Origin of the sequence: Mesorhizobium sp. WSM3866 (assembly GCF_002294795.1) — a bacterium.
GTDB lineage: Bacteria > Pseudomonadota > Alphaproteobacteria > Rhizobiales > Rhizobiaceae > Mesorhizobium.
Genome location: NZ_NSGC01000001.1, coordinates 54,558 through 283,319 on the forward strand (window position 1 = coordinate 54,558; position 228,762 = coordinate 283,319).

215 protein-coding genes, 2 tRNA genes and 1 pseudogene (2 of these 218 running past the window's edge) are annotated in these 228,762 nt (G+C 64.6%); 112 read left to right on the plus strand and 106 right to left on the minus strand.

Features of this window, described 5'->3' with window-relative positions; genetic code table 11:
* Positions 1-406 carry the start of an amidase gene (locus CK222_RS00285; protein WP_095799020.1) on the minus strand. It extends 1,091 nt beyond the left edge of the window, so only the first 406 of its 1,497 coding nucleotides appear in the window; it begins with the start codon at positions 404-406; the stop codon falls past the left edge of the window.
* Between the two features lie 176 nt (positions 407-582).
* On the opposite strand from CK222_RS00285, the gene CK222_RS00290 reads away from it, so the two are divergent.
* The 4 genes from CK222_RS00290 (at position 583) to msrB (ending at position 3,305) form a co-directional block, all read left to right on the plus strand.
* Complete coding sequence (locus tag CK222_RS00290; RefSeq protein ID WP_095799021.1) at positions 583-1,122, plus strand: sigma-70 family RNA polymerase sigma factor; 540 nt, start codon at positions 583-585, stop codon at positions 1,120-1,122.
* Entirely contained in the window at positions 1,119-1,841 is a 723-nt protein-coding gene (locus tag CK222_RS00295; RefSeq protein WP_176477540.1) for an anti-sigma factor, read from the plus strand. Before CK222_RS00290 ends, CK222_RS00295 begins: the two co-directional genes overlap by 4 nt.
* Before the next feature lie 207 nt (positions 1,842-2,048).
* A complete protein-coding gene (locus CK222_RS00300) occupies positions 2,049-2,606 on the plus strand; it encodes a fasciclin domain-containing protein (RefSeq protein WP_067323809.1) in 558 nt (185 codons plus the stop codon).
* A 195-nt stretch (positions 2,607-2,801) separates the two neighbouring features.
* Positions 2,802-3,305 carry a peptide-methionine (R)-S-oxide reductase MsrB gene (gene msrB / locus CK222_RS00305; RefSeq protein WP_095799023.1) on the plus strand — a complete coding sequence of 168 codons (504 nt, stop codon included), beginning with the start codon at positions 2,802-2,804 and terminating at the stop codon, positions 3,303-3,305.
* Between the two features lie 93 nt (positions 3,306-3,398).
* Here the strand turns inward: msrB and CK222_RS00310 are convergent, their stop codons facing one another.
* Complete coding sequence (locus CK222_RS00310; protein WP_095799435.1) at positions 3,399-5,003, minus strand: DHA2 family efflux MFS transporter permease subunit; 1,605 nt, start codon at positions 5,001-5,003, stop codon at positions 3,399-3,401.
* Between the two features lie 115 nt (positions 5,004-5,118).
* Entirely contained in the window at positions 5,119-6,303 is a 1,185-nt protein-coding gene (locus tag CK222_RS00315; protein ID WP_095799024.1) for an HlyD family secretion protein, read from the minus strand.
* Positions 6,304-6,438: 135 nt separating this feature from the next.
* Here CK222_RS00315 and CK222_RS00320 point away from each other — a divergent pair, with 135 nt between their 5' ends.
* Together CK222_RS00320 and CK222_RS00325 are read left to right on the plus strand one after the other, a co-directional pair.
* Positions 6,439-7,137: a TetR/AcrR family transcriptional regulator gene (locus CK222_RS00320; RefSeq protein ID WP_067323814.1), complete on the plus strand. Its 699-nt coding sequence runs from the start codon at positions 6,439-6,441 to the stop codon at positions 7,135-7,137.
* Between the two features lie 216 nt (positions 7,138-7,353).
* Positions 7,354-9,795 (plus strand): DNA translocase FtsK, encoded by a 2,442-nt coding sequence (locus tag CK222_RS00325; protein ID WP_095799025.1) that lies wholly within the window; start codon positions 7,354-7,356, stop codon positions 9,793-9,795.
* A 157-nt stretch (positions 9,796-9,952) separates the two neighbouring features.
* On the opposite strand, the gene yihA is transcribed toward CK222_RS00325, so the two are convergent.
* The 3 genes from yihA to CK222_RS00340 all read right to left on the minus strand — a co-directional run bounded on the left by yihA (position 9,953) and on the right by CK222_RS00340 (position 11,670).
* Complete coding sequence (gene yihA, locus CK222_RS00330) at positions 9,953-10,624, minus strand: ribosome biogenesis GTP-binding protein YihA/YsxC (RefSeq protein WP_067002997.1); 672 nt, start codon at positions 10,622-10,624, stop codon at positions 9,953-9,955.
* Positions 10,621-11,259 carry a CatB-related O-acetyltransferase gene (locus tag CK222_RS00335; RefSeq protein ID WP_095799437.1) on the minus strand — a complete coding sequence of 213 codons (639 nt, stop codon included), beginning with the start codon at positions 11,257-11,259 and terminating at the stop codon, positions 10,621-10,623. Before CK222_RS00335 ends, yihA begins: the two co-directional genes overlap by 4 nt.
* 96 nt (positions 11,260-11,355) lie before the next feature.
* Positions 11,356-11,670, minus strand: a complete 315-nt coding sequence (locus tag CK222_RS00340; protein WP_095799438.1) for a hypothetical protein — start codon at positions 11,668-11,670, stop codon at positions 11,356-11,358.
* Between the two features lie 35 nt (positions 11,671-11,705).
* On the opposite strand from CK222_RS00340, the gene CK222_RS00345 reads away from it, so the two are divergent.
* Genes CK222_RS00345 through CK222_RS00355 form a run of 3 tightly spaced genes read left to right on the plus strand, consistent with a single transcriptional unit; the run spans position 11,706 to position 14,909 of the window.
* Positions 11,706-12,086 (plus strand): hypothetical protein, encoded by a 381-nt coding sequence (locus CK222_RS00345; protein WP_245432936.1) that lies wholly within the window; start codon positions 11,706-11,708, stop codon positions 12,084-12,086.
* A complete protein-coding gene (locus tag CK222_RS00350) occupies positions 12,079-13,371 on the plus strand; it encodes an HlyD family secretion protein (protein WP_095799027.1) in 1,293 nt (430 codons plus the stop codon). The genes CK222_RS00345 and CK222_RS00350 overlap by 8 nt, the downstream gene beginning before the upstream one ends.
* Complete coding sequence (locus CK222_RS00355; protein ID WP_095799028.1) at positions 13,368-14,909, plus strand: DHA2 family efflux MFS transporter permease subunit; 1,542 nt, start codon at positions 13,368-13,370, stop codon at positions 14,907-14,909. Before CK222_RS00350 ends, CK222_RS00355 begins: the two co-directional genes overlap by 4 nt.
* 345 nt (positions 14,910-15,254) lie before the next feature.
* Here the strand turns inward: CK222_RS00355 and yidC are convergent, their stop codons facing one another.
* The 3 genes from yidC to rpmH are packed head-to-tail and all read right to left on the minus strand — an operon-like array spanning position 15,255 to position 17,591.
* Positions 15,255-17,072: a membrane protein insertase YidC gene (gene yidC / locus CK222_RS00360; protein WP_095799029.1), complete on the minus strand. Its 1,818-nt coding sequence runs from the start codon at positions 17,070-17,072 to the stop codon at positions 15,255-15,257.
* Between the two features lie 14 nt (positions 17,073-17,086).
* Entirely contained in the window at positions 17,087-17,440 is a 354-nt protein-coding gene (gene rnpA / locus CK222_RS00365) for a ribonuclease P protein component (RefSeq protein ID WP_095799030.1), read from the minus strand.
* 16 nt (positions 17,441-17,456) lie between these two features.
* A complete protein-coding gene (gene rpmH, locus CK222_RS00370) occupies positions 17,457-17,591 on the minus strand; it encodes a 50S ribosomal protein L34 (RefSeq protein ID WP_008833937.1) in 135 nt (44 codons plus the stop codon).
* A 255-nt stretch (positions 17,592-17,846) separates the two neighbouring features.
* Between rpmH and CK222_RS00375 the strand changes: the two genes are divergently transcribed.
* Positions 17,847-19,340 (plus strand): HAMP domain-containing sensor histidine kinase, encoded by a 1,494-nt coding sequence (locus CK222_RS00375; protein ID WP_067002984.1) that lies wholly within the window; start codon positions 17,847-17,849, stop codon positions 19,338-19,340.
* 200 nt (positions 19,341-19,540) lie between these two features.
* Positions 19,541-19,617 (plus strand) — tRNA-Arg (locus CK222_RS00380).
* A gap of 363 nt (positions 19,618-19,980) precedes the next feature.
* On the opposite strand, the gene CK222_RS00385 is transcribed toward CK222_RS00380, so the two are convergent.
* Positions 19,981-20,454: an isoprenylcysteine carboxylmethyltransferase family protein gene (locus CK222_RS00385; protein ID WP_095799031.1), complete on the minus strand. Its 474-nt coding sequence runs from the start codon at positions 20,452-20,454 to the stop codon at positions 19,981-19,983.
* Between the two features lie 21 nt (positions 20,455-20,475).
* On the minus strand, positions 20,476-21,372 hold the full coding sequence (locus CK222_RS00390) for an NAD(P)/FAD-dependent oxidoreductase (protein WP_095776856.1): 897 nt from the start codon (positions 21,370-21,372) through the stop codon (positions 20,476-20,478).
* A 229-nt stretch (positions 21,373-21,601) separates the two neighbouring features.
* On the opposite strand from CK222_RS00390, the gene CK222_RS00395 reads away from it, so the two are divergent.
* Complete coding sequence (locus CK222_RS00395) at positions 21,602-22,255, plus strand: TetR/AcrR family transcriptional regulator (RefSeq protein WP_095799032.1); 654 nt, start codon at positions 21,602-21,604, stop codon at positions 22,253-22,255.
* A 498-nt stretch (positions 22,256-22,753) separates the two neighbouring features.
* Here CK222_RS00395 and CK222_RS00400 read toward each other — a convergent pair whose 3' ends face one another.
* From CK222_RS00400 to CK222_RS00425, 6 genes are all read right to left on the minus strand, one after another.
* Complete coding sequence (locus CK222_RS00400; RefSeq protein WP_095799033.1) at positions 22,754-23,947, minus strand: caspase domain-containing protein; 1,194 nt, start codon at positions 23,945-23,947, stop codon at positions 22,754-22,756.
* A gap of 239 nt (positions 23,948-24,186) precedes the next feature.
* Complete coding sequence (locus CK222_RS00405; protein WP_095799034.1) at positions 24,187-25,842, minus strand: FAD-binding dehydrogenase; 1,656 nt, start codon at positions 25,840-25,842, stop codon at positions 24,187-24,189.
* Between the two features lie 111 nt (positions 25,843-25,953).
* Entirely contained in the window at positions 25,954-26,940 is a 987-nt protein-coding gene (locus tag CK222_RS00410; RefSeq protein ID WP_067324656.1) for a Gfo/Idh/MocA family oxidoreductase, read from the minus strand.
* 267 nt (positions 26,941-27,207) lie between these two features.
* Positions 27,208-27,783, minus strand: a complete 576-nt coding sequence (locus CK222_RS00415) for a YceI family protein (RefSeq protein ID WP_095799439.1) — start codon at positions 27,781-27,783, stop codon at positions 27,208-27,210.
* A 66-nt stretch (positions 27,784-27,849) separates the two neighbouring features.
* Entirely contained in the window at positions 27,850-28,422 is a 573-nt protein-coding gene (locus CK222_RS00420) for a cytochrome b (protein WP_095799035.1), read from the minus strand.
* A 64-nt stretch (positions 28,423-28,486) separates the two neighbouring features.
* Positions 28,487-29,377 carry a LysR family transcriptional regulator gene (locus tag CK222_RS00425; protein WP_095799036.1) on the minus strand — a complete coding sequence of 297 codons (891 nt, stop codon included), beginning with the start codon at positions 29,375-29,377 and terminating at the stop codon, positions 28,487-28,489.
* Between the two features lie 96 nt (positions 29,378-29,473).
* Between CK222_RS00425 and CK222_RS00430 the strand changes: the two genes are divergently transcribed.
* A complete protein-coding gene (locus CK222_RS00430; protein WP_095799037.1) occupies positions 29,474-30,469 on the plus strand; it encodes an aldo/keto reductase in 996 nt (331 codons plus the stop codon).
* Positions 30,470-30,514: 45 nt separating this feature from the next.
* On the opposite strand, the gene CK222_RS00435 is transcribed toward CK222_RS00430, so the two are convergent.
* From CK222_RS00435 to infC, 8 genes are all read right to left on the minus strand, one after another.
* Positions 30,515-31,117 carry a nucleotidyltransferase family protein gene (locus CK222_RS00435; protein ID WP_095799038.1) on the minus strand — a complete coding sequence of 201 codons (603 nt, stop codon included), beginning with the start codon at positions 31,115-31,117 and terminating at the stop codon, positions 30,515-30,517.
* A gap of 39 nt (positions 31,118-31,156) precedes the next feature.
* A complete protein-coding gene (gene pheT, locus CK222_RS00440; RefSeq protein ID WP_095799039.1) occupies positions 31,157-33,565 on the minus strand; it encodes a phenylalanine--tRNA ligase subunit beta in 2,409 nt (802 codons plus the stop codon).
* On the minus strand, positions 33,562-34,002 hold the full coding sequence (locus tag CK222_RS00445) for a GFA family protein (RefSeq protein WP_067002960.1): 441 nt from the start codon (positions 34,000-34,002) through the stop codon (positions 33,562-33,564). The genes pheT and CK222_RS00445 overlap by 4 nt, the downstream gene beginning before the upstream one ends.
* Positions 33,999-35,051: a phenylalanine--tRNA ligase subunit alpha gene (pheS, locus tag CK222_RS00450; RefSeq protein ID WP_245432937.1), complete on the minus strand. Its 1,053-nt coding sequence runs from the start codon at positions 35,049-35,051 to the stop codon at positions 33,999-34,001. The genes CK222_RS00445 and pheS overlap by 4 nt, the downstream gene beginning before the upstream one ends.
* Before the next feature lie 185 nt (positions 35,052-35,236).
* On the minus strand, positions 35,237-35,638 hold the full coding sequence (gene rplT, locus CK222_RS00455; protein ID WP_040968947.1) for a 50S ribosomal protein L20: 402 nt from the start codon (positions 35,636-35,638) through the stop codon (positions 35,237-35,239).
* A 37-nt stretch (positions 35,639-35,675) separates the two neighbouring features.
* Entirely contained in the window at positions 35,676-35,879 is a 204-nt protein-coding gene (gene rpmI, locus CK222_RS00460; RefSeq protein ID WP_027166935.1) for a 50S ribosomal protein L35, read from the minus strand.
* A gap of 241 nt (positions 35,880-36,120) precedes the next feature.
* Complete coding sequence (locus tag CK222_RS00465) at positions 36,121-36,768, minus strand: isoprenylcysteine carboxylmethyltransferase family protein (protein ID WP_095799041.1); 648 nt, start codon at positions 36,766-36,768, stop codon at positions 36,121-36,123.
* 205 nt (positions 36,769-36,973) lie between these two features.
* A complete protein-coding gene (gene infC / locus CK222_RS00470; protein WP_067003282.1) occupies positions 36,974-37,510 on the minus strand; it encodes a translation initiation factor IF-3 in 537 nt (178 codons plus the stop codon).
* A gap of 214 nt (positions 37,511-37,724) precedes the next feature.
* On the opposite strand from infC, the gene CK222_RS00475 reads away from it, so the two are divergent.
* The 4 genes from CK222_RS00475 (at position 37,725) to CK222_RS00490 (ending at position 41,116) form a co-directional block, all read left to right on the plus strand.
* Positions 37,725-38,495 (plus strand): alpha/beta hydrolase, encoded by a 771-nt coding sequence (locus tag CK222_RS00475; protein ID WP_067324660.1) that lies wholly within the window; start codon positions 37,725-37,727, stop codon positions 38,493-38,495.
* Positions 38,496-38,497: 2 nt separating this feature from the next.
* Positions 38,498-39,640 (plus strand): benzoate/H(+) symporter BenE family transporter, encoded by a 1,143-nt coding sequence (locus tag CK222_RS00480; protein ID WP_095776870.1) that lies wholly within the window; start codon positions 38,498-38,500, stop codon positions 39,638-39,640.
* A gap of 116 nt (positions 39,641-39,756) precedes the next feature.
* Positions 39,757-40,239: a DUF2852 domain-containing protein gene (locus tag CK222_RS00485; RefSeq protein ID WP_067002952.1), complete on the plus strand. Its 483-nt coding sequence runs from the start codon at positions 39,757-39,759 to the stop codon at positions 40,237-40,239.
* 118 nt (positions 40,240-40,357) lie between these two features.
* Positions 40,358-41,116, plus strand: a complete 759-nt coding sequence (locus tag CK222_RS00490) for a M48 family metallopeptidase (RefSeq protein ID WP_067002950.1) — start codon at positions 40,358-40,360, stop codon at positions 41,114-41,116.
* Positions 41,117-41,160: 44 nt separating this feature from the next.
* Here the strand turns inward: CK222_RS00490 and CK222_RS00495 are convergent, their stop codons facing one another.
* Entirely contained in the window at positions 41,161-41,379 is a 219-nt protein-coding gene (locus tag CK222_RS00495; RefSeq protein ID WP_067002948.1) for a hypothetical protein, read from the minus strand.
* A gap of 110 nt (positions 41,380-41,489) precedes the next feature.
* Here CK222_RS00495 and CK222_RS00500 point away from each other — a divergent pair, with 110 nt between their 5' ends.
* The 6 genes from CK222_RS00500 (at position 41,490) to CK222_RS00525 (ending at position 47,347) form a co-directional block, all read left to right on the plus strand.
* Positions 41,490-42,149: a phosphoribosylanthranilate isomerase gene (locus CK222_RS00500; RefSeq protein ID WP_095799042.1), complete on the plus strand. Its 660-nt coding sequence runs from the start codon at positions 41,490-41,492 to the stop codon at positions 42,147-42,149.
* Positions 42,150-42,240: 91 nt separating this feature from the next.
* The gene (gene trpB / locus CK222_RS00505; RefSeq protein WP_095799043.1) at positions 42,241-43,491 is read left to right on the plus strand and encodes a tryptophan synthase subunit beta; all 1,251 of its coding nucleotides are present in this window, start codon (positions 42,241-42,243) and stop codon (positions 43,489-43,491) included.
* A gap of 2 nt (positions 43,492-43,493) precedes the next feature.
* Complete coding sequence (gene trpA, locus CK222_RS00510; protein ID WP_067002941.1) at positions 43,494-44,333, plus strand: tryptophan synthase subunit alpha; 840 nt, start codon at positions 43,494-43,496, stop codon at positions 44,331-44,333.
* 97 nt (positions 44,334-44,430) lie between these two features.
* A complete protein-coding gene (gene accD, locus CK222_RS00515) occupies positions 44,431-45,357 on the plus strand; it encodes an acetyl-CoA carboxylase, carboxyltransferase subunit beta (RefSeq protein WP_095799044.1) in 927 nt (308 codons plus the stop codon).
* Positions 45,358-45,572: 215 nt separating this feature from the next.
* Entirely contained in the window at positions 45,573-46,898 is a 1,326-nt protein-coding gene (locus CK222_RS00520; RefSeq protein WP_095799045.1) for a folylpolyglutamate synthase/dihydrofolate synthase family protein, read from the plus strand.
* 29 nt (positions 46,899-46,927) lie between these two features.
* A complete protein-coding gene (locus tag CK222_RS00525) occupies positions 46,928-47,347 on the plus strand; it encodes a VOC family protein (RefSeq protein ID WP_095799046.1) in 420 nt (139 codons plus the stop codon).
* An 18-nt stretch (positions 47,348-47,365) separates the two neighbouring features.
* Here the strand turns inward: CK222_RS00525 and CK222_RS00530 are convergent, their stop codons facing one another.
* The 13 genes from CK222_RS00530 to CK222_RS00590 all read right to left on the minus strand — a co-directional run bounded on the left by CK222_RS00530 (position 47,366) and on the right by CK222_RS00590 (position 65,406).
* Complete coding sequence (locus CK222_RS00530; protein ID WP_067002933.1) at positions 47,366-47,647, minus strand: cupin domain-containing protein; 282 nt, start codon at positions 47,645-47,647, stop codon at positions 47,366-47,368.
* A gap of 129 nt (positions 47,648-47,776) precedes the next feature.
* Positions 47,777-48,100, minus strand: coding sequence for a thioredoxin (trxA, locus tag CK222_RS00535; RefSeq protein WP_041000044.1), 324 nt, complete (start codon positions 48,098-48,100; stop codon positions 47,777-47,779).
* Positions 48,101-48,174: 74 nt separating this feature from the next.
* Positions 48,175-51,687, minus strand: coding sequence for a double-strand break repair helicase AddA (gene addA, locus CK222_RS00540; protein ID WP_095799047.1), 3,513 nt, complete (start codon positions 51,685-51,687; stop codon positions 48,175-48,177).
* On the minus strand, positions 51,684-54,803 hold the full coding sequence (gene addB, locus CK222_RS00545) for a double-strand break repair protein AddB (protein WP_095799048.1): 3,120 nt from the start codon (positions 54,801-54,803) through the stop codon (positions 51,684-51,686). Before addB ends, addA begins: the two co-directional genes overlap by 4 nt.
* A 60-nt stretch (positions 54,804-54,863) precedes the next feature.
* Complete coding sequence (locus tag CK222_RS00550) at positions 54,864-55,625, minus strand: nucleotidyltransferase family protein (protein WP_095799049.1); 762 nt, start codon at positions 55,623-55,625, stop codon at positions 54,864-54,866.
* Entirely contained in the window at positions 55,622-57,133 is a 1,512-nt protein-coding gene (gene tsaE / locus CK222_RS00555; protein WP_095799050.1) for a tRNA (adenosine(37)-N6)-threonylcarbamoyltransferase complex ATPase subunit type 1 TsaE, read from the minus strand. Before tsaE ends, CK222_RS00550 begins: the two co-directional genes overlap by 4 nt.
* A 6-nt stretch (positions 57,134-57,139) precedes the next feature.
* Positions 57,140-59,695, minus strand: a complete 2,556-nt coding sequence (locus CK222_RS00560; RefSeq protein ID WP_067324664.1) for a PAS domain-containing sensor histidine kinase — start codon at positions 59,693-59,695, stop codon at positions 57,140-57,142.
* Positions 59,696-59,883: 188 nt separating this feature from the next.
* Positions 59,884-61,284 carry an adenosylhomocysteinase gene (ahcY, locus tag CK222_RS00565; RefSeq protein ID WP_095799051.1) on the minus strand — a complete coding sequence of 467 codons (1,401 nt, stop codon included), beginning with the start codon at positions 61,282-61,284 and terminating at the stop codon, positions 59,884-59,886.
* Between the two features lie 173 nt (positions 61,285-61,457).
* Entirely contained in the window at positions 61,458-61,754 is a 297-nt protein-coding gene (locus CK222_RS00570; protein WP_095799052.1) for an HPr family phosphocarrier protein, read from the minus strand.
* On the minus strand, positions 61,751-62,152 hold the full coding sequence (locus CK222_RS00575) for a PTS sugar transporter subunit IIA (RefSeq protein ID WP_095799053.1): 402 nt from the start codon (positions 62,150-62,152) through the stop codon (positions 61,751-61,753). Before CK222_RS00575 ends, CK222_RS00570 begins: the two co-directional genes overlap by 4 nt.
* Before the next feature lie 164 nt (positions 62,153-62,316).
* Positions 62,317-62,778 (minus strand): serine kinase, encoded by a 462-nt coding sequence (locus tag CK222_RS00580; RefSeq protein WP_095799054.1) that lies wholly within the window; start codon positions 62,776-62,778, stop codon positions 62,317-62,319.
* A 25-nt stretch (positions 62,779-62,803) separates the two neighbouring features.
* Positions 62,804-64,588 (minus strand): sensor histidine kinase, encoded by a 1,785-nt coding sequence (locus CK222_RS00585; protein WP_095799055.1) that lies wholly within the window; start codon positions 64,586-64,588, stop codon positions 62,804-62,806.
* A 116-nt stretch (positions 64,589-64,704) separates the two neighbouring features.
* The gene (locus CK222_RS00590; protein WP_006201274.1) at positions 64,705-65,406 is read right to left on the minus strand and encodes a response regulator transcription factor; all 702 of its coding nucleotides are present in this window, start codon (positions 65,404-65,406) and stop codon (positions 64,705-64,707) included.
* Between the two features lie 341 nt (positions 65,407-65,747).
* On the opposite strand from CK222_RS00590, the gene CK222_RS00595 reads away from it, so the two are divergent.
* From CK222_RS00595 to CK222_RS00610, 4 genes are all read left to right on the plus strand, one after another.
* Positions 65,748-67,358, plus strand: coding sequence for a phosphoenolpyruvate carboxykinase (locus tag CK222_RS00595; protein WP_095799056.1), 1,611 nt, complete (start codon positions 65,748-65,750; stop codon positions 67,356-67,358).
* A 100-nt stretch (positions 67,359-67,458) separates the two neighbouring features.
* Complete coding sequence (gene arfB, locus CK222_RS00600) at positions 67,459-67,896, plus strand: alternative ribosome rescue aminoacyl-tRNA hydrolase ArfB (RefSeq protein WP_067002912.1); 438 nt, start codon at positions 67,459-67,461, stop codon at positions 67,894-67,896.
* Positions 67,897-67,982: 86 nt separating this feature from the next.
* Entirely contained in the window at positions 67,983-68,603 is a 621-nt protein-coding gene (locus CK222_RS00605) for an alpha-ketoglutarate-dependent dioxygenase AlkB (protein WP_095799440.1), read from the plus strand.
* A 58-nt stretch (positions 68,604-68,661) separates the two neighbouring features.
* Positions 68,662-69,786, plus strand: coding sequence for a phosphatase PAP2 family protein (locus CK222_RS00610; protein ID WP_095799057.1), 1,125 nt, complete (start codon positions 68,662-68,664; stop codon positions 69,784-69,786).
* A 114-nt stretch (positions 69,787-69,900) separates the two neighbouring features.
* On the opposite strand, the gene coaA is transcribed toward CK222_RS00610, so the two are convergent.
* The 9 genes from coaA to hisB form a co-directional block, all read right to left on the minus strand.
* A complete protein-coding gene (coaA, locus tag CK222_RS00615) occupies positions 69,901-70,860 on the minus strand; it encodes a type I pantothenate kinase (RefSeq protein WP_067002907.1) in 960 nt (319 codons plus the stop codon).
* Between the two features lie 84 nt (positions 70,861-70,944).
* Positions 70,945-71,268, minus strand: coding sequence for a phosphoribosyl-ATP diphosphatase (locus tag CK222_RS00620; protein WP_067323877.1), 324 nt, complete (start codon positions 71,266-71,268; stop codon positions 70,945-70,947).
* A 9-nt stretch (positions 71,269-71,277) separates the two neighbouring features.
* On the minus strand, positions 71,278-72,072 hold the full coding sequence (gene hisF / locus CK222_RS00625; protein WP_164747333.1) for an imidazole glycerol phosphate synthase subunit HisF: 795 nt from the start codon (positions 72,070-72,072) through the stop codon (positions 71,278-71,280).
* Positions 72,069-72,908, minus strand: a complete 840-nt coding sequence (locus CK222_RS00630; protein WP_095799059.1) for an arginase family protein — start codon at positions 72,906-72,908, stop codon at positions 72,069-72,071. The genes hisF and CK222_RS00630 overlap by 4 nt, the downstream gene beginning before the upstream one ends.
* Positions 72,905-73,651, minus strand: a complete 747-nt coding sequence (gene hisA / locus CK222_RS00635) for a 1-(5-phosphoribosyl)-5-[(5-phosphoribosylamino)methylideneamino]imidazole-4-carboxamide isomerase (RefSeq protein ID WP_067323881.1) — start codon at positions 73,649-73,651, stop codon at positions 72,905-72,907. The genes CK222_RS00630 and hisA overlap by 4 nt, the downstream gene beginning before the upstream one ends.
* A complete protein-coding gene (locus CK222_RS00640; RefSeq protein ID WP_095799060.1) occupies positions 73,648-73,944 on the minus strand; it encodes a DUF1330 domain-containing protein in 297 nt (98 codons plus the stop codon). Before CK222_RS00640 ends, hisA begins: the two co-directional genes overlap by 4 nt.
* Entirely contained in the window at positions 73,945-74,595 is a 651-nt protein-coding gene (gene hisH, locus CK222_RS00645; protein WP_095799061.1) for an imidazole glycerol phosphate synthase subunit HisH, read from the minus strand. It abuts the gene before it with no gap.
* 1 nt (position 74,596) lies between these two features.
* Positions 74,597-75,070 (minus strand): DUF2628 domain-containing protein, encoded by a 474-nt coding sequence (locus CK222_RS00650; protein ID WP_067002897.1) that lies wholly within the window; start codon positions 75,068-75,070, stop codon positions 74,597-74,599.
* Positions 75,071-75,074: 4 nt separating this feature from the next.
* The gene (hisB, locus tag CK222_RS00655) at positions 75,075-75,674 is read right to left on the minus strand and encodes an imidazoleglycerol-phosphate dehydratase HisB (protein WP_095799441.1); all 600 of its coding nucleotides are present in this window, start codon (positions 75,672-75,674) and stop codon (positions 75,075-75,077) included.
* Positions 75,675-75,877: 203 nt separating this feature from the next.
* On the opposite strand from hisB, the gene hslV reads away from it, so the two are divergent.
* The 5 genes from hslV to CK222_RS00680 all read left to right on the plus strand — a co-directional run bounded on the left by hslV (position 75,878) and on the right by CK222_RS00680 (position 80,013).
* Positions 75,878-76,429 (plus strand): ATP-dependent protease subunit HslV, encoded by a 552-nt coding sequence (gene hslV / locus CK222_RS00660; RefSeq protein WP_067002895.1) that lies wholly within the window; start codon positions 75,878-75,880, stop codon positions 76,427-76,429.
* 10 nt (positions 76,430-76,439) lie between these two features.
* Positions 76,440-77,003, plus strand: coding sequence for a GNAT family N-acetyltransferase (locus CK222_RS00665; protein ID WP_245432938.1), 564 nt, complete (start codon positions 76,440-76,442; stop codon positions 77,001-77,003).
* Positions 77,004-77,008: 5 nt separating this feature from the next.
* On the plus strand, positions 77,009-77,608 hold the full coding sequence (locus tag CK222_RS00670) for a DUF2585 domain-containing protein (RefSeq protein WP_095799062.1): 600 nt from the start codon (positions 77,009-77,011) through the stop codon (positions 77,606-77,608).
* Between the two features lie 5 nt (positions 77,609-77,613).
* Positions 77,614-78,924 (plus strand): ATP-dependent protease ATPase subunit HslU, encoded by a 1,311-nt coding sequence (hslU, locus tag CK222_RS00675; RefSeq protein WP_067323891.1) that lies wholly within the window; start codon positions 77,614-77,616, stop codon positions 78,922-78,924.
* A 129-nt stretch (positions 78,925-79,053) separates the two neighbouring features.
* Positions 79,054-80,013: a DUF1402 family protein gene (locus CK222_RS00680; RefSeq protein ID WP_095799063.1), complete on the plus strand. Its 960-nt coding sequence runs from the start codon at positions 79,054-79,056 to the stop codon at positions 80,011-80,013.
* An 18-nt stretch (positions 80,014-80,031) separates the two neighbouring features.
* Here the strand turns inward: CK222_RS00680 and CK222_RS00685 are convergent, their stop codons facing one another.
* From CK222_RS00685 to CK222_RS00700, 4 genes are read right to left on the minus strand one after another with little or no spacing between them, the layout of a single operon-like run.
* Positions 80,032-80,841: a 3-methyl-2-oxobutanoate hydroxymethyltransferase gene (locus tag CK222_RS00685; RefSeq protein WP_095799064.1), complete on the minus strand. Its 810-nt coding sequence runs from the start codon at positions 80,839-80,841 to the stop codon at positions 80,032-80,034.
* A gap of 37 nt (positions 80,842-80,878) precedes the next feature.
* Positions 80,879-82,096 (minus strand): FAD-dependent oxidoreductase, encoded by a 1,218-nt coding sequence (locus CK222_RS00690; RefSeq protein WP_245432939.1) that lies wholly within the window; start codon positions 82,094-82,096, stop codon positions 80,879-80,881.
* A 16-nt stretch (positions 82,097-82,112) separates the two neighbouring features.
* Entirely contained in the window at positions 82,113-82,427 is a 315-nt protein-coding gene (locus CK222_RS00695) for a MocE family 2Fe-2S type ferredoxin (protein ID WP_067002880.1), read from the minus strand.
* Between the two features lie 46 nt (positions 82,428-82,473).
* Positions 82,474-83,580: a fatty acid desaturase family protein gene (locus tag CK222_RS00700; RefSeq protein ID WP_095799443.1), complete on the minus strand. Its 1,107-nt coding sequence runs from the start codon at positions 83,578-83,580 to the stop codon at positions 82,474-82,476.
* 176 nt (positions 83,581-83,756) lie between these two features.
* Between CK222_RS00700 and CK222_RS00705 the strand changes: the two genes are divergently transcribed.
* The 9 genes from CK222_RS00705 to CK222_RS00745 all read left to right on the plus strand — a co-directional run bounded on the left by CK222_RS00705 (position 83,757) and on the right by CK222_RS00745 (position 92,254).
* The gene (locus CK222_RS00705; RefSeq protein ID WP_095799066.1) at positions 83,757-84,788 is read left to right on the plus strand and encodes a LacI family DNA-binding transcriptional regulator; all 1,032 of its coding nucleotides are present in this window, start codon (positions 83,757-83,759) and stop codon (positions 84,786-84,788) included.
* Between the two features lie 368 nt (positions 84,789-85,156).
* The gene (locus CK222_RS00710) at positions 85,157-86,098 is read left to right on the plus strand and encodes a sugar ABC transporter substrate-binding protein (RefSeq protein ID WP_067002877.1); all 942 of its coding nucleotides are present in this window, start codon (positions 85,157-85,159) and stop codon (positions 86,096-86,098) included.
* Between the two features lie 180 nt (positions 86,099-86,278).
* On the plus strand, positions 86,279-87,355 hold the full coding sequence (locus tag CK222_RS00715) for an ABC transporter permease (RefSeq protein WP_095799067.1): 1,077 nt from the start codon (positions 86,279-86,281) through the stop codon (positions 87,353-87,355).
* Between the two features lie 2 nt (positions 87,356-87,357).
* Positions 87,358-88,128, plus strand: coding sequence for an ATP-binding cassette domain-containing protein (locus tag CK222_RS00720; protein WP_067003269.1), 771 nt, complete (start codon positions 87,358-87,360; stop codon positions 88,126-88,128).
* A gap of 83 nt (positions 88,129-88,211) precedes the next feature.
* The gene (gene iolG / locus CK222_RS00725) at positions 88,212-89,204 is read left to right on the plus strand and encodes an inositol 2-dehydrogenase (RefSeq protein WP_095799068.1); all 993 of its coding nucleotides are present in this window, start codon (positions 88,212-88,214) and stop codon (positions 89,202-89,204) included.
* 31 nt (positions 89,205-89,235) lie between these two features.
* Positions 89,236-90,030, plus strand: coding sequence for an SDR family oxidoreductase (locus CK222_RS00730; protein ID WP_067002874.1), 795 nt, complete (start codon positions 89,236-89,238; stop codon positions 90,028-90,030).
* A 160-nt stretch (positions 90,031-90,190) separates the two neighbouring features.
* Positions 90,191-90,457: a type II toxin-antitoxin system Phd/YefM family antitoxin gene (locus CK222_RS00735; protein ID WP_095799069.1), complete on the plus strand. Its 267-nt coding sequence runs from the start codon at positions 90,191-90,193 to the stop codon at positions 90,455-90,457.
* Entirely contained in the window at positions 90,454-90,876 is a 423-nt protein-coding gene (locus CK222_RS00740; RefSeq protein ID WP_095799070.1) for a type II toxin-antitoxin system VapC family toxin, read from the plus strand. Before CK222_RS00735 ends, CK222_RS00740 begins: the two co-directional genes overlap by 4 nt.
* A 286-nt stretch (positions 90,877-91,162) precedes the next feature.
* Positions 91,163-92,254, plus strand: a complete 1,092-nt coding sequence (locus CK222_RS00745; protein ID WP_095799071.1) for a 3-deoxy-7-phosphoheptulonate synthase — start codon at positions 91,163-91,165, stop codon at positions 92,252-92,254.
* A 22-nt stretch (positions 92,255-92,276) separates the two neighbouring features.
* Here the strand turns inward: CK222_RS00745 and CK222_RS00750 are convergent.
* Positions 92,277-92,913: pseudogene (locus CK222_RS00750) on the minus strand (LysE family translocator).
* 127 nt (positions 92,914-93,040) lie between these two features.
* Between CK222_RS00750 and CK222_RS00755 the strand changes: the two are divergent.
* Complete coding sequence (locus tag CK222_RS00755) at positions 93,041-93,742, plus strand: YafY family protein (RefSeq protein WP_095799072.1); 702 nt, start codon at positions 93,041-93,043, stop codon at positions 93,740-93,742.
* Positions 93,743-93,754: 12 nt separating this feature from the next.
* Here CK222_RS00755 and CK222_RS00760 read toward each other — a convergent pair whose 3' ends face one another.
* Positions 93,755-94,864 carry a Gfo/Idh/MocA family oxidoreductase gene (locus CK222_RS00760; RefSeq protein WP_095799073.1) on the minus strand — a complete coding sequence of 370 codons (1,110 nt, stop codon included), beginning with the start codon at positions 94,862-94,864 and terminating at the stop codon, positions 93,755-93,757.
* Between the two features lie 152 nt (positions 94,865-95,016).
* Between CK222_RS00760 and CK222_RS00765 the strand changes: the two genes are divergently transcribed.
* The 9 genes from CK222_RS00765 (at position 95,017) to phnN (ending at position 104,695) form a co-directional block, all read left to right on the plus strand.
* A complete protein-coding gene (locus tag CK222_RS00765) occupies positions 95,017-95,862 on the plus strand; it encodes a MurR/RpiR family transcriptional regulator (RefSeq protein ID WP_067323921.1) in 846 nt (281 codons plus the stop codon).
* A 155-nt stretch (positions 95,863-96,017) separates the two neighbouring features.
* Positions 96,018-97,952: a 5-dehydro-2-deoxygluconokinase gene (gene iolC / locus CK222_RS00770; protein ID WP_095799074.1), complete on the plus strand. Its 1,935-nt coding sequence runs from the start codon at positions 96,018-96,020 to the stop codon at positions 97,950-97,952.
* Between the two features lie 52 nt (positions 97,953-98,004).
* On the plus strand, positions 98,005-99,855 hold the full coding sequence (gene iolD / locus CK222_RS00775) for a 3D-(3,5/4)-trihydroxycyclohexane-1,2-dione acylhydrolase (decyclizing) (RefSeq protein ID WP_095799075.1): 1,851 nt from the start codon (positions 98,005-98,007) through the stop codon (positions 99,853-99,855).
* A gap of 173 nt (positions 99,856-100,028) precedes the next feature.
* Positions 100,029-100,943 (plus strand): myo-inosose-2 dehydratase, encoded by a 915-nt coding sequence (iolE, locus tag CK222_RS00780; RefSeq protein WP_095799076.1) that lies wholly within the window; start codon positions 100,029-100,031, stop codon positions 100,941-100,943.
* A 63-nt stretch (positions 100,944-101,006) separates the two neighbouring features.
* Positions 101,007-101,219, plus strand: coding sequence for a hypothetical protein (locus tag CK222_RS00785; RefSeq protein WP_067003268.1), 213 nt, complete (start codon positions 101,007-101,009; stop codon positions 101,217-101,219).
* 13 nt (positions 101,220-101,232) lie between these two features.
* Positions 101,233-102,045 carry a 5-deoxy-glucuronate isomerase gene (gene iolB, locus CK222_RS00790; protein WP_095799077.1) on the plus strand — a complete coding sequence of 271 codons (813 nt, stop codon included), beginning with the start codon at positions 101,233-101,235 and terminating at the stop codon, positions 102,043-102,045.
* A gap of 149 nt (positions 102,046-102,194) precedes the next feature.
* Positions 102,195-102,902, plus strand: a complete 708-nt coding sequence (locus CK222_RS00795) for a DUF1045 domain-containing protein (RefSeq protein WP_095799078.1) — start codon at positions 102,195-102,197, stop codon at positions 102,900-102,902.
* Between the two features lie 30 nt (positions 102,903-102,932).
* Entirely contained in the window at positions 102,933-104,072 is a 1,140-nt protein-coding gene (locus tag CK222_RS00800) for an alpha-D-ribose 1-methylphosphonate 5-triphosphate diphosphatase (RefSeq protein ID WP_095799079.1), read from the plus strand.
* Complete coding sequence (gene phnN / locus CK222_RS00805; RefSeq protein ID WP_176477541.1) at positions 104,069-104,695, plus strand: phosphonate metabolism protein/1,5-bisphosphokinase (PRPP-forming) PhnN; 627 nt, start codon at positions 104,069-104,071, stop codon at positions 104,693-104,695. Before CK222_RS00800 ends, phnN begins: the two co-directional genes overlap by 4 nt.
* Positions 104,696-104,837: 142 nt before the next feature.
* Here phnN and CK222_RS00810 read toward each other — a convergent pair whose 3' ends face one another.
* From CK222_RS00810 to CK222_RS00820, 3 genes are all read right to left on the minus strand, one after another.
* The gene (locus CK222_RS00810; protein WP_067323934.1) at positions 104,838-105,833 is read right to left on the minus strand and encodes an ABC transporter permease; all 996 of its coding nucleotides are present in this window, start codon (positions 105,831-105,833) and stop codon (positions 104,838-104,840) included.
* Positions 105,830-107,395 (minus strand): sugar ABC transporter ATP-binding protein, encoded by a 1,566-nt coding sequence (locus CK222_RS00815; protein WP_095799445.1) that lies wholly within the window; start codon positions 107,393-107,395, stop codon positions 105,830-105,832. The genes CK222_RS00810 and CK222_RS00815 overlap by 4 nt, the downstream gene beginning before the upstream one ends.
* A gap of 121 nt (positions 107,396-107,516) precedes the next feature.
* Positions 107,517-108,479, minus strand: coding sequence for a sugar-binding protein (locus CK222_RS00820; RefSeq protein ID WP_067323936.1), 963 nt, complete (start codon positions 108,477-108,479; stop codon positions 107,517-107,519).
* Positions 108,480-109,020: 541 nt separating this feature from the next.
* Here CK222_RS00820 and CK222_RS00825 point away from each other — a divergent pair.
* The 3 genes from CK222_RS00825 to CK222_RS00840 all read left to right on the plus strand — a co-directional run bounded on the left by CK222_RS00825 (position 109,021) and on the right by CK222_RS00840 (position 112,564).
* Positions 109,021-110,136, plus strand: coding sequence for a LacI family DNA-binding transcriptional regulator (locus CK222_RS00825; protein WP_176477542.1), 1,116 nt, complete (start codon positions 109,021-109,023; stop codon positions 110,134-110,136).
* A gap of 59 nt (positions 110,137-110,195) precedes the next feature.
* Positions 110,196-111,281 (plus strand): nitronate monooxygenase, encoded by a 1,086-nt coding sequence (locus tag CK222_RS00830; protein ID WP_245432940.1) that lies wholly within the window; start codon positions 110,196-110,198, stop codon positions 111,279-111,281.
* A 482-nt stretch (positions 111,282-111,763) separates the two neighbouring features.
* Positions 111,764-112,564, plus strand: a complete 801-nt coding sequence (locus tag CK222_RS00840; protein ID WP_095799081.1) for a class I SAM-dependent methyltransferase — start codon at positions 111,764-111,766, stop codon at positions 112,562-112,564.
* Between the two features lie 91 nt (positions 112,565-112,655).
* On the opposite strand, the gene CK222_RS00845 is transcribed toward CK222_RS00840, so the two are convergent.
* The 3 genes from CK222_RS00845 to CK222_RS00855 form a co-directional block, all read right to left on the minus strand.
* Positions 112,656-112,732, minus strand: a tRNA-Arg gene (locus CK222_RS00845).
* Between the two features lie 256 nt (positions 112,733-112,988).
* Positions 112,989-113,915 (minus strand): DUF1003 domain-containing protein, encoded by a 927-nt coding sequence (locus CK222_RS00850; protein ID WP_067323944.1) that lies wholly within the window; start codon positions 113,913-113,915, stop codon positions 112,989-112,991.
* Positions 113,916-114,430: 515 nt separating this feature from the next.
* Positions 114,431-115,354 (minus strand): D-alanyl-D-alanine carboxypeptidase family protein, encoded by a 924-nt coding sequence (locus tag CK222_RS00855; protein WP_095799082.1) that lies wholly within the window; start codon positions 115,352-115,354, stop codon positions 114,431-114,433.
* A gap of 283 nt (positions 115,355-115,637) precedes the next feature.
* Here CK222_RS00855 and CK222_RS00860 point away from each other — a divergent pair, with 283 nt between their 5' ends.
* The 3 genes from CK222_RS00860 to CK222_RS00870 all read left to right on the plus strand — a co-directional run bounded on the left by CK222_RS00860 (position 115,638) and on the right by CK222_RS00870 (position 117,932).
* Complete coding sequence (locus CK222_RS00860) at positions 115,638-116,744, plus strand: hypothetical protein (protein WP_095799083.1); 1,107 nt, start codon at positions 115,638-115,640, stop codon at positions 116,742-116,744.
* 123 nt (positions 116,745-116,867) lie between these two features.
* A complete protein-coding gene (locus CK222_RS00865; protein WP_095799084.1) occupies positions 116,868-117,479 on the plus strand; it encodes a nucleoside triphosphate hydrolase in 612 nt (203 codons plus the stop codon).
* Between the two features lie 144 nt (positions 117,480-117,623).
* Positions 117,624-117,932: a hypothetical protein gene (locus CK222_RS00870; protein WP_067323952.1), complete on the plus strand. Its 309-nt coding sequence runs from the start codon at positions 117,624-117,626 to the stop codon at positions 117,930-117,932.
* A gap of 6 nt (positions 117,933-117,938) precedes the next feature.
* On the opposite strand, the gene CK222_RS00875 is transcribed toward CK222_RS00870, so the two are convergent.
* From CK222_RS00875 to CK222_RS00885, 3 genes are all read right to left on the minus strand, one after another.
* Entirely contained in the window at positions 117,939-118,643 is a 705-nt protein-coding gene (locus CK222_RS00875; protein WP_095799085.1) for a glutathione S-transferase N-terminal domain-containing protein, read from the minus strand.
* A gap of 198 nt (positions 118,644-118,841) precedes the next feature.
* A complete protein-coding gene (locus CK222_RS00880) occupies positions 118,842-120,050 on the minus strand; it encodes a beta-ketoacyl-[acyl-carrier-protein] synthase family protein (protein WP_067323955.1) in 1,209 nt (402 codons plus the stop codon).
* Positions 120,051-120,054: 4 nt separating this feature from the next.
* Positions 120,055-120,309, minus strand: a complete 255-nt coding sequence (locus CK222_RS00885; protein ID WP_040975089.1) for an acyl carrier protein — start codon at positions 120,307-120,309, stop codon at positions 120,055-120,057.
* A 197-nt stretch (positions 120,310-120,506) separates the two neighbouring features.
* Here CK222_RS00885 and CK222_RS00890 point away from each other — a divergent pair, with 197 nt between their 5' ends.
* From CK222_RS00890 to CK222_RS00910, 5 genes are read left to right on the plus strand one after another with little or no spacing between them, the layout of a single operon-like run.
* Positions 120,507-121,349, plus strand: a complete 843-nt coding sequence (locus CK222_RS00890) for an urease accessory protein UreD (RefSeq protein ID WP_176477561.1) — start codon at positions 120,507-120,509, stop codon at positions 121,347-121,349.
* A 37-nt stretch (positions 121,350-121,386) separates the two neighbouring features.
* On the plus strand, positions 121,387-121,689 hold the full coding sequence (locus tag CK222_RS00895) for an urease subunit gamma (protein WP_095799087.1): 303 nt from the start codon (positions 121,387-121,389) through the stop codon (positions 121,687-121,689).
* A gap of 10 nt (positions 121,690-121,699) precedes the next feature.
* On the plus strand, positions 121,700-121,954 hold the full coding sequence (locus tag CK222_RS00900; RefSeq protein WP_067323959.1) for a DUF1272 domain-containing protein: 255 nt from the start codon (positions 121,700-121,702) through the stop codon (positions 121,952-121,954).
* A 26-nt stretch (positions 121,955-121,980) separates the two neighbouring features.
* A complete protein-coding gene (locus CK222_RS00905; protein WP_095799088.1) occupies positions 121,981-122,574 on the plus strand; it encodes a HupE/UreJ family protein in 594 nt (197 codons plus the stop codon).
* A 7-nt stretch (positions 122,575-122,581) separates the two neighbouring features.
* Entirely contained in the window at positions 122,582-122,887 is a 306-nt protein-coding gene (locus CK222_RS00910) for an urease subunit beta (protein ID WP_095799089.1), read from the plus strand.
* 20 nt (positions 122,888-122,907) lie between these two features.
* Here CK222_RS00910 and CK222_RS00915 read toward each other — a convergent pair whose 3' ends face one another.
* Entirely contained in the window at positions 122,908-123,426 is a 519-nt protein-coding gene (locus tag CK222_RS00915; protein ID WP_245432941.1) for a hypothetical protein, read from the minus strand.
* A gap of 117 nt (positions 123,427-123,543) precedes the next feature.
* On the minus strand, positions 123,544-123,915 hold the full coding sequence (locus tag CK222_RS00920) for a hypothetical protein (RefSeq protein WP_095799090.1): 372 nt from the start codon (positions 123,913-123,915) through the stop codon (positions 123,544-123,546).
* Positions 123,916-124,082: 167 nt separating this feature from the next.
* Between CK222_RS00920 and ureC the strand changes: the two genes are divergently transcribed.
* The 7 genes from ureC to CK222_RS00955 all read left to right on the plus strand — a co-directional run bounded on the left by ureC (position 124,083) and on the right by CK222_RS00955 (position 129,621).
* Complete coding sequence (gene ureC, locus CK222_RS00925; RefSeq protein ID WP_095799091.1) at positions 124,083-125,795, plus strand: urease subunit alpha; 1,713 nt, start codon at positions 124,083-124,085, stop codon at positions 125,793-125,795.
* Positions 125,796-125,897: 102 nt separating this feature from the next.
* Entirely contained in the window at positions 125,898-126,503 is a 606-nt protein-coding gene (locus CK222_RS00930) for a glutathione S-transferase family protein (RefSeq protein ID WP_095799092.1), read from the plus strand.
* Entirely contained in the window at positions 126,500-127,057 is a 558-nt protein-coding gene (gene ureE, locus CK222_RS00935) for an urease accessory protein UreE (protein WP_095799093.1), read from the plus strand. The genes CK222_RS00930 and ureE overlap by 4 nt, the downstream gene beginning before the upstream one ends.
* Positions 127,050-127,721 carry an urease accessory protein UreF gene (locus CK222_RS00940; protein WP_095799448.1) on the plus strand — a complete coding sequence of 224 codons (672 nt, stop codon included), beginning with the start codon at positions 127,050-127,052 and terminating at the stop codon, positions 127,719-127,721. Before ureE ends, CK222_RS00940 begins: the two co-directional genes overlap by 8 nt.
* Positions 127,718-128,158, plus strand: coding sequence for a DUF3995 domain-containing protein (locus tag CK222_RS00945; protein WP_095799094.1), 441 nt, complete (start codon positions 127,718-127,720; stop codon positions 128,156-128,158). The genes CK222_RS00940 and CK222_RS00945 overlap by 4 nt, the downstream gene beginning before the upstream one ends.
* Positions 128,155-128,787: an urease accessory protein UreG gene (gene ureG, locus CK222_RS00950; RefSeq protein WP_095799095.1), complete on the plus strand. Its 633-nt coding sequence runs from the start codon at positions 128,155-128,157 to the stop codon at positions 128,785-128,787. The genes CK222_RS00945 and ureG overlap by 4 nt, the downstream gene beginning before the upstream one ends.
* A 66-nt stretch (positions 128,788-128,853) precedes the next feature.
* Complete coding sequence (locus tag CK222_RS00955) at positions 128,854-129,621, plus strand: class II aldolase and adducin N-terminal domain-containing protein (RefSeq protein ID WP_067324682.1); 768 nt, start codon at positions 128,854-128,856, stop codon at positions 129,619-129,621.
* Between the two features lie 195 nt (positions 129,622-129,816).
* Here CK222_RS00955 and CK222_RS00960 read toward each other — a convergent pair whose 3' ends face one another.
* On the minus strand, positions 129,817-130,449 hold the full coding sequence (locus tag CK222_RS00960; protein ID WP_095799096.1) for an HAD family phosphatase: 633 nt from the start codon (positions 130,447-130,449) through the stop codon (positions 129,817-129,819).
* Positions 130,450-130,652: 203 nt separating this feature from the next.
* On the opposite strand from CK222_RS00960, the gene CK222_RS00965 reads away from it, so the two are divergent.
* Positions 130,653-131,612 carry a sugar-binding transcriptional regulator gene (locus CK222_RS00965; protein WP_095799097.1) on the plus strand — a complete coding sequence of 320 codons (960 nt, stop codon included), beginning with the start codon at positions 130,653-130,655 and terminating at the stop codon, positions 131,610-131,612.
* Positions 131,613-131,674: 62 nt separating this feature from the next.
* Here CK222_RS00965 and CK222_RS00970 read toward each other — a convergent pair whose 3' ends face one another.
* The gene (locus CK222_RS00970) at positions 131,675-131,860 is read right to left on the minus strand and encodes a hypothetical protein (protein ID WP_095799098.1); all 186 of its coding nucleotides are present in this window, start codon (positions 131,858-131,860) and stop codon (positions 131,675-131,677) included.
* Positions 131,861-131,970: 110 nt separating this feature from the next.
* Between CK222_RS00970 and gcvA (CK222_RS00975) the strand changes: the two genes are divergently transcribed.
* The 10 genes from gcvA (CK222_RS00975) to CK222_RS01020 all read left to right on the plus strand — a co-directional run bounded on the left by gcvA (CK222_RS00975) (position 131,971) and on the right by CK222_RS01020 (position 143,685).
* Positions 131,971-132,879 (plus strand): transcriptional regulator GcvA, encoded by a 909-nt coding sequence (gene gcvA / locus CK222_RS00975; protein WP_067323982.1) that lies wholly within the window; start codon positions 131,971-131,973, stop codon positions 132,877-132,879.
* A gap of 161 nt (positions 132,880-133,040) precedes the next feature.
* Positions 133,041-134,351 carry a sugar ABC transporter substrate-binding protein gene (locus CK222_RS00980; protein WP_066999167.1) on the plus strand — a complete coding sequence of 437 codons (1,311 nt, stop codon included), beginning with the start codon at positions 133,041-133,043 and terminating at the stop codon, positions 134,349-134,351.
* A 137-nt stretch (positions 134,352-134,488) separates the two neighbouring features.
* A complete protein-coding gene (locus CK222_RS00985) occupies positions 134,489-135,361 on the plus strand; it encodes a sugar ABC transporter permease (RefSeq protein ID WP_066999170.1) in 873 nt (290 codons plus the stop codon).
* Positions 135,362-135,567: 206 nt separating this feature from the next.
* Positions 135,568-136,392: a carbohydrate ABC transporter permease gene (locus tag CK222_RS00990; protein WP_067323984.1), complete on the plus strand. Its 825-nt coding sequence runs from the start codon at positions 135,568-135,570 to the stop codon at positions 136,390-136,392.
* Between the two features lie 35 nt (positions 136,393-136,427).
* On the plus strand, positions 136,428-137,432 hold the full coding sequence (locus CK222_RS00995; protein ID WP_066999175.1) for an ABC transporter ATP-binding protein: 1,005 nt from the start codon (positions 136,428-136,430) through the stop codon (positions 137,430-137,432).
* On the plus strand, positions 137,429-138,199 hold the full coding sequence (locus CK222_RS01000) for an L-iditol 2-dehydrogenase (protein WP_095799099.1): 771 nt from the start codon (positions 137,429-137,431) through the stop codon (positions 138,197-138,199). Before CK222_RS00995 ends, CK222_RS01000 begins: the two co-directional genes overlap by 4 nt.
* 154 nt (positions 138,200-138,353) lie before the next feature.
* Positions 138,354-139,832 carry a mannitol dehydrogenase family protein gene (locus CK222_RS01005; RefSeq protein WP_095799100.1) on the plus strand — a complete coding sequence of 493 codons (1,479 nt, stop codon included), beginning with the start codon at positions 138,354-138,356 and terminating at the stop codon, positions 139,830-139,832.
* Between the two features lie 21 nt (positions 139,833-139,853).
* Positions 139,854-140,537: an HAD family hydrolase gene (locus CK222_RS01010; protein WP_095799101.1), complete on the plus strand. Its 684-nt coding sequence runs from the start codon at positions 139,854-139,856 to the stop codon at positions 140,535-140,537.
* The gene (locus tag CK222_RS01015; RefSeq protein WP_095799102.1) at positions 140,531-142,117 is read left to right on the plus strand and encodes an FGGY-family carbohydrate kinase; all 1,587 of its coding nucleotides are present in this window, start codon (positions 140,531-140,533) and stop codon (positions 142,115-142,117) included. The genes CK222_RS01010 and CK222_RS01015 overlap by 7 nt, the downstream gene beginning before the upstream one ends.
* 164 nt (positions 142,118-142,281) lie before the next feature.
* On the plus strand, positions 142,282-143,685 hold the full coding sequence (locus CK222_RS01020; RefSeq protein ID WP_095799103.1) for an MATE family efflux transporter: 1,404 nt from the start codon (positions 142,282-142,284) through the stop codon (positions 143,683-143,685).
* 40 nt (positions 143,686-143,725) lie between these two features.
* On the opposite strand, the gene CK222_RS01025 is transcribed toward CK222_RS01020, so the two are convergent.
* The 4 genes from CK222_RS01025 to speB form a co-directional block, all read right to left on the minus strand.
* Positions 143,726-144,370 carry an amino acid ABC transporter permease gene (locus CK222_RS01025; protein ID WP_066999193.1) on the minus strand — a complete coding sequence of 215 codons (645 nt, stop codon included), beginning with the start codon at positions 144,368-144,370 and terminating at the stop codon, positions 143,726-143,728.
* Positions 144,367-145,035: an amino acid ABC transporter permease gene (locus tag CK222_RS01030; RefSeq protein WP_095799104.1), complete on the minus strand. Its 669-nt coding sequence runs from the start codon at positions 145,033-145,035 to the stop codon at positions 144,367-144,369. The genes CK222_RS01025 and CK222_RS01030 overlap by 4 nt, the downstream gene beginning before the upstream one ends.
* An 89-nt stretch (positions 145,036-145,124) precedes the next feature.
* Positions 145,125-145,925 (minus strand): transporter substrate-binding domain-containing protein, encoded by an 801-nt coding sequence (locus CK222_RS01035; protein ID WP_067323996.1) that lies wholly within the window; start codon positions 145,923-145,925, stop codon positions 145,125-145,127.
* A gap of 196 nt (positions 145,926-146,121) precedes the next feature.
* Positions 146,122-147,177 (minus strand): agmatinase, encoded by a 1,056-nt coding sequence (gene speB, locus CK222_RS01040; RefSeq protein WP_095782179.1) that lies wholly within the window; start codon positions 147,175-147,177, stop codon positions 146,122-146,124.
* Positions 147,178-147,391: 214 nt separating this feature from the next.
* Here speB and gcvA (CK222_RS01045) point away from each other — a divergent pair, with 214 nt between their 5' ends.
* From gcvA (CK222_RS01045) to CK222_RS01085, 8 genes are all read left to right on the plus strand, one after another.
* Complete coding sequence (gene gcvA / locus CK222_RS01045) at positions 147,392-148,375, plus strand: transcriptional regulator GcvA (protein ID WP_095799105.1); 984 nt, start codon at positions 147,392-147,394, stop codon at positions 148,373-148,375.
* Positions 148,376-148,673: 298 nt separating this feature from the next.
* Positions 148,674-149,978 carry a nicotinate phosphoribosyltransferase gene (gene pncB / locus CK222_RS01050; protein WP_095799106.1) on the plus strand — a complete coding sequence of 435 codons (1,305 nt, stop codon included), beginning with the start codon at positions 148,674-148,676 and terminating at the stop codon, positions 149,976-149,978.
* Between the two features lie 183 nt (positions 149,979-150,161).
* Positions 150,162-151,622, plus strand: a complete 1,461-nt coding sequence (locus tag CK222_RS01060) for a hypothetical protein (RefSeq protein WP_095799107.1) — start codon at positions 150,162-150,164, stop codon at positions 151,620-151,622.
* Positions 151,623-151,880: 258 nt separating this feature from the next.
* Positions 151,881-153,185 (plus strand): ABC transporter substrate-binding protein, encoded by a 1,305-nt coding sequence (locus CK222_RS01065; protein WP_095799108.1) that lies wholly within the window; start codon positions 151,881-151,883, stop codon positions 153,183-153,185.
* A 107-nt stretch (positions 153,186-153,292) separates the two neighbouring features.
* Positions 153,293-154,174 (plus strand): branched-chain amino acid ABC transporter permease, encoded by an 882-nt coding sequence (locus tag CK222_RS01070; RefSeq protein ID WP_095799109.1) that lies wholly within the window; start codon positions 153,293-153,295, stop codon positions 154,172-154,174.
* Complete coding sequence (locus CK222_RS01075) at positions 154,171-155,133, plus strand: branched-chain amino acid ABC transporter permease (RefSeq protein ID WP_095799110.1); 963 nt, start codon at positions 154,171-154,173, stop codon at positions 155,131-155,133. Before CK222_RS01070 ends, CK222_RS01075 begins: the two co-directional genes overlap by 4 nt.
* Positions 155,130-155,858: an ABC transporter ATP-binding protein gene (locus CK222_RS01080; RefSeq protein ID WP_067324686.1), complete on the plus strand. Its 729-nt coding sequence runs from the start codon at positions 155,130-155,132 to the stop codon at positions 155,856-155,858. The genes CK222_RS01075 and CK222_RS01080 overlap by 4 nt, the downstream gene beginning before the upstream one ends.
* A complete protein-coding gene (locus tag CK222_RS01085; protein WP_095799111.1) occupies positions 155,851-156,579 on the plus strand; it encodes an ABC transporter ATP-binding protein in 729 nt (242 codons plus the stop codon). The genes CK222_RS01080 and CK222_RS01085 overlap by 8 nt, the downstream gene beginning before the upstream one ends.
* Before the next feature lie 90 nt (positions 156,580-156,669).
* Here the strand turns inward: CK222_RS01085 and CK222_RS01090 are convergent, their stop codons facing one another.
* Together CK222_RS01090 and pncA are read right to left on the minus strand one after the other, a co-directional pair.
* On the minus strand, positions 156,670-158,070 hold the full coding sequence (locus CK222_RS01090; RefSeq protein ID WP_176477543.1) for a sodium:proton antiporter: 1,401 nt from the start codon (positions 158,068-158,070) through the stop codon (positions 156,670-156,672).
* A gap of 58 nt (positions 158,071-158,128) precedes the next feature.
* Positions 158,129-158,743 carry a bifunctional nicotinamidase/pyrazinamidase gene (gene pncA, locus CK222_RS01095; protein ID WP_095776932.1) on the minus strand — a complete coding sequence of 205 codons (615 nt, stop codon included), beginning with the start codon at positions 158,741-158,743 and terminating at the stop codon, positions 158,129-158,131.
* Positions 158,744-158,967: 224 nt separating this feature from the next.
* Between pncA and CK222_RS01100 the strand changes: the two genes are divergently transcribed.
* Genes CK222_RS01100 through CK222_RS01125 form a run of 6 tightly spaced genes read left to right on the plus strand, consistent with a single transcriptional unit; the run spans position 158,968 to position 166,029 of the window.
* On the plus strand, positions 158,968-159,825 hold the full coding sequence (locus tag CK222_RS01100) for a xanthine dehydrogenase family protein subunit M (protein ID WP_095799112.1): 858 nt from the start codon (positions 158,968-158,970) through the stop codon (positions 159,823-159,825).
* Entirely contained in the window at positions 159,822-162,575 is a 2,754-nt protein-coding gene (locus CK222_RS01105) for a molybdopterin-dependent oxidoreductase (RefSeq protein WP_095799113.1), read from the plus strand. The genes CK222_RS01100 and CK222_RS01105 overlap by 4 nt, the downstream gene beginning before the upstream one ends.
* Positions 162,572-164,113 (plus strand): 6-hydroxynicotinate reductase, encoded by a 1,542-nt coding sequence (locus CK222_RS01110; RefSeq protein WP_095799114.1) that lies wholly within the window; start codon positions 162,572-162,574, stop codon positions 164,111-164,113. Before CK222_RS01105 ends, CK222_RS01110 begins: the two co-directional genes overlap by 4 nt.
* The gene (locus CK222_RS01115; RefSeq protein ID WP_095799115.1) at positions 164,113-164,994 is read left to right on the plus strand and encodes a hypothetical protein; all 882 of its coding nucleotides are present in this window, start codon (positions 164,113-164,115) and stop codon (positions 164,992-164,994) included. Before CK222_RS01110 ends, CK222_RS01115 begins: the two co-directional genes overlap by 1 nt.
* Positions 164,987-165,571 (plus strand): amino acid synthesis family protein, encoded by a 585-nt coding sequence (locus CK222_RS01120; protein ID WP_095799116.1) that lies wholly within the window; start codon positions 164,987-164,989, stop codon positions 165,569-165,571. The genes CK222_RS01115 and CK222_RS01120 overlap by 8 nt, the downstream gene beginning before the upstream one ends.
* Positions 165,568-166,029 (plus strand): MarR family transcriptional regulator, encoded by a 462-nt coding sequence (locus CK222_RS01125; protein WP_095799117.1) that lies wholly within the window; start codon positions 165,568-165,570, stop codon positions 166,027-166,029. The genes CK222_RS01120 and CK222_RS01125 overlap by 4 nt, the downstream gene beginning before the upstream one ends.
* Here CK222_RS01125 and CK222_RS01130 read toward each other — a convergent pair whose 3' ends face one another.
* Both CK222_RS01130 and CK222_RS01135 read right to left on the minus strand, forming a co-directional pair.
* Positions 166,030-167,736 (minus strand): hydantoinase B/oxoprolinase family protein, encoded by a 1,707-nt coding sequence (locus CK222_RS01130; RefSeq protein WP_095799118.1) that lies wholly within the window; start codon positions 167,734-167,736, stop codon positions 166,030-166,032.
* A 2-nt stretch (positions 167,737-167,738) separates the two neighbouring features.
* On the minus strand, positions 167,739-169,811 hold the full coding sequence (locus tag CK222_RS01135; RefSeq protein WP_095799119.1) for a hydantoinase/oxoprolinase family protein: 2,073 nt from the start codon (positions 169,809-169,811) through the stop codon (positions 167,739-167,741).
* Positions 169,812-170,031: 220 nt separating this feature from the next.
* On the opposite strand from CK222_RS01135, the gene CK222_RS01140 reads away from it, so the two are divergent.
* From CK222_RS01140 to CK222_RS01160, 5 genes are all read left to right on the plus strand, one after another.
* Complete coding sequence (locus tag CK222_RS01140; protein WP_095799120.1) at positions 170,032-170,859, plus strand: ferredoxin--NADP reductase; 828 nt, start codon at positions 170,032-170,034, stop codon at positions 170,857-170,859.
* Positions 170,860-171,001: 142 nt separating this feature from the next.
* Entirely contained in the window at positions 171,002-172,051 is a 1,050-nt protein-coding gene (deoC, locus tag CK222_RS01145) for a deoxyribose-phosphate aldolase (RefSeq protein WP_095799450.1), read from the plus strand.
* A 166-nt stretch (positions 172,052-172,217) separates the two neighbouring features.
* Positions 172,218-174,593: an aldehyde dehydrogenase family protein gene (locus CK222_RS01150; protein WP_095799121.1), complete on the plus strand. Its 2,376-nt coding sequence runs from the start codon at positions 172,218-172,220 to the stop codon at positions 174,591-174,593.
* Positions 174,594-174,794: 201 nt separating this feature from the next.
* Positions 174,795-175,526, plus strand: a complete 732-nt coding sequence (locus CK222_RS01155; RefSeq protein WP_095799122.1) for an SDR family oxidoreductase — start codon at positions 174,795-174,797, stop codon at positions 175,524-175,526.
* A gap of 239 nt (positions 175,527-175,765) precedes the next feature.
* Positions 175,766-176,611 carry a fumarylacetoacetate hydrolase family protein gene (locus CK222_RS01160; protein ID WP_095799123.1) on the plus strand — a complete coding sequence of 282 codons (846 nt, stop codon included), beginning with the start codon at positions 175,766-175,768 and terminating at the stop codon, positions 176,609-176,611.
* Positions 176,612-176,792: 181 nt separating this feature from the next.
* Here CK222_RS01160 and CK222_RS01165 read toward each other — a convergent pair whose 3' ends face one another.
* The 6 genes from CK222_RS01165 to CK222_RS01190 form a co-directional block, all read right to left on the minus strand.
* The gene (locus CK222_RS01165; RefSeq protein ID WP_066996130.1) at positions 176,793-177,791 is read right to left on the minus strand and encodes an ABC transporter ATP-binding protein; all 999 of its coding nucleotides are present in this window, start codon (positions 177,789-177,791) and stop codon (positions 176,793-176,795) included.
* A gap of 15 nt (positions 177,792-177,806) precedes the next feature.
* Positions 177,807-178,868 (minus strand): Gfo/Idh/MocA family oxidoreductase, encoded by a 1,062-nt coding sequence (locus CK222_RS01170; protein WP_095799124.1) that lies wholly within the window; start codon positions 178,866-178,868, stop codon positions 177,807-177,809.
* The gene (locus tag CK222_RS01175; protein ID WP_066996124.1) at positions 178,865-179,704 is read right to left on the minus strand and encodes a carbohydrate ABC transporter permease; all 840 of its coding nucleotides are present in this window, start codon (positions 179,702-179,704) and stop codon (positions 178,865-178,867) included. Before CK222_RS01175 ends, CK222_RS01170 begins: the two co-directional genes overlap by 4 nt.
* A gap of 8 nt (positions 179,705-179,712) precedes the next feature.
* Complete coding sequence (locus CK222_RS01180; RefSeq protein WP_095799125.1) at positions 179,713-180,642, minus strand: sugar ABC transporter permease; 930 nt, start codon at positions 180,640-180,642, stop codon at positions 179,713-179,715.
* Positions 180,643-180,870: 228 nt separating this feature from the next.
* A complete protein-coding gene (locus tag CK222_RS01185) occupies positions 180,871-182,130 on the minus strand; it encodes an ABC transporter substrate-binding protein (protein WP_067324040.1) in 1,260 nt (419 codons plus the stop codon).
* Positions 182,131-182,182: 52 nt separating this feature from the next.
* Positions 182,183-183,091, minus strand: coding sequence for an N-acetylmuramic acid 6-phosphate etherase (locus CK222_RS01190; protein WP_095799126.1), 909 nt, complete (start codon positions 183,089-183,091; stop codon positions 182,183-182,185).
* 201 nt (positions 183,092-183,292) lie between these two features.
* On the opposite strand from CK222_RS01190, the gene CK222_RS01195 reads away from it, so the two are divergent.
* Genes CK222_RS01195 through nagA form a run of 4 tightly spaced genes read left to right on the plus strand, consistent with a single transcriptional unit; the run spans position 183,293 to position 187,182 of the window.
* Positions 183,293-184,174 (plus strand): N-acetylglucosamine kinase, encoded by an 882-nt coding sequence (locus tag CK222_RS01195; RefSeq protein ID WP_095799127.1) that lies wholly within the window; start codon positions 183,293-183,295, stop codon positions 184,172-184,174.
* Positions 184,175-184,217: 43 nt separating this feature from the next.
* Positions 184,218-184,997: a GntR family transcriptional regulator gene (locus tag CK222_RS01200; protein WP_095799128.1), complete on the plus strand. Its 780-nt coding sequence runs from the start codon at positions 184,218-184,220 to the stop codon at positions 184,995-184,997.
* Entirely contained in the window at positions 184,994-186,025 is a 1,032-nt protein-coding gene (locus CK222_RS01205; RefSeq protein WP_095799129.1) for an SIS domain-containing protein, read from the plus strand. The genes CK222_RS01200 and CK222_RS01205 overlap by 4 nt, the downstream gene beginning before the upstream one ends.
* On the plus strand, positions 186,022-187,182 hold the full coding sequence (gene nagA, locus CK222_RS01210) for an N-acetylglucosamine-6-phosphate deacetylase (RefSeq protein ID WP_095799130.1): 1,161 nt from the start codon (positions 186,022-186,024) through the stop codon (positions 187,180-187,182). The genes CK222_RS01205 and nagA overlap by 4 nt, the downstream gene beginning before the upstream one ends.
* A gap of 192 nt (positions 187,183-187,374) precedes the next feature.
* Here nagA and CK222_RS01215 read toward each other — a convergent pair whose 3' ends face one another.
* The 12 genes from CK222_RS01215 to CK222_RS01275 form a co-directional block, all read right to left on the minus strand.
* Complete coding sequence (locus CK222_RS01215) at positions 187,375-188,901, minus strand: malonyl-CoA synthase (protein ID WP_095799131.1); 1,527 nt, start codon at positions 188,899-188,901, stop codon at positions 187,375-187,377.
* Between the two features lie 61 nt (positions 188,902-188,962).
* On the minus strand, positions 188,963-189,706 hold the full coding sequence (locus tag CK222_RS01220; protein ID WP_067324052.1) for a GntR family transcriptional regulator: 744 nt from the start codon (positions 189,704-189,706) through the stop codon (positions 188,963-188,965).
* A 261-nt stretch (positions 189,707-189,967) separates the two neighbouring features.
* On the minus strand, positions 189,968-190,645 hold the full coding sequence (gene rpe / locus CK222_RS01225; protein ID WP_095799132.1) for a ribulose-phosphate 3-epimerase: 678 nt from the start codon (positions 190,643-190,645) through the stop codon (positions 189,968-189,970).
* A gap of 200 nt (positions 190,646-190,845) precedes the next feature.
* A complete protein-coding gene (locus CK222_RS01230; RefSeq protein ID WP_095799133.1) occupies positions 190,846-194,574 on the minus strand; it encodes a DUF11 domain-containing protein in 3,729 nt (1,242 codons plus the stop codon).
* Positions 194,571-196,565 (minus strand): hypothetical protein, encoded by a 1,995-nt coding sequence (locus CK222_RS01235; protein ID WP_095799134.1) that lies wholly within the window; start codon positions 196,563-196,565, stop codon positions 194,571-194,573. Before CK222_RS01235 ends, CK222_RS01230 begins: the two co-directional genes overlap by 4 nt.
* Positions 196,566-197,119: 554 nt before the next feature.
* Positions 197,120-198,061: an alpha/beta hydrolase gene (locus tag CK222_RS01240; protein WP_095799135.1), complete on the minus strand. Its 942-nt coding sequence runs from the start codon at positions 198,059-198,061 to the stop codon at positions 197,120-197,122.
* A gap of 216 nt (positions 198,062-198,277) precedes the next feature.
* Positions 198,278-199,060, minus strand: coding sequence for a carnitinyl-CoA dehydratase (locus tag CK222_RS01250; RefSeq protein ID WP_066996079.1), 783 nt, complete (start codon positions 199,058-199,060; stop codon positions 198,278-198,280).
* Positions 199,053-201,131, minus strand: coding sequence for an acetate--CoA ligase family protein (locus CK222_RS01255; protein ID WP_095799451.1), 2,079 nt, complete (start codon positions 201,129-201,131; stop codon positions 199,053-199,055). Before CK222_RS01255 ends, CK222_RS01250 begins: the two co-directional genes overlap by 8 nt.
* Positions 201,132-201,195: 64 nt before the next feature.
* Positions 201,196-202,359, minus strand: coding sequence for an acyl-CoA dehydrogenase (locus CK222_RS01260; protein WP_066996076.1), 1,164 nt, complete (start codon positions 202,357-202,359; stop codon positions 201,196-201,198).
* A 4-nt stretch (positions 202,360-202,363) separates the two neighbouring features.
* Positions 202,364-203,491, minus strand: a complete 1,128-nt coding sequence (locus CK222_RS01265) for a carnitine 3-dehydrogenase (protein WP_095799136.1) — start codon at positions 203,489-203,491, stop codon at positions 202,364-202,366.
* 2 nt (positions 203,492-203,493) lie between these two features.
* Positions 203,494-204,117 (minus strand): HD domain-containing protein, encoded by a 624-nt coding sequence (locus CK222_RS01270; protein WP_095799137.1) that lies wholly within the window; start codon positions 204,115-204,117, stop codon positions 203,494-203,496.
* Between the two features lie 95 nt (positions 204,118-204,212).
* Positions 204,213-205,130 (minus strand): 3-keto-5-aminohexanoate cleavage protein, encoded by a 918-nt coding sequence (locus tag CK222_RS01275; RefSeq protein ID WP_066996067.1) that lies wholly within the window; start codon positions 205,128-205,130, stop codon positions 204,213-204,215.
* A gap of 128 nt (positions 205,131-205,258) precedes the next feature.
* Here CK222_RS01275 and CK222_RS01280 point away from each other — a divergent pair, with 128 nt between their 5' ends.
* Positions 205,259-206,239, plus strand: a complete 981-nt coding sequence (locus CK222_RS01280; RefSeq protein WP_095799138.1) for a GlxA family transcriptional regulator — start codon at positions 205,259-205,261, stop codon at positions 206,237-206,239.
* Here the strand turns inward: CK222_RS01280 and CK222_RS01285 are convergent.
* The 3 genes from CK222_RS01285 to xylA form a co-directional block, all read right to left on the minus strand.
* Complete coding sequence (locus CK222_RS01285; protein ID WP_095799139.1) at positions 206,220-206,993, minus strand: TIGR01458 family HAD-type hydrolase; 774 nt, start codon at positions 206,991-206,993, stop codon at positions 206,220-206,222. The genes CK222_RS01280 and CK222_RS01285 overlap by 20 nt on opposite strands.
* Positions 206,994-207,067: 74 nt before the next feature.
* Positions 207,068-207,271: a hypothetical protein gene (locus tag CK222_RS01290; RefSeq protein WP_095799452.1), complete on the minus strand. Its 204-nt coding sequence runs from the start codon at positions 207,269-207,271 to the stop codon at positions 207,068-207,070.
* A 185-nt stretch (positions 207,272-207,456) separates the two neighbouring features.
* Positions 207,457-208,782: a xylose isomerase gene (xylA, locus tag CK222_RS01295; protein WP_095799140.1), complete on the minus strand. Its 1,326-nt coding sequence runs from the start codon at positions 208,780-208,782 to the stop codon at positions 207,457-207,459.
* A 110-nt stretch (positions 208,783-208,892) separates the two neighbouring features.
* On the opposite strand from xylA, the gene CK222_RS01300 reads away from it, so the two are divergent.
* A complete protein-coding gene (locus CK222_RS01300) occupies positions 208,893-209,249 on the plus strand; it encodes a nuclear transport factor 2 family protein (protein WP_095799453.1) in 357 nt (118 codons plus the stop codon).
* A 197-nt stretch (positions 209,250-209,446) separates the two neighbouring features.
* On the opposite strand, the gene xylB is transcribed toward CK222_RS01300, so the two are convergent.
* The 3 genes from xylB to CK222_RS01320 all read right to left on the minus strand — a co-directional run bounded on the left by xylB (position 209,447) and on the right by CK222_RS01320 (position 213,043).
* Complete coding sequence (xylB, locus tag CK222_RS01310; protein ID WP_095799141.1) at positions 209,447-210,901, minus strand: xylulokinase; 1,455 nt, start codon at positions 210,899-210,901, stop codon at positions 209,447-209,449.
* 82 nt (positions 210,902-210,983) lie between these two features.
* Complete coding sequence (locus CK222_RS01315) at positions 210,984-212,309, minus strand: tetratricopeptide repeat protein (RefSeq protein ID WP_095799142.1); 1,326 nt, start codon at positions 212,307-212,309, stop codon at positions 210,984-210,986.
* 110 nt (positions 212,310-212,419) lie between these two features.
* Positions 212,420-213,043 carry a LysE family translocator gene (locus CK222_RS01320; protein WP_095799143.1) on the minus strand — a complete coding sequence of 208 codons (624 nt, stop codon included), beginning with the start codon at positions 213,041-213,043 and terminating at the stop codon, positions 212,420-212,422.
* A gap of 232 nt (positions 213,044-213,275) precedes the next feature.
* Here CK222_RS01320 and CK222_RS01325 point away from each other — a divergent pair, with 232 nt between their 5' ends.
* From CK222_RS01325 to CK222_RS01355, 6 genes are all read left to right on the plus strand, one after another.
* Entirely contained in the window at positions 213,276-214,043 is a 768-nt protein-coding gene (locus CK222_RS01325; protein WP_095799144.1) for a L,D-transpeptidase, read from the plus strand.
* 122 nt (positions 214,044-214,165) lie between these two features.
* The gene (locus CK222_RS01330) at positions 214,166-215,332 is read left to right on the plus strand and encodes a diphosphate--fructose-6-phosphate 1-phosphotransferase (protein ID WP_095799145.1); all 1,167 of its coding nucleotides are present in this window, start codon (positions 214,166-214,168) and stop codon (positions 215,330-215,332) included.
* Positions 215,332-216,078, plus strand: a complete 747-nt coding sequence (locus CK222_RS01335) for an MBL fold metallo-hydrolase (RefSeq protein ID WP_176477545.1) — start codon at positions 215,332-215,334, stop codon at positions 216,076-216,078. Before CK222_RS01330 ends, CK222_RS01335 begins: the two co-directional genes overlap by 1 nt.
* Positions 216,079-216,267: 189 nt before the next feature.
* Complete coding sequence (locus CK222_RS01340) at positions 216,268-217,812, plus strand: DegQ family serine endoprotease (RefSeq protein WP_066996035.1); 1,545 nt, start codon at positions 216,268-216,270, stop codon at positions 217,810-217,812.
* Positions 217,813-218,421: 609 nt separating this feature from the next.
* Entirely contained in the window at positions 218,422-218,628 is a 207-nt protein-coding gene (locus CK222_RS01350) for a DUF680 domain-containing protein (RefSeq protein ID WP_066996029.1), read from the plus strand.
* A gap of 146 nt (positions 218,629-218,774) precedes the next feature.
* Complete coding sequence (locus CK222_RS01355; RefSeq protein ID WP_066996024.1) at positions 218,775-219,005, plus strand: DUF680 domain-containing protein; 231 nt, start codon at positions 218,775-218,777, stop codon at positions 219,003-219,005.
* Positions 219,006-219,110: 105 nt separating this feature from the next.
* Here the strand turns inward: CK222_RS01355 and ugpC are convergent, their stop codons facing one another.
* From ugpC to CK222_RS01380, 5 genes are all read right to left on the minus strand, one after another.
* On the minus strand, positions 219,111-220,223 hold the full coding sequence (ugpC, locus tag CK222_RS01360) for a sn-glycerol-3-phosphate ABC transporter ATP-binding protein UgpC (protein ID WP_095799146.1): 1,113 nt from the start codon (positions 220,221-220,223) through the stop codon (positions 219,111-219,113).
* Between the two features lie 33 nt (positions 220,224-220,256).
* Positions 220,257-221,921, minus strand: a complete 1,665-nt coding sequence (locus tag CK222_RS01365) for an alpha-glucosidase (RefSeq protein WP_095799147.1) — start codon at positions 221,919-221,921, stop codon at positions 220,257-220,259.
* Positions 221,922-221,925: 4 nt separating this feature from the next.
* Positions 221,926-223,080 (minus strand): carbohydrate ABC transporter permease, encoded by a 1,155-nt coding sequence (locus CK222_RS01370; RefSeq protein WP_067324093.1) that lies wholly within the window; start codon positions 223,078-223,080, stop codon positions 221,926-221,928.
* A gap of 1 nt (position 223,081) precedes the next feature.
* Positions 223,082-224,095, minus strand: coding sequence for a sugar ABC transporter permease (locus CK222_RS01375; RefSeq protein ID WP_066996012.1), 1,014 nt, complete (start codon positions 224,093-224,095; stop codon positions 223,082-223,084).
* Between the two features lie 175 nt (positions 224,096-224,270).
* Positions 224,271-225,626 carry an ABC transporter substrate-binding protein gene (locus tag CK222_RS01380; protein ID WP_066996009.1) on the minus strand — a complete coding sequence of 452 codons (1,356 nt, stop codon included), beginning with the start codon at positions 225,624-225,626 and terminating at the stop codon, positions 224,271-224,273.
* Positions 225,627-225,986: 360 nt separating this feature from the next.
* On the opposite strand from CK222_RS01380, the gene CK222_RS01385 reads away from it, so the two are divergent.
* On the plus strand, positions 225,987-227,009 hold the full coding sequence (locus CK222_RS01385; RefSeq protein ID WP_067324096.1) for a substrate-binding domain-containing protein: 1,023 nt from the start codon (positions 225,987-225,989) through the stop codon (positions 227,007-227,009).
* A 229-nt stretch (positions 227,010-227,238) separates the two neighbouring features.
* Here CK222_RS01385 and CK222_RS01390 read toward each other — a convergent pair whose 3' ends face one another.
* On the minus strand, positions 227,239-228,669 hold the full coding sequence (locus tag CK222_RS01390) for a S8 family serine peptidase (protein WP_095799148.1): 1,431 nt from the start codon (positions 228,667-228,669) through the stop codon (positions 227,239-227,241).
* Positions 228,659-228,762 carry the 3' portion of an anti-sigma factor gene (locus CK222_RS01395; protein ID WP_095799456.1) on the minus strand. It continues 565 nt past the right edge of the window, so only the last 104 of its 669 coding nucleotides appear in the window; its start codon lies beyond the right edge, outside the window; its stop codon occupies positions 228,659-228,661. Before CK222_RS01395 ends, CK222_RS01390 begins: the two co-directional genes overlap by 11 nt.

Sequence of the window (228,762 nt, forward strand, 5' to 3'; positions counted from 1 at the left end):
CGAAGCGGGCCGATTCGGTCATCAGCCGCAGCCCATGCTCAGGCGAGGTGCTGGTAGCGATCGGGATCAGGCCCGCGGCCAGATAGCGCTCGACCATCACCGAGTTGAAATCGGCCGTGAAGGCCGGAATGCGGCTGCCGCCATGGATCGGCACGCCCTTGATGCCGATGCCGAGATCCTTCAGCGCGAAGGGTACGCCGGCGAGCGGCTGCTTGCGGTCGATCGCCTTCGCCCGCGCCCTGGCGGCGTCATAGAGCGGCGTCGCTATGGCGTTGATGTCGGGTCTTGTCGCCTCGGCGCGGGCGATCGCGGCGTCGACCAGCTCCTGCGGCGAGATTTCCCCCTTGTGGATGAGTTCGGCAAGTCCGGTCGCATCCTGTTCCCAAAGCACGCGTTCGATCGACATCGCCGCTCCCCTGTTTTGGCGAAGGCTATCGCATGAAGCCGCAAATCGAAATCCGGATTTGCGTTGTTCATCTCGCATTGCGGAAGATGACTTCACGTACTGACGCCGCGGCAGCCTTGGGTGGACAACACCGCCCGCGCCGTTGCAAATAAATCGCAATCTTCTAATTTGCCTGCATGGGGCCTCAGGACATCAGCAAGCTGATCGTCCGGACTTCGATGAAGGACCGGGCTGCGTTCGATCTGCTCTACAAGCAGACCAGCGGGAAACTTTTCGGCGTCTGCCTTCGTGTATTGAGGGACAAGAGTGAGGCGGAAGAAGCACTGCAGGAGGTCTTCGTCAAGATCTGGACCAAGGCCGATCGTTTCGCGATTTCCGATCTCAGCCCGATTTCCTGGCTGGTGGCCATTGCGCGCAACCATGCGATCGACCGCATCAGGGCCCGGCGCGGTCCTTCCGCCAATATCGATGCAGCGCTCGAGGTCGCCGATCCGGCGCCGGGGCCTGAGGCCATGGCTGTCGCGGGCGGCGAGACCGAACGCATCTACCATTGCCTCGACGAATTGGAGAAACACCGGGCGGCGGCGGTCCGGGGCGCCTATCTCAACGGCGAAAGCTATGCCGAGCTGGCGGAGCGCCACAAGGTCCCGCTGAACACGATGCGGACTTGGCTGCGGCGAAGCTTGCTCAAACTGAGAGAATGCCTGGAAAGATGACGCTGGCGGAAGAAAACGGACCGGAACGCGGAGGCGACGACCTGCTCGCCGCCGAATACGTTCTCGGCGTTCTGGCAGCCGACGAACGCCAGATCGCCTCCCGCCGCATCGATACCGAGGCGGGTTTTGCCCGCCTGGTCGATGCCTGGGAAGCCCATTTCGCGCCGATGGCAGCCGCCTACGCTGCGGTCGAGGCGCCGGCTTCGGTCAAGGCGGCGATCGACCGGCGGCTGTTTGCCTCATCAGTGACCACCCCCGCCGCGCCCAGCACCGGCCTGCTGGGGAGCCTCGCCTTCTGGCGCGGGCTTGCCGCGGCCGCGCTTGCCGCTTTGGCCGTCTTTGTCGCCCTGCCTCTCGTCAATCCGCCGTTGCCGCAGCCCGAAACCAGGCTGGTCGCCTCGCTCGCCGCCGACAACAGCAACGTCAAATACCTCGCTGTCTATGACGCTGCGCGCCAGGAGGTCGGCCTCTCGCATGTTTCCGGCGAACGCGGCGCCGGCAAGGATTTCGAGCTGTGGATGATCGAGGGCAAGACTGCGCCGGTCTCGATGGGCGTCATCCCGGCCGGCCAGACCGCGCGCATGGCCGTCACGCCGGCCGTGCAGGAGAAGCTGGCGCAAGGCGCCGTGCTCGCCGTCAGTCTCGAGCCGGCCGGCGGTTCGCCGACCGGCCAGCCGACCGGCCCCGTCGTCGCCGCCGGCGATCTGAAGGGCATCTGACGACATTTCGGAAAAGAATTGGAGACTATCCGAAGTCTATCCACCCGACATGTGTCGGCAGCAGCGCTTTCGTGCGCCTAGACGCGGTACGTTTGCATCCGGGCCGACGAATAAAAAATCTTCGAAGTTCGCGAAACTAAGTTTTTGACGCCTCGTATCTCCTCGCGTTCCCAAGGATGGGGAAAACAACCCGAGGAGACTGATACAATGCGTAAACTCGCCACCCTTCTGCTTGCCTCTACAATCGGCCTTTCGGCGCTTGGCGCCGTTGCCTATGCCGCCAATCCGATGGTCGGCGGCGCGCCGATGTATGCCAAGAAGAACATCATCGAGAATGCCGTCAATTCGAAGGACCACACCACGCTGGTCGCCGCCGTCAAGGCCGCCGGCTTGGTCGACACGCTGCAGACCCGCGGTCCTTTCACCGTCTTTGCCCCGACCAACGAGGCCTTCGCTGCACTTCCGGCCGGCACCGTCGAGACGCTGCTCAAGCCCGAGAACAAGGACAAGCTGACCAAGATCCTTACCTGCCATGTCATTGCCGCCAAGGCGCTGGCCGCCGACGTCGCCAAGATGGCCAAGGCCGATGGCGGTGCGCATGAGGTCAAGACCGTCGGCGGCTGCGCCCTGACGCTGAAGTCCGAAAAGGGCAAGGTCACGGCGACCGACGAGAACGGCAACGTCGCTCATGTCACAATCGCCGACGTGCGCCAGTCGAACGGCGTCATCCACGTCATCGACAAGGTTCTTCTGCCGAAGATGTAACAAAGCGCGTGCGGCCGGCGAAGTGGCGTATGTCCGCGCCGGCCGCACGGTCTCCCTCCCACGATCCGTGCTGCCGTCAAGCGCCGCTCCGCATCGCCAGGGCTTGGGTCGACGCGGGGTGGCGCGCGAACCGTCACCGGCTTTTGCTTTTCCGGTGGCGTCCTAGTTTGTAAGATCACGTCAGGAGGAAAGGCCATGAACCGTCGCGACTTTCTCTGGAGCGGTGCCGCCGCCACTGCCCTCACAATCGGAGCCGGAGCGGCGTTGCACATGGGCGGCGCGAAGCCGGCTCTGGCCGCCGAGACCTTCGAGATCACCAAGACCGACGCCGAGTGGCGCGCCATCCTTTCGGATGCCGCCTTCGACGTGCTGCGCAGGGAGGGCACCGAATATCCGGGCACCAGCCCGCTGCTCAACGAACACCGCAAGGGCATCTTCGCCTGCGCCGCATGCGACCTGCCGGTCTATCCGTCGGAAACGAAGTTCGATTCCGGCACCGGATGGCCGAGCTTCTGGCAGGAGATCCCCAATGCCATCGGCAAGACCGAAGACCGTTCGCTCGGCATGACGCGCACCGAGGTGCATTGCCGCCGTTGCGGCGGTCATCTTGGCCATGTCTTCGACGACGGCCCGCCACCCACCGGCCTGCGCCACTGCATCAACGGCGTGGCGCTGACCTTCAAGCCCGCCGCGGCCTGAGCGGACTGCGATCTGTCCAAAGAAATGACCCCGGAAATCGGCGACGATTTCCGGGGTCACGCGTTGAGGACGCCAGGCGGGGGTTCCGGCTCCTCAATGGCCTCCGCCGCCACCGCCGCCTTGCTGTGCCGGCTTGTTGATGAACAGCACGAAAAATCCGAGCGAGGCGAACAGCACGGTCAGCATCATGAACACGTCCATGAAGGACAACAGCGCCGCCTGCTGCTGCACCATGCCGGACAGCTTTGAAATGGCGGCGGCCGTGGCGTCGAGGCCGGCGTTTTGCTGGAAGGTCAGCGTCATGTTCTGCAGCTTGGTCTGCGCGGCCTCGCTGCCCCACTGCACATGCTCGGAAAGCCTTGCATAGTGAAAGGCATTGCGGTCGATCAGCACCGTGTTGATGACTGCCAGGCCGACGGCACCGCCGAGATTGCGGGTCAGGTTGAACAGGCCCGACGCATTCTTCAGCCGTTCCGGCGGCAGCGTACCGAGCGCGATGTTGTTGATCGGCACCATGCACAGCATCATCGAGCAGCCGCGCAGGATCTGCGGGATCAAGAGCTCATAAAAATCCCAGTCGGCGGTGAGATGCGTCATCCACCATGTGCCGGTGGCGAAGCCGATGAAGCCGACCATCATCATCAGCCTGAGATCGATCTTGTTCGACAGGATGCCGGCAACGGGCGCGGTGAAGAACATCGCCAGGCCGCTGACAAACAGCGCCTCGCCGATCATCATCGAATCGTAACCGCGGATCCGGCCGAGGAACACCGGATAGAGGTAGGTCAACCCGTAAAGGCCGATGCCGACGACGAAGGAGAACAGCGAGCCGAAGGCGAAATTGACATTGTTGAAGGCCCGCAGATCGACGATCGGCTCCTCGGCGGTGAAGACGCGCCAGAAGAAGATGAGACCGCCTATGGTCATGATGATGGCGCAGGCAAAGACGGCCGGCTCCTGCAGCCAGTCATGGTTCGGGCCTTCCTCCAGCACGTATTCCATGCAGCCGAGGAAGGCGGCCATGCCGATCAGGCCCCACCAGTCGAACTTGGAAAACAGCTTGAGGTTCGGCTTGTCGAAATCGATCAGCGACCAGGCAGCCGTCGCCACCAGTATGCCCGGCACGACATTGATCAGGAACAGCCAGTGCCAGGACATGGCATGGCTGATATAGCCGCCGACCGTCGGGCCGATGGTCGGCGCCAGCGTCGCCACCAGGCCGATCATCGGCGAGACGACGGCGCGGCGCGACGGCGGGAAGATGGTGAAGGCGGCAGCGAACACGCTCGGAATCATGCCGCCGCCGATAAAGCCCTGGATGGCGCGGTAGACGATCATCTGGTCGATGTTGGTGGCGGTCGCGGCCAGCGCGCTTGCTGCTGTGAAGCCGGCGGCCGCGGTCGTGAACAGCACGCGGGTCGACAGCATGCGGCTGAGGAAGCCCGACAGCGGGATCATCACCACTTCCGCGATCAGATAGGCGGTCTGAACCCACGGGATCTCGTCGGAGCTGGCGCTGAGGCCGGCCTGGATCTCGGCCAGCGATGCCGAGACGATCTGGATATCGAGGATCGCCATGAACATGCCGAACACCATCGCCAGGAAGGCGATGACGCGGCGCGCCGGCATGTGGTCGGCGGGGGCGGCGGCTGCCGGACGTGCCGGCGCTGCTCCTGCGGTAATGGTTGCGGTTGCCATCTCATGGCCTCCCTGCGGCAGCTCCAAAAGTGCGCGGCGTTTTCCGCCCGGAACTGCGTCAAAACAGGCTGGGCGGCTCGGCGCTCAATTGGCCACCGGGCCGCCCCCCAAACTCTCAGTTGGTCGTCGCGGCCGGCGCGGTGCGGCTGTCGGCGGCGACGATGACGCTGAGGCCGGCGCGCAGCTTGCCGGTCTTCAGCACGTCGGCCGGCACGTCGATGCGGACCGGCACGCGCTGCACGACCTTGGTGAAGTTGCCGGTGGCGTTTTCCGGCGGTAGCAGCGAGAACACCGCGCCCGAAGCCGGCGCCAGCGACGAAACCGTGCCCTCGAAGGTCTGGCCGTCGATGGCATCGACCGTGATGCGGACCTTCTCGCCAGGCACCAGCCGGCCAAGCTGCGTCTCCTTGAAGTTGCCGACGATGTAGAGCTTGTCCATCGGCACGACGACGGCGAGCTTCTGGCCGGGCGTGACGAGGTCGCCCTGTTCGACCGAGCGGTTGCCGACGACGCCGTCATAGGGCGCCTTGAGCACGGTGAAGGAAAGGTCACGCTGCGCCTTGTCGCGGGTGAGCTGCAGCAAGGCGAGCGTGCTGGCGGATTCCGCACGCTGGGCTTCGAGCACGCCGATATTGGCCTGCGCGGCGGTGATCTGCGCGTCGGCGCCGGCGAGGGCTGCCTTGGCCTGGTCGAGCGCCGTCTGGGCGTCGTCGAGTTGTGCCTGCGTGCCGACATGCGTCTTGAGCAGCTGCGCCGCGCGGGCCTGTGCGCGTGCCGCATTGTCGGCCGCCGCCTGGTCGGCGATCTTCTGCGCCTGTGCTTGCGCCAGCGAGGCCTGCGCCGCCTTGGTTTGCGCATCGATGCGGTCGAGCGTCTTCGCCAGCGTGGCGATCTGCGCCTCCGCCTGGCCAACCGCGATTTTGTAGTCGCCGTCATCGATGACGAACAGCGGATCGCCGGCCTTGACCCTCTGGTTCTCGCTCACCAGCACCTTGTCCACATAGCCGGAGATTTTCGGCGACACGAACGACATGTCGGCCTGGACATAGGCGTCGTCGGTGGAGATCATGAACCGGCCGTCGGTCCAGTAATCGTAGCCGTACCAGGAGCCGGCGCCGAGGAGGCCCAGCCCGATGATCGGCAGCAGCAGCGAGCGGACAGAGCGCTTCTTCTTGGCCGGCGCTTCGGCAGGCGCGGGAGGAGCGGGCAGTACAGGCGCTTCCGGAGCTTCGGTCGACGGCTGGACCTTGGCGTTGGGGAAATTGCGGACTTCGGCGGTAGCGGGCGCGTTCGAGGACATGATAATCTCTCTGGGACAAGTCAGTCAGACTGAACCGTTCGGTTCGAATTGGTGATTGACATAGCGCGGAAAGAGGCCCATATCAAGAGCAAATCGAACCGGTTGGTTCGAAATATTTCGTGAGGTTTGACTCCGATGGTCGAAACGACAGCCGATAGCGATCTGCTCGACCTGCGCAAAGGCCGTCCCGCGGCCGGGCAGGATCCGATCAAACGGGCCCAGATCATCGAAGGCGCGCGCCGCGTCTTCATCGACAAGGGCTTCGAAGCCGCGTCGATGAACGACATCACGCGCGAGGCCGGCGTCTCCAAGGGCACGATCTACGTCTATTTCGCCAACAAGGAAGAGCTGTTCGAGGCTCTCATCGAGGAAGAGCGTGGCACCATCTTCAAGAATATGTATGAGGTGCTCGACCATTTCGACGACCTGCGCAAGACGCTGGTGAAGTTCGGCATGGTGCTCTCCGCCAAGATCACCTCGGCCAAGGTCATCCAGGCGCAGCGCACCGTGGTCGGCGCTTCCGACAGGATTCCCGAGCTTGGCGCCCGCTTCTACGAGCGCGGTCCCAAGCGTGGCCACGACAAGGTGATGATCTTCCTCAACGAAGCCGTCGAACGCGGCCTGCTGAAGATCGACGATGTCGATCTCGCCGCCTATCAGTTCACCGAGCTCTGCCTCGCCGGCCTCTTCCGCCAGTGCATTTTTTCCTACCGCACCAAGGCGCCGAGCCAAGCCGAGATCGAGCATGTCGTTCGCTCCGGCGTGAACGTCTTTCTGAAGGCCTACGGCACCGAGAAGCTCGCGGCCGAGGAGCAGGCGTCGCTCTCGGCGTGAACCCGCGGCGCGCAGCGATTGCGAAGGAACGCGAGGCGCTTTGACGACGCTACGGCGCCGCGGCAGCCGACTTCGATGCCACCGGTCACCTCCTTCTTCCAGCCCAACTCGAGCCGTCGACCGGCACTTTTCCCGGACCCTTCCGGAAGAGCTTGTTAACCATCCGTTCCTATGTCTCGGGACACGTTTGTTCGACGAATCTCGAGTGTGACATCCATGCGTTTTACCCGTGCCAATCCTTCCGGCGCTTCCGCTTACGGCGACAACGACGACAGCAGCTCGGAAGACGCGCGGCATCATGGCGCTGCCGTGCCGCCGCAGCGACAAACGGGGCAGGTCGTCACGCTGCGAGCCGCCGCTGACGGCGAATCGAACGCCGCCGATTCGGCTGGCGGCGACGAGTTCGGCGGCCAGGCCTGGCAGCAATATTTCTTCCTCGCGCCCAATGTGCGCTTCACTCGCACGCCGGATTCCGACAAACGGCCCGCACCGGAGCCAGTTGATGAAGCGCCGGCCAAGGCGGTGGCTTCCCGCGGGCTTCCCATTCGTCCGGCGCCGCTGGCGCCCCAGCCGACCAATCCGGGCCGGGCAGTCCCCGCCGCGGCCGCCACCGCCCAGGCCAAGCCGCCGCAGGCCATCGTCAAGCCGCAGCAGGCCAGCGCCGCGCCGCCGCCACGGGCCGTAGCCACTCCGGCACAAAAGCCGCAGCCGCCGAAATTTCGTTGGTCCTATCTTTCCGACGATGCGTTTTTCGAGTTCAGCCTGCCCTTGCTCGCCGAGCGCCTGGCGCGGGCACGGCTGAACGATCCTTTGCAGACGCCCGCGGCTCCCGCGCGGATGAGTCCTGCGGCGCAACCGAGCCCGTTCCGCCCCGCCGCGATCGGCGAGGCGACCTCGTTCTACCGCGTCATCGAATGGCGCTCGCACGGGCCGGCCGCAAGTCTGGCCCCGCTGACTCCGCCGGTCGATCTGCCCGCGCTCCGGCCCGCTCCTGTGGAAATCGAATCGCCCGCGCCCGAGTCCGTCGCGCCGCGTTCCGCTGCAAAGAGCGCCCAGGCCGCGAGACCCGCGCCGTCCCTGCCCGTCGCCGGCAAGGTCGGGCCGCAGCCCGCTTCGGCCGGCTACGAGCTTCCGTCCGAGGAATTGCTGCAGATGCCGCCGGGAGGCCAGGGCTTCTACATGTCGCAGGAGCGGATGGAACAGAACGCGGACCTGCTCGAAAGCGTGCTGGAGGATTTCGGCGTCAAGGGCGAGATCATCCGGCCGGGTCCGGTCGTCACGCTCTACGAGTTCGAGCCGGCGCCGGGCGTGAAGTCCAGCCGCGTCATCGGCCTGGCCGACGACATCGCCCGCTCCATGTCGGCCATCTCGGCGCGCGTCGCCGTGGTGCCGGGCCGCAACGTCATCGGCATCGAGCTGCCCAACGAAACGCGCGAGACGGTCTATTTCCGCGAGCTGATCGAATCGGCCGGCTTCCGCAACACGTCGTGCAAGTTGGCGCTGGGGCTGGGCAAGACCATCGGCGGCGAGCCGGTCATCGCCGACCTCGCCAAGATGCCGCATCTGCTGGTCGCCGGCACCACCGGCTCGGGCAAGTCGGTCGCCATCAACACCATGATCCTGTCGCTGCTCTACCGGATGAAGCCGGCGGAGTGCCGCCTCATCATGGTCGATCCCAAGATGCTCGAATTGTCCGTCTATGACGGCATCCCGCATCTGCTCACGCCGGTCGTCACCGATTCCAAGAAAGCGGTCACCGCGCTCAAATGGGCGGTGCGCGAGATGGAGGAGCGTTACCGCAAGATGGCGCGCCTCGGCGTGCGCAACATCGACGGCTACAACCAGCGCGCCGCGGCCGCCCGCGACAAGGGGGAGGTCGTCGTCATGCAGGTGCAGGTCGGCTTCGAGAAGGGCACGGGCGAGCCGCTGTTCGAGGAGCAGGAGATCGACCTCGCCCCGATGCCCTACATCGTCATCATCGTCGACGAGATGGCCGACCTGATGATGGTGGCCGGCAAGGAGATCGAAGGTGCCATCCAGCGGCTGGCGCAGATGGCGCGCGCCGCCGGCATCCATTTGATCATGGCCACACAGCGCCCGTCGGTCGACGTCATCACCGGCACCATCAAGGCCAATTTCCCCACCCGTATCTCCTTCCAGGTGACGTCCAAGATCGACAGCCGCACCATCCTTGGCGAGCAGGGCGCCGAGCAGCTGCTCGGCCAGGGCGACATGCTGCACATGGCCGGCGGCGGGCGCATCGTGCGCGTGCACGGTCCCTTCGTCTCCGATCTCGAGGTCGAACACGTCGTGGCGCATTTGAAGGCGCAAGGCCGCCCGGAATATCTCGATACGGTCACCGCCGGCGAGGAAGAGGAAGAAGATCCGGCCGACACGGGTCCAGTCTTCGACAAGGGCTCGATCGACGCCGAGGATGGCGACGCCCTCTATGAGGAGGCGGTCAAAGTGGTCAAGCGCGACAAGAAATGCTCGACCTCCTACATCCAGCGCCGCCTCGGCATCGGCTATAACCGCGCCGCCTCGCTGGTCGAACGCATGGAGAAGGAAGGCCTGGTCGGCGCGCCCAACCATGTCGGCAAGCGCGAAATCCTTGCCGGCCGGCGCGACCATGCGCCGGAGCGCGACGAGACGGATTGAGCGGGCGTTAGGGCGCGCAGTCAGGTCGGCCGATCGCGGCTGGTCCTGCCCGTCCTTGTCTATCTGGGGCCCTCGGGGAGAGGTCAGCCGGGCGAAGCGGAGACTGGGTGAGGGGGAGCGCAGTACGCGGCTGCCCTGCTCCAAGGCGAAAAATGCGTCAGCCGCCGTTCGCCACCAAGGCGATCGCCGCGCGCAGATCCTCGAGCCCTGACGCCTTTTCCGACGAAGTCGCGAGCACCGCCGGGAACGCCGCCGGCCGTTTCTTGATCTTGGCAAGCGTCTCCTCGATCAGCTTCGGCACGCCGGCTGCCTTGATCTTATCGGTCTTGGTCAGCACGATCTGGTAGGACACCGCCGCCTTGTCGAGCAGCGACAGCACCTCCTCGTCCTTGGCCTTGATGCCGTGCCGGGCGTCGATCAGCACATAGACGCGCTTCAGCGTGACGCGGCCCTGCAGATATTCGAAGATCAGCTTCGTCCAGGCATCGACCTTGTCCTTCGGCGCGCTGGCGTAGCCGTAGCCCGGCATGTCGACCAGCGCCATCGGCGGCAGGTCGGCGCCTTCGCCGGAGAAGCCGTCCGGCACGAAATAGTTCAGCTCCTGCGTCCGTCCGGGCGTGTTGGAGGTGCGCGCCAGCCCCTTCTGGCCGACCAGCGCGTTGATCAGCGACGACTTGCCGACGTTGGAGCGGCCGGCAAACGCGATCTCCGGCGGCCCTTCCGGCGGCAGGAATTTCATCGACGGCACGCCGCGGATGAAGATCCACGCGCGGGTGAACAGCTCCGGACTTATGGCAGTTTCGCTTGTGGTTTTGTCCGGCGCGTTCAACCGGCGGCCTCCAGCTTGGAAATATCGGCGCCGCGAATGGCGTTGAGGTTGCGGCTGACCTTGTCGACCGGCCAGTTCCACCAGGCCGCTTTCAAAAGCCGTCGCACCGTGAACTCATCGAAGCGCATCTTCACCACCTTGGCCGCATTGCCGGCGACGATCGCATAGGGCGGCACGTCGTGCGTGACAACCGATTTCGCGGCGACGATCGCGCCATGGCCGATCTCGATGCCCGGCATGATCACCGCATCCATGCCGATCCACACGTCATTGCCGACGATCGTGTCGCCGCGGATCTCTTTCGACCAGGTCTCGGGGTCAAAACCTTCCTCCCAGCCATGGCCAAAAATATTGAACGGATAGGTGGAGAAGCCGGACATGGCGTGATTGGCGCCGTTCATGATGAAGCGGGCACCCTCGGCGATGGCGCAGAACCTGCCGATGATCAGCCTGTCGCCGATGAAGGGATAGTGGTGCAGCACGCACCTCTCGGCGAATTTGTCCGGGCCGTCGGGATCGTCGTAATAGGTGAAGTCGCCGATCTCGATGTTCGGCGCATTGACCAGCGGCTTCAGGAAGCCGACGCGCGGATGCATCGCAATGGGATGCTTGATGTTGGGGTTGGGTCCGGTCATCGCGGTCAGTCCGTAGTTGGCAGGCACGAGGCGGCGCCCTGGCGACGCTGTCTCCCGATCAAACTACCGTGATCCGGCTGCAGCACCAACCCGCGCTCAGCGGCTGCCGCGACAGATCACGATCGGGTTGGAAAGCGCGCTGTCGAAACCGCTGCCCTGATAGACCTGGACGTTGGAGGCGCCGGGCGGCAGCGTGAAACTGCCGTCGACGACTTTCTGGTCGCCGGCCGAGGTGTGCAGGGCCCAGCTATAGGTGCAGAACTGCGGCGGAGCCTTGGGTTGCACGTGGCTGCAGTTGAGCTGCGCGCCGCCGAGCATTGCCGCGCCGCCGCAGCTCACCGCTTCCTTGGCGGCGGCCGGAATCGCGCATGTCAGGAGGGCAGCCACGGTCGCGATCCTGAGCCGGTTCATCTTCATTTTTCGTGCGTGCCTCTGCCGGCCTTCAGTTGCGCCACGTCGGCGCGACGTTTGCTCCAGGCGGCTTAGCTGGTCTTGCGCACCGCGTCCAGCAGGATTATGTGCATGATGATAATAAGCATGCTCACGAAAGCTTGTCTGCCGACTCCGAAGTTCCTCCCATGCCTTCCTCGCTCACCAGCAGCTTCGTCCTGCACGACGTCGCGCGCCTGCCCGGAAAACGCTTCGAGCAGCGCTCGCGCCGCTCGAGCCAGACTCGCGGGCAGGTGCGGCCCTATCTGTCTCGACAGCAAGGCATTCACCTTTCCGCGGACGCGCGGCAGGAGCTGCAAACACTTTGTCTGATCAAATCCAATCTGCTCGAGGCCTGCGCCCAGCCGGCTGTCGACCGGGAGAAAGTCCATGTCTGAACCAGCCTCACCACGCAAGCCCGCCGACGGCGACAGTGCCGGCGACAGAAGCAGCGACCAGGTCATTCGCCTGGACAGCCAGCGCGAGCAAAGGCGTGCCGCCAATCCGGCGATCGAAAACGATGGGCTGGAAGCTCCTGTCGCGCCGGAACCCGCTGCGCTCGAAGCACCCTCGGCCCAGCCGAAGCCGGCCGCCGTCACGATAGCCTCGCCGGCCCGGGCCAAGCCGCGGCGCAACTTAACCCGGTCTGTCCTGTTTTCGCTGCTTCCGGTGGCGCTGGCGGTCGGCGGCTATTACTACGTCGTCGGCGGTCAGGTCATGACCACCGACAATGCCTATGTCCAGGCGCAGTCGCTCGGCGTCTCCACCGATGTCTCCGGCACCGTGCAGGAGATCGACGTGCATGACAACGAGGCGGTTAAGAAGGGCCAGGTGCTCTTCCGCTTGCGGCCGGCCTCGTTCGAGACGGCGCTGGCCGGCGCTCAGGCGCAGCTCGGCACGGTGCGCAACCAGGTGCTGACCTTGCAGGCGAGCTACCAGCAGTCGCTGGCGCAGATCGCCCAGGCCGAGGCCGACATCCCCTATTACGAGTCCGCCTTCCAGCGTCAGCAGGACCTGCTCAAGACCTCAACCGCCTCGAAGGCGACTTTCGACAGCGCCCAGCACGATCTCATCGCCGCCCGGCAGAAAGTCATCGTCGCCAAGGCGCAGGCGCAGGCAACGCTCGCCCAGCTCGGCGGCGACGCCGACCAGCCGGTCGAGAAGAACCCTTTCTACCTGCAGGCCCAATCGGCGGTGGACGATGCCCAGCGCAATCTCGGCGATTCTGTTGTCAAGGCGCCGTTCGACGGCGTCGTTACCAATGTCGATGCGCTGCAGGTCGGCAAGTACCTTCCCGCCTCGCAGCCGGCCTTCAGCCTGGTCTCGTCGACCGACATCTGGATCGCCGCCGAGCCGAAGGAAACCGAGCTCACTTATGTCCGGCCGGGGCAGAAGGCGACGATCAGCATCGACGGCTATCCGGGCGAGGTCTGGCATGGCGAGGTCGGCAGCATCAGCCCGGCCTCGTCGTCAAGCTTCTCGCTGCTTCCGGCGCAGAACACCAGCGGCAACTGGGTCAAGGTCGTGCAGCGCATCCCGATGCGGGTGACGATCGACGACCCGCAAGGCAAGCCGCCGCTGCGCGGGGGCATGAGCGCGGTTGTCAGCATAGACACCGGCCATGCCCGCGGCCTGCCCGATTTCGTGACCGACCTCTTCAGGCGGTTTGAGCAAAAGTCATGAACACCGTCGCCACGGGCACGCCTGCGGTCGCCAATCGCGGCGCCATCACCGCCTGCGTCATCCTGGCGGTCATCATGCAGGCGCTGGACACCACCATCGCCAATGTGGCGCTGCCCTATATCCAGGGCAGCGTGTCGGCGAGCGCCGACCAGATCAACTGGGTGCTCACTTCCTATATCGTCGCCGCGGCGGTGATGACGCCGCCTTCCGGCTATCTTGCCAACCGCTTCGGCCGCAAGCGCATCCTGCTGGTCGCCATCACCGGCTTCGTCGTCGCCTCGGTGCTGTGCGGCTTTGCCCAGTCGCTGCCGCAGATCGTCGGCTTTCGGCTGCTTCAAGGCCTGTTCGGCGCCGCCCTTGTACCGCTGTCCCAGAGTATCCTGCTGGACATCTACAGCGTCGAGGAGCGCGGTTCGGCCATGGCGCTGTTCGGCGTCTCGGTGATGGTCGGCCCGGTGCTTGGGCCCGTCATCGGCGGCTGGCTGACCGAGAATGTTTCCTGGCGCTGGGTCTTCTACATCAACGTGCCGATCGGCGTGCTGGCTTTCGCCGGCGTCTCGATGTTCGTGCAGGAGACCAAGCTCGACCTCAAGGCCCGGCTCGACTGGTTGGGTTTCGGCATGCTCAGCCTCGCCATCGCTTCGCTGCAGATGTTCCTCGACCGCGGCGAGCAGCTCAACTGGTTCTCCTCGTCCGAGATCATCGTCGAGGCGCTGGTCTGCGCGTCGGCCTTCTATATCTTCATCGTCCACACCTTCACCGCCCGCGACACCTTCGTGAACCCGCGGCTGTTCCTCGACCGGAATTTCGCGGTCGGCATGGTGTTCATCTTCATCATAGGCATCACCTATCTCGCCTCGCTGGCGCTGATGACGCCCTACCTGCAAACGCTGATGGGCTATCCCGTGGTGACCGCCGGCATCGTCATGGGGCCGCGCGGCCTAGGCACCATGGCCTGCATGTTCCTTGTCGGCCGGCTGGTCGGCAAGGTCGACACGCGCTGGCTGCTGTTCACGGGGCTCGCGGTCACCGCCTGGGCGATGTACGACATGACCGGCTGGACCCCGGACGTTTCGCAATGGACGATCATCCGCACCGGCTTCATCCAGGGCGCCGGCTTAGGCTTCCTGTTCGTGCCGCTCACCACCATCACCTTCGCCACGCTGGCGCCGGAACGGCGCGCTGAAGGGACGGGCCTCTACAATCTGTCGCGCAACATCGGCTCCAGCGTCGGCATCTCGGTCGTCACCGCGCTTCTGACGCAGAACCAGCAGATCAACCATGCCAACATCGCCGACTATGTGACGCCCTATAGTCCGGCGTTCGGCGATCCGGCGATCGCGCAGGCGCTGAGCCCTTACACCGCCGCCGGCCGCGCCGCGCTCGACGGGCTGGTCACGCTGCAGGCAACGATCATCAGCTATGTCGACGACTTCGAGCTGATGATGTTGCTCTCGCTCGCCGCCATCCCGCTTGTGCTTCTGCTGCGCAAGCCTGGCACACCGGCCAAGGTCGACCACAGCGCCGTCATGGAGTGAGCTGGTGCATGTCGCCCAAAAGCGTGGAGCGGTTTTGGGAAAACGACACTGCATTACAACGTCCCTAAAGCGCGTCGCGCTTTAGGAGGAAAAACCGGGGTCCCCCCGCGGGACCCCGGCCTGCCGGACGGCCTTCCCAACACCGGCGTCGCTGCGCCGGAAGCCGTCGCGGCTTTTGGGGAGGACCGGGGAAGCTACGAGGCAGGCCATGCCGCAGTTTCGCGGGGGCAGGCCAAATTCCGAAAGACGGCTGCGCGAAGTTCTGTCCGGAGCGCCATAGGGCAAGCCGCCAACGAAAAAACCCCGGTCATGCCGGGGTTTTTGGTGTTAGGGCCGGGGTGCCATCTATTCCGCCGGCGATGGTTTCTTGCGGAACATCGCCGCCAGATTGTCCCACAACTCGATCTTGGCGCCCTGGCGCTTCATGATCACGCCCTGCTGCAGGATCGAGAGCAGGTTGTTCCAGGCCCAGTAGATGACGAGGCCGGCCGGGAAGGAACCCATCATGAAGGTGAAGAGGACCGGCATCCAGGTGAACACCGCGGCCTGCGTCGGGTCCGGCGGCGTCGGGTTCATGCGCATCTGCAGGAACATGGTGATGCCCATCACGACCGCCCAGGCGCCCATATGCGGGAGGAAGGCCGGCGGCGCGAAGGGCAGCAGGCCGAACAGGTTGAACACCGAGGTCGGATCGGGCGCCGCGAGGTCGTGGATCCAGCCGAAGAACGGCGCGTGCCGCATCTCGATGGTGATGTAGAGCACCTTGTAGAGCGAGAAGAAGACCGGGATCTGCAGCGCCACCGGCCAGCAGCCGGCCAACGGATTGATCTTTTCCGTCTTGTAGAGCTCCATCATCGCCTGCTGCTGCTTCATCTTGTCGTCCGCGTATTTCTCGCGGATTTCCAGCATCTTCGGCTGCACCTTCTTCATGTTCGCCATCGACGCGTAGGACTTGTTGGCCAGCGGGAAGAAGATGGCCTTGACGATGACGGTCGTGGCCAGGATCGCTAGGCCGAAATTGCCGAAGAATTTGTACAGCGTGTCGATCAGCCAGAACATCGGCTTGGTGATGAAATAGAACCAGCCCCAGTCGATCAGCAGATTGAACTGGCGAATATGGCGGTCAGCCTCATAGGCGTTGATCTTGGCGACTTCCTTGGCGCCGGCGAACACTTCGGTTTCGATGGTTGCGGACTGGCCGGCCTCGATGTTGATCGGATCAGTGAGGAAGTCGGATTGGTAGCGATGGCGCCCGTCCTCGAAATAGCCGTAGCGCGGCTGGAAGGGCTGCTTTTCGGTCGGCACCATGGTGACGGCCCAGTACTTGTCGGTGATGCCGAGCCAGCCGTCGGTCGACTTGCCTGGCTTGACTTCCTTGTCCTTCTCGATGGCGGCGTATTTGTATTCCGTCAGCCCCTCGGTGCCAGTAACCCCGATCAGGCCTTCATGCAGCACATAAGTGCTGGCGACCGCCGGCTTGTCGTAGCGCGTGACGCGACCGTAGTTGAACAGGCTAACGGCAGCGCTTCCCGAATTCTGCACGGTGTCCGAAACGGTGAACATATAATCGTTGTCGACCGAAATGGTGCGCTTGAAGGTCAGGCCCTTGTCGTTGGTGTAGGTCAGCGTCACCGGCGTCGACGGGGTCAGCGTCGGATTGCCCTCAACGCTCCACACCGTGTCGGAACTCGGCACCGCGCCGGTCTTGTCGGTGCCGACGAACCCGATCTCGGCGAAATAGCCGGTCGGTAGCGCCTGCGGATTGAGGAGTTGGATCTCGGGCGAATTCTTGTCGACCGTCTCGGTGTAGTGCTTGAGCTCGAGGTCGTCCAGGCGAGCGCCGGTGAGATTGATCGAGCCCTCGAGGCTCGGCGTGTCGATCTTGATGCGCTTGGTCGCGGCAACAGCCTGGTCACGGCTCTCTACAGTGACTGTCTCGCCGCCAGGTGCGGTCGGGATGGCGCCCGGAGCCGGCGCCGGCGTCCCGGCCGCGCCCGGATTGGTCCCCTGCGCTTCCTTCTTCTGCGCCTCGACGCGCTGCTGCTCGATGCGGGCCTGCTCGCGTTGCTGCTCCATCTTGGGGTTCATGTAGAACACCTGCCAGAGCGTCAGGATCAGCACCGACAGCGCGATGGTGATGAAGAAATTGCGGTTGTTTTCCATCGAAAGCCCTTGGCCTATCGTGTTCCGCGCAGCCGGCGGGAAAGCTCGGCCTTCAACTGGCCGAACGGAATGGCAAGCACGTCTTCGCGCCCGACGATGACATAGTCACTGCCGGGCGCCATGTCATCGGCGGCATGCGTTCGCACGGCTTCTCTCAGCCGCCGCCGGACGCGGTTGCGCACCACGGCGTTGCCGACCTTCTTGGTCACGGTGTAGCCGACGCGTGGCGCACAATCGTCGCCCCGGTCGAGAACCTCGACGAGAAAAAGCCGCCCGCGGCGCTTCTCGCCGCCGCGCACAGCCATGAAATGCGCGCGTTTCAGAAGCCGCCCGGGAGTTTTCCCCTTTGGCTTGCCGGTTGCGGGCAACGATCTCGTCTTTCGTTCAGGCGCTGAGCCGCTTGCGGCCGCGGTTGCGGCGGGCTGCGACGACGCCGCGGCCACCCTTGGTGGCCATACGGGCACGGAAACCGTGCCGGCGCTTGCGGACGAGTTTGGACGGTTGGTAGGTACGCTTCATTTGTTTTAATACCGCGGCGTGCGGCCCTTCTTGATTCTGTCACACTGTAACAGGAGCTTTGCCGGGCCGGTTATAGGCGCGATCGAAACCGCGCCGGGACGGAAGGCCCGAGCGTGAGCGGGCTTATAGGAAGAAGGATTTTGGAAGTCAATCCAGCCCGCCCAAAGGCATTTTTTCACTGGCTGGCGGCGAAATTGGCAAAAAAGCCGCAAATCGCATAATCTTGGTCGATCAAGCCTTCGTGAAAACCGCGTCATGACAAGTGAAGTCCTGTCAACGGATGAAAAGCCACGCCCCGCGGCGGCAAGCTCGCCGCGCCGGGTGCCGCTGTCGCGCGGTCTGTCGACCAAGCTTCTGCTTCTCACCATCGTCTTCGTGCTGCTCGCCGAAATCCTGATCTTCCTGCCCTGGATCGCCAGCTACCGGGTGAACTGGCTGAAGGAGCGGCTGAGCACCTCCGCCGCCGTGTCGATCGTGTTGCTGCAGGGCGAGCCCAACTCCCTGTCGCACACCGCCCAGAACGACGTGCTGATGGCGATCGGCGCCAAGGCGATCGCGGTGCGCGACGGCGGCGTCTCGCGGCTGCTGGTCGTGGCCGACATGCCGCCGAAGGTCGACGAGCATATCGACATTGCCAATGTGGGTCTGGTCAACGGCATGACCGGCGCGCTGGAAACGCTGTTCGCCGGCGGAAACCGGATGCTGCGCGTCTTCGGCCCGGTCGGCGACAGCGACAAGGAATTCGAGCTGATCATGCCGGACTACAGTCTGCGCAACGCCATGCTCAGATATTCGCGTAACGTCGCCGTCGTCTCGCTGCTGATCTCGCTGTTCACCGCCATGCTTGTCTATGCGGCGATCGATCTGATCATGATCGGCCCGATCCGCACCATGACGCGCTCGATCCTGTCCTTCTCCGAGGCGCCGGACGATCCCGGCCGCATAATTTGCCCGACGGAGCGTGCCGACGAGATCGGCGTCGCCGAGCGCGAGTTGTCGCAGATGCAGGATCGGCTGCAAAAAATGCTCGCCGAGCAGAAGCACCTCGCCAATCTCGGGCTTGCCGTGTCCAAGATCAACCACGACATGCGCAACATCCTGGCTTCCGCGCAGCTTATGTCGGACCGGTTGCGCCAGGTGAAGGATCCGACCGTGCAGTCCTTCGCGCCGAAGCTCCTGCGCGCGCTCGACCGCGCCGTCGCCTATTCGGAGGGCGTGCTTGCCTATGGCCGCACACAGGAGCCGGCGCCGTCGCGCCGCCGCTTGCGGCTGCGCCAGCTGGTCGACGACGTGCACGGCCTGCTCGATATCGAGGAGGGCATCGAATTCATCAATGCCGTCGAGCTCACCTTCGAAGTCGACGCCGATTCCGACCAGCTCTTCCGCGTGCTCACCAATCTGTGCCGCAACTCGGTGCAGGCAATGGCGGCCGACACCGAGAGCGCGGTGGTGCGTCGGCTCGCCGTCTCGGCCGAGCGCTTAGGCAGCGTCAGCCGCATCACCGTCAGCGACACCGGCCCCGGCCTCCCGCCCAAGGCGCGCGAGAACCTGTTCGCCGCCTTCCGCGGCTCGGCGCGCAGCGGCGGCACCGGCCTTGGCCTGGCGATCGCCCATGAGCTGATCCGCGCCCATGGCGGCACGGTGGAGCTGGTCGAATCGATCGGCGGCCGCACGGTCTTCGCCGTCACCATCCCCGACCAGCCGGTGCGACTCGATCAGGCCCGCAACGGCCTGCGCCGCCCGGCTTGACCGTGGCAGGCCAGGGAAGACGTTCCCGCTTCGGAGTTCCGCGAAGCAAAGACCCCGGTCGGAATGTGATCCTGTAAACGCCTGCGACAAAACTTTTGCCGGGCCGGCTTGCTTTTCCGAAATTCAGTCGTTAGGGAACACTCCACATCGCGGCCGGCGTCTCGACCGGATCGCGGGGCTTGTGTCTCACACGGCCTGATGCGCCCGTAGCTCAGCTGGATAGAGCACCAGACTACGAATCTGGGGGTCAGGAGTTCGAATCTCTTCGGGCGCGCCATTTTGTAATGCACATACCAATGTGGTGCAGACGTCGTCAGGCTTCCTAAGGTGGCCGCTTCCAGGCCCTTTCCGCACATTCCAGTCCGTTTCGGTCCGATGACCGGAGTTGGCCGGTGGCGGTCTCTCCGCTCTTGGTTACCGCTTCTCGAAAGCAGACGTCGGCATGCAATGCGTCGACGGCTCATTTGTGGCGGCAAGCGGTGACCAAATCTGTGCGTCTCCTCAGGCGCCGGGTGTACTGCGGGGTCAGCCGGCCAGTCGGTTTTCCGTGACACCGGCCCGCAACCTTCAGAATATGATAGCTCGCGGCAAGAAGCCGGTGCTGGTTTAGAAAGCCCCGCAGGCGGCAGCGGCGGAACAGTCAGAGCCAGCGGCGAACCTCGGCCTTATAGCGGCGGTAGTCGTCGCCGAACTTCGCTTCGAGATAGCGCTCCTCGCGGTCGATCACCTGCGTCTGGATCGCGATCAGCACCAATGGGAGCAACGCGAAGGCGATCGGCCCGTCGAAGCCGATCGCAAGGCCGGCATAGATAAGCGCCATGCCGAGATACATGGGATTGCGGGTCCACCGATAAGGACCGGTCGTTGCGATGAGGGTCGTTGGCTGCGACGGCGGAACGTTGGTGCCCAGCCGCCGGAACAGCCCCGCCGCCGCAAGCATCATCGCCGCGCCGGCAACGAACAGCAGCGCGCCCGTCGCGACCAGCAACCGCCAGTCGACGTCGAAAGAGCACAGGGTGACGAACCGCTCCGCCGCCAGCCCCAACAGCAGCGCTCCCAGATAGACCAAAGGCGGAGGGAAGCGCACACCCGCGCTGTCCGGTTCGACGGCCATGCTCCTCTCCAATCTCTGCTCTCAAACCAGCATGGACTGCTGGGCGAAGATACCTGCCATCGCGCCGTGCGATGATGCCAGGGTAACCGATGGCGGCGTGAGGGGGTTGGCGAGGTCGCCGGCGGCGTAGATGCCGGGCATGCTGGTTTCGCGGCGCTCGTCGACCTTGAGGATGATGCCGACGGGCGTATCGACCGTGGCGAGGCCCAGTGATTGATGCAGGCTTGCGGACGGTTTGTTGCGCGGATGCGCGAACAGGATGTCGACCGCGACATTCGGGCCGGTATCGAGCTTGACGGTGGCGTTATGGCCCCCGTGATGGGCGATCTCGATGATCCGGCCATCGACGACAGGTGTGTTGCGGCGCGCCAGATCGGCCCGGATATCGGGCGGAATGTCATGACCATCGGCGAACACCGTCAACCTGTCGGTCCAATCGTGGAACAGCCTGACCTGATTGTGCGACTGCCGGCCGGACCAGACGAGGCCCCAATGCTGGCCGGCGACTTCAAAGCCGTCGCAATAGGGGCAGGGCACGATGGACGTGCCCCAGCCTTCGGCAAAGCCCGGCACATCAGGCATCTGGTCGATGACGCCATAGCTCAGGATCAGGCGGCGCGCCCTAAGGGTTTCGCCATCATCAGTGACGACTGAGAAATCGTCGATGGCGCCGGAGACGCTTTCGGCCCGGGCATTGACCAGCTTGACCGTGGGATAGCGGGCCAGCTGCTGCCGCGCCTCAGCCAGGATGTCCAGCGGTGGCTTGTGGTCGTGGCCGAGCAGACCATGCGAGTGGCCGGCGAAGCGATTGCGCGGCAGGCCGGTATCGAGAACGGTGACTTTGCGGCGGGCACGGCCGAGTTGCAGGGCGCCAGCGAGACCGGCAAAGCTGCCGCCGATGATGATGACGTCATCCATGGTGATGGGCTCCGTGTTGTGGTTGGAGGGGGTTGGGTTGGGCCTGGCGCGCAATATCGTCCAGCGAGTCGCCCATCACTGCGTTGATCGATCGGACGATGCCGCATTCGATATCGCCGGGCGGCCCGGATTTGGAGGACATGGTTGAAACCTACCCAATGGCTTGCGCATTTAAGAAACTGTATGGTATCGTAATTCAGGAATTAGGATACTGTCAAGGACTGTAATTGTGGTAACCGCGAAAAACACCCGGGCCCGGCGCGGCCGGCCCGCCAACGAGGCGCTTGGCCAAACGATCGTCGACACCGCGGGCGAACTTTTTGCGGAACTGGGTTTTCAAGCGACGACATTGGACAAGGTCGCCCAGCGAGCGAAGATATCCAAGCTCAGCATCTATCGGCACTTCGAGAACAAGGAGACGCTGTTTGGCGCGGCGTTTGCGGCCCGCTGCAATCAGTTAATACCACAGGCCCTTTTTAAAGGCGTCGACGGTTCGGCCGAAGATCAGCTCATGGCGGTGGGATCATCACTGCTTCGCACGCTGTTGCGCCCGGACGTCCGCAAGGTCGAAGCCATGGTCATGGCCGACATGACGAGTCAAAAGTCGTTGAGCAAGCTCCATTACGAAGCTGGCCCCGCCCATATCATCGCCCAAATCGAGGCCCTGTTGCGTCAGTTGCACGCGAAGGCGGTTCTGGACGTGCCCGATCCTCTCCGGTCCGCCCGCTTGTTTGCCGCGCTTTTCAAAGGCTCCGATCTCCTGATTATCGCACGCTTCGATGAGGCGAGAGCAGAGGACGACAACGAGATCGAATCCTATTGCCGGTCGGCCGTCGCCATGTTCATCGCCGCGCACAGTGGCAATGACCACGCGGGCGGATAACCTAGCCTAACCTCGTGTCCACCGAACTGGCAGCAGCTCAGTCCAAACCTCTACGCCTTGGGCGGTGTTCCAGGACCTGTGACCGGCGTAACCGCTACCACCCGTTCGGGGCCTTAGTGCCGGCTTAGGCAGACCGTCAGCTCTCGGGAAGCTGCAACGGTGGTCTGAATGGCGAAAAATGGTGGCGCAAAGCGGACGTTCCCGTCAGGAATCTGAAGTAACCACAATGACATACGAGTTCCCAGTTTCATCCCTCCGGTCCGCCAATTAACCAAACTGAACTCCCGCGCATTTGCCTCGCCGGCCGAAGCAGTCGCTGGCTGCCTACGCTCACGCGGCGAGGTTCACGTGGCGTATTAATCCACGATCCCGATCGGGTCGGCAGTGGTACCCGAGCGTTCTTGAGTTCAGCTTTTTTTCATGCACCCTTGCTCGTCTCCGGCCGCAGTCGGCGGCGCGGCCTAAGTCCCACCGCGCGCAAGGCAGTCATCGGCGTTACTAACCCCCTAGCTGTTGCAGCTTGCGACAGGCACGCCTTGCGCCTTCACGGCATCTCTGGCGACACCTCTCCTTGTTGCCATCCCTGCATCGCCCCACGGATTCCGGTTTAGCTGGTGCGCTCGTTTTTGCCGAACGATTGGAACGTTCATCGACAGGCAACGACACTTGCGGCTTGCGACTGACTTTCTTTGGCAGGATCTTTTTGCGTGGCGGCGTAGGTGCTTGGAACTTGGCAATTCGGCTCTTTGCAATTTCGACGAATGCACCATTCGGAAATGCCGCTAGATAAGCACGATACATCGAGACATCGGATGTATCCTTGATTGATTTCCAGAATTCGAGCTCTGCCGCCGCGTTGATGTCTGGCTGATAGGCATCTGCCGAAGACGGACTAGACGCGGCATCCGGGTTGAATGAGAATCCCGGCTCCACCAGGGACGAGTTGCTCCAGGGAACCTGCTTCCCAGAAGTCGCGTTCATGACGTCCAACCGGACGCGACGCATGAGAATTTCAATGTCGATCGAAGGAGTCTTTATCCGCTTCACAAGAGAGTCTGCAAACGGACTATGATTGACGGCTCCATCGAGAGCCACGTTGCCGGGTTGTGTTGCAAAGCCGATAAAGACTCCCCTGCCAGCATCTAAGGCTCCCAGCCCCTTTCCTATGGCAAGGCCGCGACTTTGACCCGGTCCACTCAATTGCTTAACGAAAGGATTGTCCCGACAGGCATCGAGAAGGACGATTGCGATATTTTCCTCGGCCGTCATGGCGGCGATGATGTCTTGCAGGCGCTCAGCCTCCAGAGCCAAGTCGGCCGGACGTTGAAGGGCGGCGTCAACCGGCAATAGGTAGTTCTCCCCGTTCGCTTGGAGCCCGTGTCCGGCGAAGTAAAAAAGCGAGACGTCACCCGGCCGCAAGTTTCGCCTGAATTTTCCGATGAGTTCCCTGAACGTTGATGCGTCGGTATCCAATCCAAGGGTGACGTCGAAGCCCGTCTCTTGCAAAACTCGGGAGATGGCATTCGCATCATTTACCCCGTTGGGAAGCGATGACGCAAAACGGTAGGCCGAGTTACCGATTACGAGCGCATATCTATGGCTGCGTTGACCGATCTGGGTCTCAGAGGAGGCCGGTGTCGACAAGCCGGCCAGCAAAAGAAGGCACGCGCACAACAAACAAACCTTGGACATTGCGACCTTCCCGAGTAACGGAGAATATTAGCATCCGTTAAAGCGCGTGGGTACCCGTTGTAAGGGCCATCTTGCTTGGGGAAGAGGCCAAACTTGCCGGAGGCCGCTTGGTATGAGGTCTCCGTGCATCGTCAACGCCCTTTCCGGCATCGACTTCAAGCAACATCAAACCCCCGAATGAGGCCGCAGCATACAAGGTGGGCCGAGCTCACGAGCTTTTGGCAACACCGTTCGATCGCTCAGCCGGCCGCCTTCGTCGCCGCCCTTCCGGCGCTGCGTCCGGAAAAGATGCAGCCGCCGAGGAAGGTGCCTTCGAGCGCCGCATAGCCGTGCACGCCGCCGCCGCCGAAGCCGGCGACCTCGCCCACCGCGTAGAGACCAGGGACCGGCTCGCCCGCCGCGTCGAGCACGCGGCTGTCGAGATCGGTCTGCAAGCCGCCCAGCGTTTTGCGGGTGAGGATGTTGAGGCGGACCGCAATCAACGGGCCGTTCGCCGGATCGAGCATCTTGTGCGGCTTTGCGGTGCGGATCAGCCTGTCGCCGAGATAAGCGCGCGCGCCGCGCAGCGCGGTGACCTGCGCATCCTTGGAGAACGGGTTGTCGAGCTGCATGTCGCGGGCGCGGATCTCGCGTTCGACCTGCGCCACATCGAGCAGCGGTTCGCCGGCCAGCCCGTTCATCCGCGCCACCAGCTTCGAAAGGTTCGCCTCGACGATGAAATCCTCGCCCTTTTCCATGAAGGCTTTCACCGGCCCGGGAATGCCCGACGTGGCGCGGCCGAGCACCTGCCGCCAGCTCTTGCCGGTGAGGTCCGGATTCTGCTCCGAGCCCGACAGCGCGAACTCCTTCTGGATGATCTTCTTCGTCAGGATGAACCACGAATAATCGAAGCCGGTGCTCATGATATGGCTGAGCGTGGCTAAAGTGTCGAAGCCTGGGAAAAGCGGCACCGGCAGCCGTCTGCCGCGCGCGTCGAGCCATAGCGAAGAGGGACCCGGCAGGATACGTATGGCGTGATCGGTCCAGACCGGCGCCCAATTCTTGATGCCCTCGACATAGTGCCACATGCGGTCGCGGTTGATGACCCTCCCGCCCGCTGCTTCGGCAATTGCCAGCATGCGGCCGTCGACATGGTCCGGCACGCCGGTGATCATGCGCTTCGGCGGCGCGCCGAGACGCTGCGGCCAGTTCCTGCGCACCAGCTCGTGGTTGCCGCCGATGCCGCCGGAGGCGACGATCACGACCTGGGCGTGGAGCTCGAAATCCCCGGCCACGTTGCGCGAGCTCTTGCGTCCACGCTCGACCGTGCTTGGCTCCAGCACGTCGCCGCGGACCCCGGTCACCGTCTTCCCGGTCCGCGTGATTCCGTTGACCCGGTAGCGGAACTTGAACTCGACGAGCCCACGCTTCTGCGCCTCGCGCACGCGCAGCACGAAGGGCTCCAGCACGCCGGGCCCGGTGCCCCAGGTGATGTGGAAGCGCGGCACCGAATTGCCGTGGCCGCTGGCATTGCCGCCGCCGCGCTCGGCCCAGCCGACGACGGGGAAGAATTTCAACCCGCGCTCGATCAGCCAGGAGCGCTTCTCGCCGGCGGCGAAGCCGAGATAGGCTTCAGCCCATTTGCGCGGCCAAAAATCCTCAGGGCGGTCGAAGTCGGCGGTGCCCATCCAGTCTGCGAGCGCGAGGTCGTGGGAATCGCGGATGCGCATGCGCCGCTGCTCTGGCGAGTCGACCAGGAAAAGCCCGCCGAACGACCAGAAGGCCTGGCCGCCCAGCGATTGCTCGGGCTCCTGGTCGACGATGATGATTTTCTTGCCGGCCTCGGCAAGTTCTGCCGCGGCGACGAGGCCTGCCAGCCCCGCGCCGACTATGATGACATCCGCGTCGTCAGCCATCTTTCCTCCCCTCAAAACGGCCGGCAGAGCAATTCCAGGAAAAGTGCGAAGCGGTTTGGGCTCGGCGACTTCGCCGTAGCCTTCCGTCCGGAATTGCGTCGAGACAAAGAGTCAGACGGGCTCCCAGCCGTCCTTGTCGCCGGCGCGGAAGATGGCGTCGATGACCTTCTGGTTGAGGACCGATTCCTCCAGCGTGAAGACACGGTCCTTGCCGCCCTGGGCCGCGCGTACGAAGGCCTCGCATTCCAGCCGGTACTGCTGGGTGCCTGGGAAGCGGAACACCTGCGCTTCGGTGTGGTTCTGATTGTGCAATTCGATGCGGTGGTGGTCGTAGAGCCCGGCATTGAACGGGCCAAAGACCTCGATGAAACCCTTCTCGCCGTGGAACACCATCACCTGCCGCGCCGCCATCTGCGTCGACAGGTAGAAGGACAGTTCAAAGTCGCCGAAATCGGCGCGGATCGAGGAATAGATGTCGGTGCCGAAGGTCTTGTCGCGCTCGATGGTGGCTTGCACGCGGACCGGTTCCTTGCCGGTCGAGAAGCGCGTCGACACGGTCGGATAGACGCCGATGTCGGGCAGCGCGCCGCCGCCAAGATCCAGCTGGTTGCGCATGTTGGTGGGATCGACATTGTAATAGGAAAACGCGCCCTGCACGTGGCGCAGCCGGCCGATCGCGCCGCTGGCGATCAGGTCGCGCACCTTGATCCACTGCGGGTGGTAGACGACCATGAAGGCCTCGCAGACCAGCACCTTCTTCTCGTCGCGCAGCTTGATCAGCTGCGGGATGTCCTTGGCGTCGAGCGCAAGAGGCTTCTCGACCAGCACATGTTTTCCCGCCTCGATTGCCTTTGCCGTCCATTCGACATGCTGCGAGGTCGGCAGCGGGATATAGACGCCATCGACCTCCTTGGAAGCGAGCAGTTCCTCATAGGAGCCGAAGGCATGCGGCGCGCCGAAACGCTCGCCCAGTGCCTTGGCCTTCGACAGGTCGCGGCTGGCGATCGCCGACAGCACGCCATTCTCCGAATCCACGATCGCCGGCAAAAGCTGCTCGCGGCCGATCTTGGCCGTCGACAGAACACCCCATCGGAACATCATGCTTCTCCATGTCGGTTATGTCGATGGAGGTGTGCCCCAATTCCGGAGAAAAGCCAATCGCAGACGCGGGCCACAAAGCGCCTTCGTCATTCTCGGGCTTGACCCGAGGATCCATTCCGTGACCTATGACGTAAAGTGCAGGGATGCAGAGATCTGTAACCGTTGCAACGCCTTAGCGTCACGCCATGGATCCTAGGGTCTGCGCGCGTCGCTTCGCTCCTTGCTCCGCCCTAGGATGACGAACCCGAGGATGCGCGACCAGAGCTAACCCCTTCTCCCCGTCAGGATCATGTCGAAGTCGACGACGTTGGAATAGATCGGCGTGCCGACATCCATGCCGTAGCGCGATCTGAGCACCTTGCCGGTGACATGGAACTTGATGGTTCCTGACTTCAGCCCATCGAGCTCGGCCGTGAACTTTTCCGAAAACGTCTTGCCGCGCGCCGTCAGCCGGCCGGTGACCACGGCGGTGGTCTCGCCGGTGCGGGTCACGTTTGTCGAGCGGAATTGGATCTCCGGATTGTTGGCGCTGTCGAAGACGGCGTCGGAACGCAGGAAAGCATCGATGCGGCCCTGGCCGGTGCCGACGCTTTCCGGAAAGATGGTGAGGTTGACCTTCGAGCGCCCGACATCGGCATTGTCGATGCGGATCGTGCCCTTGAAGCGGCCGAAGGCGCCGCCGAAGCCGCCACCGCCGGCCTTGCCGATGGTGAAGCGGATCGAGGAGCCCGCCGGGCTGATCGTGTAGCTGCCGGCGGCGTCACTGAGCGCCACCGCGGCGCAAACCGGCGCGGCAAGGCAAGCGGCAAAGGCCGCCAATCCGAGGATGCGCGCATGCATCGACATCTTCCTATCCTGAACCAGCGCATTGCTGTCTTCCCGCCACCAACGAACGGGCGGCCCGCTCTATTCCCGGGCAGACGAAGGCGTGATTATGCGCGTGAGCACGCTGTCGCGCAGCAGGAAATGGTGGCGCATCGCAGCAAGGATATGCAACGCGACCAGCGCGATGCCGGCATAGGCAAGATACCAATGCGCGGCCGACCAGAAGCTTTCCGCGGCGTCGGATTCGGCGAGCGGCAGGTCGGGCATGACGAACTGGTTGAAGGGCATAGTCGGGATTTCCAGCGTCGAGACCGAGACCAGCGCCCAGCCGGAGAGCGGCAGGGCAACCTGGAAGGCGTAAAGCGCCAAATGCGCCAGCGGCGCTGCCTTGCGCTCCAATGTTCCGACCGAAGGCGGGAGTGCTGGCGCCGCATTGCCGACACGCCAGGCGATGCGCAGGATGACCAGCCCAAGCAGCAGGAAGCCGACGGACTTATGCAGCTGGATCAGCTCGAAGGACGTCCGCTGGCTGTCGATGCGCATCATCACGAAGCCGAGCACGAACTGGCCGATGAAGATGATGCCGATCAGCCAGTGAAGGATGATCATCGCCCAGCCATAGCGGGTGGCGGTGTTGGTGATGGACGATTGCATGGTCGAAAAACGTCGCTGAAATCACCTTTCTTCCAGCCCTCCCCACAAGCGGAACGGAGGAGCCCTACCCGCTCACCTTGAAGAAATCGACGAAGGCCCGCAACGCCGGCCGCATCTGGCGGCGGCTTGGGTAGTAGACGAAGAAGCCGTCGAAGGCGGGGCACCAGTCCTCCAGCACGCGGATCAGCCGGCCATCGGCGAGCGGCGCCTTCACATAGTCCTCGAAGACGAAGGCGAGCCCGGCGCCGTCGATCGCGGCCTGGGCGATCAGATGGTCCTCGTCGAGGATCAGCGGCCCTGGCGCGGCGATCTCGATTTCCTCGCCGTCCTTCTCTAACTCCCAGCGGTAGAGGATGCCGCTGGAGAAGCGGAAGCGGATGCAGCGGTGATCGGCGAGATCGCGCGGATGACGCGGTTTGGGCATGGTCGCGAAGTAGGAGGGCGCGCCGACCAACGCGCCGCGGATGTTCGGCCCGATGCGCGCCGCGATCATGTCGCGCTGCAGGCTTTCGCCCAGCCTGACGCCGGCGTCGAACCCACCCTCCACCACATCCGTGAAGCGGTCCTCGATCACGATCTCCAGCATGATCTCGGGATAGGCGGCCGTGAAGGCAGCGAGCCGCGGCGTCAGCACCAGATGCGCGGCGGTGCGCGGCACGCTAAGCCTGAGATTGCCAGCCGGCCGGTCGCGCGTCTCGACCGCCGTTTCCAGCGCCAGGTCGATCTCGGACAGTGCCGGCCGCAGGCGCTCCAACAGCCGCGCGCCTTCCTCGGTCGGGGCGACACTGCGCGTGCTGCGCGCCAGAAGCCGCACGCCGAGCCGCGCCTCCAGCCTCGCCACCGCATGGCTGACCGCCGACGGCGCGATGCCGAGCTCGCGGGCCGCGCCGCGGAAGCTGGCGCATTGCGCGACCGCGGCGAGAACGGCCAGCTGGGAAAGGTTCGTCCGGTTCATTGATCTATCTTATAGAGCGAGCTGTGCGAAAGAGACATGATTATCGAACGGATGCCTAGGCGCTATTTCATCTCCATCGCAACAAGGAGATGCGCCATGCAAACCCGCAAATTAGGAACTGAACTCGAAGTCTTCCCCGTCGGCCTCGGCTGCATGGGCATGAGCTTTGTCTATGGCGGACAGCCGGAGGCGGAAGCCATCGCTACGCTGCGCCGCGCCATCGAGATCGGTGTCACCTTCTTCGATACCGCCGAAGTCTATGGCCCTTACGAGAACGAGATCCTGCTCGGCAAGGCGCTGAAGCCGGTACGCGAGAAGGTCACCATCGCCACCAAATTCGGCTTCAAGATATCCGAGCACGGTTCGGGCATCGACCGCATGATCGGCGTCGACAGCCGCCCTGAGCACGTCAAGGCGGTGGCGGAGGCCTCGCTGAAGCGGCTCGATACCGACGTCATCGACCTCTACTACCAGCATCGCGTTGACCCGAACGTGCCGATCGAGGACACGGTCGGCGCCATGGCCGAACTGGTGCGCGAGGGCAAGGTGCGGGCGCTCGGCCTGTCGGAAGTGAGCGGCGCCACGCTGCGCCGGGCGCATGCCGTGCACCCGATCGCCGCCGTGCAGAGCGAGTATTCGCTGTGGAGCCGCGATCCCGAGGACGAGGTCTTTGCCGTTTGCCGCGAGCTCGGCATCGGCTTTGTCCCCTACAGTCCGCTCGGCCGCGGCCTGCTCACCGGCACCATCGCCAAGCGCGATACGCTCGGCGCCGGCGACTGGCGCCTCGGCCTGCCGCGCTTCCAGGCCGAAGCCATGGAAGCCAACAATGCCGTCATTGCCGTGCTGGAAAAGTTGGCGATGGAAAAGGGCGTGACAGCGGCACAACTGGCGCTCGCTTGGGTGCTGCACCAGGGCGATTTCATCGTGCCGATCCCCGGCGCGCGCAAGATCCGCCATTTGGAGCAGAACACGGCAGCGGCCGGGATCAAGCTGAGCGCCGCCGAGGTCGCGGCCATCGGCGACGCGCTGTCGCCCGACAAGGTCGTCGGCAAGCGCTATACCGAAGAGCTGCTGGCGCTGGTGAATGGTTAGACATTTCAGCTTGCTTTGAGACGCTGGCGGGCGCCTCGCGCTGACCTACCAAGGCACCACGCTGATCTCCGGCCAGTTCTCTCGCGCCCTCTTCCCCTTCGCCTCATGCGTCCGCTGGTTGTCCAGCACCCGGTTCGGCGTGATGCGGAACGAAAAAATGTCGTCGAGCCCGAACGGCGCCACCAGCTCCAACGCCTCGTCTGCGTCGTACCGCACCCCAACCGCATGCGTCTTCGACGCGAAATAGCCGACCGATTCACTCGCGCTCGTGTAGCGCGGGCATGCCTGCCCGAACTTGGCCGGATACCACAGGTGCACGCGTGCCTGATTTCGCACCTCCACCGGCAGCGTCAGTCCTTCGAAATGCTGCGCCGCCCGGCGGATCACCGCGTCCTCGGCCTCGTAGGAGAGATCGGTGCCGTCGAAATAGAACAGATCGACATCCTTGATGCCGTAGCCTGAGGGCCTGCCGGTGAGATGGTTCCAGATGCTGTTGTAGAGCGCGCCGGAAACCACCAGCCAGTCCGGCAGCTCCAGTTCACGCACTCGCGCCAGCGTTTTGGCCAGCAGCGGGTCCGCCGCCACGATTTCGAGGAACGCCGCGCGTTGCTCCTCGAAAGGCAGGCCGGAATAGCGGAGATGGTGCATCGCCCTTTGGAGGGCGATTCGCCATCGCTCCGCAATGCCTCATGTTCTGAGCACGCCGCCCGTCTGCTTGTTGACGTTCTCGACGATGCGCTTGGCCAGCGCCTCGAAATCCTCGTCGGTCAGCGTCTTTTCGACCGGCTGGATCGAGACTTCGATGGCGATCGACTTCTTGGCGGCGCCGAGCGCAGCGCCCTCGAAGACGTCGAACACCGAAACGCCGGTGACGAGCTTCTTGTCGGCGGCCAAAGCTGCCCGCACCAGCGTGCCGGCCTCAACCGTCCGGTCGACGACGAAAGCAAAATCGCGCTTCACCGCCTGGAAGGGTGAAAGCTCCAGCTTCGGCTTGGTGCGCGTCGGCTTGGCCTTCGGCTCCGGCACGGCATCGACAAAGACCTCGAAGCCGCAGAGCGGCCCGGAGGCGTCGAGCACTTCGAGCGTCTTTGGATGGAACTCGCCGAAAGTGCCGAGCACGGTCTTCGGCCCGAGCTTGATCGTGCCTGAGCGTCCGGGATGGTACCAGGCCGGGCCGCCGGGCTCGATCTGCAGCCTGTCGACCGGCGCGCCGCAGGCTTCGAGCGCCGCGATCGCATCGGCCTTGGCGTCGAACACCCCGACCGGCCCGGCATTGCCGGCCCAGCTGCGGCCCGAGCCGTCGAGCTTGGCGGTGCCCCGCCGCACGCCGGCGGCGACGCGCCGCTGCTGATCGGCCAAGTCGCCTTCATAGGTGCCGGAGACCTCGAACAGCGCCACGTCGCTGATGCCCCGATCGGCATTGCGCTGGGCGGCGCTGATCAGCCCGGGCAGCAGCGACGGCCGCATGTCGGACATGTCGGCGGCGATCGGGTTGGCGAGCTTCAGCCGGTTCTGGCCGCCGCCGAACAGCTCGGCGTGTTTCGCCGGAATGAACGACCAGGTGACCGCCTCCATCATGCCGCGCACGGCGAGCGCGCGCTTGGCGGCCCGGGTGCGCACCTGCAGCATGGTCAGGATCCTGCCGTTGACCGCGTCATGCGAGGTGAGCGGCTGCGGCGCTATGTTGTCGACGCCGTGGATGCGCATCACTTCCTCGACGAGATCGGCCTTGCCGTCGACATCCGGACGCCAGGAGGGGACCTTCACCTCGACGGCGTCACCTGAGCTGCGCGGCTCGAAGCCGAGACGGGTCAGTATAGTGAGCGCTTCTTCTCTCGGCACCTCGATGCCGGTCAGCCGCTTCACTTCCGACAGCGGGAAGGAAATGATCTTCGGCTTGTGGCCGGCATAGCCCGCCACCTCGATTTCCGTCGGCGTGCCGCCGCACAATTCCAGCACCAGCTTGGTCGCGAGCTCGACGCCGGGCACCATGAACTCAGGGTCGACGCCGCGCTCGAAGCGGTAGCGCGCATCGCTGATGATGCCGAGCGTGCGACCGGTGCGGGCCGTCGTGATCGGGTCCCAGAGCGCCGATTCGATCAGCACGTCGGTGGTGTTCTCGTCGCAGCCCGAATGCTCGCCGCCCATGATGCCGGCAATCGATTCGATGCCGTTGTCGTCGGCGATCACGCACATCTCGGGCGTCAGCGAGTATTCGCGTCCGTCGAGCGCCAGCACGTTTTCACCGTCCCTGGCGCGGCGCACCACAAGGTTGCCGGTGACCTTCTTCGCGTCGAACACATGCAGCGGCCGGCCGCGGTCGAAGGTGACGTAGTTGGTGATGTCGACCAGCGCGCTGATCGGCCGAAGCCCGATGGCGATCAGCCGCTGCTGCAGCCATTTCGGCGACGGGCCGTTCTTCACGCCCTTCACCAGAGTCAGCGCGAAGCCGGGGCAGAGTTCCGGTGCCTCGATCTTGACCTTGACCGGGCACATGCCGTCGCCGGCATGCGGCATGATCGCGCCGCCGGTCAGCCGGCCGAGGCCGCTCGCCGCGAGATCGCGGGCGATGCCGTAGACGCTGGTGGCATCGGGGCGGTTCGGCGTCAGGTTGATCTCGATCACCGGATCGTCGAGATGGGCGTAGGCGGCGAAGCTGGTGCCGACCGGTGCGTCTTCGGGCAGGTCGATGATGCCGGTATGCTCGTCCGAAAGCTGCAGCTCGCGTTCGGAGCACATCATGCCATGGCTCTCGACGCCGCGGATCTTGCCGACCGAAAGCGTGACGTCGATGCCGGGAATATAGGTGCCGGGCGCAGCAAAAGCGCCGACCAGGCCGGCGCGGGCGTTGGGCGCCCCGCACACCACCTGCACCGGCGGCTTGCCGTCGCCGGTATCGACCGTAAGCACCCGCAGCCGGTCGGCGTCGGGATGCTGCACGGCAGTCAGCACCTTGGCTATGACAAAGGGTTTTAGGCCCGCCTTGTCGTCGACATGTTCGACTTCGAGGCCGATCGCCGTCAGCCGCTCGACGATTTCGGCAAGCGAAGCGTCGGTCTCGAGATGGTCCTTGAGCCAGGAGAGGGTGAATTTCATGACTGTGTTCCGTAGGAAGGGCTTTGCGCGTCAGGTCTAGCCACGCTCGTCTTGAGGTGCCGCGGCAGTGAATCGGGCATATGCAGGAAGGGCAGCTGCTCGCGCACATGCGCATGCAGCGTCGGCCTGAAATAGGCAGGCATGTCCATGGCGCCGAGCGTGAAGTAAATATGGCCGGCGAGCCGCTCGTCGCTATAGGCGATCGGCGAGCCGCAAATGCCGCAGAACGAGCGCGCCACCGGGCCGTTCCGGTAGCTCTTCAGCGACTTGCCTTCGAGCGCGATCTGGTCGGCCGCGAAGCCGATAAAGGCCGACACCGGCGCGCCGCTGGCGCGCCGGCAATCGCCGCAATGGCAATAGCTGATGTGGTGCGGCTCGGCCGAGGCCTCGAACCGCACGGCACCGCAGCGGCAGCCCCCGGTGTGGGGAGCAGTCATGTGGAAAGGCCCCCGAACAGCGTCGGCATGTCGAGCGGCCGGAAGCCGTAATGCGTGAGCCAGCGCACGTCGGCGTCGAAGAAGGCGCGCAGGTCCGGCATGCCGTATTTCAGCATGGCGATGCGGTCGATGCCCATGCCCCAGGCAAAGCCCTGGTATTCGTCGGGATCGAGCCCGCCGTAACGCAATACGTTGGGATGCACCATGCCGCAGCCCAGGATCTCCATCCAGTCGGAGCCCTCGCCGAAGCGTACTTCGCCCGGCCGCGAGCGGTCGCACTGGATGTCGACCTCGAGGCTGGGCTCGGTGAACGGAAAGAAGGACGGCCGGAAGCGCATTTTTACGCTCGGCACTTCGAAGAAGGCCTTGCAGAATTCCTCCAGCACCCACTTCATGTTGGCGATGTTGGCGGTCTTGTCGATCACCAGCCCCTCGACCTGATGGAACATCGGCGAGTGCGTGGCGTCCGAATCCTGCCGGTAGGTCTTGCCGGGGATGACGATGCGGATCGGCGGATTCTGCTGCTCCATTGTGCGGATCTGCACGGGCGAGGTGTGCGTGCGCAAAAGCTTGCGCTCGCCCTTCTCGTCCGGCTGGAAGAAGAAGGTGTCGTGCATCTCGCGCGCCGGATGTCCCTCGGGGAAGTTGAGCGCGGTGAAATTGTAATAGTCGGTTTCGATGTCCGGGCCTTCGGCGATCGAGAAGCCGAGATCGCCGAAGATCGCCGCGATCTCGTCGATCACCTGGCTGATCGGATGGATACGGCCGCGCTCGGCCGGCGACTGGCGCACCGGCAGCGTGACGTCGACCGTTTCGGCGGCGAGCCGCGCCGCGATCGCCACGTCCTTCAGCTCCGACTTGCGCGCCGTCAGCGCCTCGGTGACGCGGTTCTTCAGCCCATTGATCGCCGGGCCCTTGACCTGCCGCTCCTCGGCGCTCATCGCGCCGAGCGTTTTCAGCATCTCGGAGACCGAGCCCTTCTTGCCCAGCGCCGAGACGCGCACAGCCTCGATCGCCTGCTCGTCGGCCGCGGCCGCGATGTCGGCCATCAAAGAAGCTTCAAGGGTTTCAAGATTTCCAGCGGTGGCGTTCACGGCGAAACTCTCTCGATCGGGCAACCACCGGGGTTCGGCGCGTCACCAATTTGGTTGCATCAGGCATAAGAAAAACCCGCGCCAGCCGTGCCAGCGCGGGTTCCCCAAATCAGAATAGCGAATGCTTGGGAAGCGCTGGCTTAGGCGACAGCGCTCTCAAAAGCATTCGGCGTGGTGTTCTTCAGATATTCGAGCGCCACCTTGGCCTTGGCCACAAGGGCTGCGAAAGCCTGCGGCTCGTGGATGGCCATGTCCGAAAGAACCTTGCGGTCGATCTCGATGCCGGCCTTGTTGAGGCCGTCGATGAAGCGGCCATAGGTCAGGCCGTGCTCGTGCACCGCTGCATTGATGCGCTGGATCCACAGCGCGCGGAACGAGCGCTTGCGGTTCTTGCGGTCGCGATAGGCGTACTGCAGCGACTTTTCCACCGCCTGCTTGGCGATGCGGATGGTGTTCTTGCGACGGCCGTAGAAGCCCTTGGCGGCTTTCAGGACCTTCTTGTGCTTGGCGTGGGCGGTGACGCCTCTCTTTACGCGTGCCATGTCATGATCTCCTTAAACGCTGTTCCGGACCGAATGCCTAAAGGCCGTTCGGCAGAAAATTCTTGATGACCTTCTTGCCGTCCGGTTCAGCCAGAACCATCGTGCCGCGGGCATCGCGAATGAACTTGTTGGAACGCTTGATCATGCCGTGGCGCTTGCCGGCGGCAGCCGACAGCACCTTGCCGGTGGCGGTAATCTTGAACCGCTTCTTGGCGGCCGATTTGGTCTTCATCTTGGGCATTTTGCTACTCCGTATTGGTAGCGCACCATCGCGCTTCTTTTCTCGCTTCGGGCCGACCAAAGCCCGAAAAGCAAATTAAACCGCCACGGCATGCCCTGCCGGGCGGTTTTTGTTTTTTGCTCTGCGTATCTTGCTTTCCGTAAATCAGAGATGATTTCTGGGCCGATACGCGGAACGGCGGTCCTATAGATCAAACAGGGCTCGTGCGCAACACCTCACGCCATGCGGCGCGCTGTCCCGTTCAGGGCAGCGTGAACCACACCGGCAGCACGCCCGACTGCTGCGCGCCGTCGATCAGTTCGAAGGCCGGCAGCGCCACCAGGAACACCAGCCCGTCGAGCAGCGTGTTGAGCAGCAGGCGCGGCTTGAAGCTGCCGGTGTCGCCTTCCTGGTAGAGCGAAAGGTTGGGAAAGAAGCGCGGCACCTTCGCCAGATAGGCTTTGTAGGGAGCGCCGAGCACTTCCTTGAGATAGCGCTCCTCGCGCAGGATGACGATGTGGAAGGCACCCGCGCACAGGAGCGCGAAGAGAATGATGCCCGAGAACGAGCCGATCTGCGCGCCAACGCCGGCTGCCGCCACGGTCGAGAACAGGTAAAGTGGGTTGCGGGTGATCGAATACGGACCGCCGGTGACCACTTCGGAGGATTTGCGGCCGCCGATATAGAGCGTCGACCACAGGCGCCCGACGATGCCGAGGAAGATCAGGAGCACGCCGAACATCTCGATCGACTCGTGCATCGGCGTGTCGGGAGGGAACGTCGACTGGCCGAACAAGAGCGCCGCAAACAGCACCGCGATGAGCACCGCCAGCACGATGCGGCGCATGTACTGGTAGCCGCCCAACCCTTCTATCTGGTTGTCGGTCGGGAGCTTTGTTTCATCGACCATGGCCAATCCGATCGTGTTTTGCTCGCGATCGGATAGAAAACAGGCGCCCCGCCGATCGTCGCGACGCCGTGCTCCGCAATTCAGGCAGATTTTAGAGCACGATGCCGCTCAATTCTGCTTCTCGAAACCGTGATCGGCGCGACCGCCTTCGGGAGTCGCGTCGCCATTCGCCGGAACGAGCAGGAGAGGCAGCAGCGCCCGCTTGTCAGCGGGGCGCCAGCACCATCATCATCTGTCGGCCTTCGAGCTTCGGCTCGGCCTCGACCTTGGCGATCGGCGCGACTTCCTCGCGCACCTTGTTCAGGAGCTGCATGCCGAGTTCCATATGCGCCATTTCGCGGCCGCGGAAACGCAGCGTCAGCTTGACCTTGTCGCCGTCCTCGAAGAAGCGCCGCACGGCCTTCATCTTGGTCTCGTAGTCATGGCTGTCGATGTTCGGGCGCATCTTGATCTCCTTGATCTCGATGACCTTCTGGTTCTTGCGCGCCTCGGCCGCCTTCTTCTGGTTGGCGTATTTCAGCTTGCCGAGATCGAGGATCTTGACGACGGGCGGCTGCGCGTTGGGCGATATCTCGACGAGATCCAGCCCGGCCTCTTCGGCCAGCAGCAGCGCGTCGTTGATGGAAACTTCGCCACGGTTGTGGCCTTCTGCGTCGATGAGCTGGACCCGGGGCACCCGGATGTCTCGATTGGAGCGCGGACCGTCCTTGGTCGGGGCCGCTGCTTTGAAAGGTCTGCGAATGGTCGTGGTCTCCTCGGCCGTTTCGTTCAGGGTTTCTTTGAGTTCAATCGCTTGGACGCGCCTATGTGGTGAGCGCGCGGCCGGAGTCAATAGCACAGCCTCGCCAGGAAATCACCTCAAAGCTTGCCATTGCCTGCATCAAGCAAAGAAAAGGTGCGAGCACTTTTCCGCGAACCGCCGGATGTGCCAAAAGACCGGCCGGAAGGACGAGGTCATGGACGCCAGCGCACCAGTTTTCATCGACGTGAACGGAACGCAGATCGCTGTCAGGCAGGCGCCGGGCTCAGCGCCGGGCATCGTCTGGCTGGGCGGCTACAAGTCCGACATGCTGGGCACCAAGGCCGAGGCGCTGTCGGCCTGGGCGAGCCGCGAAGGCCGCGCCTATCTGCGCCACGACTATTCCGGCCACGGCGAATCGGGCGGCGAATTCGCCGAGGGCACGATCTCGAAATGGCTGGCCGAGAGCCTCGCCGTCTTTCGCCGCTTCAGCAAGGGCAAGCAGATCCTGGTCGGCTCCTCGATGGGGGCGTGGATTGCGCTGCGCATGGTGCAGGAATTGCGCAAGGCCGGCGACGACCGCATCGCCGGCCTGGTGCTGCTTGCGCCGGCGCCCGACTTTACCGTCGAGCTGATCGAGCCGGTGCTGACCAGGGCGCAGAAGCGCGACCTTTCGAAAAAGGGATTTTTCGAGGAACCGTCCGACTATTCCGCCGAGCCCTATATCTACACGCGCGCGCTGATCGAGGACGGCCGCGCGAACCGGGTGATGACCAGGCCGATCGACACTCATTGCCCGGTGCATATCCTGCAGGGTCTCGCCGATCCCGACGTGCCTTCCGGCCATGCGCTGAAGCTCGCCGCACTGCTGCCGGCCGATGACGTCACGCTGTCGCTTATCCCCGACGGCGATCATCGCCTCTCCCGCCCGGAGGATCTCGACATGCTCAACCGCGCCGTCGGCGACCTGGTCCAGCGGGTTTCATGAGCATGCGCATTTCAATCCCGATATCCGCCTTCGTTGCGGCCATCGTCGGCTTTGGCGGCACTTTAGCCATCGTCATTGCCGCCGCCAAGGCGATCGGCGCCACTCAGATCGAGACCGCGAGCGGGGTGACGGCGATCTGCCTGGCCATGGCCCTAGAATGCCTGTGGCTGTCCTGGCGCACGAAAATGCCGGTCATCACCGCCTGGTCGACCCCGGGCCTGGCGCTGATCGCGGCCTCCAGCGGCTTCACCATGGCGCAAGCCGTCGGCGCTTTCATCGTCACCGGCATCCTCTTGATCGCCACCGGCCTGTTCAAGCCGCTGACCCGGCTGATCGCGCAGATTCCGGCCTCGGTGGCGTCCGGCATGCTGGCCGGCATCCTGGTCGGCTTCGCCATCAGTGCGGTCAAGGCCATTCCCGCCGATCCGTGGCTGATCCTGCCGCTGATCGCCGCCTTCTTCGTCATCCGGCTGTTCAACCCGGCGGTTTCGGTCCTTGTCGTGCTGATCGGCGGCGGCCTTGCCGCCTTCCTCACCGGCCGCGTCGGCGGCCTGCCGGCGCCGGAATTGTCGACACTGACGCTGATCGCTCCGCAGTTCACCGTTTCGGCGATCATTGGCCTGGCCTTGCCGCTCTACCTCGTCACCATGGCCTCGCAGAACCTCTCCGGTCTCGCGGTGCTGAAAGCCGCCGGCTACCACCCGGAACCTGGCCCGCTGATCGGCGTCACCGGGCTGTTCTCGCTGCTCTCGGCGCCGTTCGGCGCCTCGACGACCAATCTGGCGGCGATCTCCGCGGCGATCTGCACCGGCCCGGATGTCCATCCGGATCCCGCCGAGCGCTGGAAGACGGGGCCGTTCTATGCGCTCGCCTATCTGGTCTTCGCCATCTTCGGCGCTTCGCTGGTGGCGATCTTCGCCGTCCTGCCGCAGAGCCTGATCGTGCTGGTCGCCGGCCTGGCGCTGATGGCGCCTTTAGCCAACGCGCTCTCGATCGCGCTCCATGATGCGGGCGAGCGCATGCCGGCCACGCTCACCTTTGCGGTGACGGCCTCAGGGCTCACCTTGTTCGGCGTCGGCGCGGCTTTTTGGGGGCTGGTCGCCGGAATGGCAGTGCTTTTCCTCGAGAAACTCAAAAAGCGATAATCATTTCAGGCCTTTCGCCGGTTTTGGCCGGACTTGCCTTGAATCGCCGATTTCGCCTTCCCATTTCGATTCCACGCAGCCGGTTTGGCTGTCTCCAACGGAAGGATTGGGAGAAAATGAACACAAGTGCATTGATCCGTCCGGCCTGGACGCCGGCGACCATCGCGCTGATGGTGATCGGCTTCATGGTGTTCTGGCCGCTGGGCTTCGCCATGCTTGCCTACATCATCTGGGGCGACCGGCTCGAAGGCTTCAAGCGCGATGTCAACCGCGCCACCGACGGCATCTTCGCCGGCTGCCGCCGTGGCTCGGAAAAGGCGGCCCGCTGGGGCCATGGCTCGTCCCGCACCGGCAACGTCGCTTTCGACGACTGGCGCGAGAAGGAACTTGAGCGCCTCGCCGAGGAGCGCCGCAAGCTCGACGAGATGCTGAACGAGTTCGACGAGTATGCCCGCGAGCTGCGCCGTGCCAAGGACCAGGAAGAGTTCGACCGCTTCATGGCCGAGCGTAACAAGCGGACCGCGCCAACCACGACGAGTGGTCCAACCGGAGCGACGGGGCCGAAGCGCGGCAAGGGGTCGAACCTCCTTGACGACTGAGCCTCAATCATAAGACTCGGCCGACATGCGGCGTCGCGCGAGCGGCGCCGTTTCTTTTTTGTTCTCCATGTAGCCTCACTCTACTGGTCGTTTTTCTCGAATCGCGTATCGTCCGGCCATGACCCTCGGCTTCTTTCGCAATCTGACCAAGCCAGAACCCAAGCCCGTCGTGGAGCGCGAGCATTGCGTCGCCGGCCGCACCCTGCCGCTCAAAATCGTCGAGAGCGCGAGGGCCCGGCGGTTGACGCTGCGTATCGATTCCGGCGGCCAGGGGCTGCGCATAACCGTGCCGCCCGGCTTGCGCCGCGGCGAGGTGGAGAAGTTCCTCGACCGCCATCAGGACTGGCTGGAGCAGCGCCTGGCCAAGGTGCCGATGCGCCCGCAGGTGCGGCCCGGCATCAAGATCCCGATCCGCGGCGTGCCGCACCGCATCGTCCATGAGCCGGCGAAACGCGGCACCGTCACCATCGCGCGCGACGAGCGCGGCCCGCTGCTCATCATCCATGGCGAGCGTGTCCACCTGCCGCGCCGCATCGCCGATTATCTGAAACGCGAGGCCAAGCGCGAGATCGAGAAGCTGGTGGTCAAGCACACCGAGGCGATCGGCAAGCGCGCCAAGGCGATCCGCTACAAGGATACCTCCAGCCGCTGGGGGTCATGCACCTCGGAGGGCAATCTGTCCTTCTCGTGGCGCATCATGATGGCGCCGCCGCCGGTCATCAATTACCTGGTGGCGCATGAGGTCGCGCATCTGAAAGAGATGAACCACGGACCGAAATTCTGGAAGCTGTGCGAAAAGCTCTGCCCCGACACCGATCGCTGCAAGGACTGGCTGAAGCGCAACGGCGGCGCGCTGCAGGCGATCGTGTTTGAGTAGGCGTCGCCCTGGCACCCGTATAGCTGGCGGCCCACCGCAGCCGCTCAATCGTCATTCGCCGCGTTGAGTTCCTCCGGCCGCAGCCCTTCCTCACTCGCATGCGGCCACGGCAAAAAATTCCGGTCGAACGCGTCGCTGCCGAAATAGTCGAGCGCCCGGTGCGCCTCGGCGCCGTTGAAAGCGGACTTGTCCATCAGATGCGCGATCACCTCGCGCGCCTGCGCGATCTTCTGTCTGAGTTCGGCGACGGTCTTGTCGGTCATGATCTTCCTGCTCCCGCCTGTGTCCCTATTCGAAAGGTAGCGCTTTCCGCCGGCCCGGCAACGGCATGCTTTTTCTCGACTCTTGCGGCTTTTCGTGCCAATCCCGCGCCATGACGCTCGACATCAAGATCTGCGGATTGAAGACCGACGCCGCGATGGCCGCCGCGCTCGCCGGCGGGGCCAGCCATGTCGGCTTCATCTTCTTTGCCAAAAGCCCGCGCTTCGTCCATTCGGCCGAGGCCGGCCGTCTGCGCCAGGCGGCCATCGGAAAGGCCAAGGCGGTTGCCGTCACCGTGGATGCGGATGATGCCCTTCTCGACGATATTGTCGCGAGGATGCAGCCGGATATGCTGCAACTGCATGGTTCCGAAACGCCGGTGCAGGTGGCCGAGCTCAAGACCCGCTACGGCCTGCCGGTGATGAAGGTGCTGTCGGTCAGCGAAGCCGCGGATCTCGAGCGGATAAAGCCCTATGTCGGCGTTGCCGACCGCTTGATGTTCGACGCCAAGCCGCCCAAGGGATCGCAATTGCCTGGCGGCAATGGCGTCGCCTTCGACTGGCGCATCCTTGCCGGCCTTGACGCCGGCCTCGATTACATGCTTTCCGGAGGGCTCAACGCCGCCAATGTCGGCGATGCCCTCAGACTGGCCAATCCGCCCGGGATAGACATCTCCTCCGGCGTGGAGAGCGCTCCGGGCGTCAAGGAACCGGCGCTGATCGAGCAGTTTTTCCGGGCCGTCAGGGCCGCGCGCGACGACCGCGCCGCCTGAGGAAGTTTTCAAACCCGAGCATGTCCCGGAAAAGTGGGAACCGGTTTTCCGATAAGGACGTGCTCAGAAGCAAAGACTCAGGAGATCGGCGATGAACAGGCCGGCTATGCCCAATTCCTTCCGCACCGGGCCCGACGAGCAGGGCATGTTCGGCATTTTCGGCGGCCGCTTCGTCGCCGAGACGCTGATGCCGCTGATCCTCGATCTCGAAGAGCAGTGGAACAAGGCTAAGAATGATCCGGAGTTCAAGGCGGAGCTGGAGAACCTTTCGACCCATTATGCCGGTAGACCGTCCAAGCTCTATTTCGCCGAAGGCCTGACAAGGCATCTTCGGGAGGTTTCCTCGGCGAAGGGCCTCGGGGGCGGCGCCAAGGTCTATTTCAAGCGCGAGGACCTGAACCACACCGGCTCGCACAAGATCAACAATTGCCTTGGCCAGATCCTGCTCGCCAAGCGCATGGGCAAGAAGCGCATCATTGCCGAGACCGGTGCCGGCCAGCATGGTGTCGCTTCCGCCACGGTCGCTGCGCGCTTCGGCTATCCTTGCGTGGTTTACATGGGTGCAACCGACGTCGCCCGCCAGAGCCCGAACGTCTTTCGCATGAAGCTGCTCGGCGCCGAGGTTCGCCCGGTCACCGCCGGCCACGGCACGCTGAAGGACGCCATGAACGAGGCGCTGCGTGACTGGGTCACCAATGTCGAGGACACCTATTACCTGATCGGCACCGCCGCCGGCCCGCATCCCTATCCGGAGCTGGTGCGCGACTTCCAGTCGGTGATCGGCACGGAAGCGCGCGCCCAGGTGCTGGAGCAGGAAGGCCGGCTGCCCGACGTCATCATCGCCGCCGTCGGCGGCGGCTCCAACGCCATTGGCCTGTTCCACCCGTTCCTCGACGACAAGGATGTGCGCATCATCGGCATCGAGGCCGGCGGTCGCGGCCTCGACGGCGTCGAGCACTGCGCCTCGATGAATGCCGGCGCGCCGGGCGTGCTGCACGGCAACCGCACCTACCTCTTGCAGAATGCGGACGGCCAGATTCTCGACGGCCATTCGATCTCGGCCGGTCTCGATTATCCGGGCGTCGGGCCCGAGCATGCCTGGCTGCGCGATTCGGGCCGCGTCGAATATGAGCCGATCCTCGACGACGAGGCGCTGGAGGCCTTCCAACTGACGACCCGGGTCGAAGGCATCATCCCGGCGCTGGAATCGGCGCACGCCATCGCGCATGCGATGAAGATCGTGCCGAAAATGGACAAGGACCAGATCGTCATCGTCAACCTGTCCGGCCGCGGCGACAAGGACGTGCACACGGTGGCCAAGATGCTGGGCATGGAGATCTGACAATGACGACCCGCATCGACCGCCGCATGGCGAAGCTCAAATCCGAGGGCCGTCCGGCTTTGGTCACCTATTTCATGGGCGGCGATCCCGACTACGAGACATCTTTGGCTATCATGAAGGCGCTTCCCGGCGCCGGCAGCGATGTCATCGAGCTCGGCATGCCGTTCTCCGATCCGATGGCTGACGGCCCGGCCATTCAGGCGGCGGGTCTCAGGGCGCTGAAAGGCGGCCAGACGCTGGTCAAGACGCTGAAGATGGCGTCCGAATTCCGCGCCGGCGACGACGAAACGCCGATCGTGCTGATGGGCTACTACAACCCGATCTACATTTACGGCGTCGATCGTTTCCTGGCTGACGCCAAGGCGAGCGGCATCGACGGCCTGATCGTTGTCGACCTGCCGCCGGAAATGGACGAGGAGCTCTGCGTTCCGGCGCTGAAGGCGGGCATCAATTTCATCCGCCTGGCGACGCCGACCACCGACGACAAGCGCCTGCCGAAGGTGCTCGAGAACACCTCCGGCTTCGTCTACTACGTGTCGATGACGGGCATCACCGGCTCGGCCTTGGCCGACACTGCCAAGGTGTCGGCGGCGGTCAAACGCATCAAGGGTCACACCGCGCTGCCGGTCTGCGTCGGCTTCGGCGTCAAGACCGCCGAGCAGGCGCGTACCATCGGCGCCTCCGCCGACGGCGTCGTCGTCGGCACGGCGATTGTCAACGCGGTCGCCAATGTGCTCGGGCCCAAGGGCGAGAAGACCGCCGATCCGGCCGAAGCGGTCGCCACGCTGGTCAGCGGGCTTGCCCAGGGCGTCCGCTCGGCCCGCCTTGCTGCCGCCGAATAGTCTGACTATCTGTTTTTACGCAATTCCGGACGGAAAACCGCCACACACTTTTCCTGGAATTGCTGGACGTCTCTTCGTCGGGACAGGAGCCGAAGCGATGAACTGGATCACCAACTACGTTCGACCGAAGATCAATTCGATGCTCGGCCGGCGCACCGACATGCCGGAAAATCTCTGGATCAAGGATCCCGAGACCGGCGAGATGATCTTCCACAAGGACCTCGAATCCAACCAGTTCGTCATCCCGTCTTCCGGCCACCATATGAAGATCTCGGCCAAGGAGCGGCTGAAATACTTCTTCGACGACGGCAGATACGAGACCCTGGAAAACCCCAAGGTCATGCAGGATCCGCTGAAGTTCCGCGATGAGAAGCGCTACACCGATCGGCTGAAAGAGGCGAAAGCCAAGACAAGTCTCGAGGACGCGATTCTTAACGCAGTCGGCACCATCGAAGGTCTGCCGGTGGTGGTTACCGTGCAGGACTTCGCCTTCATGGGCGGCTCGCTCGGCATGGCCGCGGGCGAGGCCATCGTCCATGCCTTCGAGGTCGCTTTGCAGCGCAGGCGGCCGCTGATCCTGTTCGCCGCCTCGGGCGGCGCCCGCATGCAGGAGGGCATCCTCTCGCTGATGCAATTGCCGCGCACCACGGTCGGCGTCGACCGGCTGAAGGAAGCCGGCCTGCCCTATATCGTGGTGCTGACCAACCCCACCACCGGCGGCGTGACCGCGTCCTATGCCATGCTGGGCGACGTTCACATCGCCGAGCCCGGCGCGCTGATCGGCTTCGCCGGCCCGCGCGTCATCGAGCAGACGATCCGCGAGAAGCTCCCCGACGGCTTCCAGCGCGCCGAATATCTGATGGAACACGGCATGGTCGACATGGTGGTCTCGCGTCTGGAGATGCGCCCGACCATCGCACGATTGTTGAAGATGCTGCTCAAGACCCCAGTGGCCGAGAAGCCATTGGAGCCTGAGATCCTGCCGCCGGCGGTCGTCAACGCCGAAGCCCGGCCGCAGGCCTGACGCGACACCGTTTGCCGCCCACCGCGATTGCGCCAGCTGCGCTGCGCAGTAGCTGTTTGCGCATGATCCCTTTCCAAAACCGATCCCGGTTCGGGCTCATGCGCCAGAGCAATTCCAGCAAGAGTGCGTAGCGGTTTTGCGTCCCAAATTGCACACGAACGAAAGGCATTGAAGGCGATCCTGTTCTTTCGCCGCAAATGCTCTAGGATTCCGCCATGACAACGCTCGCCGCCGATCGTGAAATCGAACATCTGATGACGCTTCATCCGAAAGGTTTCGACCTTTCGCTGGACCGCATCGCCCGCCTGCTCGAGCGTCTCGGCAACCCGCAGGACCGGCTGCCGCCGGTCATCCACATCGCCGGCACCAACGGCAAGGGCTCCTGCGCCGCCTTCTCGCGGGCGCTGCTGGAGGCGGCCGGTCATCTCGTCCACGTGCACACCTCGCCGCACCTGGTAAACTGGCACGAGCGCTACCGGCTGGCCGCCGAGGGCGGCGGCAAGCTGGTCGACGACGATGTCTTTGCCGAGGCCATCGCGCGCGTCGCCAAGGCCAATCAAGGCCAGAAGATCACCGTTTTCGAGATCCTCACCGCCGTCACCTTCATCCTGTTTTCCGAGCATCCGGCCGAGGCGGCGATCATCGAGGTCGGGCTCGGCGGCCGCTTCGATGCCACCAATGTCATTTCGCGGCCTGCCGTCTCGGTGATCATGCCGGTGTCGATGGATCACGAAGCCTATCTCGGCGACCGCGTTGAGCTGATCGCGGCCGAAAAGGCCGGCATCATGAAGCGCGGCTGCCCGGTGGTGATCGGCGCGCAGGAAAGCGAGACCGCGCTGGAGGTGCTGATCGAGACCGCCGAGCGGCTGGATTGCCCGACCGTTGTCTACGGTCAGGATTTCCTGGCCTTCGAGGAGAACGGCCGCATGGTCTATCAGGACGAGGACGGTCTGATGGACCTGCCGCTGCCGCGCCTGCCCGGTCGGCATCAGTTCGCCAATGCCGCCGCGGCGATCGCCGCGGTCAAGGCCGCCGGCTTCGAGATAAGCCATCGGGCTGCCGAAAAAGCGATGACCAGCACCGCGTGGCCGGCCCGGATGCAAAAGCTGACGCAGGGCAGGCTGGTTGAGCTTTCCCCAAAGGGCGCCGAGATCTGGCTCGACGGCGGCCACAATCCGGGCGCCGGCGTCGTCATCGCCGAAGCGCTGGCCGAGCAGGAGGAAAAGAACCCGCGCCCGCTGATCCTCATCGCCGGCATGATCAACACCAAGGACCAGACCGGCTATTTCAGCGCCTTCAAGGGGCTTGCCCGCCATGTCTACACGGTGCCGGTGAGCAAGAGCGATGCCGGCGTGCCCAATGACGAGCTCGCGCTGCGCGCCACCGAGGCCGGCCTGTCGGCCGAGCCGGTCAACTCCGTCGCCGATGCGCTTATGCTGTTGCGCGACAGCTGGGACGGTCCGGCGCCGCGCATCTTCATCGGCGGCTCGCTATATTTCGCCGGCGCCGTGCTGGACGAGAACGGCACGCCGCCGACCTGATAGCGCCGAGGCAGTCGCGAGGAGCAATCGTGATCAAGGTGAACCAGCTGGCCCACGTCTGCATCTTCGCGCATGACCTTGAGGCGACGCGCGGCTTCTACCGGGATGTGCTCGGCATGGACACGCGGTTCAACTTCCTGCGCGACGGCAAGATCTTCGGTTTCTATCTCGATTGCGGCGGCCGCAGCCATGTCGAGGTGTTCGAGAAGGCCGAAGCCCGCTACAGCGAGGCGAACCAGATCAACCACTTCTGCCTGGAGGTGGAAGACATGGACGCCGCGATCGCCCATATCCGGTCGCAAGAGGTCGAGGTCACGGCGAAGAAGCTCGCTTGCGACGGCACCTGGCAGGCCTGGATCAAAGACCCCAACGGCGTGAAGATCGAGCTGTTCGAATACACGGACAAAAGCGCGCAATTCATCGGCGGCGATCGCGTCGCCGATTGGTAGCGGCGCCTGCCTCGAAGGTTATTTCAGCTCGATCTCGATAAAGGCGTATTCGCCGTCATTGGCGTTGATGACATCGTGCTCGACGCCTTCCCGGCGGAAATAGGGCGCGCCTTGCTTCATCTCCGCGAAGGATTCGCCGTCCTTGGTCACCAGCTTCACCTTGCCGTCCATCAGCGGCACGATGACATAGTCGTGGCCATGGCGGTGCCAGCCGGTGTTGGCGCCCGGGGCGAAGCGGTATTCGGTGACGATCACGCGCTCATTGTCGACGTGAACTGTGGCCTTGGCTGTTCCGGTCATGGGGCTCTCCTTTTCTTAAGGAAAGGAGATGGCCGCCCGAAGCGTCAGGGCCAGAGCGCCGTCAGCGATGGCGCCAAGGAAAAGCCCGGCGCGATGGCCGGGCTCGATCTTTCTGATATTCGGATTGGCTCAGGCGAGGCTGCCATTGATCCAGTGCGACAGCGCGGTCTTCGGTGCCGCACCCACCTTCATGTCGGCCACTTCGCCGCCCTTGAAGATCATCAGCGTCGGGATCGAGCGCACGCCGTACTGGGCGGCCAACTCGGGATTCTCGTCGATGTTGAGCTTGGCGACCTTCACCTTCGAGCCGAGCTCCTTGGCGATGTCTTCCAACGCCGGGGCGATCATCTTGCACGGACCGCACCACTCGGCCCAGAAATCCACCACGACCGGCTCCTTGGCATTGAGCACATCGGCCTGGAAATTGCCCTTGTCGACCTTGACGGTGGCCATGCTGAAATCCTTTCGAAAACTCGGGTTGCACCAAATGTGGTGGCTGTGGTGGCGATGTTCAAGCAGTTCTTGTGTCACGCTCCCGTGAGTCGGGCAAGGGCACCGTCCATGGCCGCTGCCGGCAGCTCGATCAGGCGCGGCGCCTCGGTGAACAGCAGCGCGGCCGTCACCGTGCGGCCCGGATAGAGCGGCTGAAGCAGCGCGCGGTAGAGCGCAAGCTGCAGGACATAGGCCGGCGGCACTTCGGCCAGGCTGGCCGGCGCCGGCCGGTTGGTCTTGTAGTCGACGATCGAGACCGTTTCCGCAGTGACGGCCAGCCGGTCGATCTTGCCGGAGATGGAGCGCAGCTTGCCCTTCACCTCCAGGCTGCCCATGACGGCGACTTCCGCCCGCGAGGACGGAGAGAACAGCGCCCCGAAGCTTCTGTCGAACAGGATGGAAAGCACGGCTTCCAGCGCGGTGTCGCGCTCTTCGGCCGGCCAGTCGGCGCCGGCGCGCGCCAGATAGCGTTCGGCCGCGCTCCGGCTCTCGTCCTCCGCGATGCCGGGCGGCATCTGCAGCAATTTGTGCAGTGCCAGCCCGCGCATCACCGCAAAGCCGGGTTCGGTTTCCGCGTCGAGCACCGGCGAGCGCGTGTCGGGCAAGCTTTCCGTCGCTTCGTCGATCAGCGCTGAGGCGCCTGAAGGCGAGAGCGGCCGCGGCAAGTCCTCATAGGGTGGCAGCGGCCGGAACAGGCCGTCCGGCAGCGGCGCGGCATGATCGAACGGTATCGTCTCCTCAGCCTGATTGAGCGCCATCGGCGGCAGCTTGGTCATATGGAAGCGATGCACCGCCACGTCGGGTGTCGCCGGATGCCGCCGCTCAGCGCTTTCCGGCGCGCCCAGCAGTGCCCGGCTGACAATCGAATGCCAGGTGCCGGTGCTCGGCGCGCGCTTGCCGTGATAGCCGCAGACGATCAGCCGGTCCTCGGCGCGCGTCATGCCGACATAGAGCAGCCGCCGGTATTCGTCGTCGGCAAGCGCGCGCGCCCGCGCCGAGGCCGCTTTCGAAACGCCGTTGGCGACGTCACTCGCCGAGCGCCAGAGATAGCCCTTGCCCTTCCAATCAGCGCCCGAGCTTTCGAAGGCCATCAGCCGCGGCAGGTGCTGGTCGCTGAACGGCGCCGAGCCGCCGTCGACCAGGAAGACGACCGGCGCCTCCAGGCCCTTGGCGGCGTGCACGGTCATGACGCGCACCTCGTTGCGGGTCTGGTCCATCTCGCGCTTGATCTCCGGCCCGCTGTTTTCCAGCGTCGAGAGGAAGGATTCCAGCCCCGGCAGGCCGGTACGTTCCTCGGCCAGGCAGAAACTCAGGAACTCGTCGAGGATGTCGCCGGCTTCCGGCCCGAGCCGGGCCGTCATCTTGCGGCGCAGGCCGTCACGCGAAAGCGCGGCGGCATAGAATTCGAAGACCGGCTTGAACGCCACCTCAGTCGCCCAGCCATCGAGCCGGCTAACAACGGCGGCCAAGACCTCGTCTCCGCCGGCATGCTGCCGGAGCGAGGCGATCAGCGACTGGCCCTTTGGCCGCTCGCCAGCGAGCGTGAGCAACGTCTCCTCGGAAACCTCGAAGATCGGGCTGCGCAGCACGGCGGCCAGGGACAAGTCGTCCTCCGGCTGAATCAAAAAATGACCGAGCGCGATCAGGTCCTGCACGGCGATATGGCCGGGAAGGCTCAGCCTGTCCGCGCCGGCAACCGGGATCTGCCGGTTCTTGAGGCTGCGCGACAGCGCGTGCACGAAGCGATCGCGCTTGCGCACCAGCACCAGGATGTCGCCGGCGGTCAGCTTGCGGCCCTTGCCTTCGATGGCCTCGCCGTTGCGCAGCCAGTTCTGGATCGTCGTTGCCACATGTTCGGCCACGCGCACGGCGGGCGCGCTGGCGTGGTTGACCGGCAAGGTCCAGTCGTCGGGCTCTTCGACCATTTCGGCGCCGATCGAGGGCCACACCTCGACATAGCCCGGCGCATCGGTGCGGATCGCCTTGTGGCTGAGCGGATCGGGATCGTGGCTGATGCCGCGTCGCACGCCTGGCTCGGCGAAGACGCGGTCGACGGCGGCGAGCACGTCGTCGCTCGAGCGGAACGACCAGGTGAGCTTCAGGTCGGCAAACGAAGCCTCCGCGTCGCGCACCCGCTCGGCAAACAAAAGCCGGCTTTCGGCAAAGGAATCGGGCGCCGCGCCTTGGAAGGAGTAGATCGACTGTTTCTCGTCGCCGACGGCGAACACCGAGCGCCGCACCGTCTCTCGCTGGCCGAACCCGGCGAAGAATTCTTCCGTCAGCTTCTTCACCACTTCCCACTGGTCGGGACTGGTGTCCTGCGCCTCGTCGAGCAGGATATGGTCGATGCCCTGGTCGAGCTTGAACTGCACCCACGGCCCGGCATCGGGCCGCGACAGCAGGCTGACCGTGCGGGTGATCAAATCGTTGAAGTCGAGGAAACCGCGGCTTCGCTTCAGCTGCTCGTAGCGGGCGATCAGCCAGCCGGCGACGGTGAGCGCGGCGGCCGTGCCTTCGAGCATGCGGAACAGCCCCAGCCGGTCCGATACATCGAGGATCGCCTTGGCCGCCGCGAGATAGCGCTCGGGCAGGTCGGGCAGCCTGTCCACCAGCGCTTTCTTGAAGATTTTCGGTGGATCGTAAGGGTCGCCATCGGAGCGCAGAAATGCCTTGGCGAGCAGTCGCAGTCGCCTGATCGGATCGGCTTCGGCAAAAGCGGTCTGCGCATAGGGCAGCACGTTGTTCAGCACCTGCCGCGCGTCGGCGGCTTCGGCGGCGCGCCCGAATTCAGCGAACTGGCTCGGCGCAAAGCCCGGCAGCGGCCAGACCGAAGCGGCAATGCCGGCTGCCGTCTGGCCGGGGTTGAAGCCGAATTCGGCGAACAGCAGCCGGAAGTCCCGGTCCTTGCCCAGCTTTTCGATAAAGGCGCGCAGTTCGTCGCGCTTGCCGACGATCTCGGAGAGCAGCATGTCGAGCCCGAACTCGCCGCCGCGCTCCAGCACCGTGGCAAAGGCTTCCGCCAGGCCTTCGACACCGGTGCCGGCACCCGAGATCATGTCGCGTCGCGCATCCGCGAAAAGCGAGGCCTCCATCTGCGGGTCGAGCATCTCGAAATGCGCCGGGATGTTGGCTTCCAGCGGGAACTGATGCAGCACCGATTCGCAGAAGGCGTGGATGGTCTGAATTTTCAGGCCGCCCGGCGTTTCCAGCGCCTCGGCAAACAATCGGCGCGCGCGCCGCATCGTATCGCGGTCGGCCGCCCGCCCGTCGAGCGCCGCGATCCGTGTCGCAAGCTCGGCGTCTGGAAGCGCCGTCCACTCCGACAACGTCGAGAACACGCGGTTCGACATGTTGGCGGCGGCGGCGCGCGTGTAGGTCAGGCACAGGATCTTCGACGGATCGGTGCCGTTGAGCAGAAGCCGGATGACGCGTTGCGCCAGCACATGGGTCTTGCCCGAGCCGGCATTGGCCGAGACCCAGGCGGAATTTTGCGGATCGGAAGCGCGCGCCTGGCTGGCGGCGGTGTCGGAGGGGATCGGATATCTCATCCTTCCGCCTCGTCCTCGGTTGCGCCGCCGGCCGACCATTCCAGCACGCGCGCCAGATGGTCGTAGTCGCCATCGGCCTCGCCTTCGCGGAACGGCAGCGCGCGTGACAGATAGCCGGTGGTCGGGTCAGCATAGTGGAACAGCAGCCTTTCCAGCCGCGCCCACGCTTCCTCGGCAAGCTCGTTGGCGGTCTTCGGCTTGCGGTTGTATTCGAGGATCGATTCCTCGAACACCTCGCCGTTCGGCTTCAGCCGCACGAAGGCAAGCTGCGAGGGCTCGCAGATGCCGAGCTCCTTGAAGGCGCCCCGCCGAAGAAGCGCGCCCTCGAGTGCCAGCTGCGGCGACAGAAGCGTATGCGCCTGCGCCTTCGAAGGCGAGGAACCGGTCTTGTAGTCGAGGATGTCGGCCATGCCGACTGCGAGAAGGTCGACCCGGTCGGCATAGCCCGAAAGCGTGATGCCGGTGCGGCCGACAACGGTCTTTTCGGCGCGTTCCTCGGCATAGCGCCGGGCGACGGCGTCGGCGCGGGTATGCTCCCATTCGATGATGTTTTCCGCGAGCTTTTCGAAGCGCGGCCACCACACCGCCTCGATATCGGGCGGAAGTGCCGCGTCGGCAAAGCACGCGCGACCGGCCTCGATGAGGGCTGCCAGCGCGCCCGGCGCCCTCGGATCTTCCACCCTTCGCGAAAACAAATGCAGGATTTCGTGGAACAGCGTGCCGCGTTCGGCAGCACCGGGGTCGCGGATCACCGGGTCGAGCGGCATCAGGCCGAGAATCCGCCTGGCATAGATCGCATAGGGGTCGCGGCGCAGTGTCTCGATCTCGGTGACCGAGAAATGCTGTGGCCGCAGGTGCAGCGGCGGCTTCGGCTGTGGGCGGGACGCGAAATCCTTCCTGTCGCCGGCATCGAGCGCGCGCGCCCAGACAAGCAGCGCGTCGCCGCGCCGGCGAACTGCCGTCGCCTGGTCCTTGCCGATGAAGGTGACGATGCGCTGCAACCAGCGCGACGGCACCGCCGGCGCGTCGCCGGATCGGGCCGAGCGCGTCAGCACCACCGTTTCAGTACCCATCGCAATCTGGAAATCATGCGCGGCAAGGCCGATGCGCCGCTCCGGCGGCTCGAGATCGATGCCGGTCTTCATCAGCCGCGACATGAACCGGTCGCTCTCGGGCTTGCGCGGCCAGACCCCTTCATTGAGGCCGCCGATGACCAGCGTGTCGACGCTTTGCAGGCGAGCTTCCAGCGCTCCCCAGATGGCGATGTTGCGGTCGGTGCCTTGCGCCGGCTTGACCGTTTCCGGCGCGATCAGCGCCTCCATCACGTCGGGCCATTCGCCCGCACCGATCATAAACGGCGATGACACGGCAACCAGCCCGCGCAGAAGCTCGGCGAGCTTCTCGCCGGCGTCGCCGGCATAGAGGCTGGTCAGGCTGTCATCGGCCGCGCGGCCGAGACCTTCTAACGCCACGACGCTCGCCCGCGTCAATGTCGCGATATCGGCATCCTTCTCGCCGCGCATCGCAGTGAGCGGGGATAGCGCATCGGTGAGGCGATTGAGCACTGCCCGCGCCTCTTCGATACCGCGTACCGTGAGGCGCTGGAACCAGAAGGGCTGACGGCTGTCGCCGCCAAGGCCCGCGAGCCGCGTCTCGAAAAGCGCGTCGAGGGAAGCGACGTCCGGCCGGCCGGTGCCGCCGCGCAGCGCCACCAGCTCGATCAGCTCGGCAGCCTTGCGCACGCTCTGGCGTTCGAGACCGAGGCCAAGCAGCGGATGCTTGAGCAGCGACAATAGACCCACCGGATCGCCTGGCCGGAATGCTGCGCCTAGCGCCAGCCTGAGCAGGCTGGCGGCCGGCGTGTTGGCTAGCGGCGTGCCGCCGGAATCGTCAGCGACGACGCCGAAGCGTAGCAGCTCGGCCGAGACGCGTCGCGCCAGGGCGCGGTCGCCGGTGACGAGTGCCGCGCGCTTGCCCGGCATTTCCACTGCGCGCTTAAGCGCAATGGCAATCGCTGCCGCCTCGTCGCGCTCATTTGCAGCCTCGACCAGCGTCACGCCGGCCAGCGCCTGCTCGACATCATTGACCGAGAAACGCGGCCGCGACTCCGTCCAAAGCTCGGTGGTCTCGGCCGGCCGCAGCGCCTCGCCGACAAGGGCGGCGCGTAATGCGAGCGGTCGTGATGCAGCGCCGATCTCCTCGACATCGCGGCGCTCAATGCCAATGCTGCCGATCAGCTTGGCGAGACCGTATTGTGGGTGACCAAGTGTTGCCGGCCGCGCGCCGGGCGCGGTTATCGCCGCGAAGGACGCGTCGTCGAGCTCACGGTCGAGCCCGGGCAGCACGACGGCGCCGTTCGGCAAGCCGGCGATCACGGCAAGCAACTCGGCCGTGGCTGGAATGGAGCCGGTCGAACCGGCGGCGATCACCGGTCCGGTCGGCGGACTGCGCTTCAGCCGCGCCGCTTCCAGCCGGATCAGCGCGCTGCGGTGCGCGGCCGGATTAGAGCGGTCACGCTCTTTGAGCAACTCCGGCCAGTTGTCGGTGACGATGCCGAGGAAATCGAGCGTCACCTGCCACCAGCCCGCAAGGTTGCCGGTGACCAGCGTGGCGAGCTTCGCCCAATCCGTTCCCTCGGTCTCGATCTCGTCCATCAGCCGGGCAAGGTCGCGCGAAAGCCAAATGGCGTCGGCGGCCGAGGTCGGCACAACGAACTCCTCGTTGAAGCGCGCCCTGACGTGCGCCGGCAGGCTTTCCTTCCAGGCGCGCACCAGCGGCGCCAGCAACAGCAGCCTTTCCTGCGCGGCGATCGGCGGTGCGAGGTCTATTGCCGGTGCCGCCTCGGCGTCAAAGGCGGCCTCGTCCTCGTCGAACTCGCCGAGCGGCCGCACCGTCGGCAAGATGGCCGAGCGTCTGCCGAGCATGTCGACGAAGGCGCCGCGCAGGGCGCGCGCCGCGCGCCGCGTCGGCACATAGATAGTCGCGTCAGCCAGCGCCAGCGGCTCGCCGTCGAAGCGGAAGGTTGGGATCAGGCGGCCTTCGAGCAACGCCTCCGCCAGCGTCGGCAGGAACGGCGCTCCGGACGGGATGGAAAAGACGCGGCGCGAGCCGCTCATACCGCATTAGATCTTTGTGCGCCCGTTTGGGCGCACAAACGACGATCTAACTCTTTGAGTCTACGCATCGTGCTTTCCAAAAATCGGACCCGATTTTTGGGCCGATGCGGTCGCGGGCGCGCCGGTGACCGCCGCTTCGGCCGCCGGAATGGCATCCGGCGTCCCGACGGTGATCCAGCGGCCTCTCATCTTCATGCCGAACAGGCGGCCGGCGGCGATTGCCTTGTCGAAATAGGCGTTGATCGAATGCGGGCCTTCGGGCGCATCCTTGAAGATGCGCGGATGGATGATCGCGGCACCGGCATAGATCAAGCCGGCAGGGTCGCCTTTGGACCGGTGCAGCGCGCCGTCCGGCGCCACGAGGAAGTCGGTGCCGACGCAGTGTCCGATCGCTGAGTCGAGATCGGTGAGCATCAGCAGAATATCCATTCTAGCGGCGTCCCATGCAAGGGCGAGGCGCTCGAGGCTGGGCTCGCCGCTGTCGATCCAGAACGTATCGGCATTGATGATGTAGAAAGGCTCGCCCCCCAGGAACGGCAGCGCCTTGACGATGCCGCCGGCCGAGTCCAGCAGGCCCGCGCGCTCGTCGGAAATGTCGATCTTCGGCGCCCGGCGGCCGGCGACATGGGCGATGATCTGCTCCGGCAGGTAGTGAACGTTGACGACGGCGCTGGCGACGCCGGCGGCTTCCAGGCTGTCCAACCCCCAGTCGAGCAAGGCCTTGCCGGCGATCTTCACCAGCGGCTTCGGCATCGTGTCGGTGATCGGCCGCATGCGCTTGCCGAGACCGGCCGCAAGCACCATCGCGGTCTTCGGCTTCATGGCGAGCGCTCCTCGAGCAGGCCGTGGGCCATGTAAAATTCCTTCAGGCCGGCAAGCGCCGGGTGCGCCAGCGCCCGCCTCAGATAGTCGCGAATGCGCGGCAGGTGCTTCAGATAGTAGGGCTTGCCGTCGCGCTTTTCGAGCCGCACGAAGATGCCCAGGATCTTCGAATTGCGCTGCGCCGCCATGATCGCATAGGCCTCGGCGAAGCCGGCTTCGTCGAAGGCGCCGGCCGAACGCCGCGCCGCGACATAGGCTTCGACCGTCCGCCGCTCGATCTCGGTCGAGACGGTGACACGCGCATCCATGGCCAAAGAGGCGACGTCGTAAGCCGCCGGGCCGATCAGTGCGTCCTGCACGTCGACGATGCCGAGCCGATCGAGGCCGGAACGCTCTGCCCGCCAGATGATGTTGGGCGAATGGAAGTCGCGCAGCATCAGCGTGTATTCCTGGCCCTTGAGCCGGTCGAGCACCGCATTCCATGCGTTATGATAGCCGGCCCGCAATGCATCGCTTGCCGGCTCGCCGGTGACCATCGGCACATACCAATCGACCAGAAGGTCGGCCTCGATCAGCATCGCCTCGCGGTCAAAGGGCGGAACGCCGTGGTATACGCCCGGCGCGGCCTCCATGCGGTCCGGCCAGGCCTTGCCATGCATCATGGCGAGCAGCTCCGCCGCTGCCTCATAGCGCTCGACGATCGGCTGGCCGTCGCCGCCCAAAAATCCTTCCGAGCCGAGATGTTCGAGCAGCAGAAAGCCCTGATCGAGGTCCTGCGCATGGATAAGCGGCACGCTGACGCCGGCGGCGAGAAGCGCCCGGTCGATGGCGACGAAGGCGGCGACCGACTGTGCGGTGTGAGCGATCACGGCGTAAGGCTTGCCGTCGCGCACCGGCGGTCCGAGCACCAGGCGCGGCGAGTTCATCAGCACCCGCGGCGCCCCGCCGGGAAGCGAGGCGATCTCGTAGGAACGGGCGGACGCGTCGCCGACGAAATGACGGCGGCTCGCTTCGCCCCAGCCGGCCGAGGCCAGGAAATCACGCATCGCCAGCGAGCGCGCCGCGCGCTCGAAGGCGGCTCCCTGTCCGGAGATCCTTGCCGACCGGCCCGCGCCCTGCTCGATAAGCTCGACCTGGAGCGCATTTGCCGGCAGCTGGTCGCCGGCTCGGTCCGGCCATTCGATCAGTGCCGCGCCCTGCGCCAGCGCGTCGTCGAGGCCGAGCTCGTCGAGCTCGTCCGGCGAGGACAGGCGGTAGAGGTCGAAATGGTGCACGGGTATCCGCGTCTCGTAGCTCTGCACCAGCGTGAAGGTCGGGCTCGGCACTTCGAGGCCGGCGTCGTCGGCAAGCGCCCGGATGAGCGCGCGGGCGAGCGTCGACTTGCCGGCGCCGAGATCGCCTTTCAGCGCAATTGCGTCGCCAGCCCGCAGCGCCATGGCAAGGTCTTCGCCAAGCCTCGCGGTCGCCGCCTCGTCGGCGAGAAATCGTTCCAACACCGTTTCTGCCAAAGCGCGTTACTCGGCCGCTTCGCGGATGCCGCCGGAGGGCGTCTCCGGGAAGGTGCAGATCACGGTCGTGCCCTTGTCCGCTCCGGTCTCTATACGCACCGTTCCGCCGTGCAATTCGACGAAGCTCTTGACGATCGACAGTCCCAACCCGGCGCCGCGTCGGCGGCCGCCATTGGCGCGCGGCTCGAAGCGTCGGAAGACCGATTCCAGCACGTCCGGCGGCATGCCCGGCCCGTCGTCATGCACCGAGAATTCGACGCCGTCTGCCATTTGACGGCAAGCGAGCGTGATCGTGCTCGCCGCTGGCGCATAATTTGCGGCATTGCTCAAGAGATTGTAGAGGATCTGGCGGACCCGGATCTCGTCGCCGTGGAAGCTCTTCGGCGCCGATGCAGCGTCGACCTTGAGCTTGATCTGATGCTCCTCCAGCCGGTCCGCGACCAGCTCGGCGGCCGCAGCGATCGTCCTGTCGATGCTCATCTCGGAAATGTCGAGCTGCATGATGCCGGCATCGACCGTCGCGAGATCCAGTATGTCGTTGACGATGGTGAGCAGGACCGAGGACGACGAGCCGACATGCTCGACATATTCGCGCTGCTTCGGCGTCAGCGGTCCCGTCGTCGGCAGCGACAGCAGTTCGGTGAAGCCGATGATGTTGGTCAGCGGCGAGCGCAGTTCGTAGGAGACGTGCTGCACGAACTCGTTCTTCAACTGGTCTGACTTCTCCAGCGCCTCGTTCCTGTCCTTCAGCGCCCGCTCGACATTGACGGTGTCGGTGACGTCGACAAAGGTCATCATCACTTGCCCGTTGGGCAGGTGGATCACGGCATAGCTCAGCACCGTGCCGTTGACGAGTTCCGCCTGGCCGTGGCGGTCGCGGCGTTCGTCGTCGAAGCCGGTGATGGCGGCGACGAAGCCGCCCCACGGACTGTCTGCCGCGCGTTGGTCGCAAAGATCGCGGATCGCCGAGACATGCACGTTAGCCTTGATCGCGTCCGGCGCCAGCCCCCACAGCGCGATAAAGGCGGGGTTGGACAGGCGCAGCCGTCCGTCCGGGCCGAACACCGCCACGCCCTCCGCCAGATTGTCCAGCGTCTCGCCTTGCACACGCACGGCGGTCTGGTAGCGGCTTTCGAGGTCCATCTTCTCGGTCAGATTCTCGAACACCCAGGTGACGCCGCCCTTGGGCTGCGGGTTGGCCACCACGCGGATCGTCTTGCCGTCCGGCAGGTGCCACCAATGCTCCTGCGATTCGACGGCGCGATAGGCGCCGAGCAGGTTCTCCTTCCAGCGCCGCCATTCCGGCTGTTCGGCGATCTTGCCTTCGCTGCGCAGCCGGTCGAGCAGCAGCGCGTTGGAGGGGGCACTGTGCAGGAAGCCGCCGTCCAGGCCCCACAGTTTCTGGAATGCCTGGTTGAAAAAGCGCAGGTTTTCATCCGTATCGAAGATCGCCACAGCCGTGTTGAGCTGGTCGAGCGTGTCGGCATGGCTGCGCACGGTGCGCTCATATTCGGCGCGGATCGTCTCGATGGCGCTGATGTCGCAGGCGAGCCCCGCCGAGCCGTCGGCGCTCGCAAAGTCGGTGACCGAAAACATGTGGCGATCACCCTCGATGACCGTCGACAATGTCTGCTCGAAGACGGGGCGCGACTTGTGCTGTTCGGCAATCTGCTCGCGCGCCTGTCCGCCGAGGAACTCCTTGGCTTCGCGCACGGCGGCCTCCGCGCTTTCCGCTTCGACCGCCTCGGCATAGGCGCGGTTGACCCATTTCAGCCGCCCGTCGGCCGCCCGCAGCCATGTCGGCATCTTCAGCGCGTCGAGCAGGCCGAGCATGGTATCGTAGTCGGCGCTGAGCCGCTGATTCTCGACCTTCAGCCGGGCCTGGCTGCGCAGCGTTTCCGACAGCGATATGAAGCGGACCAAGACATGCGCGGCGCTCTTGCGGCCATGCACCTCCAGCGGCATGCCCGCCTGCGTTTCGATGACGAGGTCGAAAGTCTTCGCTTGGTCGCGCAGCGCCGCTATGGCGTTCTCGAGCGCCGCGGCGGAGCGCGGCATCAGCCAGCGGCCGAAAGCGAGGAAGGCGGACCGCTCGTCCGGTGCGCCGCTTTCGAGCGGCAGGCTGCCGATCAGCTCCGGTTTCTTGATCTCGGAACTCCACACGACGACGCGCTGGTCGCGCAAATTGAGCAGCGCCTCGGAGCGCTGCAGGGCCGCGTTGACGTCGGCGATTCGCGCCCTGAGCTGGACATTTTGCGACGCCGTCCGTGCCCGCTCGCGGATCAGGAAGATGGCCGAGACAAGGGCTGCCCCCATGACGCCGGCAAACATCGCAAGTTGCATCACCTCGACCGTGCTGACCGCCGCGGCCACGCCGGTATCGGCATGCGCCGCAATGCTAAGCAATGGGGCGGCAGACATGGCGGTGGCAAGGAGCGTGCCGAGACGGGCGCCGGCACGCCATGAGAGAGCTCCGCCCGCCGCGGCGGAGCCGGTCGTGATCGAATCCTCGTGGCCGCCGGAAACGGCCTTTCCCGCGCGTGGCGGGTTATCCCCCGGCATGTCTTGGTCCTCTTCGCCGCTTGAATGCAAGACCGCCCTGAATGCGTCCCCGGCCCAACTGTCCCCGGACCGCGAATCACAACAATAACGCCTGCCGGAATCGGCGTGAAGAATCACAGGTGCAAAAAATGAAGCCGGGCAGAAAGTCAACACCCGGCTTCAATATGTTGTAGATATTTTCGTTTTGGTTAATAGCGGTAGTGCTCAGGCTTGAACGGGCCCTGCGGCGTCACGCCGATATAGGCCGCCTGCTCGGAAGAGAGCTCGGTGAGGCGCGCGCCAAGCTTGTCGAGATGCAGCCGCGCCACCTTCTCATCGAGGTGCTTGGGCAGCACATGGACCTGGTTCTGGTACTGGCCGTGCTTGGTGAAGAGCTCGATCTGAGCCAGCACCTGGTTGGTGAACGAAGCCGACATGACGAAGCTCGGATGGCCCGTGGCGTTGCCCAGGTTGAGCAGGCGGCCTTCGGACAGAAGAATCATCCGCTTGCCGTCGGGGAAGGTGATCATGTCCACCTGCGGCTTGACGTTGGTCCATTTCAGGTTGCGCAGAGACGCCACCTGGATCTCGTTGTCGAAGTGGCCGATGTTGCCGACGATCACCATGTCCTTCATCGTCCGCATATGGTCGAGCGTGACGACGTCCTTGTTGCCGGTGGTGGTAATGACGATGTCGGCGGTGGGGGCTGCGTCTTCCAGGGTGACCACTTCATAGCCGTCCATCGCGGCCTGCAGCGCGCAGATCGGGTCGACCTCGGTCACCTTGACGCGAGCGCCGGCGCCGCGCAGCGAGGCCGACGAGCCCTTGCCGACGTCGCCATAGCCGCAGACGACCGCGACCTTGCCGGCCATCATCGTGTCGGTGCCGCGGCGGATGCCGTCGACCAGCGATTCCTTGCAGCCGTATTTATTGTCGAACTTCGACTTGGTGACGGAGTCGTTGACGTTGATCGCCGGGAAGGGCAGCAGGCCTTTCTTCTGCAGCTGGTAGAGGCGGTTGACGCCGGTGGTCGTCTCCTCGGTGACGCCGCGGATCGCTTCCTTCTGCTTGGCGAAGAAGCCCGGCGAAGCCTTCATGCGCTTCTTGATCTGGGCGAACAGGATCTCTTCCTCTTCGCTGCCGGGATTGGACAGCACGTCCTCACCCGCCTCGGCGCGCGCGCCGAGCAGGATGTACATGGTGGCGTCGCCGCCGTCGTCGAGGATCATGTTGGACGTGCCGCCGTCGGCCCACTGGAAGATTCGGTCGGTGTAATCCCAGTAGTCCTCCAGCGACTCGCCCTTGATGGCGAAGACAGGAATGCCGGCCTCGGCGATCGCCGCGGCGGCGTGATCCTGGGTGGAGAAGATGTTGCAGGAGGCCCAGCGTATATCGGCGCCCAGCGCTCTCAGCGTCTCGATCAGCACCGCGGTCTGGATCGTCATATGCAGCGAGCCGGTGATGCGCGCGCCCTTGAGCGGCTTCTTGTCGCCGAATTCCTCGCGGCAGGCCATCAGGCCCGGCATCTCGGTTTCGGCGATCTCGATCTCCTTGCGGCCCCAGCCGGCAAGCGAAATGTCGGCGACCACATAGTCCTTGCTACCCGTCATGGCAGTGCTCCGGTGTGATTGTCTTCAAAAGCGCGCCGGCGCCGGGACGGCGCATGGAGGGCGCGGATTGCCGGCCTGACTAGCAGATCGGCTGCCAAACGACAATGGGATATAAAGAAATCTTTATTCGTGCATGTCTTTGGAGACAATGCGCGGCACCGATCGGCGAACCTTCAGATTTCCTCGCCGAAGCGCGAGGCGACCAATTGCTCCAGCGCGTCCATGGCCGGACCGGCTTGCGGACCGCTGGCGGTGACGCGGATCGAATAGCCGGGGCTTGCCGCCAGCATCATCAGGCCCATGATCGAGGTGCCGCCGACCTTCACGCCGTCCTTCTCGACATGGATGGTTGCGTCGAAGCCGCTGGCGACCTGGACGAACTTGGCCGAGGCGCGGGCATGCAGGCCGCGCTGGTTGACGATCGGGAACTCTCGCACAACCTCGTCTTTTTCCGGCGCATGGGCGTTCATTTGCTGCTCAGAAGCTGGCTGGCGACGTTGATGTATTTGCGCCCCGCGGCCTGCGCCTCGTCGAGCGCGGCGGCCATGTTGTCGGCCTTGCGGACCGAGGAGAGCTTGATCAGCATCGGCAGGTTCATGCCGGCGATGACCTCGGTGCGGCCCGATTCCATCACCGAGATGGCGAGGTTGGAAGGCGTGCCGCCGAACATGTCGGTGAGCACGATGACGCCGGCCCCGGTGTCGACGCGTGCCACCGCGTCGACGATGTCGGCCCGGCGCTTCTCCATGTCGTCGTCGGCGCCGATCGCCACCGTTTCGAAATTGTCCTGTGGCCCCACCACGTGTTCGACGGCATGCCGGAACTCGGTGGCGAGTTGACCGTGCGTCACGAGCACGAGTCCGATCATTCTTTGGTGGCTCCCGTCATCGCCGCTTCACTGGCGTATTTTATGTTCGCCAACCATTCCAGGCGGCGGGAGCGCTATCTTGTCGACGCACGGCCGGTTGACAAGCCCAAAATTGCGACGGCCCGATCCATTTTGACGCATTGCAGCAAAAAATCCGGATCGGATCATGAAAAAGGCGCTATCGACAGCCGCGCCATCACGGCCGGCACGCCTGTGACAACATTGCGCTCGGCAAGATCGATGCGCGGCACCGGGCAGCCCGCGACCGGCTCGCTGATTTCTTCCTGGAAGCGGGCCATTTCCTCTTTCGGCACCAGCCGGACGTGCAGGTCGATTACGCCGCCCGGCTCGAACGGCAGCGGGCTCGGAATGAAGCCGGGCACTTCGGCGAGACCGGCGATGGTGGCCGGCGCCCGGCACACCAGCCGCCCGTGACGCGGGGCGGCAAGCAGCCTGTCGTCGCCGATCAGTCGCGAAAACAGCCCGCGCACCCGGCAATGGTCGATCAGCGTCAGCGCCAGCGTCGTCTTGCCGGCGCCGGACGGCCCGGTGACGAGGACGCCGCGATCGCCGATCAGGATCGCCGTTGCGTGGATGTTTTCGGGCTTCACGGCAGGATCGGACATGATCGTTTCTGTCTGGGAACGGAGATCAGCCTTCGGCCGGCAGGGTCACCACGAAGCGCGCGCCCTTGATCTCGCCCGGCTTGGTGCCGGGGATGTTTTCCGCCGTCAGCGTGCCGCCATGCGCTTCGACGATCTGGCGGCTGATCGACAGGCCCAGGCCGGAGTTCTGGCCGAAGGCCTCACCGGCGGGCCGGTCGGTATAGAAGCGCTCGAAGATGCGATCGATCTTTTCGGCTCTGATGCCCGGACCGTTGTCGTCGACGGTGACGATGTTGAACTTGCCGGCGCGCGCCAGCGAGATGGTGATATGGCCGTGTTCCTCGGGAACGAAGGAACGCGCGTTCTCGATCAGGTTGGTGATGACCTGGCCGATCCTCAGATCATGGCCGACGACGACATAGCCTTTGACGCCCTGCGGCAGCTTGGCGACCTTGAGCTCGATCTCGACCGACTTCTTGTTGCGCGTCGTCTCGCGCGAGACCGCGACAAGATCGGTGATGAACTTCTTCAGGTCGACCGTCGAGGCATCCTCGCGCGCCAATTCGGCATCGAGCCGCGACGCATCGGAAATATCGGTGATCAGTCGGTCGAGCCGCTTCACGTCGTGCTGGATGATTTCCATCAGGCGCGCGCGTGAGGTGTCGTTCTTGGCCAGCGGCAGCGTTTCGACCGCGCTCCGCAGCGAGGTCAGCGGATTCTTGAGCTCGTGCGAGACATCGGCCGCGAAGCTTTCGATCGCCTCGATGCGCGCATAGAGCGCGTTTGTCATGTCGCGCACCGCGATCGACAGATTGCCGATCTCGTCTTGACGGTCGGAGAAGTCCGGGATCTCCTCGCGGTTCTTGACGCCGCGCCGCACCCGTACGGCGGCAGCCGACAGCCGCCGCAGCGGATTGGCGATGGTGGAGGCCAGCAGCAGCGAGAGGATGGCCGTGACGAGCGCCGCGATGCCGAACACGCGCAGGATGGCCTTGCGTTCGGCCGCGACGATCTTGTCGATGTCGCCGCCTTCGGTGGACAGCATCAAGACCCCGAGCACGGCGCGAAAGCGCTGGATCGGCACCGCCACCGAGACGATCTGCTCGCCCTGCTCGCTTACCCGCACGATGGTCGAGGGACTGCCGGTCAGCGCCTTGACCACTTCGGGGAAGGCCGCGCCATTGCCGCCGGGCTGTTCGTGATAGACGGGCAGGTCCTTGTTGCGGAAGAAGTCGAAGACGAATTTCTCGACGCGCTCCAATAGGCCGGGCTGCTCGTCGTCGACAGGCGGCAGGTCGTAGCGCAGGATCTGGCCGCGCGAATAGAGATGCCGCGAATCGAGCAGCAGGTTCGCGTCGCGGTCGTAGATGCGGGCGCGCGTGCGGGTCGGCGAGATCAGCCGCCGCAGCACCGGCGCCACGCGCTCGGGATTGATCGGGAAGTCGAGATTGTCGAGCTGGTCCGAGCCTGGCCCCAGGCTTTCGCCGGCCTGCAGCTCGAGCAGCTTTTCCGGATCGATGCTGATCGAGTCGGTCTCGACCGTCGCCGAGGCCGCGATGGCGCCGGCGATGATCTCGCCTTGCGTCATCAGGCTTTCGACGCGGGCGTCGATCAGCCCGTCGCGGAAGGTGTTGAGGTAGAGGATGCCCGTGACCAGCACGGCAAGGCCGGCCAGGTTGAGAAACAGGATGCGCCGCGTCAGGCTGGAGAAGATGTGGTGGCCGAGGAAGCGGCGCATCGGCACCGTGATCTTCGACAGGAATGCAGGCACGATACGCGACGGGCGCTTCGCCGCGCCCGCCCGCCTGCCTCGCTCTGCGTCCACTGCCATCAACTAGCAGTCCCTGTCCGGTGAATGGTGCATGGCGGATGGAAAAATGGGGCGCTTAGATAGAGCCCAGTGGGCCGCTCGCACCATCCACCATTCACCATTGACTATTCACTATATCAAGCTTCCCGAAACCGGTACCCGACTCCGTAAAGGGTTTCGATCATCTCGAAGTCGTCATCGACGGCCTTGAACTTCTTGCGCAGCCGCTTGATGTGGCTGTCGATGGTGCGGTCGTCGACATAGACCTGCTCATCATAGGCCGAGTCCATCAGCGCATCACGGCTTTTTACCACGCCGGGGCGCTGCGCAAGCGAATGCAGGATCAGGAACTCGGTTACCGTCAGCGTCACCGGCTCGCCCTTCCAGGTGCAGGTGTGCCGCTCCTGGTCCATCACCAGTTGGCCGCGCTCGAGCGAGCGCGCCTGCTGGCTGGGCGCCTTGGCGGCCGCCTCGCGGGCGCTGGTGCGGCGCAGCACCGCGCGCACCCGCTCGACAAGCAAGCGCTGCGAGAACGGTTTGCGGATGAAGTCGTCGGCCCCCATCTTGAGGCCGAACAATTCGTCGATCTCGTCGTCCTTCGACGTCAGGAAGATCACCGGCAAGTCGGATTTTTGCCGCATCCGGCGCAACAGCTCCATGCCGTCCATGCGCGGCATCTTGATGTCGAGGATGGCGAGATTGGGCGGCCGCGCCGCCAGGCCTTCGAGTGCCGACGCGCCGTCGGTGTAGGTTTCGACGCGGTAGCCCTCGGATTCGAGCGCGATCGACACCGAAGTCAAAATATTTCGGTCGTCGTCGACAAGCGCGATTGTTGCCATTTCAAGCGGCTCCCTCATGAGCGGTCCCTTCTGTCGTCGAGAAAGGGCTTTTGCAGGACAAATTGGGTACAAAATGTGGCACGGGCCTTGTCCGAAGTCACGGGCGGCCTGCCGCTACACACGATCGCACCCATAACCGGATTGGACGAACGAAGCCTGCCAATCCTTTGGGCAACCTCTGTGATTTTTTGCACATATAAACGATTTAAACAACTTTCAAAATTTTTAAATCGATTAATGATTTGATATCATTCGCCTTTTCTGGTTCTCACCCTACCTAGTCCCTTGCGCGTTCCGGCAATGACCGGTCAGACGCGGCCAAAATCCGGAGAGGAAATTTGATGTCGGAAGCCGGCAAACGCAACCCCGACTGCGCCATTGACGCGATCGGCCTGAGGACCACGGGCACGGTGCGATATAATTTCGGCGCTGCCGAGCTCTATGAGGAAGCGATCCGCCGCGGCGAGGCGAAATTGACGGCGCAGGGCGCGCTGATTGCCGAGACCGGCCAGCACACCGGACGCTCGCCGAAGGACAAGTTCGTCGTGCGTGACGACAGCACCGCCCCGCATGTCTGGTGGGAAAACAACAAGGCGATCTCGCCGGCGCAGTTCGAGACGCTCCTCGCCGATTTCCGCGCCCATGCTGCGGCCAAGGATCTCTATGTGCAGGATCTCGTCGGCGGCGCCGACGCCGAGTTCCAGCTGCCGGTTCGCGTCGTGACGGAATTCGCCTGGCACTCGCTGTTCATCCGCAATCTCCTGATCCGCCCGCAAGCCGCCGAGCTCGACCGCTTCGTGCCGCAGATGACGATCATCGACCTGCCGTCCTTCCGCGCCGACCCGGCCCGCCACGGCACCCGCGCGGCGACGGTTATCGCGGTCGACCTCACCCGCAAGGCCGTGCTGATCGGCGGCACGTCCTATGCAGGCGAGATGAAGAAATCGGTATTCACCGTGCTGAACTACCTGCTGCCGCAAAAAGGCGTCATGCCGATGCATTGCTCGGCCAACGAAGGACCCGCCGGCGACGCGGCCGTCTTCTTCGGCCTTTCCGGCACAGGCAAGACGACACTGTCGGCCGATCCATCGCGCACGCTGATCGGCGACGACGAGCACGGCTGGGGGCCGCACGGCATCTTCAACTTCGAAGGCGGCTGCTACGCCAAGACGATCAGGCTGTCGGCCGAGGCGGAGCCCGAGATATTCGCCACCACGCAGCGCTTCGGGACGGTGCTGGAGAATGTGATTCTCGACGCCGCCCGCGTGCCGGACTTCGACGACGGCAGCCTCACCGAGAACACGCGCTGCGCCTATCCGCTGGACTACATTCCCAATGCCTCGAGGACCGGCCGCGCCGGCCATCCGAAGAACATCATCATGCTGACGGCCGACGCCTTCGGCGTCATGCCGCCGATCGCCCGGCTGACGCCGGCGCAAGCGATGTATCACTTCCTTTCAGGCTATACCGCCAAGGTCGCCGGAACCGAAAAGGGCATAACTGAGCCCGAGGCGACCTTCTCGACCTGCTTCGGCGCGCCCTTCATGCCGCGCCATCCGTCAGAATACGGCAATCTGCTGCGCGAGCTGATCGCCGGCCATGGCGTCGATTGCTGGCTGGTCAACACCGGCTGGACCGGCGGCGCCTATGGCACCGGCCGTCGCATGCCGATCAAGGTGACGCGCGCCCTGCTCGGCGCGGCGCTCGACGGCTCGCTCAATGCCGCCGAATTCCGCACCGATGCCAATTTCGGCTTCGAGGTCCCGGTGGCGGTGCCGGGCGTCGACGGCGCCATTCTCGATCCGCGCTCGACCTGGGCCGACAAGGCGGGCTATGACCGGCAGGCCTCCAAGCTGGTCAACATGTTCGCCGCCAACTTCGAGAAATTCGAAACACATGTCGACGCGGCCATCCGCGGCGCCGCGCCGCGCCTGCAGGAGGCGGCGGAATAGCTGCCGCTCCAACATCTTCCTCCAGGGCCCGGCTTTGGCCGGGCCGCCCGGCTTTGGCCGGGCCTTTTCTTTTTCCCGCCGCCGCGCCATGACTGTGCGCATGAATGCCGACGACAGGATTATCATCGCCAGTGACGCGGTCATCCATCCGGACGACCTGCACGAGGATTTCATCCGCTCTTCCGGCCCGGGCGGCCAGAACGTCAACAAGGTGGCGACCGCCGTCCAGCTGCGCTTCGACGCCGCCAATGCGCCGGGCCTGTCGGAGCGGGTGCGGGAGCGCGCCATCAAGCTCGCCGGCCAGCGCGCAACCAAGGATGGCGTCATCGTCATCGAGGCCGGGCGCTTCCGCACTCAGGAACAGAATCGCGCCGACGCGCGAGCCAGGTTGACGGCACTGGTCGCCAAGGCGGCCGAGCCGCCGCCGCCGCCGCGCAAGAAGACGAAGCCTTCGAAGGGCGCCGTCGAGCGGCGCCTCAAGACCAAGGCCGGGCGCTCGACGGTGAAGAAGCTGCGCGGCCGGGTTGAAAGCGACTAGGGGCCGACATCCGACGACGGCCGCTTTCGGGTCGCGAAGCCGTTCTGCCGGTGGCATGCTCGGACGAACTGATCGGATCGAATGTCATGCTCGTTCTGCCCAAGGGTGTTCGCCATATGCCGGGCTATCTGCCGCGCACGGAGCAGGAGGCTCTGGTCGAGGAGATCAGGCGCGTCGTGCAGGCGGCGCCGCTTTATGTGCCGGCCATGCCGCGCACCGGCAAGGAGATGAGCGTGCGCATGACCAATTGCGGCATGCTCGGTTGGGTGACCGACCGCGAGCGCGGCTATCGCTACCAGCCGATGCACCCGGTGACAGGCGAGCCCTGGCCGCCGATCCCCGAAGCCCTGATAAAAGTGTGGCGCGAGGTGTCGGCCTGTCCGCACGCCCCGGAAGCCTGCCTCGTCAATTTCTATTCGAGCGAGGCCAAGATGGGCCTGCACCAGGACCGCGACGAACAGGATTTCGCAGCACCCGTCGTTTCGGTGTCGCTCGGCGACGACTGCCTGTTTCGGGTCGGTCACACCACGCGCGAAGGCGGCACGAGATCGTTCAGGCTGAAGAGCGGCGATGTCGTCGTGCTTGGCGGCGAGGGACGCCTCTGTTTCCACGGCGTCGACCGCATCTACCCAGCGACCTCGGCGCTGTTGAGGAGTGGCGGCCGTATCAATCTGACGCTGCGGCGGGTAACGGTGCCCGCAAGCTAACGAAATCTAGAAGTTTTCCTCATAAAGACGGGCAGCTATTGCAGCTTGGGGCTCGGCAATGACGGAAAGCTATTCGGTCCTCCGCGGCCTGTGGGCAATCGTCACGGAGGCAGCCCAACTCGTTCGGAGGGATTCGGGCCTTTATCTGGCCATCGTCATTTATGTTTTGGCCGGGCTGATCTTTCTGAACGCGATTGGCGCGGCCGACCGCCTCGCGTTCTCGATATATTTCGGGTCCTGGATTTCCCTCAACGGATTCGCACTGCCCACAATAGCAATCCTTGCCGACGCAATTCTCATTATGCATCGCTTCAATTCCCGGCGACGTTTGGTTGCGAAAAGAGTGTTTTCGACCGGGCGGTTGGCATATTCGCTATCGGGATTGTGCCTTCTGATGGCGCTCATGATCTTTCAGGGCAATTTCACTTCCGTGAAAAACGGAATGTCGGCCTGGCAAGGCGGTTTTCAATTCGATGTCCTGCACGCGGACATCGACGCTTTCCTCCATTTGGGCGCCGATCCGTGGCGATGGCTCTACTCTGTGGCCGAAAGCGATCTGGTGCGCGCCATAATAGAATGGAACTACAACGTCTTCTGGTTTCTGCTGAATTTCGTCGGCTTGTTCTTCGTCGCGACATCGCCCATGGTGGCATCGGTCCGAACGCGCTATCTCGCCTGCTTTATGGCAGTCTGGATCCTGGTCGGGAACATCCTGGCGGCGCTGTTCCTCTCGGCGGGTCCGGCATTTTACGGCGCGGTCACGGGAGACACGGCGCGATTTGGTGAACAGCTTGCATTCCTGGCCCGCGGGGCTGGGTCAAGCAACTCCGCGGCCGCCTACCAGCAGTATCTATGGTCGCTGTATGAGGCCAAGCAGACCGGTTTTGCCACGGGTATCTCGGCGTTTCCCAGCGTTCACGTCGGCCTTGCAATGCTCAATGCATTGTTCGTGCGCGAATACAGCCGCCTCCTCGGCGCCTTCGCTCTGCTCTACGTGGCCTTTGTTGCTGTCAGCTCGGTCTATCTGGCATGGCACTATGCAATAGACAGCTATGTCGCCGTCATCGTCGTGTCTGTGATTTACATCGTCGCTCGCAAGCTGATCCCCGCGGACCGTCGCCTCGTGCCGAACATGCCAATCGGAGCCGTCAACCGTCCCGTGGCGGCCGCTACGGTCTGCTGAGACCCGGCTCCTTATCGAAGCTGCCGCCGACTAAGAACAAAGACTAATTTGAAAGCGCGTCGCCTGAATCGACGCCAGGGCCATGCGCTTTAGGCGCCGGTCCGCCGGATTCGATCAGAGTTTCCGCAATGCCACCTCTTCGACCAGGTGGTTGGCGCCTTTGCGCAGGATGAGGTCGGCGCGCGCCCTGGTCGGCAGGATGTTCTCGCGCAAATTCTTCAGGTTGATGTTGCTCCACAGGCCCTCGGCGATGGCGCGGGCGGCATCCTCCGACAGCTGCGAATAGCGGTGGAAGAAGGAGTCCGGGTTGCGGAAGGCAGTCTCGCGCAGTCGCATGAAGCGCTGGGTGTACCACTGGTGAATCAGCTTCTCGTCGGCATCGATATAGATGGCGAAGTCGAAGAAATCCGACAGGAACGGCACGATCTTGCCGTCCTTCGGCAGCTTGCCCGGCTGCAAAACATTGATGCCTTCGAAGATCAAAATGTCCGGCCTGTCGATGGTGACGAACTCGCCCGGAATGACGTCGTAGGTCAGGTGCGAGTAGACGGGGGCCCGGACGTCGCGCTGCGCCGACTTGATGCCGGAAAGGAAGCGGAGCAGGGCGCCGACGTCGTAGCTTTCTGGAAAGCCCTTGCGCTCCATCAGATTGTTGCGGCGCAGGATCTCGTTCGGCAAGAGGAAGCCGTCGGTGGTGATGAGATCGACCTTCGGGCTCGACGGCCAGCGCGCCAGCAATTCCTTGAGCACGCGAGCGGTGGTCGATTTGCCGACGGCGACCGAGCCGGCGATGCCGATGATGAACGGCGTCTTGACGACGTCCTGCGCGTTGAAGAAGGCCTGGCGCTGCCTGAACAGCAGCTGGCTCGCCTCGACATGCGCCGAAAGCAGACGGGAAAGCGAAAGATAAATGCGCTTGACCTCTTCGAGGTCGACCGGGTCATTGAGCGAACGCAGCCGGTCGATCTCGTCCTCGGTCAGCGTGAGCGGCGTGTCGGCGCGGAACTGCGACCATTGCTCGGCCGAGAAGAAACGAAAGGGGGAGTATTTCTCGGTCGGAGCAAGCTGGTCCATCGAGTCTCCTGCCCTCCTAGAGCATGATGCCGAAAAGTGTGGAGCGGTTTTCGGACGACATCATGCTCTATCCGTCTTTAGCGGTCAGCCCCGGGGCCGGGACGCCTTTTCAGCGACGCCCGAGCGGCCGGTGCGGCCCTCGAGCTCCTTCAGCACGTCCTCCAGCGGAATGCCCGCGATCGCGAGGACGACCAGCCAATGATATAGAAGATCGGCGCTTTCCGAAACGAGGGCCTGCCGGTCGCCGCGAACGGCGGCGATCACAGCCTCGACCGCTTCCTCGCCGAGCTTCTGCGCCGCCTTGTCCATGCCCTTGGCGAACAATTTCGCCGTCCATGACTCCGGATCACCGGAATGGGCGCGCTGATGAATTATCGTTTCCAGCTCGGCGAGTGAAAATTGAGCCATAGCAGTGGTTTAAGTCCGATGAACGGTCGAGTCCAGCCGCATCGGCAGGCCGGCGCCCGCCATATGCGCCTTGGCCTCGGCGATGGTGTAGGTGCCGAAATGAAAGATCGAGGCGGCAAGAACGGCGGCGGCATGGCCATCGCGGATGCCTTCCACCATGTGATCAAGCGTGCCGACGCCGCCCGAAGCGATGACCGGCACACGCACGGCATCGGCGATCGCGCGGGTCAGCGCGATATCGTAGCCGGCCTTGGTGCCGTCGCGGTCCATCGAGGTCAGCAGGATCTCGCCGGCGCCGCGATCGACCATCTTCTTGGCGAACTCGACCGCGTCGATGCCGGTCTTCTCGCGCCCGCCATGCGTGAAGATCTCCCAGCGGTCGGCCTCGCCGGCAGCCGATACTTTCTTGGCGTCGATGGCGACGACGATGCACTGGTTGCCGAACTTGTCGGCAGCCTCCGCGACGAAATCCGGGTTCTTCACCGCCGCCGTGTTGATCGATACCTTGTCGGCGCCGGCCAGAAGCAGCCTTCGTATGTCGGCCACCTGGCGCACGCCGCCGCCGACGGTGAGCGGCATGAAACATTGTTCGGCCGTGCGGGCGACCACGTCGAAGATCGTCTCGCGATTGTCGGACGATGCGGTGATGTCGAGGAAGCAGAGCTCGTCGGCGCCCGCCGCGTCATAGGCCTTGGCCGCCTCGACCGGATCGCCGGCATCGACCAGGTCGACGAAATTGACGCCCTTGACCACGCGGCCGTTCTTGACGTCGAGACAGGGAATGACGCGGGCTTTCAGCATCAGCGCCCCTCCATGGTCGACAAAAGGTCGACCACCAGCTCGCCGACCTGCGGCGGCACCTCGCCCTTCGGGTCGAACGCCGGATCGTAGGCGGAAATGGTAAGTCCGGCGATGCTGAGCGGGCCGGCAAGGCCGCACATCGCGGTGCGGACCTGCTCCGGCGCCGGGCCGCCAGGCGTTGCGTAACGATTGGCCTGCAGCTTTTCCGGATCATGCACGTCGAGGTCGACATGCATGTGAATGCGCTCGGCACCCGTGGCCTTCAGCTTCGCCGCGGCGGCTGCCCAGTCCGGACACTCGGTGCGAATGATCGGCAGCTTCTCCAAAAGCTCTTTCTCGGCCGTATCGAGGTCGCGTGCGTTGACCAGGACACAGCGGGCCGGCTCGATCGGCTTGAAGCCGGGAATCTGCGCCGCCATGCGCCGCCAGCACAATCCAAGCGCCGTTGCCAGCGCCATGCCGTCGAGAAAGCCGGAGGTGGAGGTTTCCGGCGTGTTGAGGTCGCCATGCTGGTCGGCCCAGATGATGGCGTCCGCGCCTTCACCGGCCACCGCGCCCGCGCTGGTCAGGCAATTGCCGGCCAGAACGATGGGAAAGCGCCCATTGTCCAGCGCGATGCGGACCTCGCCCGAAACGACGTTGCAGACGGCAAATCCCGTGCCGATCTCGCGCTCCTGCTCGTCCTCGACGACCTTGCCGATGTCGCGCACCTCGACGTCGTGACCGGCAAGCTTCAGCGCCTCGGCCAGCCCGCCGGAGATCAGCGCATCGGGGCCTTGGCCACAGCGGCCGTGAAAGTGGCCGCTGTCATAGGACGCCAGGATGATCGAGATGTTCACGCTCGTGCCTCCGCGTTGTTGCCGCGCAGGATGGCGAGCGCCTCCGCCGGGTCGATGCGCCCGTCATAGAGCGCGCGACCGGAGATCGCACCCTCCAGGCGCTTCGCATCGGGCATGGTCATGCGCACGATGTCGGCGATGGAGGCCAATCCGCCGGAAGCGATCACCGGGATCGACACCGCCTCGGCAAGGTCGATGGTGGCATCCCAGTTGATGCCGGAGAGCACGCCGTCGCGGTCGATGTCGGTGTAAATGATGGCGGCCACGCCCGCACCTTCGAACTTCCTCGCCAATTCGATGACGCCGAGTTCCGAGGCTTCGGCCCAGCCCTCGACCGCCACCTTGCCGCCCTTGGCGTCGATGCCGACTGCTACCTTGCCGGGAAAGGTCCTGCATGCCTCCTTCACCAGTTCGGGCTCCCGCACCGCCACGGTCCCGAGGATGACTCGCGCCAGCCCGCGGTCCAGCCAGTCCTCGATCTGCGCCAGCGTGCGGATGCCCCCGCCGAGCTGCACCGGGTTCTTCGTCGCCTCGAGGATGGCGCCGACCGCGGCGGAATTGACGCTCTGGCCCTTGAAGGCGCCGTTGAGGTCGACGACGTGCAGCCATTCGAAGCCTTGCTCTTCGAAGGCTCGTGCCTGGGCCGCCGGGTCATCGTTGTAGATGGTGGCGGTCGCCATGTCGCCGTGCTTCAGGCGCACGCATTTGCCGTCCTTGAGGTCTATTGCCGGAAACAGGATCACGACCAGGCGCCCTCGACGATGGCGAAGTGGCCGGTCGATGCCGCCAGCCGGAGTTTCAAGGCTTCCTGGTACTCGGGCGACTGATAGCAGGCGAGCGCCCTGTCGTAAGAATCGAACTCCACCACGACATGGCGGTTTCCCGTTGCTCCCTCCGGGTCGGTATGGCGGCCGGCCCGAACAGCAAACTTCGCGCCAAATTTGGCGAAGGCCTTCGCGTTGGCCTCGATGTATTTCTTGTAGGTGTCCGGGTCGCGGACATCGATCATGGCGATCCAGTAGCCCTTCTTGCTCATTCAGGGCCTCCAATTCAGGAAATTGGTGATCAGCGCCAGGCCGAGCGCCTGGCTTTTCTCGGGATGGAACTGCGTGCCGGCAAAGTTGTCGCGGGCAACGGCCGCCGTCACCGGCCCGCCATAGTCGGCCGTCGCCAGCACCTCGGCCGGGTTCCTCGCCTCCAGGTGGTAGGAATGGACGAAATAGGCGTGCAGCCCTTTCGGACCGGTCTCGATGCCCGAAAACAGCGGATGCTTGCGCGCGAGCTCGATCGTGTTCCAGCCGATCTGCGGGATCTTTAGTGCCGGATCCTTCGGCGTGATTTCCTTGACGTCGCCGGCAATCCAGCCAAAACCCTCGGTGACGGTCTTTTCCAGCCCGCGTTCCGACATCAATTGCATGCCGACGCAGATGCCGAGGAACGGCCGCCCTTTGCGAAGCGCCGCCTCTTCCACCGCTTCCCACATGCCGGGGACGGCATGCAGGCCGGCCGCGCAGTCGGCATAGGCGCCGACGCCCGGCAGGACGATGCGGTCGGCGCTGCGCACCCGCTCGGCGTCGGCGGTGAGATCGATGGTCGCGGCGATGCCCGCCTCATGCGCGGCGCGCGCGAAGGCCTTGGTGGCCGAGCGCAGATTGCCCGACCCATAGTCGATGATCGCTACCCGCATGTCAGGGCCTTCCCGGCGTATGGGTCAGCCCCAGCGCCATGCCCGTCTGCGCCGGCCGCGCCAGGTTGGTGTCGGGCACGATGTGCGGCATCGGCGCCTGTTCCTGCGTGCGCTCGCTGGCTTCAAGCGCGTGACGGACCTCGGCATCGCCGAGCCTGCCGGCCTCGACGACGCCCCATTCCCGCCAGCCGCGGCGGCGGAGCGCCGCGATCCGCAGGGCCTGGCCTTCGAAGCCGATATAGAGCGACACCAGCAGCGAGAGCGCCGATCCAGCCCATTCAAGCCTGAGTTTCTCGCCGAGCATGGACAACGCCGCCATGGCGGCGAAGGTGAGCAGGGCCTCGATCCAGAGGCGGTGCCAGGCGAGCCAGATCGGCGAGAACAGGAAACCGAGCCAGGTGAAGCTGTCGCGCACCAGGGCGGCGTCCTTCTCGTTGCCCCCCGCAGGCGGCTCCATCACGACATAGATGGCCATAGGGTTATCCTTTCAGGGATCCCTTGGTGGACGGCACCGCATCGGGCTGGCGCGGGTCAGGCTCCAGCGCCACGCGCAGCGCCCTGGCCACGGCCTTGAAGCAGGTTTCCGCGATATGATGGTTATTGGCGCCGTAGTGGTTGGTCACATGCAGCGTTATGCCGGCATTCTGCGCCAGCGCCTGGAAGAATTCGCGCACCAGCTCGGTGTCGAATGTGCCGATCTTCGGCGACGAGAAGGAAACGTTCCAGACCAGGAACGGCCTGCCGGAAACGTCGATCGCCGCCCGGGTCAGCGTCTCGTCCATTGCGAGCTCGATCGAGGCAAAGCGCATGATGCCGCGCCGCTCCCCCAAAGCCTTGCTCAGAGCCTGGCCGATGGCAATGCCGGTATCCTCGACCGTGTGATGGTCGTCGATGTGAAGATCGCCTTTGGCCTCGATCGTCATGTCGATCAGCGAATGGCGCGACAGCTGATCGAGCATGTGGTCGAAGAAGCCGACACCCGTCGAAATGTCGGATTTACCCGTGCCGTCGACATGGACCGATACGGAAATCTCGGTTTCCTTGGTCTTGCGGCTGATTTCTGCGGAACGGGGCGGCATCAGTCTGTCCTGTTCAGAGGCGCGGGCTTGAAAACGAGAGCCTTCTATCAGCATGATCCGGCGATTGCCAGTTGCCATTCCGGACTGTATCGGCCTTGCCGCGGACGGTTTGCAATAACTCGCCCTATGCATACATATGGCCGATCAAAGTCACTCGTACCGCGCCAATCGCCTTTGAGGGATAGCGCGACTCGGAGCAGGAAATGTCGAATGAACTGACCATGCACGCCACGACCATCGTCACCGTGCGCAAGGGCAGCAAGGTTGTCATCGCCGGCGACGGCCAGGTCAGTCTTGGCCAGACCATCATGAAGGGCAACGCCCGCAAGGTGCGCCGCATCGGCAAGGGCGGCAGTGTCATTGCCGGTTTTGCCGGCGCCACCGCCGACGCCTTCACCCTCCTCGAACGCCTCGAAGCCAAGCTCGAACAATATCCTGACCAACTGACCCGCGCCTGCGTCGAGCTCGCCAAGGACTGGCGCACCGACCGCTATCTGCGCCGCCTGGAAGCGATGATGCTGGTCGCCGACAAGTCGGTCTCGCTGGCGCTGACCGGCACCGGTGACGTGCTCGAGCCGGAACATGGCGTCATGGCCATCGGCTCCGGCGGCAACTACGCGCTCGCCGCCGCCCGCGCGCTGATGGACACCGACAAGGACGCCGAGGAGATCGCCCGCAGGGCGATGCAGATCGCCGCCGACATCTGCGTCTACACCAACAGCAGCTTCGTCGTCGAAACGCTCGATGCCGCCTAGGCGGCCGGCCATGATCCCGAAAAATGGGAATCGGCTTCTGGAACAGATCATGGTCGAACAGGAAGACAGCTACGATTTTCGGCCGATCACCCAAAAGGATCTGCCGATGATCGCCCGCTGGCTTGCCGAGCCGCATATCGCCGAATGGTGGGGCGATCCGGAAAAGGAGATCGCCGAGATACGCGAGCATATCGGGTCGGTTTCGGTGGAGCCGCTGATCGTCGAATTGGGCGGCAAGCCGATCGCCTATCTGCAGAGCTACGATCCGCATCTCGAGGACAACCATCCTTACGCCGACCAGCCATTCGGCACGCTGGGTATCGATCTGTCGATCGGGCCGCCGGACCTGGTCGGCATCGGCCACGGCTCGGCCATCGTCCGCCAGTTCGTCGCGGAACTGTTCGAGGAAGGCGCGCCGCGTGTCGTCATCGATCCGCATCCCGGCAATGGCCGCGCCATCCGCGCCTATGAAAAGGCCGGCTTCAGGCCGATCGGCCGCAGGCATTCGGAATATGGGGACGTCGTGCTGATGGCCGTCGATGCGGCCGAAGGCGACCAACAAGAGGGGGACTGATCACAATGACCGCATCCGGGGGAGACAAGGCACTTTCGGCCTATGAAGACAGCTGGCGCATGGGGCTGCTGCTGGTGCTGGCTCTCGTCGTGTTCCAGGCCGGCATTCTCTACGGCATGGGCCATCCGCCGATCTGCACCTGCGGCTACGTCAAGCTCTGGCACGGTGTGGTGAACAGCTCGGAGAATTCCCAGCACATCGCCGACTGGTACACCTTCTCGCACATCATCCACGGCTTCCTGTTCTATGCGCTGGCCTGGGCTCTGTTCCCGCGCTCGCCCGTCGGGCTGAGGCTGGCTTTCGCCGTCCTCATCGAAGGCGGCTGGGAACTCCTGGAGAACAGCCCCTTCATCATCGACCGCTACCGCGCCGGCACCATCTCCCTCAACTACTACGGCGACAGCATCATCAATTCGGTGTCCGACACGCTGTTCATGGCGCTCGGATTTGTGATGGCGCGAAAGCTCCCTATATGGATGATCGTGGCTCTGGCGCTCATTTTCGAATTCGGCACGGGCTACATCATCCGGGACAATCTGACGCTCAACGTGATCATGCTGCTGCATCCGTTCGAGTCCATCAGGCAGTGGCAAAGTGGAATTTGAGTAACATGAGCACCTTTTCTCCCCGCGAAATCGTTTCGGAACTCGACCGCTTCATCATCGGCCAGAAAGACGCCAAGCGCGCCGTGGCGATCGCCTTGCGCAACCGCTGGCGCCGCCAGCAGCTGGAGGGCCAGATGCGCGAAGAGGTGATGCCCAAGAACATCCTGATGATCGGCCCGACCGGCGTCGGCAAGACCGAGATCTCGCGCCGGCTGGCGCGGCTGGCCGGCGCGCCTTTCGTCAAGGTCGAGGCCACCAAGTTCACCGAGGTCGGCTATGTCGGCCGCGACGTCGAGCAGATCGTGCGCGATCTCGTCGAGGTCGCCATCGGGCTGACGCGCGAGAAGATGCGTGAGGACGTCAAGGCGCGCGCTCACATCAATGCCGAAGAGCGCGTGCTCGAAGCTTTGGTCGGCAAGACCGCGAGCCCGGCCACGCGCGACAGCTTCCGCAAGCGGCTGCGCGACGGTGAGCTCGACGACAAGGAGATCGAGATCGAGGTGGCGGACACCGGCACCGGCGGTATGCCGGGCTTCGAGATCCCCGGCATGCCGGGCGCCAATATCGGCGTGCTCAACATCAACGACATGCTGTCGAAGGCGATGGGCGGCAGGAAGACCAAGACCCGCAAGACGACGGTGAAGGAATCCTACGCGCTACTGATCAATGACGAGTCCGACAAGCTGCTCGACCAGGACGAGGTGGTTCGCCAGGCGCTGGAATCGACGGAGAATGACGGCATCGTGTTCCTCGACGAGATCGACAAGATCGCGGCCAGGAGCGACATTTCGGGCGGTCCCTCGCGTGAAGGCGTTCAGCGCGATCTGCTGCCGCTGGTTGAAGGCACCACCGTTGCGACGAAATACGGGCCGATCAAGACGGACCATATTCTTTTCATCGCCTCGGGCGCGTTTCACGTCTCCAAGCCTTCGGACCTGCTTCCGGAGCTGCAGGGCCGCTTGCCGATCCGGGTCGAATTGCGTGCCCTGGAGAAGCAGGATTTCGTCCGCATCCTCACCGAAACGGAGGCCAGCCTCATCAAGCAGTATATTGCGCTGATGAAGACCGAAGGCGTCGAGTTGGCCTTCACCGACGACGCCATCGATTCGCTCGCCGGCATTGCCGTCGACCTCAACGCCAATGTCGAGAACATCGGCGCCAGACGCCTGCAGACGGTGATGGAACGGGTGCTGGACGAGATTTCCTACGACGCGCCGGACCGCCACGGCACGGCGGTCACCATCGATGCCGACTACGTGCAGAAGCATGTCGGCGATCTCTCGCGCAACACCGACCTGTCGCGGTTCATCCTCTAACGGGCGAAGCCCGGCGATGTGTGGCCAGATGGTACCATCTGGCCACCTTTCGTCCCGTCGGAAGCTTGCCTCGTCTCGACTCTCCTACGCGCTTTACCTAGTTTGCCGCCGAGTTGAAGGCGGCGGTGGATGAAGAAACGCATACTTCTTTTTGTTGGGCTGGCATTGGCCGCGGCGGTGGCAACGGCGGACGCGGCGACCATGGTGCCGCCGGGCAATCGCAACAGCGTGCAGCCGGATATTCCCGGCGCTTCCAGCCGGCGCACCCAGGCCACCAACACCACCTTCCAGGCCAAGTATCGCAAGGTCTACGCGCTCTTGCAGAACGATGCCGAGCTGCGCGCCAAGATCAGGAAAGTGGCGGCCGCCTACGACATCGATCCGATGCACATCGTCGGCGCCATCGTCGGCGAGCACACCTACAATGTCGACGCCTATGATCGGCTGCAGACCTATTACGTCAAGGCAATGTCCTACCTGTCGAGCAAGCTCACCTTTGCTTATGAAGGGGAGGACGTCAGCGATTTCGTTGAGCGGCCGCAATTCCAGAAATGCGCCGGCATAACCGACAGCTACGATCTCTGGGAATGCCGCGAGCAGGTGTGGAACCATTCCTTCCGCGGCAAGACCGTCGGCGGGACCAGCTTCCCCAACGACCGCTTCGGAGCCACTTTCTTCCAACCCTACTATGCCGGCCAGACTTTCGGACTCGGCCAGCTCAACCCGCTGACGGCGCTGCAGATGAGCGATCTCGTGCACAAGGTCTCCGGCCTGCCCGAGCTCGACGTCAATGATCCGAACACGGTCTACAAGACCATCATGGATCCCGACCTCACGCTGCCTTACGTCGCTGCGACCATCAGGAAGTCGATCGACGCCTACAACAGCATCGCCGGCTTCGACATCTCGCACAATCCGGGCCTGACCGCCACGCTCTACAATGTCGGCAACCCCGAGCAGCGCGCCTATGCGTTGGAGGAGGAGAACGAGAAGCGTCGCGCCGCCGGGGAAGCGGAAAAGCTGCCCGAGGAGAATTATTACGGCTGGCTGGTCAACGACAAGCTGGACGAGCTGAAGACGCTGTTCTAGCCGGCTGAGCCGGGTGGCTCAGTAGCCTTCCGAGGCGAGAAACGCCTCGAACTTGCGCATTTCGTCGGCATCCGCCTCGACCATGTGCCGCGGCTCTGGATAGGCGCCCGCCTGGATATCGTCGGCATATTCGCGGAAGGCCGCGATGCGCTCGCTCTGCAGGCGGTCGAACTCCGCCGCGAAGTCGCGGTACCGCTTGGCATGGCGCGGATAATGGCCGCGATTGCTGCCGAGCACGTCTTCCGCGAACAGATATTGCGCATCGCAGCCGGCGCCGGCGCCCATCGAGATCATGATCAGCGATGTACGCCGCGAGATCGCGCTTGCAACCGGGGCCGGCACAACTTCGATCTCGGCGGCGAAGGCGCCGGCGGCTTCAAGGTCCTTGACCTGCTTCCAGACGAAGGCGGCACTTTCGGCCGTCTTGCCGACCGCCTTGAAGCCGCCCGTCCAGGTCGCATGCGCCGGGATCAGTCCGACGTGACCGCAGACCGGAATGTGCTCGTCGCGCAGCCGGCGGATGGTCTGCAGGCTGGCCGCGCAATACATGGCGTCGGCGCTGGCCGCGCGCAGCTTCACCGCCATGCGCAGGATCTCGTCGGTGGTTGCGCCCAGCTTGATGCGTTCGTCGCCGGGAATGGCAAAGCAGGTGGGCGCGGCGTCGCGAAAACGCGGATCGAAGATAAGATCATAGGGGACCGAGATGATGTCGATGCCGGCACGCTCGGCGGCCTCGGCCTCCTCCAGCGAGAAAACGCGCAGCTTCGAAAGCTGGCGCTTGCCCTTCAGCAATTGCAAATCGGCGACGGTCGGTCTGTTGCGTGCCATGTCCGTGGATCCCCTCGTTTCCAGCGATTACTCGGGCCTATGCCGCCAGCAGCGACTTCAGCTTGACCGATTGCGTGCCGAGCGCCTCAGGCGCGGGCGTCGCCCGCTTCGCGATCAGCATCTCGGCCAACCGTATGTCGCGCGCCACCGCATTGCCGGGCCCGATGCCGCTGGCGGCGACCAGCCTGCCGTCCTCGGCCAGGTGGAACAGAATGAAGGCGCCGTCGTAGAGGTCGCGCCGTACGGTCGAGCGGCCTTCGTCCGAAAGCCCGGCGATCTGCAGCGTGAGCCCATATTGATCCGACCAGAACCACGGCACCGCGGCATGCGCCTCGTTGGCGCCCAGCATGTTCTTCGCGGCGAGCGCGCCCTGCTCCTGCGCGTTGCGCCAGGCTTCCAGCCGCACGCGCCGGCCGCCATAGACGGCGAGCGGGAACGAGCAGCAGTCGCCGGCGGCAAAAACATCCGGATCCGCGGTGCAAAGGTTCTCATCGACGGCGATACCGTTGTCGATCGCAAGTCCTGCTTCGGCGGCGAGCGCCGTCACCGGCACGGCGCCGATGCCGATCACGGCAAGATCGGCGACGATTTCCTGCCCGTCGGCAAGCGTGATGCGAACTTGCGTGCCGTCGTCGGCAATCGCCGTGATGCCTTGGCCGGTAAGCACCTTGACGCCTTCGGCCTGATGCGCCTTGTGAATGATTTCCGCGACCTCGGCCGGCACGCCGCGCATCAGGATGCGCGGCTGCGCCTCCAGCACCGTGACCGTGGCGCCTAGCTTGCGCGCCGAAGCGGCAAGCTCGAGGCCGATGAAACCGCCGCCGATGATGGCGACGCGGTTCTCCGGCTTAAGATGGGCGCGGATCGCGAGCGCGTCGTTGAAGGTCCTGAGATAAACGCAGCGGCCGCCCAGACCAGGCATCGGCAGCTTGCGCGGCACGGACCCGGTCGCGAGCAGCAGCTTGCCATAGCCAAGCGAAGAGCCGTCGGAGAGGCGCACGAGATGCGCGGCGCGGTCGATCGCGACGGCCCGAACGGAATGGATGTGGCGGATCGAGCGTTCGGCCAAAAGCTCGTCGCTGGCGATCGCCTTGATGAGGAGCGCCTCGCTGGTCATCGCCTCCTTCGACAGCGGCGGCCGTTCATAGGGCAGATGCGGCTCGTCGCCGACCAGCGTCACCGGCCCTTCATGACCAAGGTCGCGCAGGGTAAGCGCGGCACGACCGCCGCACTCGCCGGCGCCGATGATGACCATTCCTCCCGCCATCCCGTCACCCAAGCTGAATGAGAACTTTGCCAGCGTCGACCTTGACCGGATAGGTCTTGAGATTGACGCAGACCGGCGCCCCGCGCGCGTCGCCGGTCTTGTAGTTGAAGCGGCCATTGTGTTTTGGACACTCGATGATGTCGTCCATCACCAGCCCATCGGCCAGATGCACTTTCTCATGCGAGCACAGGCCGTCGGTCGCGTAATACTCGTCCTCCGGGCTGCGATAGATGGCGTAGGTGCGGCCGGCATGATCGAACCGCATTACGTCCTCCTCGTCGATGTCTCCGGCCGCGCAGGCCTCGACCCAGTCGCTCATGTCGTCCTCCGGCGAAATTCTTCGTTGTCGGTTGTGTCGGATCCGGTCACTCGGCCGCGGCCGCTACCGGATTGTCGTTGTGGAGCTCTTCCCGGTAGGGCTTTGCCGTCGGCGGCAGCTCGCGCTTGAGGAAGTAATCCTCGTTGCGCAGCTGGCGCAGGAAGGCCGGGATCATCTCGCGGTAGCCGGCCAGGATCGACGGCGTCGGCGCCGGCAAATCGTGCTTGATCAGCTCATGCAGCTTGGGCAGCGCGTGGTAGGGCACCATCGCGAACATGTGGTGCTCCACATGGTAGTTCATGTTCCAGTAGATGAACCGGCTGATCGGGTTCATGTAGACGGTGCGGCTGTTCAGCCGATGGTCGATGACATTGTCGGCCAGCCCGCCATGCTGCAGCAGCCCGGTCATGACGTGATGCCAGGCGCCGTAGAGGCGGGGCAGGCCGACGAGCATCAGCGGCAGCCATGAATGCAGATAGAGCGCCAGCGCGATGGTCGCGACATAGATGGCGAGCCAAATACGGGCGATGCGGATGGCCTTGGGCTGCTCCTGTTCCGGGATGAAGGTCTGTTCTGCGGCGCTGATGACGCCGGCGGCATTGCGCACCATGTCGGTCATCGCATGCCAAGCATCGAGCACGCCGAAAAAATTCAGCACAACGCGCAAAAGGTCCGGCGGTCGCATGACGGCGATCTCCGGGTCGCGGCCGACGATGATGGTATCGGTGTGGTGGCGTGTATGGCTCCAGCGCCAGGTCACCGGATTGCGCATGATCATGAAGCAGGCGAGCTGGTAGACCGCATCGTTCATCCATTGGGTGCGGAAGGCGGTGCCGTGACCGCATTCGTGCCAGCGGGAGTCGGTCGAGGAACCGTAGAGCGTGCCATAGGCAAAGAAGAACGGCACGCACCACCAGCTACCCCAGAACCAAGCGCCGCCCGCGCCACTGAGGAACAGCGCACCGAGCCAGACGATGGTGTCTCGGATAGCGGGCTGGTCGGAGCGCTGCATCAGCTCCTTCATCTGCTTGCGCGGGATCTCGGTGTGGTACCACTGGGCCGCCGAAAGACCGTTCTCGACCGCGCGCTTGGCGTCGCGGCCGGTCAGGCTGTAGTCGCGTCCGGACGGCGCCGGAGACGTGATTGCCGTCATTGCGGGGTCCTCCATCAGCACCTGGCGAAGGGCCCTCGGCAATGCCGCGCCTCGCCCATGGCTGGCTTCGACTTCACCATAGCGCCAAGTCATGATAGCCTCAATGTCACAAAGATAGATTCTATCATTTTCTATCAGATTCGGCTAATCTGAGTCGGGCAAGCGATGGAGCACTCATGGCAAAGCGGCCGACAATCACCGATCTCGCGCGCGTTTCAGGCTTCAGCGTCGCCACGGTCGACCGGGTGTTGAACAATCGCCTGCCGGTGCGCGAGGAGACGGCGCGTCGCGTCTACGAGGCGGCGACCGACATCGGCTATCACGCCGCCGGCCTGATCAGGCAGCGCATGCGCCAGGAGTTGCCCGAATATCGTCTCGGCTTCCTGCTGCTACGCGGCAATGACGTTTTCTACGGCGATTTCGCCCGCGAGCTGGAGCTTGCCGTCTCGCAATCGCAACGTTTCCGGGGCACTGCGACGATCGACTTCGCCGCTTCGCTGGCGCCCGATGAGATCGCCGCCCAGATGCGCAAGCTGGCGGCGAAATCCAGGGCCATCGCCGTGGTCGGTCCGGACCATCCCACCCTGACGGCGGTGGTCGAGGCGCTGAAGGCGCGAGGGCAGCCGGTCTTTTCGCTGCTCTCCGACTTCGCCGCCGGCATCCGTGAAGGCTATGTCGGGCTCGACAACCGCAAGGTCGGACGCACCGCGGCCTGGATGATCGCCAAGGCCGCCAGCAAGCCAGGCAAGGTCGCGCTTTTCGTCGGCAGCCACCGTTTTCATGGTCACGAGCTGCGCGAGATCGGCTTCCGCTCCTATTTTCGCGAGCATGCGCCGGATTTCACTGTGATGGAGACGCTGGTCAACCTGGAGGCCAACCAGGTGACGCATGATGCGATGCTCGAGCTTCTGGCTCGGCATCCCGACCTTGCCGGCTGCTACGTCGCCGGCGGCGGCATGGAGGGCGCGGTCGCGGCGTTGAGGGCGGCGAAGCCGGCGCATATGCCGGTGGTCGTCTGCAACGAGATCAATGCGGAGTCGCGCGCGGCACTTGCCGACAACATCCTGACCATGGTGATCTCGACCCCGCTGGCGGCGCTCTGCCGCGAGCTTGTCGGGCTGATGGCGCATGCCATCGAGACCGGCGCCGCCAATGCGCCCGGCCAGACTTTTCTCCCCTTCGACATCTATCTGCCGGAAAACATCTAAGCCGCCTCCCGTCGGAATGATGTGATCCATCAGGCTGATGGAATTCTTTCGCGCCGTGAAATTGCCCGGAAGTCCGCCGCAGAACGTTTGCATGCCCGGCCGCGAGGGCGCTGCACGCTTGTCTTCATCGAAAAACCGGCACGCCCATTTCGAATCTCCCTTGACGGCTGTAAGCGAAATGGAATAAATATTTCACCAACTGGGTATTTTGGTTCTTTCGTTCCGGAACATCTGTTTCAAACAGAGGACCAGGCGTTCCATTATGCGAGGAAAACGCCGCCGGAAGGGCCATGGGAGAGATTCCCCGGTAACATCGGGGATTCCGGTTCAATCGGTGCAGCCGGACACCAAGTGGAGGAGAAACTAAAATGAAGAAACTGCTTTTGGGCGTCGCGCTTTCGGCGCTGATGTGTTCGTCCGCCTTCGCCGCCAAGATCGGCGTCTCGATGGCTCTTTTCGACGACAATTTCCTGACGGTGCTGCGCAACGGCATGATCGCCCAGGCCAAGGGCATGGACGGCGTCGAACTGCAGGTCGAGGACGCGCAGAACGACGTGGCCAAGCAGCTCGACCAGATCAAGAACTTCGCCGCTTCGGGCGTCGACGCGATCATCGTCAACCCGGTCGACACTTCGGCCACCCAGGCGATGTCGGATGCGGCGGCCGCGGCCAAGATCCCGCTGGTCTATGTCAACCGCGAGCCGGTCAATGTCGACAAGCTGCCCGACAACCAGGCTTTCGTCGCGTCCAATGAGGCCGAGTCCGGCACGCTCGAGACCAAGGAAATCTGCCGGCTGTTCAAGGAAGCCGGCAAGAAGGAAGCCAATGTCTATGTGATCATGGGCGAGCTATCCAATCAGGCGGCGGTGCAGCGCACTAAGGATATCGATGAAGTGATTGCCACGCCGGACTGCAACTTCATCAAGATCATCGACAAGCAGACCTCGAACTGGAAGCGTGACGAAGCGCAGAACCTGATGACCAACTGGCTGTCGTCCGGCAAGCCGTTCGACGGCGTCATCGCCAACAATGACGAAAGCGCCATCGGCGCCATCCAGGCGATGAAGGCCGCCAATATCGACATGAAGTCGGTCGTGGTCGGCGGCGTCGACGCAACCCAGGACGCGCTGGCCGCGATGCAGGCGGGCGATCTCGACGTCACGGTCTTCCAGGATGCGGCTGGCCAAGGCGCGGGCGCGCTCGATGCGGCGCTGAAGCTCTCCAAGGGCGAGAAGGTGGAGCGCAAGGTCTACATCCCCTTCCAGCTCGTGACGCCGGCGAACATCGACAAGTTCCTGAAGAAGAACTGACGCCGCGCCAACGCAATTCCAGGAAGTTTTCCATACGGACTTGCGTGAGGACAAACCCTGGAGCGGCGCTCCGACGCATCGAGTTGGCTGAAATCGGCTGCAGACAGAGCAGCGTCGCTCCCTTCCTTCTCCCGCCCGACCGGGCGGGAGAGCGGGCGCGGTCATTCGGAGGAAGAAGACGTGTCACAGACATCGCATGGCATTGGCGGGCTGAGCTATGACGCCAAGAAGCGCCCCTGGCCTGCCGAGTTCAACGTGTTTCTGGCGCTGGTCATCCTGGTCGGCGCATTCGAGCTGATCGGCCGCGTCTTCCTCGGCGACAGCTTCCTCTTCAACACCCGCGATAACGTCGATGCTATCTTCAACGAGCAGCGGCTGCAGATCATCATCCTGCAGGTGTCGATCGTCGGCATCATAGCCATCGGCGTCACGCAGGTCATCATCTGCGGCGGCATCGACCTGTCCTCGGGCTCGATCGTCGGCGCCACCGCCATGATCGCCATGAGTTTCGCGCAGGTTGCGACCGTCAACGGCAATCCCAACCCCAAGGCGATGTTCATCGCCTATGGCTGGACCGACCTGCCGGTCATCGTGCCGCTTCTGGTCGCGATCGGCTGCGGGCTGATTGCCGGCCTGATCAACGGTGCCCTGATCGCCTACACCCGCATTCCGCCGTTCATCGCCACGCTCGGCATGATGGTCACGGCGCGCGGCATCGCCAAATGGTGGTCGAAGGGCCAACCGATCTCGTTCCCGACCGACAGCTTCGCGGCCATCGGCAAGGGGCTGATGCCGGTCATCATCTTCATTTCACTGGCGATCCTGTTCCAGCTCATCCTGAGCTACACCCGATACGGCAAGCATTGTTACGCCATTGGCTCCAACGAGGACGCCGCGCGCATGTCCGGCATCAAGATCGCCAACCACAAGGTGCTGGTCTATGTGATTGCCGGCATCCTCGCCTCGATCGCCGCGGTGGTGCTCTCCTCCAAGAACCTCACTGCCCAGGCCGGCATGGGCGTGATGTACGAGCTCGACGCCATCGCCATGGCGGTCATCGGCGGCGTCTCGCTCTCGGGCGGCCGCGGGTCTATCATAGGCACGGTGATCGGCTCGCTGATCTTCGGCGTCATCATCTCCGGCTTCACCTTCCTGCGCCTCGACGCCTACTATCAGGAGATGGTCAAGGGCGTGATCATCGTCGGCGCAGTCGTTCTCGATCAATGGCGCCAGCGCCGCCGGGCGATAGGAGCTTGACCATGTCCGATATCGTTCTGAAGACCGAAAACCTCACCAAGCATTATGGCGGCGTTCACGCGCTGCAGGAGGCGAATTTCGAGCTGCGCAAGGGCGAGCATGTCGCCATCATGGGCGACAACGGCGCCGGCAAGTCGACCTTCGTGCGCCAGATCACCGGCGTCGAGCAGCGCACCGACGGCAAGATCTGGTTCGACGGCAAGGAAGTGAACTTCGCCGGCCCGATCGAGGCGCGCGAGGCCGGCATCGAGACCGTGTTCCAGAACCTGGCTCTGGCCGACGACCTCGACGTGCCGTCGAACCTCTTCCTCGGCCGGGAGAAGGTGCTTTTCAACCTCGGCCCCTTCTCGATTCTCGACCGCAAGGCGATGCGCAGGGCGACGGAGGCGGCGCTGATCCGCACCGCGGTGAAGATTCCGAACCTTTCCAGCACCATCCGCCACATGTCGGGCGGCCAGCGCCAATGCGTGGCGATCGCCAGGACCGCAACCTTCGCCTCCAAGCTGATCATCATGGACGAGCCGACCGCAGCGCTCGGCGTGCAGGAAACGGCGCAGGTCGAAAACATCATCCGCACGCTGAAGGAGAACGGCGAGCCGCTGATCCTGATCAGCCACAACATGCGCCAGGTCTTCGACCTGGTCGACCGCATCGTCGTCTTCCGGCGCGGCCGCATCGTCGCCAATTTGCGCAAGCAGGACACCGACGGCAACGACATCGTCGCTTACATCACCGGCGCCAAGACCGGGCAGGCGGAGCTTCAGGCCGCCTGACCAGGCGCCACGACGGGACCAGACCAAATCGTCCGCGCCGGCCGGCGCGGACACGTTTTAGAACCACCCTCAAAGGACATTCCATGACTCTCCGCTTCGCTCTTCTCGGCGCCGGCCGTATCGGCAAGGTGCATGCCCGCGCCGTAGCCTCAAACCCGCAGGCCAAGCTGGTGGCCGTGGCGGACGCCTTCGAGAAAGCGGCGACGGAGCTTGCCTCCGCCTATGGGGCCGAGGTGCGCAGCATCGACGCCATCGAGCAGGCCAAGGACATCGACGCCGTCATCATCTGCACGCCGACCGACACTCACGCCGACCTCATCGAACGCTTCGCCAGGGCCGGCAAGGCGATCTTCTGCGAGAAGCCGATCGACCTCGACGTCAAGCGCGTCGAGCAGTGCCTGGCCGTGGTCGACAAGGCCGGCGCTACGCTGATGGTCGGCTTCAACCGCCGCTTCGACCCGCATTTCGCCGCCGTCCGCAAGGCTATCGACGACGGCGCCATCGGCGATGTCGAGATGGTCACCATCACCTCGCGCGATCCGGGCGCGCCGCCGCTCGACTACATCGCGCGATCCGGCGGCATTTTTCGCGATATGACCATCCATGATTTCGACATGGCGCGCTTCCTGCTCGGCGAAGAGCCGGTGGCGGTCAGCGCGCACGCCTCGGTGCTGGTCGACAAGAAGATCGGCGAAGCGGGCGATTTCGATTCCGTCAGCGTCATTCTGGAAACGGCGTCCGGCAAGCAGGCCGTCATCTCCAACTCGCGCCGCGCCACCTATGGCTATGACCAGCGCATCGAGGCGCACGGCTCGAAGGGCATGGTTGCGGCCGAGAATCAGCGGCCGGTGTCGATCGAGCTCGCCAATGACAAGGGCTACACCCGCCCGCCGCTGCACGATTTCTTCATGACCCGCTACATCGAAGCCTACGCCAACGAGATCGCTTCCTTCATCGCCGCCGCGACTGCCGGCAAGAAGGCGGCGCCGAGCGGCAAGGACGGGCTGGTCGCCTTGAAGCTGGCGGATGCGGCCTTGGAGTCTGCCAAGACGGGCAAGACCGTCCGCGTCGCCTGAAGGTTTTGAAATCGATTACAGGAGCAGAGCGATGAACGGTCTAGCCGGTCGCAATTCAGAAACGCGCGCCATCGTCACCGGCGGCGCGCAGGGCATCGGCTTCGCCGTAGCGGAAGCCTTGGCCGACGAGGGTTGCCGCGCGCTGGCGCTGGTCGGCCGCTCGCAGGAGAAGGGCGACAAGGCGGTCGCAGCGCTCAAAAAAAACGGTGTCGACGCCATCTTCATCAGCGCCGATGTCGCCAAGGTCGCCGACTGCAAGCGCGCCGTCGCAACGGCGCTCGCGCATTTCGGCACCTTGAACGCGCTGGTCAACGCCGCCGCCACTTCGGCCCGCGGCTCGTTGGTCGAGACATCGGAAGAGCTTTTCGATCAGATCTTCGACACCAATGTGCGCGGCCCCTTTTTCCTGATGCAGGGCCTCGTTGCACATCTCCTGGAGCGCAGGGCGCCGGGCTCGATCGTCAACGTGCTGTCGATGTCGGCGCATGCCGGCCAGTCCTTCCTGACGCCCTATTCGACCAGTAAGGGCGCGCTGATGACGCTGACCAAGAACGTCGCCAGCTCCTACCGGAAAAACCGCATCCGCTGCAACGCGGTGCTGCCCGGCTGGATGGACACCGAGGGCGAGGCGATCGTGCAGAAGAAGTGGCACGATGCGCCGGACGACTGGCTGGAAAAGGCCGAGGCCGCGCAGCCGATGGGCCAGCTGGTGAAGCCGGCGCAGCTCGCCCGGCTGATCACCTATATGCTCAGCCCGCAGGCCGGCGTCATGACCGGCTCGCTGGTCGACTATGATCAAAATATAGCTGGCGTGATCGGGGAGTAGTGCCAACGAGCAGCCTTACGCCAGAAGCAGGCCGGGCTGTTATGGGTGCAGATGTGATCAGCCCGTGCGCCCACAGGTAGCCGGCCCCTGAAGGCCCCCTGTTGCCGCAGCATCACTATTCCGATATAGTCAAGATGGTCAGAATAGTCATGAGATTGAGATGCTGCCCGGACCCAAAGAAGACACGAGCTGGACGGTCGCTGGGGCAAAAGCCCGGCTCTCGGAGGTTATAGATCGGGCGCAATCTTCGCCTCAGACGATCACCCGTAACGGCAAACCAAGCGTGGTCGTGGTGTCTGCAGAGGAATGGCGGCGAAAGACCGCCCGCAAAGGAACGCTTGCGGAGTTCCTCCTGGAGTCGCCGCTGCGCGGCACCGATCTCGACCTTGAGCGTCAACCCGACGAACCGCGTGATCAGCCGCTTTGAGGCTTCTGCTCGATACCAATGTCCTGTCCGAGGTGACGAGGCCGGCGCCGGATGTAGGCGTTCTAAAGTGGCTGGACGGGCTTGATGAGGATCGATCATTCATCAGCGTCGTGTCGATCGCCGAGATCCGGCGCGGCGTTGCCCTCATGGATGAGGGCCGCAAACGAGAGGCACTGGCCGAATGGCTCGCTCGAGATTTGCCGCAGCGCTTCGAGCAAAGGGTTTTGCCGGTGGACGAAGCCGTTGCCCTGGCCTGGGGCGACCTGATGGGCCTTGCCAAGCGCCGCGGTCGCGGTCTGTCGTCGATGGACGGTCTGATCGCCGCCACCGCGATTGCGAAGCAGCTCACCTTGGCAACGCGTAATTCGAAGGATTTCGAAGGCTTTGCAATCGAACTTTTCGATCCATGGTCTGCATGAACCGTGAACCGCTGCATGATGCTCTCTTTTTTCCCGAGGCCACGGAGCACGGCGCAAACCAAGCAAATGCTTATTTTCATGAGGACGTGACAAGCGCCTCGGCATCGACTATATGAGCCGCATGATCCACCTGACCGCCTCGTTTTGGTACTTTAGCTACGGTAGCTCGCTGGCGGTGGGAGGATTGCGCTCGATCTGAAGATTGCAGCATCTAATCCGAAAAGCCGCCAGACCTGGCGGCTTTTTCGTTTCAGCCGGCAGGTCTCCTAACCAGGAGCAGAAAGCCGTGTTGACCACCACAGACGACCTACGGGTCAAGGAACTCAAAGTCCTGAGCACGCCGGACGACGTGCTGCGCGAGATACCGCGCTCGCTCACGGCGACGCGCACCGTTGCTGCGTCACGCAACGCCATCCATTCCATCCTGACCGGGGCCGACGATCGACTGGTCGTCATCGTCGGCCCTTGTTCCATCCACGATCCGGTCGCCGCCGTGGACTACGCCAGCCGTCTGGCGGCGCTGCGCGAGGCCCTGGCCGACCGGCTCGAGATCGTCATGCGCGTCTATTTCGAGAAGCCGCGCACCACGGTTGGCTGGAAGGGCCTGATCAACGATCCTGACCTCGACGGCAGCTTCAACATCGACAAAGGCTTGCGGATGGCGCGCAACGTGCTTTCCGCCGTTAACAATCTCGGCCTGCCGGCGGCGACCGAATTCCTCGACATGACGACGCCGCAATACATCGCCGACCTCGTCGCCTGGGGCGCCATCGGCGCGCGCACGACCGAAAGCCAGATCCACCGCGAGCTGGCGTCGGGCCTCTCTTGCCCGGTCGGCTTCAAGAACGGCACCGACGGCAATCTGAGAATCGCCGGCGAGGCGGTGAAGTCCGCTGCGCAGCCGCATCATTTCATGGCGGTGACCAAGGGCGGCCGCAGCGCGATCGCGGCGACGACCGGCAACGAAGACTGCCATGTCATTCTGCGTGGCGGCGTGGCGCCGAACTACGACGCGGCAAGCGTCGACGCGGCCGCCGCGGAGCTCGGCCGCATCGGCATCGCGCCGCGCCTGATGATCGATGTCAGCCACGCCAACAGCGGCAAGAAGCCGGAGAACCAGCCGAAAGTCGCGCACGACGTGGCAGGCCAGGTCGCAGCGGGCGACGAGCGCATCATCGGAGTCATGATCGAGAGCAATCTCGTCGCCGGCCGTCAGGACGTCGTGCCCAGCAAGCAGCTCACCTACGGCCAGAGCATCACCGACGGCTGCATCGATTGGGCGACCACCGAAACGGTGCTGCACGGTCTTGCCGGCGCCGTCGAGTGGCGCCGGTCGGTGAAGCGCGAACTGCTCGCCACCCGTCAGGGCGCCGCCTGACAACCCTGGCTGAGGGCGGCGTTCACGCCGCCCTCAGCCCTTCCCATGCGGTGAATACCGAGACCGCGAATAGAAGCAGCCCGGCCGCACGGCCGGCAATGACCGTTGCCCGCGGATTGCCGACCAGAAGCGCCCGGCTGCGCCCGGCGGTGATGGCGAGGCCGCCGTAGATTCCTGCTTGTGTGACGACAGTCAGCAGTCCCATGATGGTCGCCTGCATCCAGATCGGACCGTAAGCCGGCTTCAGGAACTGCGGATAGACGGCAAGGATAAACAGATAGGCCTTGGGGTTGATCAGGCAGGTGACCAATCCCTGGCGAAAGGCTTTCCAGGCGGAGCGGCTGCCGGCGGGGCCCTTCATCGCTGACGGTGATCGAGCTGCGCATCAGCGAAATTCCGATATAGGCCATGTAAGCGGCGCCGGAGATCAGCAGCGGCTTGAACAGGACCGGCACGAAATGCATCAGCAGCCCGACGCCGATCGCCCCGTTCAACGTATGCACTACGCCGCCCAGCATAATGCCGCCGGTCGCCGCCAGCCCCCTGTCGCGCCCCCCGGTCAGCGCATTGGCCAGCACGAACAGCATGTCCATGCCTGGAACGGCGATGATGCCGAACAGCAGGATGAAGAATAGCCAGAGATTTTCCGTGTAACTCATGTCAGTTGCCTGTCGCAGTGCCCGCCAAGGACGCTGAGGAATCTGTTGATTTTCAAACCGATGCGCGGCCCTATAGGTCGTCCCAACTGACGGGGGTGTGTCAGTTGCGTTACGATCGAGTGGAAAAATGCGCAAGGCCTCGCGTCTGTTCGAAATCATCCAGATCCTGCGGCTGGCCAAGAAGCCGGTGACCGCGGCGACGATTGCCGAGCAACTGGAAGTGACGGTGCGCTCCGTCTATCGCGACATCGCAGCCCTGCAGGCGATGCGCGTGCCGATCGAGGGCGGGCGCGGCATCGGCTATATCCTGCGCCCCGGCTTCGACCTGCCGCCGCTGATGTTTTCGATCGAGGAGATGGAGGCGATCGTGCTGTCGCTGGCGCTGCTGGAACGCACCGGCGATGACGAGCTCAAGCAGGCGGCAAAGCGCGTCGGCGCCAAGATCGCCGGCGCGGTGCCGCCGCCCTTGCGCCAGACGCTCGACGCCAACGCACTTCATGCCTGGGGTTTTGCGCCTGCGGCCGCGGCGGTCGATCTGGCGCTGGTGCGCCGCGCCATCCGCGACGAGGAGAAGCTCGACCTCGCCTACCGCGACGAAGCCGGCCGCGACACACAGCGTATCGTCCGTCCGATCGCGCTGATCTACTACGCCGAGACCGCCAACATCGTCGCTTGGTGCGAACTGCGCCAGGCCATCCGCAATTTCCGCAGCGACCGCATCGAGGATTGCCAGCCGACCGGCCTATGGTTCAAAGGCGAAGGCGATCAACTGCGGCAGGTTTGGGTGGACGGCTGGGAGATCAATGCAGCAGCCGCCGCCGGCACCTGAAGGGGAGCCAGCTCACCTCACATCCACCCAGCGCTGTTCCTGGAACGAACGCGCCATCGCATGCACGGTCCGCTCGATCTCCAGCCCCTCGTCGAAGTCGATGGTCCGCGCCGGCTTGCCGGCGATCCGCATCAAAAGCTCGCGGCATTCGATGATCTTAAGGTCGTTGAAGCCGAGGCCGTGGCCGGGCGCCGGCACGAAGGAATCGTAGGGCTTGTGGTGCGGCGCCAGCAGGATCGTGCGGTAGCCCTGCTCGGTCGGCCGGTCGGCGGTCAGATAAAGTTGGAACTCGTTCATTCGCTCCTGGTCGTAGAGGATCGAGCCTTTCGAGCCGAAGATCTGGAGGGCGATACGGCCCTTGCGGCCCCAGGCCGAGCGGTTGACCAGCAGCGTACCGGCGACACCGTTCTCCAGATGCATCAGAACACTGGCGATATCGTAGGTCTCGACCGCACGGCGGCCGCCGGAGGCGACGCGCCGGTCGGCATAGGGTTTCGCCATGTCGCACATGACGCGAGCGACGCGGCCGAACAGCACTTTGATCAGCGACAGCGGATGCACCGCGAAATCGTCGAGCGCGCCATAACCGGAAGCCGCCTCATGCTTCCAGAAGAACAGCGCCTCGGGATCGGCCATGAAATCCTCGTCCATCTCGATGCGAACGAGATTGACGTCGCCGATGATCTTTTCCTCGAGCAACGCGCCGATATGGCGGATGGCCGGGTTCTGAATGTAGTTGTAGCCGAGCACGGCAGCCTTGCCGGATTTGGTCGCTGCCTTTGCCATCGCCTCGGCCTCGGCAAAACTCGGTGCCATCGGCTTCTCGCACCACAGGTGCTTGCCGGCGTCGAGGATGGCGATCGCCATTTCCGGATGGAACTGGTTGGGCGTGGTCAGCGACACAACATCGACCTCCGGATCGTTGACGACGGCACGCCAGTCGCCCGAGCCTCGAGTGAAGCCGAACTCGGCCGCTTTGCGCTTTGCAAGCTCGTCATTGACCTCACCCAGATGCACCAGCCTCGCCTTCTCGACATCGGGAAAGACGGTGCCGACCGCGTTCCAGGCAATGGCGTGGCACTTGCCCATGAAGCCCGTGCCGATGAGGCCCACTCCGACCATGTCGATTGTCTCCGCGGAAGAATTCGCATGGATGAATTAATCCATTTCAGCCGAGAATGGAACGTCCAAATCATTTTTTATGGTGTTCTTGCGCGAAACCGCTATGATGAGGCAGGAGAGGGAACACCAGCATGGCCGTGGGCGGAGCGACGATGGACGGACGGGTGCCTCGCGATTTCGAGACCTTGCGCACGACGATCCTGGAGCGGCGCACCAGTCTGCCCAAGCGCATCGCGCAGATCGCCGCCTATGCGCTGGACAATCCCGACGACATCGCCTTCGGCACGGCGGCGAGTATCGCGGCTTCCGCCGGCGTCCAGCCCTCGACGCTGATCCGCTTCGCCCAGCAGCTCGGCTTCGACGGTTTCACCAGCCTGCAGCAGGTGTTTCGCGAGCGGCTGCGCGAACGCAATTCGTCTTATGACGAGCGGCTGGCGGCGCTGCGCGCCAAGGCCGAGGAAGGCGCCGGACACCGGGCGATCTTCGACGGCTTCGTCGCTGCCGCCAGCACCTCGCTCAGCGACATTTCGCGCGCGCTGAACGATGCGCATTTCGAACAGGCGATCACGCTGCTGGCAAAGGCCGAGACGATCTATGTGCTGGCCAAGCGCCGCTCCTATCCGGTCGCCTCCTACATCGCCTACGCGCTTGGCAAGCTCAAGATCCGCAACCAACTGATCGAGTCGGCCGCGGGCTTGAATGCCGAGATGATCGGCTTCGCCACGCCGCGCGACGCCGTCATCGCCATCAGCTTCTCGCCTTACGCGCCTGCGACCATCGAGGAGACGCGCTCGATCGCCGAGCAGGGCGTGCCGATCGTTGCCATCACCGACAGCTCGTTCTCGCCGCTCGCCCAATTCGCCAAGGTCTGGTTCGAGGTGGCCGAATCCGATTTCGGCGGCTTCCGCTCTTTGTCGGCGACGATGGCGCTTGCCATGGCGCTGACCGTTGCCGTCGGCGAAAAGCGGCGCGACGCCGGCCGCAAGCGCAAGGCCTGAGCGGCCCCGAACGGGCGTTTTTCCATCAGGGAACACTCATTCCATATTGACTATGGATTGGAATTATTATTTCATATTGACGGTGTCACGCCGCCGTTCGCGCGTGCTGCTCAAAACGACGCTGCTCTGCACAACAAAGCCGATGGGAGGTTCGAATGGGCGAAGCCGTGGAAGCGAAATATCCGCCGCTCGACGTCATCACGATCGGCCGCGCCTCTGTCGATCTCTACGGCCAGCAGATCGGCTCGCGTCTGGAGGACATAACCTCCTTCGCCAAGTCGGTCGGCGGCTGCCCGGCCAATATCTCCGTTGGCACGGCAAGGCTCGGCCTGCGCTCGGCGCTGCTCACTCGCGTCGGCGACGAGCAGATGGGCCGTTTCATCCGCGAGCAGCTCAGGCGTGAGGGCGTCTCGGTCGACGGCCTGAAGACCGACAAGGAACGGCTGACGGCGCTGGTGCTGCTTTCCGTCGAGGACGAAGGCGTCTCACCGATGATTTTTTATCGTTCGGATTGCGCCGATATGGCGCTCGCCGAAGCGGACATCGACGAGGCTTTCATCGCCTCGGCGCGCGCCGTGGTCGTCACCGGCACCCATTTCTCGCGTCCCAACTCGGATGCCGCACAGCGCAAGGCGATCCGTTTGATGAAGGCCAAGGGCGGCAAGGTCGTCTTCGACATCGACTACCGCCCGAACCTCTGGGGGCTCGCCGGCCATGCCGAGGGCTTTGAGCGCTACGTCAAGTCGGACCGGGTCTCGGCGCAGCTGAAGACGGTGCTGCCCGATTGCGACCTCATCGTCGGCACCGAGGAGGAAATCATGATCGCCTCCGGCGCCGACGATTGTTTGAGCGCGCTTAAGACGATCCGCACGCTGTCGGCCGCTACCATCGTGCTCAAGCGCGGTGCCAAAGGCTGCATCGTCTATGACGGGCCGATCAGCGACGACCTCGAGGACGGTATCGTCGGCGAGGGCTTCCCGATCGAGATCTACAACGTGCTTGGCGCCGGCGACGCCTTCATGTCGGGCTTCCTGCGCGGCTGGCTCGGCGGCGAAAGCTTTGCCACGGCGGCGACCTGGGCCAATGCCTGCGGCGCCTTCGCCGTGTCGCGCCTGCTATGCGCGCCGGAATATCCCACCTTCGAGGAGCTGGAGTTCTTTCTGAAGCACGGCAGCAAGCACTTGGCGCTGCGCAAGGACGAGGCGATCAACCACATCCACTGGGCGACGACGCGCCGGCGCGACATCCCTTCGCTGATGGCGCTCGCTTGCGACCACCGCGTCCAGCTGGAAGATGTCGCGGCCAGGGTCGGTGCAGATGTCTCGCGCATCCCCGACTTCAAGGTGCTCACCGTCAAGGCGGCGGCCAAGGTCGCCGCCGGTCGCGACGGCTACGGCATGCTGATCGATGAGAAATACGGCCGCGATGCCATGTTCGAGTTCGCCCGCCATCCCTTTGCCTGGTTAGGTCGGCCGGTCGAGCTGCCCGGATCGCGGCCGCTGCGCTTCGAGTTTTCGCAGGACATCGGCTCGCAGCTCACCGAATGGCCGGTCGACCATTGCATCAAGTGCCTCTGCTTCTATCATCCGGATGATCCGGAGGCGCTGAAGACAGAGCAGCAGCAAAAACTGCGGACCCTGTTCGAGGCGGCGCGGAAAGTCGGCAGGGAACTGCTCGTCGAGATCATCGCCGGCAAGCACGGCACGCTCGACGACACCACCATTCCGCACGCCCTTGAAGAACTCTATGCGCTGGGCATCAAGCCCGACTGGTGGAAGCTCGAGCCGCAGGCCTCGGCAGGCGCCTGGGCCAGGATAGAGCAGGTGATCGTCAAGAATGATCCGTGGTGCCGCGGCGTCGTGCTGCTCGGTCTGGAGGCGCCGCAGGATGAGCTGGTCGCCGCCTTTGCCGCCACCGCCAATGCGCCCATCGTCAAGGGATTTGCCGTCGGTCGCACCATCTTTGTCAATGCCGCCGAACAATGGCTGGCCGGCAAGATCTCGGATGACGAGGCTGTCGCCGACATGGCCTCGCGCTTCGAGCAATTGACCGAGGCATGGCTTGCAGCGCGCGGCCGCAAAGCAGCATAAGAAGAACGGGCAGCATATTAGGCGGCACAGGGAAAGCCGGAGGAAAACGACAATGACCAAGACCGTTCGCCTGACGATGGCGCAGGCGCTGACCCGCTTTCTCAGCCGCCAGATGACCGAGATCGACGGCAAGAAGGTGCCGATCTTCGGCGGCGTCTGGGCGATCTTCGGCCACGGCAATGTCGCCGGCATCGGCGAGGCGCTCTACCAGGTCCGCGACGAGCTGCCGACCTTCCGCGCCCATAACGAGCAGGCGATGGCGCATGCGGCGATTGCTTACGGCAAGGCGAATTTCCGCCGCCGCTTCATGGCCGCGACCACCTCGATCGGCCCCGGCGCGCTCAACATGGTGACGGCTGCGGCGCTCGCCCACGTCAATCGCTTACCGGTGCTGCTGCTTCCGGGCGATATCTTCGCCAACCGCTTGCCCGACCCGGTGCTGCAGCAGGCCGAAGATTTCTCCGACGGCACGGCGAGCGTCAACGATTGCTTCCGCCCCGTCTCGCGCTATTTCGACCGCATCACGCGGCCGGAGCAGATCATCCCGGCGCTGAACCGCGCCATGCAGGTGCTGACCGATCCGGCCGAATGCGGCCCGGTCACGCTTTCGCTCTGCCAGGACGTGCAGGCGGAGGCCTATGATTATCCGGAAAGCCTGTTTGCCGAGCGCGTCTGGACGCCGCGCCGGCTGCGCCCGGATCGCAACGAACTGGCCGTCGCCGTGGCGGCCCTGAAGAACGCCAAGAAGCCGCTGGTGATCGCCGGCGGCGGCGTCCTCTATTCGCAGGCTTCCGGAGAGCTGGCCAAGCTGGTGCAGGGCGCCGGCATTCCGGTTTGCGAGACCCAAGGCGGCAAATCCTCGCTGCCCGACGATCATCCGCTCAACATGGCGGCCGTCGGCGTCACCGGCACATCAGCGGCCAACCGGCTGGCGGAAGAGGCCGATGTGGTTCTTGCCGTCGGCACCAGGCTGCAGGACTTCACCACCGGCTCCTGGGCGCTGTTCAAGAATGCCGGCCGCACCATCATCGGGCTCAATACCCAGGTCTTCGATGCCGGCAAGCACTGGGCGCTGCCGCTGGTTGCCGACGCCACCGAAGGGCTCGCCGAGCTTTCCGCCGCGCTGAAGGGCTGGAAGGCGCCGACCGCCTGGACCGACAGTGCGCTGAAGGGCAAGACGGAATGGCAGGCTGCTGCCGCCAAGGTGACGGCCTCGACCAACGCCGCCTATCCTTCCGACGCGCAGGTGATCGGCGCCGTGCAGCGCGCGATGGGCTCGGGCGTCACGCTTTTGCATGCCGCCGGCGGGCTGCCCGGCGAATTGCACAAGCTCTGGCAAGCGGGCGCGCCCGGTTCCTATCACGCCGAATACGGCTTCTCGACCATGGGCTACGAGATCGCCGGCGGGCTCGGCGTCAAGATGGCGAAACCCGACCAGGAAGTCGTCGTCATGGTCGGCGACGGCTCCTATCTGATGCTCAATTCCGAGATCGCGACGTCGGTGATGCTCGGCCTGAAACTCACCATCGTGTTGCTCGACAATCGCGGCTATGGCTGCATCAACCGGCTGCAGATGGCGACCGGCGGCGCCAACTTCAACAATCTCCTGAAGGACGCTCGCCACGAGGTGATGCCCGACGTCGACTTCGCCGCCCATGCGGCCAGCCTCGGCGCCGTCGCCGAGAAGGTGGCCTCGATTGCTGAACTCGAGACGGCGCTCGCCAAGGCGAAGGGCAACGACAAGACCACCGTGCTGGTCATCGACACCGATCCGCTGGTGTCGACCGAGGCCGGCGGCCACTGGTGGGATGTTGCCGTGCCGGAAGTCTCGTTGCGGCCGCAGGTGAACGCCGCGCGCAAGGCGTATGACGAGAAAAAGCTCATGCAGAGCTTAGGTGATTGAAGCTGGCGCTGCCCCTCACCCTTGCCCTCTCCCCGTGAAGAACGGGGAGCAGGGGGCCGCCACCGCTGAAGCCTGTCCCTTCTCCCCGTCATTTCCAGGGAGAAGGTGCCGGTAGGCGGATGAGGGCAGCGCCGATGAGCGAAAGTTGAACGATCCGAACCTGGAGTGACGACTTGAAAGCCAAACTGGGCATGTCTCCCATCGCGTGGTGGAACGACGATCTCGTGGAATTGAGCGATGATGTGTCGCTGGAGGAGTGTTTGCGCCAGTCGCGCTCGGCCGGCTTCACCGGCATGGAGATGGGCCGCCGCTTCCCCAACGACCCGAAGGTGATGCTGCCGATCCTGAAAGAGGCCGACGTCACGCTCTGCGGCGGCTGGTTCTCCGGCACGCTGGTCGATGAGGACCTGGCAAGCAACAAGGATCGCATCCAGCCGATGATCGACCTGTTCAAGGCGGTCAACGCGCCCTGCATAGTCTATGGCGAGGTCGGCCGCTCCATCCAGGGTGACCGCTCCAAGCCTCTTGCCACCAAGCCACGGCTTTCCGGCGACGAGATGAAGGCCTATGGCCGCCGCGTCACCGAATTCGGCGAATGGTGCGCCGACCAGGGTATGCCGCTTTCCTACCATCATCACATGGCGGCCGTGATCGAGACCGAGCCGGAACTCGATTCCTTCATGCATCATTCCGGCGAGGGCATCCCGCTGCTGCTCGATGCCGGCCACCTCGCCTTCGCCGGCGGCGATGTGTTGCGCGCCATCGACAACCACCACAAGCGCATCAACCACGTCCATGTGAAGGACGTGCGCATGAATGTGATCGACGGGCTCGACCGCACGAAGCAGTCCTTCCTCGATGCCGTCGCGCTCGGCGCCTTCACCGTGCCCGGCGACGGCTCGCTCGATTTCGGCGCGATCGTCCAGCGCTTCGCCGACTACGGCTATGAAGGCTGGTTCGTGGTCGAGGCCGAGCAGGATCCGAAAAAGAACCCGCCGCTGAGGATGGCTGAGGTCGGCCACAAGGAGCTGATGCGGGTGATGACGGCCGCCGGTTATACGGTGGAGACGCAGGGCTTCCCGGCGTAAACGGTGGATTCGTCCGGCCGCTCGGTCTATCTGATGCGTTTGGACAAGTCCCGGATTGGCGCGATGAAAGACTATGAGCACCCCTTCTTCCGACCGCTGTGGCGGCGCATTGCCGTCGTTGCCGTCTGCCTAATCTGGTCGGTGATCGAATTCGCCTCCGGCACGCCATTCTGGGGTGTAATCGCGCTCGGCTTCGCCGGTTACGCGGTGTGGCAGTTCTTCTACCTCTACAAGCCGGCCGAGGAGCCCAAGCCTCCGGCCGAGCCGAAGGAATGATCCAGGAGACAAAATGTCGAAACTGCTCGTCAAGGCCGACAAGGGCCACGGCCACGTCGCCCACGTCACCCCGCAAAGCGCGGGCTGGACTTACGTGGGTTTCGATCTCCACCGGTTGCGGCCGGGCGAGACGGCCGCCGGCAAGACGGGCGAGCGCGAGGTCTGCCTGGTGTTCGTCACCGGCAAGGGCAAGGCTGCGGCCGGCGGCAAGGATCTCGGCCTGCTCGGCGAGCGCATGTCGCCCTTCGAAGGCAAGCCCTGGTCGGTCTATGTGCCGCAAGGCTCCGACTGGTTGGTGACCGCCGACACCGAGCTGGAGCTTGCCGTCTGCTCGGCGCCCGGTCTTGGCGGCAGCCTGCCCGCTCGCGTCATTGCGCCCGACGATCTCGGTCAGGAAGTGCGCGGCAAGGGCACCAACACCCGCTACGTCACCAACATCCTGCCCGAGGGCAAGCCGGCCGACTCGCTGCTGGTGGTCGAGGTCATCACGCCCGGCGGCCATACCTCCAGCTATCCGCCGCACAAACACGACCAGGACAATCTGCCGGCCGAGTCCTATCTCGAGGAGACCTATTATCACCGCCTCAACCCGCCGCAGGGTTTCGCCTTCCAGCGCGTCTACACCGACGCCGACAGAAATGGCGTGCGCGACCTGGACGAGGCGATGGCGATCGAGGACGGCGATGTCGTGCTGGTGCCCAAGGGCTACCACCCGTGTGCGGCCTGCCACGGCTATGATCTCTATTATCTCAATGTCATGGCCGGCCCGAAGCGGACATGGAAATTCCACAACGCCGCCGAGCATGAGTGGCTGATGAAGGCGTAAGATTTTTCATAGCCCTCAACCTGTTGGTCCAGTTCGGGAAAATCGTCGGCTAAGGACCGCCGGAGCCTGGGTTGCCTTCGAAAACCCATGAAAGCTTCGTCAATCCGTCATGGAAATCACCTATGGCAGCGGTCTGACGAGGATTTTCGATGCGCTATGCCATTTACTTTACCCCGAGGCAGGATGAGCCGCTGGCGCGGATCGCCGCCAACTGGCTGGGGCGCGACCCGTTCGGCGCGCCGACGCGGCCGGTCGAGGGTGTGGGTGACCTGTCGGCGGCGGAAGTTGCCTTCCACACCGCCTCGGCACGGCGCTATGGGTTCCACGCGACGCTGAAGGCGCCGTTCCGGCTGGCGCCCAGCGAAACGGAAGCCTCGCTGCGGGCAGCGCTCGACGATTTCGCCGAGGCCACGGCACCAGTCGTCGTCCCGCGTCTGGTCGTCGGCCAGATCGACGGCTTTTTCGCGCTGGTGCCGGGAAGTCCTTTCGAGCCACTCAACAGTTTCGCCGGCGAGGTCGTGCGCGCTTTCGACCGCTTCCGCGCGCCGCTGACCGAGGCCGAGATCGAGCGCCGCAGCCCAGACTCGCTGAAGCCGGATGAGTTCCGCAACCTCTGCCAGTGGGGTTATCCCTACGTCTTCGAGACGTTCCGCTTCCACATGACGCTCTCCGGACGGGTCGGGCCACAGGAAAGCCCGCGCCTTCGCGCTGCAATCGACAGCCTGTTCGCGGATGTGCTGCAGCGGCCGGTGCCGGTGGATGCGCTGACGCTGTTCGTCGAAACCGAACCGGGCGCGCCCTTCATGGTGCTCTCGCACCACGTGCTTGGACGCGGCCCGGCCAGAAAAACCGCCTGATGTCCGCCCGCCTGAGATAGGACTGCTGAAATGACCGCCGAGACCGTTTTGAACAATGCCCGCATCGTGCTGCCCGACGAGATCGTCGCGGGCTCGCTGCTGCTGCGCGATGGGCTGATCGCCGCGATCGAGCCGGGTGCGGCCCGCACCGGCGAGGACATGGGCGGCGACTACATCATCCCGGGTCTCGTCGAGCTGCACACCGATCACCTCGAAGGCCATTACGCGCCGCGTCCGAAAGTGCGCTGGAACCCGATCGCCGCCGTGCTCGCCCACGATGCGCAGGTGGCGACCGCCGGCATCACCACGGTGCTCGACGCCTTGCGTGTCGGCATGGACGAGGATGCCGACCTGAAGTCCGACGACGTGCGCAAGCTCGCCGACGCGATCGAGGACAGCGTGCGCCAGGATCGGCTCAGGGCCGACCACTTCATCCATCTGCGCTGCGAGGTCTCGGCGCCGGACTGCCTCGAGGCCTTCGCCAATTTTGAGACCGACGACAGGGTGAAGCTCGCCTCGCTGATGGACCACGCGCCGGGCCAGCGCCAGTTCGTCGATCTCGAGACCTACGCCTACTACTACCAGCGCAAGCTGAAGCTCACCGACCGCGACTTCCAGAAATTCTGCGCGAAGCGTATGGCCGAATCGGCCAAGTATTCCGGGCCGAACCGCGTCTTCATTTCCGCCGCCTGCCGCGAGCGCGGCATCGTGCTTGCCAGCCACGACGATGCGACGGCCGGCCATGTCGACGAGGCGGTGGAGCAGGGCGTGCGCGTTGCCGAATTCCCGACCACCGAGGAGGCGGCGAGGGCCTCGAAGGCGGCAGGCCTCGGCGTGCTGATGGGCGCGCCCAACGTCATGCGCGGCTCCTCGCATTCGGGCAATGTGTCGGCGCGCTCGCTTGCCGGCGACGGTTTGCTCGACATCCTGTCGTCCGACTATATCCCCTTCAGCCTGATCCAGTCCGCCTTCTTCCTCGGCGATGTCGTGGAAGGCATTTCGCTGCCGCAGGCGGTCGCCATGGTCTCGAAGAACCCGGCGGAAGCGGTCGGCCTTAGCGATCGCGGTGTCATCGAGCCCGGCCGGCGCGCCGACCTCGTGCGCGTGCGCGTCGACCAGCATGTGCCGGTCGTGCGCAACGTCTGGCGTCAGGGCAGGCGCGTCGCATGATGGTTTCTGCGCTGATCGAACGAGAGCTCACCGAGACCCTTCCGATCCGCAACGGCGTGTTCGTCGCGGTGGTCGGGCCGAGCGGCGCCGGCAAGGACACGGTGATCGGCTACGCCAAGGCGCATTTTGCCGGCGAGACGCGGCTGGAGTTCGTCCGCCGCGTCATCACCCGTCCGAGCGACTCCGCCAGTGAGGACCACGATACGCTGGCCGACGCCGCCTTCGCCGAGGCGGAAGCGGACGGCGCCTTCGCCATCTGCTGGGACGCGCACGGCCTGCGCTATGGCCTGCCGGCCGATGTCGATTGGGCGATCGCCAATGGTCATGTTGCCGTTGCCAACGTCTCCCGTGCCGTCATCCCGTTGCTGCGTGAGCGCTATGCCAACCTGGCGGTGGTCGAGATCACCGCTGCGCCGGAGATCCTCGCCGAGCGGCTGGCGGCGCGCGGCCGTGAATCGCGCGGCGAGGTGCTGGCGCGTCTGGCGCGCAGCACCAGCGTGACGCTTTCCGGGCTGGATGTCACCTCCATCGACAACAGCGGCGCCAGAGAGATCGCCGGCGACCGTTTCGCCGAGGTGCTGCGCAAGGCGATGGCGTTTTCGGACCTTTCGGACATGATCTGAGGTGTATTGATTCAGGTGATGCCGGCTTGCGAGTGGGAGGTTGGGCCGAGACTTGTTGATGTCGGCGCCAACGTCCAAAAAATGTGTGCAGCACGCGAAGTTGAAATCTGCCCCGCTGCCTGCCGAGATCGGACGAGGGAAGCTACTCCGCCGGCGCGCCGGCGACGTTCCGGCGCGACGCCTCCATCATCCGGCGCCGGGCGCGGAACACACCCCACTGCTGGTCGACCAGCACGCCGATCAGGATCACGCCGCCCATCACCGCGAAGTTCAGTGAGGACGGGATGCCGAGCAGATTGACGAGGTTTTGCAGTTCCTGCAGCAGCACGGTGCCGAGGATGACGCCTACGAGCGAGCCCTCGCCCCCGCGCAGCGAGAAGCCGCCGAGCACCGCCGCGGCGATGGCGTAGAGCTCATAGAACTGGCCGTGGCTCGCCGGCGAGATCGAGCGCGTGTACATGGCGAAGTAGATCGCCGACAGCGCCGTCAGCACACCGCAGATCACGTATGCCGCGATCACCACGCGTCCGGTGCGGATGCCCGAATACTTCGCCGCTTCCTCATTCTTGCCGATGGCATAGAGATAGCGCCCGAACACCGAGCGGTGCAGCACCACCCACATGACGATGGCGATCACGATCAGCGCGATGAAGGAATTCGGCAACCCGCCGGAGCGGCCGGCGGTCAGGAATTCGAGATCCGGGAAATTCTGGCCGAAAGCGAAGCCCGCCGTGCCGTCGGCGGTGTAGAAACGGGCGACGCCGCGGTAGATCAGCAGGCCGCAAAGCGTCACCACGAAGGGCTGCATCTTGAGCCGCGTGATCAGCCAGCCATGCACGAAGCCGATGATGGCGCCGAGCACGATGATCAGCACGAAGGCCAACGGCCAGTCCATCTCGCGCACGGCGATGAAGTCGATGAACAGCGTGCCGAGCAGCGCGATCAGCGAACCGACCGAAAGCTCGATGCCGCCGGTGATGATGACAAAGGCCTGGCCGATCGAAAGGATGCCGAACAGCGCGACCAGGTTGGAGGTGTTCGCGAGATTGATCGTCGACAGGAAGCGCGGATTTATAGCCGTGACCACCGCGCCGACCACCAGGATCAGGACCAGCAGGCCGAGGTCTTTCTTGCTCATTGCGCTCCTCCCGCGGCTTGCGCCAGCTTCGGCTTCTTGCCCACCGCCAGCAACAGCACGTTCTCCTGGCTGAAATCGTCCCGGTCGAGGATGCCGGAGATCTGCCCCTCATGCATGACCGCGATGCGGTCCGAGACGCCGATCACCTCCTCCATGTCGCTGGAGATCATCAGCACCGCGACGCCGGCATCGGCCAGCGCCCGCATCAGCGCGTAGATCTCGGCCTTGGCGCCGATATCGATGCCGCGCGTCGGCTCGTCGAGGATCATCACCTTGGGGTTCATCGCCAGCCATTTGGCCAGAACCACCTTCTGCTGGTTGCCGCCGGACAGCGTGCCGGTGCGGGTCAGGACCGATGGCGCCTTGATGCCGAGATCCTTCTTCTGCTTCTCGGCGGTGGCGAGCTCCGCGCTGGTCGACACCAGCGAGCGCTTCGCATGCGCCGGCATATTGGGCAGCGAAATATTTTGTGCGATCGAGAGGTCGAGCAGGATGCCGGTCAGCTTGCGGTCTTCGGGTACCAGGAAGATGCCGCTCGCCACCGCATCGGCGGCCGATCCGACATTGAGCGCCTTGCCGTCCAGCGCGACACTGCCGCCGAGCCGCTCGTCGATGCCGAACAGGACGCGCGCGAGCTCCGTGCGGCCGGAGCCGACCAGCCCGGCAAGGCCGAGGATTTCGCCGCGCCGAAGCTCCAGGTCGACCGGGTGGTCGGGATAGGCGCTGGTGCGCACCGCTGTCGCCGAGAGTGCGACGCCGCCCGGCGCGCGACCCGCCTCCGCGGCTTTCTCGCGCTCCTTCAGCATGCGTCCGATCATCAGCTTGACCATCTGGTCGTGATTGATGTCGCTCTTCGGCAGCGTGCCGGCAAGCATGCCGTCGCGCAGCACCACGACGCGGTCGGCGACGCGCTCGACCTCGTGCAGGCGGTGCGAGATGAATATGACGCTGATGCCTTCCGCCCGCAGTCCCTTGATCACGTCGAGCAGCTTTTCGGTCTCGGCGATCGGCAGGCTGGAGGTCGGCTCGTCGAGGATCACCAGCCGCGCCTTGATCGACAGCGCCTTGGCGATCTCGACCATCTGCTGCTGCGCCAGCGACAGCGAGGCGACCGGCGCGTCGGCCGAGAAATTGGCGCCGACGCGTTTCAGGAGCGGCGCCACCATCTCGCGCAGTTTCGCGCGGTCGACCAGCTTCAGCGGCCCGGCCTTGAGCGGCTCGCGGCCGAAGAAGATGTTGGCGGCGACGTCGAGGTTTTCGAACAGGTTGAGCTCCTGATGCACGAAGGCGATGCCGGAGCCGATGCTGGCTTCCACGGTCAAGCCGCCATGCGCGACGCCGTCGACGGTGACGGTGCCGCTGTCCGGCCGCGTCACGCCGCCGAGGATCTTCATCAATGTCGATTTGCCGGCGCCGTTCTCGCCGACCAGGCCGATCACCTCGCCCGGCCTGACCTCCATCGAGAACCCGTCCAGCGCCACCACGCCGGGATAGGTCTTGCGCACGGCCTCGAGGCTCAGGAACGGAGCGGATTGGACGATGGATGGGTCGGAATAATTCATCACGCCATTGTTCATCGCGCTTATCGGCAGCCGGTAGACTGCAGACTGACGGGCCGCATGCGGCCCGTCAATACGGACGCCGGCTCAAGGCGAAGCTTGAGCCGGCGCAACTGTGCATCGATTACTTGCCGGCCATCGCCTTCAGGTTTGCGGCATAGGCGTCGACATCGTCCTTGCCGATGATCTTGGTCGGCACGATGATCAAGCCGTTGGCCGGAATGCCCGACTTGTCGCCCTTGAGGTAGGCGGCCATCAGCTTCATGCCCTGATAGGCCCATTCGAAGGGCTGCTGCACCACGGTCGCGGCCACCGTGCCTTCCTTGACGCCGCCCAGCGTGATCGGATCGTCGTCGAAGCCGACGACGGTGATCTGGCCGAGCTTGCCGGCGTCGCGAAGCGCCTCATAGATGCGCGGCGTATTGTATGAGTAGAAGCCGACCATGCAGGTGATGTCGGGGCTGGCGACCAGCGCGTCCTCGACATTCTTCTTGGCCCGTGCCTGGTCGATGTCGTCGCCCCGCACGTCCACCAGCTCGATCTTGCTGCCGGCAAGCCCCTCCTTCATGCCCTCGATGCGCTCCTTGGCATTGTCGGCGCCGAGCAGGCCGACGAAGCCCAGGCACTTGCCGCCGTTCGGCATCGCCTTCTTGGCGATCTCGGCCGCCTGCTTGCCGGCATCGACGTTGGACGAGCCGATATAAGCGACGCGCTTGGTCTGCGGGGCGTCGCTATCGGTGGTGAACAGAGCGGTCTGGGACGCGATCTTGTTCAGCCCGTCGGTCGAGGTCTTGGGGTCGACTGCCGACACCATGATGCCCTTCACGCCGGCCGTCACCAGGTCGTCCATCAGCCGCTGCTGGATGGCGACCGACGACTGCTCGGGATATTTCAGCTCGAGATTGTAGTCGGGCAGTTCGCCCTGCGCCTTCTTCACGCCGGCTTCCGCCGCCTTCCAGAAGTCTGACGCGCCGTTGACGACGAAGGCCAGCGTCGGCTTGTCGTCGGCGCGCACGGCTGCGCTGGCCGTCAGGCCAATAGCCAAGGCCGCCGCGGCGACGGACGCGTTGCGTATCATGGATTTCATGCTTCAACCTCCCTTTTGAAACTCATCGCTGCTGTCTCGGCTGCGGCCTGGACGCCCTCCTCCTCAAGGGTCTGGCACCTAAGTCCGGGGCCGATCCAGCCGCGACCGAAACACTAGACACAGATTTGACGTTCGTAAATAGTCCGATTTGTCTGACATTTTCGTGAGGATGAGGGCAGCCCTCTTCCGGCAAATTGCCGGGCAGCGAACCTGCGCTCCTCCCAGATGCCGTCGCCGCGGCTCGCCCGGCGACGCGTTGACAGTAGATCGCTTACCGATATTAGTAAATAGTATTAGTCGCGGGATCGGACCGGCGCCCCAGCCACGGCGAACCGGGTGCCGCGGTGGGCGCCGGCGGAAGCAGGATTTGCGCTGGTCGGGTCGGCAAAACTCGGGAAAACTGACAGCTTTGCTGACCTTTTGGCCATTTTGTCGCCGCGTGCCGTGGCTGGTGCCAACGCCCTTTTTAGTGATAATAGTTATAAGCATACCCGCTCGGTGGCGGGCTTTGCGGAACAGCCCGGCAGGTTTGGGAACGACCATGAGCGAACCGACGCAACTGCGCGATCCACGGCAAACGTCCAGACGCCGCAAGCCATCGGCCAAGCCCAAGGGCCGTGTCACCATGACCGATATAGCGAGGGCCGCCGGCTGCTCGCAGGCGACGGTATCTTTCGTGCTCAACGATTCGCCGGGCATCAGACTGTCGCAGCAGACGCGCGACCGCGTGATCGAGGCAGCCAGAGCCCTGGGCTATTCGCCGCCGGTCTTTTCAGCGTTGCGTCCGCCCGTCACGCCCTTCGAAGGGCTGGACGGCGTCATCGGCTTTGCCGTCGACCAGCTCGCCACCAGCCCCGAGGCGGTGGTGGCCATCGAGGGCGCGCGCCAGGCCTCGTGGAATGCCGGCAACGTGCTCCTGGTGGCGCAGACCATGGGTGACACCGTCATGGAGCCGCGTGCCATCCAGGCACTCACCCGGCGCGGCCTCTCGGCGCTGATCTACATGACCATCTTCACCCGCGAGATCACCGCGCCCGAGTTCCTCTACAGCCTCGACATTCCGGTCATCCTGCTCAACTGCTACACCGCCGACTATGCCTTCCCGGCCGTGGTGCCTTCCGAGATCGCCGGCGGCCAGAGCTCCACGCGGCATCTGATCAGCCGCGGCCACCGCCGCATCGCCACCATCACCGGCGAACCGTGGATGCAGGCGGCGCAGGATCGGCTGAAGGGCTATCGCCGCGCTTTGGCCACCGCCGACATCCCCTTCGATCCGGACCTGGTGGTGGAGGGCGACTGGTCGGCCAGCGCCGGTTATGCCGCGACGGTGAAGCTGCTTGCGCTGAAGGACCGCCCGACCGCCATCTTCTGCCAGAACGACCGCACGGCGATCGGCTGTTACGAAGCGCTGAAGGAGGCGGGCCTGCATATCCCCGGCGACATTTCCGTGATCGGCTATGACGACGAGGAGATCGCCCGCCACCTCTTCCCGCCGCTGACCACATCGATCCTGCCGCATCTGGCGATGGGCCAATGGGCGATCGAGCAATTGGAGGCACCGCCGACGCCCGGCCGCGGCCGCTATCCCATCACCAAGCTTGAATGCCCCTTGGTGGAGCGGGAGAGCGTGGGAGCGTGCCTCGCACAATTCCGGTGACCCCGTCTTGATCCAGGCCTATGATGGACTGCGCGTGTCCCGACACAGGAAAAACGCTCGTGTGGCCGAACCGTCGTTTATGCGATCTCCTAAAGATCGAACATCCGATCATCCAGGCTCCGATGGCCGGCTCGGCGACTCCGGAACTCGCCGCCGCGGTGAGCAATGCCGGCGGGCTGGGATCGCTCGGCTGCGCATCGATGCTGCCGGACGGCTTGCGCACCGCTGCGCGCCAGCTGCGCGCCTCGACCGAGCGTCCCTTCAACTTCAATTTCTTTGTTTTTCCCAGACCAGACACCAGCGACGCCGTACTGACCCAGGTCATCGACAGGTTGCGGCCCTACTACAAGGAGCTGTCGCTCGACGAACCCTCGCGGAGGTTTCCGCCGATCGGCCCGGGTTTCGACGATGAAAAGCTTGAACTGCTGCTCGAGATCCGGCCACCGGTCGTCAGCTTCCATTTCGGCATTCCGGACGCGGCCGCGGTCGCCAGGTTGAAGCAGTCCGGGATCGTGGTTATCAGCACCGCGACGAATGTCGCCGAAGCGCGCCAACTCGCCGACAGCGGAGCCGACGCGGTCATAGCTCAGGGCTGGGAGGCAGGCGGCCACCGGGGATCGCACGCTCCCAACCGTCCCGGTGACGGCGTTGGCACAATGGCGCTGGTTCCCCAGGTCGTGGATGCCGTCAGGCTGCCGGTCATTGCCGCCGGAGGCATCGCCGACGGCCGCGGCATAGCGGCCGCCTTCGCGCTTGGTGCCAGCGGCGTGCAGATCGGCACCGGCTTCCTGTCTTGCGACGAGGCCGGCACGGACGGACCGCGCCGAGCCCTGATCCGCGCCGCCACGGACATGGACACGATGGTCACCGATGCGTTCACCGGCCGCGCGGCGCGGGCGAGACGCACCCGCTTCGCCTTGGAGATGGAGGTGAACCGGGCGCGCCTCCCCGACTTTCCGCAAATGGTTGCGCTCAGCGCTCCGCTCGGCGAGGCCGGTGCAAAAGGAGATTTCGCCTTTCATCTCTATGGGCAGGCGGCCGCCTTGAACCGGGAGCTTCCTGCCGGCGAATTGATGCAGACGCTCGTGGCCGAAACCGGTGAGGTGTTCGAAGCGCTCTCGACCGGCAAAACGACGCCTGCGTGAGCGAAGTCTCCGCTCGTAGACGCCGCGGACAGGTTGCAATCCGGACTGCGAAAAGATCGGCCGGCAGGCAGGCATGCCATCCGGGCGCGATCGATGATGCTGGCATGGGCGGCATGGGGCGGCCGCCCAACTCGGCCAGTTTTGCCGCGATATGCGGTCTGGGTAATCTGCGGCTGCGAAACGCACATGGCGATCCGATCACGCCGCGGAACACGGCGGCATCCTCGCTTGCGGCGGCGAAAAGCCGGGCCATGACTGGATTCGGCGGCGGAACAGGAAGGCCCTCACCAGCGCGTTCATCTCGGCGATCCGGGCTCGCTCGGCGGCGATTTCTGGTTGCGATAGACCGACCTGGCGCTCGGCCTCGGCGTCGTATGCTCCTGCCAACGCCCAACCTGTGCGATCTCGGGACGATCGGCTGGTTTCGTTGCTTGGCATGGTTCCCGCGTGGGTCTAGGCTGAAACCAGCAAGGGAGGACGGGATGACATCAAGCTTCACCGTTCACGCCGCATCCGGCTATGAGCAGCTCATGGGCCGCTGGAGCCGCAGGCTCGCGCCCAAGTTCATCGACTTCGTCGGCCTGGCCGGCGGCGAGAAGATCCTCGACGTCGGCTGCGGTACCGGCAGCCTGACCTTCGAACTGGCGAAGTCGCGCGATCTCGCCGAAATCCAGGCCATCGACTTCTCAGCCGTCTTCGTCGCGGCGGCGAAGGAGAGGAACACCGATCCGCGCATCACCATTGAGCAGGCGGACGCCACGGCGCTGCCTTTCGAGGACAATGCGTTTGATCGCGCCCTTGCGCTGCTGGTGCTTCACTTCGTGCCGGAGACCGGCAAGGCGGTGGCCGAGATGCGCCGCGTAACGCGGCCGGGCGGCGTGGTCGCCGCCGTTGTGTGGGACCATCTTGGCGGCATGCCGGCCATGCGCATGATGATTGACACCGTTGCCGCGCTCAGCGAAAGCGGCCGCCAGATGCGCAATCGCTACTGCTTTCAGCCGATGATGCAGCCCGGCGAAATGAAGCGGACCTTTGTCGAACAGGGCCTGACCGACGTCACCGAAACCGAGCTGATGATCCGCATGGATTACCAGAATTTCGACGACTACTGGGCGCCGATTGCCGCCGGCGAAGGCCCGCTCGGCAAATATATGACCACGCTCGACGCAGCCGAGCGGACCCGCACGGAGGCCGCAGTCCGCGAGGCCTATGAGGCCGGTCGTGCCGATGGGCCGAGGTCTTTCGCCAACGTCGCCTGGGCCTGCCGCGGCATCGTGCCCTGACCTTCAGCGCCATCTGAGCTGCGCGCGGACGGCGTCGCGCGAACTGCGGTCGCCTAGCCGGCCAGTGCCAGCAGCCAGCGGTGCCAATAGATGGCGCACCCGACAGGATTCGAACCTGTGACCTCTGCCTTCGGAGGGCAGCGCTCTATCCAGCTGAGCTACGGGTGCTTCCCGGGAAACCGGAAAACGAACCAGCCGGTGAGCCGGCCAGCCACGGCTTCTTAGCGGAAGCCGCTCCGGGCTTCAACGGGCAATTGGCTTGGCGGAATATTCGCCGTAGCGGGCAGGCTCGCATTCGTCCGGTGGAGGTGCCGGAGTCGAGAGCGAGCGGTCCCAACTGATGTAGGCTCGGAGGCCGGCGGCCCCACTTCGGCAATGCATCGCGACTTCCGAGCGTTGTTCAGGCGCAAGCTCTCGCCAGCCCTCACCCCTCCACCTCGCTCTTCGCCACCCTCCGCTGCACCCCGCGCGTCGCCCGCTTCTGCTTCTTCGCGGTCAACTCGTGCATGGCATCAAGCTGCATCTGCTGCATCTCGGCCAGGCGCTGCCATTGGCGCGAGATCAGGTAGTCGAGCTTTTCGTGCAGGTGCCGCACTTCGAGCTCGGCCTTGAGGTTCACCCGGTAGTCGTTGAAGGAGCGCAGCCGGTCCTTCGCTTCCTGTCGCTTCTGGCTCATCATGATGATCGGCGCCTGGATGGCGGCGATGCAGGAGAGCAAGAGGTTGAGCAGGATGAATGGGTAGGGATCAAAGGCGGCGGCCGCGCCCTCGAAGAGGTTGAGGCCGATCCAGATCAGAAGCACCGCCGCGAACGAGATCAGGAACCACCAGCTGCCGCCGAAGGCCGCCATGTCGTCCGAGACGCGGTCGGCGAAGGAGCGGCGCTCCTCGAACTCTTCTTCCGAGTTCTCCGAGATCGTGTCCTGTCTGGCAATCGATTCCACCACCTGGCGGTCGAGCTCGGAGAATTCGCCATGCTCCTGCTGCAGCAATTCCTCCATGTAGCGCATGCGGTAGCGGGCGAGTTCCTCGCGGCTGATGCGGGCGCCGCGCGGCAGGTCGGGATGGTCGGAGCGGATGCGGTCGGCGAGGCTCGGCCTGAGGTCGTCGACGCGCACCAGGTCGCGCTTGCGGAACTTCCGGCCGCTGATCGCCGACGGTTTTTTCTTGGGCTTTGCACGCGCCGTGCCGGGCAGGTGCGGCTCCGAATCCGGCACCTCCGGCGCTTCGAGGATCTCGTCCGCCGCCTCATGCTGATCTTCCGGCACGGTGGCCGCCTCGAGGTATTCGCCGCCCGAGTCGTTTTCGTTGTCGGCTATTGTCTGCGCGGATGCCTTTGGGTCGCCGGCCATGCTCAGTGCTCCTCTTCTCGGGCTTCGATACGATACGCCGAGCCGGCGCGGCATATCCATCGCGACTGTGAAGCTGGTGTGACCGAACAAGTTGTTGTGATGGATGGATGCGCTTTCGGCGCGCACAGGACATAGATCCAATTCAGGGAGATTTGGTTGAAAGGGCTTGCTGAGCAACAGCAAATCTCTCGGGGCAGCGCCGCCCCTCATCCGCCTGCCGGCACCTTCTCCCGTATGCGACGGGGAGAAGAGGCTGGCCGCAAGCTCAGCGCTTTCCTGCAACGCTGGAGATTGGCGAAACCGGCGATGAGAGCGCCTCTCTCCCCGTCACTTACGGGGAGAGGATGCCGGCAGGCAGGTGAGGGGCAGCGCCACCGTCGAAAGCATTAATCCTGCCTCACTGGCGCCAATGGTCACCGCCGGCTGGCCTATCCTGGCCCTGTGGGCGGCCGCCCCGCCAAACCGCATCAGGGCCAAGGCGGTCGCTTGAACAGGCCGCCGCCACTCGGGCTTCGCTACTGCGCCGGCAAACCGGGCAGCGACGAACTTGGCGCGGGCAAACCCGGAAGTGCCGAACCGGCCGGCTGCTGGCCGGCATACATCAGCCGCGTCTGCGCATCGGCGCTCATCGGCGACAAGCTGCGCTGGATCAGCGCCTCGACATGGTCGTTGCGATGGCGCGCGCTTTGGGCGCCCATCACCACCACGATCAGATGCCTGCCGTCGGCATTGTAGGAGGTGACGATGTTGTAGCCGGAAGCGCGGATATAGCCGGTCTTGATGCCGTCGACGCCGCGCACCCGTCCCAGCATGTCGTTATGGCCGCGCACCAGCCGGCCGCGGAACATGAAATCGCTTTCGGAGAAATAGTGGAAATGCTGCGGGAAGCGGCGCTGGAGCGCGATGCCCAGCACCGCCATGTCGCGCGCCGTCGTCACCTGGCCGTCGTCGGGCAGGCCGCAGGCGTTGCGGAAATTGGTGCTGGTCATGCCGAGCTGGCGCGCCTTGGTGGTCATCATGGCGGCGAACTGCTCCTCGCTGCCGCCGCCGAGATATTCGCCCACCGCCACCGCCACGTCGTTCGCCGACTTCACCACCATGGCGCGGATGGCGGAATCGACGTCGATCGTCTCGCCGCGCCTGAAGCGCAGCTTCGTCGGCGGCTGCGCGGCGGCGTGGTTGGATACCGGGATCTGCGTTTCCTTGCTCACCCGGCCGCTCTCCAGCGCCTCGAACAGCATGTAGAGCGTCATCATCTTGGTCAGCGACGCCGGATAGCGCTGCGCCGTCGAATTGACCTCGAACAGCGTCTTGCCGGTCGAAGCGTCGACCACGATCGCGGCATATTTCTGCGGCTGCGCCGGCACGGCCAGCACGGTTTCCGGCGGCGCGGCGGTGGTGCAGCCGGCAATGAGGAGCAGCAGCACCAGCGCGGTCATCAATTTCTGGAGGAGCGAAAGCGGAGTGGACAAGATTGTTCAAAAACGGTTGCTGAGATGCGGCGAAGCTAGCGTACCGCATCCGCTCCGTCCAACTGGTTAACGGCGGGAATGAGGCATTTGCCCAGCTTTTGGCGGTTTGCAGGAGGTTGAATTGCCTTCAAGGTCGGCAGCGCCGAGTTCGACAATTGGTGGCATTCGCCTGATGCAAAATGCCTATCGCCCTGCTTGCGCCGCTGCCGCCGGTCAGGCTTTGTTGTCACCGAAGATTCGAGGTTTGGCAATGGACACCCTCAGCATCAACGCAAAAGGCATCTCGGTCTCCCTCGATCTCGCCGTCGGCCATATCGCCGCCCTGGAAATCGAGGCCGATGGCCGCCGCCTGCAGCCGCTGCACCGCGCGCCCTGGGTCGGCTCGCCGCGCGCGACGTTGCCGCAAAACCTCCCCGAAGGCACGGTGCGCCTGTCCGGCGACTTCCTCTGCGCGCCGTTCTCCACCAGCGATGTCGAAGCTGCTCCCCTCCACGGTTGGACGGCCAACAGCGAGTGGGATGTCGTCGAAAGCAGTGCCATCGCCGGCGGCTGGCGCGCCGTCTTCCGCTTGCGCCGCAAGGTGATGGGTGCTTCCGTCGACAAGGTCTTCACGCTCCGCGACAACCATCCCTTCCTCTACCAGGAACACATCTTTTCGGGCGGTTCCGGCGCCATTTCCGTCGCCCACCATCCGATGACGGCGATGCAGGACGGCGGCCGGCTCGCCTTCTCGCCGAAACGTCTGGCGGTCACGCCTGAGACCCCTCTGGAGCCCGATCCGGCGCGCGGCCGGTTTCGTCTGGCCTATCCCGCCCGCGCCACCGACCTAACCCGTTTCCCGCTCGCGGCCGGCGGCACCGCCGATCTCGCCGACTACCGCATGGAAGACCGGCGCGAGGATTTCATCACCCTGGTCGAGGCCGATCATGGCGGGCCGGGCTGGACGGCGCTCGCCCGCCGCGCCGAGCAGGATCTGGTGCTGGTGCTGAAGAACCCGGCCGAGCTGCCGGTCACCATGCTGTGGTTCAGCAATGGCGGGCGCGACTATGCGCCCTGGAGCGGCCGCCATGTCGGCGTGCTTGGCATCGAGGACGGCCGCGCCGCGGTCGGCCACGCCGCCTCGCTCGGCGACAACTGGCTGAAGCATGAAGGCGTGGCGACGGCCTTCGCGCTTGCCGAAGGGCGCAGCGTCTCCTTCCGCCACGTCATCGGCGCGGTTCCGGCAGCCGACGTCGAACCGCCAAGCGGCCTGGAACAAGCGACCGATCGACTGCGCATCCTTGCCCAGAATGGCTCAGCGAAGGAGATACCGTTCGACGGCGACTTCCTGCGCATCAGCCGTTCCGTAACCGCCTGAAACCCTTGCTCCGCCAGAGGATGCCGACCGATCTCAAGGGCGCGCGGCAGAGCCTTATAACCGTTTGAAATTTCTCCCCGGTGCCGCCAAGATGCGGCCGGAGTCGCTAGCAAAGAGGCGCTGATGTCTGACTTAGCCCATATCACTGCCGCCATCTTCAAGCGCGCCGGCAAGGCCAAGCGTTTCGTCGTTGCCATTGCCGGCCCGCCGGGAGCCGGCAAGTCGACCATATCGGGCAGGCTGCATGAATTGCTGCCGGAGGGCACGTCCGAAGTCGTGCCGATGGACGGCTTCCACTATGACGACATCGTGCTCAACCGGCGCGGCCTGCGCGCGCGAAAAGGAGCGCCGGAAACCTTCGATTTTGCCGGCTTCGAGACGCTTTTGAAGCGGATCCGCTCCGGCGAGCCGGACATTGCCATTCCGGTCTTCGACCGCACCATCGAACTCTCGCGCGCCGCCGCCGAGATCATATCCGCCGACACCAAGTTCATCCTGGTCGAGGGCAACTATCTGCTGCTCGACGAGGAGCCGTGGTCGCGGCTGGCAGAGCTGTTCGATTTCACCATTTTCGTCGATGTCCCGCGCGACGAGCTCGAGCGCCGGCTGATGGAGCGCTGGCGCGGCCATGGCAAGTCCGACGAGGACGCCCGCGCCTGGATCGCCTCCAACGACATGCCCAATATCGAGCGCGTGCTGGCGCGCCGCAGGGAGGCCGACCTGGTGATTGGTTAACCTGCTCAATTTTCACCATTTTCGGGCGGGAACCTTAAGATTTACAGGTCGTTATCTCCATGACCCTAATTGTCCGGCACTGACGCGATTCCAGGAAAGTGTGTAACGGTTTCCGGAATTGCGCGAATAACAGGAAACCGTCTTATGGCAACCAAGACCAGAAAACCCGCGCCTGCAAGAAGCAGAGCCAATCAATCCAGAGCTGGTGCCGCTCCGGCGACCGCCGAGCGCTCCAAGGACGCCAAGCCAAGCTTCGGCAAGGCGGCGCCCAAGAAGGTCGTGCCCGGCACGGCGCACAAGGCTCCCGCGAAGGCCGCGAAGCCTCATAAGCCGGCGGCAAGGTCGGGGCCGATCCGCACTGTGGCAAGCGTCGCGACCGGCGCGGTGGTGGCCACCGCGCGGCTTGCGGCATCGGTGCTCGGCCGGGGCGGCGCCAAAGCCAAGCCCAAATAGAGCGACTCAGCCCCTGGCCGGGATGGTCAGGCCCCTCTGCACGGCGGGCCGTGCGAGGCCGCGCTCCAGCCATGCCGCGACACCGGGGAAATCGTCGAACCCGACCAGATCGCGCGCTTCGTAGAAGCCGATTAGATTGCGCACCCAGCCGAGCGTTGCGACGTCGGCGATGGTGAACTCGTCATCCATGATCCATTGCCGGCCCTTGAGCCGCGTTTCCAGGACGCCGATGAGGCGCCGCGACTCGTCGCGATACCGCTCCAGCGGGCGCTTGTCGGCGATCTCACGCCCGGCGAACTTGTTGAAGAAGCCGACCTGTCCGAAGATCGGGCCGATCGCGGCCATCTGGAAGAACACCCACTGGATCGTCTCGTAGCGCCGGATGGAATCGGCCGGGATCAGCTTGCCGGTCTTGTCGCTGAGGTAGAGCAGGATGGCGCCGGATTCGAACAGCCCGATCGGCTTGCCGCCGGGCCCGTTCGGATCGATGATCGCCGGTATCTTGCCGTTCGGGTTGAGCGACAGGAATTCCGGCGTCCAGCTCTCGTTCTTGCCGATGTCGACCGGATGCGGCTCATAAGGCAGGCCGATCTCCTCCAGCGCGATCGAAATCTTCACGCCGTTGGGCGTCGGCCATGCATAGAGCTGCAGGCGATCGGGATGCTTGGCCGGCCAGCGCTTGGCGATCGGAAAGGCGGACAGGTCGGTCATCGGGGCTCCGGATGCGGATGGGCGCGTGGCGGCGCGCGTGGCGGGTGGGCAAGACTTAGGACCCCGGCCCTCTGGGATCAATATGGCCGCCAATCGACCTGCCGTGCACGGTCAGTCAACCAAAGCACCCGCAAGGATGAGAACGCGTCCGGCGCCGGCGAAAGCCCGTGCCGGGTCGCCCGTCTCAGATCGCCCGTCTCAGATCGCCTTGAAGGCCAGCACGGCATTCGTGCCGCCGAAGGCAAAACTGTTGCTCAGCGCTGCGCGCACCTTGCGCTCGCGCGCCACATTCGGCGTCACGTCGAGATCGCATTCAGGGTCTGGCTCGCGGAAATTGGCAGTCGGCGGCACGATGGCGTCGCGGATCGCCATGACACAGGCGATCATCTCCAGCCCGCCCGAGGCGCCAAGGCAATGCGCATGCATCGACTTGGTCGAGGAGACCGAGAGTGCGCTCACATGCTCGCCGAAGACGCGTTTGATCGCCGCGGTCTCGATCTGGTCGTTGGCCTTGGTGCCGGTGCCATGCGCGTTGAGATAGTCGACGTCCTCGGGATTGAGCCCTGCATCCACCAGGCAGAAGCGCATCGCCGCTTCCGGTCCCTCGACGGTCGGCGCGACGATGTCGGAAGCATCGGCCGAGAGGCCCGCGCCGGCGATCTCGGCAAGGATAGTGGCGCCGCGCGCCATTGCGTGGTCGTAGCTTTCCAGCACCGCCATGCCGGCGCCTTCGCCGAGCGACAGGCCCTGGCGGTCGGCAGAGAACGGCCGGCAGGTGTCGGGCGAGAGCACGCGCAGCGCCTCCCAGCCCTTGAGCACGCCCCAGACCAGCGGCGCCTCGGTGCCGCCGGCGACCATGACGTCGGCGCGGCCGAGCCGGATCTGGTCGACGGCCGAGGCGATGGCATGATTGGCCGACGCGCAGGCCGAAGTGACGCCGAACACGGGTCCGCGCAGGCCGAGACTCATGCTGACCTGGCCGGCGGCCGCGCCTGGCATAACCTTCGGCACGGTGAAGATAGCGGCGCGGTTGCGCCCCTCGATCAGGATCGCGCGGTAATTCTCCTCGATCGTTTCGAAGCCGGCGACGCCAACGCCGACAACGGCACCCATCCGATAGGTGTTGTCGGTATGCGCGACCAGTCCGGACTGCCGCATCGCTTCGCGCGCCGCGATCACCGCCAGCAGGCTGAAGCGGTCCATCGACACCACCTGCTTGCGGTCGATGCCGTGATCGGGCAACGCCTTGATTTCGGAGCCGACCTTGACCTTCAGGTCATGCAGCGAAGGATTGTCGATCGGGCCGATTGCCGAGCGGCCGGCGCGCATGGCGTCCCAGATCGCCGGCACATCGGTGCCGAGCCCGCATATTCCGCCAATGCCGGTGATGACGACGCGCTTGAGCATGCAGTCAGGCTTTTTTCGCGATCAGTTCGCGAACCGCCTCGACCATGTCGCCGACGTTCTTGAGGTTGCTCCAGGCGTCGACCGTGTTCATCTCGATCTCGATGCCGTACTTCTCCTCGAGATCGAAGATGATCTCGGTCAATTCCAGCGAATGGATCCCCAGCGTGTTGAGATCCGTGCTCGGCGTGATTTCTTCGCCGCCAGGTTCGGCATGCGCTTTGATCTTTTCGATGATTTCGGTCGTCAGCTGGTCAGCCATTCGGTTCCTTCCCCTGTCGTTTTCCGACGCCAACTGATCAGCGCCCCTGTGTCCCCGGATTCACAAACGTCGTCGCCCCTTACCTCGCCAGGAATCCGTGTGACCGCTCCAAGGTGGCTCCCTCTATAGAAACCGAAACGATGTCAAGCAACAAGCTATATATCGACAAAGCCGGTGGAGTGCTTAACGTTGGCGCCGTGGACACGATCGACGATATCCTGATTTCGCTGCCTGCCGCGCAACGTGTTGCCGGGCGAGGCAGGCTTTTCTGCGGCAAGAGCGGCGGCAGGACCCGCCTTCAACGTCTCTATCAGGACGGATCGGCGAAGATTCGCATGCCGGCGGTGCAAGGCGACCCGCTCGAGGCCGTGCTGATCAACACGGCCGGTGGGCTGACCGGCGGCGACCGGCTTGGCTGGGAGATCGAGGTCGGCGAGGGCGCCTCGGCATCGATCACCACCCAGGCCTGCGAGAAGATCTATCGCGCCGCATCCGACCGGGCCGAGACGAAGGTCAGCCTCACGGTTGGCGCCGGCGGCAGCATTGCCTGGCTGCCGCAGGAAACCATCGTTTTCAACCGCGCGGTCTTTGCCCGCGCGCTGCATGTCGAGCTGGCGGTCGGGGCCGAGGCGCTGCTCCTGGAGGCGACGCTGTTCGGCCGGCTTGCGATGGGCGAACGGACGGTCCTGGGCAATTTCCATGACCGCTGGCGGGTTCGCCAGGGTGGCAGGCTCATCCACGCCGAGGACTTTCGTATCGGCCCGGATATCGCGGCCGGCCTCCAGCGCCAGGCCGTGGCTGGCGGCGCGCTTGCAAGTGCAACGATGCTTCTCGTCTCCCCGCGTGCGGAAACCCTGCTGGAACCTGCCCGCGCGATCATCGGTGATCAGGGTGGCGCCAGTTTCTGGAGCGTCGGGCAATCTGGCAAGCTTCTTGCGAGGCTCACCGCCGGCGACGGCTACCAGCTCCGCAAGCGGCTGATTCCGCTCGTCGAGCTGCTCAACGGACGGGCTGGCCTGCCCAAATTATGGTCACTTTGACCTTCGAATACTTTGATCTTGAGTACCGAGAAGACGCATGAACCTGACGCCGCGTGAAAAGGATAAGCTGCTGATCGCCATGGCGGCGATCGTGGCGCGCAGACGACTGGAACGCGGCGTCAAGCTCAACCACCCCGAGGCGATCGCGCTGATCACCGATTTCGTCGTCGAGGGCGCCCGCGACGGCCGCACGGTGGCCGAGCTGATGGAGGCCGGCGCCCATGTCGTCACGCGCGCCCAGGTCATGGACGGCATTGCCGAGATGATCCACGACGTCCAGGTCGAGGCGACATTTCCCGACGGCACCAAGCTGGTGACCGTGCACGAACCGATCCGGTGAGGAGGATCCAATGCTGGAACTCAGACCCAATTGCGAATGCTGCGACAAGGATCTGCCGCCGGAGGCGGCGGATGCGCTGATCTGCACCTTCGAATGCACCTTCTGCGCCGATTGTGCGCAAAATGTTCTCGGCGGTGTCTGCCCGAACTGCGGCGGCAATTTCGCGCCGCGGCCGATTCGGCCGGCGGCAAAGTTGAAAAAATACCCGGCCTCGACCAAGCGCGTGCTCAAGGCCGGGGGCTGCGGCCCCCGCAAGGCCGCCTGAGTCGGCAATTTGAAGAGGACCCGCCCATGATTTCCGCTTCGACGAAACGCACCGCGCTTGCCACGATTCTTTTCCTGGCGGCGGCGATGCCGGCTTACGCCCATGTCGGCGTCGGCACGACCTCGTCCTTCACGGCGGGCTTCATGCACCCGCTGTCGGGCCTCGACCATATGACCGTCATGATCGCGGTCGGCCTGTGGGCGGCGATGAAAGGCGGCAAGGCGGTGTGGGCATGGCCGCTCGCTTTCGTCGGCGTGATGGTGGCGGGCGCAGCACTCGGCATGCTGCAGGTGCCGGTGCCTTTCGTCGAGCCTGGTATCCTCGCTTCGGTCGTGGCCCTCGGGTTGCTGGTGGCGCTGGCGGTCGACCTGCCGGTCTCGGCGGGTGTGGCCATCATCGGCCTGTTCGCCCTATTCCACGGCCATGCGCATGGCACTGAAGTGCCGGAGAATGCCGGCGGCCTCGAATATATGGCGGGTTTCGCCGTGGCGACGGCGCTTCTTCATGGCATCGGCATCGCGGCCGTGCTCGGACTTGGGCTCCGCTTCCGCGCCCTGGCGCGTCTTGCCGGCGCCGCCTGCGCGACGGTCGGCGCGGGCCTTGCCTTCGGCGTGCTGTGAGGCTGCGATGATCCCCGGCGAAGTCATCACGGCAAAGGGCGACATCGAGCTGAACAAGGGCCTGCCGACCGTGACGCTCAAGGTCGCCAACAGCGGCGACCGTCCGATCCAGGTCGGCAGCCACTATCATTTCTTCGAGACCAATGAGGGCCTGAAATTCGACCGCGAACGCGCCCGCGGCATGCGGCTCGACATCGCCGCCGGCACGGCCATGCGCTTCGAGCCGGGCCAGGAACGTGACGTCACGCTGGTGCCGCTCGGCGGCAAGCGCGAGGTCTATGGATTTCAACAGAAGGTGATGGGCAAGCTGTGAGGCGTGGCGGCGCGCTCAAATCACTTCGGCGGCTTGGCGGCCGCGTAGATGACGACCTTCCCGGGATTGTCGAACTCGACGGCAAGCACGTCCTCGGCCTGCACGCGCCGCGAATCGATGGCGTTGAAGAGCAGGGCGTTCGCTTCGATCTCCTGCCGCAGCTCCGCGACGTCTTCCTGATGCTGCTTTACCTTGTTCTCGATCGCAGGCGGCGGCCCGCCTTCGCTGCGCGCGGCATCCGTCAGGAAAACGATATCGACGGTATCCAGCTTGGTCGTCTTGCGCACGGTGCCGATATTGTCGCCCGTGCGGTCGATGGCGGTGATGACCTTGCCGGCCTCCGTCTTCGACAGCGCCTCCTCCTGCCGCACATCGGAATCGACGATCGTCGCGCCCGGCTTGGTGCTGTCCAGTGGCGGCTTGCCGTCCGCCGGCTGCGCGGGGAACGCTGGGGCGGCGACCACGAGAAGCATGGCTACCACAAGGGCTGGAAAGACAAGGGCTGGAAATCCTGTTCCGGGGCACGGGGCGCTCGCCATCGCTCGCTCCTGGTTGAACTTGTGGCGGGGCGAAAAAGGCGAAACGAGTCCTGTCGGCGGGAGGTTCCGTTTGCGATGATGCTGACGGGCCTGCAACCGGCCCGCCAGCATTGGTCGTCAGCTCGCCTTCTTGGTGATCAGCGTCAGCGCGCCATTGGGTTGCAGGCTGGCGGCGATCACCTGCGCCGAGCTCATCCCCTTGGCTTCGAGCGCGGACTTCACCTTGGGTGTCGCGTCGATCGATTTGCGCAAGGTCTGCAGGCCGGCGTCGCCGCGTTGCGCCACGATCTGATTGACCTGCGTCTGCGTGTCCTTTGGCAGTTCCGTAATATCGACGATGCTGACGCTCTCGATCGTTGGCGCCTTGGGCGCGGCGGCAGCAGGTGCCGCAGGCGCCGGGCTCGGCTGCGGCGCGGGCTGCTGCTGCGCGCCGGCCGCACCCGCCATCATCAAGCTGGCGGCGGCCGCGAAAAGTATCGTCTTTCGCATGGATATTCCTTCCCTCGGTTTGGAAAACGGTCGTTTTGGGCTGACTCGGTCACCTCAACCGCCAAATGGGATTGGAAGGTGTCGTCGAGCGGGTCATTGCGTGACCATTGGATGGCGACAATGTGCGCTCCGCGCCCATACAAACTCGCTTTTGGGAGCAATCGCTAATGGCAAGAATTTCCCGTGCCGCCTATGCGCAGATGTACGGCCCCACGGTCGGCGACAAGGTGCGGCTTGCCGACACCCAGCTCTTTATCGAGGTCGAGAAGGATTTTACCGTCCATGGCGAGGAAGTGAAATTCGGCGGCGGCAAGGTCATCCGCGACGGCATGGGCCAGAGCCAGGTATCTAGGGCGGGCGGCGCCGTCGACACCGTCATCACCAACGCGCTGGTCGTCGACGCGCTCGCGGGGATCGTCAAGGCCGATATCGGCCTGAAGGACGGTCGCATCGCCGCGATCGGCAAGGCAGGCAATCCGGACACCCAGGATGGCGTCACCATCATCATCGGTCCCGGCACTGAGATCATCGCCGGCGAAGGCAAGATCCTGACGGCCGGCGGCTTCGACGCGCATATCCACTTCATCTGCCCGCAGCAGATCGAGGAAGCGCTGATGAGCGGCATCACCACGATGCTCGGCGGCGGCACCGGTCCGGCGCATGGCACCTTGGCCACCACCTGCACGCCCGGCCCCTGGCACATGGCGCGCATGATCCAGTCTTTCGACGCTTTCCCGATGAATATCGGGCTGTCCGGCAAGGGCAGTGCCTCAAAGCCGGCAGCGCTGGAGGAAATGGTGCTCGCCGGCGCCTGCTCGCTGAAGCTGCATGAGGATTGGGGCACGACGCCGGCCGCGATCGACTGCTGCCTTTCGGTCGCCGACGACTATGACGTGCAGGTGATGATCCACACCGACACGCTGAATGAGTCCGGGTTTGTCGAGAACACGGTTGCAGCGATCAAGGGCCGCACCATTCACGCCTTTCATACCGAGGGCGCCGGCGGCGGCCATGCGCCCGATATCATCAAGGTCTGCGGCCTGCCCAACGTCATCCCGTCATCGACCAACCCGACGCGGCCTTACACGGTCAACACCCTGGCCGAGCATCTCGACATGCTGATGGTTTGCCATCATTTGTCGCCGTCGATTCCCGAGGACATCGCCTTTGCCGAAAGCCGCATCCGCAAGGAGACGATCGCGGCCGAGGACATCCTGCACGACATCGGCGCCTTCTCGATCATCTCCTCCGACAGCCAGGCCATGGGCCGCGTCGGCGAAGTGGGCATCCGCTGCTGGCAGACCGCCGACAAGATGAAGCGCCAGCGCGGCGCGCTGGCTGAGGAGACGGGCGACAACGACAATTTCCGGGTTCGCCGCTATATCGCGAAATACACCATCAACCCGGCGATCGCGCATGGCCTGTCGAAGGAGATCGGCTCCGTGACGGCCGGGAAACGCGCTGATCTCGTGCTGTGGAACCCGGCCTTCTTCGGCGTGAAGCCGGAGATGGTGCTGGTAGGCGGCACAATCGCCGCCGCCCCGATGGGCGATCCCAACGCATCGATCCCGACGCCGCAGCCGATGCACTACCGGCCGATGTTCGGCGCCTACGGCAAGGCGCTGACCAACTCCTCGGTCACCTTCGTCTCCAAGGCGGCTTTTGATGCCGGCTTGCAGGGCAGGCTTGGCGTAGAGAAGGCGATGGTCGCGGTCGAGAACACGCGCGGCGGCATCGGCAAGCATTCGATGGTGCTCAACGACGCCACGCCGCATGTCGAGGTCGACCCTGAAACCTATGAGGTGCGCGCCGACGGCGAGCTCTTGACTTGCGAGCCGGCGACGGTGCTGCCGATGGCGCAGCGGTATTTTCTGTTTTAGCTACCGGATTTCATTCCTGCGGCTCTTCGACCTCATCGCCTGATCGTCATTGGGCTGATGGCTTGGATGGTCTAGGCTCCGGGAAAAGGCAGGATTCGAACCATGTACAAGGCCGTCGGATCACGAGGTTCCCGGGTCAGCCGCGTGCTCTGGATGCTCGAGGAGCTCGGGCAATCCTATGAGTTCGTAGAGGTGAAGCTGCGCTCGCCCGAGACCTATGCGCTGAACCCTTCCGGCAAGGTGCCGATCCTGATCGACGGCGAGCTGACGATCACTGATTCGGCGGCGATCTGCGTCTATTTAGCGGACAAGCATGCCGATAAGGGAATGGGCGCCGATCCCGGGCTCGCCGGCCGCGCCGAGATGGATTCCTGGATGCATTTCGCGCAGAGCGAGTTCGAAGCGCCGCTGTGGAACAAGCTGCGCCACCGCTTCATCCTGCCCAAGGAGCTGCGCGTCGATGTCGGCCCTGCCGCCGCTCATGATTTCGCTTCGGAAGTCAAGGCGCTGCACCGCCGGCTCGGCGACAAGCCTTTTACGCTCGGCGACCGCTTTTCCGCCGTCGACGTTCTGCTCGGCGATATGGGTGCTTGGGCGCGCGCCGGCCGGTTCCCGGTCGACTCAGATCGCGTCAACGCCTATTTCGATCGCGTGCTGTCGCGACCCGCCCGGGCGCGGGCGCAAGCCAATGGCGGAGCCATGAAATGAAGCTCAACATCAACACCGATTTCACCAAATTTCCGCGCGCCGTCTCGGTGCTCCCGGCCGGCGAGGGCGGAGCGGCGACGCCTTTCGACAAGGCCATCTTGACGCATGACGAGCGGCATTTGCGCCGCCGCGCCATCGAAACCGCCGGCGGCGACAGGGTGTTGGTCGATCTGCCCGAGCCGGTGGTGCTCCGCAATGGCGACCGGCTGGTGCTGGAGGACGGCCGCCAGCTCGAGATCGTCGCCGCGCCCGAAGAGGTCTACGACATCCGCGCCCGCGACACCGTGCATCTCACCGAGCTTGCCTGGCATATCGGCAACCGCCACCTCGCGGCGGCAATCGAGGCGGACCGTATCCTCATCCTGCGCGACCATGTCATCAAGGCGATGCTGGAAGGGCTCGGCGCCACGGTCGGCGAGGTGCTGGAACCGTTCAGTCCCGTGCGCGGCGCCTATTCCGGACATGGCCACGACCAAAATCATCACGGCCACGACCATCACGATCATGATCACGCGCATGGCCATCATGACCACGACCACGATCACCATGGCTGACCAACCGTCCCGTACCGCACTGCTGCGGCTGATGGCCTGGCTGTCGCCGTCCTTTCCGGTCGGCGGCTTTTCCTACAGTCATGGCCTCGAAAGGGCCGTGCATGACGGACTTGTCGCCGATCGCGGGGATCTCGCCGAGTGGCTGGAGACGCTGGTCGAGATGGGCTCGGGCTGGAACGATGCGGTGCTCTTTGCCGAAAGCTGGCGGCGCGCGCGTGACGGCGGCGATATCGCGGAAGTCGCCGCGCTTGCTGAGGCGCTTGCCGGATCGCAGCAGCGTCACATGGAAACCATGCTCCAGGGCGCCGCCTTCCAAAAAGCCGCCTCTGCCTGGCCCTGTCCCGCACTCGAGCGCCTGCCTGCGGATTGCCCCTATTGCGTCGCCGTCGGCGCGATCGCTGGCAGCCATGGCATCGGCCTGGCGGAAGCGCTGTCGGCCTTCCTGCAGGCCTTCTTCTCCAACCTCGTGCAGGCCGCTATCCGGCTCGGCGTTGTAGGACAGGTCGATGCCACAGCGTTGTTAGCCGGCTTCGAACCGTTGGCGCTCGCGACAGCTGCTCGCGCCGCGAACTCCACGCTCGATGATCTCGGCGGCTCGGCCTTGATATCCGACATTGCGGCGATGAAGCACGAAACCCAATATTCGCGTCTGTTCCGCTCATGATCATTCTTGCCTTTCTCCTCTCCCTCATCCTGCTGCTGATCACCACGCTGCATGTCTATTGGGGCATAGGCGGCATCTGGCCGGGAAAGGACGCGAAATCCTGCGCCCGCGCGGTCGTCGGCTTTCGCGGCGTCGATGACATGCCCTCGCCCGTCGCGAGCTTTGCCGTCGCCGCGTGCCTGGCGCTCGCCACCCTATGGCCACTGGCCCTTGAAGGCGTCTTCGCCTCGCCCTTTCCCAGGCAGGGCCTTGCCGCTACGGCGCTGCTTTTCGGCATCGTTTTCTTCGGGCGAGGCATCGCCGGCTTCACGCCCTGGTGGCGCGGGCTGACGCCGGAGCAGCCCTTCGCCCGGCTCGACCAGCGCATCTACTCGCCGCTCTGCCTGTTGATCGGGCTGGGCTTCGCAATCCTCGCCATCACGGAGTTTCCGGCATGAGCCAACCCAATGGTCCCCTGCGCATCGGCATCGGCGGCCCCGTCGGTTCCGGCAAGACGACGCTCACCGAAAAGCTCTGCAAGGCGCTGCGCGACCGGTTCTCGATCGCCGTCGTCACCAACGACATCTACACCAAGGAAGACGCCATGATGCTGGCGCGCCTGCAGGCACTGCCGGAGGAGCGCATCGTCGGCGTGGAGACCGGCGGCTGTCCGCACACGGCCATCCGCGAGGACGCCTCGATCAACCTGCGGGCGATCACCGAGTTGAACCGCAAATTCCCCGACCTCGACATCGTCTTCATCGAATCCGGCGGCGACAATCTCGCCGCCACCTTCTCGCCGGACCTTGCCGATCTGACCCTCTATGTCATTTCGGTCTGCCAGGGCGAGGAGATACCGCGCAAGGGCGGCCCGGCCATCACCCGCTCCGACTTCCTCGTCATCAACAAGAGCGATCTGGCGCCCTATGTGAACGTCAACCTGGACGTCATGCAGGCGGACGCCGCCCGCATGCGCGGCAAGCGGCCTTTCGGCTTCACCGATCTGTCGCGCGGCAAGGGTTTGCAGGAAGTGATCGAGTTCATCGTCGAGTTGGGCGGGCTGCAAACGGCGCGGCCTGCCGTCTGACCCATCAGTTTGCGGTTGCTGGCAGCCGCCATGCGCGGCATGCTCGGCCAAACCGGAGGATTTTCGATGAGCCTTGCCCGTCTGCAGAAGGAAACGCTGACCAACCTGCCTTATTACCAGGAGCGGGTCGATCTCGCCGCCGCCTTCCGCTGGACGGCGCGGCTCAACATGCATGAGGCGGTCGCCAATCATTTCTCGCTGTCGGTCAACGAGGACGGCACGAAGTTCCTGATGAACCCGAACCAGGTGCATTTCTCGCGTATCAAGGCGAGCGATCTGCTTTTGATCGACGCCAACGATCCCGAAACGCTCTCCGGCCCCAACGCGCCCGACCCGACGGCTTGGGGCCTGCACGGCGCCATCCACCGCAACGTGCCGCATGCGCGCTGCGCCATGCATGTGCATTCGATCCACGCCACGGTGCTTGCCTCGCTGGCCGACTCCACCTTGCCGCCGATCGACCAGAACTCGGCCATGTTCTTCAACCGCCATGTCGTGGACCCTCATTATGGCGGGCTGGCCTTCGAAGAGGAGGGCGAGCGCTGCTCGAGACTGCTCGTCGATCCCAAGGTCAAGGTGATGGTCATGGGCAATCACGGCGTGATGGTCATCGGGGATTCTGTCGCCGACACCTTCAATCGCATGTTCTATTTCGAGCGTGCCGCCGAGACCTACATCAAGGCGCTGTGGACCGGTCGGCCGCTGCGCACGCTCTCCGACGAGATCGCGGAAAAGACGGCGAGCGAGATGGACGACTATCCCGGGCAGGCCGAGCGCCACCTTGCCGAACTGAAGGCAATCCTCGACGAGGAAGAGCCGGTCTACAGGAACTGAGCTCCGCGGTTGTGGGTGACGCTGGAGGCTTGGCTTTCGCTTATTTTCGAAGCCGGGCGCTGCCCCTCACACTCTCCCCGTGAAGCACGGAGAGAGGGAAATCGCAGCGTCGGAGCGTGTCCCTTCTCCCCGTAGTCACCGGGAGAAGGTGCCGGCAGGCGGATGAGGGGCAGCGTCGAGGCCTGGAAAGTCTATTCAGAGACCCAATTGCGCCCGCAGTTCCTCGGCGCTGTTGATGACGATTGCGCCGGGCGGCCCTTCCATCGGCGCTTCCGGCCAGAAAATCGTCTTCATGCCGGCAGCCAGGCCGGCCATCGCGCCGGTGCGGCTGTCGTCGACCGCGACCGCGTCGGCCGGATCGACGCCGGCGAGATAAGCCGCGCGCAGGAAGGGTTCCGCATGCGGCTTGCCTTGGCGTACGTCGTTTCGGCTCACCGTGTGCATGCCGGGATAGACGAGACCGACCGCGCCGAGATTGGCGTCGACGATCAGCCGGTCCGAATTGGACACCACCGCCTGCTCGACGCCTAGCGCGCGCAATTCGTTGAACACCTCGATCGCGCCGGGCCGCGGCTTGAGCGTCTCGGCCATCGGCAGATAGTGGTCGTATTTGCGCACGATCCAGTCATCGAAGTGCAGGTCGAGGCCGAACTGGTCGCGCAGCATTTCGTAGACCGGCCATGCCGCGACGCCCAGCACCCGTTCGTGCAGGTCGGTCGGCGGCGTGATGCCGACGCTGCGCAAAGCGGCCACAAGTGCTGCCTCGTGCAGCGGCTCGCTGTCGACCAGCGTGCCGTCCATGTCCCAGAAAACCGCTTTCGGCGTCATGCAAGGCTCCTTTTGCCGATCCCTTAATGGGTTTCCGGTCAGAGATAAACCGCTCTCCCGGCAAATGGCTGAAGCGAGTGCGAACAGGGCCAACCTTGGTCGGCAGCGGCGCAAGCAATTGCTCTTTCAATTTGACAATTGCGCAGGGCCGCTTTCGCTGTAATCTAGAGGGCCCGCTATTGTCGGGCTTGGGGAGGCAGAATGTGAACGCGCGACAGGAAACCGGCAGCACCAGGTTGGACGACGCCGCGCGGGCCGGCTGGCTCTACTATGTTGCCGGCAACACCCAGGATCAGATCGCCGCCAAGCTCGGCATTTCCAGGCAGACGGCGCAGCGGCTCGTCTCGCTGGCGATGTCGGAAGGGCTGATCAAGGTCCGCGTCGATCATCCGATCGCCAATTGCCTCGACCTTGGCGCGCGGCTGAAGTCGCGTTTCGCCCTCGATCTCGTCGAGGTGGTGCCGAGCGATCCGACCTCGTCCTCGACGACGATCGGTGTCGCCGAGGCGGCGGCTGCCGAGATCGAGCGGCGGCTGCGCTCCGCCGCCCCCATCGTCATGGCGATCGGCACCGGGCGCACCCTGAAGGCGGCGATCGAGCTGTTGCCGCCGATGGAATGCCCGCAGCACAAGGTGGTGTCCTTGACCGGCAACATCTCGCCCGACGGCTCGGCCGCCTTCTACAACGTCATCTTCACCATGGCCGACCGGGTCAAGGCGCGCTCCTTCCCGATGCCGCTGCCGGTCATCGCCTCCTCGCCGGAAGAGCGCGACATGCTGCTCAGCCAGCCGATGATCCAGCCGACGCTGGCGCTGGCCGCGGAGGCCGACGTCACATTCGTCGGCATCGGCGATCTCGGCCCGAAGGCGCCGCTCTACGAGGACGGCTTCATCTCGGAGGGGGAACTGAAGGCACTGCAGAAAGCCGGCGGCGTCGCCGAGATCGTCGGCTGGGTTTTCGACCGCGAAGGCCGCATGATCGAAGGCATCACCAACGACCGCGTTTCGTCCGCCGCCTTGCCGTCACGCGAGATGTCCTTGGTCATCGCACTTGCCATGGGCGAGCGCAAGCTGCCGGGCATTCTCGCCGCCGTGAACCGTCGTTTGGTCAATGGCCTCATCACCGATGAACGGACAGCCACCGCCCTGCTCGGCGGCGCGTGATCGTGATGCTGGGCTCGGGCGAATCTGACGCGACGAGCCGTTGGCGATAAAAAGAAACCCGGCTATTTGTAGCGTCCATGCGGATCGTTGCCGTCGAGGAAGCCCATATCCCGCTGCAGGTGCTCCGACAGTTCTCGGACATCGACATAGCCGCGCCTGCGGCTGGCGAACCACGACAATTCCCGCGCCAGCAGCGAAATCCATCCATGTATCGGGGTCGAATCGAGTTTTTCCTGCATCGGGGTCATGATCGTCAGCCTTCGCTATGCTTGAACTGGAGTGGTCGTCGACCCCAAATATCGGGCTGATCGGCACGTGCTTCCAATCAAACGTCGATCATGACCCATAAAGAGGCCTTATGCCCGATCTGAGCTCCCGGCAGAATGTCCAGCTCCCGCCCCTGCAGGCGATTCGGGTGTTCGAGGCCGTGGCCAGACACCTCTCCTTCACCAAGGCCGCCGAGGAGCTCGGCATGACCCAGGCCGCCGCGAGCTATCAGATCAAGCTTCTGGAAGAGCGCATCGGCGCGCCGCTGTTCCTGCGCCGTCCACGGCAGATCGAGCTGACCGAACCCGGCCAGCGTCTTGCGCCGGCTGTCAGCGAGGCATTCGCGCTGCTGAGCGGCGCCTATGCGGCCGCCCGAGCCGGCGCCGACGGCGTGCTTTGCGTTTCCACCCTGCTCACCTTCGCCTCGAACTGGCTGGCGCAGCATCTGGGATCCTTTCAGGTCGCGCACCCCTCGCTTGCCGTGCGTGTCGACACCTCGAACCGGGTCGTCGATTTCGCGCGTGAGGACGTCGACATCGCCATCCGCTCCGGCGGCGGCAAATGGCCCGGCGTGGAAACGCATATGCTGTTCAGGGCCGACTTCACCCCGGTGCTCAGCCCCAGGCTTGCGGCGAGCATCGGCGGCGTCAAGGAGCCCGCCGACCTGCTCAAGCTCCCCATCCTCGATCCCGGCGACATCTGGTGGCAGGAATGGTTCGCGCTCGCCGGCCTGCCCGCGGAGGAACTCGCCAGCCGCCCCGGCACCAGCATGGGAGCGCAGGCCTATGAGGCCAATGCCGCGATGGCCGGGCAAGGTGTTGCGATCGTCACCAGCGCCCTGTTCAAGAACGAGCTTGCCGACGGCAGGCTGATCCAGCCCTTCGACCTCGTCGGCGACGACGGCCACGCCTACTGGCTGGTCTATCCCACGGCCCGGCGCAACGTGCCGAAGATCCGCGCCTTCCGCGATTGGATTCTCGCCGAGATCGCCTGTCGGTAGGACGGCATTACACCTGCCGTCTCCGCTACGCATCGCCCAGACCGGCGCGGCATCGATTTGTGCTGCGCTGCAGCATCGATTCCGGCTTGACATAATTCACGCTTAGTGAGTAATTGCCCACAGCCAAGGCAAATGCTCATCTTGGTTTTAGGGAGGAATTGATGAAACTTCGCACGCTCACCCTGGGCTTGTTGTCGGCCAGCGCCCTTGCTTTCGCCGCGCATGCCGAATCCATCACCATCGCCACCGTCAACAATGGCGACATGGTCCGCATGCAGAAGCTGACGGACGACTTCACGAAGGCCAATCCCGACATCCAGCTCAACTGGGTCACGCTCGAAGAGAACGTGCTGCGCGAGCGCGTCACCACCGACATCGCCACCAAGGGTGGCCAGTACGACGTCTTGACTATCGGCACCTACGAGGTTCCGATCTGGGCCAAGCAGAGCTGGCTCTTGCCGCTCGAGAAGCTCGGCGACGACTACGACGTCAAGGACATCATCCCGGCCATTGCCGGCGGCCTTTCGGTCGACGGCAAGCTCTATGCCGCGCCCTTCTACGGCGAGAGCTCCTTCGTCATGTACCGCAAGGACCTGATGGAGAAGGCGGGGCTCAAAATGCCCGACGCGCCGACCTGGGACTTCATCAAGGAGGCCGCCGACAAGATGACCGATCGCGCCAATGGCGTGAACGGCATCTGCCTGCGCGGCAAGGCCGGCTGGGGCGAGAACATGGCCTTCCTGACCGCCATGTCGAACTCCTTCGGCGCCCGCTGGTTCGATGAGAACTGGAAGCCGCAATTCGACCAGCCGGAATGGAAGAACACGCTGCAGTTCTATGTCGACCTGATGAAGGCAGACGGTCCTGAGGGCGCGTCCTCCAACGGCTTCAACGAGAATCTTGCGCTCTTCCAGCAGGGCAAGTGCGGCATGTGGATCGATGCCACCGTCGCCGCGTCCTTCGTCTCCGACCCGAAGGCATCGCAGGTCGCCGACAAGGTCGGCTATGCGCTGGCGCCCGACAAGGGTCTCGGCAAGCGCGGCAACTGGCTGTGGGCATGGTCTCTCGCTATCCCCGCCGGCACCAAGAAGGCGGACGCCGCCGAGAAGTTCGTCTCCTGGGCGACCTCGAAGCACTACCTCGAACTGGTGGCTTCGAAGGAAGGCTGGGCCAACGTTCCGCCCGGAACGCGGACCTCGCTCTACAACAATCCGGAGTATCAGAAGGCAGCGCCCTTCGCGAAGATGACGCTGGACTCCATCAATGCCGCCGACCCGACGCATCCGACCGTCAAGCCGGTCCCCTATGTCGGCGTGCAGTTCGTGGCCATCCCGGAATTCCAGGGCCTCGGCACCACCGTCGGTCAGCTCTTCTCCGCCGCTCTTGCCGGCCAGTCGAGCGTCGATGATGCGCTGAAGCAGGCCCAGGACGCGGCGACCGCCGCGATGACCGAAGGCGGCTACCTCAAGTAAGGCTCCTCCCGGTGCCGAACGCCGGTAGCGGATCATGACCGGCATAGGCCGCCCGAAACCCAGTTCGGGCGGCCACCTCTGCAATCAGGAATTCTGGCACAAGTCTAAATCCGGCTGACCTTGGGAGGGTGACCGTCATGGCTACTCAGCAAACCCGTTCGCTTGCCCGTTTCATGATGGCGCCGTCGGTGATCCTGCTGTTCGTCTGGATGATCGTGCCACTGGTCTTTACGCTGTGGTTCTCGTTCCTCCAGTACAACCCGCTCAATCCGATCCGCGATGGGTTCGTCTGGTTCGCCAATTACAAGCTCTTCTATTCCAACCCCGCCTTCCTGCAGTCGATCCTCAACACATTGACCATCGTCGTCAGTGTCCTGGCCATCACCGTGATCGGCGGCATCCTTTTGGCGCTGCTGCTCGACCAGCCGATCTGGGGTCAGGGCTTCGTGCGCATCCTGGTCATCTCGCCGTTCTTCGTCATGCCGCCGGTGGCGGCGCTTGTCTGGAAGAACATGATCATGCACCCGCAATACGGCGTCTTTGCCGATATTGCCCGCTTCTTCGGCGCCAACCCGATCGACTGGTTCGGTCAGCACCCGCTGACCGCCGTCATCCTGATCGTCGCCTGGCAATGGCTGCCCTTCGCGACGCTGATCCTGCTCACCTCGCTCCAATCGCTTGATGGTGAGCAGAAAGAGGCAGCCGAGATGGATGGCGCCGGCTTCCTCAGCCGCTTCTGGTATCTGACGCTGCCGCACATGTCGCGCGCCATCACCGTCGTCATCCTGATCCAGACCATCTTCCTGCTCTCGGTCTATGCCGAGATCCTGGTCACCACCAATGGCGGTCCCGGCTACGCCTCCACCAACCTGCCGTTCCTCGTCTACCAGAAGGCGCTCTTGGAATTCAAAATCGGCCAGGCGTCGGCAGGCGGCGTCATCGCGGTCATTCTCGCCAACATCGTCGCCTTCTTCGTCATGCGCGCGGTCGGCAGGAACCTGGACAAGTAGGGGCAAGACGATGCCACTTGCGCTGAACCACCCCCACTCCGTCCCGCTGCGCCGGACACCTCTCCCCCTGCCCGGGGGAGAGGAAACGCCTGCATCGAAGCCCCGCGCTTCCTCTACCCCGTCGATCGGGGGAGAGGTGGTTTGCGCAGCAAACCGGAGTGGGGGTCGACCCTGCCGCCAACATCGCCGATACGGGAGGACCTGACATGGCACGCGCAGTCACCACCCAGCACAAGACGATCGCAACAGTCGCGGCCTGGGTCGTCGCCCTGCTGATCTTCTTCCCGATCCTTTATACGATCATCACCTCCTTCAAGTCGGAACAGGAGGCGATCCAGGGCTTCGCCTTGATCCCGTCCGGCACCACCGAAAGCTACTCCGAGGTGCAGGCGCAGAGCGGTTATTTCAAGTTCTTCCTGAATTCCGTGATCCTGTCGGTCGGCTCGACCGTCCTTGCGCTCATCGTCGCCGTGCCGGCGGCCTGGTCGATGGCCTTTTCGCCGACCAAGCGGACCAAGGACATCCTGATGTGGATGCTCTCCACCAAGATGATGCCGGCCGTCGCGGTGCTGTTCCCGATCTATCTCATCTTCCGCGACACCGGCCTGCTCGACAGCCGCATCGGCCTCACCATCATGCTGATGCTGATCAACCTGCCGATCGTGGTCTGGATGCTCTACACCTATTTCCGCGAGATCCCGGGCGAGATCCTCGAAGCGGCGCGCATGGACGGCGCCTCGCTGTGGAACGAGATCATCTATGTGCTGACGCCCATGGCCGTTCCAGGCATTGCCTCGACCATGCTCTTGAACATCATCCTGGCTTGGAACGAGGCGTTCTGGACGATCCGCCTGACCACCACCGAGGCCGCACCGCTCACCGCCTTCATCAGCTCCTTCTCCAGTCCGCAGGGCCTGTTCTGGGCCAAGCTCTCGGCGGCCTCGACATTGGCGATCGCGCCGATCCTGATAATGGGCTGGTTCAGCCAGAAGCAGCTGGTGCGCGGCCTGACCTTTGGCGCCGTGAAGTAAGCCGTAAGCGGCGGACGAAATCCGGGGAGGAAACCATGGGAAACATCACGCTCAAGAACGTCTCCAAGTCCTTCGGGTCGACGACGATCATTCCGAACATCGACCTCGCCATCGAGGACGGCGAGTTCGTCGTGTTCGTCGGCCCCTCGGGTTGCGGCAAGTCCACGCTGCTCAGGCTGATCGCCGGGCTGGAGGACACCAGCGGCGGCACCATCAGCATCGATGGCCGCGACGTCACCCGCGAGGCGCCGGCCAAGCGCAAGCTTGCCATGGTCTTCCAGTCCTACGCGCTCTACCCGCATATGACGGTCGCCAAGAACATCGCCTTCCCGCTGAAGATGGCCGGCGAGGACCAGGCGACCATCGATAAGAAGGTCAAGGACGCGGCGCGCGTCTTGAACCTCACCAACTATCTCGAGCGGCGCCCGGGCCAGCTCTCCGGCGGCCAGCGCCAGCGCGTCGCCATCGGCCGCGCCATCGTGCGCCAGCCATCGGCCTTCCTGTTCGACGAGCCGCTGTCCAACCTCGACGCAGCCCTGCGCGGCACCATGCGGCTGGAGATCAGCGAGCTGCATCATCAGCTGAAGACGACGATGATCTACGTCACCCACGACCAGGTCGAGGCCATGACCATGGCCGACAAGATCGTCGTGCTCAATGCCGGCAACATCGAGCAGGTCGGCTCGCCGATGGAACTCTACAAGACGCCGAAGAACCTGTTCGTCGCCGGCTTCATCGGCTCGCCGAAGATGAACTTGATCGAAGGCGCGCCGGCCGACAAATACGGCGCCAAGACCATCGGCATCCGGCCCGAGCACATCAACATCTCGACCACGGCCGGCGACTGGAAGGCGACGGTCGGCGTTGCCGAGCATCTCGGCTCCGACACCTTCCTGCATGTCCAGACCGATGGCATCGGCACGATCAATGTGCGCGCCGACGGCGAGGTTGCCGTCAAGCACGGCGACACCGTCTACCTGACGCCCGACAAGGCCAAGCTCCATCGCTTCGGCGCCGACGGCAAGGCGCTGGCGCAGTGAGGCTCAAAGGCAAATCGGCGCTGATCACCGGATCGGCGCGCGGCATCGGCAGGGCCTTCGCCGAATCCTATGTTCGCGAAGGCGCCAGGGTGGCGATTGCCGACATCAATCTCGAAGCGGCGGAAGCGACGGCAAAGGATATCGGCTCTGCCGCTTACGCGATCCGGCTCGACGTCACCAACCAGTCCTCGATCGAGGCCGGCGTGAAAGCCGTCGAAGCGAACGCCGGCGGCCTCGACATCCTGATCAACAATGCCGCCTTGTTCGACCTTGCGCCCATCGTCGAGATCAGCCGCGCGAGCTACGACAAGCTCTTCTCCGTCAATGTCGCCGGCACGCTGTTCATGCTGCAGGCGGCGGCCCGCTCGATGATCGCTGCTGGCCGGGGCGGCAAGATCATCAATATGGCGAGCCAAGCCGGGCGCCGCGGCGAGCCGCTGGTCGCGGTCTATTGCGCCACCAAGGCCGCCGTCATCTCGCTTACCCAGTCGGCCGGACTCGACCTGATCAAGCACCGCATCAACGTCAACGCCATCGCACCGGGCGTCGTCGACGGCGAGCATTGGGATCACGTCGATTCGCTGTTCGCCAAATATGAGAACCGGCCGAAGGGCGAGAAGAAGAGGCTCGTCGGCGAAAGCGTGCCCTATGGCCGCATGGGTCGAGCCGAAGATCTGACTGGCATGGCGGTTTTCCTCGCCAGTGACGAGGCCGAATACATTGTCGCCCAGACCTACAACGTCGATGGCGGTCAATGGATGAGTTGAGGGGGAAGCGCGCCTCTCTTCCTCCGGGGAGGACGCGTCGCGGGGCAGGTGAGGGGCGCATACCGGCAAACGGATGCTGCCCCTCACCGCTCCCCCAAGCGGGTGAATTGGGGGTTGGATTGTCGGGCTGCATATCGGCCAAAGGGTAAGTAAGATGACCGTGAAACTCTCTTCCTCGAACCTCGCCAAGCTTCCGTCGAAGGTTTCCGGTCCGAAATACGATCGCGCCGCGCTGAAGGCCGGCATCGTGCATTTCGGCGTCGGCAACTTCCACCGCTCGCACCAGGCTGTCTATCTCGACGACCTATTCAATTCCGGCCTCGGCCATGACTGGGCGCTGATCGGCGCCGGCGTGTTCGAGGGCGAGAAGGCCGGCCGCGCCAGGCTGCAGGAGCAGGACTGGCTGACCACCGTGGTCGAGCAGGACCAGGGCCATATGAGCGCCCGCGTCACCGGCGCCATGGTCGATTTCCTGATGCCGGGCGATGCTGAGGCGATCGTCGACCAGCTCGCCGACCCTGCGATCAAGATTGTGTCGCTGACCATCACCGAGGGCGGCTATTTCATCGATCCGGCCTCCGGAAAGTTCAATCCGGCCCATCCCGACATTGTCGCCGATGCCCAGCCCGGTGCGGCACCGAAGACGGTCTTCGGCATCATTCTTGCCGGACTGGTGCGCCGGCGCGCCGACGGCATCGTGCCGTTCACGGTCATGTCCTGCGACAACATCCCCCACAATGGCCACGTCACCTCCGACGGCGTCATCGGCCTTGCCCGGCTGATCGACGAGGCTCTGGCCAACTGGGTGAGGGACAACGTCGCTTTCCCGAACGGCATGGTCGACCGCATCACGCCGGCCACCACCGATCGCGAGCGCAGCATTCTGGCCAATGATTTCGGGCTGGAGGACAATTGGCCGGTCTTCTGCGAACCGTTCAAACAATGGGTGCTGGAAGATCATTTCACCGCCGGCCGGCCGCCGCTGGAACGGGCCGGCGTCCAGTTCGTCAAGGATGTCTCGCCTTACGAGCTGATGAAGATCCGCATCTTGAACGGCGGCCACGCAGCCATTGCCTATCCGGCGGGCCTGATGGACATCCATTTCGTGCATGAGGCGATGCAGGAGCCTCTGGTGCGCCGCTTTCTCGCCAAGGTGGAGCGCGACGAGATCATCCCGACCGTGCCGCCGGTGCCCGACACGGTGCTCGAGGATTACTACCAGCTCATCGAGCGCCGCTTCTCCAACCCCAAGATCGGCGACACCATCCGAAGGCTTTGCCTCGACGGTTCCAACCGCCAGCCGAAATTCATAATTCCGACCGCCGCGGACCGACTGAAGGCGGGGAAAGGTGTTGCCGGCCTGGCTCTGGAGTCCGCGCTCTGGTGCCGCTACTGCTTCGGCACCACCGACAGCGGCGCCGTCATCGAGCCGAACGATCCGAACTGGGACCGGATGCAGGCGACCGCCAAAGCGGCGAAGAACTCGCCCGAGGCCTGGCTGGCGATGGACGACATCTATGGCGATGTCGGCCGCTCCGCCGTCTTTGCCGAAGCCTTCGCCCATGCGCTGAACGAATTGTGGGCGAACGGCGCGCGCGAAACCTTGACGCGCTATCTCGCCGATAAGCTCTGAAGCTCTTTGGACGCAGCCGCAATGACGCCCGAGCTCGTCATCTTCGACTGTGACGGCGTGCTGGTCGACAGCGAGGCGCTTTCGGTGACCGCGTTGCTGGGCATGATCGAGCTCGCCGGCGGCACGGTCTCGGAGGACGCCGCCTACGAGCATTTCCTCGGCAAGAGCATGAAGAGCGTGCGCGAGATCCTCGGCAGCGATTTCGGGCTTGAGATCAGCGACCAGCATCTCACCGCCATGCGCGTCGAGCTGATGCGCAAGTTCCGCGAGGAGCTGAAGCCGATCCCCGGCATCAAGGAGATCCTGCCGAAGCTTGGCCTGCCCCATTGCGTCGCCTCTTCCGGCACGCTGGAGCGCATCCGCTACGCGCTCGAGGTCACCGGCCTGCTGGGCCTGCTGGAGCCGCACCTCTTCAGCGCCGCCATGGTCAAGCGCGGCAAGCCGGCGCCGGACCTGTTTCTCCATGCCGCCGCCGCGATGCGCGCTGATCCGGGCAAATGCCTTGTCATCGAGGACAGCCCGGCCGGCATCGCCGCGGCGCGAGCGGCGGGGATGCGTGTCTTTGCCTTCACCGGCGGATCGCATGCAAACAACCCTGCGCTCAAGGCGCGGCTTGCGTCGACCGAACCGGACTTTATATTCGCTGACATGCTGCAATTGCCCGACCTGATTGCAGACCTGGGAGCGAGAGTAAAAGCATCTTGACGAGTTTCGTTTGCGCGGTCGATGTCGGCACCGGGAGCGCTCGCGCGGGCATTCTCGACTCGCATGGCAACCTGCTCGGCCGCGCCGAGCGGCCGATCGCCATGCACCAGCCTAAGCCCGATCACGCGGAGCACGATTCGGAAAATATCTGGTCGGCAGTCTGCGCCGCCGTGCGGGCCGCGCGCGAGAAGACGAACGTCGCCGCATCGGATATTGTCGGCATCTCCTTTGACGCCACCTGCTCGCTGGTGGTGCGCGGCAGGCGGGGCGATCAGCTGAGCGTCTCGGTCACGGGAGAGAAGCGCTGGGACACCATCGTCTGGCTCGACCATCGCGCCATCGCCGAAGCTGACGAATGCACCAGAAGCGGCCATGCAGTGCTCGACTATATCGGCGGGGTGATGTCGCCGGAAATGGAAACGCCGAAGCTGATGTGGCTGAAGCGCAACCTGCCCGCAACCTGGAATGAAGCCGGCTATCTGTTCGATCTCGCCGATTTCCTGACCTGGAAAGCGACCCGATCGCTCGCCCGCTCGCAATGCACGCTGACGGCCAAATGGACCTATCTCGCGCATGAGGAGACGGGCTGGCGGCGCGATTTCTTCAAGCTCGTCGGCATCGGCGATCTCTTCGAGCATGGCAACCTCCCGGAAAAGGCGAGCCCCGTCGGCATCGATATCGGGCAACTCACGGCCGATGCGGCGGCAGATCTCGGCCTGACGGAGAAATGCCGGGTCGGCGCCGGGGTTATCGACGCCTATGCCGGCGCGCTCGGTGTGCTCGGCGGCTTCGCCGGCGACGAGAAGGACATCAGCCGGCACCTGGCGCTGATTGCCGGCACCTCGTCCTGCGTCATGGCGATGTCGCAGGATCCGCAGCCCTTCGCCGGCGTTTGGGGACCGTATTATGGCGCGGCGTTGCCAAAGCTCTGGCTGTCGGAGGGCGGCCAGTCGGCGACCGGCGCTCTGCTCGACCACATCATCCGCTGGCACGGCGCCGGCGGCGAGCCGGATGCGGCAATGCATGCCAGGATCGCCGAGCGCGTCGCCGAACTGCGCGCCGCCGAGGGCGATGCGCTGGCGGCGCGCCTGCATGTTCTGCCGGATTTCCACGGCAATCGCTCGCCGCTCGCCGACCCGCACGCGGTTGGCGTCGTCAGCGGGCTGACACTCGATTCCTCCTTCGACAGCCTGTGCAAGCTCTACTGGCGCACCGCCGTCGGCATCGCGCTCGGCGTGCGCCATGTGCTCGAGGCGCTGAACGAGAACGGCTATTTGATCGACACGCTGCACGTCACCGGCGGCCACACCAAGAACCCGCTCTTGATGGAACTCTATGCCGATGCCACCGGCTGCACCGTCATCGAGCCGCTGGCCGACGAGGCGGTGCTGCTCGGCACCGGCATGGTCGCTGCGACCGCCGCTGGGCTTTACCCCGACCTGAACGCCGCTTGCGTGGCCATGCAGCAGGGCGGCAGGACGCGGCCCCCGAATCCGGCCGCCGGCGCTCGCTTCGACCGCGACTATCGCATCTTCCTCGAAATGCACCGCCAGCGGCAGGCGCTCGACACCATCCAATAGAAGGCCCGGCTCTTGCGCTTCCCGCTGGCTCAATAGGTCGCCGCTCCTCCTCCTTGCCAATATGTCGCATTTCGTTCACAAGACGGCGCAAACGGCGCCATTTTGCGCCGTTTGCGTGCGGCTTCCGGGCGAGTCCCGACGCGCCGTGGTCTGAAGAGCGGAAAATGTCTGCGATCGAAGCCGGCGCTCGCGCGCCGGAAAATTTTTGGCGTCAGGAAATCAGGGCAACATTGTCGCTTGCCTGGCCGATGGTGCTCACCAATCTCGGCCAGACCGCCATGACCGCGACCGACGTCATGATGATGGGCCGTTTGGGACCCGACACGCTGGCCGCCGGCGCGCTCGGCTCCAACCTCTATTTCATGCCGCTGATCTTCGGGCTTGGCCTGATGCTAGCCACCTCGCCGATGATGGCGACCGAGCTCGGCCGCCGCCGCCATCCGGTGCGCGACCTGCGCCGCACCGTGCGCCAAGGACTCTGGCTGGCGGTCCTCGTCTCGATCCCGATCTGGCTGTTCCTCTGGCATGGCGAAGAAGTGCTTTTGGCCATGGGGCAGAAGCCGGACCTCGCGCACCAGGCAGGCATCTACCTGCACTGGCTGCAATGGGCGGTGCTGCCTTTTTACGGTTATATCGTGCTGCGCTCCTTCATCTCGGCGCTGGAGCGGCCCGGCTGGGCGCTGATCATCGTTTTCGTCGCCGTCGCCTGCAACGCCTTCTTCAACTGGGTCTTCATGTTCGGCAATCTCGGCGTTCGCCCGATGGGCATCGCCGGCTCGGGCCTCGCCACCTCGCTTTCCAGCGTGCTGATGTTTGTTGGACTGGCGGTCGTGGTGGTGCTGGAGAAAAAATTCCGCCGCTATCACCTGTTCGGCCGCTTCTGGCGCTCCGACTGGCCGCGCTTCCGTGGCCTGCTGAGGCTCGGCCTGCCGATCGCCGGCATCCTCGCCTTCGAGGTGACGATCTTCAATGCGGCAGCTCTGCTGATGGGTCTGATCGACGCGGATTCGCTGGCAGCCCACGCGATTGCCATCCAGATCGCCTCGATCTCCTTCATGGTGCCGCTCGGCCTCAACCAGGCGGTCACCGTGCGCGTCGGCCTGGCACATGGCGCCGGCAATCCCGAGGGCGTCTCGCGCGCCGGCTGGACCAGCTTTGTCATCGGCGTCTCCTTCATGGCGCTGATGGGGCTGGTGATGATCCTATGGCCGCATCTTTTGATCAGCGCCTTCATCGATCTCGCCGATCCGGCCAATGCCAGGGTTATCACGCTTGCCGTGTCCTTCCTGGTGTTTGCCGCGCTGTTCCAGATCTTCGACGGCGCCCAGGCGGTGGCCGCCGGCATGCTGCGCGGCCTGCACGATACCAAGGTGCCGATGATCTATGCCGCGATCGGCTATTGGGGGGTCGGCCTTCCGCTCGGCGTGCTGCTCGCCTTCCATTTCGGCTTCAACGGCGTCGGCATCTGGATCGGCCTTTCGTCAGGCCTGGCGGTGGTGGCGGTGCTCCTGCTCGTCCGTTGGCTGCGGCGCGATCGCATCGCGCCGGCGCTGTCGTTCGGCCATTGAGAAGAGCGGCCGCCGGTCAGGCGGCGGCCCTCGTCGACCTTCAGTGTGCGGCGACACGCTCAAGCCGCCGCGCATATTGCGTCAGCGGGAAGCACATCACGAAGAAGATCAGCGCCACCAGCCCGTAGACGGTGAAGGGTTCGAAGGTCGCGTTGTTGATGGCGTTGGAGGTCCTGACCAACTCCTCGAAACCGATGATCGAGGTCAGCGCCGTCGATTTGATCAGCTGCACCAGGAAGCCGACGGTCGGGGCGCGCGTGATGGCGAAGGCCTGCGGCAGGATGATCAGCCTGAGTTCCTGCAGATAATGCAGTCCGAGACTGGCGCCGGCGTCCCACTGGCCGCGCGGCAGCGCATCGACACCGCTGCGCCAGATCTCGGCGAGATAGGCGCTGGCAAAGAAGGTGAGGCCGAGCGCCGCGGCGGTCCATGGCTCGATGCGCAGCCCCAACATCGGCAGGCCGAAGAACATCAGGAAAAGCTGCATGAGGAGCGGCGTGCCCTGGAACAGCGCGATATAGCCGGAAGCGATCCGCTTGATCCATTTGTTCTTGGCTATGCGGAAGAACAGCACGACCAGCCCGACCAGCGCGCCGCCGACGAAGGCGGCAAGCGACAACAGCACCGTCCACCGCGCGGCGAGCAGAAGGTTGCGCAATATGTCCCAGAGGGTGAATTCGATCATGACACGCCGGCTCCGAGTGCGCGGCGTCCGCCGCTGACCAGCAGCCGGCGCAGCCCCATCGACAGGCCGAGATAGACCATGGTCACCACCAGATAGGTTTCGAAGGCGCGGAAGGTGCGCGCCTGCAGCATGTCGGCCTCGTAGGTCAGTTCACGCACCGCGATCTGCGACACCACGGCCGATTCCAGCATCATGATGACGATCTGGCTGGTCAGCGCCGGATAGATCACTTTCAGCGCCTGCGGCAGCACGATCTTGATGAACACCTGCCTGGGCCTGAGCCCGAGCGCAAGTGCTGCCTCCGTCTGCCCGCGCGGCACCGCGTCCAGACCCGCGCCGACGATCTCGATCGTGTAGGCCGCCATGTTGAGCGTCATCGCCAGCATGGCGGCCAGGATCGGATCGAGTCGGATGCCGAGGCTGGGCAGTCCGAAGAAGATGAAGAACAGCTGCACCAGGAACGGAGTGTTGCGCATCACCTCGACATACCAGCCGATCGCCAGCTTGAGCGGCCTCGGGCCGTTCCGGCGTCCGGCGGCGCCCAGGATGCTGAGGAAAGTGCCGGCCAGCGTGGTGACGACGATCAGAAGCAGCGTCATCGCCGCGCCGCGCGCGATCACGCCCGCTGCACCCGCAAGCCAGCCGAAGTCCAGGCTGTAGCCCATCGCGATTGGCCCTGTTGGAAAGCGTGTAGCGCAAGAAACAAGTACGGGAGCGGTTCAGCGCTTCATGCGCGCTGAACCGCCAAGCGAGATCAATCCTTGAGGTTGTCGGGATTGAGCGGCGTCTTCAGCCAGGCTTTCGAGCTCTCGTCCAGCTTGCCGTCCGCCAGCATCTTGGCGACCGCATCGTTCACCGCCTTCTTCAGCCTGTCCTCGTTCTTGTTGAGGCCGATATGCGAGGGCGAGGTCAGCAGCTGGAACTTCTGCTCGGGCTTCAATGCAACCTGCTTGGCCAGCACCTGCGCGCCGACATCGTTGCCGACCACCATGAGCTGCGTCTGTCCGGAGATGAAGGCCTGGATGACGGAATTGTAGTTGTCGAAGCGGCGGATGTCGGCCGAGGCGGGCGCCGCCTGGGTGAGCGAGGTATCCTCCAGCGTGCCGCGATTGACGGCGATCGACTTGTCGGCAAGGTCGTCCTTGCCTTTGACGGCAAGCTCGGCCGGGCCGATGACGGCGATGTAGTAGGGCGCGTAGGCGGCGGCGAAATCGATCACCTGCTCGCGCTCCTTCGAATAGCCGACGCTCATCAGGATATCGACGCGCTTGTCGGTGAGATACGGGATGCGATTCTGGCCGGTGACGCTGACGAGGTTCAGCTTCACCTTCAAGGAATCGGCGATCGCCTGCGCGACGTCGATGTCATAGCCCTTGATGCTCATGTCGGCGCTGGCCGAGGAAAAAGGCGGGAAGTCGGAGAAGATGCCGACATTGATGGCCCCGGCCTTGGTGATGTCGTCGATGGCGTCGGCCTTGGCCTGCGAGGCAAGACCGGCGGCGCCGAGCATGATGAGTGCCGCAAGTGCGGATTTCAGTGTGTTTCGAAGAGTCATTTTAGTTCCCCTGCTGGAAGCTTGTTGTTGAAACCGGCCGCCGGCTCCAGCGCGACGGCCGTACTGGTTAGCAATTCCAGGAAAAGCGGGAAGCGGTCTACGCTTGGCGACTTCGTATAGCTTCCGTCCGGAATTGCGTAGAAACAAAGCGTTAGAGCGGTTCGCCGATTCCATGAAGCGGTGAAACGCTCTCGTGTCAGCCTTTCTTGATTGCCGGGCTGAACACCATCAGGCTCAGGATCTCGAACAGGACTTGCGCGCCGACATGGGCGGTGTTGGTGGTCGCGTCATATTGCGGCGCCACCTCGACGACGTCGCCGCCGACGATGTTGAGGCCCTTCAGGCCGCGCAGCAGCTCGAGCACCTCGCGCGTCGTCAGCCCACCGACTTCAGGCGTGCCGGTGCCCGGGGCGAAGGCCGGATCGATGCTGTCGACGTCGAAGGAGATGTAGGTCGGGCCGTCGCCGACGATCTTCCGCGCCTTCTCGATGATGGCGGGTATGCCGAGGCCGGTCACCTCCTCGGCATGGACCACCGTCATGCCGGATTCATAGGTGAACTCCCACAGATACTCGGCCGAGCCGCGAATGCCGATCTGGATCGTGCGGGTGGGATCGAGCACGCCGTCCAGGACCGCGTTGCGGAACGGTCCGCCGTGGTGGAACTTGGTCATGTCGAACAGCCCGCTGGTGTCGCAATGGGCGTCGATATGGATCATGCCGACCGGAGCCTGCTTACCGACCGCCTTCAGGATCGGATGGCTGATCGAGTGGTCGCCGCCGACCGAAAGCGGCAGCACACCGGCGTCGACGATCTGGTTGGTGCGCTTTTCGATGTCCTCGTGGCTGATCTCCAGCCGGTAACGGCTGCGGAACGGCGTGTCGCCGATGTCGGCGACGCGCAGCTCATGCGTCGGCGCGCATTCCAGCACGTGATTGTAGGGGCCGATGCGCTCGATGGCGCGCAGCGCCCGCGGCCCGAAGCGTGAGCCCGGCCGGTTGGTGACGCCAAGGTCCATCGGCACGCCGATCATCGCCACTTGCAAGTCGCCGAAATCCGGATTGTCGGCCGCCACCTGCCGGTACGGCGCGGCAAGGAAGGTCGGGATGCCGGAATAGGGCGCTAGCCGGGTGCCGCTTTTGCTGAAGATCTTGTCGGCGACCTTGCGGAATTTCGGATCGAACATCTCGCCGCCATGGCTCTCGCCATATTTGCGGCGCAACGCTTCGAGCTTGCCGCGATCGTAACCCATGTCCGGTCCTCCTCCGTGACTGCTTGCAGCGCGGCGGCTGCACCGACGCCTGCCAAGCCAGCAGTCATCCGGCTGATCGTTGCCCGCCGGCGCCTGCGAAATCTACGTCTGTTGAGCTGTTCCGGGCAAAAGTGTCGGGCAACTGTATTGAAAAATCAATTGATATTGTTAGGGTCTTTGCTGTGAGAAAATCTCACAAAGTCGGGAGCTGTCCTTGGCCAAGCGCTTGCCGCCGTTGAACCCGTTGCGCGCTTTCGAGGCGACGGCGCGACATGCCTCGCTGACCAAGGCGGCAGGCGAGCTCAACGTCACGCATGGCGCGGTCAGCCACCAGATCAAGGCGCTCGAGCAATCGCTCGGCGTAAAGCTTTTCCAGCGCGCGGGTCAGCGCGTGAAGCTGACGCCGCACGGCGCTGAGTTCCTGCCGGCGGTTTCGGCGGCCTTCGACGGCATCGCCGCCGCGACGCAACGCATGACACGCCCCGCAAGCACCGGTGTGCTGTCGGTGTCCTGCGTGCCGGCGCTGCTCCTGTTGTGGATGACGCCGCGGCTCGGCTCCTTCACCGCGCAATATCCCGACATCCAGCTGACGCTGATCCCCTCCAACGACGCCAGGGACATCCGCGCGCCGCACATCGACGTCTGCGTGCATTATGGCGATGGCAGCTGGAGCGACTGCTGGATACGCAAATGGTCGGGTCTCGAGCTGTTTCCGGTGGTCAGCCCGACGCTGATCAACAACCGCCCGATCCGCAGTGTGCGCGACCTTGCCGACCACGTTTTCCTGCATGGCGACGACGGCCGCGAGTGGCACACCTGGCTGGCCGCCGCCGACGCGCTCGACCTGGAGCGCGGCCGCCGCCATCACCTCGGCGACGCGCGCATAGCGGTGGAGGCCGCCGTCCACGGCCACGGCGTGGCGCTCGGTGATTCCGTGACCGCGCGCGCCCTGCTCGCCAGAGGCATGCTCGTCTCGCCCTTCGCTTTGTCGGTGCCGGCGGTCGATGACTTCTATGTCGTCTGCCGCAACGAGATGCGCTCGGCGCCGATCGTCCAGCTTTTCATCGACTGGCTGTTTGCCGAAAAGGAGCAGGACGAGGGCCGCGCCGATGCCCCGGTCGCCGGCCGTGTGCCGAGCCGCAGGAAGCGCCCGGCGCTCAAGGTGATCGGGGCTAGAGCGATTCCAGGAAAAGTGTGAGCGGTCTTCCGTCCGGAGATTCGCGTCAACAACAAGAAAGCCAAGAGCATTTCGCGGTTGCCGTGCAACGGTGAAATGCTCTGGCGCAGCGTCATGATCGCTGGACTTGCATAGCTGCTTTTTGTCGGGCCAGCTTGCAAAGCAGGAAGCGCTTTCAAAAATACAATGCTAAGACCGCAGCTGGTTAACAATTCTGGGAGCTGCGCGGCGGTTTTCCGTCCGGAATGCTTCATAACAGGGACTTGAGGCGCCGCGCTTGGAATCACGCAAGCGCGACGCGCTTTTTGGGTGAGCAGATATGGCACGAACCGATATAGCGCGGCGCGTCTACAACCACACCTGGAAGCTGGACCCCATCGTCCGCAGCCTGCTGGACACCGATTTCTACAAGCTTCTGATGCTGCAGATGATCTGGGGCATGTACCCCAACGTCGACGCCACCTTCACGCTGATCAATCGCACGACCTCGGTGCGGCTCGCCGACGAGATCGACGAAGGCGAACTGCGCGAGCAGCTCGACCACGCTCGCACCTTGCGCTTCACCAAGAAGGAGATGATCTGGCTCGGCGGCAACACCTTCTATGGTCGCAAGCAGATCTTCGAGCCGGAATTCCTCGCCTGGCTGGAGGATTTCCGCCTTCCCGACTATGAACTCACCAAGCGCGACGGCCAGTACGAACTGTCCTTCCCCGGTCCCTGGATGTACACCACGCTGTGGGAGATACCGGCGCTCGCCATCATCAACGAACTGCGCTCGCGCGCCGCCATGCGCTCCTTCGGCCAGTTTGCGCTCGACGTGCTCTACGCCCGCGCCAAGGCCAAGATGTGGGCCAAGACCGAGCGGCTGAAGGCACTGCCCGGCATCCGCATTTCCGATTTCGGCACCCGCCGCCGCCACTCCTTCCTGTGGCAGCGCTGGTGCGTCGAGGCGCTGAAGGAAGGCATCGGCGAGGCTTTCACCGGCACGTCGAACGTGCTTCTGGCCATGGACAACGACCTCGAGGCGCTCGGCACCAATGCGCACGAGCTGCCTATGGTGTTTGCGGCACTTGCCAATTCCGTTGAGGAGCTGAGGCAGGCGCCCTACAAGGTGCTGCAGGACTGGCAGCGCTATTATGGCGGCAATCTGCTGATCGTGCTGCCCGACACGTTCGGCACGTCCGCTTTCCTGCGCGACGCGCCGGACTGGATCGCCGACTGGACCGGCTTCCGCCCCGACAGCGCGCCGCCCATCGAAGGCGGCGAGAAGATCCTCGCCTGGTGGCGCGAGAAGGGCAAGGATCCGAAACAGAAGCTGCTCATCTTCTCCGACGGGCTCGAGGTCGAGACCATCGAGGAGACCTACAAGCATTTCCGCGGCAAGGTGCGCATGTCCTTCGGCTGGGGCACCAACCTCACCAATGATTTCGAAGGCTGCGCGCCGACCGAGACCAACAGCCTCGACGCCATCTCGCTGGTCTGCAAGGTCAGCGAAGCCAATGGCCGGCCGGCGGTCAAGCTCTCCGACAACCCCGCCAAGTCGACCGGCGATGAGAAGGAGGTCAAGCGTTATTTGCGCATCTTCGGCGAGAAGGGGCGGGTGGAGCAGCTGGTCAAGGTGTGAGGACTGCTCGAATAGAATTTCGGATAACCGGATAACTTGAGTTCCCGCCCACCCCCCTCTGTCCTGCCGGACATCTCCCCCGCAAGGGGGGAGATTGGCAGTTTCGCGCAATCTGCCTCTTTCTGCGGCGGTCAAAATTGGCGAAATCGCGCGCGACATCCGATCTCCCCCCTTGCGGGGGAGATGTCCGGCAGGACAGAGGTGGGTGCGAAGGAGCACGTCGGTGGAAATCGACGGCTTCGAAATACGTCATTCGCAATGGCGGCCTCATTCATACCTCTCCTCCCCACCCCCGCCTTCGCCCACGCCTCTGACCGCGGCCACGTCCTGCTTCTTCCCACGGGCTACTACATCGCTGGTGGCGCGCTTGCGGTCGCTTTCAGCTTTCTGACGCTGGCGCTGCTGCCGCCCGCCGCTCTTGACCGCTTCTGGCGCCGGCGCCTCTCGTTGTTCACTGTCAGCGATCACCCGCGCACCGTCCTCAGCCTGCTTTCCTTTGCCGGCTTCGTGCTTCTCATCGCCACCGGCCTGTTCGGCAGCCGTGATCCACTCTCCAACCCCTTGCCTCTGGTGATCTGGACACTGCTCTGGGCCGGTTTCACGCTGCTGCAGGGCGCACTCGGCGATCTCTGGTCCTGGCTCAACCCGTGGTACGGCCCCTGGCGTGTTGCATCTCGCGTCTTCAGCCTTCGCACTGACGAAGCCGACCCATCGCGCCTTCCCAAATGGCTCGGCTACTGGCCGGCGTTCGTCTTGTTCTTCGGCTTCGCCTGGTTCCAGCTCATCGATCCCGCGCCCGACGATCCGTCGCGCCTGGCCTTCGCCGCCGGCATCTACTGGCTGCTCAGCTTCGCCGCCATATGCGTCTTCGGCTACGGAGACTGGAGTCGGCGCGGCGAATTCCTCACCGTCTTTTTCTCCATGGTCGCCCGCTTCGCGCCTTTGCAGCGCGAGAAAGGCCGGCTCCACCTCGGCTGGCCCGGTGCGAAGCTGCTTTCCGCCTCGTCGCTGCCGGCAAGCGGCACGGCGTTCCTGCTGCTGGCGCTCTCGTCCGTATCCTTCGACGGTCTTTCCAAAACCTTCTTCTGGCTCGGCCTGTTCGGCGTCAATCCGCTGGAATTTCCCGGCCGCACCGCGTTGATCGGCATCGGCAGCTTTGGCTTGGTGCTGACATTCATCTTGTTGGCGGCCGTGTTCGCGCTTGCCGTTTCACTCGGCCAGCGCCTTGCCGGCGACGGGCAACCGTTCGAGAAAGCCGCCGGCCTCCTGGTTTGGTCGATCGTGCCGATCGCGCTCGCCTACCACATCGCCCACTACCTCACGGCGCTGCTCGTCGACGGCCAATACGCGCTGGTCGCTTTGTCCGACCCGTTCGCGCTCGGCTGGAACCTGTTCGGCACCGCCGACAGGATGGTCGAGGCGGGCGTTGTCGCCGGCGCCGAGTCGGCCTGGTGGCTCTGGAATCTGCAGGCCGGCGTCATCATCGTCGGCCATGTGCTGGCGGTCTTGATCGCACACGGCCTAGCCTGGCGACTCCACCCGCAGCCGTCGCGCGCGGCGCTCAGCCAGCTGCCGCTGACGCTTCTGATGATCGCCTACACCATATTCGGCCTATGGCTGCTTGCTACGCCGACGGCCGGATGAGACAAGGGCCCGTCATGACGCGCGCATGACCCCGAAAATCGGGTTCGATTTTCGGAAAGGATCATGCGCAAAATGAAAGTGCTCCAGCGTCCTTTGCGCGTCCCCTAGAGGACGCGCGGCGGCGCTGGAGTGGAAGCTCGCTTGCCACGTCACGGCTTTGGTGATTTAGTTTGTACACATGCAATTTTCGCGTCCTCCGAGCGCGGAGGATCGAGCCGCCTTATCGCTGGTCAAAAAACTGAAAACAGGGGAACGGACATGGCTGACAAGAACGGATTTTTCGACCTCTCCAAAAGCACGCTTTCCCGCCGCACAGCGCTGAAAGGCATCGCCGCCGGCGCCGGCCTGGCGCTCGCGCCCGGCTTCGTTCGCTACAGCCAGGCGCAGAGTTCGGCGCCGATCAAGATCGGCTTCCAGTCGCACCGCACCGGCATCGGCGCCGCCTACGGCCGCTGGTACGAGAAGACGAGCGCTGCCGCCGTCAAGGCGATCAACGATGCCGGCGGTATCAGCGGCCGCAAGGTCGAACTGGTGATCGAAGATGATGGCACCGATCCTGCCCGCGGCGCCGAGGTGGTCGGCAAGTTCGCCACGCAGCATAAGACCGACATCGTTTTCGGCACGCTGTTCTCGCATGTGGTGATCGGCTCGGCGCCCGCCGCCGGCGAAAACAAGATCCCCTATTTCGTGGTCAGCGAAGGCCACCACGTCGCCTCGACCAAGCTCAACCGCTACGTCTTCCAGCCCGGCATCACCGACGTGAAGAGCCAGATCCAGTCGATGGCGCCGTGGATCGCGGCGAATGCCGGCAAGAAGGTGACGCAGATCTTCCCCGACTTCGCCTTCGGCTACGACCATCGCGACTACCTGCCGCCGGCGTTGAAGGCGCAAGGCGCCGACGTGATCGCGCAGATCGCCATCCCCCCGACGGAGTCGTCCTTCACCAAATACTTCCCGCAGATCCCGGCCGAGACCGAGGTGATCTACCACGTCATGGTCGGTCCGGCCGTGCTCACGTTCGTCAAGGAACTCGGCGAGTTCTACGGCTCGCAAAGGCCGCAGCTCTTCGGCTTCATCGACTCCCTCGAGGCCGTCGACATCAACAGCCCCGGCCTCGAATTCCTCGACGGCAGCCATTTCTGGGAAGGCTCGCCGCGCTACGCGCAGCCCGATGACTCGGCCGCGCAGAAGGCCTATCGCGCCGCCGTCGGCATCGACGACAATGGCGCCGCCGTCGGCGACCCCAAGGACGTCTCCACCGCTGCCCACATGTTCGGCTGCTGGGAGACGCTCTATGTCGTCAAGAAGGCGATGGAGGATGCCGGCTACAAGGGGCCGGAAGACCGCGCCAAGCTGGTCGAGGCAACCGAAGCGCTGAAGGAATTCGCCGAAGGGCCGGAGCATCCGCAGGGTCCGAAAACCTTTAACGGCAAGATCCACCAATGCTTCGGCATCCAGAACATCTCCAAGGTCGAAGGCGGCAAGCTGAAGGTCGTCCACAAGACCAAGATCGAGGACGGCCTCTACGAGCCGGAAGGGGATTACACGACGCAAGCGCTGTGAGCTTCGACGTTTCACCGAGCGTGAGCGCCAAGCCACCCCCCTCTGTCCTGCCGGACAGTCCGGCAGGGCAGTGGGGGGTGCCTCGCGCATCCGCCGGTATCTAGCCCATGCACTTCGGACCCCACCTCCTGCTCGCCGCCCTGGAAGGCCTCGTCACGTCCGCCGTGCTGGCGCTGACGGCGCTTGGCCTGTCGCTGGTGTTCGGCGTCATGCGCATCGTCAATGTCGCGCATGGCGAGTTCTTCATGCTGGGCGCCGTGCTTGCCTGGGCGATCTCGACGGCGATTTCCGGCCATCCCGCTATCGGCTTCGTCGCCGCGCTGGTGATCGCGCCGTTGCTGGTCGGGCTGGTCGCGTTTCTTGCCGAATGGCTGGTGCTGCGCCGGCTGAACTACAATCCCGAAGGCACCATCGTCGCCACCATCGGCATGCTCTATATCATCCAGCAACTGGCGCTGACCTTCTACGGCCCGGAAGCGCGCCCGGTCGAGCCACCCTTCAATTACCGCATCCTGCTGCCGTGGTTCGGCTATTCAGGCTACAAGCTTTCGGTCATTGCCGCCTCCGCGGTTCTGCTGGTGATCACCTGGCTGGTGCTGACACGGACGAAAATCGGCCTGATCATGCGCGCCACCCAGTATGACCGCGAGACGGCGCAGGCCTTCGGCATCCCGGTCGAGCGCGTCTATGCCGGCGTGTTCGCCATCGGCGCCATGCTGGCGGCAATCGCGGCGGTGCTGATCGTGCCGATCAGCCAGGCGCATTACCTGATGGGGCAGGACCCGCTGCTGTTGTCCTTCATCGTCGTCATCATCGGCGGCCTCGGCTCATTGCGCGGCACGGTGGTCGCCGCCATCCTGATCGGCCTCTCCGACGGCATCGTCTCGGTGTTCTTCTCGCCGACCTTGGCCAAGATCATCGCCACGCTGGTGGTCGCCATGGTGCTGGTGTTCCGGCCGCAAGGCCTGTTCGGGACGGCGGCGCGATGAAGGATGCTTCCCCCGCGAAGACCTACGCGCTGCATATCGGCGTCATCGCGCTCCTGTTCGCGCTGAATTTCGTCCTGCCCGATTATCATCAGGGCCTGTTCGCGCGCATCATGGCGCTTGCCGTCTTCGCCATGGGCTACAACCTGCTCTTCGGCTATGTCGGCCTGCTCAGCCTCGGTCACGCCATGTTCTTCTCGGCCGGCCTCTATGGTGCCGGGCTGGCTGTCTATCAATTGGGCTGGGGCGTGCCGGAAGCCTTCGTCGCCGGGGTTGCCTGCGGCGCCCTGCTTGCCTTGGTCATCGGCCTGCTCGCGCTGCGCACATCGGGTGTGGCCTTCATGATCGTCACCATGATGTTCGCGCAGGTCTTCTATCTGCTCATCCTTTATTTCGCCGCCTGGACCGGCGGCGACCAGGGCCTTGTCATCCAGCAGCCGTCGAGAATAATCGCGATCGGCGGCGCATCGCTCGACCTGACCAATCCGACTGTGCGCTACATGAGCGCTCTGGCGCTGTTCTCGGTCGTGCTGCTCATCACGCTTGCTGTCGTTCGCTCCCGCTTCGGCCGCGTGCTGGTCGCCATTCGCGAGAATGAGGAGCGCACGAAGATGCTGGGCTACGACACCGTCGCCAACAAGCTCGTCGCCGTCATTGCCTCGGGCGCCATCTGCGCCGCGTCCGGTGCGGCTTACGCGCTGCTGTTCGGCTATATTGGATCGAGCTTCGCGTCGGTGCAGTATTCGATCCTGCCACTGCTCTGGGTGCTGCTCGGCGGCGCCGCGACCATTCTCGGGCCGCTCATCGGCACGCTGTTCATGTATTATGTCACCGACATCACCAGCGGCTTCACCTCCGCCTATCTTTTGATCGTCGGCGTGGCGCTGATCGTGCTGGTGCTCTTCTTTCCGAAGGGCGTTCTGGGCAGCGTCCGCCAGCGCTGGCTCGGATGGTTGCCGTGATGCCGCTGCTCACCACCAAGGGTCTTTCGCGCCGTTTCGGGGGCTTGCGCGCCGTCGACGGCGTCGATTTCGCGCTGATGCCGGGCGAAATCCGCGCCATCATCGGCCCCAATGGCGCCGGTAAGACAACTTTCGTCAGTCTGCTCAGCGGCCGCATCCAACCCTCCTCCGGCATGATCGTCTTCGACGGCGCCGACATCACGACCATGCCGGCTTACAAAAGGGTTCGCCTCGGCGTTGCCTACACCTTCCAGATCACCAGCGTCTTCGCCAATCTCACGGCCTACGACAATGTCGCGTTGCCGGTGCAGCGCACGCTGACCGACGGCCGCTCGAAGGGGCAGGTGAGGAGCGGCGTCATGGCGGCGCTGGAACGCACCGGCCTCGCCGACCGCGCCGGCACCCCGGCCGGCCAGCTTTCCTACGGCCACCAGCGCCTGCTGGAGGTGGCAATGGGCCTGGCGCTGAGGCCGCGCCTGCTGATCCTCGACGAGCCGACGCAAGGGCTGGCCGACAGCGAGATCGACAATTTCGTCCTACTGGTGCGCGAGATCGCCAAGCATGCCACCGTGCTGCTCATCGAGCACAACATGCCGGTGGTCATGCAGCTTGCCGACCGCATCACCGTCTTCAATTCGGGAAAGATTCTCGCTGAGGGCACGCCCGAGCAGATCCGCGCCAATGCCGAGGTGCAGGATGCCTATCTCGGAGCGACCCATGGCTGATCTCCCCGGCACCGAGAGCGGGCTGCTCGCCATTTCCGGCCTCGACTGTTTTTACGGCGAGGTGCAGGTGCTCTACGGGCTCGACCTTGTCCTCAACAAGGGCGAAGTGCTTTGCCTGTTCGGCCGCAACGGCACCGGCAAGACGACGACGCTGAAGGCGATCATGGGGCTGGTTCCGGCCGCTGCCGGTTCGATCAGACTGGCCGGCAAGGAGCTGACCGGACTTGCCGCGCATGACGTGCCGAAGACGGGCGTCGCTTATGTGCCGCAGGGCCGGCGATTATTCGCCGACATGACGGTGGCGGAAAACGTCGAGATCGGCCTGATGACCCGCGGCAAGGGCAAGGCGACGCGGGAACGCGTCCTCGACCTTTTCCCGCTGTTGCGAGAGCGCTTGAAGCAACGCTCCGGCACGCTTTCCGGAGGCGAGCAGCAAATGCTTGCCATGGCGCGTGCGCTCTGCCTCGAGCCGCAGGTGCTTCTTCTCGACGAGCCCACCGAAGGGCTGATGCCCTCGATGATCGCCAAGATCCGCGAGACGGTGGCGAAGCTGCGCGATCTGGGCGTCTCGACGATCCTGGTCGAGCAGCGCGTCGACGCCGTGCTGTCGGTCGCCGACCGCATCTCATTCATCGAGAACGGCCGCAACCGCGAGACCGTCGATGTCGAGGAACTGCGCGCCGACCCCTCCGCGGTTCGGCGCTATGTGGGCGTGGGCTGAAGGTCACTGCGAAGCAGCGGGAGCTGGCGCCGAGCCCCACCCGGACCTGGCCCGACCTCCCCACAAGGGGAGGTAAAGCTCTGCACCGCTTCACCTAAAAAACAAAAACCCCGCGATCAAAAACGTCGGGATCAGCACCAGGCCGGACCACGCCATGTAGCCGAAGAAGCCCGGCACCTTGAAGCCGCGATGTCTGGCGATAGCAAAGACCATGAAGTTCGGCGCATTGCCGATATAAGTGTTGGCGCCCATGAACACGGCGCCGGCCGAGATCGCGGCGAGCGTGGAGGCCGCCTCCGTCATCAGGTGCCTGGCGTCGCCGCCGGCAAGCTCGAAGAACACCAGATAGGTCGGCGCGTTGTCGAGGAAGGACGACAGCGCTCCGGTCAGCCAGAAATAGGCGAGATCGTCGGGCTGGCCGTCCGCCGAGGTGACCAGCGAAACCAGCGGCGCCAGCGCCCCATCGTGCCCGGCTCTCAGGATGGCGATAACCGGCACGATGCAGATGAAGATGCCGGCAAACAGTTTCGCCACCTCGGCGATGGGCCCCCAACTGAAGCCGTTCGCTTCCCTGTGGTTTTTGTACGAGACTTTGAGCGACAGAAAGGCCAGCGCCAGGATGATCGCGTCGCGTACCAGGTTCTGCAGCTCCAGGCCGATGCCGAGGATCGGGATGCTGATGCCCGGCTTCCAGCTGGCGGAAAGCAGGATCGCACCGATCACGCCGGCCAGCAGCGGCAGGTTGGCGAGGCCGCGCAGGCGCACCTTCGTGTCCGGTGTCGGGTCCTTGATCTTCGGCAAGCCGCCCTCGCGGCGATGCAGCACGATGTCGAGCGCCAGGAAGATGATCAGCACCAGCCCGCCGGTGAACAGCGTCTCGCGCCAGAGGTTCGCGGTCGTCCAGAAGAAGTCGACCCCCCGCAGGAAGCCGACGAAGAGTGGCGGGTCGCCGAGCGGGGTCAGCGAGCCGCCGATGTTCGAAACCAGGAAGATGAAGAAGATCACCACATGCGCGTTGAACGGGCGGTTGTCGTTGGCGCGCAGCATCGGCCGGATCAGGATCATCGAGGCGCCCGTCGTGCCGATGACCGAGGCGAGGATCGCGCCGATCAGCAGCAAGCCTGAATTGACCAGCGGCGTGCCGTGGATGTTGCCGGCGACCAGGATGCCGCCGGAAATGGTGAACAGCGCGAACAAAAGGATGATGAAGGACAGATATTCGGTGAGCAGCGTGTGCAGCACCGCCTCGCTTGCCGCCGGCATGCCGAAAGCGATCGCCAGCGGAACCACGGCAAGTGCCGCCCACGCGGCGGCGATCTTGCCGTAATGATGCTCCCAGACATGATGGAACAGCAGCGGCCCGGTCGCGATCGACAGCAACAGGCCGGCAAAGGGCAGCGCCCACCAGAGCGACATCGCCGCGCCGGGCAGCTCATGCGCCTCGGCTGCGAAAACCGCTTGTGGAAAGGCGAGAAGGAGTACGGCCGTCATGGTTGCCGCCAACACCTTCGCCAATGTCGCAAAGCCCCCTCGATGCCTCACGGCGCGGTCAGTCCGAAAGGTGATCTTCGAGCACCACCCCGGCCTCGCGCATCCGTTTCAGCATCGTGCCGACCGAGCCGTTGAGATCGATGCCGCGGCAGGCATCCAGCCGCACCGTCGTCTTGAAACCTTGCTTGGCGGCATCGAGTGCCGAGAAGGCGACGCAGAAATCGGTGGCCAGGCCGACCAAGGTGATGGTGTCGATGCCGCGCTCCTTGAGATAGCCGGCAAGGCCGGTTGGGGTCGTGTGGTCGTTCTCGAAGAAAGCCGAATACGAGTCGATCGCGGTGCGGAAACCCTTGCGGATGACCAGTTCCGCTTTGGTCCAGGCGAGCCCGGAATGGAAATCGGACCCAAGGCTGCCCTGGATGCAGTGATCCGGCCAAAGCGTCTGCGGCCCGTAGGGCATCTCGATCGCTTCGAAGGGCTGCTTGCCTGGATGGCTGGAAGCGAAGCTCGAATGGCCGGCCGGATGCCAGTCCTGCGTCAGGATCACGTGATCGGTCCGCCGGATCAGGTCGTTGACCAGCGGCACGATCTCGTCGCCCCCGGCCACGGCCAGCGCGCCGCCGGGGCAAAAGTCGTTCTGCAGGTCGATGACGATGAGCGCTTCGTCGGCCATGCGGCCTCCCTTCTTCCTCGGCTTGGGCTCCAGTTGACGCGACCGGACACGGAACCTTGACCAGATGGCCGGCTGCGTCAACCTCCACAGGCATAACAAAGCCGTGGCCGACCACTTCGCTTTGACAATCGCGGCGAAGTTGATATCATTTGCATACGAATGAATTTGCCCGGCTGGACGGCGGCAGATTCCCTCGGAAAGGCCCCTTTCTGGGAAGGCAAAGCGTGATCCATTACGCGAAACCCACCACGGTCGACGAGGCGCTCGCTCTGCTTGGCGAGGACCGCTGGCGCATTCTGGCCGGCGGCACCGATTTCTATCCGGCGCAGGGCGCGAAACCATTCCGCGACAACATTCTCGACATCAATGGTCTCGCCGCGCTGCGCGGCATCGCCGAGACGGACGACTATTGGTGGATCGGCGCCCGCACCACCTGGACCGACGTCGTGCGCCACAAGCTGCCCAGGGCGTTCGATGCGCTGAAGGCGGCCGCGCGCGAAGTCGGCTCGGTCCAGATCCAGAACGTCGCGTCGGTCGCCGGTAATCTCTGCAACGCCTCGCCCGCCGCCGACGGCGTTCCGGCGCTGCAGGTGGTCGATGCCGAAGTCGAATTGCGGTCGGCGAAAGCCACGCGCTACCTGCCGCTTGGCGGGTTCATTCTCGGCAATCGCCGCACGGCGCTGCAGCCGGACGAGATGGTTACCGCCATTCGTGTGCCGAAACGTTCGGCTGTCGGCTCGTCCGCCTTCGTCAAGCTTGGCGCGCGGCGCTATCTCGTGATCTCGATCGCCATGGCGGCGGCGCGTCTCGTGATCGAAGATGGCGTGGTCGCCGATGCTGCTATCGCTGTCGGCGCCTGCTCCGCCGTCGCCCGTCGTCTTGCCGGCGTCGAGGCGGCCCTGCGCGGCCAGCCGGTTACCGCCGCGCTCGCCGATGCGGTGCTGTCCGCGCCGATCGACGAACTGTCGCCAATCGCCGATGTGCGCGGCAGCGCCGAATACCGGGAGCATGCGGCGCGCGAGATCGTTGTCCGCGCAGTGTGCGCTGCGATCAGCCTGGGCGAAGGCAAGGTGGCCGCATGACAATGGAGCGCACCGACATTGCCTTCGAGGTCAACGACGCGGCTGTCAGCGTGTCGGTGCCGCCGGTGCGGCGGCTCTCGCAGGTTCTGCGCGACGAGTTGCGGCTGACCGGCACCAAGGTCGGCTGCGACGCCGGCGATTGCGGCGCCTGCACCGTGCTGGTCGACGGCAATCCCGTCTGCGCCTGCCTTGTGCCGGCGGCCTCGGTCTCCGGCGCGTCCGTCACGACGGTCGAGGGCCTCGCCAACGGCAGGCTGTCGGCCTTGCAGGCGTCCTTCCTCGAACACGGCGCCGCGCAATGCGGCATCTGCACGCCGGGCCTGCTGGTGGCGGCTACCGCGCTGCTGCAGCGCAACCCAACGCCGAGTGAAGCCGAGACGCAGGATGCGCTGGGCGGCGTGCTCTGCCGCTGCACGGGGTACCGGAAAATCGTCGCGGCGGTGATGCATGCCTCGCAGCATATGGACGGTTTCGACCGTCGCCTGCCGGAGGTCGGCCGCGCCGTCGGCGCCTCGCCGATCCGGCTCGACGGCGTGCCGAAGGTTACCGGCGACGAAAAATTCGGCGGCGATTCCTTTCCGCACGACGCGCTGTCGGTGCTGGTCGTCCGCTCGCCCTACTATCACGCCGGTTTCAGCTTCGGGGATCTCGACGCCTGGGCCAAAGCGCATCCCGGCATTGCCGGCGTCTTCACCGCCGCCGACATTCCGGGCAAGAACTGCTTCGGGGTCATCGGCCCCTTTGCTGATCAGCCGGCCCTTGCCGAAGGTTTCGCGCGCCTTCGCGGCGAGGCGGTCGCGCTGGTGGCGGGCGAGCGCGAAGCCATCCCCGACCTCGACCTGACGGATTTTCCGATCGCCTGGACGGAACTGCCGCATGTGTTGCAGCCCCGCGAGGCGAAAGCCGACGGCGCACTCCTGATCCACCGGCATCGGCCGGCGAACCTGCTCACCTCCGGCTATGTCGAACATGGCGATCCCGACGGCGCCCTTGCTGCCGCTGCTGTCACCATCTCCGGCGCCATCGAGACTTCTTTCGTCGAGCATGCCTATATCGAGCCGGAGGCCGGCTTCGCTTACATGGATGGCGACACGCTCGTCATCGTCGCCTGCACCCAGGCGCCCTACATGGATCGCGACGACACGGCCAAGGTGCTAGGCCTCCCGGTCGAAAAAGTGCGCATCGTGCCGACCGCCACTGGCGGCGGCTTCGGCTCGAAGCTCGATGTCTCGCTTCAGCCTCTGATCGGCCTTGTGGCGATGAAGACCGGCAGGCCGGCGGCACTCGCCTACACGCGCAACGAATCCATGATGTCGACCACCAAGCGCCATCCGGCCGAAATGGAGGCGACCATCGGTGCCGATTCCGAGGGCCGCGTCACCGGAATGATCTTTGAGGGCGATTTCAACACCGGCGCCTATGCAAGCTGGGGCCCGACGGTTGCCAACCGCGTGCCGGTGCATGCCTCCGGCCCCTATCAGACGCCGAACTATCGGGCGACGGGCAGGGCCATCCATACCAACGGCCCGATCGCCGGCGCCTTCCGCGGCTTCGGCGTGCCGCAGGCAACCATTATGCAGGAAACGCTCTACGACGCGCTCGCTGGCAAGCTTGGCATGGATCGCCTCGATTTCCGGCTGAAGAACTGCCTTCGAAACGGCTGCGAAACGGTCACGGGCCAACGGCTCGAGTCGGGCGTCGGCATCAGTGAATGCCTGGAGAGGCTTCAGCAGCATTGGGCGCGCGCGCTTGGCGATGCGGAAGCCTTCAACGCCATCAACACGGCAAGCAAGCGCGGCGTCGGCGTCGCCTCCTGCTGGTATGGCTGCGGCAACACCTCGCTGCCCAATCCTTCGACGATCAAGGTCGGCGTCTCGGCCTCCGGAGATGTCGTGCTGCACCAGGGCGCCGTCGACATCGGCCAAGGCTCCAACACGGTCATCAGCCAGATCTGCGCCGACGCGCTCGGCCTGCCGCTGGACAAGTTCAGGCTGAAGAGCGCCGACACCGCCATCACGCCCGACGCCGGCAAGACATCCGCCTCGCGCCAGACTTTTGTCACCGGCAAGGCGGCGGAGAAGGCGGGCCGCGCGCTGCGCGAAAAGATCCTGCGTTTCGCCAATGTGTCCGATCAAGCAACGATCGCGCTCGACGGCGCAAGCATCTCCATCCGCGAGGGGGATGCGACGCGACGCATCGATCTGCGTACACTGAAGATCGATGCCGATGGCTTGGTGTTCGTCGCGGAAGAGACCTACGATCCGCCCACGCTGCCGCTCGACGCCAAGGGCCAGGGCAAGCCCTACGCCGTCTATGGTTATGGCGCCCAGATCGCCGAGCTTGAGGTCGATCTCAAGCTGGGCACGGTGAAGCTGCTCAAGATCACCGCCGCGCATGATGTCGGCAAGGCCATCAACCCGGTACTGGTCGAGGGGCAGATCGAGGGCGGCATCGCGCAAGGCATCGGCATGGCACTGATGGAGGAATATATCCCCGGCCGCACCGAGAACCTGCACGACTACCTCATCCCGACCATCGGCGACGTGCCGCCGGTCGAGCACATATTGGTGGAAGTTCCGGACCCGGAAGGACCTTTCGGCGCCAAGGGTTTGGGGGAGCATGTGCTGATCCCGACCGCGCCGGCGATCCTCAACGCCATCCGACATGCCACCGGCGTGCTGGTCACCAAAGTGCCGGCGACGCCGAGCCGCATCCTGGCGGCGATCCGCGAAAAGGAGGCGCGCCGATGAGCGAGCTTGCCGAACGTTTCGAAACCCACGATCCCGGTGAGAAGCAGGTGGCGGAGAAGATCCGCTGCGATGCCTGTCCGGTGATGTGCTACATCGCCGACGGCCGCACCGGCGCCTGCGACCGCTACGGCAATGTCGGCGGGCGCATCGTGCGCATGGATCCGCTGACCATCCTCGACCACGCGGCCGAGACCGGCGGCGCGGTCGTGCCATTCGTCGCCGAGGGCGAGGAGTGGGGTGGCGAGCTGGTCAACACCGGCCGCCGCTTCGTCACCGCGATCGGGGCCGGCACCACCTACCCGGATTACAAGCCCGCACCTTTCATCGTCAGCCAGGAGGTCGAGGGCGTCGATCTCGTCACCGTCGTCACGGAGGGCATCTTCTCCTATTGCGGCGTCAAGGTGAAGATCGATACGGACCGCCACATCGGCGACGAGACGGCGACCGTGCGCTCGGAAGGCGAGGCGATCGGCCACGTCACCACTGGCGAGTATGGCTCGCAGATGCTGTCGCTTGGCGGCGTGCATCACTTGACCGGCGGCTCCAAGGCTGAAGGCCGCGCGACTTGCGACGCGCTTCTCAACCTCTGCAACAGGAAGCCGGTCGAGCTCACCATCGACGGCGGTGCGACGGTCATTGTCGAGGCTGGCAAGGCGCCGGTCATCGACGGCAAGATCGAGCATCGCATGCGCGTCGGCTGCGGCTCGGCCACCATCGGCATGTTCGCCACGCAATGGCGCGGGCTGGTCGACGAGGTTGTGGTGGTTGACGACCATATCACCGGCGTCGTGTCGGAACATCAGGCCGGCAAGGTATTGGGCTGGGAGGATACCGGGATAAAGATCATCGGCCGCCGCTCGACGCCTGGCCGCTACTTCAAGGTTTCGGAGCCCGGTCTCGGCTGGGGCGGCACGACGATCTCCGATCCGCTGTCGATCCTGGGCGATTGGAACGCCAAGAAGGGTGCTCGCCCCGGCCTGTCGCTGCTGATGGTCTCGACCACGGGCGAACAGTTCGCTTACTACGAGCTGGACGATCAGTTGAAACCGGTCGAGAAACCGTTCCCGGAGCGGCTGCAGAAATCCGTCGGCCTGATCGAGGACAATTGCGAGCCGGCCCTGTGCACCGTGCTCTTCATCGGCGGCGCCGGCGGCTCGCTGCGCGCCGGCGTCACCGAAAACCCGGTCAATCTCACCCGCTCGGTTCAGGGCCTGAAGACCTATGTCACGGTCGGCGGCGCGCCGGTCTATGTCTGGCCGGGCGGCGGCATCACCCTGATGGTCGATGTCACCCGCGTGCCGGAAGGCGCATTCGGCTATGTGCCGACGCCGGCGCTGGTCGCGCCGATCGAATTCACCATGCGCCGCGACGACTACGTCCGGCTCGGCGGTTACGAGGACGAAATCCGCAGCGTCGAGGATATCCTCGCCAAAGGCGGCGAGTACCTTAATCCGCGCAGCAATGCCGGCGCGCCGGCCGGCAATCCCTGGCCGCCGTTGGCGCAATTGCGCCGCACCCCGGCCAATGGGGCCGACTGATGAACGGTCCGCAGGCGCATTGGCTCGCCGACGGCAGGCGGCTTCATCTCAATCACGGGCCGATCGACCTCATCGTCGAGGCCTTTGGCGATGCAGCTGAACGCCGCGCCGCCTGCGCGCAGGCCGTCGCGCGCTTCCAGACGATCCTGACCGAACTGGTCGAGGAGCTTCCCGAATTGCGCCGTCCGGCGTCTTTGACGCCGAGCGTTTTTGCAGGTCCGACCGCGCGGCGCATGGAGGCCGCGGTCGCACCGCTCGCGGAATGCTTCATCACGCCGATGGCCGCCGTTGCGGGTTCGGTAGCCGACGAAGTTCTGGCCGCGCTTCTCGCCGGACGCCTGCTCGAGCGCGCCTACGTCAACAATGGCGGCGACAGCGCCATTCATCTCGGCAAGGGCGGCACGATAACGCTGGCGATCGCCGGCACCGGGCACGGCATGGCCGACCGCATCACGATCCGCGCCGAAGACGGCGTGCGCGGCGTCGCCACCAGTGGCTGGCGCGGCCGCTCCTTTTCGCTGGGCATCGCCGACGCGGTCACCGTGCTGGCGCGGACCGGCGCCGAGGCGGATGCCGCGGCGACGCTGATTGCCAACGCGGTCGACCTGCCTGGGCATCCGGCGGTTCATCGCGTGCCGGCGCGGGATCTTTCGCCCGACAGCGATCTCGGCGAACGGCTGGTGACGCAGGGCGTCGGCGGGCTAGCGCCCGGCGAGGTGGCCCGGGCGCTGGATAACGGCCTTGCCGTCGCCGAAAATTTTCGCCGGCGCGGCCTGATCGCCGCGTCGGCGCTGTTCCTTGCCGGCCAAACCCGCATCAGTGGCTCCGTGGCGCTCGCCGCGCCCAACAAGCATAAAGCGAAGGAAACTGCCCATGCCTGAATTCCCGATCCGCAAGGTCGCGGTGCTGACCGAAGAGATCTTCCACGACGGCGGCCCAGCGGCGAAGGAGCCGCGCCTGCGCGCCGCGGCTCTCGCCGTGGTCAAGAACCCGTTTGCCGGTCGCTATGTCGAGGACCTGCAGGGCGCGATGGAGGACCTGAAGCCGCTCGGGCTGTTGCTTTCCGACAGGCTGATCGCCGCGCTTGGCGGCGATGTGAAAAAGATCGACGGTTACGGCAAGGGCGCCATCGTCGGCAGTGCCGGCGAACTGGAGCACGGCGCGCTCTGGCACGTGCCCGGCGGCTACGCCATGCGCGAGCGGCTCGGCGACGCCAAGGCGATCGTGCCGTCGGCGAAGAAGGTCGGCGCCTTCGGCGCACGGCTCGATGTCCCGCTCGGCCACATCAACGCTGCCTATGTGCGCAGCCATTTCGACGCGATGGAAGTCGGCATCAGCGACGGCCCGCGTCCCGACGAGATCTTGTTCTGCCTCGCCATGACCTGCGGCCCGCGCGTCCACAACCGCATGGGCGGCCTTGCGGCCGGAGACATCAAGGCTTGGGACGGCTTGAGATGAGCGGCGAGGACAATCTGCTGCGGCTGGTCGAGGCCGAAGAGCTGGACGAGAACAACTACCATCTGCAGGACCAGGTCGGCTTCATCCTGCGCAGGGCGCATCAGCGCCATGTGGCGATCTTCGCCTCCCACATCGGCGATCTGACGCCGCCGCAATTCGCCGCTCTCGCCAAGCTCTACGACATCGGCGAGACCTCGCAGAACCAGCTCGGCACGCTGATCGCCATGGATGCCGCGACCGTAAAGGGCGTCATCGACCGGCTGAAGGCGCGCGGGCTGGTCGAGCTTTCCAAGCACGAGGTGGACAAGAGGCGGCTGCTGGTCAATCTGACGGCTGAAGGCCGCGAGGCGATCGAGCGGCTGATCCCGCTTGCCCGCACCATCACCGAGGAAACGCTGGCGCCGCTCACGGCCAAGGAGGCTGCGACCTTCTTGCGGCTGCTGGCGAAGTTGGCCTGATCAAACCTCCGGATCGGCCCCGAACATCTCCCGCGCCTGCTCGGCCGTGTAGTAGCCGAGCCGGACATCTTCGGCGACCTGCTTCGGATCGCGCTCGCGCGGATCGCCATAGCCGCCGCCGCCGGGCGTGCCGACGCGCACGCGGTCGCCGGCCTTGAGCGGGATATCCTGCTCCTTCGACAGATGCGGCGGCACATGCGCTTCGCCGCCCCGAAACACGGTCACGCTGTTCGGCGCGCCGTCCCTGCCGCCAAGCGCGCCTTGCGGCCCGAAACGGCCATGGTCCATGACGAAGGACGCGCGCGCCTCGCCGCGCAGGATCTCGACTTCATAGGCGAGCCCGAAGCCGCCGCGATGTTTGCCGGCGCCGCCGGAGCCTTCGCGCAGCGCGTAATGGCGGTAGAGCACCGGGAACGCCTGCTCCATGATCTCGACCGGCGGCGACTTCGAAATGCCGATCGTCGAGCAGCCATTGCTCAAGCCGTCATGGCCCGCATTGCCGCCATAGCCGCCGCCCGAAATCTGGTACATGACATAGTCGCGGCCGCGTGCCGGGTCGTTGCCGCCGAGCGCGAAATTGCCGCTGGAACCGGCGGGCGCCGCCGTGACTTTCTCCGGCAATGCCTGCACCATCGCCGCGAACACGGCCTCCGCAATACGCTGCGAAACCTCCGCCGCGCAGCCCGAGACCGGCCGCGGATATTTGGCGTCGAGGAAGGTATCTTCCGGCCGCTTGACATTGAGCGGCTCGAACGCGCCGGCGCTGATCGGCACTTCGGGGAAGATGTGGCGCATGGCGAGATAGACCGACGATAGCGTCGTCGCCAGCACGCTGTTCATCGGGCCTGCGCAGGGCTTTGACGAGCCGGCGAAATCGAAGGTCAGGCTGTCGCCCTTCTTCTCGACGGCGAGATTGATGGTCAGCGGCTCGTTCACCACGCCGTCGGAATCGACAAAAGCCTGCGAGCGGTAGACGCCGTCCGGGATAACGGCGATCGAGGCGCGCATCTGGTCGGCGGCGCGGCGGCGCAGTTCGGCGATCGCCTCGACGACGGTTTCGTCGCCGTAACGATCGAGGATTTCATTGAGCCTGTCCTGGCCGATCAGCAGTGCCGCAGCCTGCGCACGGATGTCGCCGATGCGCTGGTCGGCGACGCGGATGTTGGAGCAGATGATGGCGTAGATCTCGGGATCGAGCAGGCCCTTCTTGAACAGCTTCACCGGCGGCAGCCGCAGACCTTCCTGTTCGACGGCGGTGGCCGAGGCCGAGAAGCCGCCAGGCACCGCGCCGCCGATATCCGGCCAATGGCCGGTGTTGGACAGCCAGCAGAAGATTTTGCCGTCGCGGTAGACCGGCATGACGAAGCGCACGTCCATCAGATGCGTGCCGCCGAGATAGGGGTCGTTGACGATGTAGATGTCGCCGGGCTCGGGGGCCAGGCAGCGCCCGTCGGCGATCATCTCGATCACCGTCTTGGTCGAATACTGCATGACGCCGACGAATACCGGCAGGCCCTTGCTGCCTTGCGCGATGAGCGAGCCGTCGGCGGCGGAATAGATGCCGTCGGAGCGGTCATTGGCCTCGGCGATCACCGGCGAGAAAGCGGCGCGGGAAAACGTCAAATCCATCTCGTCGCAAACTTGCTGCAAGGCGGCCTGCAGCACCGAAAGCGTGATCGTGTCGAGCTTTGCCCCTTCGACTGCCATTGTCAGGCCTCGCCGATGTCGATGATGATGTTGCCGTCGGCGTCCGAACGCGCATGATCGCCGGGCTCAAGCACGGTGGTGGCGTCCATCTGCTCGAGGATCGCCGGCCCTTCGATTGTTGCGTCGAGCGGCAGCCTTTCGCGCGCATAGACCGGCGTGTCGTGCCAGCGCCCGCTGTACCAGACCGGCCGGATCTCGCGCCGCGCCTCCTCCAGCGTCGCCGCGCGTCCTGCCGGGTCGATCAGCTGAGACAGGTCGATCTGCGGCCGCACGCCCGTCACCGAGGTGTTGAGGTTGACGAGATTGGCGCGGATCTCCGGCAGTTCAACCTTGAAACGCGCGAAATAGGCTTTTTCGAACAGCTGCTGCAGCGTCGCCCGTGAAACCGAGGATGACGGCAGCGGCACGTTGATGATGTGCGTCTGGCCGACGAATTGCATGTCGGCGGAGTGGGTGACGCGGATTGCATCGGGCTTCACTGCTTCCTTGCCAATCAGCGACTCGCCTTCGTTTCGGTGCCGTTCCAACAACTCGCGAAGCTGTGCTTCGTCGAGGCTCGCTACCGGCTGGTTGACCGTATTGACGAAGTCGTGCCTGAGGTCGGCGACGACGCAGCCGAGCGCGTTGGTGATACCCGGGCGTGCCGGCACCACCACTTTCGGCAGGCCGAGTTCGCGGGCCAGCGCCGTCGCGTGCAGCGGCCCGGCGCCGCCGAAGGCGAACAGCGCGAAATCGCGCGGGTCGTGGCCGCGCGACACCGAAACCATGCGGATGGCGCCCGCCATCTTCATGTTGCCGAGCCTCAAGATGGCACCGGCCGCCTCGACGCCGGAAAGGCCCGTGTGCCTGCCGATTCTGTCCTCGAAGATTGCGGTGACGCGCTCGACAGTGACCGGATTGTCGACCGCAAGCAGCTTCTTCGGCGCCAGCCGCCCGAGCACCAGATTGGCATCCGTGATGGTGGGTTCCGTGCCGCCGCGCCCGTAGCAGATCGGGCCGGGATTGGCACCGGCGCTTTCCGGACCGATCTGGATCAGGCCGGCGGCGTCGACGCGCGCGATCGAGCCGCCGCCGGCGCCGACGGTGTGCACCGCCACCATCGGCACATGGATCGGCATCGCATATTCGATCTCGATCTCGTTCGAGACCGCGGGCTCGGCGTTGCGGATCAGCGCCACGTCGGTCGAGGTGCCGCCCATATCGTAGGTCACCAGGTTGGCGAAGCCGGCGCGTTTTCCCGTATAGGCGGCGGCGATGACGCCGGAAGCCGGACCGGACATGACGGTCTTTGCCGATTCCTGCGTGACAAAGCGGGCCGAGATCATGCCGCCATTGCCGTTCATGATCAGGAAGTCGCGCGCATAGCCTTTCGCCGCGAGCTCCTTGCGCAGCCGCTCGACATAGCGCTCCAGAATCGGCTGCACCGAGGCGTTGACCGCCGCCGTCACGCCACGTTCGAATTCGCGCGCCTCCGAAAGCAGCGCATGGCCGGTGGTGATGTGGCCGTTCGGCCAGAGCTCCGCCGCGATCTCGGCCGCGCGCCGCTCGTGCGAGGGGTTGGCGTAGGAATGCAGGAAATGGATGACGAGCGACTCGCAGCCGGCGTCGAGCAGCTTTTTCACGGCATCGCGCATTTCGGCCGCGTCGAGCGGCAGGCGAACCGCGCCGGACGCCTCAACGCGCTCCGAAACTTCGAGCCGCAGATCGCGCGGAATGACCGGCACGAAGGTGCCCGTCATGCCATAGGCTTGCGGCCGCGTGCGCCGTCCAAGCTCGATCACGTCGCGGAAGCCGCGCGTCGTGATCATGCCGGTCCTGGCCAGCCGGCGCTCCAGCACGGCATTTGTGGTGGTCGTCGTGCCGTGCACGATGAGGTCGATGCCCTCGACCGGAAAGCCGGTCGCGCCAAGTGCGGCGACCACGCCGAAGGCCTGATTTTCCACCGTCGTCGGGGTCTTGGCGATGTGCACCTTGCCGCCGGCCTTGCCGTCGATCAGGAGCAGATCGGTGAAGGTTCCCCCGACATCGATGCCGGCAACCACGCTTCCCGCAGACGCCGAAAATTTCTCATTCATTGCCGAAACCCGAAATGCCAGGACTACGGATATGCCTCGGTTTGGAAAGCCGTTTTACGCTGCCATCTTGACCTGAAGATCATTTGTATACTAATAAATTCCGGACACAAGAGCTTACCGCTTGGCAGTGTGCAGAGAGCACGTCGGAACCTGACCGTTCGGGCGCGCACGAGAAAGTTTGGCGCCAGCGCCTCGCGTCCGCGCCGGAAAGTTGGGTTTGATGAACACGACATCCGCGTTGAACCTCGCCGGTGCAAAGCCGCTGCAGTTCCCGATCCCGGCCAATGTCTATGCCGAGACCGTGGTATCGGTGAAGCATTACACCGACCGCCTGTTCTCGTTCCGCATCACCCGCCCGCAGTCGCTGCGCTTCCGCTCCGGCGAGTTCGTCATGATCGGTCTGCCCAATGCCGAGAAGCCGATCTTCCGCGCCTATTCCGTTGCCAGCCCCGCCTGGGACGACGAGCTCGAATTCTTCTCGATCAAGGTCCCGGACGGTCCTCTGACCTCCGAGTTGCAGAAGATAGAGGTCGGCGACACCGTCATCATGCGCCAGAAGTCGACCGGCACGCTGGTGCTCGACGCGCTGACGCCTGCAAAGCGCGTGTTCATGATCTCGACCGGCACCGGCATCGCGCCTTTCGCCAGCCTGCTGCGCGACCCCGACACCTATGAGAAGTTCGATCAGGTGATCCTCACCCACACCTGCCGCGACAACGCCGAGCTCACCTACGGCCAGGAACTGGTGGCTGCGCTCGAGACCGATCCGCTGATCGGCGAGCTGACCGGCGGGCGTGTCACGCTCTACAATTCGACGACCCGCGAGGAGTCGGCGCGCATGGGCCGGATCACGGCCCTGATCGGCTCGGGCAAGTTTTACTCCGACCTCGGCATCGACAAGCTCAATCCCGAGACCGACCGCATCATGATCTGCGGCTCGATGCACATGCTGAAGGACGTCAAGGAGCTCGCCGAAAGCCTCGGCTTCCAGGAGGGCTCGCTCAACCATCCCGCCAGCTTCGTCGTCGAGCGCGCCTTCGTCGGCTGAGGCGCGTCTCCCAGTGTTTTGACCATGCGGTCAAAAACCTACTGCTTTTGCCGCCTTTTTCCGCTATGAGCCACTGAAGGACTCGTGAAGGACAACTTCGCGGGCTATCTTCAGTGCACGTCGCTGAATGAAAGGGCAGGAGATGAGCAGCACCATCCGCGAGGCCGGCTCAGGCGCGTCCAAGATCATGCCGCTGCCGGCGCGTGCCCCCGCCAACACGCCGATGCCGCTGGAGCACGGCATTGCCCGCAATCCTGGCATGAAGCTGGACCTCGGCTTCCTCGAATCGGTGCGCAGCGTCAACCGCTCGGCGCTGGAGCGCCGCGTCGCCACCCTCACCAAGCGGCGCTCGATCAAGGCCGACAACCAGGCCGCCTGGCTGCTGCGCGCGATCGCCTGCATGGACCTGACCACGCTGAATTCCAACGACACCGACGAGCGTGTGCGCCGGCTCTGCGCCAAAGCGATCAATCCGCTGCGCCGGGACATCGTCGAGGGCCTCGGCATCGCCGACGAATCGATCCGCCCCGCGGCGGTTTGTGTTTACCATCCCTTCGTGGCCACGGCCGTGGATGCGGTGCGTGGCACAGGCATCCATGTCGCGGCCGTCTCCACAGCGTTCCCGCACGGCCTTGCGCCGCTCTCGACCCGCCTGCAGGAGATCGAGGCCTCGGTGAAGGACGGGGCCGACGAGATCGACGTCGTCATCCCGCGCGGGCTGGTTTACGGCGCCAAATGGCGCGAACTGTTCAACGAGATCGTCGCCATGCGCGCCGCCTGCGGCGAAGCCCATCTCAAGGTCATCCTAGGCACGGGCGATCTCGCCACCCTGCGCAACGTCATGCTGGCTTCGATGGTGGCGATGATGGCGGGCGCCGATTTCATAAAAACCTCGACCGGCAAGGAAAGCGTCAACGCCACGCTTCCCGTCGGGCTTGCGATGGTGCGCGCCATCCGCGCCTATTTCGAGGAGACCGGCTATCTGATCGGCTTCAAGCCGGCGGGCGGCATTTCCACCGCGAAGGTCTCGCTCGACTGGCTGGTGCTGATGAAGGAAGAGCTTGGCCGGCCCTGGCTCGAGCCGCAGCTGTTCCGCTTCGGCGCCTCCAGCCTGCTCACCGACATCGAGCGCCAGCTCGAACATCATTTGACCGGCCACTATTCGGCCAACCATCGCCACGCGATGGCGTGAGCCACCCCCCTCCCCCTTGCGGGGAGGGTCGCCGCGAAGCGGCGGGGTGGGGGTCGAAAAACAAATCTGCCTGATCCATGCACCAAACCATTAGCCATTTACCCCCACCCCGATCGGCTTCGCCGATCGACCCTCCCCACACGGGGAAGGGTAAAGGAGCCACCCCATGAACATCCTAGAACGTTATCGCGCCATGGAGTACGGCCCGGCGCCGGAAGCCCGCAACGAGGCCGACGCCTGGCTCGCCGGCCGCGATTTTTCCAGGGCGCTGTTCATCGACGGCGCCTGGAAGGCGGCGGCAAGCGGCAAGACTTTCGATACCAGCGAGCCGTCCTCCGGCAAGCTGCTGGCGAAGATCTCGGATGCCGGCGCCGGCGACATCGACGCCGCGGTTGCGGCGGCCGCAAAGGCGCTGCCGAAATGGTCGGCATCCTCGGGCTACGCCAGAGCCAAAGTGCTCTATGCCATCGGCCGCGCCATGCAGCGCCATCAGCGCCTGTTCGCGGTGTTGGAATCGATCGACAACGGCAAGCCGATCCGCGAGAGCCGCGACATCGACGTGCCGCTGGCGATCCGCCACTTCATCCATCATGCCGGCTGGGCGCAGACGCTCGAGAAGGATTTTCCCGGCCACAAGCCGGTCGGCGTCGTCGGCCAGGTCATTCCGTGGAACTTCCCGCTGCTGATGCTGGCCTGGAAGATCGCGCCCGCGCTCGCGGCCGGCTGTACGGTGGTGCTGAAGCCGGCCGAATTCACGCCGCTCACCGCCATACTGTTCGCCGAGATCTGCGAGCGCGCCGGCGTGCCGAAAGGCGTCGTCAACATCGTTCAGGGCGGACCGGAGGCGGGTGCCGCCATCGTCAACCATCCGGGCGTGCAGAAGATCGCCTTCACCGGTTCCTCCGAGGTCGGCAAGATCATCCGCAAGGCAACCGCCGGATCGGGCAAGAAGCTGTCGCTGGAGCTCGGCGGCAAATCGGCCTTCGTCGTTTTCGAGGATGCCGACCTCGACAGCGCCGTCGAGGGACTGGTCGACGGCATTTGGTTCAACCAGGGCCAGGTCTGCTGCGCCGGCTCGCGGCTCCTGGTGCAGGAAGGCATCGCGGAGGCCTTCATCGCCAAGGTCAAGGTCAGGATGAGCCGCCTGCGCGTCGGCAGCCCGCTCGACAAGAACACCGACATCGGGCCGCTGGTCGACCGCACGCAGCTCGACCGCGTCAAGGGCCTGATCGCCGAGGGCGCCAGGCAGGGCGCCGCTTGCTGGCAGCCGGACGCTGCCTTGCCGACGACGGGCTACTATCACTTGCCGACGCTCGCCACCTCTGTTTCGCCGGCTAATATCCTGGCGCAGGAGGAGGTGTTCGGGCCGGTGCTGGCGACGATGAGCTTCCGTAACACCGAGGAGGCGATCGAGCTAGCCAACAACACGCGTTACGGTCTTGCCGCTTCGGTGTGGAGCGAGAACGTCAATCTCGCTTTGCATGTCGCGCCGCAATTGAAGGCGGGCGTCGTCTGGGTCAACGGCACCAACATGTTCGATGCGGCCTGCGGCTTCGGCGGCTATCGCGAAAGCGGCTTCGGTCGCGAAGGCGGACGGGAAGGGATGTTCGAATATCTTGCCGCCAAGCTGCCGGTCGGCCCCGCCATCAAGCCGGCCGCAGTCGGCTCGGCGCAGGTCGTCGAGCAGGCTGACGGTATGGCCATCGACCGCACGGCAAAGCTGTTCATCGGTGGCAAGCAGGTGCGTCCGGACGGCAACTACTCGCTGACCGTCGCCACCGCCAAGGGCAAGCTTGCCGGCGAAGTCGGCCTTGGCAACCGCAAGGATATCCGCGACGCGGTCGCCGCCGCGCGCGCCTGCAAGGCCTGGCCGGACGCGACGGCCTTCAACCGCAGCCAGGTGCTCTACTACTTCGCGGAAAACCTTTCGGGCCGTGCCGATGAGTTCGCTGCACGCCTTGTCCAACTCACCGGCGTGACGGCGAAGGCAGCGCGCGAGGAGGTAGAGCAGTCCATCGAGCGGCTGTTCCTCTATGCCGGCCTCACCGACAAGTTCGAGGGCCGCGTCCACCAGCCGCCGGCCCGCGCCGTGACGCTTGCGCTGCACGAGCCCGTGGGCGTCGTCGGCATCGTTGCGCCGGACAATCAGCCGCTCCTCAACTTCGTCTCGCTGGTGGCGCCGGCGCTCGCCATGGGCAACACCGTGGTGGCCGTGCCGTCCGAGCGTCACCCGCTTTTAGCCACGGATCTCTACCAGGTCATCGAATATTCCGACATTCCGGCCGGCGCCATCAATATCGTCACCGGCCGCAGCGCCGAGCTCTGCGGCGTTCTGGCCAAGCACGACGACGTCGATGGGCTCTGGGTGTTTGCCGATGCCGACACCTGCGCCAAGGCGGAGGCCGATTCCATCGGCAACCTCAAGCGCGTCTGGACCGGCAATGGCCGCAGCCTCGACTGGACATCGAGCGAGGCGGCTGGCGAGGCCATCCTGCGCCGCGCCATCGAGGTCAAGAACGTCTGGGTGCCTTACGGCGACTAAGCGCGTTCCAGACCGGGTCTGGTTTGACGACACTCGCGCCGCAAATTCGGCGCGTTTGCCGCAGGCTTCCAGGCTTGACGCATCGGCATGTGTTCTTTAACCAGAAAAAACAATTGGCCTGCGGAATAGCGGTCAGGCTCGCCTGGCACATTGCATCCCGTCTGGCCGCCACTAGGAAAGCTTGCGACACCGGAGGGAAGCATGGCGGATCTGGCAGGCAAAGTGGTCGTCATCACCGCGGCGGCGCAAGGCATTGGGCGGGCGAGCGCGCTGGCTTTCACCAAGGCCGGCGCCACCGTTCATGCCACCGACATCAACGAGCAGCTTTTGGCCCAACTCGGCAAGACTTCCGGCATAAAAACCCGCAAACTCGACGTGCTCGATGACGCAGCCGTGACATCGGCCTTCGCCGAGATCGGCCCGGTCGATGTTCTGTTCAATTGCGCCGGCTTCGTCCATTCGGGCTCGATCCTCGAAATGACGGATGCCGATCTCGACTTCGCCCTGAATCTCAATGTCCGCTCTATGATCCGCACCATCCGCGCCGTGCTGCCCGGCATGCTGGAGCGCGGCGACGGCTCGATCATCAACATGGCATCGCTGGCGAGTTCGCAGAAGGGCGTGCCGAACCGTTTCGTCTACGGTCTGACCAAGGCCGCGGTCGTCGGCCTGACCAAGGCGGTCGCCGCCGACTATGTGGCTAAGGGCATCCGCTGCAACGCCATCTGTCCGGGCACGGTCGAGAGCCCGTCGCTGCAGGACCGCATGCATGCGCAGGGCGATTATGAGGCGGCGCGCGCCGCCTTCATCGCCCGCCAGCCGATGGGAAGGCTGGGCACGCCGGAAGAAATCGCCGATCTCGCCGTCTATCTGGCGGGCGCCACCTACACTTCGGGGCAGGCCTACAATATTGATGGCGGCTGGTCGATCTGACGCCCGTTTCGAAAATTGGGGGCGGTTCGCAGTGCTAGTGGGCGAACAGGAAGATCGGATCGGGGCTACGCGTTCATCGGAAGCATCGAAAAGTCTGAAAAATCCAGCCTGCCGACCTACTGCGTGGAGTCCGCGCTTGCGGGGTACCAGGCTGATGGCTAGGGTCCGCCCGATTTTCGCATGAGGTCGTGGCGGAAAGTTTTGCAAATCGGTCTTTGGCCGCAAGGTGGAGAGAAAAGATGAAGTTGCTGCGCTATGGCGAGATGGGAAGCGAGCGTCCCGGCCTGCTCGATCAGGATGGCACGATCCGCGATCTTTCGGCCTATGTCGCCGACATCGCCGGCACGGCGCTGCATCCGGCTTCGCTGGAGATGCTGTCGAAGCTCGATCCGAAATCGCTGCCGGCTGTTTCCGGTAGCCCACGCATCGGCGCCTGCGTGGCCGGCACGGGGAAATTCATCTGCATCGGCCTCAACTATTCCGACCACGCTGCCGAGACCGGCGCCACCGTGCCGCCGGAGCCGATCATCTTCATGAAGGCGAGTTCGGCTATCGTCGGGCCGGATGACGACGTGCTCATCCCGCGCGGCTCGGTCAAGACCGACTGGGAGGTCGAGCTCGGCGTCGTCATCGGCAAGACGGCGAAGTATGTCAGCGAGGACGACGCGCTGGATTATGTTGCCGGCTATTGCGTCGCGCACGACGTTTCCGAGCGAGCCTTCCAGGCCGAGCGCCAAGGCCAGTGGACCAAGGGCAAGTCCTGCGACACGTTTGGCCCGATCGGCCCCTGGCTGGTGACCACGGACGAGATCGCCGACCCGCAGAACCTCAAAATGTGGCTGACGGTCAACGGCAAGACCATGCAGAACGGCTCGACCAAGACGATGGTCTACGGCGTCAAGTATCTGGTTTCCTATCTCAGCCAGTTCATGTCGCTGCATCCCGGCGACATCATCTCCACCGGAACGCCGCCCGGCGTCGGGCTGGGCATGAAGCCGCCGGTGTTCCTGAAGGCCGGCGACGTCGTCGAGCTCGGCATCGAGGGCATGGGCCAGCAGAAGCAGACCTTCAAGGCGGACGAGTAAGCGCAGACCTCGCCTTCTCCCCTTGTGGGAGAAGGTGGCCGCGAAGCGGCCGGATGAGGGGTGTTGGAACGATCTCTGCATTGCAGAAGTAAGCGTCGCACGCCGCTGGAGCACCCCTCATCCGTCTCGGCGCTGCGCCCCGATCCACCTTCTCCCGCAAGGGGAGAAGGGGAGGCCGGCGCTACTTCAACACCCTTCCATCTGCCCCGAACCGATACGTCTTCGCCGGATCCGGCGTTGCATAGAGCGTCGCGCCCGGTTCGGCATTGTAGACGCCGAAGATCCGCACGGTGAGCAGCCCGGCCTTCTCGCAGTCGAGATAGAGATTGGTGTCGGCGCCGAGATGCTCGGCATGCACCACCGTGCCCTTCCAGGCGCCGGATTTTGCATCGACGGTCAGATGTTCCGGGCGCACGCCGACGGTCTTCGCCGTCTCGCCAAGCTTGGCGCCGTCGATGAAATTCATCTTCGGCGAGCCGATGAAGCCGGCAACGAATTCATTGGCCGGCGCATTGTAGAGCTCCATCGGGCTGCCGATCTGCTCGATGCGGCCGGCATTGAGCACGACGATCTTGTCGGCCAGCGTCATCGCTTCGACCTGGTCGTGCGTGACGTAGATCATCGTTGCCTTTAGCCGCCGGTGCAGCTGCGCGATCTCCAGCCTGGTGTTGACGCGCAGTGCCGCGTCGAGATTGGACAGCGGCTCGTCGAACAGAAACAGCTTCGGCTCGCGCACCACGGCGCGGCCGATCGCGACGCGCTGGCGCTGCCCGCCCGACAGCTCCGCCGGCCGCCGCTCGAGATAGGGCTCGAGCGACAGCATCGCGGAAGCGATCTTGATGCGGCGCTCGATCTCGGCCGAAGGCGTGCCGGCCTGTTTCAGGCCGAGCCCCATATTGTTCTTCACCGTCAGATGCGGATAGAGCGCGTAGGTCTGGAACACCATGGCGATGCCGCGTTTTGCCGGCGGCGTGACGGAGACGTCGTCGCCGTCGATCACCACGCGCCCGGAGGTCGAATCCTCTAGCCCTGCGATCACGCGCAGCAGCGTCGACTTTCCGCAGCCGGACGGGCCGACGAAGACGACGAATTCGCCGTCATTGACCTCGAGGTCGATGCCCTTCAGCACCTCGACCGGCCCGAATGCCTTCTTCACGTTCTCGATGTTCAGCGAGCCCACGGCTTCGTCCTTGTTCTAGAGTTTGATTGGCGCGCCGGTGCGCACGCTCTGGTCGGCGGCGAGGCAGACGGCGAGCGACTTCACCGCGTCCTCCATGTGGCGGGTCAAGTCGATGTCCTCGCGGATGGCCTTGAGCAGGAAGGCTTGTTCAAGATCGCAGAGTTCCTGGTGCCCCGGCTCGCCTTCCATCGACAGCAACTCGTCCTCTTTGATGAACTTTCCGTCCGGCCCGGTCGCGGCGCTGTGCAGGCGGATGGTCGACGTCTTGGTGTGTGTGTCGATGTCGTCGGACTTAACGCCCTCCTTCATGACGATCGACACAGAGCCTTTGGGCGACATCACGTCCTTCACGAAGAAGGCGGTCTCCGAAACCATCGGCCCCCAGCCGGCCTCGTACCAGCCGACCGAGCCGTCTTCGAACAGCACCTGCAGTTGGCCGTAATTATACATCGAGGGCGCCACTTCATCGCTGAGCCGCACGCCCATGCCGCGCACCTCGACCGGTCTGGCGTCGGTGATCTGCAGCATCACGTCGAGATAATGCACGCCGCAATCGACGATCGGCGAGGTGGTCCGCATCAGCTGCTTGTGCGTTTCCCAGGCGTGGCCGGAGGACTGCTGGTTGAGGTTCATGCGGAACACATATGGCCCGCCGAGCTTGCGCGCCTCGGCGATCAGCCGCATCCAGGACGGATGGTGGCGCAGGATATAGCCGATCACCAGCTTCCTGCCGTTGGCCTTGGCGGCATCGACGACGCGCCTGGCGTCCGCCACCGTGGTCGCCAGCGGCTTCTCGACGAAGACATGGCAGCCGGCCTCGAACGCCCGCACCGCATAGTCGGCGTGGCTGTCGGAATAAGTAGCGATGGCGGCGACGTCCGGTTTCTCGTCGCGCAGCACGTCCTCGAAGGAGCGCCTGATGCCATAGCCCGCGAGCCCATCCGGCAGCGGCACCTCGGAACGGTTGACGAGCGCGGCGATCTCGAAGCTCGGATTGGTGTGATAGGCCAGCGCATGGCTGCGGCCCATATTGCCAAGGCCGGCGACGACGACGCGAAGAGGCTGTTCTGCACTCACTTGACGGCTCCTGACGTGATGCCGCGGATCAGCTGCCGCGAGAAGATGACGTAGAGGATCAGCACCGGCAGGATCGCCAGCGAGAGCGCCGCCAGGATCGCGTTCCAGTTGGTGACGAACTGGCCGAGGAAGAGCTGCGCGCCGAGCGTCACCGTCTTGGTCTCTTCCGACGGCGCCAGGATCAGCGGGAACCACAGGTCGTTCCAGATCGGGATCATGGTGAAGACGGCGACCGTCGCCATGGACGGGCGCACCAGCGGCAGCACCAGCCGGAAGAAGATCGTGTACTCCGACAGCCCGTCGATCCTGCCGGCGTTCTTCAGGTCGTCGGACACCTGCTTCATGAACTCCGACAGAATGAAGATCGCGAGCGGCAGGCCTTGCGCCGTGTAGACCAGGATCAGCGCCGTCAGCGTGTTGACCAGCCCGCTCGCCACCATCAGCTGCAGGATGGCGACGGTGCCGAGGCGGATCGGGATCATGATGCCGAGCGCGAGATAGAGCCCCATCATCGTGTTGCCGCGGAAGCGGTATTCCGACAGTGCGAAAGCGGCCATGGCGCCGAACAGAAGCACGAAGAACAGCGAGGCGACCGTTACGACGAGGCTGTTCTGGAAATAATGCAGAAAGTCGCCCTGGCCGAACACGGTGGTGTAGCCGATCAGGTCGAAAGTTTTGGGCGTCGGCGGCGTCAGCGGCGCGCCAAAAATACCGGCGCGCGACTTGAACGAGTTCATGATGACCAGGATCACCGGGAACAGCGCGATCACCGTGTAGGTCAAAAGGACCGCATGGGCGCCGATGGTGCGGGGAAGCGAATGTGTTGCGGTGCTCATGGCGCGCCTCAGAACTGATAGCGACGCAGGCGCGTCTGGACGAGGAACAGGTAGACGCAGACGCCGGCGAGGATGATCAGGAACATGATCGTGGCGATCGCGGCACCCATGTTGGGATCGCCGACCTGCAGCTGAAAACCGAAGAAGGCGCGGTAGAGGAAGGTGCCGAGAATGTCGGTCGAATAATTCGGACCGGCGAGCGCCCCTTGCGCGGTGTAGATCAGGTCGAAAGCGTTGAAATTGCCCACGAAGGTCAGGATCGAGATGATGCCGATCGAAGGCAGGATCAGCGGCAGCTTGATCTTCCAGAACTGCGCCATACCGGTGACGCCGTCGCATTCGGCGGCCTCGATCACCTCGTCCGGGATCGACAGAAGTGCTGCATAGATCAGCATCATCGGGATGCCGACGAACTGCCAGACCGAGACGAGGCTGAGCGCGGTGAGCGCATATTGCTCTTTGCCGAGCCACGGCGTGAACAGGCTCTTCAGCCCAACGAAGTCGAGCAGGTGCGGCGCCACGCCCCAGATCGGCGACAGGATCAGCTTCCAGGCGAAGCCGACGATGACGAAGGACAGGATCGTCGGCACGAAGATCGCGGTGCGATAGAAGGCGGCAAACCGCAGTCTCGGGCTGGACAGCAGCGCCGCCAAGAGGATGCCGATCGGATTCTGCACCAGCATGTGGATGATGAAGAACCAGACATTGTTCCTGAGCGCATTCCAGAAATTCACCGACCAGTTGGGATCGCCGAACAGCTTGTGGAAATTGTCGAACCCGACGAACACTTGCGCCTGGTTGATGTTGCGGAACAGAGAAAGCTGCAGGGTGCCGAACAGCGGCAGGATCATGACTGCCGTGTAGACCAGCACCGCCGGCGCCAGGAAGACGCCGATATGCCAGCGGATCGGTTTCTTGGGTCGTGTTTGTGCGGCCATGAGTTCGGTCCCCGCCGTCTCTCGGTTCCAGGTCGATGGTGCTTGGCTGATGCCTCGATGCACGGCGGCCTGACTGTCCCCATGATGCGAGGGACAAGGCCAGCGACAGTGCGGCTTCGTCTTCCCGCAAGGGTGAGGGTAAGACCGAGAGGCGGCGCCGACAATCGCTATCTAGATCTGTCCGAAGGCCGGCCGGGCAGCGCCCGGCCGGTTCGAATGGCTAAAGTCTTACTTCGCCGGCTTGTACCAGCTGTCGAGGCCGTCCTGCAGCTTCTTGGCCGCGGCTTCCGGCGTGTCGGTGCCGTTGATCACGTTAGCCGATTCGACCCAGGTCTCGTTCTCGAGGTTTGGCGTGCCGCGCGACAGGATCTGGTAGGTCGAGCGGATCGTCGACTTGCACTTGCCGCGCCAGGAGACGAATTCCTGTGCCAGCGGGTCCTCCATCTTCACCGGGGTGTTGTTCAGGCTGAAGAAGCCCGGCAACGCATTGGCGTAGATGTTGGCGAAGTCCGGCGAAGCGACCCAGGACAGGAACTTCTTGGCTTCTTCCGGGTGCTTCGAGGCTGCGTTCAGGCCCATGCCGATATCGGTGTGGTCGGAGATGTAGCAGGTGTCACCGGCCTTCTGCACGGGCGGCGGGAAGGCGCCCATCTTGAACTGCGCCTGGGTGTTGAACAGGCCGATCTCCCAGGAGCCAGCCGGGTAGATGGCGGCGCGGCCGAGCGTGAACAGGTTCTGGCTGTCCGGATAGGTCTGCGCCTCGAAACCGTCGCCGAGATAGGGCTTCCACTTGGCCAGTTCCTTGTAGGGTTCGACCCACTGCGGATCGGTCAGCTTCTGCTCGCCCTTGATCAGCGCCTGACGCCCTTCCTCGCCCTTCCAGTAGTTCGGGCCGATGTTCTGGTAGCCCATGGTCGCGGCTTCCCAGAGGTCCTTCGTGCCCATCGCCATCGGGATATAGGTGCCGTCCGCCTTGATCTTGTCGAGCACGGCGTAGAACTCTTCATTCGTCGTCGGCACCTTGAGGCCGAGCTTGTCGAAGGCGTCCTTGTTGTAGATGAAGCCGTGGATGACCGAAGCCATCGGCACGCAGAAGCTCGACTTTCCGTCGTCGGTCTGCCAGGCGGCCTTGGCGACCGGAGAGAAGTTGTCCATGCCGGGCAGCGACGAGAGGTCGGCGAGGTTGCCCTTCTTGAACAGCTCAAGCGACTTGTCGAAGGGGCGGCAGGTGATCAGGTCGCCCGCCGAGCCGGCAGAGAGCTTGGCGCCGAGTGCCGCGTCATACTCGGTCGGCGCCGAGGGCGCGAACACCACCTTGATGCCGGGGTTCTTGGCTTCGAAGGCCGGGATCAGCTTGTCCTTCCAGATGGTCAGGTCGTCGCCGCGCCAGCTCTCGATATTGAGCGTGACGTCTTCGGCGAGGGCCATCCCGGTGGTGCCGAGAATGCTCGTGCCGATGAGAAGTGCCGTCAGTAGTTTGGTCGTCATGTCCAGTCTCCCTGTTGACCTTTTTCAGGTTCGGTTTTGATGAGAACAGCGGCTAGCGCGCCTTGCTCCCCTCGATCGCGGAAAGCGCCGGCCTGAGCTTCTGGCCGGTTTTTTCCAGTATCTTCTCGGCCGCATCGGCATTGGCAGCACCCGCGGCGAGCAGAATGGCAGTCTTGACGCCGCCACCGCTCTCTTCGAGCAGGCGCGCCGCGTCTTCGCGGCTGCGTCCGCTGATGGCGGCCACCATGCGCACCGCGCGGTCACGCAGCTTGATGTTCTCGGCGGCAAGGTTGACCATGTAGCCGTCATGCACATGGCCGAGATGGACGGCAGCGAGCGTCGAGAGCATGTTGAGCGCGATCTTCTGTGCTGTTCCCGCGCCCATGCGCGTCGAGCCGGCGATCAGCTCCGGCGGCGTCTCGAGCAGGATGGCGACGTCGGCCTCGCCGAACAGCGTCGCGCCCTTGTTGTTGGCGATCGCGATCGTCGCCGCGCCCCGGCGCCGGGCATCGCCGATCGCCTGGACGGCATAGGGCGTCGAGCCACTGGCCGAGATGGCGATCAGGCAGTCGCCCTTGCCGATATTGGCATTCGCGACGGCTGCCGCGGCTTCCTCGGTATCGTCTTCCGGTCCGCCGGCAAGCGTGCGGAACGCCTCGTCGCCGCCGGCGATCAGGATGGCGATGCGGTCCCGCGCTATACCGAATGTGCCGGGAAGTTCCAGCGCATCGGCGACAGCCATGAGGCCGGAACTGCCGGCTGCCGCGTAGGCGAGCCTGCCTCCACCCTTCAATTGTCTGGCGACAAGCTCGGCGGCCTCGGCAATGGCCGGAATGGCGCCGTGCACGGCCCTGGCGGCCTCGATTTGCGCATTGGCGAGGAACGAAAGGATGGCGTCCGGGGCCTGGACATCCAGCCCCGCGGCGTTCTGATGAAGCGCTTCCGTGCGCGTCTCGGCCATCCGCTTTCCTCCAACTGATCGAACAATACCAAAAAAATACCACTTGTCCACATCTCTCATTGCGTTTTCATGCTCCGGAGCGCGTCGGGAACAAATTTCCATGTCTTTTCAATCAAATACGCCTTAATCTTTTTTGAGCCCGAAATTAACGCTTGGCTGTTGGTATTTTATTGGTATTATCCGCGACGAGGAGAAAATCGCGTGAAATTCGTGCTTGGCATCGATGGCGGCGGCACAAGCTGCAGGGCGGCCCTTGCGACCGCCGACGGCGCTGTCGTTGGCCGCGCCAAGAGCGGCGCGGCCAATATCCGCACCGACCTTACCGGTGCGCGCGCAAACATCGTCGAGGCGGCAAGGCAGGCTTTCGTGGCCGCCGGTGAAGATCCGGAGCTGATCCCCGAGACGCCTGCCATTCTCGGCCTCGCCGGAGCCAATGTCGGCACCTACAGGCAGCAGCTGGAAGCGATCCTGCCGTTCAGCAAAAGCCGCGTCGAGACCGATGCCGAGATCGCGCTCGAAGGCGCCGTCGGCTCCGGCGACGGCGCCATGGCGATCCTGGGCACCGGCACCGCCTATATGGCGCGCAAAGCGGGCAAGTCGCGCGCCATCGGCGGCTGGGGTTTCCAGGTCGGCGACCAGGGCAGCGGCGCCCGTATCGGCCGCGACCTGCTCGAGCAGACGCTCCTTGCCTATGACGGCATCCGCCCCGGCTCGCCGCTGACGGATGCCATGCTTGCCGTCTTCCGCAACAATCCCGAGGACGTGGTCGAGTTCACCACCAACGCCAAGCCCGGCGACTTCGGCGGTTTCGCCCCAAAAGTCTTCGAGCATGCCGAAAAGGGCGATCTCGTCGCCAATTGGATCCTCGATAAGGCGGTTGCCGATGTCGAGGCTTCGCTGGGCGCGCTCGAACTCGCCGACGATGCTCCGCTATGCCTGCTCGGCGGCCTGGCGCCGCTCTACGCGCCGCGGCTGTCGGGGCGCTATCAGGCGCTGCTGAAGGCCCCGCTTGACGACGCGCTCGGCGGCGCGGTGCAGATGGCCGCGCGCATCTTCGCGGGCAAGTCCGGAGGCGCCCGATGAGCGCCGTCGACCGGATCTTCGCCATGCTGCCGGAGGCGCCGCGATGAGCGCCGCCGACCAGATCTTCGCTATGCTGAAAGAATCCTCGCAAAGCGGAGCGCCGCTTTACCTGCAGCTGAGAAAAAGCATCGAGGAAGCGGTCAATCGCGGCCTGATCGGGCCGGGTGACGCGCTGCCTTCAGAGCGCGATATAGCCAGCAAGGCCGACATTTCGCGCGTCACTGTGCGCAAGGCCGTGCAGGATCTCGTCAAGGGCGGCATCCTCGTCCAGCGCCATGGCTCCGGCACCTTTGTCGCCCCGCGCATGGAACGTGTCGAGCAGTCGCTGTCGCGGCTCACCTCCTTCACCGAGGATATGGCGCGCCGCGGCATGGTCGTGCGCTCGGCCTGGCTCGACCGCGGCCTCTATGCGCCCTCGCCGGACGAGATGATGGTGCTCGGCCTGTCGTCGAGCGAGCTGGTGGCGCGCGTGGCGCGCCTGCGCATCGCCAACGACACGCCGCTGGCGATCGAGCGCGCCGCGATTTCGGCGAGCGTGCTTCCCGACCCCGAAGCGATCGGCTCCTCGCTCTACGCGGCGCTGGAACTGACCGGCAACCGCCCGATGCGGGCCGTGCAGCGCATTTCGGCCGCCAATCTCGGCGACGGCGACGCGCGCCTTCTCGAAGTGCCGCCGGGGGTTGCCGGCCTGCACATCGAACGTATTTCCTATCTGGCGAGCGGCAAGGTGATCGAGTTCACACGCTCGATCTACAGGGGCGACGCCTATGACTTCGTCGCGGAACTCCGGCTGACCGGGCCGGGAGAGGAGAGCCGGCCATGAGCGCAACCGCCACCCACATGCGGCGAGAGATCGAGGAGATCCCGCAGGCCACCGCCCGCCTGCTCGACGGCTCGGCCAACGTGCTGGCCGAGGCCGGCCGCGGCCTTCGCGAGCGCGATCCGCATTTCGTCGTTACCGTGGCGCGCGGCTCGTCCGACCATGCCGCCACCTTCATGAAATATGCCGTGGAGCTGACAGCCGGCCTCGCCGTCGCTTCCGTCGGCCCGTCGATCGCTTCCATCTATGGCGCGAAGCTGAGGCTGCGCGGCTCGGCTTGCCTGGCGATCTCGCAGTCGGGCAAGAGTCCCGACATCGTCGCCATGGCCGAAACCGCGAGAGCCGGCGGCGCGCTCACCGTCGCTATCACCAACACCGCCGACTCGCCGCTGGCGCGCGCCTCGGATTATGCCATCGACATTCTCGCCGGCCCGGAGCGCAGCGTCGCGGCCACCAAGACCTTCGTCAACTCGGCCGTCGCCGCCCTGGCGCTGATGGCGCACAGCACTGGCGATGAGGCGCTGCTTGCTGCGCTCGCCCGCCTGCCGGAGCATTTCGAGAAGGCGATCGCCTACGACTGGATGGCGCTCGCCGCGGCGCTCGAGACGCCGCGCTCGCTGTTCATCCTCGGCCGCGGCCCATCCTTCGCGATCGCCAGCGAGGCGGCGCTAAAATTCAAGGAAACCTGCGCCATGCATGCCGAGGCCTATAGCGCCGCCGAGGTCATGCACGGGCCGCTGGCGCTGGTCGGGCCGGGCTTCCCGGTCCTGGCGCTTGCTGCCCGGGACGCGTCGGAGGCTTCGGTGGCCGAGGCCGCCGACAGCTTGACGGCCAAAGGCGCGGCCGCTTTCGTCACCTCCGATAATGCGAAGGCAGCCAGGCTGCTGCCGTATGTCGCAACCGGCCATCCGTTAACCGATCCGCTGCCGCTGATCGTGTCCTTCTATGGCTTCGTAGAGGCCTTCGCTCGCCATCGGGGCCTCGATCCGGATGCGCCACGCAATTTGCGCAAGGTGACGGAAACCGTATGAGCGACCGTTTCACCCTCACCGGCGCTCGCATCTTCGACGGCGCCGACTGGCACGACGATACGGCCCTCGTCGTCAAGGACGGCATGGTCGAGGCCATTCTGCCCACCGGCGCCGTGCCGTCAGGCGTCTCCCGTGTCGAGACCGGTGGCGGCCTCTTGGTTCCCGGCTTCGTCGACATCCAAGTCAATGGCGGTGGCGGCATCATGCTCAACGACCATCCCGATGTCGCCTCGATCGAGACCATCTGCCGGGCGCACGCGCCCTTCGGCACCACGGCGCTCCTGCCGACGCTGATCACCGACACGCCGGCGATCACCGCCGCGGCGGTCGACGCCGGCGCCGAGGCCGCCCGGAAGAAGGTGCCGGCTTTTCTTGGGCTGCATCTCGAAGGCCCGCATCTGTCCGTCGCGCGCAAGGGCGCGCATGATCCGGCTCTTATCCGGCCAATGACGGACGCTGACCAGGCTGCGCTGGTCGCGGCGCGTCAGGGCTTGCCGGTGCTGCTCACCACGGTCGCACCGGAATCGGTCCAGCCGGCCCGGGTCACGGCGCTGGCCGCGGCCGGCGTCGTTGTCAGCCTCGGCCACTCCGACACCGGCTATGCCACGGCAACGGCCTTCGCCGAGGCCGGCGCCACGGTCGTCACCCATCTCTTCAACGCCATGAGCCAGATCGGCAATCGTGAGCCGGGACTGGCCGGAGCGGCGATCGACACCGGCAGCTTCTACGCTGGCATCATCGCGGACGGAATCCATGTCCATCCCGGCACCATGACGCTTGCACTCAATGCCAAGAAAGGCCCGGGCAGGATCCTTTTGGTCACCGACGCCATGGCGACGATCGGCACCGACATGACATCCTTCACCCTCAACGGCCGTACCATCTACCGCAAGGACGGGAGTCTCAGGCTTGCCGACGGCACGCTGGCCGGCGCCGATCTAGACATGATTTCCGCCGTGCGCTTCGTCCATCGCGTGGTCGGGCTCGATCTCGACGAGGCGCTCCGCATGGCCTCGCTCTATCCCGCCGAAGCGATCGGCCAGGCGCATCGCCTCGGCCGCTTCGCCAACGGCACCGCAGCGGACATTGTCGGGCTGTCGGAAGACCTGGACGTCAAGAATGTCTGGATCGGCGGCGAGAAGGTTTTTGCGGCGTAGGCCTCTTCCTTCGTCATCCTCGGGCTTGACCCGAGGATCCATGCCGTGACCTCTGCGGTGGGGCGCAACGGTGCAGAATTCTGTAATCGTTGCACGCTTTGGCGTTAAGGCATGGCTTCCAGGGTCTTCCCGCGTCGCTTCGCTCCTTGCTCCGCCCTAAAATGACGAAGCTGCCGGGCGTTTGCACTAGTCCTAGCTCTGCGGTCTGGATTGGTAGATATCCTTGTACGCCTCGCGCAAAACGTTCTTCTGCACCTTGCCCATTGTGTTGCGCGGCAATTCGTCGACGAAGATCACCTGCTTTGGATGCTTGTATTTGGCCAGCCGCCCGGCAATGGCGTCGGCGATATCGGCTGCGCTGATTGCCGAGCCCGGCTTGCGCACCACGACCGCCGTGACGCCTTCGCCGAAGTCGGGATGCGCAACCCCGATCACCGCGCTTTCGGCAACGCCGGCAAGCGCGTCGATCTCGCTCTCGATCTCCTTGGGATAGACGTTGTAGCCGCCCGAGATGATCAGGTCCTTGCCGCGGCCGACGATGTGGACATAGCCGCCGGTGTCGATCAGGCCGAGGTCGCCGGTGATGAAGAAGCCGTCGTCGCGGAATTCGGCCTTGGTTTTCTCTGGCATCCGCCAATAGCCGGCAAAGACGTTCGGGCCCTTCACCTCGATCATGCCGATCTCGCCCTGGGCTAGCGGCTTGCCGCTTTCGGGGTCGGCGACGCGCAGCGTGACACCCGGCAGCGGAAAGCCGACCGTGCCAGCGCGCCGTTCGCCGTCATAGGGATTGGAGGTGTTCATGTTGGTTTCGGTCATGCCGTAGCGTTCGAGGATGGCGTGGCCGGTGCGCTCGCGCCAGGCATTATGCGTCTCGCTAAGCAACGGCGCCGAACCGGAGATGAACAGCCGCATGCGGCTGGCCGCCTCCTTCGTCAGGCCCTGCTGCTGCAGGAGCCGCACATAGAAGGTCGGCACGCCCATCAGCGCGGTCGCGCGCGGCAGAATCGAAATCACACGGGCCGGGTCGAACTTCTGCTCGAACAGCATCTTTGCGCCGGCTATCAGGATGACGTTGGTCGCGACGAACAGGCCGTGCGTGTGGAAGATCGGCAGCGCGTGGATGAGCACATCATCGCTGCTGAAGCGCCAGTAATCCACCAGCACGCGCGCGTTGGAGGCGAGGTTCTCGTGGCTGAGCATGGCTCCCTTGGAGCGGCCCGTCGTGCCCGATGTGTAAAGGATGGCGGCAAGATCGTCGGGGCCGCGCTCCACATCCGCAAAATCCGCCGGCTGCAGCGCCGCACGTTCCGCAAGCGTGCCCTGTCCGTCGCGGCCTAGCGTCAGCGTCGCCGCCCCCGCCGATGCGGCAAGCGGTTGCACATCCTTCACCTTTTCCGGATCGCACACGACCAGCCGCGGCTCCGCGTCGCGGAAGAAATAGTCGAGCTCCGGCAGCGTATAGGCGGTGTTGAGCGGCAGGAAGACGGCGCCGGCGCGCAGACAGGCGAGATAGAGGAGCAAAGCTTCAGGGGTCTTCTCCACCTGCACCGCGACGCGATCGCCGGGCAGCACACCAGCGGCGACCAGCGCGTGCGCAAACCGCGCGGACCGCGCCAGCATGTCGGCATAGGAAATCGAACGCCCGTCATCCGTCTCCATCAGCACTTGGCCAGGCGCCGGCATGCTGGCGCGAAACGCGTCGAACAGGTGATTGGTCATGTCGTCCCCTGGCGTCGAAAGCTCGGCCAGAGCGAATATCAGATTTGTCAGCGATGGGCAGCTATTTGCGACCGCGCGCGGCCTTGCCTGCGCGAGCCCGCGGACCGTCGCCTGGGCTGAGCTGCGCCATGCACATCTCCGCCGTCAGGCGGTAGTGACTGAGCAAGGCCTCGACCGCGCCGTCGGCGTCGCCGTCCATGGTCCGCTCGGCAATCGTCCGGTGCTCGCCGAAGTCGTCGCGTTCGGAGCCGGGGCCGCGCTGCGAGATCAGCCGGTAGCGGGAGGCCTGGTCGGAAAGCTGGTCGCAAAAGCCGATCAGCCAATGCGAGCGGCAGGCGCAGATCAGCGCGCGATGAAAGGCGCGGTGCAGCTTCTCCCATTCCGGATTGTTGGTTGCCGGGTCGTCGGGCCGGCGGCGTTCGGCGCGCGCCAGGCGGTGCAGGGCGAGCACCAGCTGTTCTTCCCATTCCGCGGTGCGGTGCGCAATGGATTCGCGTAATGCGCGTTCTTCCAGCCAGCACCGCGTGCGGGTGAGCTCCTCCAACTCGGCCGCGTTGACCGGCATCACGAAGAAGCCGCGCTGGTCGTGGCGGCCGAGCAATCCCTCGGCGGCCAGACGGTTCAGCGCCTCGCGCACCGGCGAGGCGCCGGCGCCATACCGGGAAACGACCCATTCGACGCGCAGCTTGCCCTCGGCTTCCAAAGCTCCCCGCAGCAAGTCCTCGCGGAGCTGATGGTAGACCGAACTGGCCAGCGTGCTCTTGGCACCCTTGCCTTCGCCCGTATCGGCGTTCCCGTATGGCAATTTGACTCCTGTTGCCGGCCCCTGTTTTGCAGGGTCCCTCGGCCAAGCAATTTCATACGATGTATCTTGCAGCCGAGCACTGCCGCCTAAAAACGTATGATGGCGATATTCGTACTTTGAGACAAGGCGGGGTCAATTATCGAATAAAGTAAAATCCACTTGAAAAAAGGCTGACGTCAGTGGGAGACTTGACATAACTCGGTATACTGAACAGCCCTTAGTTAGCGAGGCGGCTTTGGTAGGAACGCACTGTCGACGTCTTTAACGGGCGGCCTTGTCGGCGGCTGAGCGGATCGCTTCGATATTTGCCCGATAGGTTTCTACTGTGCCGCCTTTGAAAATGGCCGCGCCGGCCACCAGCACGCCGGCGCCGGCGGCCGTCACCAGCGGCGCCGTTTCCGGCGAGATGCCGCCGTCGACCTCGATGCGGATCGGGCGCTCGCCGATCAGCGCCTTGACCTTTCGCACCTTGTCGACGATCGCCGGGATGAAAGCCTGGCCGCCGAAGCCGGGATTGACGGTCATGATCAGGATGAGGTCGAGCCGGTCGAGCACATATTCGATCGCCGTTTCCGGCGTCGCCGGGTTGAGCGAGACACCGGCCTTCTTGCCGAGACCTTTGATGGTTTGCACCGAACGGTCGAGATGCGGGCCGGCCTCGGCATGCACCGTTATGCCGTCGCAGCCGGCCTCGGCAAAGGCCGCCAGGTAGGGGTCGGCAGGCGCGATCATGAGATGGCAGTCGAAGAAGGTTTTTGTCCGGTTGCGGATCGCCTTGATCACCGGTGGGCCGAAAGTGATGTTGGGCACGAAATGGCCGTCCATCACGTCGAGATGGATCCAATCGGCTCCGGCCGCCGCGACCGCTTCGACCTCGTCGCCGAGCTTCGAAAAGTCCGACGCCAGCACCGATGGTGCGATCAGGGTCTTCTTGCTCATGAAAGGCTTCTCCCGGCATCCTCATCGGCGCTCTGTGCTGCGCGCTGGCACGCGGGTCTGCCTAGACCATCGTCCGGCCAAGGGGAAGCGTGTTTTCCGCTTCGCTCGACGGGCACGCAAAACGCGAGCTGCGATGCGGGAAGGAGAGAACCCGCTGGATTTTTCCGGCGGGTTCGCGGGCGCGGTAGTGATGGGCTGCCCTACTGAAGGTTGTCGGTCGCCGGGTTCCGCTGCAGCCTTGGTTGGCTTCTTGGCACCAACTGCTGCAGGATATTCGGATTGAGCAGCAGGTCCGGATCGATCTCCAAGCCTGGCCGCCTGCGGATCGGGAAGCAATCCGGATACCGGCCGGCCGTTCCGACCGGGCAGCGCCGCCTGATGATCGGCTGGCACATGCCATCGATCATCTCCGAGCCTGGCGCGCATACAGCGTCTTCGAACCTGCCGCATCTACCTTCGATCACTTCGGTGCCGCGTGGACACACGCAGACGCCGCGTTTGTTGAGGAACTGGCCGCGGATGGAGCATGCTTGCGGCTTCCTGACCGGCACGCAGGCTTTGCCCTTCAACGCCGTCCCCCTCGGGCAGACGCAATCGCCATCGGCATTGCGCACCTGGCCACGAATGCGGCACTGGCTGGGCGGCTGCTGCCTGTCGGGCACGCAAGCCTTGGCGGCGCGGTCGACATGCGTGTCCTTGGGACAGGCGCAGCCATCCGGTGTCGGCACGGCGCCGCGGATCGTGCATTTCGGCGGAGCGACGCGGCAGACGCCGTTCACCAGCTCGCCGCGCCGGCATACGCAATCGCCGTCCTGGTCGCGGTACTGGCCGGGACGCAGCGTGCACTGCGGCTCCTGCGGCTGCTCGCTCTGAACGCATCTGCCGTTTTCCAGCTCGGCGCCTCGCGGGCAGACGCAGCGCCCGTCCTCGGTCCGGATCTGGCCCTTGAGTAGGACGCAGCGCTGCGGCACTGGCAGCGGCAGAAGCTTGGTGCCGCCGGACGAGCACTGACCGTTGCGGAATGTGGTGCCGTCCGGGCAGGCGCAGCGGCCGGCCGAGTTGAGCACCATGCCGCCCGAACACTGGTTCTTGACCTCACGCTTGATTGTGAAGGGGTGGCATGCATAGGCCCTGCCGCGGTCGCCTTGCGCGTTGGCTGGGGCGCGCGACAGCACATCGCCGCCGCCCTGCACCGGCGTGTTTGGCGAGAGCACCCCGACGCAGTTCTGTCCGCTGACCGTACCCCGCAGAGTGGCAAGGCGCGCGTCGTCGGGAAGGACCACTGTGACATGATGCGTATGGCTTTCGCCGGCGCCCAGCCTCAGATTGGCGATGCAGGACGCCGGCAGCGTCGCCGGCTCCGGCGAGCAGCCGAAAGGCGGGTCGATCGCGGTGATCTTGACACCCTCCAGCCTGCCGAGACCGTCGATGCCGACCGCATCGCCGATGCGGACCGGACCGGAGAAGGCATTCGGCCCCTCATTCGTGATGGTGATCTCGAACGAGCAGGGCGCGCCTGGCTGGCATTCGCTGTCGCCGGTCTTCTCGACGCGGATCGTGGAGGCCCCACCGCCCTTCGCGCAAGCCTGGCCGATCGGATAGACGATGTCGTCGCGGGGCGCCGGCCCAAAAGAGCCGCGCGCGCAGTTCTCGAACGCGTCATTGCCGCCGACCGTCACGTCGAAGTGCCGGCTGGTTCCGGGCGTCATGACGGCGCCGGCAATCTGGCAAGACAGCATGTTGGCGGGCACTGGCCCGCAGTTCCAGTCGGCGCCGTCCGGGGTCACGGTCCGGACAGCGACCGGCGCGCCGCCCGACACCAGCGTGGCGGCATCGTTGACCCGCACCGGACCGGTGGGGGCAGCAGTGCCGGCATTGGTCACGGTGATGCGGCAGGATACCGAAGACGCACCGGCCAGCGAGCTCTCGCACGCCTTGGTGATGCGCAGGCCGGGCTTGGCGCCATTCGGACGGCGGATGCGCTCGGTCGCGCACGCCTTGTTGTTCGCGAGGTCGACCTCGCCGGCAATGGCCTTCACCTCGGCGCAGTTCTCGACCGTGTCCGCCCGGTAGTTTGCCGGCATGACCGCCTTGACCACGATGGGCGTCGAGGCGCCCGGCGGCAGCGAGATGCCGGCATTGCCGCAGCGGAACTGGCCGGGGCCGTTCGGCAAGCAGGTCCATGGCGGGCTGGGCCCGAAGGCCGAGGAGGTCGGCGCGCCGCCCGGATAGGTGTCGATCACGGTCAGCGGCCCGTGATAGGTGCTGGTGCCGTTGTTGATGATATCGATCACGAAGCTGCAGATGCCGTCCGGCGTGCAGACCGGCATGCGGGCGCGCTTCTTCAGCATCAAGTCGACCTTCTTCTCGGCCGCAGGCTGGCACTGCGGATCGCGATCGCCACGGCGGCAGACCGGGATCGAGGCGCAGCCGCGATCGTTCTGCTGGCTGCCGAACAGCGGCTTGCCGCTCGCCTGGTAGTCATAGGCGGCGCAATTGCGCAGCACGCTGCCCTGCCAGCCGCCGGCCGGCTTGAAGCCGAGCTTGAGGACGGCGGAGGCGCCCGGGTTGAGCGTGGTTGCCGGATGGGTACAGGTCATCGGCGTCGTCCCGGGCGCGCAGACCCAGGGTGGGTTCGGTCCCGACGACAGCGCCGACCCGGCCGGCAATGTCACCTCGTCGAGCACGATCTTGCCGTTATAGGGCGCATCGCCGACATTGGTGACCGTGATGGTGAAGTCGCAGCCGCCGGACATCGTGCAGCGCGGCACCTCTGGCCACTTCTCCACCTTGAGGTCGGGCTGCTTTTCGGGCGGGCACCTGAGATCACGCGGAATGTCGATGTCGATCTCCTGCGTGCAGCAAAGTCCCCAGCCTTCCTTCGGCCCGGCATAGGTGTCGATGCCGGTGACGACGAGATGGATGGCCTCGCCCGGCGAGGCGCCGCTGATCTTCCAGTTCAACACGCCGCCGCCGGCAGGTACCTGCTGGGTGTCGGTGGCGATGGTGATGCCGGGTGTCGTCGTCGACAGCTGCACCCATTTGCCGGCCATCTCCGGACCGACCGGCATGTGATAGATGAAGGCGCCGCCGCCGGGCACGCAGTCGACCGTGCCGCGTTCGACCTTGAAGCATTCCTTGCTGGGAGGCGGAGGCGGCGGGTTGCACTTGCTCAGGTCGATCGTGATCGAGGTTTTCACGCCGGTGAGGAAATCGGCGTCGTCGGGCTTGTCCGGATCCTGCGAGGGGATCGTGGTTGCCGGGCCGCCCCTGAAGGCCACCTTCATCTCACCCTGGTTATCGACCGTTGCCGGCGCGGCGAAGGCGGCATGGTCTATCTTGGCCGTGATCCGGAAAGTGATCACGCGTTCGTCGGCAGCGCCGACGCCGTCGAGGTTCGAAGCGCTGATCCGGAAATTTGAAACGCTTGCCGTATCATTTGGGCCGGCCGATGTGCTGATCGAAGCAGCGGGCAGCGGTCCGCCGGAAGCGCCCGTGCCGTCGCCGACGAGGTCGACGCTCACGATCTGCAAGCCGTGCGGCAACTGGTCCTTGAAGTCGAGCCTTGTCGCCTTCAGAAGGGCCGCCACGCTTGGCCGGTCGAAGTCCTGCGGGTCGCCATGGATGCCGAAGCTCAAGACGTATTCGACACTATCGCAGCCCCTTAGGCCACCCTTCTTGGTGAAGAAGGGTATGATCCGCCCGAGCTCCGGATTGATGCCGCGCGATCCAGCCGTGATTTCCGGGTTGGCGATCTGGCCGGCCGGTGCCTTGTCCTGCGCAAGCGCCGGCACTGCCGGCATCATGGCGACCGCGACACCGGCCGCCATCAGCCAGCGCGCGCCGCGCCTGGCGTATGACAGGGGTTTCATGATCGTGCCCATGACGGCTTTGCGCGGGGCAGGGCGGGAAAGGACGAGACCGCTCATCTGTCCCTCCTCGGCGCTTCGCACTCGACGGCCGGCGTCCTCAGCGGCAGCGTCACCTTGCAGCAAGGATAGTAGCCGCCTTTGTCCCGGTCGGACTTCCGGTAGAAGCAGAGCCCGACATTGACGGTGTCGCCCGGATTATGGCCGATGATGCCGATCGTGTAGGGCTTGCCCGGCGCATGCGACATGGGTGAGGTCACCCCGACGCCCGGTGTCTTGGACAAAGCCTTGATCGAATCGCCGCCAAAGCCGGCGTGGTCATCGAGATAGAGGTCGGCCCGGAGGCCGCGGGGTGTGCAGAAATACTGCACGTCCTCGACATCGAGGCATGGGGGCAGGTTGCCGGGCGGAGGGAAGTCCGGCGTATAGACGGGAGGCAGGAAGCCGCCGGGGATTTCCTCATAATAGCCGGCGCGGCCCTCGCAGGGGCGCCAGACCCTGACGTCGCCGACATGGCCCTGGACGTCAGGGTCTTCGAAATAGCCGTCGAAGTCGACGACCCAGGAGCCGAAGGGCGGCACGTTTACCGGCTTGACCAGCTTGCTTGGCGTGAGCTGGACGCCATGCACGGCAAGCGGCCCGCCGGCGGCGAGGCGCTCGGCAAGCTCCGGATTGTCGCGCAATTTGTCGCCGGTGTTCACGACCGTGTCGGTGCAGACCGAGGTGTCAAGATTGCCTTCGGGGTCGTAGCGGTATTGCAGGTCGACGCCGCCTGCCGACTGCCGGTTGCCCTGCGGGAAGCCGACCGCATATTCCTGCGGCACCTCGGCCCAGACCGATTCCGTTGCCGGATCGTCCGGATCCTCGCGCTGGTAGCGGATCACCTCGCCTTTGCCGGTATCGGCGAAGCGGCTGTAATCGTAGCGGTTCTCGACCGGGCCGCGCTGGGCAAGATACATGAAACCCTGATTGTCGAAGGCGATATCGGTGACGGCATAATCTTGGTCGGCCTTGACCGTCAGTTCCCAGCGCGGATCGCGGCCAAAACCCCCGTCGCTTGCAATGCCGACCGACCAGATTTCGGCTTTCTCGCCTACGGAATAGTAGAGCCGCCCGCCATGGTAGGCGACGGCCCAGACGCGGCGCGCATCCTGCGTATAGCCCCAGGTTCGGGGGTCTTCCGAATCGAAGGCAGTATCGTGGATGTCCATCACGGCGCCGTCGTCGGCGACCGGGGCCAGCCCATGCGCGGGACGCCCGGCAACGCCATGGTCGAAGCTGTCGATCAGATTGCCCTCGATATCGATGCGGTGGATGAGCCCGGTATCGAGATCCGAAGCGAAGAACTCACGATGGGTCGGATCGAAGGCGAGGTTGCCGATGCCGGGCCCGCTGTTGGTGTCGATGTCGGCGAATTTCGAGACGGCGCCCGAGATACCGTCGATCTTCCAGATGGTGCCCGGTCCGCCGCCATTTTCGATGCCGAACTGGCCGTTCATGAAGACAGCGCCGGCGGCGCCGCGGCGCTGTCGCTCAGGCCGTCCGTCCTCGTCGGCGTCCGGCGTGACGATGTCGATGCCGTGCAGCGAGGTCGCCGCCGTATAGAGGTTCGGAATGCCCGACGGCACGCCATCGCGCACGCCGTCGTCATAAGTGAGGCCGAAGACCTCGCCGATCTGGCCGGCTGTCACCTCGAAGGGCGGCGGCGTGTAGACGAGCTGGCCCGAAGCTGGGCCGCCGAGTTGCGAGACGTTGAAAATGCGCAACGAGGCCTGCGAAGTGTCGATGAAGGTTTCGTCGACCGGGTCGACGCCGGGCGGCAGGCCGCCCTTTTCGGAATCGGGAGAGCCGAAATCCGGGATGATCGTGCCGGGGAAGCCGGTCACCGCCATCGAGCCCGGATAGATGATCTGGGCTTCCTGAGCCTTTGCCGCACCGCCGAGGCAAAAGCCGGCGGCCAGTGCCAGGGCAAGAATTCCGCTGGTGGTCACGATCGCGCGGCGCAAACCGCCGCCGCGAAAAGCCACGAACGAGCCGCGGTCGCGAGACATTGAGCTCCCCCCGAAGTCGTCGGAAGAACCCTCCGATTTCGCCGCGCAAAACAAGGTAAGTCGCAGCGTTCCGGCTCGTTCGTCCCTGATAGAATTGTCTGTTTTCCGCCTGTTCACGATACGCCGGGTGCCTGGCAGGGTCAACGGAATCAGCCGAAAGCCGAGCGCGTCGTCTCCATCCCGAAGCCGATGATCGCGCCGAGCTCCTGTTGCTTCCTCGGACCACCGCGGCTCTGGATTTCTGATCATACGGGCTCCCTTTCCGGCCCGCGCCATGCGGCGCCTGGCCGTCAGTCGCAGGCTGAGTCGGAAAGGTTCAATCCGGTCTAGAGCAATTCGAGAAAAAGTGTGAGCGGTTTTCCGTCCGGAATTGCGTCAGAACAAACAAGCCCGAGCATTTCGTCGTTTCCGTGAAACGGTGAAATGCTCTAGGCGTCCGGCTGGTAGAGCTGTCTTTGCCCGTCTCATGCAAGTCGCCGAAAAGAGAGCAGCGATTTTGGCATCAGCCCCGAAGCGCGGCGCTTGAATTCTCGACGCCACGCGCTTTGGCAAAATCACCAGATCCACTCGCCTCTGCCGAGCACGGAGACCGCCTCGACGATGCGGGTGAAGCTCGCGCGAGCACGACCGACCGTATGCCGGGCTCTCAAATAGCTGTGCACCAGCCCCTGTTCTTCGAACCAGTAGGCATACCCGCCGGCCGCGACGACGCGGTCGCGATAGGCCTCGCCGTCTGAGGACAGCGGGTCGCATTGGGCAGTGATCAGCACCGTCGCCGGGAGATAGGCGAAATCGGCGTCGGCGAGCGGCGACAGCGTGATGTCGCCGGTCCGGTCCACGCCGCCGGTGCGAATGTTCAGGTAGAATTCGATATCGCGCAGGGTCAGCATCGGCGCGTCAGCATGCGCCACATAGGAGCCGCGCGAGCGGTCGCCCCCGAGGCTGGGATAGATCAGCACCTGGCCGGCCGGCTTCTTGATGTGACCGCGCGTTGCGTGGGCAACGGCGGCGCAGAGGTTTCCGCCGGCGCTGTCGCCGCAAAGCAGGACAGGGCAATCATAGGTCTTGGCGGCCCATTCAAAGGCGCTTAGCACGTCGTCGAAGGCGGCCGGATGCAGATGTTCCGGCGCCAGCCGGTAATCGACCGAGACCACCTCATAGCCGGTGCGGGCGCACAGCTCGGCGCAGACATCGTCATGGCTGTCCAGCCCGCCGAGGATGAATCCGCCGCCATGAACATAGAGCACCATTGCGGCGCTGTTCGATTCCGCGTTGCTATAGATGCGGATCGGGATGCTGGCGGTCGGCGTGGCGATGGCGGTCGTTTCGACCGTCACGCCTTGCGGATAGCCGGCGAAGAACTCGCGGCACATCCGGTCGTAGATCGCCCGCTGCTCTGCGATCGTGTAGTCGATCGTGTCGGGCGGGTAATAGGAATTGGTCTTCTCGATGAAAGCCCAGGTCTCGGCGTCGATGAGGGTCTTGTAGTCGGTCATAGCGCTTGGGCCGATCGCGAAGGTCGAGCCTGAGCACCCCCCTCTGTCCTGCCGGACATCTCCCCCGCAGGGGGAGAGATTGGCAGCTTGGGCGCCGGCGATCCACCTGCGACGCTGGCAATTGGCGAAAGCGACCGTGACATCCGATCTCCCCCCTTGCGGGGGAGATGCCTGGCAGGGCAGAGGGGGGTGTGACGGAACGCCATCGTCTGCGGCCTATCTACCCTTCCACACCGGATCGCGCTTCTCCGCAAAGGCGCGGAAGCCTTCCATATTGTCCTCCGAGCCGTAGAGGATATCGACCGTCGGCAGTTGCCTGCGCGTCACCTTGTTCATGGCCTCCTGGAAGGTCAGCGCCTCGGCCACGCGCGCCGTCTCCTTGATCGCGGCGAAGACCAGCGGCGGGCCGCTGGCCAAAAGCCGCGCGATTTCCCAGACGCGGTCCTCCAGCTTCTCCTTGGGCAGCACCTCGTTGACCAGGCCCCAGCGATGCGCTTCCGCCACATCCATCCAACGGCCGGTGAGGAGAAGGTCCATGGCGATATGGTAGGGAATGCGTTTCGGCAGCTTGATCGTCGCGGCGTCGGCCAGCGTGCCGGCGCGGATCTCGGGCAGCGCGAAGGAAGAATGGTCAGAGGCGTAGATCAGGTCGCAGGACAGCGCCAGCTCGAAGCCGCCGCCCACCGCCATGCCGTTGACGCAAGCTATCACCGGCTTGTTCAAGTCGCGCAGTTCCTGCAGCCCGGCAAAGCCGCCGACGCCGTAGTCGCCGTCGACCGCGTCGCCGGCCGCAGCCGCCTTCAGGTCCCAGCCGGCGCAGAAGAACTTGTCTCCGGCCGTCTTGACGATGGCGACGCGCAAGCCGGGATCGTCGCGGAACGCCTTGAACGTCTCGCCCATCAGCCGTGAGGTCTTGAGGTCGATGGCATTGGCCTTGGGCCGGTCGAGCGTGACTTCCAGGATCGTGCCTTCGCGGCGAGTGGTGATGACGTCAGCCATTCTTCTTTTCTCCAAGCACCAGCAGTGCGTCGGCGATCCAGGCGCCCTTGCCTTCGGCGCAGACGATCAGCGGGTTGATGTCGAGCTCTTCGATTTCGCCTTCATTCTTCTGCACGAAGTCGGCAATGCCGGCGATGGCGTCGATGGCGGCCTGGACGTCGGCCTTGGGCCGGCCGCGATAGCCCTCCAGCAACGGATAGAGCTTCAGGCCACGCAGCGCCGCCTCGATGTCGTCGCGCGTCGCTGGCAGCATCAGGGTCACGCTGTCGCGCAGCAGCTCGACCAACACGCCGCCGGTGCCGAGCGTCATCACCGCGCCGAACATCGGATCGCGGGTGAAGCCGACGATCAGTTCGGCGACGCCGTCGCGCACCATGCGCTCGGCATAGAGCCCGGTGCCAAGCGGCAACAGGTCATGCGCGGCATTGCTGACGGATTCGGCGTCCTTGAGGTTCAGCCGCACGGCGCCGACCTCCGACTTGTGCGTCACGCCGAGCGTCTTCAGCGCCACCGGGAAACCAAGCGCCATGGACGCAATCACCGCCTCGACCGCGTTCGAGGCTCGCTCGCCCTTCGGCACCGGCAGCCCGGCCTCGATCAGACGCGCTTTGGCCTCGGCTTCGTCCGGCGTGACGTGGTCGCCGTCGGAAGCGCCCGCCGCCGTGGTGTCGACCGGCTGCGCCTGCGGCTCGCGCCAGGCCCAGCCGATGAAGGCGGCGGCCTGGGCGGCGTCCATCGCTTCCGAAATGCCGAACAAGGGCACCATGCCGCGCGCCATCAGCCCGGCGGTATATTCCTCCGGCAGGTTTTCCGGCAGCGAGGAGACGATCGCGCCCTGCGCCCTGTTGGTCTTCAGCGCCGCCTCGAAGGCACGCAGCGTCGCCCACCAGTCGGTGTCCGAGCAGCGGTCGGGGCGCGGGAAGTCGAGCACCAGCATGTTGAGGTCGAAGCCGCCCGACACCATGGCAGTGAAGGTGGCCGTCATCGCCGGCTCGTTGTTCCAGATGAAGGTGTGGTAGTCGAGCGGATTGGCGACCGCGACCAGCGGCCCGAGCGTCGATTTGACATGCGCGCGATGCTCGGCGCTTAGCGTCGGGAAATGCACCCAGCGTCCTTCCGCGCTGTCGGCCATCACGGAGGCTTCGCCGCCCGAGCAGCTCATCGACGACAGTCTGTAGCCGGGCAGCGGCCCGGTGATGTGCAAGAGCTTCAACGCCTCGATGAAGGCCGGTATGGAATCGACGCGCGCGATGCCCAGCCGCTTCAGGAACGCGCCCGAGGCGGCATCCGAACCGGCAAGCGACGCGGTATGGGAAACCGTCGCCAGCCGCGCCTGTTCCGAGCGGCCGACCTTCATGGCGATGATCGGCTTCTTCAGCTCGCGGGCTCTCGCCGCCAATCGCTCGAAGCCGGCCACGGAATCGAAGGCCTCGATATGCAGGCCAAGCGACGTGACGCGCTCGTCCTCGATCAGACCGAGCGCCATTTCGGAAAGGCCGGTCTGCGCCTGGTTGCCGGCCGTCATCAGGAACGCGATCGGCAGACCGCGCTTCTGCATCGTCATGTTGATGGCGATGTTGGACGACTGAGTGATGATGGCGACGCCCTTGCCGCCCTCGGCCAGTCTGATCCCGCCATGCTGATCGGGCCACAAAAGCGCGCCGTCGGCATAGTTGATCAGGCCATAGCAGTTCGGGCCGATGATCGGCATCTCACCCGCGGCGGCGACCAGCTCGGCCTGCAGCCGCTCGCCGTCCTCGTCATAGGCCTCGGTCTCGAGGAAGCCGGCGGCAAAGCAGACGGCGCCGCCGGCGCCGCGCTCGGCCAATGCCTTGACCACTTCGATGGTGAGATGCCGGTTGACCCCGACAAAGGCGGCGTCCGGCGCGCCGGGCAAGTCGGCGACGGAACGGTAGGCCTTGCGGCCTGCGACCTCGTCTTTAGTCGGGTGCACCGGCCAGATTTCGCCGGCAAAGCCCATCTTGATTGATTGCGCGACGACGGCGGCGGCCTGCGCCCCGCCGAACACGGCGATCGATTTCGGGCGCAGGAGACGTTCGAGTTTATGCATGGTCATCTTTTCATTTGAGCACGATCGTTGCCAAAACCGGATCCCGGTTTTGGCGGATCATGCTCTAAGCCCCGAACGGGCGCAGCAACGCCCGCGAAATAATATGTCGCTGAATCTCCGAAGTGCCTTCCCAGATGCGCTCGACGCGCGCGTCGCGCCAGATGCGCTCCAGCGGCAGATCGTCCATCAGCCCCATGCCGCCATGGATCTGGATCGCCTCGTCGGCCACGAAAGCCAGCATCTCGGTAGCCTTCAGCTTGGCCATCGCCATGTCCTGATCGGTGACGGTGCCCTGATCGTACTTCCAGCCGGCTTCGAACACCATCAGGTCGGCCGCCTTCAATTCCGTCGCCATATCGGCGAGCTTGAACGACACACCCTGGAACTTGCCGATCTGCTGGCCGAACTGCTGGCGCTGCGCGGCATATTCGATGGCATGCGAAAGCGCGCGCTCTGCGCGGCCGAGGCAGGTGGCGCCGACCTGCAGGCGCGTGGCGCCGAGCCACGAATTCGCCACCTCGAAGCCCTTATGCACTTCGCCGAGCACCTGGGAAGCCGGCAGCCGGCAGTCGTCGAATTCGAGGATCGAGTTGGTGTAGCCGCGATGCGAGACGTTGCGGTAGCCGTCGCGCACCGTGAACCCTTTGGTGCCCTTATCGACGAAGAAGGCGGTGATCTTCTTGCGCTTGCCGCGCGGCGAATCCTCTTCGCCCGAAGCCATGAATACGATGGCAAAGTCGGCGATGTCGGCGTGGCTGATGAAGTGCTTGGTGCCGTTGAGCACCCAGTCCGAGCCGTCCTGGACCGCGGTCGCCTTCATGCCGCGCAGGTCGGAGCCGGCGCCGGGCTCGGTCATCGCCAGGCAGTCCCACTTTTCGCCGCGGATGCAGGGGAAGAGATATTTTTCACGCTGCTCCGGCGTGCCGGCGAGCAGGATGTTGGACGGGCGCGCCACGCAGGTCCAGTGCAGCGCGTAATTGGCGCGGCCAAGTTCCTTCTCGTAGAGCAGCCAGCTCACCGTATCGAGGCCGGCGCCGCCGACATCGGCCGGCATGTTGGCGGCGTAGAGCCCGGCCGCGATCGCCTTCGCCTTCAATTCGTCGATCAGCTCGCGGCGCAGTTCGCCGGTGCGTTCCACCTCGCGCTCATGCGGGTAAAGCTCGTTCTCGACAAAGGCACGCGTCGTCTCGACGATCAGTTTTTGTTCTTCCGAAAGACCGAAATGCATCGCCTCAGCCCTTCTTCTTGCTTGTTTTCGCCTTGTAGGCCTTTGCGGGCTTCTCGGCCTTTGCGGGCTTCGCCATCTTCTTCGCCGGCTTGGCGGCCTTTGCTTTGTCGCCTGCCTTGGCGGCCGGCTTCGCCGCCAGCTTGGCCAACTGCCTGGTATAGTCCTTGTGAAGCGCGCCGGCGCCCCAGCCCTTGCCCTTGTTCTGCTTCGACAGCGCATCCATGATGGCGACCAGATTGTCGTCACGGATCTTTTCAAGCTCGCGGATCGAGAGGCCGTTTGCCTGCTCGTCCGACTGCGTGGCGATCAGGTCGACCAGCTCGTCGTTGAACTCCGGCACGTCCATCAGCTTGGTCCACGGCCATTTCAGGCAAGGTCCGAACTGCGCCATGAAGTGGCGCATGCCGGCTTCGCCGCCGGCGACGCGGTAGACCTGGAACATTCCCATTTGAGCCCAGCGCAGGCCAAAGGAATAGCGCATGATGTCGTCGAGTTCCTCGACGGTGCAGATGCCGTCCTTGACCAGCCACAGCGCCTCGCGCCACGCGGCCTCCAGGAGGCGATCGCCGACGAAGGCCTCGATCTCCTTGCGCACCACCACCGGCTTCATGCCGATCGAGGCGTAGATCTCCTTGGCGACCTCGATCGCCTCGGGAAAAGTCTGCTGGCCGCCGACGATCTCGACCAGAGGCAGAAGATAGACCGGGTTGAACGGGTGCCCGACGACCAGCCGCTCCGGGTGCTTCTTCATCGCCACCTGCATGTCGGTCGGCTTGATGCCGGAGGTGGAGGAGCCGATTATGGCGTTGGCCGGCGCATGGGCGTCGATCTCGGCCAGCACTTTGTGCTTGAGGTCGAGCCGCTCCGGCACGCTCTCCTGGATGAAATCGGCATCCGCCACTGCGTCGCCGATCGTCTTGGCGAAGGTGAGCTTGCCTTCTTTGGGCAGGCCGTCGGGCAGCATCTGCTTGTAGGCGCGGCGTGCGCCCTTCATCACCTCGCCGACTTTGCGCGACGCCTCGGGATCGGGATCGAAGATCGAAACATCGATGCCGTTCAAGAGCAGGCGCGCCACCCAGCCGGCGCCGATGACGCCGCCGCCGATGGCGGCCGCCTTGTTGATGATGCTCATGGTCAGGCTCCGGTTCTGGTCTTGGCTGTTTCGGGATCGGAAAGCGGCACGCGCACGCCGGCGCGGATCACGGCCGGGTCGTAGGCCTTTCGGGCGAAGACTTCGAGCACGAAGGGCCGGAAGAACTCGATCGGCAGCGTCTCGTAGTCGGGATCGAAGCTCGACTGGTCCCAGCGCTCGCAAAACTGGTCGCAGTCGTCGAAATAGAGATGGCCGGCGAAGCGGTCGCGGGCATGCTGGTTGCCGCCCAAATGATGCGCGTAGTAGAGGCGCTGGAAGTCGCCGTGCTTTTCCACCACCCAGGTGCATTGCTCGCGCACGAACGGCTTCAGGATGGTGGCGGCATATTCGTCATGATTGTAGGGCGCGTAGATGTCGCCGATGTCGTGCAGCAGCGCGGAGACGATCCAGTCAGTGTCGGCGCCGTCCCGCCAGGCGCGAGTCGCCGTCTGCAGCGAATGGCCGAGCCGGGTGATCTTGTAGCCGGACAAGCCTTCGTCGAGCTGCACCAGCGCGGTAAGCAGCCGATCCCCCGTCTTGGCGGCATAGTCGATCTCATGGGCGGTCAGGAATTCATAGTCTTCCTTGTCGCCGTCCTTCATCGCGGTGAATTTGACGGTAGCCATCTCGACCTCCCGCTTTTCAATGTTGTTTGAGCATGATCTTTTCCGAACCGCAGGTCAGCGAAGCAAAAACCGGTTCCCACTTTTAGGGGTCATGCTCATGCCGCGATCGGCGCCCGCTTGGTGAGGTTGAGCTTCTTGCGCACTTCCTCCGGTCCGAGCACGCGCGCACCGAGATTGGAGACGATGCTCACCGCGCGCTCGACGAGCTGCGCATTGGTCGCCAGCACGCCCTTGTCCAGCCACAGATTGTCTTCCAGCCCGACACGGACATTGCCGCCGGCCAGTACCGCCGCCGCGACATAGGCCATCTGGTTGCGGCCGATCGAGAAAGCCGACCAGTTCCAGGTCGACGGCACGTTGTTGACCATCGCCATGAAGGTGTTGAGGTCGTCCGGCGCGCCCCAAGGCACACCCATGCACAGCTGGACCAGCGCATCGGGCTTCAGCACCTGCTCCTCGACCAGCTGCTTGGCGAACCACAGATGCCCGGTATCGAAAGCTTCGATCTCGGGCTTCACGCCGAGCGCCGTCATCATGCCGCCCATGGCGCGCAGCATGCCGGGCGTATTGGTCATCACATAGTCGGCTTCGGCGAAATTCATCGTGCCGCAATCAAGCGTGCAGATCTCCGGCAGGCACTGGCGCACATGCTCCATGCGGTTGGTGGCGCCGCCCATGTCGGTGCCCTTCTCGTTAAGCGGCAGCGGCGCTTCCGGCGAGCCGAACACCATGTCGCCGCCCATGCCGGCGGTGAGGTTCAGCACCACGTCCACGTTCGCTTCGCGGATGCGCTCGGTGACCTCGCGGTAGAGATGGACGTCACGCCTGGGCTTGCCGGTCTCGGGGTCGCGCACATGGCAATGGACGATCGCAGCACCCGCCTTGGCGGCCTCGATCGCCGAATCGGCGATCTGCTTGGGCGAGCGCGGCACGTTCGGGCTGCGGTCCTGCGTCCCGCCCGAACCGGTCACGGCACAGGTAATGAAAACCTCACGGTTCATCGCGAGCGGCATCGTCTTTCCTCCCAAATTCGATCAGCCATTGATGAAGCCGGAAACCGGCTTTGCTATGACGACCTGCGCCGAAGCTGGCCAAGCATGACCGACTTGCCGGAAACTGTTTTGCGTTTTACGAAGGCGCCATGACTAAAAGCGAAAAGCCGACGATCTTTCGCGCCGAGCGGGAAACGCTCAAGGTGACGTTTCTGGTGTTCTCGGGCTCGTCGATCATGTGCGTGGCCTCGGCGGTCGACCCGCTGCGCGCCGCCAACCGCATTTCCGGCGAGACTTTGTTCGACTTCAAGCTGGTCTCGCTCACCGGAGAGGCGCCGGTGACGACCTGCGGCTTGCCGGTCGCCGTCAGCGGCCGCTTCAATGCCGCCGAAGCGACCGACATGCTGGTCGTCGTCGCCGGCTTCGGAACGCAGAACTATGCGACGTCGGCGTTGCTGGCCGGGTTGCGCCGCGCGGCGCGTGCAGCCCGCGCCTGCGGCGGCGTCGAGGCCGGCACCTGGCTGGTGGCGCGCGCCGGCCTGCTCGAAGGCCGCAGCGCCACCACGCATTGGGAAGACATGGAGGATTTCTCCGCCGCCTTTCCGGGCGTCGATGTGCGCCCCGACCGCTATGTCATCGACGGGCCGGTCTTCACCTCGGGCGGTGCCTCGCCCACCTTCGACCTGATGCTGCATCTGGTCCGCACCCGGCTCGGCATGGCGGCCGCGCTCGATGTGGCGAGCGTCTTCATCTACGATCAGACGCGCGCGGCGACCGACGCTCAGCCGCTGGTTTCGCTCGGCCGGCTCGACGGCTACGATCCGCGCCTGGCGCAGGCGATCCGGCTGATGGAAGCGCATGTCGATGAGCCGCTGACCATCGATGCCGTGGCCAAGCGCGCCGGCGTCACGGCGCGAACACTCGAGAGCATCTTCCGCAAGTCCATCGGCGAGACGCCGGGTGCCTATTATCTGCGGCTGCGGCTCGCCGCCGCCCGACGTCTGGTGGTCGACACGCGCATCGCCATGGCCGACATTGCCGGGCGTACGGGTTTTTCATCAGCCGCGGCGTTTTCCAGGGCGTTTTCCCGCGCGTTCGGCGAAGCGCCGGTCAGGCTGCGGCGCGGCTGAGGATCCAGTCCACCGCCGCGCTGAGGTCGTCGACCAGCGCCGTGGGCGCCGGGTCGAAGCGTGTCTCGTCACTGGGGCGATACTTGCCGGTGCGTACGAGCAGCGCCGCGCCGAGCCCGGCGCTGAGCGCGCCGGCGACATCGCTTTCCGCGTCGTCGCCGACCATCACCGCGTCGGTCTGCGGGCAATTCAAGCCGGCAAGCGCCGAGAGGAAGAAATCGGGCGACGGCTTGCCGAGCACGACAGGGCTTCGCCCGCAGGCGAATTCGAGCGCTGCCACGAAGGCGCCGGCGTCGAGGCTGAGCTGGCCGTCTGCGTCCTTGAAGGTGCGGTTGGTGGCCAAAGCGAGAAAATCGGCGCCGGCAACCAGTTCGCGGAACGCTCGGTTTAGGCCGGCATAGTCGAAGGCCTCGCCGGCGTCGCCGACGACGACAGCGCGGCTCTTGCCGCCGTCCAGGCCGGTAAACTCTGCTTCGAGGTTGGGATGGACGAGCAGGTGAGGTTGGCGGCCATGCCTTCGCAGCCATTCGAGCGCGGCGCGCGCCGGCGTCAGCACTTCTTCATCCCTGACTTCGACGCCCAGCGCGGCGAGGTGCGCGATGATTTTATGGCGCGGCGAACGTGTCGTGTTGCTGACGAAGCGGAGCGGCAGTCCGGCCTTGCGCAAACGCTCGACCGCAGCCACAGCGCCTGCGATCGGGGTGTCGCCATCGTAGACGACACCCGCGAGATCGAGCAGCACCGCGCGTATCATCGGTGCAGGATGGAGAAACACTCTCCGTTCGTCAAACTATGGACAATAGGCCGACGGACATCGGGGCCGGAGAATCAGGCGGCGTCGCGGCCTTCGCGCACAATGCGCGAGCGCATGCTCTTGGCCAGCGCCGTTTCCAACCGCGCGGCGACCGCGCGATCCCATTCATTTGCCTCGCCGGCGACATCCTTCGGATGCGGCAGCGCCATCAGCCGATCGATGATCGAACCAGCCTCGCCGGAAGAGAGCAGGGCGTCGATTTCGCGTTCGTGCTGCATACGTTTCGCCTCCTTCTTTCCTTCCCGCCGCATGTCGACAATATACGCGATTCGTGACGGCTGTTTGAAGGCAAGAGCGCGGCGATTGAGGGGCAGCGCGGGGCAAAACCTTGTCGTGTAGGTTCATCCCGCGTGGAATGCAATTTCAGCTCTGCGGCGCTCGATTCGGGCGCCGCAGGAAAGCCTCAGACGTAGCGGTTGACGATGTTTTCAAGGAGCTCCTGCCGGCCGGAGCGCGGCTGCGGCTCGATCTTGTCCGCCACCACGCGTTCGGCGATCTCCTCCAGTGTACGCTTGCCGGAAAGCATCGCCTTGCCTTCGGCCGTGTTCCAGCCGGCATAGCGTTCGCTAAGCGGACCCGACAGCGCCTTGTCTCCGATCATCCTGGCCGCCGCCTTGAGCCCGCGCGCGCAGGCGTCCATGCCGCCGATATGGCCGATCAGCAGATCCTCCGGGTCGAGCGACTGGCGGCGCAGCTTGGCGTCGAAATTGGTGCCGCCGGTCTTGAAGCCGCCACCCTGCAGGATCTGGTAATAGGCCAAAGCCATCTCCGGCACATTGTTGGGGAACTGGTCGGTGTCCCAGCCGGACTGATAGTCGTTGCGGTTCATGTCGATCGAACCGAAGATGCCGAGCGCGTTGGCCAAGGCCAGCTCATGCTCGAAGGAGTGGCCGGCAAGGATCGCATGGCCCTGCTCGATGTTGACCTTCACCTCCTTCTCCAGCCCGAAGCGCTTCAGGAAGCCGTAGACGGTGGCGACATCGTAGTCGTACTGGTGCTTGGTCGGCTCCTGCGGTTTCGGCTCGATCAGGATCGTGCCCTCGAAACCTATTTTGTATTTGTAATCCACGACGAGGTTGAGGAAGCGGCCGGCCTGCTCTTGCTCTCGCGCGAGGTCGGTGTTGAGCAGCGTCTCATAGCCTTCGCGCCCGCCCCACAGCACATAGTTCTCGCCCTTCAGCTTCTTGGTCACGTCGATGCATTTCTTCACCGTCGCCGCCGCATAGGCGAACACGTCCGGATCGGGATTGGTGGCGGCGCCCGCCATGAAGCGCCGATGCGAGAAAAGATTCGCCGTGCCCCAGAGCAGCTTGACGCCGGTCTGGTTCATCTTGGCCGAAAAATAATCGGCGATCTCGTCGAGGCGCGCCGCGCTTTCGGAGAAATCCTTGCCTTCCGGGCGAACGTCGGCGTCGTGGAAGCAGAAATAGGGCACGCCGAGCAGCGAGAACATCTCGAAGGCGACGTCGGCCTTCAGTTTCGCGAGTTCCATCGTGTCGATGCCGCCGGGCTTGGCGAACCAGGGTCGGTCGAAGGTCTGGCCGCCGAACGGGTCGCCGCCCTGCCAGGCGAAGGAATGCCAATAGGCGACGGCAAAGCGCAGATGGTCCTCCAGCCGCTTTCCACCTACCACCTCGTCCGGATTGTAATATCGGTAGGCCAGTGGATTGGTTGAATCCGGCCCTTCATATTTGATGGTCTTGATGTCGCCGAAAAATCCGCTGCTCATGGTTTCCTTCCTCTCCAACTGCTTTCGCCGATTACCTCAGGCGTAATTGGTTTGGCGCTTCCGTGGGTCCAAAAGGGTCATGTCGAACGATCCAATGAAGGATGAAGACCATGACCGACCTCAACACGATCGCCCGCAACACCGCCTGGAACGAGAGCGATGCAGCGCGCCGCAAGGCCCTGCTCGAGGCCGTCTTCACCAGCGACGTCAGCTATCGCGACCCGATCATGCAAGGCGACGGCCACGACGGCCTCGCCGCGCTGATCGACGGCGTGCAGCAGCAATTCGCCGGCTTCCGCTTCTCGCTGAAGGGTGAGCCGGACGGTTTTGCCGACCGCATCCGCTTCTCGTGGAATCTGGGCCCCGAAGGCGCAGAATCCGTCATCGAAGGCACCGATATTTGCGTCATCGAGAACGGCCGCCTGAAGAGCGTCACCGGCTTCCTCGACAAGGTGCCGGCGCAGTGAGGCTAACTGGGTAAGGGAGGCGCGAGGCACCCCCCCGTGGCCTGCCGGCCATCTCCCCCGCAAGGAGGGAGATTGACTGTCATGCGGACCTTCGCCAGTCGCCAGCATTGAAAGAAGCGCAGCGGCGCCCAAGCTGCCAATCTCCCCCCTTGAGGGGGAGATGCCCGGCAGGGCAGAGGGGGGTGCCTCGCGCATACTCACGCGGTTACCGCCCTGATCGCCGGATAGAGCGCACGATAGCGTTGATAAGCATCTGCATACGCCCCACCAAGCCCGGCATCCGGTTCGATCGTCGCATCGGTCGCCGGCGCGGTGCAAACGGCAAGCGGATCGGCGCCGGTCGCGGCGATCAGCCCGAGACGCGCCGCGCCAAAGGCGGCGCCGAAATCGCCGTCGGCCGGGATGTCGACCGGCAGCTGCAACGCGGTGGCGATCGCCTTCAGCCAGTAGCGCGAGCGAGAGCCGCCGCCGATCGCCGTCACCCTGGTCAGGGTCGTGCCGGCCGTTTTCAGCGCCTCGAGGCTGTCGCGGAAGGCAAACGCCACGCCTTCGAGCACGGCCTGGGTCAGCACGGCGCGGCTCGATTGATGCGCGAGGCCGGTGAAGGAACCACGAATGGCCGCATCATTATGTGGCGTGCGTTCGCCGGAGAGATAAGGCAGGAAAGCCACGCCTGTCGGCGCCTTGAGCTTGTCGCCGAGCTCGCCGGTCAGGTCGCCGGCGCCTTTGCCGGTGATCTCCGACAGCCAGTTGAGCGAATCGGTGGCCGACAGGATGACCCCCATCTGGTGCCAGGTGTTGGGCAGCGCGTGGCAGAAGGTGTGCACCGCGCTTTCCGGATTGGGCAGATAGGAGGCGTTGGCGGCAAACAGCACCCCCGACGTGCCGAGCGACACGAAGGCGTGGCCGGCGCCCACGGTGCCCATGCCGCAGGCCGACGCCGCATTGTCACCGGCACCGCCGGCGACCGGAATGCCTGAAGCAATGCCCCATTTCGAGGCAAGCTCGCCGCGCAAGCCGCCAGCCTTTGCCGCGCCTTCGACCAGCGACGGCATATGCTTCTCGTCGAGCGTTGTCGCGGCGAGCAGTTCGGAGGACCACTGCCGCTTGCCGACGTCGAGCCAGGATGTGCCCGCCGAATCCGACATCTCCGAAATATGCTCGCCGGTCAGCCAGAGCCGCAGATAGTCCTTGGGCAGGAGCACCTTGGCGACAGCGGCAAAAACACTGGGCTCGTTGTCCTTCACCCACACCAGCTTCGGCGCCGTGAAGCCCGGGAAGACGATGTTGCCGGTGAGCTTGCGGAAACGCGGGTCGGCGTCGAGCGCCGCTGCCTCGACATGGCTGCGGGTGTCGTTCCACAGGATGCAGGGACGCAGCACCTTGTCCGAGGCGTCGAGCAGGGTCGCGCCATGCATCTGGCCGGAGAGGCCGATACCCTTGACCGCTGCAAGCTCCTTGGGATGGGAAGTCTTGAGCTCGGCAATCGCTGTCTGGCAGGCTTCGATCCAGTGCGCCGGATTCTGTTCGGACCAGCCGGCATGCGGCCGCGAGACGTCCAGCGAGCCGTGGCCGGACCCGACGACCGTCTGGCGATCATCGATCAGGAGCGCCTTGATGCCCGAGGTGCCCAGGTCGAGGCCGAGATACATGATTTCCTCCCGATGCCATTGATTTTTTCGGGTCTCGAAAAAATCTGGCTTGGCCAGTTCTTAAGCCAAGATCCGCCTCCGGTCAATTCTCTGACAAATCGGCCGCGCGGCGCGAGAACAGCGCCGACAGCGGGCTGTCCGGCCGCGCCAGCTGACGCTCGGCGGTCAGCGCCCGCGCCAGCGCGCTGTCACCGGCACGCAGCGCCGCCTCGATCAGCATCAGGTCGATCACGTCGCGTTGTGCATGGCTGCCGCCGAAGCGGTGCGCGATCCAGCGGATTGGCCGGATCAGGCGCACCACTTCTCCGTAGTTGCCCTCGCCGAATGCTTTGATCGCCAAGGTCAGAGGGTGGCCGACGTCGCGCGTGAATGCGGCGTTATCGTCATCGCCGCGCATTGCTTCGCGCTGCGCTTCGAGCAGGGTCTGGGCCGGCGCGTGCAGCCCGGCGCCGACAAAGGCCATCATCGCATGCGCATCGTTGAAGGCGTAATTGCCGGCGGCCGCCTTTGGCGCCCAGTTCGCCGCAAGCGCCGCCCAGCGGTCGCCGACGTCGACGCCGTGGAGATAAAGTCGCCACAGGATCGCCGAGGCGTCGACCATGTTGAGCGCCAGCGTCGAGCGGTCGCCGTAGATCGGCCCATCATAGAGCTGGAGCACCTCGTTTGTCTCGCCGAGATCGTAGTGGAACAGCGCCAGATGCCACCAATTATGGATCTTGAGGAAGCTGTCCTTCGTCCACGCCTCCGGATTGGCGCGCATCCAGGCGATGCCCTCCCTTTGCCGGCTTTGCATTTCCATGACATGCGCGACCGCGTGCTGCGCCCAGCCGTCGCGCGGCTCGATCTCGATGGCCTGCCGGCCGAAGGCTTCGGCGCGCGCATAGTCGCCCATTTCCTCCAGCCCGAAAGCCTGCATGCCGAGAACGGCATGGTAGCCCGGCATGTCCTTCTCCCAAGCCGGCAACGCCCGACCGATGCGGTCGCGCAGCATGCGCGCATTGCCGATGAAGAAGTCGATCTGGTGGCCAACCTGCAGCGCCACCGCATCGAGCGGGTTGTCGATGGCGACGTCCTCGAGGATGCGGGCGGCGTCATGCCAGCGGCCGCTGGCAAGATGGCCGAGCGCCGCGACATGCGCGCGCTCGCGCGCGGTGCCGGCGAGCGGCAGCGCCGCCGCATGACAGGTTTGCGCAACCGCCGTCGCCTCCCGCTCGGTGGCGAGGCCGAACAGGTAGCCTTTGAACACATGCGCCATCAGGAAGCTGGGCTCATCGGCGATCGCGCTATCGACGGAGCCGACCGGGTCGCCGATGAAGCACTGCAGCTCGCGGACGGCTCTGGCGTAGGACGAAAGCCCGGCTTCGGTCGCGCCTGAATGCGTCAGGCCGAATGCGTCCTTCAGCGCCATGCCGCGTCCTTTAATGCCTGCTCGTCCGGTCGAACCGATGCGATCCTAGAACATCGACCGTCGGCCCGCCAACCGGCGAGGGCTTCGACTGTGTCGAACCGGACTTCTCCTCAATTCCCCGAACGCATCGCCACCGTGGCGATGCCGGCGCCGACAAGCAATGTCCCGCCGGTGCGGTTGAAGATACGGATCGCCCTTGGGTTGCGCACGATGGCGCGCGCTCGCGAAGCAATCAGCGCATAGCCGAAGGCATTGCTGAATGCGAGCGCCAGGAAGGTCGCTTCGAAGATCAGCATCTGCGTCCAGAAATCGGCATGCCGGTCGAGAAACTGCGGCAGGAAGGCGACGAAGAACGTGATGCTCTTCGGGTTGAGCGCCGTGACCAGCCAGGCATGCGCCATCATCCTTGCCGCCGACACGGCGTCGGTGCGCGGTTCGGCCTTCAGCGCGCCGCCGGCGCGGAACAGTTTCATGCCGAGATAGATGAGGTAGCCGGCGCCGATCACCTTGAGCACGGTGAACACAGTGGCCGAAGCCGCAAGCAGCGCGCCGATGCCGAGCATCGAAAGCGTCATGGCGGTGAAATCGCCGAGCGCGACGCCGACTGCCATCGGCAGCGCCGTACGCCAGCCCTGGCCGAGCGCATAGGAGACGACCAAGAGGATCGTCGGGCCCGGGATGACGAGGAGGATGGCGGAGGCAGCGGCAAAGGCAGCCCAGTTTTCGAAGGACATTTTCCCTACTCCTTGAGCGCAAAGAACAGGATAAATCCTGGGGTATGCGAGATTGTAAAGAGGCGTTGGAGAAAATCTTCGGCGCCGGCCTGCCCCTGGCGCCTGGCCCGGACAACGCCCTGTCAGGGTTAAGTGCGGGCAAAGTTCTTTCACCCTTTTTCAACCATGACTGACGAAAATTGCAGCCATTCGGCCGGACCGTGCTTCCCGCCGACAGCGTAGGGTTTGGTGTATGCGCGAGTTGCCGCAAAGTCTGACGCCGCCTTCGAGCGGCGAAACCGTCGAAACCGAAGTTCCGCTTTCCCGCCGCGCCGTGCTTTCAGGCATGGGCGCCATGGCGCTGCTCGGCATGGCCGGCTGCAGCACCACCGACACGCTCGACCTGCCGCAATTGCAGATCGACGACACCACCACCGGATCGGTGCCGATCCGACCGGCGATCAGCGTCGACAAGAACATCACCGGTCCCGACGTGATGTATGCTGCCTTGACCGACAACGGCTTCCAGGTCCCGGCGGTGCCCTACCAGAAGGTCAAGCCGGAGTTCCGTCGCCAGATCGTCGTCGACAAGACCGGCGAAGCGCCCGGCACCATCGTCGTGCATTTGCAGGAGCGCATGCTTTATCTCGTCCAGCCCGGCGGCGACGCCATCCGCTACGGCGTCGGCATCGGTAAGGACGGCTTCCGCTGGTCGGGCCGCGCCAACATCCAGTACGGCAAGGAATGGCCGGTCTGGACGCCGCCGCCGGAGATGGTCAAGCGCAAGCCGGAACTGGTGAAATGGCAGGGCGGCCAGCCCGGCGGCCTGACCAATCCGCTGGGCGCCCGCGCGCTTTACATCTACCAGAACGGCAAGGACACCGGTTACCGCATCCACGGCTCGCCCGAATGGTGGACCATCGGCCAAGCGATGTCGTCGGGCTGCGTGCGGCTGATCAACCAAGACATCATCGACCTCTACAACAGGGTATCGAAGAAGAACCCAGTCGTCGTCGTCTGATTTTTTCGGCGGTCAGCACGGCCGCTATTTTTTCGGGATCATGCGCCTCCTTTCTCCCGTTGCGTGATGCCGCAAGACAGGCGAAGGTGCTCTGAAAAGCTTCGCCTCGGGAGAGAACGATCATGGCCGGAACCTTTGTCATCGCGCAGGGCGGCGGCCCGACCGCCGTCATCAATCAGACGGTCGTCGGCGCCACGCTGGAGATCCGCAAGCGGCATCCCGGCGCCAAGGTGCTCGGCTCGATCCATGGCGTGCGCGGCATCCGCGACGGCAACTATGTCGACCTCTCAGCCACCCCCGAAGATCGGCTGCGGCTGATCGCCGGCACCCCGAGCGCCGCACTTGGCTCGACCCGCGACAAGCCAGACGCGGCCTATTGCGAGGTCATCCTCAACGGCCTCAAGAAGGCCGGCGCCGATGCCTTCATCTATATCGGCGGCAACGACACTTCGGGCACCCAGCAGATCCTGACCGACGCCGCCGGCGGCGCGATGGCCTTCGTGCATGCGCCGAAAACCATCGACAACGATCTCGAGGAGAACGACCATACGCCGGGCTTCATCTCGGCGGCCGAATTCGTCGCCGGCGCTTTCCTGTCGGTCGATTTGGATTTCCGCGCGTTGCCCGGCATTTATGTCGGCATCGTCATGGGCCGGCACGCCGGCTTCCTGACTGCCGCGGCCGCCGCCTGGCAGCTCGATCCGGATAGCGGTCCGCATCTGCTCTATGTACCGGAGCGCGCCTTCTCCGCCGAGCGTTTCATCGATGATGTCCGCAAGACGCTCGACCGCCACAAGCGCTGCATCGTCGCCGTCTCGGAAGGCGTCAGCACCGCCGACGGCAAGGCGTTGGTCGAGAGCCTGGTGCCGCCGGAAAAGCTCGAGCGCGACCAGCACGGCAACGTCAAATTGTCGGGCAGCGATCTGCCGGCGGCGCTCGAACGCGCTTTGGCGGAAGGCCTGCCGGGCAAGCGGGCGCGCGTCGATGCCCTGGGCTATATGCCGCGCGGCTATGTCGGCGCGATCAGTCCCGTGGACGCCAAGGAAGCCTTCGAAGCCGGCGCGTTCGCCGTCGCCGTTGCCGAGGAGGGTGGCGGCTCGGTGGCGCTGCAATATGACGGCACCAAGACCGTGCTGAAGAAGGTGCCGCTCGAGGCGGTGGCCGGCAAGACCCGCCACATGCCGGACAATTTCATGAAGCCGGACGTCAACCAGTTGTCCGAGGCCGGCATGGCCTATCTGAAGCGGCTGGTGCCGGAAAAATACAAGGTCGGAAAGCCGTTCGTCTGATGGGCGACCTTGTGGTGGGCGACTGGTTCGGCAAATCCGTTGTCGATGCCAGAACGACGATGCTGACCGAGCCATTCGTGCACAATTTCGTGCGCGCCAATATTTGGCATTTCAAGGGCCGGGACGCCGACCTGCTGGTCGACACCGGCATGGGCATCTGCCCGCTGGCGCCCGAGATCGACACCCCGGCCGGCAAGCCGCTGATCGTCGTCGCCACCCACATCCATCTCGACCATGTCGGCTCGCTGCACGAATTCCCGCTCAGGATGGGGCCGAAGGTCAGCGCGGGGGAGTTCGATGGCATGGATGATGCCGTCACCTACGCCAACATGTTCCACAATCTCGACGATGCGGTATCCAAATTGCCGGCGCCCGGCTGGAAGGCGGCTGACTATCGCATCCCTTCCGCACCGTTGACGCGAGTGCTCGACGAGGGCGACATCGTCGACCTCGGCGATCGGAAATTCCGCGTGCTGCATCTGCCCGGACATTCGCCGGATTCGATCGCGCTGTTCGATGAGGCCGACGGCCTGTTCTTCGCCGGCGACGCCATCTATGACGGCATGCTGATCGACGACCTGCCGGATTCGGACCGCGCCGCCTATTGCCGCACCATGCAGCGGCTGCTCGACCTGCCGATACGCATCGGCCATGGCGGCCATGGCCCGAGTTTCGGCCGCGCGAGGATGGGAGAGATAGCGTCTTCCTACCTACGCCGCCGAGAGCGCTTAGTGAGCGCTCTCTGAATTAAATCTTTGTAAGGTCGCGCCAAAACCCTAATTCGGACCATTCCACGCCCTAAATGCGTGGCTGTCGATCCGGCCGGCTGCCATGCATGGCGAGACGGGCAATCCCGGCCGTCGACACGCCGACGGGCGTCCTTGGAGAGAGCCGTCCGCGGCGCCGGATCAACTCTCGCCCGGACAGAAACGACCATGTCACCATTTAGCATTCTTCGCAGACATCGCGTCGCGGCCCTGCTGGGCGCTGCGCTGATCATCTCCCCCGTCGTTGTTTCCTTTGCGCAAAATCCCGGCAATGCCGGCCTGAGCAACGTGGTCGCGACGACACAGACGCCGGTCGCCGGCATTACCGCCCCGAACGGCTCGTTCGCGCCGGTTGTCGCCACCACCAAGCCGGCAGTCGTGACCGTGACGACCGTGATGAAAGCCCAGCCCGGCGCGACGGACGACGGCTCGCCTTTCGACGGCAATTCGCCCTTCGACCAGTATTTCCAGCAGTTCTTCGGCGACCAGGGCATCCCGATGCCCAAGACGCCGCCGCAGCAGGCGCCGCGGCAGGAGGCTTTGGGCTCCGGCTTCATCGTCGGGTCCGATGGCACCATCGTCACCAACAACCACGTCATCGACGGCGCGACCTCGATCAAGGTGACGCTCGATGACGGCACCGAGCTTCCCGCCAAGCTCGTCGGCCACGACGCAAAGAACGATCTGGCGGTGCTCAAGGTCAAGGCGAGCAAGCCGCTGCCGACCGTCAAATGGGGCGATTCCGACAAGCTGATGACCGGCGACCAGGTGCTGGCGATCGGCAATCCGTTCGGCATCGGCACCACGGTCACCGCCGGCATCGTCTCGGCGCGCGGCCGCGACCTGCACAGCGGGCCGTTCGACGATTTCATCCAGATCGACGCGCCGATCAACCACGGCAATTCCGGCGGCCCGCTTGTCGACGTGAAGGGCAATGTGGTCGGCATCAACACGGCGATCTATTCGCCCAATGGCGGCAGCGTCGGCGTCGGCTTCGCCATTCCTTCGGACCAGGCACAAAAAGTGGTCGACAAGCTTATGAAGGGCGGTGACATCGAATACGGCTATCTTGGCGTGCAGATCCAGCCGGTCACGCAGGACGTCGCCAGCGCCATCGGCCTCGACCATCCGGGCGGCGCGCTGGTCGCGGCGGTCACCGACGGTTCGCCGGCGGCCAAGGCCGGCATCGAGACCGGCGACGTCATCACCGGCTTCGCCGGCCAGGAGATCAAGGATCCCAAGGATCTGTCGCGCGCCGTCGCCGACGTCTCCCCCGGCAGCAAGGAAACGCTGAGTGTCTGGCGCAACGGCAAGGCGATGCAGATCTCGGCCGATGTCGGCCGCAATGCCGAAGACCAGAAGACTGCCTCGAATGACGAAGGCGGCAAGCCATCTGCCGAACAGGGCCTGCGCGTGCCCTCGCTCGGCCTTGGCCTTACGGACCTCACGCCGGACATCCGGGAGCAGCTCAACCTGGCCGACAACCAGCGCGGCGCCGTGGTCGAGCGCGTCAACCCGGACAAGGCGGCCTCCGCGGCCGGCATTGAACCCGGCGATGTCATCGTCGCCGTCGACCGCACGCCGGTGAAAAACGCAAGGCAAGCGAACCAGGCGATCGCCGAGGCCGGCAAGTCCGGCAGGAAGTCGGTGCTGCTGCTGGTCGATCGCGGCGACGCGCAGATATTCGTCGCCGTGCCTTTCGCCGCCGGCTGAGAAAACTTCCAAGGAGCCTGCCGGCCTCTTCGGCAGGCTCCGCCGACAAGATTTCGGTTGCCCGCAAACGAGGTCGACTTCCGCGACGACGATCGTCTCGACGGCTTCGATCTGGTGCTGACGCTGACGCGCGAGCAGGCTCGGCGCCCGGCCGGCGCGATCCTTCCAGATCGGAGAGAAGGACGCTCAGACGAGGCTGCGCCCAGAGTTGCCGACGCCTTTGACCCGTGGGCGGCAACGCTCCCGAATCAAGCCGGTAGGTCCAAAATGGTTAAGCGGTATCGGAAAGTGACTATTAGGAGATTCTAAAATCGAACCGAACAGTTCGTTTCTGTTGACGGTGCGTGCAGGCGGGGTGAACATCGGCGCGCGTATACACTTGGTGAGTCAAATGGATAAATGCGATAACCAGCTGATTCAACAGTGTAAAAACCGATCGCGGCGGGCGATTGGTACAATTTCAAGATGGGGATTCATGGGCCAGCCGAAACAACTTCGTGATTGGAATCCGGCAGCCGGCTCACCCACATCGGGGCTGTCCGAACGACGCGATTTTCACTCCCAAGACACGCCGCTAGACGGACGAAAAAACATACTGGAGTACCAAAAATGAAAAAGATTGTTCTCACTGCCGCCGCCCTTCTGGCCATTTCCGGCAGCGCCTTCGCTGGTAGCGACAACTACGGTTCCAACGCCGCCAATCAGCCGGCCGCCGCGGTCGACACTTCTCGCACGGCCTCGACCCACAGGTCGGAAGCGGCCGCTCAGAAGCCCGTCACCCAGGGCGCGGACCACAACCTCTTCGGCAACAACTAAACTGCCGAACCTAGCAATGATCCATGAGGGGCCATGGCCGACAGGAGACAGACGCTGGGTTCACCCGCCGCGTCCCAGGGCATGTCGCCCAAAAGTGTACCCCAGTTTTGGAAACGACATCAGGTTAAGAATTCAGGAGTATTGAAATGAAGAAGATCGTTCTTGCCGCAACGGCCGTTCTGGCCCTCTCCGGCGCAGCTTTCGCAGGCAGCGACAATTACGGCTCGGCTGGCGCCAGCCAGCAGGCCCCTGCCGTCGACACGACCCGCACTTCGTCGGTGGGCACCGACTCGCCGGTCTATAAGCTGCTGAACTCGTCGAATGACGTGCACAAGTCGGCCCCGCAGGGCAGCGACCGCAATCTGTTCGGCCGCTAACAGCCGCAAGCAGTTGACGAAAAAGGAGCGGCGAGGCCAAACCTCGCCGCTCTTTCTTTATCCGGACCGACCCGTGCCTCATGGCCGAAACGGCAGCACCGAGCGTCAGGCCGCCTTCGCCTCGTCGCGATGCAGCGTGAAGGAATGCCCCTCCGCGTCGAAGATGTGCAGATCCCCGGCGCCGGCATTGAGCCGCAGCGTCTCGCCGCGCTTGACCTCGACATTTCCCGGCAGTTTGGCCACCAGCGGCAGATCGGCGCGGCCGATGTCGACATAGACGAGCTGAACCTCGCCGAGCTGCTCGATATAATCGACCTTGCCTTCGAACAGGTAATCCGTCCCGGTCGCGATCGCGAGATCCTCGGGCCGCACGCCGAAGCTCACCGCCGCGCCGTTCGCCGAAGCGGGCGTTGTGATCGGCACCATCGCCTTGCGGTCGCCGACATGGCTGACCACGGTCGGATTGCCGGCCTTCTCGATCTTCGCCGGCAATATGTTCATGGCCGGCGATCCGATGAACTGCGCGACGAAGAGATTGCCCGGCCGCTTGTAGAGCTCCATCGGCGTGCCGACCTGCTCGACGACGCCTTCCTTCAGCACCACGATGCGGTCCGCCAGCGTCATCGCCTCGACCTGGTCGTGCGTGACGTAGATCATCGTCGTGTTCGGCATCGATTCTTTCAGCTTGGCGATCTCGATGCGGGTGGCGACGCGCAGTGCCGCATCGAGATTCGACAGCGGCTCGTCGAACAGGAAGACCTTCGGATTGCGCACAATGGCACGGCCGATGGCGACGCGCTGGCGCTGGCCGCCCGACATCGCCTTGGGCAGGCGGTCGAGATACTTGGTTAGCTGCAGGATCTCGGCCGCCTGGCGCACGCGCTTGTCGATCTCGGCCTTGTTTTCCTTACCGATCTTCATCGAGAAGGCCATGTTGTCGTAAACGGTCATATGCGGATAGAGCGCATAGGACTGGAACACCATGGCGATGCCCCGCTTCGAAGGCGGCACGTCGTTCACAACTTCGCCGTCGATCTGGAGCACCCCGGAGGTGATTTCCTCGAGACCGGCGATCGACCTCAGCAAGGTCGACTTGCCGCAGCCCGACGGCCCGACGAACACGATGAACTCGCCCGATTTGATGTCGAGGTCGATGCCGTGGAGAATGTTGAGGTTGCCGTATGATTTCTTCACCTGGTTCAGCGTGACATCGGCCATGGTTTCCTCTCCCAGTGATTGTCTGTTCTCAACTCAGTCGATCCGCCCGAACCAGGCGCCATAGCCGCCAAGGCGGATGGGCCCGGTGCCACCTTGTCCCGAAAAGCCATGTCCCGGCAAGGGCTGCAGCGAGCCCTTGCCGAGATCGACTTCGGCCGGCTTGCTGCCGAGGTTGAAGACGCAGGCGATGCGCTCGTTGCCTTCGCGGCGCGTGAAGGCGACGGTGTCGCCATCGCTTTCGATAAAGTCGATTTCGCCCTTGCCCAGCGCCGGATGCTGACGCCGGAAGGCGAGAAAGCGCCGGTAATGCTCGAGCAGCGAGCTCGGATCGCCCTGCTGCACATTCACGGCTTGCGCCAGATGCTTGCCGGGCACCGGCAGCCAGGGCTTGGCGGTCGAGAAGCCGCCATTCTTGGCCGCCGCATCCCACACCATCGGCGTGCGGCAGCCGTCGCGGCCCTTGAATTCCGGCCAGAAACGGATGCCGTAGGGGTCTTGCAGGTCCTCGAATTTCAGTTCCGCCTCGCCGAGGCCGAGCTCTTCGCCCTGATAGATGCAGACCGAGCCGCGCAGCGACATCAAAAGCGCCGAGATCACCTTGAGATAGGCGCTCGGATCGGCTTCGTTGGCGGCCCAGCGCGAGGCCACGCGCATCACGTCATGATTGGAGAACGCCCAGCAGGACCAGCCGTCTCTGGCGACCCGGCCGAAGGCCTCCAGCACCGCCCGCACCTTGGCGGCGCTGATCTTTTCCGGTGCCAGGAAGTCGAAGGAATAGCACATGTGAACGCGCTTGCCGTCGGCGGTGTAGGCGGCCACCACTTCCAGCCCGCGCTGCGAATCGCCGACCTCGCCGACGGCGGCCTGCGCCGGATATTCATCGAGCAGCGCGCGGAAGCGTTCAAGGAAACCGAGATTCTCCGGCCGGCTCTTGTCGTAGATATGGTCCTGGTAATTGTAGGGATTCACGGCCGGCGCCGTCTGGTCGTTGCGCTCTTCCGGCGGCAGCGGCGGGTTGTCCTCCAGCCCCAGGCTGTGGAAGTAGAAATTGATGGTGTCGAGCCGAAAGCCGTCGACGCCGCGCTCCAGCCAGAAGCGGGTGATGTTGAGCAGCGCGTCCTGAACCTCGGCGTTGTGGAAGTTGAGATCGGGCTGCTCGGCCAGGAAATTATGCATGTAATATTGCTGGCGGCTTGTATCCCATTGCCAGGCCGAGCCGCCGAAGATCGACAGCCAATTGTTGGGCGGCGTGCCGTCGGGCTTGGCGTCCGCCCACACATACCAGTCGGCTTTCGGATTGGTCCGGCTGGAGCGGCTTTCCTTGAACCAGGGGTGGATGTCGGCGGTGTGCGACAGCACCTCGTCGATCATCACCTTGAGGCCCAGCCGATGGGCTTCCGCCACCAGCGCGTCGAAGTCGGCCAGCGTGCCGAACATCGGATCGACGTCGCAATAGTCCGACACGTCGTAGCCGAAATCCTTCATCGGCGATTTGAAGAAGGGCGAGATCCAGATGGCGTCGACGCCGAGCGAGGCGATGTAGGGCAGCCGCCGGACAATGCCTTGCAGGTCGCCGATGCCGTCGCCGTTCGAGTCCTGATAAGAGCGCGGATAGATCTGGTAGATCACCGCGCCCCGCCACCAGTCTCGGTCTACGGCGGGGTCCGGTCTCGAACTCGTCTTCAAAGCCGATTGCATTGTCTCAACCTCCTTTCACCGAGCCGGCAAGCAGCCCGCGGACGAAATAGCGCTGCAGTGAGAAGAACACGATCAGCGGCACGATGATGGTGATGAAGGCCGATGTCGTGAGGATTTCCCAATTGCCGCCTCTCGAGCCGAGCAGCGCGTTGAGTTGCGCCGTCAGCACGATCTGGTCGGGCGCCGTGCCGAGGAAAACCATCGCCACCAACAGATCGTTCCACACCCACAGGAATTGAAAGATGGCGAAGGAGGCAAGCACCGGGAAGGACAGCGGCAGCACGATCTTGACGAAGATCTCGAAATCGCTGGCGCCGTCGATCCGCGCCGATTCCATGATCTCGCGCGGCAGGCCGGCGATATAGCTTCTGAGCAGGTAGATGGCGAAGGGCAGGCCGAAGCCGGTATGCGCCAGCCAGATGCCGAGATAGGTTTTCGACGGCACGCCGAAGAAGGTCCCGACGCCGTTGTAGAGCTTGAGCAGCGGGATCAGCGACATCTGCAGCGGCACCACCAGCAGGCCGATGATCACCGCAATCAGCAGCGCCCTTCCGGGAAAGCGCATCCAGGCCAACGCATAGGCGGCGAAGGCCGCGATCAGGATCGGGATCACCGTCGCCGGAATGGTCACGGTCAGCGAGTTCATGAAGGAGCGGCCGATACCTTGCGACAGAAGCACGTTCTCGTAGTTTTCCGTGGTGAATTTCGGCGGCGCCGAGGAGGCATAATAGACACGCTGGCCGCGATCGCCTTCGAAGGGCTTCGGCGAAGACAGCACGAACGTGCCGTCGGCGTTGACCTGCAGCGACACCCCATCGCCGAGATCGGCAGCCGTGCCGGCCTTGTATTGTGTCGGCGCCGCCGCCTTGGTGCCGAAGGCGCTGATCGCACGCTTGGCGCCGTCGCCGAAGACGTTGCCTTCGATGACGTATTTGCCGTCCTTCTGGGTTTGTGCGGACGCAGCCGGCAGACGCCCAGCCTCGGTCTGGCTGGAGCTTGAGAAGGAGTTCCACCAACCCGACGCGATGATCTGGTCCTTGTCGCGCAGCGACGACACGAGGATGCCGAGTGTCGGGATGGTCCAGATGACGACGAAGACCAGCACGGCGAGATGAACGCCGAATCGGCCGACGAAGGACTTTCCGCGGGTCGCAGCCATCTCAGTGTCCTCCCGTCTCTTTGTTGGCCTGGCGAATGTTCCAGACCATGATCGGGATGACCGCGATCATGATGATGATGGCGATCGTGGCACCGCGGCCGAAATCGCCGCCGCCGCGAAACATCCAGTCGAACATCAGATTGGCGAGCACCTGGCTGTTCCATTGGCCGTTGGTCATGGTCAGCACGATGTCGAACACTTTCAGCACCAGGATGGTGATGGTGGTCCAGACAACTGCGATCGTCCCCCAGATCTGTGGCACCATGATCTTCCAGAAGATCTGGAACGGGTTGGCGCCGTCGATCACGGCCGCCTCCAGCGTCTCTTCCGGAATCCCGCGCAAAGCCGACGACAGGATCACCATGGCGAACCCCGTCTGGATCCAGATCAGGATCACCATCAGGAAGAAATTGTTCCAGAACGGCAGCGATATCCAGACCTGCGGCTGGCCGCCGAAATACTGGATGATGGCGTTGAGCAGGCCGATCTGCACCTGGCCCTCGCCGCGATACTCGTAGATGAATTTCCAGATCACGCTGGCGCCGACGAAAGAAATCGCCAGCGGCAGGAAGATAAGGCTCTTGGCGATCGTCCCCCACCAGATCTTGTCGGTGAGCACGGCGATGATCAGGCCGAGGAAGGTGCAGGCCGCCGGCACCACCGCCAGCCATAGGATGTTGTTGAAGATCGAGTTGCGGAAATCCTGGTCGCTGAACGCCCATTGGTAGTTGGCGAGGCCGACGAAATGCTCGCCGCCACGGTCGAGAAAAGAGAGCCGCAGCGTCTCGATCACTGGATAGATCAGATAGATGGTCAGGATGATCATCGCCGGCCCGACGAACAGCCATGGCCGCACCAGCCCTTGCCGGCGCAGATTGTCGACGGCGGCGCTGCCGGAGACGCCGCGCGACGGAAAGATGAGATCGAGCAGCTTGTTGGCGCCCCAGAAATACGCGACACAGCCGCCGACGCCGATGATGATGACGAATATGGCCGAGAAAATCTGAGCCGCCATGGGTCCCTCTCCCTGGGCATGACCGGCCGGCCAAGGCTGGCAGCCGCATGCGCCGACTTTCAGTTATTCGGAACGCGAAGGCTTCCGGCGTGCGTTGCCGGTCGGACCCGGGCCGTAGCCCGGATCCAGTAGGAGGATGAGGAAAGTCTCGGGTCGCGCGCGGCGGCCTCTCTGCTTACTTGATGGCATCCCAGCTCTTCTGGATATCGGCGGCGACGTCCTGGGCGGACTTGCCGCCGACCAGGTCGATCATGCCGGTCCAGAAGGAGCCTGCGCCGACCTTGCCGGGCATCAGGTCCGAGCCGTCGAAACGCACCGTGGTGGCCCCGACCAGGATCTCGCCCTGCTTCTTCAGCGCGTCGCTGCCATAGGCGTCCTTGTTGGCTCCTTTGAAGGGCGTGACGAAGCTCTTCTGCGCCATCCACAATTCGTGCGCGAGCGGCATCTCGAGGAACTTGATGAACTCACGCGAAGCCTTGGAATCCTTGGTGATCATCACCAGCGTTCCGGCCACTTCCAGCGGCGTGCCCAGTTCCGGCTTCGAGGCATAGGGCGGGTAGGGGAAGAAGTCCGCATCCTGGCCGAGCTTCACATTCTCCGGGAAGAACGAAGGAATGAACGATGCCTGATGGTGCATGTAGCACTTCGGCGGCACCGTAAAGAGGCCCTTCGGGCTGTCGCGGAAGTCGGTTGCGGCGACTGCCTTGGCACCGCCGTCGACCATCTTGTCGTCGGTTGCGATCTTGCCGAAGATGTCGAGGGCGTTGACCACGGCCGGATCGGTGAAGGGAATCTCGTTCTTCACCCATTTGTCGTAGACTTCCGGCGGCTGGGTGCGCAGCATGATGTCCTCGACCCAGTCGGTCGCCGGCCAGCCGGTGGCGCCGCCCGAACCCAGGCCGATGCACCAGGGCTTGCCGCCGTCGGCAATGATCTTCTTTTCGAGATCGGCCAGTTCCTCCTGAGTCTTCGGAACTTTGTAGCCTGCCTCCTCGAAATTATCTGGCGAGTACCAGACCAGACCTTTCACGTCGATCTTGTAGGGAAAGGCATAGAAGCCCGGCTTGCCGTCCTTGCCCGTATAGGTGCCGAGCTTGGCCCAGGAGTCGCCGGCGGCATAATTTTCCTTGATCCAGGCGGCGACGTCGTCGCCCAGCGGGGTCAGCACACCCTTGGAAGCGAGATCCTGGATCAGTCCCGGCTGTGGCAGGATGGCGATGTTGGGCGGGCTGCCGGCCTGTGTGTCGATGACGATCTGCTGCTCATAATTCTCGGACGAGGAGTATTTGACCTCCGCTCCCGTCGCCTCGGAGAAATAGTCGAGCACCGAACGCACGAGCGTCTCGTCCTCGCCGCGCCACGGACCGAAGATGGTCAGCGTTTCGCCCTTGAGGTCGACCTTTTTGAGATCGTCGTAATTCGCCCAATGAAACTTCGAATCCTCGCCCGGCTTGAATTTCAGTTCGGCATGTGCCGGCAGGCCAAGGGTGAGCGCAGCGAACGCAGCACCCAAGAGAAGCATTTTCTTCATGGCAGTCCTCCCAGTGTTGAGACAGTTCGGACGAAACCTCCATCTCGTCCGCCGACGCCCACGGAACTGTGACTCAGCGAGAAGGCAACCGCAACCTTTCGAAGAGTCTTCCAAAGCGCTTTGGCTAAAGCTGATCTCGCCATTGAATCATGCGGAAGTCAAGAGGTCGGCCGTGCTAATCGATTAAACCCGCTTGCGAGTGAAGGAAAAAGTGCAATGCAGCAAGCTTTTTTGGCGCTGCAGCAGCAATTTCGGCTTCAAACTGCCTGTGGCGGCCCCTAAGGTCATGACGTTCCGACGACGGTGCCAGCGATCCTCGGATCGATTCAAATTGAAAGCGCTTTGAGGCTGGAGGCCTCGATGAACCTCAAGCAACTCTCGCACATGCTGTCGCTTTCGCAAACCACGGTAAGCCGGGCGCTGAACGGCTACCCGGAGGTCAGCGAGGAGACGCGGCGTCGCGTGATGGATGCCGCTAAGCGCCACGGCTACCGGCCGAACCCCAGCGCGAGGCGGCTGGCCACCGGCAAATCGGGAATGATCGGCTATGTGCTGCCGACCGGCAACGCCGTCGACATCGATCCGCATTTCGTCGAGTTTCTTTCGGGTCTCGGCGACTATGCCCGCTCGCACGAGCTCGATCTGGTGCTCTCGCCGGCCGACGCCGACGACCAGGAGACGACCTATCGGCGCATCGTCGCCAACCGGCAGGTCGACGCCGTCTACATTTCCTCGCCACGCCCGGCCGACCGGCGGCTGGCGCTGGTCAACACGCTGGGCATCCCCTTCATCGTCCATGGCCGCAGCGAGGGCTTTGAGTTCGACTATCCCTATCTCGATATCGACAACGAGGGCGCCTTCCACGAAGCGGCCAGGCTTCTCGTCCAGCTCGGCCACAAGCGGCTGGCGCTGATCAACGGCGATGACCGCGAGACCTTCGCCATCCATCGCGAGCGCGGCGTGCGCCGGGCGCTTGCCGCCAGCGGACTGACACTGGGCGAGCGCCACATCTGTTCCACGACCATGACCGAGGAAAATGGCTATCGCGCCGCCCGCCGCCTGCTCGAAGAAAGCGGAGCCCCGACGGCGATCGTCTGCTCCAGTCTCATCATGGCGCTCGGCGTCGTCCGCGCCGTGCGCGATCTCGGCCTGACCATTCCGGGCGATCTGTCGCTGGTCGCCCATGACGACGTCTTTCCCTGGCTGCGGCCGGAGAATTTCCCGGTGCCGCTGTCGACCACGCGCTCCTCGATCCGCCTTGCCGGCGCGCGTGTTGCCGAGCGGTTGGCGGCGCGCATATCAGGGCTGGAAGAGGGCGCGCGCGGCGAGGTCTGGCCGGTCGATCTGGTGGTGCGGGGGTCGGTGGCCGGCGCGCCGGTGTAGGTATCGTGTTCCGACAGACGAGACGCGTTGAGTTCCGTCGCACCCCCCTCTGTCCTGCCGGACATCTCCCCCGCAAGGGGGGAGATTGGACGTCGCAGCCGTATTCGCCAATACTCGACTTTGAGGAGCGGGGTCGGCGCTGAAACTGCTGATCTCCCCCCTTGCGGGGGAGATGGCCGGCAGGCCAGAGGGGGGTGCTGTCCCGCCGGCGCCACAGATTTTCGGGAGCCTATTTCTTCGCAGCCCCAGCTGCTTTTATATCCAACAGCCCATAGCCGAAGTCATTGTCCCGCCCCTTCGGGCCGAGATCCTTGGCCGTGGCCGCCAGCGCCTTCTCGATCTCGTCGGCCGAGCGGTCGGGCGCGGCATGGATCAGGTTGGCGATCGCGCCTGAGACGATCGCGGCGGCGAAGGAGGTGCCGGTCACCACGTCCGAGCCGGTGCCGCTCGGCGCAACCATCTCAACGCCCGGCGCCGAGAGGAAGACATAGGCGCCGCGATTGGCTTGCGTCATCAGCCCGTCCTTGGCGTCGGTCGCGGTGACCGCGATGACGCCGTCGAAGGCTGCCGGATAGCCGTAAGGCGCCTTCGGCCCGTTGTTGCCGGCCGCTGCGACCAGCACCATGCCGAGCGCGCGCGCATTGCGGCAAGCCGTGCCGAGCAGGTCGTTCTTCGGCCCGACGAAGCTCATATTGATGATGCGCACGTCCTGTTCCGCCGCCCAGTCGAGCGCCGACAGGATGACGTCCATACTCGACTTGCCGCCTTCGAAGGCTCGTGCGTGATAGATCTTGGCGCCCGGCGCGATGCCTTCCAGCGCGCCGACGCCGGCGATCAGCCCGTCGACGGAGGTGCCGTGGTCGCGCTTCTTGATCGGCACGTTCGGCATGGCGTCGAACTGGTCGGCGATCACGCCTTTTAGCGCTGGGTTGGTACCGTCGATGCCGGTGTCGATGACGGCGACGCGCACGTTCTCGCCGCTCGCCTGTTTCGAATCGAGCGCGATGCGCTCGAAGGCATAGTTCACGATGCCGGCTGCCTGCTGCAGCGAATAGATGTGGTTGGGCTCACGCCGCTGCGTGCGCCCGTCGGCGGCAAGCTGCGCCAGCACGACGCCGACCGGCCGTCCGTCCGGAATGCCGTAGCGCACCAGCGTTGTGCCGAGCAGCCGCGACTGGCGCTGCGAGCGCACCTGAAGGCCGAAGGTGGTGGCGATCTGCTGCACCGCGCCGGCATCGCCGGCGACCGTCACCAGCACCTCGTCGGGCACGAACTCGCCACTGACCGCACGCGGCGGCGCGACGACATTGAGCCCGGTAGGCGATGTGACGGGGCCGCTTGGCGGCGGAGCGGGCGCCGCTGTGCTTGTTGGACTCTTTGGAGGCGCCGGCTGCGTTGGCGCAGGCGTCGGCCGTGCCGGCGAATTCGGGAACAGGTCGACGATCAGCGACGGCAGGAACACGGCGCCGCCGACGGCATTGCCCGCGCCGGATTGCCCGCCGCCGTCCTTGTCGCAGTCAGCGCCGGCCGCCGTCGTGCGGCTGAGGCAGTCGATCTGCTTTTGCGAGAGGTTCGGATCGTTGGTCTGCGCAACGGCGGGAGCGCCTACAAATGTCGCCGCGAGGATTGCCGCATGAAAAACGACCGCCTTAGCCGCCATCGACCGGTTTCCTTCCCTGCACCACAGCTTCCGCGAAAGGCTGGGCGGCAATAAGGCCGACGAGCTTGTCGTAGTCGGCCGCCGTGCTGGCCG

Coding starts and splice junctions, on each gene's coding strand:
- CK222_RS01075 (WP_095799110.1), top strand. CDS start 154,171: ATGAAGGATGCTTCCCCCGCGAAGACCTACGCGCTGCATATCGGCGTC.
- CK222_RS01275 (WP_066996067.1), bottom strand. CDS start 205,130: ATGCCGCTCGCGATGAACCGTGAGGTTTTCATTACCTGTGCCGTGACC.
- CK222_RS01255 (WP_095799451.1), bottom strand. CDS start 201,131: ATGCATAAACTCGAACGTCTCCTGCGCCCGAAATCGATCGCCGTGTTC.
- CK222_RS00620 (WP_067323877.1), bottom strand. CDS start 71,268: ATGGCTCAATTTTCACTCGCCGAGCTGGAAACGATAATTCATCAGCGC.
- CK222_RS01235 (WP_095799134.1), bottom strand. CDS start 196,565: ATGTCTCGCGACCGCGGCTCGTTCGTGGCTTTTCGCGGCGGCGGTTTG.
- CK222_RS01330 (WP_095799145.1), top strand. CDS start 214,166: ATGGCCGGAACCTTTGTCATCGCGCAGGGCGGCGGCCCGACCGCCGTC.
- CK222_RS01205 (WP_095799129.1), top strand. CDS start 184,994: ATGAGCGCAACCGCCACCCACATGCGGCGAGAGATCGAGGAGATCCCG.
- CK222_RS00385 (WP_095799031.1), bottom strand. CDS start 20,454: ATGGCCGTCGAACCGGACAGCGCGGGTGTGCGCTTCCCTCCGCCTTTG.
- hslU (WP_067323891.1), top strand. CDS start 77,614: ATGAGCACCTTTTCTCCCCGCGAAATCGTTTCGGAACTCGACCGCTTC.
- CK222_RS00875 (WP_095799085.1), bottom strand. CDS start 118,643: ATGACCGACCTGTCCGCCTTTCCGATCGCCAAGCGCTGGCCGGCCAAG.
- CK222_RS01035 (WP_067323996.1), bottom strand. CDS start 145,925: ATGACTCTTCGAAACACACTGAAATCCGCACTTGCGGCACTCATCATG.
- CK222_RS00415 (WP_095799439.1), bottom strand. CDS start 27,783: ATGCATGCGCGCATCCTCGGATTGGCGGCCTTTGCCGCTTGCCTTGCC.
- CK222_RS00650 (WP_067002897.1), bottom strand. CDS start 75,070: ATGGCCATCTATGTCGTGATGGAGCCGCCTGCGGGGGGCAACGAGAAG.
- CK222_RS00985 (WP_066999170.1), top strand. CDS start 134,489: ATGGCTACTCAGCAAACCCGTTCGCTTGCCCGTTTCATGATGGCGCCG.
- CK222_RS00800 (WP_095799079.1), top strand. CDS start 102,933: ATGACCGCCGAGACCGTTTTGAACAATGCCCGCATCGTGCTGCCCGAC.
- CK222_RS01370 (WP_067324093.1), bottom strand. CDS start 223,080: ATGGCTGCGACCCGCGGAAAGTCCTTCGTCGGCCGATTCGGCGTTCAT.
- CK222_RS01290 (WP_095799452.1), bottom strand. CDS start 207,271: ATGCAGCACGAACGCGAAATCGACGCCCTGCTCTCTTCCGGCGAGGCT.
- CK222_RS00915 (WP_245432941.1), bottom strand. CDS start 123,426: ATGGCGAGCGCCCCGTGCCCCGGAACAGGATTTCCAGCCCTTGTCTTT.
- arfB (WP_067002912.1), top strand. CDS start 67,459: ATGAATGCCGACGACAGGATTATCATCGCCAGTGACGCGGTCATCCAT.
- trxA (WP_041000044.1), bottom strand. CDS start 48,100: ATGGCCACCGTCAAGGTCGACAAGGGCAATTTCCAGGCCGATGTGCTC.
- CK222_RS00755 (WP_095799072.1), top strand. CDS start 93,041: ATGCGCAAGGCCTCGCGTCTGTTCGAAATCATCCAGATCCTGCGGCTG.
- CK222_RS00605 (WP_095799440.1), top strand. CDS start 67,983: ATGCTCGTTCTGCCCAAGGGTGTTCGCCATATGCCGGGCTATCTGCCG.
- hisH (WP_095799061.1), bottom strand. CDS start 74,595: ATGCGGGTAGCGATCATCGACTATGGGTCGGGCAATCTGCGCTCGGCC.
- CK222_RS00495 (WP_067002948.1), bottom strand. CDS start 41,379: ATGACCGACAAGACCGTCGCCGAACTCAGACAGAAGATCGCGCAGGCG.
- CK222_RS00905 (WP_095799088.1), top strand. CDS start 121,981: ATGATTTCCGCTTCGACGAAACGCACCGCGCTTGCCACGATTCTTTTC.
- yidC (WP_095799029.1), bottom strand. CDS start 17,072: ATGGAAAACAACCGCAATTTCTTCATCACCATCGCGCTGTCGGTGCTG.
- CK222_RS00335 (WP_095799437.1), bottom strand. CDS start 11,259: ATGACCGGACCCAACCCCAACATCAAGCATCCCATTGCGATGCATCCG.
- CK222_RS00865 (WP_095799084.1), top strand. CDS start 116,868: ATGTCTGACTTAGCCCATATCACTGCCGCCATCTTCAAGCGCGCCGGC.
- iolD (WP_095799075.1), top strand. CDS start 98,005: ATGACCAAGACCGTTCGCCTGACGATGGCGCAGGCGCTGACCCGCTTT.
- CK222_RS00595 (WP_095799056.1), top strand. CDS start 65,748: ATGTCGGAAGCCGGCAAACGCAACCCCGACTGCGCCATTGACGCGATC.
- CK222_RS00465 (WP_095799041.1), bottom strand. CDS start 36,768: ATGGTCGATGAAACAAAGCTCCCGACCGACAACCAGATAGAAGGGTTG.
- CK222_RS01070 (WP_095799109.1), top strand. CDS start 153,293: ATGCACTTCGGACCCCACCTCCTGCTCGCCGCCCTGGAAGGCCTCGTC.
- CK222_RS01250 (WP_066996079.1), bottom strand. CDS start 199,060: ATGGCTGACGTCATCACCACTCGCCGCGAAGGCACGATCCTGGAAGTC.
- CK222_RS00585 (WP_095799055.1), bottom strand. CDS start 64,588: ATGGCAGTGGACGCAGAGCGAGGCAGGCGGGCGGGCGCGGCGAAGCGC.
- CK222_RS00485 (WP_067002952.1), top strand. CDS start 39,757: ATGAACACAAGTGCATTGATCCGTCCGGCCTGGACGCCGGCGACCATC.
- CK222_RS01180 (WP_095799125.1), bottom strand. CDS start 180,642: ATGGCCGCACAAACACGACCCAAGAAACCGATCCGCTGGCATATCGGC.
- CK222_RS00530 (WP_067002933.1), bottom strand. CDS start 47,647: ATGACCGGAACAGCCAAGGCCACAGTTCACGTCGACAATGAGCGCGTG.
- CK222_RS00310 (WP_095799435.1), bottom strand. CDS start 5,003: ATGGCAACCGCAACCATTACCGCAGGAGCAGCGCCGGCACGTCCGGCA.
- CK222_RS01030 (WP_095799104.1), bottom strand. CDS start 145,035: ATGGGCTACAGCCTGGACTTCGGCTGGCTTGCGGGTGCAGCGGGCGTG.
- CK222_RS01090 (WP_176477543.1), bottom strand. CDS start 158,070: ATGACGGCCGTACTCCTTCTCGCCTTTCCACAAGCGGTTTTCGCAGCC.
- CK222_RS00765 (WP_067323921.1), top strand. CDS start 95,017: ATGGACGGACGGGTGCCTCGCGATTTCGAGACCTTGCGCACGACGATC.
- CK222_RS00960 (WP_095799096.1), bottom strand. CDS start 130,449: ATGACGCCGAAAGCGGTTTTCTGGGACATGGACGGCACGCTGGTCGAC.
- CK222_RS00700 (WP_095799443.1), bottom strand. CDS start 83,580: ATGACGGCAATCACGTCTCCGGCGCCGTCCGGACGCGACTACAGCCTG.
- CK222_RS00870 (WP_067323952.1), top strand. CDS start 117,624: ATGGCAACCAAGACCAGAAAACCCGCGCCTGCAAGAAGCAGAGCCAAT.
- CK222_RS01340 (WP_066996035.1), top strand. CDS start 216,268: ATGTCACCATTTAGCATTCTTCGCAGACATCGCGTCGCGGCCCTGCTG.
- CK222_RS01300 (WP_095799453.1), top strand. CDS start 208,893: ATGACCGACCTCAACACGATCGCCCGCAACACCGCCTGGAACGAGAGC.
- pncB (WP_095799106.1), top strand. CDS start 148,674: ATGGCACGAACCGATATAGCGCGGCGCGTCTACAACCACACCTGGAAG.
- CK222_RS01175 (WP_066996124.1), bottom strand. CDS start 179,704: ATGAGCACCGCAACACATTCGCTTCCCCGCACCATCGGCGCCCATGCG.
- CK222_RS01260 (WP_066996076.1), bottom strand. CDS start 202,359: ATGCATTTCGGTCTTTCGGAAGAACAAAAACTGATCGTCGAGACGACG.
- xylB (WP_095799141.1), bottom strand. CDS start 210,901: ATGTATCTCGGCCTCGACCTGGGCACCTCGGGCATCAAGGCGCTCCTG.
- ureG (WP_095799095.1), top strand. CDS start 128,155: ATGAGCCAACCCAATGGTCCCCTGCGCATCGGCATCGGCGGCCCCGTC.
- CK222_RS00850 (WP_067323944.1), bottom strand. CDS start 113,915: ATGGCCGGCGACCCAAAGGCATCCGCGCAGACAATAGCCGACAACGAA.
- CK222_RS01160 (WP_095799123.1), top strand. CDS start 175,766: ATGAAGTTGCTGCGCTATGGCGAGATGGGAAGCGAGCGTCCCGGCCTG.
- CK222_RS00640 (WP_095799060.1), bottom strand. CDS start 73,944: ATGAGCAAGAAGGGCTACTGGATCGCCATGATCGATGTCCGCGACCCG.
- CK222_RS01200 (WP_095799128.1), top strand. CDS start 184,218: ATGAGCGCCGCCGACCAGATCTTCGCTATGCTGAAAGAATCCTCGCAA.
- CK222_RS01265 (WP_095799136.1), bottom strand. CDS start 203,491: ATGAGCATCATCAACAAGGCGGCCGCCATCGGCGGCGGCGTCATCGGC.
- CK222_RS00920 (WP_095799090.1), bottom strand. CDS start 123,915: ATGCGAAAGACGATACTTTTCGCGGCCGCCGCCAGCTTGATGATGGCG.
- CK222_RS01365 (WP_095799147.1), bottom strand. CDS start 221,921: ATGCAATCGGCTTTGAAGACGAGTTCGAGACCGGACCCCGCCGTAGAC.
- ureC (WP_095799091.1), top strand. CDS start 124,083: ATGGCAAGAATTTCCCGTGCCGCCTATGCGCAGATGTACGGCCCCACG.
- CK222_RS01060 (WP_095799107.1), top strand. CDS start 150,162: ATGTCCGGCAGGACAGAGGTGGGTGCGAAGGAGCACGTCGGTGGAAAT.
- CK222_RS00340 (WP_095799438.1), bottom strand. CDS start 11,670: ATGAACCGGCTCAGGATCGCGACCGTGGCTGCCCTCCTGACATGCGCG.
- CK222_RS01155 (WP_095799122.1), top strand. CDS start 174,795: ATGGCGGATCTGGCAGGCAAAGTGGTCGTCATCACCGCGGCGGCGCAA.
- CK222_RS00325 (WP_095799025.1), top strand. CDS start 7,354: ATGCGTTTTACCCGTGCCAATCCTTCCGGCGCTTCCGCTTACGGCGAC.
- trpB (WP_095799043.1), top strand. CDS start 42,241: ATGAACAGGCCGGCTATGCCCAATTCCTTCCGCACCGGGCCCGACGAG.
- addB (WP_095799048.1), bottom strand. CDS start 54,803: ATGAGCGGCTCGCGCCGCGTCTTTTCCATCCCGTCCGGAGCGCCGTTC.
- msrB (WP_095799023.1), top strand. CDS start 2,802: ATGAACCGTCGCGACTTTCTCTGGAGCGGTGCCGCCGCCACTGCCCTC.
- coaA (WP_067002907.1), bottom strand. CDS start 70,860: ATGGACCAGCTTGCTCCGACCGAGAAATACTCCCCCTTTCGTTTCTTC.
- accD (WP_095799044.1), top strand. CDS start 44,431: ATGAACTGGATCACCAACTACGTTCGACCGAAGATCAATTCGATGCTC.
- hslV (WP_067002895.1), top strand. CDS start 75,878: ATGTCGAATGAACTGACCATGCACGCCACGACCATCGTCACCGTGCGC.
- CK222_RS00885 (WP_040975089.1), bottom strand. CDS start 120,309: ATGGCTGACCAGCTGACGACCGAAATCATCGAAAAGATCAAAGCGCAT.
- CK222_RS01005 (WP_095799100.1), top strand. CDS start 138,354: ATGACCGTGAAACTCTCTTCCTCGAACCTCGCCAAGCTTCCGTCGAAG.
- rplT (WP_040968947.1), bottom strand. CDS start 35,638: ATGGCACGCGTAAAGAGAGGCGTCACCGCCCACGCCAAGCACAAGAAG.
- speB (WP_095782179.1), bottom strand. CDS start 147,177: ATGGGTTACGATCGCGGCAAGCTCGAAGCGTTGCGCCGCAAATATGGC.
- CK222_RS01185 (WP_067324040.1), bottom strand. CDS start 182,130: ATGACGACCAAACTACTGACGGCACTTCTCATCGGCACGAGCATTCTC.
- CK222_RS00390 (WP_095776856.1), bottom strand. CDS start 21,372: ATGGATGACGTCATCATCATCGGCGGCAGCTTTGCCGGTCTCGCTGGC.
- CK222_RS00665 (WP_245432938.1), top strand. CDS start 76,440: ATGATCCCGAAAAATGGGAATCGGCTTCTGGAACAGATCATGGTCGAA.
- CK222_RS01020 (WP_095799103.1), top strand. CDS start 142,282: ATGTCTGCGATCGAAGCCGGCGCTCGCGCGCCGGAAAATTTTTGGCGT.
- CK222_RS00480 (WP_095776870.1), top strand. CDS start 38,498: ATGCGCATTTCAATCCCGATATCCGCCTTCGTTGCGGCCATCGTCGGC.
- CK222_RS00420 (WP_095799035.1), bottom strand. CDS start 28,422: ATGCAATCGTCCATCACCAACACCGCCACCCGCTATGGCTGGGCGATG.
- CK222_RS00730 (WP_067002874.1), top strand. CDS start 89,236: ATGAACGGTCTAGCCGGTCGCAATTCAGAAACGCGCGCCATCGTCACC.
- CK222_RS00815 (WP_095799445.1), bottom strand. CDS start 107,395: ATGAATTATTCCGACCCATCCATCGTCCAATCCGCTCCGTTCCTGAGC.
- CK222_RS00475 (WP_067324660.1), top strand. CDS start 37,725: ATGGACGCCAGCGCACCAGTTTTCATCGACGTGAACGGAACGCAGATC.
- xylA (WP_095799140.1), bottom strand. CDS start 208,782: ATGAGCAGCGGATTTTTCGGCGACATCAAGACCATCAAATATGAAGGG.
- rpe (WP_095799132.1), bottom strand. CDS start 190,645: ATGAGCAAGAAGACCCTGATCGCACCATCGGTGCTGGCGTCGGACTTT.
- CK222_RS01125 (WP_095799117.1), top strand. CDS start 165,568: ATGAGCGGCGAGGACAATCTGCTGCGGCTGGTCGAGGCCGAAGAGCTG.
- CK222_RS00940 (WP_095799448.1), top strand. CDS start 127,050: ATGGCTGACCAACCGTCCCGTACCGCACTGCTGCGGCTGATGGCCTGG.
- CK222_RS01240 (WP_095799135.1), bottom strand. CDS start 198,061: ATGACCGACTACAAGACCCTCATCGACGCCGAGACCTGGGCTTTCATC.
- CK222_RS01350 (WP_066996029.1), top strand. CDS start 218,422: ATGAAAAAGATTGTTCTCACTGCCGCCGCCCTTCTGGCCATTTCCGGC.
- CK222_RS00880 (WP_067323955.1), bottom strand. CDS start 120,050: ATGCTCAAGCGCGTCGTCATCACCGGCATTGGCGGAATATGCGGGCTC.
- CK222_RS00810 (WP_067323934.1), bottom strand. CDS start 105,833: ATGAGCAAGAAAGACCTCGGCCTGCTGGTCCTGATCCTGGTGGTCGGC.
- iolB (WP_095799077.1), top strand. CDS start 101,233: ATGTCGAAACTGCTCGTCAAGGCCGACAAGGGCCACGGCCACGTCGCC.
- CK222_RS01230 (WP_095799133.1), bottom strand. CDS start 194,574: ATGAGCGGTCTCGTCCTTTCCCGCCCTGCCCCGCGCAAAGCCGTCATG.
- CK222_RS00795 (WP_095799078.1), top strand. CDS start 102,195: ATGCGCTATGCCATTTACTTTACCCCGAGGCAGGATGAGCCGCTGGCG.
- CK222_RS00500 (WP_095799042.1), top strand. CDS start 41,490: ATGACGCTCGACATCAAGATCTGCGGATTGAAGACCGACGCCGCGATG.
- ahcY (WP_095799051.1), bottom strand. CDS start 61,284: ATGACGGGTAGCAAGGACTATGTGGTCGCCGACATTTCGCTTGCCGGC.
- CK222_RS00980 (WP_066999167.1), top strand. CDS start 133,041: ATGAAACTTCGCACGCTCACCCTGGGCTTGTTGTCGGCCAGCGCCCTT.
- CK222_RS01135 (WP_095799119.1), bottom strand. CDS start 169,811: ATGAATGAGAAATTTTCGGCGTCTGCGGGAAGCGTGGTTGCCGGCATC.
- CK222_RS00855 (WP_095799082.1), bottom strand. CDS start 115,354: ATGACCGCGCTGGTGCTGCTGCTCCTCATTGCCGGCTGCACCACCGCC.
- CK222_RS00560 (WP_067324664.1), bottom strand. CDS start 59,695: ATGCCGGGGGATAACCCGCCACGCGCGGGAAAGGCCGTTTCCGGCGGC.
- rpmH (WP_008833937.1), bottom strand. CDS start 17,591: ATGAAGCGTACCTACCAACCGTCCAAACTCGTCCGCAAGCGCCGGCAC.
- CK222_RS00300 (WP_067323809.1), top strand. CDS start 2,049: ATGCGTAAACTCGCCACCCTTCTGCTTGCCTCTACAATCGGCCTTTCG.
- CK222_RS01355 (WP_066996024.1), top strand. CDS start 218,775: ATGAAGAAGATCGTTCTTGCCGCAACGGCCGTTCTGGCCCTCTCCGGC.
- CK222_RS01065 (WP_095799108.1), top strand. CDS start 151,881: ATGGCTGACAAGAACGGATTTTTCGACCTCTCCAAAAGCACGCTTTCC.
- CK222_RS00720 (WP_067003269.1), top strand. CDS start 87,358: ATGTCCGATATCGTTCTGAAGACCGAAAACCTCACCAAGCATTATGGC.
- phnN (WP_176477541.1), top strand. CDS start 104,069: ATGATGGTTTCTGCGCTGATCGAACGAGAGCTCACCGAGACCCTTCCG.
- CK222_RS00760 (WP_095799073.1), bottom strand. CDS start 94,864: ATGGTCGGAGTGGGCCTCATCGGCACGGGCTTCATGGGCAAGTGCCAC.
- CK222_RS01320 (WP_095799143.1), bottom strand. CDS start 213,043: ATGTCCTTCGAAAACTGGGCTGCCTTTGCCGCTGCCTCCGCCATCCTC.
- CK222_RS01085 (WP_095799111.1), top strand. CDS start 155,851: ATGGCTGATCTCCCCGGCACCGAGAGCGGGCTGCTCGCCATTTCCGGC.
- CK222_RS00825 (WP_176477542.1), top strand. CDS start 109,021: ATGAGCGAACCGACGCAACTGCGCGATCCACGGCAAACGTCCAGACGC.
- CK222_RS00290 (WP_095799021.1), top strand. CDS start 583: ATGGGGCCTCAGGACATCAGCAAGCTGATCGTCCGGACTTCGATGAAG.
- CK222_RS00315 (WP_095799024.1), bottom strand. CDS start 6,303: ATGTCCTCGAACGCGCCCGCTACCGCCGAAGTCCGCAATTTCCCCAAC.
- CK222_RS00735 (WP_095799069.1), top strand. CDS start 90,191: ATGCTGCCCGGACCCAAAGAAGACACGAGCTGGACGGTCGCTGGGGCA.
- CK222_RS01190 (WP_095799126.1), bottom strand. CDS start 183,091: ATGGCCGAGACGCGCACGGAAGCGCTTCATCAGAACGCCGCGGGGCTG.
- CK222_RS01380 (WP_066996009.1), bottom strand. CDS start 225,626: ATGAAGAAAATGCTTCTCTTGGGTGCTGCGTTCGCTGCGCTCACCCTT.
- rpmI (WP_027166935.1), bottom strand. CDS start 35,879: ATGCCCAAGATGAAGACCAAATCGGCCGCCAAGAAGCGGTTCAAGATT.
- ugpC (WP_095799146.1), bottom strand. CDS start 220,223: ATGGCCGATGTCACGCTGAACCAGGTGAAGAAATCATACGGCAACCTC.
- CK222_RS00435 (WP_095799038.1), bottom strand. CDS start 31,117: ATGCACCATCTCCGCTATTCCGGCCTGCCTTTCGAGGAGCAACGCGCG.
- CK222_RS00705 (WP_095799066.1), top strand. CDS start 83,757: ATGGCAAAGCGGCCGACAATCACCGATCTCGCGCGCGTTTCAGGCTTC.
- CK222_RS01115 (WP_095799115.1), top strand. CDS start 164,113: ATGAACGGTCCGCAGGCGCATTGGCTCGCCGACGGCAGGCGGCTTCAT.
- CK222_RS01105 (WP_095799113.1), top strand. CDS start 159,822: ATGACAATGGAGCGCACCGACATTGCCTTCGAGGTCAACGACGCGGCT.
- CK222_RS00990 (WP_067323984.1), top strand. CDS start 135,568: ATGGCACGCGCAGTCACCACCCAGCACAAGACGATCGCAACAGTCGCG.
- nagA (WP_095799130.1), top strand. CDS start 186,022: ATGAGCGACCGTTTCACCCTCACCGGCGCTCGCATCTTCGACGGCGCC.
- CK222_RS00860 (WP_095799083.1), top strand. CDS start 115,638: ATGGACACCCTCAGCATCAACGCAAAAGGCATCTCGGTCTCCCTCGAT.
- CK222_RS01375 (WP_066996012.1), bottom strand. CDS start 224,095: ATGGCGGCTCAGATTTTCTCGGCCATATTCGTCATCATCATCGGCGTC.
- CK222_RS00375 (WP_067002984.1), top strand. CDS start 17,847: ATGACAAGTGAAGTCCTGTCAACGGATGAAAAGCCACGCCCCGCGGCG.
- CK222_RS00680 (WP_095799063.1), top strand. CDS start 79,054: ATGAAGAAACGCATACTTCTTTTTGTTGGGCTGGCATTGGCCGCGGCG.
- CK222_RS00570 (WP_095799052.1), bottom strand. CDS start 61,754: ATGAACGCCCATGCGCCGGAAAAAGACGAGGTTGTGCGAGAGTTCCCG.
- CK222_RS01215 (WP_095799131.1), bottom strand. CDS start 188,901: ATGACCAATCACCTGTTCGACGCGTTTCGCGCCAGCATGCCGGCGCCT.
- CK222_RS00295 (WP_176477540.1), top strand. CDS start 1,119: ATGACGCTGGCGGAAGAAAACGGACCGGAACGCGGAGGCGACGACCTG.
- CK222_RS00430 (WP_095799037.1), top strand. CDS start 29,474: ATGCAAACCCGCAAATTAGGAACTGAACTCGAAGTCTTCCCCGTCGGC.
- ureE (WP_095799093.1), top strand. CDS start 126,500: ATGAAGCTCAACATCAACACCGATTTCACCAAATTTCCGCGCGCCGTC.
- CK222_RS01110 (WP_095799114.1), top strand. CDS start 162,572: ATGAGCGAGCTTGCCGAACGTTTCGAAACCCACGATCCCGGTGAGAAG.
- pheT (WP_095799039.1), bottom strand. CDS start 33,565: ATGAAATTCACCCTCTCCTGGCTCAAGGACCATCTCGAGACCGACGCT.
- CK222_RS00490 (WP_067002950.1), top strand. CDS start 40,358: ATGACCCTCGGCTTCTTTCGCAATCTGACCAAGCCAGAACCCAAGCCC.
- CK222_RS00785 (WP_067003268.1), top strand. CDS start 101,007: ATGAAAGACTATGAGCACCCCTTCTTCCGACCGCTGTGGCGGCGCATT.
- CK222_RS00425 (WP_095799036.1), bottom strand. CDS start 29,377: ATGAACCGGACGAACCTTTCCCAGCTGGCCGTTCTCGCCGCGGTCGCG.
- CK222_RS00685 (WP_095799064.1), bottom strand. CDS start 80,841: ATGGCACGCAACAGACCGACCGTCGCCGATTTGCAATTGCTGAAGGGC.
- CK222_RS01325 (WP_095799144.1), top strand. CDS start 213,276: ATGCGCGAGTTGCCGCAAAGTCTGACGCCGCCTTCGAGCGGCGAAACC.
- CK222_RS00590 (WP_006201274.1), bottom strand. CDS start 65,406: ATGGCAACAATCGCGCTTGTCGACGACGACCGAAATATTTTGACTTCG.
- CK222_RS00955 (WP_067324682.1), top strand. CDS start 128,854: ATGAGCCTTGCCCGTCTGCAGAAGGAAACGCTGACCAACCTGCCTTAT.
- CK222_RS00910 (WP_095799089.1), top strand. CDS start 122,582: ATGATCCCCGGCGAAGTCATCACGGCAAAGGGCGACATCGAGCTGAAC.
- CK222_RS01385 (WP_067324096.1), top strand. CDS start 225,987: ATGAACCTCAAGCAACTCTCGCACATGCTGTCGCTTTCGCAAACCACG.
- CK222_RS01270 (WP_095799137.1), bottom strand. CDS start 204,117: ATGGCTACCGTCAAATTCACCGCGATGAAGGACGGCGACAAGGAAGAC.
- iolC (WP_095799074.1), top strand. CDS start 96,018: ATGGGCGAAGCCGTGGAAGCGAAATATCCGCCGCTCGACGTCATCACG.
- gcvA (WP_067323982.1), top strand. CDS start 131,971: ATGCCCGATCTGAGCTCCCGGCAGAATGTCCAGCTCCCGCCCCTGCAG.
- CK222_RS01130 (WP_095799118.1), bottom strand. CDS start 167,736: ATGGCAGTCGAAGGGGCAAAGCTCGACACGATCACGCTTTCGGTGCTG.
- CK222_RS00670 (WP_095799062.1), top strand. CDS start 77,009: ATGACCGCATCCGGGGGAGACAAGGCACTTTCGGCCTATGAAGACAGC.
- CK222_RS00575 (WP_095799053.1), bottom strand. CDS start 62,152: ATGATCGGACTCGTGCTCGTGACGCACGGTCAACTCGCCACCGAGTTC.
- pncA (WP_095776932.1), bottom strand. CDS start 158,743: ATGGCCGACGAAGCGCTCATCGTCATCGACCTGCAGAACGACTTTTGC.
- CK222_RS01335 (WP_176477545.1), top strand. CDS start 215,332: ATGGGCGACCTTGTGGTGGGCGACTGGTTCGGCAAATCCGTTGTCGAT.
- CK222_RS00410 (WP_067324656.1), bottom strand. CDS start 26,940: ATGTTCCGATGGGGTGTTCTGTCGACGGCCAAGATCGGCCGCGAGCAG.
- CK222_RS01390 (WP_095799148.1), bottom strand. CDS start 228,669: ATGGCGGCTAAGGCGGTCGTTTTTCATGCGGCAATCCTCGCGGCGACA.
- CK222_RS01285 (WP_095799139.1), bottom strand. CDS start 206,993: ATGATACGCGCGGTGCTGCTCGATCTCGCGGGTGTCGTCTACGATGGC.
- CK222_RS00580 (WP_095799054.1), bottom strand. CDS start 62,778: ATGTCCGATCCTGCCGTGAAGCCCGAAAACATCCACGCAACGGCGATC.
- pheS (WP_245432937.1), bottom strand. CDS start 35,051: ATGGCCGACATCGCGGCCGCGGCCGACGAGCAGGCGATCGAGGCTGTG.
- addA (WP_095799047.1), bottom strand. CDS start 51,687: ATGAGATATCCGATCCCCTCCGACACCGCCGCCAGCCAGGCGCGCGCT.
- CK222_RS00930 (WP_095799092.1), top strand. CDS start 125,898: ATGTACAAGGCCGTCGGATCACGAGGTTCCCGGGTCAGCCGCGTGCTC.
- CK222_RS01315 (WP_095799142.1), bottom strand. CDS start 212,309: ATGGCGCTGAAGGACGCATTCGGCCTGACGCATTCAGGCGCGACCGAA.
- CK222_RS01280 (WP_095799138.1), top strand. CDS start 205,259: ATGACTAAAAGCGAAAAGCCGACGATCTTTCGCGCCGAGCGGGAAACG.
- CK222_RS01150 (WP_095799121.1), top strand. CDS start 172,218: ATGAACATCCTAGAACGTTATCGCGCCATGGAGTACGGCCCGGCGCCG.
- CK222_RS00355 (WP_095799028.1), top strand. CDS start 13,368: ATGAACACCGTCGCCACGGGCACGCCTGCGGTCGCCAATCGCGGCGCC.
- deoC (WP_095799450.1), top strand. CDS start 171,002: ATGAGCAGCACCATCCGCGAGGCCGGCTCAGGCGCGTCCAAGATCATG.
- CK222_RS00695 (WP_067002880.1), bottom strand. CDS start 82,427: ATGAGCGACTGGGTCGAGGCCTGCGCGGCCGGAGACATCGACGAGGAG.
- CK222_RS00820 (WP_067323936.1), bottom strand. CDS start 108,479: ATGAAATCCATGATACGCAACGCGTCCGTCGCCGCGGCGGCCTTGGCT.
- CK222_RS00900 (WP_067323959.1), top strand. CDS start 121,700: ATGCTGGAACTCAGACCCAATTGCGAATGCTGCGACAAGGATCTGCCG.
- CK222_RS00400 (WP_095799033.1), bottom strand. CDS start 23,947: ATGTCCAAGGTTTGTTTGTTGTGCGCGTGCCTTCTTTTGCTGGCCGGC.
- iolG (WP_095799068.1), top strand. CDS start 88,212: ATGACTCTCCGCTTCGCTCTTCTCGGCGCCGGCCGTATCGGCAAGGTG.
- CK222_RS01140 (WP_095799120.1), top strand. CDS start 170,032: ATGAACACGACATCCGCGTTGAACCTCGCCGGTGCAAAGCCGCTGCAG.
- CK222_RS00895 (WP_095799087.1), top strand. CDS start 121,387: ATGAACCTGACGCCGCGTGAAAAGGATAAGCTGCTGATCGCCATGGCG.
- CK222_RS00320 (WP_067323814.1), top strand. CDS start 6,439: ATGGTCGAAACGACAGCCGATAGCGATCTGCTCGACCTGCGCAAAGGC.
- CK222_RS00405 (WP_095799034.1), bottom strand. CDS start 25,842: ATGGCTGACGACGCGGATGTCATCATAGTCGGCGCGGGGCTGGCAGGC.
- CK222_RS00970 (WP_095799098.1), bottom strand. CDS start 131,860: ATGACCCCGATGCAGGAAAAACTCGATTCGACCCCGATACATGGATGG.
- CK222_RS00445 (WP_067002960.1), bottom strand. CDS start 34,002: ATGACTGCTCCCCACACCGGGGGCTGCCGCTGCGGTGCCGTGCGGTTC.
- CK222_RS01025 (WP_066999193.1), bottom strand. CDS start 144,370: ATGATCGAATTCACCCTCTGGGACATATTGCGCAACCTTCTGCTCGCC.
- CK222_RS00520 (WP_095799045.1), top strand. CDS start 45,573: ATGACAACGCTCGCCGCCGATCGTGAAATCGAACATCTGATGACGCTT.
- CK222_RS00945 (WP_095799094.1), top strand. CDS start 127,718: ATGATCATTCTTGCCTTTCTCCTCTCCCTCATCCTGCTGCTGATCACC.
- CK222_RS00690 (WP_245432939.1), bottom strand. CDS start 82,096: ATGGTCATCATCGGCGCCGGCGAGTGCGGCGGTCGTGCCGCGCTTACC.
- CK222_RS00610 (WP_095799057.1), top strand. CDS start 68,662: ATGACGGAAAGCTATTCGGTCCTCCGCGGCCTGTGGGCAATCGTCACG.
- CK222_RS00840 (WP_095799081.1), top strand. CDS start 111,764: ATGACATCAAGCTTCACCGTTCACGCCGCATCCGGCTATGAGCAGCTC.
- CK222_RS00710 (WP_067002877.1), top strand. CDS start 85,157: ATGAAGAAACTGCTTTTGGGCGTCGCGCTTTCGGCGCTGATGTGTTCG.
- CK222_RS00995 (WP_066999175.1), top strand. CDS start 136,428: ATGGGAAACATCACGCTCAAGAACGTCTCCAAGTCCTTCGGGTCGACG.
- CK222_RS00550 (WP_095799049.1), bottom strand. CDS start 55,625: ATGAAGCCGAAGACCGCGATGGTGCTTGCGGCCGGTCTCGGCAAGCGC.
- hisB (WP_095799441.1), bottom strand. CDS start 75,674: ATGCCGCCCCGTTCCGCAGAAATCAGCCGCAAGACCAAGGAAACCGAG.
- CK222_RS00350 (WP_095799027.1), top strand. CDS start 12,079: ATGTCTGAACCAGCCTCACCACGCAAGCCCGCCGACGGCGACAGTGCC.
- trpA (WP_067002941.1), top strand. CDS start 43,494: ATGACGACCCGCATCGACCGCCGCATGGCGAAGCTCAAATCCGAGGGC.
- CK222_RS01120 (WP_095799116.1), top strand. CDS start 164,987: ATGCCTGAATTCCCGATCCGCAAGGTCGCGGTGCTGACCGAAGAGATC.
- CK222_RS01010 (WP_095799101.1), top strand. CDS start 139,854: ATGACGCCCGAGCTCGTCATCTTCGACTGTGACGGCGTGCTGGTCGAC.